This window comes from Amycolatopsis jejuensis (assembly GCF_000717335.1).
Classification (GTDB): Bacteria; Actinomycetota; Actinomycetes; order Mycobacteriales; family Pseudonocardiaceae; genus Amycolatopsis; species Amycolatopsis jejuensis.
On sequence record NZ_JNYZ01000012.1, the window covers coordinates 112661 to 340239 of the forward strand.

The window sequence follows — 227579 nt, forward strand, 5'->3', positions numbered from 1 at the left end:
GAGCTGGTCTTCCAGCCGCTGGAGCTGCCGCCCGAGCGACGTGCAGCGCCGCAGCGGCCCGGCCGATGTTCCGGTGTTCCGCGACCACGGTGAAGTAGCGCACCAGCCGCAGGTCGAAATCCACGCTGGGGTCGAGCGACGTCGGATCTGCCACCCCTCCAGGCTACGCGTCATGCGGCTCGGGCATCACGACCTGCGGAATGGGTCTTGGACGCCGCCGGAAAACCGTTCTTGACTGGTTCACAGGAAACCGGATCGAGAAAGGAAACCCATGAAGTACGACGGAAAGAAGGTCGTCGTCATCGGCGGCTCCAGCGGTTTCGGCCGCACCGCGGCGAAGCTGCTCGTGGGCGAAGGCGCGCGGGTGCTGGTCACCGGCCGGTCGGTGGAGTCGCTCGAGGCAACGGCCGCTGAGCTGGGAGAACGCGCCATTGCCGTACGCAGCAACTTCTCGTCCCTGCCCGACCTGGACGCACTGGCCGACCGCGTAAAAACCGAGTTCGGCACAGTCGACGCCCTGTTCGTGAATGCGGGAGTCGCCAATTTCACTCCTTTCTATTCGGTCACCGAGGAGAATTTCTCGGACCTGTTTTCGATCAATGCGAAAGGCCCGTACTTCACGGTCCAAAAACTGGCACCGTTGCTGAACGAGGGCAGCGGAGTGGTACTCACCACGTCCGCGGCGAACGTCCTGGGCCTGCCGATGGTGAGCGTGTACGCCGCGACGAAGGCCGCAGTGCGTTCGATGACCCGCAGCTTGGCGACTGAATTGCTGCCCAGGAAGATCCGCGTGAACGCCGTAAGCCCCGGCCCCATCGCGACGGGGATTCTGGACCGCTCGCTCCCGCCGGAGGTCGCGGAATCGACGAAAGCCCAGATGGCCCAGCAAAACCCGATGTCCCGCTTCGGAGCCCCGGACGAGGTCGCGGTGGCAATGCTGTTCCTCGCCTTCGACGCTACGTACACGACCGGCGCCGAGTTCCCGGTCGATGGTGGGGGTACGCAGCTCTGACCTGCTGATCGGGTTGTCGGCTTCGGTAAGACGCGCACCTGTCGACCCTGTGTGTTCGGATGGCTGCGGGTTTCGGGTCGCTCGGGCCGGAGGGGTTTCGGGGGTTGGGTGTTGCCTGCGCCTGGTCCTAGTGCCCTTTCGGTTCCGGCGGTTGGGGTGCGCCTCGCCAGATTTGATCTGGCGGCGGCGTGACTGCCTGTGTTGCCTGCGTCGTTTCTGTCGCTAGCTTCCGTCTGGCATCGGCGTGCCTCTGCTACCTGCGCCGTCTCTGCGGTGAGTTTCGGTCTGGCGTTGGCGCGTCACGCCTGCTGCCTGTGCCGTTTCTGGCGCGAGTTTCTGTCTGGTGTTGGTGTGCTCGCCTCTGCTGCCTGTGCCGTTGCTGGCGCGAGTTTCTGTCTGGTGTTGGTGTGCTCGCCTTGCTGCCTGTGCCGTTGCTGTCGCGAGTTTCGGTCTGGCGTTGGCGTGCCGCCTCGGCTGTCGGCGTCGTTTCTGTCGCTAGCTTCCGTCCGGCGGCGTGCCATCTCTGCTACCCCGCGTCGTTTCTGTCGCGAGTTTCGGTCTGGCGTCGGCACGCCACGCCTGTTACCCGCGCCGTTCTATCGCGAGTTCCTGTCCGGAGTTGGCGCGCCGCTTCTGCTGCCTGCGCGGTTTCTCTCGCGAGTTTCGGTCTGGCATCGGAGTGCCCCTGCTGCCCGCGCCTTTCTATCGCGAGTATCCATCTGGCGTCGGCACGCCACCCCGCTACCTCCACCGTTCCGGCCGCCAGTTTCTATCTAGCGAAGCGGGACCTTGCCCGGGACGCAGCCGAGATCTAGCGGCTCAACGCTCGACGCCAGGTGTCCGTCACCGTGTGGCGTAAGCGGTTCGGACGCACTGCCTCCGGCGCAAGCAGTCGTTGAAGGGCAATTCCCCGCAGCTGGCCGACCACCGCCACGGCAACCTCGTCCGGCTCGACGTTTTCCCGGATGTCACCACCGGCGATCCCTGCGGCGATTTCCGCCCGCAGGTCCGCGCGGAAGGCCTCGTCCCGCTCGCGGAAGAGCGGGGCCAGCTCCGGATCGGTCATCGATTCTGCCCACAGCAGCACGAAAGCCCGGCTGAGCACGCTCGCGTTGCCCAGCTGCCGGACGTACCCGTCGATGAGCCGCAGCAGCCGCTCCAGCCCGGGTGGCAGCGCGTCGAGTCCGGGGACGAAACCGGCTTGCGTCGCGCGGGCGAGGTGTTCCAGCAGCGCTGCCTTGCTCCCGAAATGATGGGTGACCAGCCCGCGGCTGTACCCCGCCCGCTCACCGACAGCCGCCAGCGTGACCGCCCGCACGCCCTGCTCCACGACCAGTTCGGCCGCCGCTTCAACCAAGGCGGCTGAAGCTTGGTCGCGGCGTTCCTGCTGACTCCGGCGCGGCATCATTCCAGGCTACATACTTGTCAGCCAACCAACAAGTATGGCTAGAGTGGTGGTGAACCGACCGAAGGAGCAACCCGATGAGTGAAACGACCGCCGTCTTCGTGCACGGCAACCCGGAGACCCCGTCGCTGTGGGAGCCGCTGCTTGCCGAGCTGGGTGCGCGACCGGTGGTGTGCCTGTCCCCGCCTGGTTTCGGGGCGCCGTTGCCTGCCGGGTTCGGTGCGACCGTCGGCGAGTATCGCGATTGGCTGATCGGCGAGCTCGAGCGGTTTCCCGAGCCGGTCGACCTGGTCGGCCACGACTGGGGCGGTGGGCACGTGCTCAACGCGGTCATGGCGCGCCCGGAACTCGTCCGCAGCTGGGTGAACGACACGATCGGCGCGTTCGACCCTGATTACGTCTGGCATGAGCTGGCTCAGCAGTGGCAGCAACCGGAGGTCGGCGAGGCGTCGGTGGCGAAAATTTTCGGTGCCCCGCTTGAGGTGCGGACCGCGCGGCTCGTCGCCGGTGGGATGCATGAGTCGGTCGCCGGAAAGGTTGCCGCGGGGATGAACGAGGACATGGGCCGCGCCGTGCTCGCGCTCTATCGATCTGCCGCAAAACCGGTGATGACCGAGCTCGGCCGGAACCTGGAACGCGCAGCGGAGCGTCCGGGGCTCGTCGTGCTGGCGACTGAGGATCACCTGGTCGGGACTGTCGAGCAACGTCGCCGGTCGGCGGCTCGCGCCGGTGCTCGCGTCGCCCCGCTCGACGGGCTCGGGCATTGGTGGATGACGCAGGATCCGGCTCAGGGGGCGCAAATTCTCACCGAGTTCTGGGAATCCTGCTGAGGGGTACAAAGTGGACCACCCGGGGGTGTGCGGCGCGCGGATAAGATGATCTTGAACAAGGGAGAAAACGTGCCTGAATCCGCGGTCGACCGCCTGGTCAATGCGATCAACGCCCACGACATCGACGCCCTCACCGCATGCTTTGCGCCGGACTATTCGGTGGTCTGGCCTGCGCATCCGGCCCGGTCGACGACGGGAGTCGAATTCGTCCGGCGCAATTGGGAGGCGATTTTCGGCGTCTATCCGACCGTCCGGGCAACCATCGTCGCGCGCGTCGAGAACGGCCCGGAAATCTGGGGCGAATGGGAATTCGCGAGCGACGACACCCCGGGATTCCAGCAGCGGGGAGTGGTGGTCGCAGAGGAAGAGGACGGCGTGATCAAGCGGTCGCGGTTCTATATGGAGCCGCTGGAAGCTGCCTGATCGGCCAGGGTGAACACGACCACCCGCAGGTCACCCGGCTCGATGATGAGGATGTCCTTGTCGAGGAGATCCTGGTGTCCGGTCCGATCGCGGTCGCGTCCATTGTGGTGGACGACCAGCCGATCCGGATGGTTGCCCGGTTCCGCATGCGTCCACCATCGGGGAAAATCGCTGGCGGACGCACGGAGGTCGGCGATCAGCTCATGCAGCCGCGGATCGCCGGGGTAACGCCGCGTCGCCGCGCGGAGCCCGGTGACCACTGTGGACTTGAAGGCGGCCAGGTACTCCGGCGACCGCACGACCGCGGTGGGTGCGTTGGTGAAGAGCCGCCACGCTACGTTCCGTTCGTACTTCCCGGAAACCTTTCCGCCACACTGGAGTCCGTCCCACAGAGGGTTTCCTTCGAGGACGGTCCATGCTGCGTCACACACGCAAACCGGCACGTCCAGGCGATCCAGCAACCGCTGCGCTGGTGGGGTGACCTCGCTCGGCATTCGTCGGTCGACGTACCGCTGACTGGTAGGCGCGGGTGGACGGTCCGGTTTGGACAGTGGCGCGAAACCCGCAAGCAGCCGGAGCCGTTCGTGCTCCCCGGGTGCCAGTTGTAACGCGCTGGCCAGCGCGTCGACCACTTCCCGCGACGGTTTGCGTCGGCCTTGTTCCAGGCGCCTCAGGTGTTCTTCCGACACCTTTGCCAGCCGCGCGAGTTCACCACGTCGCAACCCGGGGACCCGGCGTTCCGTCGGGAGCGTCGGACGAATCCCGGCCGCCTCGGGTGGTGTTTGCTCCCGGAACGTCCGGAGCGCCGTCCCGAAATCGTCATCTCGCTGCACTGAACCAGTGTGCCCGCGTCAGGCTCCCCTCGGCCAAGTGCTTCGCCAGTTCAGACCACCTACGTAGATGCCTTCATGGGCGGGGCGTCGTCACGCTGCGCTACCGAGAGGTCGGGAATCCGCAGCGTGGCCACCAATCCGCGCCGCCGCAGGAGCCGCCACCACACCAGAATCGCGGAGTGGAACGCGATCAGGTGACCGGCGAAGGTCATGATCGTCAACGGGGCGGTGGGGTCCTCCACGAAAATCAGGCCGACGATGGCCAGCTCGACCAAGGGGAGGATCCACCACCGCGTCCGCGTCGCCAGGATCGGCATCAGCGCTCCGGCAGTGGCAAAGAGCCCGTAACTCGCCCCGACGTCCACCCACTGCGCCGTCTCCGCCGGCAGCCGCCCGGTGGACTGGGCCCACCCGGCCGGAAGCTCGGTCGCCAGCGTCGCGAAGACGTGCCCGAAGGCGAAAACCGCGAGCGTCCACCGTGCCCCGACCCGCCGCTCGAGCGGCGCGGCAGCGAGCAGGAACAACGGCACGAGAAGTCCCCAGTCGTCGTCACCCTTGAGCACGAGTGCGCTGGTGAGCAGACTGAGCAGTGGGCGGTCCGCCAGGTTTTGCGTGTTGCTGCTGGCCATGGTGAGGAGCTGCTGCGCCGTTGCCGGGTCGAGCAGATGCCGCGTGATGGAGGTGGCCACCAGCAGCACGAGGTACCAGAAACTGAACGGCGTCGACCTCGGACCGGGCAGCACGGACCCGATTCTCCCACTGAGTCGCATTTCGGCAGTATGCCAGAGCAGTTTTCGTACTTCCGATAACTGCCGAATTCCGACGATTATTGCCCCGAATTACCGGTGGCCGTGCCTATTGGTCTTCTATTCCACGCGGTGCATTTACTCGCAGCGCTCGAGGTGGGCGCGAACGTGCTCGAGCCATTCATCAGGACGCTCGACGTGGAGGCTGTGGCTTGCGCCCGGGCCCTCGACGAGGACGAACTCCGCGTCCGGGATTGCGTCGGCGACGGTGCGGGACTGGCGGGGCGGGGTGAGGATGTCCTGCTCGCCGACCAGGACCGTTGTCGGCCGGTCGATTGCGGGCAGCCGGTCGAGGATGTCGTGGGCAAGGTCTGCATCCCATTGCCGGACAACGGCTTGGATCTGCTCCTCGGTCTGCGGGAACAGCGGCAGCACGGCCGTGATGACCTGGCCGAACTCCGGGCTGTCGAGAAACTCCGGCGAGAATGCCACACCGAGCGCGGCGATTCCGCCTTCGAGATCACCGTGCGCCCACGGGGAACGTAGTCCGGCGGTGAGGCTGCGCTGAAATTCGTTGCCGCGCGCCCAGGTGCCGTAAAGCACCAGCGACGCCACCAGATCGGGGCGGGCAAGCGCGAGTTCCTGTGCCACGGCACTGCCCAGCGACCATCCGACCACGTGTACCGGGCCGACGCCGAGTTCGTCGAGCAGCGCAATGGCGTCTGCCGCAAGGGATGCCATCGACACGGGCTCCGTATACGCCGAGGATCCGCCCATGCCACGGTGGTCGTAGACGATCACCCGCCGGTCGGCCGCGAGACCTTCGAGAATTGCCGGCGTCCAGTGGCCGATCGACGTGCTCGTACCGGTCACCAGCAGAACCGGTTCACCCGGCAGGCCGGAGTCGCCGAGAATGTCGTAGTACAGGCTCACGTTGTCGTCGAGGCTGTGCGTGGGCATGTGGGGCGCCTTTCATCAGGGGATTGTCCGCAGGGTTCAGGCGGCGGCGATGCGGGATGCGGCCCGCTCGGCGATCATGATCGTCGGTGCCTGGGTATTGCCGCGGGTGATCGTGGGCATGACTGAGGCGTCGGCGACGAAGAGGCCGGTCACGTCGCGGACGGCCATGGTGTGCGGGTCGACGACGGCACTGGCGTCGGTGCCCATCCGGCAGGTGCCTGCCGGATGCCATTCGCTGCCGGTGTTGCCACTGATCCAGGTGTCGAGATCGGCGTCGGACCAGTCCTGCGGGGTACGGGGTTCGCCGCCGGTGGCTTTGGCCAGCAGGGGAGTGCGGAACAGGTCCCGTACCCGCCGCAGCCCGGCCCGCAGCCGCGCCCGGTCGCCGTCCCGGGTGAGGAAGCCGGGGTCGATCAGCGGGGGGCTGGCCGGATCGGCGTCGGCGAGCCGCACCGTGCCCCGGCTGTCCGGGTCGAGCAGGCTGACCGCGCAGGTCACCACCGGATCCTCGATCAGGGTCATCTCGGCGGTCATGCCGAGCAGGGTCAGCGTCAGCTGGAGGTCGGCCACCGGACGGTCCGCGCCGCTGCGCAGCATCCCCGCCGCTTGGGTGAGCGAGGCCAGCGGGCCGCGGCGCAGCAGCCGGTAGTCACGGAGGTCGGCATCGGTCAGGGTGTTCCACAGTGGACTGCCGTCGAGGACCGGCCACACCGGCGTGACCATCGGGTGGTCCTGCAGGTCGGCACCGACCCCGGCGAGGTCGGCGGTCACCGGGATGCCGTGCTCGGCGAGGTGCCCGGCCGGACCGAGCCCGGAGAGCATCAGCAGCTGCGGGGTGCGCAGCGCGCCCGCGCACAGCACCACCCCGCGGCGGGCCGCTACCTCGGTGCCACCCACCCGCACCCCGACCGCCCGCTTGCCGTCCAGGATGACCGAGGTGACCAGCCTGCCGTTGGCGACGACCAGGTTTTCCCGGTGGCGGGCCGGGCCGAGGTACCCGTGCACGACGCTGTGCCGCCGCCCGTCGCGGGTGTTGCTCTGTACGAAGCCCACCCCTTCGCCGAACGGGCCGTTGAAGTTCTCGACCAGCGGCAGCCCGTGCTCGACCCCGCCGGCCACGAAGGTGAGTGCCAGCGCACCGGCGTCGCGCACCGAGCTGATCGCCATCGGCCCGCCGGTGCCGTGCCGGTCGCCGCCGCCGCAGTCGTTGTCCTCGATGTCGCGCAGCACGGGCCGGACGTCGTCCCATGACCAGCCGGTTGCGCCCCTGTCCTGCCAGGTGTCGTAGTCCTCGGGACGGCCGTGGAACCACGCCATCATGTTCATGCTGCTGCCACCGCCGAGCCCGCGGCCCTGCGCCAGCCCGATCCGGCGGCCACCGAGCGCGGACTGCGGCGTGGAGCGGTCACCCCACGACATCGGGCCGGTGAGCAGCTGGAACGCGTTCCCCGGGGTACGGGCCGCCGGCTCGTCGCCGGTGGTCGTCCCGGCCTCCAGTAGCAGGACCCGGCAGCCGGGGTCCTCACTCAGCCGGGCCGCCAGCACGCATCCGGCCGCGCCTGCTCCCACCACCACGAAGTCCGTCTCCACCGGCACGTGCAGCCCCTCGTCCGATTCGGTCAGGTGGGCGAAGTGTAGCTCATTTCAGATGAGTCCGACTCAGGTGAGTTGAGCTTGTAGAATGGCCTCCCATGACTACCGGCACGCAGGGACGGCGGGCGGACTACGCGGAGGCGACCCGCAGGGCGATCATCGATGCCGCCCGGGAGCTGTTCGCGCGCAAGGGGTTCTTCGGCGCGAAGGTCGACGAGATCGCGGAGCTGGCCCGCGTCGCGCCGGGCACGGTGTACGCCGCGGGCGGCAAGCACGGACTGCTGCAGATCCTGGTCGACGAATGGGGCACCTCGCCGATCCTGCAGGACAGCCGGACGCGGCTGGCCGAGCTGACCGACCCGCGCGAGGTACTGGCCTTGGTGGCCTCGGCCAGCCGGGCGATCCGCGAGGACCACGGCAGCGTCATCCGCGTGCTGCTGGCGGCGGCCCCGCACGACGAGGCGGCTGCCGAAGGGCTGCGCGATGCCACCAAGCGCTACCGGGGCACGCTGGCCGCGGTCGCGGAGCGGCTGCACGGGCTGGGCGCGCTTGCCGAGGGCAAGGACGCCCGGCAGGCCACCGACGTGCTGTGGTTCTACTTCGGCTACAACGGCTACCTGTGCCTCACGGAGGACAACGGATGGTCGCTGGCCAAGGCCGAGCGCTGGCTGCTCGGCCAGTGCGCCGTGGCGTTGCTGCGCTGAAGAGCGGTTTGCGGGGAGACCACAGGAAATCTCCGGCGGACGCTCGGCGGGCTTAGCATCGGCCCGGTAAGTCCTGTTCGTGAAGGATTTCACCGCGTGTTACCGGACCTGATCTTTCGCCGGAAGGTCCGGGTGGTCCACCTTGTCCATGAACGCCGCACCCCGATGCCGTACTGGGAGAGGAACAGCATGGGAAAGCTCCGACGAATCGTGGTCGCGCTGCTGGCCACAGTGGTTGCGCTGCTGTCCACCGTCGCCGCCGGGACCGCGCATGCGGCGACCACCCTGCGGGTGCTCACGTACAACCTGTGGAACGAGGGCACCCACGGCGGCGGCCTGGACGTGGCCATCGACGCGATCCGGCGGTCCGGCGCCAACGTCGTCGCGCTGCAGGAGACCGGCAACGGGGCGACCGGCAAGATCGCGCAGAAGCTCGGCTGGCAGCATACGTCGGAGGGCTGGGACGTGGACGTGATCAGCAAGCTGCCGATCGAGAAGCAGGACTGGACGTCGTGGAGCGACACCGGCGCCCGCGTGATCGCCGCGCGCATCGCCGGGGTGTGGGTGTACTCGGCGCACCTCGACTATCAGAAGTACGGCCCGTACAACGCATGTTTCGACCACGACAGCGTGCAGACGATCCTGTCCGACGAGTCGCGGCGCAAGCGCCAGGCCGAGCAGATCGCCGAGTGGACGGGTTCGTCACCGGCCATCCTCGGCGGTGACCTGAACTCCCCGTCGCATCTGGACTGGACCAACGCGACGAAGCCGGCGCACTGCGGCTACGCGGTCGCCTGGCCGACCACGAAGGCGTTCGAGGCCAAGGGACTGCGGGACGCGTACCGCACGGCGCACCCGGACCCGGCCGCCCAGCCGGGCAACACCTGGTCCCCGGTGGTCAAGAACAACAACGGCCGCCCCGAACCGCAGGACCGGATCGACTTCCTGTTCTATCGAGGCAACGGAATTTCGGTCCGGAGCTCGTCGACCTTCGGCGGGGGCAACGGCTGGAACTCCGACCACCTTGCCGTGCTGACGGAGTTCACTGTGCCGTGAGGTGACCGGCTGCGGCATCAAGCCCGGCGAGGAGAGCGGACGGCTGCCATGGTGCCCGCCTGTGCCGTAGCGTCGAATTCCCGCAGCGGTACCGCCTGATGGTGGAGTGGGAGACGGTGGTGCCCTGATCACCGGGCATCACCGGGCATCACCGGTCGGCTCGGAGGTCGGCCAGCACCTCCTCCGCGTAATCCACCCGTACCTTCTTCTCCGCGATAAGCCGCGCCACCACTGCCCGGACTTCACCCGCCGTCGCTCCGGCAGTCGTGGCGATATTGCGTGCATGCAAGGACATGTGACCGCGCTGGATGCCTTCCGTGGCGAGCGCCCGTACCGCGCCGAAGTTTTGCGCCAACCCGACCGCCGTGATGATCTCCGCCAGTTCCGCGGCCGTGGTGACGCCGAGCAGCCTCACCGCGGCCTGCGCGGTCGGGTGCACCTTCGTCGCGCCGCCGACGAGACCGACCGGCATCGGCAGTTCGATGCTGCCGACGACGTTTCCGTCGGCGTTCTTTTCGAAGCGGGACAAGGAGGTGTACCGCCCGGCGGGGGAGATCGCGTGCGAATGCGCGCCTGCTTCGACGGCGCGGGTGTCGTTTCCGGTGGCGAGCACGACGGCGGTGATGCCGTTCATGATCCCCTTGTTGTGGGTCGCGGCTCGGTACGGGTCGGCCTCGGCGAGTGCGGCGGCGTGCATGATGTTGTCGACGACCTCCGCGCCACCGAGCGCTTCCGCGTCGAACACCGCGCGGGCGCGGGACAGCCGGAGGTCGGCCTTGTTCGTGAGGATGCGGAGGAGGCTGTTCCCGCCTGCGATTTCGGCGGCCCGGGTCGCGACCGCCTCGGCCATCGTGTTTACCGCATTCGCACCCATGGCGTCGCGGACGTCGACCCGCAGATGCGCCACCACGTAGGTACCGGCGCGCGACGGGACGAGCCGGACGGTGATATCGCGTGCCCCGCCGCCAAACTCGACGAGCTTCGGGTCTTGTTCGTTCGCGAGGGCGATCAGTTCGTCCCGCGCTTCCAGCAGGCGGACCCGCCCGGCCTCGGGGTCGGCGACGCCGACGATCTGCACCTGAGCCTGCATCACGGGTGCGCTCGACGAGGTGGTGAACCCGCCGTGGAGGCGGGCGACCTTGGCGGAGTTGCTTGCCGCCGCGACGACCGACGCTTCCTCGGTGGCCATCGGCACCAGTACCTCGGTGCCGTTGACCACGAAGTTCGTGGCGACCCCCAGCGGCACCCCCAGCATCCCGGTCACGTTCTCGATCATGTGGTCGGCCTGGCCGAGGCTCAGCCCCTGCCCCGGATCGAAAGCGGCGATGTCCGCGGCCCCGACGCCGGCGGCTTCGGCGACCGACTTCCGCCGGGCTTCGACGGACAGGTCGCGGAGACCCTGGATACGACTGGTGCGCGGCATGGCGCCCCTCCCCACCTCGACGTGGCTGCGGTACGAGGCAGGACGCTAGTGTCCGGCAACGCGTCCGGGAACGGACCGATTGCCCACTGCTGACCGTACGACTATGGGCTTTTGGTCAGCTGTGCAAGGCGAATGGCGACGCTGATCCGGAACAGCCGGTCGGGCTCCTGCCAGTCGCCGCCGAGTAGTTCGGCGGTTCGCTCGAGGCGCTGGAGCACGGTGTTCTTGTGCAGGTGGAGCGCACGTGCGGTGGCGACCGGGCTCATCCGGTTGCCGAGGTACGCGGCGACGGTCGGCAGGAGTTTGGTGGAGCGTTCCGCGTCCCAGTCCAGGATCGGGCCGATGACCCGCTGGACGAACGCCGCCACGCGTTTCTCGCCCGGCCCGAAGAGGGCGGTGTACGGGAGGTACTCGTCGGCGGTGACGGCTGCGTCGTTCCGGCCGAGCGCAGGCAGGATCCGCAGGCACGCCGACGCCGCCTCTACGTCCGCTCGGAGGTCCTCGGTCACGTCGTCGATGGCGGCGCCGACGGCCAGGACCGGGGAGCGGATCGCGCGCGCGACCGTCGCGTGGACGAGCGTGCTCGCCTTGCCGGGGTCGGGTTCGGCGGTGAGCACCACGATGCGGTCGGCGTGTTCGCCCGCCAGCCCGGCCGTGCGGCGCAGGGCCCGTACCGCTTCGCGGCGCAGTTCGGTCGGGACGGACACCACGACAAGCGCGCACAACGTGTCCAGCCGGATCCCGCGAGCACGGGCCCTGGCACCGATGTCGGTGCGCCGCTCCGCCTTGTCGGAAAGCAGATCGGCCAGCAGGTCGCTCCCGACGCGTTGCTCGGCGTCCAACATGGCGTCCTGCTTGAGGTTGAGCAGCGCGGTGATCTGCGCGGCCCGTTCCGCGGTTCGGCGTTCCACCGGGCCGAACTCGACTTCTCCTTGCTGCAGAAGGAGAGCACCGAGCAGCGTCGGCCCGGTGAGGACGGCCACGACGTACCTTCCCTCGCCCGCGGGCGCGCACCGGCCGCTGCGCCGGCTGACGTCCACGGCGTCCGCGGCCTGGTCATCGAGGTGGCCGAGATCGAGGATCGTGACCTGGCACCGCAGCGCCCGGCCGAGCGCGGCGGCGACGTCGGTGGCTTCGCCGCCTTCCAGCACCAGACTCGTGAGGTCGCTGTGGACCTCGCTCGCCCGTTCCATCGCTTCGACATGCCGGGCGAGTTCGCCGTAGGCGCGGTGGGTTTCGTCGGCCGACTGCCGGGTGCGGGCCAGTAACCGCGCGGTCTGCAGCACGACGGCAGCGTGATCGGCGAAGGCCGACAACAGGGAAATCTCGTCCGGGGAGAACGCGTGCTCGACGCGGTTCGCCGCGAACAGCACGCCGATCACCTCTTCGCCCGCGAGCAGCGGTACGCCGAGCAGGGACACGAGCCCTTCCGCGTCGACGGCGGCGTCGATGCCCGAATCGTGGGGCGCCTGGGTCATCGTGGCGTACTTGGAGGTCCAAAATGGCCGGCGCCGCTCGACGACCTGGCTTGCCAGGCCCATTCCAGGCGGCACCCGCAGGCCGAGGAACGACGGGGCGACCGTGCCGAGCGTGGTGCGCACGCGCAGTTCCGACGTCTCCGCGTCGTACTCCGACAGGTACGTGACATCCGTACCCATCAGGTCGTGCGCCCGCTCGACGAGGCGGCCGAGCAGTTCGTCCACATCGCGCAGCTGCGCCAGCTCGCGGGCGGAGGAGAACAGCGCGGCGAGCTCCTGGCCGCGGCGGCGCCAGCGCTGCGACGTCGCACGCAGATGCCGTAGTTCGTAGCCGATCCGCATCGCGTCCTGCTCGGGCAGCGACAGCTTCGACACCAGTGCGTCGAGGTCGATTTCGGGCTCGGCGGAAGCGGCGTTCAGCAGGCCGATGACGACGTCGACCGGGAGCGTCTCGGCCATGGCCTGCCTCCTTCGCATGTGCCGATGGTCTGGGAAGAGCCGGGGAATCCTGGATGGACCATACATACTCTGAACGGACCCGCGCACGTACCGTCCCTGGCACGATCAGCACCGACGCAGTCAAGGGAGACAGCGAGCATGACGCTTCACGTGGGCATCGACGTCGGTGGCACGTTTACCGACGCCGTCGCGGTCGTCGACGGACGCGCGATTCGCGGCAAAGCGTTCTCGACCAAGGACGTGACCACCGGAATCCTGGACGCACTGGCGGTTCTGCGGGAGCGGGCCGGGATGGCCGAGGCCGATTTCTTCGCCGCGGTCGACCGCTTCGTGCTCGGCAACACCATCGTCACGAACGCGGTGGACGAGCAGAAGTACGCCGCGGTGGGATTGCTGACCACACAAGGGTTTCGTGACACGCTGCGGATCGCGAGGTCGGCCCGCACGGACGAGCGGGACCCGCACGAAATGGCTCCTCCGCCGGACATCGTGGAGCGGCGGCGGATCGTGGAGGTCGCCGAGCGGGTCGACGCGCACGGCAGCGTGCTGGTCCCGCTGACCGAGGACGCGATCGCCGCCGCCGTGGACGCGGTGACGGCGACCGGCGCGGAGGCGATCGCGGTGTGCCTGCTGTGGTCGTTCCGCAACCCGGCGCACGAGCAGGCGATCGGGGACTACCTCGACCAGCACCACCCAGGCCTCCCGTACACGCTGTCGAGCAGGCTGACCCCGGTCTACCGCGAGTACGAGCGCATGGTCACCACCGCGCTGGACGCCGCGGTGAAGCCGATCGTGGCGTCGCACTTCGATCATCTCGCCGACGAGCTCCGGCGCCGGGGGCTGTGCGCGAAAGTCCAGATCATGCAGGTACACGGCGGTTTCCTGTCGGTGGAGGAAACCGGCAACGCGCCGATCTCGATGTTCAACTCCGGACCGGTCGGCGGCGTCACCGGCGCGCGGCTGCTGGGCAAGCAGCTCGGGCGCAGCCGGGTGCTGACTGCGGACATGGGCGGTACCAGCCTCGACGCGGCCGCGATCATCGACGACGAGTTCCGGCTGCTGCCCCGCGCGGAAATCGGCGGCCTGCCGACGAGCCTGACCGCGGTCGACATCGAGACGATCGGCGCGGGCGGCGGCAGCCTGGCGTGGGTCGACGGCCGCAACCTGCTGCGCGTCGGCCCGCAGAGCGCGGGTTCCAACCCGGGCCCGGCGTGTTACGGCAAGGGCGGCACGCGTCCGGCGGTCACCGATGCTGCGCTCGTGCTGGGCTTGATCAACCCGGACTACTACCTCGGCGGCACCGTTCCGTTGTACGAGGACCAAGCGAGGGCGGCGCTGCACAAGCACGTGGCCGAACCGCTGGGCATCGACGAAGACACCGCGGCCCAGGGCGTGTACCGGCTGGCGACGTCACAGATGTCCAACGCGCTCCGCAAGATCACCGTCAACCGCGGACATGACCCGCGCGAGTTCACTCTCGTCGGCTTCGGCGGTGCGTGCGGGCTGTTCGCGGCAGGCATCGCCGCGGAGGCCGGGGTCCGCGAGGTCGTGATCCCGCGCAATGCGGCGGTGTTCTCCGCGCACGGCCTGATGCATGCCGACTCCGTGTTCTCCGCCGTGCGGACGAGCCCGTGGACGATGGACCGGCCCGCGGCTGCGCTGGACGACGAGTTCAGCGCACTGGAGCAGCGGGCGCAGGCCTGGTTCGAGAACGAGGGAATCCCCGAAGACCACCGCGAGCTCTACCGCGAAGCCGACATGAAGTTCGTCGGCCAGATCTTCGAGGTGACCACCCGGCTGCCCGCCGGCACGTTCCGCGAAGCCGACAAAGACGTGCTCCGCGCCCGGTTCATCGCCGACTACGAAGAGGAATTCGGCGCCGGCACCGCGTGGACCGAGGCGGAGATCCTGCTCGTCAACTCGCGCGTACGGGCCGTCGGGCGCAGCGATGTGCAGACCGTCCGGCACGTCGCCGAGGCTGGTGAGGAGAAGCACGAACTGTCCCGCCGCGCCGTTCTGGAGCCCCTAACCGGTACGCGGGTGGAAGTCGACGTCCACCGCGGCTTCGGGGCGCTCGGGAGTGCGTCCGGCCCGTGCTTGCTGGAAGAGCCCGACACCACGGTGTACGTACCCAGCGGCGCCACCGTGGAGCTGACCGGCACCGGCGACTTCCTGCTGCACCTCGCCGACCACTGACGCCCTCGCCGAAGGAGACTTCCCATGACCAGTACGCCAAACATTCTCCCCGAGGGCTTCGACCCGGTCACCCTCGAAGTGATCCGGATGCGTCTCGACTCGATCGTCGAGGAGATGGGCATCGCGATGATCCGCTCGTCCGGCTCCCCGGTGATCACCGAGGCCGGTGACTTCAACACCGCGCTGTTCGACCCCACCGGCCGGATCTACGCCTACTCCGACTACGTCCAGTTCCACATCGGCTCCGGCAGCGTTGCCGTGCAGAACCTGGTCAAGGCAATCGAAGGCGAGCCACTCGCGCCGGGGGATGCGTTCATCTCCAACGACCCGCACACCGCGGGTGCGAGCCATCCGCCGGACACCAACGTGATTTCGCCGATCTTCCACGGCGACGAACTGATCGGCTGGGCGCAGTCGCAGGCGCACCTCGTCGACGTCGGGGGCATGACGCCCGGCGGGTTCGCGCCGGGCGCGCACGACTGTTACGCCGAGGCGCTCCGCCTTCCGCCCGGCGTCAAGATCTTCGAGAAGGGCGAACCCGTCGAGTGGGTACGCCGGATTCTGCTCAACAACGTCCGCGTGCCCGCGCTGTTCTGGAACGACGTGCGCAGTCTCGTCGCGAGCAACAACACCGGAATCCGGCGGCTGCTGGGTACCGTCGAGGAGTTCGGCCTGCCCCGGTTCCGGGACTACACCAGGCTTTCCTTCGAATTGGCCGAGCGCGTCGTGCGCGACCGCGTCCGCGAAATCCCCGACGGCATCTACACCGCGGAGGAATGGACCGAGCACAACGGGCACGTCGACGAGCTGTACCGCGTCGCGTGCACCATGACCAAACGCGACGAGCAGATCACCTTCGACTTCACCGGGTCCAGCGAACAGACCGACGGCTTCATCAACTGCAGCTACGGCGCGCTGGTCGGCAGCGTCGCGTCCGCGATCGTGCCGATCCTGGCCTGGGACGTCCCGTTCAACGAAGGCGTGATGACGGCGTTCGACATCGTCGCCGAACCCGGGTCGATCGTGAACCCGCGGCCCCCGGCGCCGATCAGCAACGGCCACCTCACCACCGGCGCCCGCGTCAGCCGCGTCGTCACGAAACTCATGAACGACGCTTGCCGCACGTCCGGCGACGACACCGTCCGCGATCGCACGCAAGGAGTGTGGGGCGATTCGTGGACGGGCGGGATCTCCGCCGGTACGACCGATGACGGCGAGTACTTCGTGCTGTTCAACATGGACGGTGGCGGCATGGGCGCGGGTGCACAGCCCGACCGAGACGGGCTCGACTGCGCCGGGATGATGACGCAGGTCAACAACATGCTGCCGGACGTCGAAATGAACGAGATGCTCTACCCGGTGCTGTACCTGTGGAAGCAGCTCAACACCGAAAGCGCCGGGCACGGCGCACATCGTGGTGGTCTCGGCTTGCGCTTCGCGTGGACCCTGCACGGCGCGCAGGAGGTGACTCAGACGGTGTTCGCGCCCAGTGCCCAGGTGCCTGCCGATGGGTACGGTGGCGGGCTGCCCGGCGGCGGCAGCGGGCACGAGGTCTGGCGCCAGACCGACGTCGCTCGGCTGCTTGCCGACGGACGGGTCCCGACTCGCGACACGCTGGATGCGGCGGAGCGTGAAGTGCTGGCGATCAACCAGCAGTCGGTGCCGATCCGTGCCGGAGACGTTCTGGTGCAATGGATTGCGGGTGGTGGCGGATACGGTGACCCGTTGTTGCGTGACCCGCAGCTCGTCGCCGCGGATGTCCGGGATGGTTACGTTACTGTGGAAACCGCGCGGCGGACGTACGGCGTGGTTCTCACCGACGGTGTCGCGGACGAGTCCGCCACCCTGGCCGCGCGTGCCGAGGTGCGTCAGCAACGCATCGGTGCCACGCCCGCGGCGACCGTGCTACCGGCTTCGCCTGCCGGTTCGTCCGCGCCGTGCCGTGACGCCGACGGCTGGTACGTGCCCGCGAGTGGCGCGCGCCTCGGCACGGGCGAAGACTGGCACGACGAAGCGCGGAAGGTCACGCTGGCAGCCGCGGACCGGCTGGCCGAGTCGGGGGTCCGCGTCCGGCCGCGCACCGAGGGCCGCCGCGTGCTGATGGACGAGTTCTACAGTCCGTCGTGCGGGACTCTTCTCGAGGCGCGGGTCCGGGTGGACTGACGAACAGGGGTGAAGATGACGATCAACGACGGCGGTGCGCTCGCCGGCATGCTGCCCGGTGGCCTGTCCGAAGGCGCGCTGCGCGGCATCGTGGTCCTCGACATCACGAGGGTCGTGGCCGGTCCGTTCTGTTCGATGCTGCTGGCCGACCTCGGTGCGACCGTGATCAAGATCGAGAACCCGCGGGAACCCGACTATGCCAGGGATTTCCCGCCGAAGCTCACCGCGGGCGACGAGGAGTTCAGCGGGTTCTTCGCGCAGTACAACCGGAACAAGTTCGGGCTGACCCTCGATCTGTCCACTGAGGACGGTAAGGAAGTGCTCAAAGAGCTGGCCCGCAGCGCCCACGTGCTGGTCGAGAACTTCCGGCCCGGCACGATGGACAAGCTCGGGGTCGGTTACGACGTGCTCCGTGCGCAGAACCCGGCCCTGGTGTACACGGCGATCTCCGGCTACGGCCAAACCGGCCCGTACCGGCGACGTCCGGCCTACGACAACAGCGCACAGGCCACCGGCGGGCTGTGGTCGATGAACGGTTTCCCGGACCGCCCACCAGCGCGGGTCGGGACGATCATCGGCGACCTGTCCGCGACGTTGTACGCCGTCATCGGGACACTGGCGGCGTTGCGGCACGCGGAGAAGACCGGGCAGGGGCAGCTTGTCGATGTCTCCCAGCAGGATTCGGTGCTGAGCCTGACCGAGAACGCGGTCGTCTCGTACACAGTGGACGGAAAGGTACCCGGTCCGCTCGGCAACGAGCACCCGTTCGTCAAGCCCTACGAGCTGTACCCGTGCAAGGACGGTTTCGTCTTTTTCGGCGGCTACACCGACAAGTTCTGGCGTCTTTCCTGCCACCTGTTCGGCGAACCCGAACTCGCCGACGATCCGGAAATCGACACCATGGGCAAACGGTTCGAACCCGAGGTCTACGAACGGCGGATCCGGCCGCTGCTGCACAAATGGTTCGAACAGCGGACGAAAACGGAGCTGGAAGAAATCGTCGGCGATGCAGTACCGCTCAGCGCAGTGAAGAATATCGGCGAGGTCGTCGACGACCCGCACATCGCCGCGCGGGACATGATCGTCGAGGTGGACTATCCCGATTTCGGGGAGCTGCGTATGTTCGGCTCGCCCATCAAGCTCGGCACCACGCCGACGCAACCACGCGGCTTGGCCCCGAAAGTCGGCGAACATGCCGATTCCGTCCTCCGCGCCCTCGCCGGACTCGACGAGCAGCGCATCGCCGACCTGCGCGCGAAAGGAGTGATCTGATGGTCGGCATCACGCTGGACCGCCAGGACGCGGTCGCGATCATCCGATTCAACCGCCCGGACAAACTCAACGCGCTGACCCTGGCGATGTACGAGGAACTCGGCGCCGCCTTCGCCGAGGTACGCGACGACGATTCGATCGCCGTAGCCATCCTCACCGGCAGCGGCGACCGGTCCTTCTGCGTCGGCGCCGATCTCACCGAGTCCATCCCCGCACTGGCGGAGGGCCGTTTCGACATCTCCGAATGGGATGCCGCCCACCAGAAGCACACCCGGTTGTACAAACCGGTGATCGCCGCGGTCAACGGTCTCTGCCTCGGTGGAGGCTTTGAAATCATGCTCTCCACCGACCTCCGCATCGCCGCCGACACCGCAGAATTCGGCTTACCCGAAAGCGGCGTCGGCGTCGTCCCCGCCGGCGGCACGCTCACCCGCCTCACCCGGCAGATCCCGTACGTGTGGGCAATGGAACTGATGCTCCAGGGAGAACGAATCCCGGCGGCGAAAGCATTGCAGTACGGATTGCTGAACCAAGTGGTACCGGCAGCGCAGGTGCTCGAAACGGCGCTGGAGTGCGCCCACCGGCTGATCGGCAAAAGCGGCACCGCCCTCGCGACGATCAAGGAAGCAGCCCTCCGTCTCGGCGATCTCCCCCAGGAGCAGGCATTCCGCCGGGAGGCTGAGTATGGACAGGTTGCGTTCACGTCTGCGGATGCCCGGGAAGGCCTCGGCGCGTTCGCGGAACGCCGGGTACCGGATTTCCCTTCGCGTCGCTAACCCTGTTTCCTGAATCACGGTCGCTCGGAGGATGGCGCCCTGGTGGAGCGGGAGACTGTTGAGCACGTGTCGACGATGCTCTGATCACCGAACCGGCTGCGCTCACGACAAGCTGGTCACTTGTCATCGGCGATCGAGTCATGGATCGTCATGGGTTCCATGTCGACGTCGATAAGATCGAGGAAGCCGCGAGCGGCATCAAACGAAGCTGCGTGGTTTGTGCGGCGACGCCAGCCGGTACGGACACGACGCGGACGCTCGGAGAAGCCACCGACTCGACAGCCCTCGTCCCAGGCAATCCCGAAGCGATCGAGGAAAACGCGCGCGTCCTCAACGTCCGCGGCGATCACGCCGGCCAAACTGCCGACGGACTCAGAGCCATCGACACCGGAGCCTGGGACGGCACCGCCGCCCACGTGTTCCACGACAAGTTCAGCTATGAACCGAACAAGTGGTTCGACACCGCCGACGCCCTGCACCGCGGTGGATCGCTGCTGACCGACTACGCGCGCACGCTCCGCTGGGCCCAGACCCAAGCAGGCGAAGCCATCGCCCAGTGGAACAACGCCCAATCTGCCACCCAGCAAGCCAAAGCCCGGCACGCCGCCGCGACGGCCGAGGCGCAGGCCACCAGTCGACCTTCACCGCCGTTCACCGATCCGGGGGAATCGGGTAGGCAAGCGGCCCACGACACGCTGAACCGCGCTCGAGCGCAGCTGGCCGACGCCGGAAACGCCATCTCGGACCAGCTTGACGCCGAAGCGGACGTCGCGCCGCAAGAGCCCAGCTGGCTCGATGATGCCGGGAGCTTCCTGGCCGGCATCGGCGCCCTCACGGTGAACGGCCTCGCCACCTTCAGCGATGCCGTGCTTGACCGCCCGGCCCCGCCCACCAAGACGGATCGGCTCAAGGAGCACCTCACCGACAAGGACCTTGACGGGGCTCGCCGCGAGCTGAACGGAGAAGTCGTGGCCCGCAAGGCGGACGGCACCCCTTGGGACCATGTCACTGAAGTCCGGGAGGCCCAGAACGGCCTTGTGAACCAGATCAACCGGCTGAAACGCCAGCTCGGCGACTCACGACTGTCGCCCGAGGACCGGCCTGCCATCAAGGCCGAGCTGTCCGAAGCCAGCCGCCTGCTCGACTACAGTGAGCAGTGGGTACCACGCGGATAGCAGCGCCGAGTACACCACCCGACAGCTGACACGAGGAGCCATGGGGACCAGTCCTGACGTCGACGAATCGCTCACCCTCGAGCAGATCGAGGACCACCGCTGGGGCAGCCCACCGGCCGACGCGACCCGGCTGATCAAGACCGTCTACGAGCTGCGCCACAAGCCGGTGAGCACCATGGGCACCGAAGATCTCCGCGTGCTCCTGCTGCAGCAGGAGAGTGTGGACATACTGGTCCCCGTCGCGCTGACCCGCCTCGAGCGGAACCCACTCGCCGAAGGCGACTTCTACCCTGGCGACCTGCTCACCGCGGTACTGAAGATTCCTCAGACATACTGGCAGCAACACCCCGACCAGCGAAGCCACGCATCAGCCGTGATCGAGGCAGTCGAGGCGCTGGGCAACCTCGACGATCACGACGCACCACACGACACCATCTGGCAACAGATCAACACCTTCCGCGGCTGAAACCATGGGCGACCAGTTGCCGCCGAATCCGCTCGGCAACGCCGGCACACTGTCTTCCGCTGTAGCGCGGATAAGGCGCATGGATAGTGCAGATAGCGGAAGCCCGGATCCGGAACCTGCTCCGACACTGTCCGCGCTGGAGCGGACCCGATCGCGGCACGGAAGGATGACCTCCTCCGGGAGGATACGCGAATTCGCGAAAGTCTGGTCGCTGACCTGACGTATTAGGTCTGGACACACAATGGTGACTCGGGTGAGTTTAAACCGGGCCTAGTTCTTCGCGACTCGCTTGACGTGAGTCACCTTATCCAGGATGCAACAGGTGGTGGCCTCAAGGGTATTCGAACTTCGTCACGTTGCTCCGAGTAAATCAAGCCGCAAACATCAGGGCAGGCGACGTTCTCTGCACGCCCGGCAAGTGTCGTCTCGTATGACACCGCAGGCCGGGTCACCAACTCCCGGTTCACCATCCCGATCGCCGAAGCCGGATTCGGCGGCAACTACTCCTTCTCGTGGCGCTACGACCCGCTCAGCGACGTCCTCCGGTCTTTCGGCAGCCCTTCCGCAGGCGGCTTGCCCGACGAGTCCATGATCACCGGTTACGACGCGCTGGACAAACCCATCACCCTGCAGGACGCCAGCAGCAGCGGCACCCTGCTGGTCTCCGGGACCGACTACAACCCGTACGGGCAGGTGCTGCGGACCAATTACGAGGATCCCACCCTGCCCAACCAGATCGCGGTCACCCATACCTACGCCGACGGCACCAACCGGCTCGCGACGACCCTGGCCGAGCGGGCAACCAAGACGAACTTCATGATCGCCAACCGGTTCTACGGCTACGACCCGGCAGGCAACATCACCTCCATCGCCGACACTCCCCAAGACGCCCCTGCCGACACCCAATGCTTCAGCTACGACTACCTCCAGCGCCTGACCCAGGCCTTCACCCCCACCTCCGGTGACTGCGCCACCGCCCCCAGCGCGACCGGCATGGGCGGGGCCGCGCCGTACTGGACGTCGTGGACGTACGACACCACCGGCAACCGCCGCACCCAAACCCAGCATGGCGCTGCCGGGGACACCACGGCGGCGTCGGCCTACCCCGACGCCGGGCAGCCGCAACCGCATGCGCTCCAGGCCCTGGACACCACCGGCCCCGGCGGCAGCAGTCACGCCGCCTACACCTATGACCCGTCCGGCCGCACTCTCACCGGCGCGGGGCTGACCTACACCTACGACGCCGAAGGCCACGTCGCCACCGCCACCGATGCCGGCGGCAAAGTGTCCAGCTACCTCTACGACGCCGACGGCAACCTCCTGCTGACCAAGGACCCGACCGGCACCACCCTGACCTTCAACGACCTGGAACTGTTCCGCGCGACCGGAATGTCCACCACGACCGGGACCCGGTTCTACACGTTCAACGGCCGGCCCGTCGCCGAACGCAACACCGGCACCGGCCTGACGTGGTCGATGGCGGACACTCAGAACACCACGTACGCCACCGTCAAGGCCGACAACCTGGCCGTCACGCAACGCTGGCAGGACCCCTGGGGCGTCTCGCGCGGCCCGGCTCCCACGACGTGGCCGGACAAACACGGCTACCTGGGCGGCTAACGGAACACGACCGGTCTGACCCACCTGGGCGCCCGCGAGTACGACCCGGCGACGGGCCGCTTCACGACGGTCGACCCGGTGCTGAAGACCGACGACCCGCAGCAGTTGAACGGCTACGCCTACGCCGACGACAACCCGGTGGGACAGTCCGACCCATCGGGCCTGTGCTCCGGCCCCGACGGCGCCTGCCACCTACCCGGCGGCAAACTGGGCGGCGGCGATGCCTGCCGCAACGGCGGCTGGAGCTGCGGAGGTTCGAACCAGAACATCTGCGGTTGCACTCAAGCACGACGTCCGGCCAACCATGGCGGTCCTTCGTCTCCAGCCGGGCACCGCCGGGGCGGATCATCGCGAAACGAGTGGATTGCCGATCACTCGCCGGCGGGCAACAACCGTCTTCAGCTTGGCGCTTTGTTCGGTTCGTACGGTGAGTCGTGGACTTCCAACGCACAGGACTACTGGGCGCCGCAGGCGGGTCAGAATTATGCTTGTTTCGGACGCTTGGCTTGCCGGAATGCGTATCTCTATCTGAGTACGCACCAGGACGATATCGACGGGGCAAAGAGAATAGCTGCCACGTATTGCGTAGAGCACTTTCAAGAATGTGTCGACCACGCCAGAACGTCTGCACTTATTTCAGACGTATACGACCAGGGTGTCGGCGCGCTGGCGGGTGCCGGAATACTCCGCGAATCGCCAGGTTCCGCCGCGGGAAGCCGAGCTGTCGCCGAAGATCTTGCGACAGCCTGTCGCAACAGCTTTGCCGGTTCCACCCCGATACTCATGGCCGACGGGACGATGAAGCCGATCGAACAAGTCAAGGTCGGCGACAAGGTCCGCAACGCTCAACCCGAAAACGGTCAGACCGAGATCCACCCGGTTTTGGCCCTGCACATCACCGACACCGACCGCGACTTCGTCGATGTCACGATCGCTACCCCCGGCGGGCCCAAGAAGATCACCAGCACCGCGCACCACCTGTGGTGGGACGTCAGCACCCATTCCTGGACCGACGCAGCCAGCCTCCGGCCAGGCGACTTCCTCGATACACCTGGTGGCGGCCATTCCGGCGTCCAGTCTCTCAACCGCTACGCCAGCAGCCTCCGTACGTATAACCTCACCGTCGACACCACTCACACGTACTATGTACTCGCTGGCCTGACGCCAGTTCTCGTGCACAATTCGGGACCGAACTGCGGGGTTGGACTTGGAGGTAAGAATGGTGACCGCCGTGGCGGTGAAGGCTTCCACGGTAGCGAGTATTCCCTGGATGAGATCACCGAGTTCGTGAATGGGCATACGGGCGATGGGAATCCGGCAATGGGTAGACCCTCGGCGGCGGAGGTTGAGACAACGTTGAGGCAAGCCGGGCCGCGTCAGCTTGACGGGCAGAATTCATCCCGATTCGACTATGGCGGGGTTCGCGTAATCGTCAACTGGGACATGCCGTGGAAATCGACAGCCTACTATCCGGGACGGTGATGTCATGTCAGAACTTCAAGCCCGTGAGTGGCTTGGTCGCCACCTGGGAGTCGTCGAGGTGGACCGGCTCGAGCGGATTGTGATCAGCGTGGCCCCTGCTCGCTCCTTGGGTATGGTCACGTTGCTGCTCGGTTGGTATGAGCACGTGGCGCGGATGGAGGGAGAGCTTGAATTTCCCGATGACGACAGGTCTGTCTGGGGTGCACATGACTTGATCGCAGCCGACTCCCTTCGGGATTTCATTGCCGGAGGTTTGGAGTTGGTTCCCGAGGAGGACGCGAGCAATTTCGTTTCCGCTCTCGGTGAGGTGGATTCGAGGTTTCGGTCGTATACGGAGGTCGACGAACTGGGCGTCCTCCTTCGGCTGGCCGGCGATGAGCCTGACGCGCGCGGATGGTGGTGGGTGCGTATTCCGCGCTTCGGCCCCATCCGGAGGGAGCTGGACCGATTTTCTGCATCGCTCTAGCGAACAAGTCCGGTTGCCTGCGGGTGACTGAGAATTGCCAAAGTGCCCAACCGGCGACTACCGACCCCGAGGCGGTTCTCGTCGCAGCGCCCCGCGCCCGCCCGTGCGACCCCTGCGGGAGAGTTGTCGGGTGCGGCGATCACGGTCGGGCGGTGGCTGGACACGCGGGTCGGGCCGGGCGCGTCGATGCTGCGCAGCTGCCGGCAGCATGTGCGCGGGTATCTGGTCCCGTATCTGGGCGATCGGCTGCTCGGGAAGTTGAGCAATGCGCAGGTGCAGGCGATGTTCACCGGGATCATCCGGACACCCGGCGCGGCGGAGAGGCCGGTTACTGCGGGCACACTGCAGCGCATCCAGGCCACGTTGCGCGCCGCGCTCAACGCCGCGGTGCGGCTGGGCTGATCGGCCGCAGCCCCGCTCGTTTCGTCGCGTTGACCCCGGGCGCGGCGCCGCATGCGGGTGGTGTTGACGCCGCCGCGGGTCGCCTTGTGGCGCGCTGTGGACGGCCGTGCAGCCCGCGGCGTTCCTACGCGAGATCCGCGGCCACCGGCTCTGCCCGCTGTTCCACCTGCTGGTGTTGCTCGGCCTGCGCCGCGGAGAGGCCATCGGCGTGAGGCGGCGCGACGTCGACATGGACGCCGGGTATCTGACGGTGTCGCACCAGATCCGGCAGGTCGGCGCGACGGTCGAGATCGGCAAGCCAAGAGCGACACGAGCCACCGTGTGATCGCTCTCGACCACGGCACCGTCGCCTTGCTGCACGGCCACCCCGCCGCGCAGGACGGCGACCCGGCGGGTTCTCTGTTTCTCAACGGCATGGCCGCCCTATCCGGCCCAACGCATTGACCAGTCTCTTCCGGGTCCTCAACACCCGCGCGGGGCTGCCGCCGGTTCGGCTGCACGACCTGCGGTGCGGTCGGCTGTCCCTCGCCACGGGCGCGGACTGCAAGACTGTGCAGCACCTGCTCGGGCACAGCAGCATCGTGCTCACCGGCGACGCTTACGTCAGTGCGCTGCCGAGGTTGGCCCGCGACTATGCGGAAGCCGCCGCCGAAGACCCCAGAACTGACCCGTAACGCCGACCAGGAAAGAGCACAAACCCACTGCGGCGAAGCACGCTCTCAACCGTGTTTTTCCCCGGCGCCACAGGGTTTTCCTGCTCGGCGCACAGGGAGAGCCCACCGCGAGCCCACACAAGATCACCGCGAACACCCGCAAGATCCGCAGACGAGAACATCCCCGCTGGCCAGCGGGGATGTCGGTCGTGGTGGGCCGCCTGGGGCTCGAACCCAGAACCTACGGATTAAAAGTCCGCAGCTCTACCAATTGAGCTAACGGCCCGCCCGCTCAGTCTAGCGGGCCGGTCCCGGGTGGCTTCCGCGGTGGGTCCTCCTGGGTGGGTCCGGCCTCTCGGGCAAAGCTGTGACCTGGGGAAACGCCGAGTAAGCCGGGGGCGGCCCAACCGCCGGGCGGGGAGGGGCGGGAGGTGTCCCCACGCCGGTCACCAACGCTCGACACCCGCGAGACCGAGGCGAAGCCCGACTCACCACAACCGCACCGACGCGCGCAGGATCTCCGCCAAGTCCTTTTCGGACGGTGCGCGTGGTGCGGTCGCCAGAAGTCGTTGCTGTTTAAGTGTTCCCTCTACCAAAGAGTCCACATCGGACTCCCCATAGCCGACCGCGCCGAGCCCCGCCGGTAGGCCGATCTCGTTCATCACCGTGGTCAGTACCGCGGGCAGGTGGCCGGAAAGATCTCCGGGCCATTCGAAGTCCGGTGCGAGCAGCCGGGCGACGCGCAGGTGGCGTTCCGGCGACGCCTCGAAGGTGAACCGGAATGCCGCCGGCGCGGTGAGCGAGACGGCCATGCCGTGCGGCACCATCGGCTCGTCGCCGGGGTAGCCGTCGGGGTGGAAATCCCGTACCTGACCGGCGATCGGGTACGCATTGGCGTGCGGAATGTGGACCCCGGCGTTGCCGAACCCGAGCCCGGCGAACGTCGCCGCCAGCGCCATCGCCTCGCGGGCCGCCAGGTCCTCGCCGTCGCGGACTGCGGCGGGCAGCGCCCACGACAGCAGTTGCAGCGACTTCTCCGCGAACATGTCCGCCAGCGGGTTCGCTCCGCAGTACGGCACGCGTTCCTCGGGACGTTTCCGGTTGAACTCCGTGTACGGCTTGGCCGTGTAACTTTCCGCCGCGTGGCACAGGATGTCCATGCCGCTCGCCGCGGTGACCCCGGCGGGCTGGCTGACCGTGAGCCGCGGGTCCACCACTGCGAGCGTCGGCCGCAGCCGCAGGTGGCTGATCCCGCTTTTCACCCGCAGGGACAGCACGTCCAGTACGCACACGGTGGTGCTTTCGGACCCGGTGCCGGTGGTGGTCGGCACCGCGACCAGCGGTTTCAGCGGGTTGGCCGGCGCGCGTCCGCCGCCGACCGGCGCGTTGACGTAGTCCATCAGCTCGCCGTCGTTGCTGGTGAGGAGGTCGGCGGCCTTGGCGGTGTCGATGCTGGAGCCGCCGCCGACGGCCACGAATGCGTCGTACGGGCCGGACCCGCGGGCGAAGTCCACGGCTTTCTGCATGCTGACGTCGGTGGGTTCGACGTGCACCCCGTCGAACGTCTCCGTCGCGATCCCGTACCCCCGGATGCCCGACGCGATCCGCTCCGGCCAGCCGGTGGCCGCGACGACCGGGTCGGTGACCACGAGTACCCGGCGGGCGCCGAACTGCGTGAGGTCGTAGCCGATCTCGTCGCTCGCGCCGGTGCCGTACTTGAGTGCCGGTGCGCCGTAAGTGAAAACAGTCTCATGTTCGGTGGACGGCATGGCGGCGCCTCCCTTCCTCCCCGGGCGGCAGGCGATCGACACAATCCGGCAGCAAGTTCTTCAAGATCACTTGACGCCGGTGAACGGTGCCGCCCTAAGCTCTCCTCATTAGATACCAAGTGGGAACCACCGTCGCGCAAACGGCCGTACGCGTCCTGAACGAGGCCCGGGTCCGCCGGGTGTACGCGGTCGTCGGCGAGTCGTTCCTCGAACTGCTGGACGCGCTTCGCCGCGAGCGGGACGTCACGCTCGTGTCGGCCCGCCACGATTCGGGCGCCGCCTTCATGGCCGAGGCCGAGGGCAAGCTCACCGAGCGGCCCGCCGTGCTGCTCGCGAGCCGTGGTCCGAGCGCGGCTGCGCTGGTCATGGGCGTGCAGACGGCGTATCAGGACGAAACACCGATGGTCGTGCTGCTCGAAACCCCCGCGCTCGACCCGGTGCTCACCGGCGAGGTGCCGGCGTCCGATCTGACCGGGATGTTCGAATCGATCGCGAAATGGTGCGTCCGCGCGGACGACCCCGACGAGGTCCCGCATCTGCTCGCCGAGGGCCTCGCCCGCTGCCGCGAAGGACGGCCGGGCCCGGTGGTGATCGGCGTACCGAGCGACGCGTGGGGCGTGCCGTACGACTCGGCCAAACCGGCCGCCCAGGTTCGCCCGCCCGTCACCGGAACGCTGGGCCGTTCGGCGGAAGCAGTGGCCGGGCTGGTCGACGAAGCGCGTTACCCGGTGGTGATCGTCGGCGGGCGGGCGCGGTCTGCGCGTGACGAGCTCATCGCCGTCGCCGACGAGCTGGCGCTCCCGGTGTACAACGCTTTCCGCAGGCAGGACGCCTTCCCGGAGAACCACGCGCGCTACGCCGGGCACCTCGGTCTCGGCATCCCGGCCCGCCAGCTCGACGCACTGGAGCGCGCCGACCTGGTCCTCGCGCTCGGCACTCAGCTCGACGAAATCACCACCCAGGGCTACCGCTACCCGACGCCGCAGCAGACGCTCGTGCTCGTCGGCACCGGCATCGACGAGCAACGCCGTCGCGGTCTCACGTTCCGCGTCGACACTGAGGTCGAGCCTTTCCTTCGAGAGCTGCGTACGATCGCTTCGCCACGTACGCGTCGAGCGTCGGCCGCCAATGCCGCTGTACACACCTTCATGACACCGCCGGACACCAGCGCCAACACACGCGTACATCCGGTCGACGTGGTGCGCGCGCTGCGAAAGCTCGCGCCCGAGGACACCATCGTCACCAGCGACGCGGGTAACTTCGCGCAGTTCATGCACCGCTACTGGTGCTTCACTGCTCCGCGCAGCCAGCTGGGCCCGAGTAACGCCGCAATGGGGTACGCGGTACCTGCAGCGATCGCCGCAAAGCTCGCCGAGCCGCGACGCGCTGTGGTCGCCATGGTCGGCGACGCAGGCACGCTCATGACCGGACAGGAAATCGAGACCGCAGTGCGCTACCGGGCGCCGGTGATGGTGGTGGTGTTCCAGAACGGGTTGCACGGTGCGCTGGCCGTGCACCAGGCGCGGATGCACGGGCGGCTGTCCGGCGTGACGATCCCGCTCACGGACTTCGCGTCGTGGGCGCGCGGCCTCGGCGCGGCCGGGTACACGGTGGACGATCGGGAGGAACTGGAGCCGATCGTCGCGAGTGCGCTGGTCCGCCAGCGCCCGTGTGTGATCGACGTACGGACCGACCCGGACGTCGTGACCCCCGACGTCCGGCTGAGCACCCTGCTCGGCGCCCCGCGCCCGTCGGTGACCTGAAATCTTCCTGAGAACACAGGGAAACGCCGCGAAACTTCGGTGGCTGGCAGCGGTCGGCTCAGGTAGCCTGACGGTGTTCCCGGGGTTCGCTCACGGACCCGGCGCACTCGGGCCCGAGTGCACGTGGGATTTCCCGGGTTCCCGGCCTTGTTTCGGGGTCAGTTCCAGTGAGTTCCGTTTGTTTCGGCGGGTACCCGGGTGAGGGTTTTGTACCCGGGGCAGGTTGGAGAAGGCGGGTTTTCCGGGGTTTTGCCGGGATCGGCCGGGTCTTGTCGGGATGTGCCGGATCGGCTGGGTTTTGCCTGGACTTGTCGGGACTTGCCAGGTCTCGCAGGGATCGGCCGGGACTTGCTGGATCAGCTGGACCCGGCTGGGACTTCTGGAACCGGCTGGGACTTGCCGGACCGGGCTAGGACCTGCCGGACCGGGCTGGAACTTGCTGGACCGGCTAGAACTTGCCAGGTCTCGTCGGGATCGGCCGGGACTTGCCGGATCGGCTGGGACCTGTCAGGACTTGCCGGGCCCCGCCAAGAGCTGCCGGGACCGGTCAGGATCGGCTGCGATTTGCTTGGACCTGCCGGAAGCTATCGGGACCGGTCAGGACTCGCCGGGATCGGCTGGGACTGCCGGGATGTGCCAGGATTTGCCCGGGTCGGATCCGCTGGGGATCCATCCGGGAAGTGCCGGGCCGGATCCGCCGGGATCCAGCCCGGAGGGATGAGACTGGGTCCGTCGGGGATCCAGTGGCGATTGCCGGGCCGGGTCCGTCGGGGATCCACCTGGGAATCGCCGGATTTTGTCGGTGCCCGATGACATCATCGCGGTCATCACCCCGCCTCGCGGCGGGGAAGGAACGAGGGGAGTTTCGTCATGGCCGACGAAAAGGACGGGAAAACCCGCGCTGCCACCACGCGGGGCAGGGCACGGTCCCCGCGAGCCGGGGGCGCTGGAGGGATGATGTCGGTGGTCCGGGACGAGCCCGGCCAAAACGGCGCGGACAGTGCAGCGCGTGGCGCAGCTCGAGGTGCGAGCGGCGCGGGGCGTGGTGCGGGCGCGGCTCGTGGTGCGAGCGGCACGGCGCGGAGTGCGGATACAGCTCGAGGCGCGGGTGGAGCGGCACGCGGAGGCCCGAGCGGGGCGGAAGTGCCCGGCCAGCGAGCGTCCGGTGTGGTGCCGGTGTTGTTCAGCGCCAGTGCGGAAGCTCACGATGTCGCGGTGGTCGCACCTGAACGGGGTACCGAATGGCGTTCCCCGTTCGGAGCACCGCTGCGACCTGCCAGTGGGGAGTGACATCGGTCCGACCTGCCGGGCGTGAGCCTGGGCACGCTAGTGCGAGCCCAGGTGTGCCAGGGATCGCGGACTGCCACAGCAAGTCGGCGGGATGCTGGTGAACCATGCGGCGAGCCGGGGCGCCCGGGTCTGCCACGGTGAGAATGCGAGCCGGGCCCACTGCGCAGCCAGTGCGAGCCCAGGTGCGTCATCGGCCGAGGCCAGCTCCGGCATGACCGCAGGGAACGCACCGAACCTCGCCACTGCGAGCCACACACCACGGCGCACCCGGAATCAGCCCCACCATGGCGCGGGAACCAGCCGCATCATGGCGCGGGAACCAGCCGCATCATGGCGCGGGAACCAGCCGCATCATGGCGCGGGAACCAGCCACATCATGGCGCAGGAACCAGCCCCACCACGGCGCAGGAACCAGCCCCACCACGGCGCAGGAACCAGCCCCACCACGGCGCAGGAACCAGCCCCACCATGGCGCAGCAACCAGCCGCATCATGGCGCAGGAATCAGCCACACCACGGCGCAGCAACCACCCACACCACGGCGCAGGAACCAACCCCGCCATGCCGCACGAACCACCCACCCCCACCGATCCCCCCCCAGTACAAAACCAACCCGCGCAAGATTGCCAACAACCCGGGTGAACTGCCGGTGATCCGGGTTGTCCGCGCCCGCTCGGCTGTGCTTTACTTTCCGCGGTCTCGATTTTTGTGTTCGTGAAAGCATCACGCTCGCAGAACTCAGCGGGCGTGGATTCCTCCCTCATTCGAGGGTGTTCCTCGTCCGTGTTTGGGCCCAGAGCGTCGATGTGGCGTTCTGTTTTGGTGTTATGTATGGAGATTGTTAAGTATGACTGAGGGCACCGTGAAGTGGTTCAACTCCGAGAAGGGGTTCGGCTTCATCACTCCCGACAACGGTGGCGGCGACGTCTTCGTGCACTACAGCGAGATCCAGGGCAACGGTTTCCGTAGCCTCGAGGAGAACGCTCGCGTGCAGTTCGAGATCGGGCAGGGCCAGAAGGGCCCGCAGGCCACGTCGGTCAGCCTGATCTGACCCACGTCTTCGATTGATACAAAGAGGCCGTCACTCCCGGACCGGGGGTGGCGGCCTCTTGTCGGCGGAACCAATCCCACGATGCGGATTCTGTTGCGCGCCAACGTCTTCTGTGCCGGACAACCTAGCGTGGATCACCCGATCGTGGGCACCAAGCGGGGTCGTAGGCTCGGCGCCATGATCGAGAACGGCTACCTCGTCACCGGAATGTCCTGCGGCCACTGCGCGCAGTCGGTCACCGAGGAAATCACTGCGGTGTCCGGGGTCGAAAACGTGCGCGTCGACGTCGAAACGGGGCACGTGAAGGTGCAAAGCACGCACGCCCTCGACGAAGCGGCGGTGCGCGCCGCGGTGGAGGAAGCGGGCTACACCTACGGCGGGCTCGTCGCCCTCGTCTGACTCACGGTGAAGTGCCCAGCGCGTACCAAGCGCGTGCTTCGAGGGTGAACGCCCCGTCCGGTACCAGGCGACGGCATTCCTCGCGGATGGCGGCCTGTTCCCGTTCCGGCTGCGACCTCAGATACTGCCCAGCCGGGCCGACGGCGAGGGTGAACGGCTCCCAGAAGTCGTCGAAACCGGTGTAGTCGGCGTGGGCGGTGAGGGCGCCGGAGGTCACGTCGCGCAGTCCGGCTCGCGTGAACCGTTCGGCGATGTCTCCCTCGGCGCCGCCCGGCATCCAGGCCTCGCCCTCGACGTCCGGGCGCAATCGCTGGACGGCGTCCCAGAACAAGCCCAGCATGCGCATGCCGCCGGTGGCGACGTCCCACATGCACACCGCGACGACGCCACCCGGCCTGGTCACGCGCGCCATTTCCCGGACACCGGCGTCCGGGTCGCGCATGAAGCCGATCACGAGCGACGACAGCGCAGCGTCGAACGCGTCGTCCGCCCATGGCAGCTTCTCCGCGACGCCCTCGCGCACGTCGGCGCCCGGGTTGCGGTCGCGGCATGCCGCCACGAACTGGGGTGCCGGATCGATCGCGGCGACCTCGGCCGCGCGGGCAGACAACTCACCCGTTAGCCCGCCCGGTCCACAGCCCACGTCGAGCACCCGCATGCCCTCGTGGACGTCTGCGCAGTCGGCCAGTGCCACCGACAACGTCGGTGCGTAACGGCCCATAAACCGGTCGTAGTCGACGGCCGGGGCATCGAATCCCATGGAGTGACAGAAGCTCCCCGGCGCCGCATTGTCAACGGGCAGGTCCACTGTGGATCTTCGGTCGCGAGGTCGGGTGCAACCTTGCTGCAACCCTTTCGCTGACCCGGTCGATTTGGTCTGCTTGTCCGAAGGGGAGAAGGAACTGGGGAGAGTGATGGGGGAAATCGTCGCGGGGATCGTCGCGAATCCGGCGTCCGGACAGGACATCCGCAGGCTGGTCACGCAGGCCTCGGCCGTCCCGGCCGAGGAGAAGGCCAGGATGGTCCGTCGCCTGCTGGCCGCGTTCGCGGTGACCGGGGTCGAGCGGGTACTGCTGTCCAGCGACCTCGGCGGCATCTCGGCCGCCGTGCTGCGGGACCTCGGGCAAGAGCCGCGGCCCGACGTCGAGCTGTGCGATCACGGACCGCTCACCGGCACCGCGCTGGATACCGCCAATGCGGTACACCGGATGGTCGACGCCGGAGCCGGGGTGATCGTCTGTCTCGGCGGCGACGGCACCGCGCGGGTGGCCGCGAAGGCGTGTGGTGACGTGCCGCTGCTGGCCGTCTCCACCGGCACCAACAACGCCTTCCCGCAGGCCCGCGAGGCCACGGTCGCCGGGCTTGCGGCAGGCATGATCGCCACCGGACAGGTGGACGTCGACCTCGTTACCCAGCGAGTCAGCATCCTCGAAGTGGTCACCAAGAACCGTCGCGAGATCGCGCTGGTGGACGTAGCCGTTTCGATGAGCAAGCACGTCGGCGCGAAGGCGGTCTGGGACCCGTCTGCGCTCACCGAGCTGTACTGCACCTTCGCGGAACCGGACGGCATCGGGCTGTCGAGCATCGCCGGACAGCTGTGCCCCAGCCCGCGCTCGAGCGCCGAAGGCGTGGCGCTGCAACTCGGTCCCGTCGACACCGCCGCGTACGTCGTACAGGCGCCGATCGCTCCCGGCTTGGTACGGCCAGTCGGCGTACGCGGCTGGGGCGTGCTTCGCCCGGGCGTACGCGTAGACCTTGCGGCGGGCGGCGGCGTCATCGCAGTCGACGGAGAACGCGAGCTGGAGCTGATGAATGGCGAAGGCGCGTACGTGGAACTGCGGCCCGACGGACCATGGTGTGTCGACGTACGCGCAGTCATGGCTGAAGCGGCAACCCAGGGGTTGCTGCGCCGTACGTCCGAACGGGGACCGCGCGTCTGCTGAGATCACGTGCAGGTGACACCTTCCGGGTGTCGTTCGCTGCCACTTGCCCGACCGGCTACCTTCTGCGGGTGGCGTACGGGGAGGATCGGGGATGACCAGCACTGCGACGCGGCCGGAGACGACTGCGGGCCCGCCACCGGAAGAACCGGCAGGCCGCAGCGGTATCGCCGGGCTGCTGGAGCTGCCTGGCCAGGCGGTGCGCGCGGTCGTGAGATCGACCACCACCACACCGGGCAGGCTGTCGCTGATCGCCGTTGCGCTGGTGCTGCTTTCGCTCGTGGCCGGGCTCGTCGGCACGTTGTCCGTGCAGGACAAGGACAACACCATCAACGGCTTGATCGACCATCGCGAACCACTCGCGGTGGCGGCACAACAGGTGTTCCGCTCACTGTCGGACGCCGACGCGACCGCGGCGAGCGCTTTCCTTTCCGTAGGTACCGAACCGCCTGCGCTACGGAAGAAGTACGAGCAGGACATCGCCGAAGCGGGTTCCGCACTTGCCCGCGCCGCGTCCGACACCGCGGAAGTCGGCGACGCCGCCCGCCAGGTCGACATCCTGAACCAGAAAGTGCCGGTGTACACCGGGATCGTCGAGACCGCGCGGGCGAACAACCGGCAGGGTTTCCCGTCCGGCGCTTCGTACTTGCGGGAGGCGTCGCAGCTGATGCGCTCGACGATCCTGCCCGCCGCGGACGCGCTCTACAACGCCCACACCAAGAAACTCTTCGACGAGCAGGACAGCAGCAGCGACGTCCCATGGGCCGCGGTCGCGCTGATCGCCGCGCTGCTCGCGGCGCTCGTGGTCGCGCAGATTTACTTGACCCGGCGGACGAATCGGGTGCTGAACATCGGCCTGCTCGTCGCCACCGGCTGCATTGTGCTGTCCCTGCTGTGGGGTGCGGTCGCGCTTGTCGTGCAGGGCAGCCTCGTCGCGACTGGACGCACCGACGGCACTTCGCAGGTCGACGTCCTCGTGCGCGCCCGGATCTACGCGCTGCAGGCCCGCGCGGACGAGACCCTCACGCTCGTCGCGCGCGGCGACGGTGGCGCGTACGAGCAGCAGTTCATCAAGCTGGCCGAGCAGCTCGTCGGCGCCGACGGCAAGGGCGGGCTCCTCGGTGAGGCGCGGAATCTCGCGGCCGGTACTGCCGGGGAGAAGAAGATCGAAGCGGCGGAACAGGCCGCGCGCGAATGGTCGCTGGCCCACCTCCAGGTGCGTCGTCTCGACGACGGCGGGCAGTACCAGGAAGCCGTGGACTTCGCGACGAGCGTCAGCCCCACCAGCGCGGCCGCGGCGTTCGCCCGGCTCGACGCGAACCTCCAGTCCGCCATCGACGTCTGCCGCCAGGAATTCCTCGACAGCACCCGGTCCGGCGACCGCGCGCTCACCGCACTGGCGGCCGGCGCCGGGGTACTGGCGGTGCTCGCGGCGGGCGGAATCACCGTCGGAGTACGGGAGAGACTGCGGGAGTACCGGTGATCCGGCGCCTCGCCAGGGCGGCCGTGCTCACGGTCGTCGCGGTCCTCGCCGCCGGATGCGCGCCGGCGACGCGGCCGATGGAGGCCGCCCCGGTCACCGACGCGGCCTGGCCCGCGCCGGCCGGCGTCGGCGGCCCGGACGCCACCGCGGGCGGGGCGATCGACACCAGCTGCAACCCCCTCGCCAGCCTCGCGCCGACCTCGGGTCTCGACACACCGCCCGGGTCCACGATGGCGAAGATCAAGGAGCGCGGGAAACTCATCGCGGGCGTCGACCAGACCACGTACCTCTTCGGCTTCCGCAACCCCAAGACCGGCAAGCTCGAAGGCTTCGACATCGACCTGGTCAACGAGATCGCCGCGGCCCTCTTCGGCACCGCGGACGGGCACGTGCAGTTCCGGGCGATCACGTCGTCGCAGCGGGAGCAGGTGCTGAAGGACCACCAGGTCGACGTCGTGGTCCGGACCTACAGCATCACCTGCGCGCGGCGCCAGGACGTGCAGTTCTCGTCGGTGTACTACGTCGCGGGGCAGAAAATTCTCGTGCCGAAGGGGTCGAACGCGGAATCGCTCACCGACCTGGCCGGGAAACGCGTGTGCGCGGCCAAGAAGTCGACGTCGCTCGCGAAGATCGCCACCGACCCGGCCAAACCGGTGGCGGTGTCGGTGCCCAACTGGTCGGACTGCCTGGTGATGCTGCAGCAGGGCCAGGTCGAAGCGGTGTCCACGGACGACACGATCCTGGCCGGCATGGCCGCGCAGGACCCGACCGTGAAGGTCGCGGGCGGGGCGATGACGCCGGAGAACTACGGCGTCGGCGTGCCGAAGGACGAGCCGGACCTGGTCCGCTTCGTGAACGCCGTGCTGGAACGCATCCGCGGCGACGGCACCTGGGCCCGCAGCTACCAGACCTGGGTCGGCTCGCGGCTGGGCCCGGCGAACCCACCGGACCCGCAGTACCGGTGACCACTTGCACCACGCTGTACTTTTTGAGCGGCAGACCAAGCCGCGGGGAGCTCGGGAGGTAGTTGTGTCGGAGGAGGCGCGCCGTCCTCGGCACGCAGCACCGGACGAGGACGGCGACCAGGCCGCCACGGGGGAACAGCCGGTACGGGGGGACTCGGCGGCGGACGCTCCGGAGGGCTCGTGGACGCCGCCCCCGCCGGTGCGCTGGGACACCCCGGAACCGTCGGTCTCGGGACGGCTGGAACCACGCCAGGACGCGGACTCACCCACGTTGATCAACACTCCGGTGCATCGGGGGCAACCCGGGCCGGGGCAGGGGCAGCCTGGGCAGCCGGTGCCGCCGTGGGCGCAAACCCGGCGGGCCCCGTGGGGTGGGCAGCCGATGCCCCCGCAAGGACGGCCGTACCCGCCGGGGCAGCCGCCCGCGCCGGGGCAGCCGCATCCGCCGTCTCAGGGGCAGCCGTACCCACCGCAGACGCGGACCGGGCAGCGCCCACTCCCGCCGAACCGCCAGCAGCAAGGTCCGGCTCGCCAACCCGCCCCTCCGCAATCCGGCCCCGTGCAGCCCAGCTCTGCGCAATCCGGCCCGGCGCAGCCCAGCTCTGCGCAGCCCAGCGCCGCGCAAGCCGCCTCCGGGCAGCCGAGCTCTGCTCAAACCGGCTCTGGGCAGCCCAGCGCCGCGCAAGCCACCCCTGGGCAGCCGAGCTCTGCTCAAACCGGCTCTGCGCAGCCCGCCGCCGACCAACCTGCCCCGGCGCAACCTGGCGCCGCGCAATCCGCGCCCGGTCAGCCGAGCTCCAAGCAACCTTCCCCCGCGCAACCCAGCGCAGCGCAGCGCCAGCGGGAACCGCGAGACGAGGAACCGACCCGCCCCCCAGGGGACCTCGCGCCGGTGATCCTCCCCCAGTCGAACCAGCCCGTCGCCCCGGTCGATCCTGCCGCGCCGATGCCCACCAGCGTGCTCGCCAACGCCTCCCCGCACACCCAGAGCATCATGCCGCCGTCGCCGCGGGCCGAGCCTGCCGACGGTGCCGCGTTGCCCGACCCGGGTACCGACAGCGTCGTACCTTCCGGGGGCAGTGAAGGCCAAGGGTCCCGTGGCAGCGGACCGGGTTCCGGCAGCACGGGCACCGGCACCTTCCCCGGCACGTCCCGGCGCACCGGGTCGCGTGGTACCCGTCGTTCCCGTCGCGGGCGGCTCGGGGCGGGGCTCATCGACGTGCCGCCGGTGCCGTACCGCGATCCGTCGACGGCGGTGCTCGCGAATCCCGTCGTGGCCGAGGACAAGCGGTTCTGCGGCAACTGCAGTGCGAAGGTCGGCCGCGGCAAGGACGGCGAGCCGGGCGAACCCGAAGGTACTTGCGAAAAATGTGGTACCCGCTTCTCGTTCCTGCCGAAACTGCAGCCGCAGGAGCTCGTCGGTGGGCAGTACGAGGTGCTCGGCGCGCTCGCGTACGGCGGGCTCGGCTGGATTTACCTTGCGCAGGACCACAACGTCTCCGATCGCTGGGTCGTGCTCAAGGGCCTCATCGACACCGGCGACGCCACCGCGATGGCCGCCGCGGCGAACGAGCAGCGGTTCCTTGCCGAGGTCGAGCATCCGAACATCGTCAAGATCCACAACTTCGTGCAGCATCCGGACCCGCACACCGGGAACTCCGTCGGGTACATCGTGATGGAGTACGTCGGCGGGCAGTCGCTGCGGCAGCTCGCCCTGCAGCACCACCGCGAGAGCAAGCGGCCGGAACCGCTGCCGATCGGCCAGGTCATCGCGTACGGGCTGGAGATCCTCCCCGCGCTCGGCTACCTGCACAGCCAGGGTCTGCTCTACTGCGACCTCAAGCCGGACAACGTGATCCAGACCCGCGAGCAGCTCAAGCTGATCGACCTCGGCGCCGTCCGGCGGACCGACGACTACGAGAGCCCGCTCTTCTTCACCACCGGCTACAGCGCCCCCGAGCTGGCCACGCAGGGCGCGTCGATCTCGTCGGACCTCTACACCGTCGGCCGCACGCTCGCCGTGCTGAGCTTCGAATTCGCCGGCTACACCACGAAGTTCAAGAACGCGTTACCCGGTCCCGACGCGGTACCGCTGTTCGCGCTTTTCGGGTCGTACTACCGCTTCCTCAAGCGCGCCACGCACGCCGACCCGGACCGCCGGTTCATCGCCGCCGACGACATGGCCGACCAGCTCACCGGCGTCCTGCGCGAGATCATGGCGCTCGGCACCGGGTCGCCACGCCCGGCCGCGTCGACCGTCTTCGGACCGGAGAGCCGCACCTTCGGCGTGCACCTCGTGGTCCCCGAGCAGGGCGAGAGCGTGCCGCTGCCGGAAGCCGCGGAAGTGGTTGCCGGACTGCCGATCCCGCAGGTCGACACCGACGACCCGGCGGCAGGCGTCCTCGCCACCACCACCGCGCTCGACCCGCGGGAGGCGATCGAGGCACTCACCGGCGCGCCGCGGGAGTCGATCGAGGTGCGGCTGCGGATCGTGCGGGCGCGGATCGAGCTGGGGGAGTTCGTCGAGGCACAGCGGCAGCTGCAAGCGGCGCAGTACCTGGCGATCCGGCACGGGTTCCCACATGACTGGCGGATCGACTGGTACCGCGGCCTGATCGAGCTGGCCGGTGGGCGGCCGCGGGTCGCGCATGTCGCGTTCGACGCGGTGTACGACGACCTTCCCGGCGAGATCGCGCCGAAGCTTGCGCTGGCGGTCAGTGCGGAGGGCGTTGGGGATTACTTTGGTGCGGCGCGGTTTTACGAGCTGGTGTGGCGGACGGATCGTACGTATGTGAGCGCTGCGTTCGGGCTGGCTCGGGTGTATTTGGCGCAGGGGGCGCGGGAGAGTGCGGTGGAGGTGCTGGAGGGGGTACCGGCTACTTCTACCCATTTCGTTGATGCTCAGGTTGCGGCGATCAAGATCAAGACTCGGGCGCAGGGGAATGGATCCGGTGAGCATCCGACGGTGACGGAGGGGGATCTCGTCGACGCGTCCGGGCGGTTGCAGCGGCTGAATCTCGATGCGGAGCGGCATACGCGGTTGTCGGCTGAGGTGCTCGAGGCGGCGTATGAGTGGCTGCGGGTGCCTGGGCAGGTGAAGGCGGCGGAGGCGTCGCGGGTGCTGGGGTGTGAGTTGGAGGAGCGGGAGGTCCGGTTCGGGTTGGAACGGGCTTATCGGACGCTCGCTCGGCTGGCGGACAGTGTGAATGATCGGGTTGCGTTGGTTGATCGAGCGAATGCTATTCGGCCGCGGACGCTTACTTGAGAATTGTCGCGTTGGGTCTTCTGCAGGGGGACTGTTGCGGTGGGGTTCCTGTTGGGGAGCTGTTGCGTGGGGGGTGCAGGGCGGGGGCTGGGTGCCTGGGTTCGGTGGGTGCGTCGGCTGCGGTGGGGTGGTGGGTGAAGGCTGTGAAGGTGGCCTTCACGGAAGGGTGGGTCAGGGGTTGATTTCCCAGGCTTGCTCGTTTTGGTTTTGCTGTGCCAGTAGTTTTTCCATTGCTTGTGGGTCGCCGTGGGTGCTGAAGTGTTCGAAATTCACTGCGATGAACAGGCCTCTCGCGCTTACTGCGATCGGGCCGTCCGGGGCGTCCAGTCTGCCGTCGGCGCTTACGTAGATCTTGCGGCCTGCTACGCCGTCCAGGTGGGCTGCCACGTACAGCGTCGAGCCGACTGGGACTGGGCGGCGGAAGTCGGTTTCCAGTTTGCCCGTGACTGCCGGACGGCGGAGCAGGTTGCCGACTGCTGAGCCGAGTGCCTCGTCGAATGCGCACGCCAGCAGGCCGCCGTGGGCCAGGCCGGGGGCGCCTTGATGGGCCGACGTCACGGTGAACTTCGAGTGCACCAGGTGGCCGTCGCCGATTACCGAGCGTAGGTGCAGGCCGCCGGGTACCTCGTTGCCGCAGCCGAAGCATTCGCTGAAGTGCGAGCCCAGCTCGCTGCCCGGGGCGGGGGCGTCCGGGTGGATTTCGGGCTGTTCCACTGCCACCGGGGGCCACGCTCCTGAAACACGACTCATGAAACCGACGTTAACCCGGCCGCGGGACCCGAGGGCAGCCACCCTGACCTGCGATGCCGTCTTTCCTGTGCGCACGGTAGTCGGAAAATTCCGTACGGTAGAAATTTCGTGTCTCATCCTGCCGCGGGCCGCCAACGGGGCAAGACTGGGGAAATGTGCTCCAACCGATCTACCGGTCCGTGTGCAGGAGGAGGTCACCGCGGGGATGAGTGAGCCAACGACGGGGAAACCCGACGTCGATCAGAGAACCGTCAAACGCGCCGTGATCGCGTCCGCCATGGGTAATGCGACCGAATGGTACGACTACGGCGTCTTCACCTCCGGCGCGATCGCCACGACCATCGGGTCGGTGTTCTTCCCCGGTGAGGGCAACGCCGTGCTGAAGTCGCTGGCCCTGCTCGCGGTGGGCTTCATCGTGCGGCCGTTCGGCGGTGCGTTCTTCGGCCCGCTGGGGGACAAGCTCGGCCGCCAGAAGGTCCTCGCGATCACCATTCTGCTGATGTCCGGCTGTACGTTCCTGGTCGGCGTCCTGCCGACCTACGCGGGCGGGTACAGCATGGGCATCGCCGCGCCGATCGCGATCCTGCTGCTTCGGCTGATCCAGGGCTTCTCCACCGGCGGCGAGTACGGCGGTGCGGCCACTTTCATCGCCGAATACGCGCCGACCAAACGCCGGGGCTTCTTCGGCTCGTTCCTGGAAATGGGCACGCTCGCCGGGTACGTGCTGGGCAACTCGGTCGTGCTGATCACGTCGCTGTCGATGTCGACCGAGCAGTTCGACACCTGGGGCTGGCGGATTCCGTTCTTCATCGCGCTGCCGATCGGTGCGGTCGGGCTCTACCTGCGGTCGAAGCTCGAGGACACGCCGGAGTTCCGCAGGCTGGAGGCGACCGGCAACAAGCCGGACAAGGCTCCGCTCAAGGAGACCCTGCAGCGCAACTGGCGGATGATCCTCAACCTGATCGGGATCGTGCTGCTGCTGAACATCGCCGACTACATGCTGCTCACCACGATGCCGACGTATTTCACCGATACGCTGCACATCAATTCCAACACCTCTACCTTGATCATCATCGGGGTGGAAATAGTGCAGTTCTCGATCCTGATCCCCTTGGGCGCACTGTCCGACCGGATCGGGCGAAAACCGTTGCTGCTCACCGCGGCGCTCGGGTTCATCGTGCTGAGCTGGCCGTCGATCAAGCTGATGCAGTCCGGCAGCCTGCTGTGGCTGATCGTCGGTTTCCTGATCGTCGCGATCCTGCTGGCGCTGATGCTCGCGGTGATCGGGTCGACGTTCCCGGCGATGTTCCCGACGCGCGTTCGGTACGGCTCGTTCGCCATCGGGTACAACATCTCGACGTCGCTCTTCGGCGGTACCTGCGGCGTGGTCGTCACGGCCTTGATCGACAGTACCGGCAATGCGGACTGGCCGGCGTACTACCTGATCATCGCCGCGCTCATCGCGCTGGTCCCGATCCTCAAGATCCCGGAGACCTCGCAGGTGCCGATCGAGCAGATCGACACCGCCGACAGCGGCGGAAGGCTCGCCGGCGTCGGGAAGTAGGCACCGCGAAAAACCGCCCGCTGTCCATTGTGGACGGCGGGCGGTTTTTTCGTGTTCAGGTCAGCGGTTCTGCGTCGCCTCGGTCGCGCGAGGAGTGAAGCGCTTACGGGCCCAGGCTGCCAGGCCACCGGCGACCACAACGGCGACTACGGTTTCGATCATCAGTGCAAAGAGCACCATGGTGCTTCCTCCTCGGGTTCTCGGGCCGGCCAATGGAGTACCGGCTGAGCGACTTCCTGTACGGCGGCCGGTCGGACCGCCACTGGGAACATCGCCACGAGTGCCCGGGATATTTCGTCCGAAACCCACTTCGGCCGGGTGACGTCCGCCACTCTTGGTACGTAAGCGTTTCAGCGGCTCGTCTGAGTGGGTAAGGCGGTGCTTCCGTGAGGCGGATTGGGGGTCGGCGGCGCATCCGTCGTACCCGTTCGCGGCGGCTGCGGGGTCCGCGATCGCGACGTACCGGGGACGTCTCGGTGACTCGACGGGCCGGACGTGGTCGGCGTCGGGCCCGAGGGCGCTTCCGGGCTGCTCGGCGGGGTGCTCGACGAACTCGATGGACTCGACGAACTGGGCGGGCTGGACGGCACGGTGGCGAGCCCGGGTCCGGCAGGCATGACCGGCGCCGGTTCGCGGTGGCCGACCGCGAAACCGGCCACCGCGAGCACCGCCACGGTCGCCGCGGAACTGCCGGCGACCGCCCAGCGCTTGCGCCGCCGTCGCACGGCAGCGCCGCGCACGATCAGGTCGGCAGCGTCGACCTGCATCGGGGGACCGTCCGGGGTCTGCGCGAACAGGGCGCGGACGTCGTCGTCTTCGGATGCCATCTCGTCACCTCCCTCCGGGGACGGGCAACGCGCTGAAATGCGGGCCCAGCCGGGCGCGCAAGGTCGCCAGTCCGCGAGCGGCCTGGCTTTTCACCGTGCCGGTCCGGCAGCCGAGCGCCGCCGCCGTTTCCTCGACGGACAGATCCTCGAAGTACCGCAGCACCAGCACCGCGCGTTGCCGCGGGGCCAGCGTGGCGAGTGCGTGCCGGACCAGCTGGTCGTGCTCGGTCTCGGCAGCGGGCGCCGGGACGTCGGGTGGTTCGTCGGTGAGCCGCTCCCGTTTCCAGCGGCTGCGGCGATTCTCCGCCAGGAAGGTCCGGAGCACGACCTTGCGCGCGTAGCCGTCGAGCGCGTCGTGCCGGGACAGCCGGGGCCAGGCCAGGTACAGCTTGAGCAGCGCCGCTTGCGCGAGGTCCTCGGCGCGGTGCCAGTCGCCGCACAGGAGGTACGCGGTGGCCCGCAGGCTGTGCGCGCGCTCGCCGAAGTACCGGGCGAACTCGCCGTCCCACGGCGAGCTTGGCCCGGACTCCGGACGAGAGCGCGAAGGCACCGAGTGATCAGCCCCAGACCGACGGCAGGTGCAGGTCCCCGGTCGGACCGGCGGGAACGGCGGTTGGCACGCGCGGGGCCGTCTTGCCTGGCGCGGTGCCCCTGGTCTGGGTCGGGGCCGGGGCCGGGGCCTGGGTCCGGGTGGCTCCCGACGGTGCCGGGGCGGACGGGGTCCGGGTGCCCGTCGGAGCGGACGTGGGCGGCGCCGGGGCGGGTTGCGCCGAGGTCGGCGTCGAGGTCTGCGGCGGGGCAGGTGCGGCGAAAGCCACGGCACCGCCGGTCACGGCGCCGCCCGCGAGCAGCAGGGCACCGACGGTGAGAGCGAAGCGAACACGCACGAGATCCTCCTGGTTCCACGAGCGCCGGGTGGCGCTCCTCTACCCAAGGTCATGCGGTGGGCGGGCGCCGGGGTTGCATCGGATTTCCCTGTTCTTCTCCGGTCCGGGGAAAACGAACGGCCGGGAGACGTCGAGGTCTCCCGGCCGCCCGGTGGTGCACGGTGGATCAGGCGGACAGCGCGGAGAGCTTGGTCCACGCGGCCCAGTCGTAGGTCCAGTCGTTGTAGTCGCCGTCCTTCGAGCCAAGCTGCTGGGTGCTGCCGGTGATCTCCACCGGGTCGCCGGGAAGGACGCTGTCGTAGTAGGTCTTGGCGTTCTTCGGCGACAGGTTGAGGCAGCCGTGCGAGATGTTCTTCTTGCCCTGCGCCCAGATCGACGCGGCGAGACCGTGGATGAACTCGCCGTTGTTGGAGATCCGGACCGCCCACGGCACGTTGACGTCGGTGTAGTTGTAGCGCGGGTTGCTCATCGAGTACGTCGCGTGCTTCGACATCACGACGTGCACTCCGCTGTGCGTGACGCGGCCCGGGTCGGAGTCGAGGCCGTAGCTGACCGGGAAGTCCATCACCTGCTGGCCGTCCCGGATCACCTGCATGGTGTGTTCCTGGGTGTTGCCCTTGACGATCTGCGACCGTCCGATGGTGAACTTCGCGGACACGTCCTGCTTGCCGTAGGTGCCGTCCCCCATCGAGACGCCGTACAGGTTCGCGGTGACGGTGACCTTGGTGTTCGGCTGGTAGTACTCCTTCGGCCGCCAGTGCACCGAGGTGTCGCCGTTGAGCCAGGCCCACGAGCCTTCGGTCTTCGGCGTGGTCTCCACCGACAGCGCCCGCTCCACGGCGGCCTTGTCCTTGACCGCACTCGGGAACGTGAGCGCGATGGGCATCGCGATGCCGTACTCCTGGTCGTCGCCGACGTTGAGGCTGCCCTGCATCTGCCGGCGCGGTTTCACGGTGGTGAAGGACCCGCTGATCTGGACCGGCTTGCCGTCTTCGCCGGTGGCCTGTCCGGACCAGTTGTACGTCTTGCCGTAGCCGAGGTCCTCGGTGGTGCTCCAGCTCTTCTTGTCCGCGGACGGCTGCCCCTGCACCTGCTTGCCGTCGGAGTTGGCGAGCGTGACCGATCCGATGGTGCCGTTCGTGACGGAGACCTTCGCCGGCTCACCCGGCGCCACGTCCCCCGCCCCGGCCGCCGGCGTGAGCGCGACGGACGCCGGTTTCGCAGTGGCGGACGGAGCTTCGGTAGGCCCGCCGCCGGTCGTCCCGCCCGCATTCACGCTCGAACCGCCGCTGCACGCCCCGAGCGTGAGCATGGCGACCAAGCCCAGCACCGCGACGCCGGCCCGGCGGCGTCCGAAGTGTCGGATAGTCACGCTGATTCCCCTATCTCCCCTTTTTGCTTCCCCGATCACCCAGACGTCCCGAGTCGCCGTCGCGTTGACTGATCGAGTGGTGACCAGCATCACACTTCAGTGAGTGACTATCACGCACCCGACTTGTCCGAACGCGCACTGTGCATCCCGGATGTGCGCTGGGCGTACAGGATCAGAGTAACCGGCAAGGGCGACAGCGCTGCGTAGGCGGCGATACGACGTTCCGGTGACACGCGCACGTCGGAACCGATCGCGTCGATCAACGGGGTTCAGATTTGGCGAGATCCCGGTAGGCTGCTTGCAGGCCGTCGTTTTGCGTGTTCGTGGCTTCACACTCGCGGAACTTCTGACGCGAGCCGTGGGGCCGTCCAGCTCTTCGCTCATCTCGTTGGAACCGCCCGGGACGGCCGGGGTGCCGCTTCGGTGGCATTCGAAGCGGATCTGTTACGAGGAGTACAGCGGTGGCGCAAGGCACTGTGAAGTGGTTCAACGCGGAGAAGGGCTTCGGCTTCATCGCGCAGGACGGCGGCGAAGGCGACGTGTTCGTGCACTACTCGGAAATCGAGGGCCGCGGCTTCCGCACCCTCGAGGAGAACCAGCGGGTGGAGTTCGAGGTCGGCCAGGGACAGAAGGGCCCGCAGGCCCAGAAGGTCCGCGCGATCTGAGTCAGGCCCAGCGCGTTTTCTCAGGCCTGAAGTAAAGGGCCCCGGCGGGTTTCCGTCGGGGCCCTTTCTCTTGTTTCGTGGGTGTTTGTTCCCCGCAGCGGGGGGCGGGCTTGGTGGGGGTGGGGGCGCGGCTTGGCGCATGGGCGGGTGGTGCGTGAACGGCTTGGTGCGTGGGGCTGGCTTGGCGCATCCGGCCCGACCGGTGTGTGAACGGCTTGGTGCGTGACCGGTCTCGCTCCCGGGCGACGCTCGCGACGTGAATTGCCCGACTCCTCGGGCGGGCGGCTTGCCTCGACTGGTCCAGGCGGGTCTTGCCTCGCCAAGGCAGGGGGTGACTTGCTTGCCGGGCTTGGGCGGGTCTGTCGGGCGGGGCTTGGGCGGGACCTGCTTCGCCGGAACCGTAGGGGACTTGCTTGGCCGGTTCCGGGCGGACCTGCCTCGCCGAGTCAGGGCGGCTGACTTGCTTCGCCGGGCTTGGGCGGGTCAGTCGGGCGGGCATGGGCAGGACTTGCCTCGCCGGAACCGTAGGGGACTTGCTTGGCCGGTTCCGGGCGGACCTGCCTCGCCGAGCCAGGGTGGGCGACCCGCCTCGCCTGGTCCAGGCGGTCTTGCTTCGCCGGGCCTGGTCGGGTCTTGCCGCGTCTGGTGCAGGCGGGTCTTGCCTCGCCGAGCCTGAGCGGGTCTGTCACCCCCGACCCAGGGCGGTTGACGTGCCTCGCCGGGGTCCGCGCGCGTCTGCCGGGCCGGAACGCATCGCCGTAGCCCGGTCACCGGAACTTGCCCCGCCCTCCACCGCGGACGAATCCCGCCGGTTCACAGCCCTCACCACACCGCACAAACCGCGGCTCTCTCCCATTGGCTGAGACTTACCCGGCTGCGGAAAGGGAAAACCCCCGGCCGTCGGGGGAAGCCGGGGGTCTTCGATCGGGGGTCAGCGTCCGACGAGGGGCTGGTCGAAGGCGTCGGCCGGGAGCTGGAACTCCTCGGTGAGGGCGTCGGAGTGGCGGCGCTCCTGTGCGGAGGCGGCCTGGCCTTCCCATGAGAGGCGCTCGAGGATCCATTCCTGCGCGAGGGCCTGCGGGGTCAGGTTCCGCGAGACGGCCAGTTCCTTGAGCTGCTGGCTCGCGATCAGGTTCATCCGCAGCTGGTAGACCTGCGCGTCACCGAAGCGGTTGCCGGTTCCGGTGCTTTCCGGGTCGGAGTCCGGGGCGAGGGCGGCCAGGTAGCTGGTGAGCTCCGTGTCCTCGACGACTTCGTCGCCGGCCGACTTGGCGGCATTGCGATGCCGCCCGCTCGAGACGGCTTTGATGTTCGTGCGGCTGCTCAGGCGGCCGAGGGAGGGAAGAGGCACTCGCACACGATAACGGTTCGGTCTCGGCAAACAAACCACTGTGAGCCACGACACACGCAATTTCCGGCCCGTCAAGCGTAATTCGATCACCTGTTCAGCCCATCAGGTAAACACATTTCGCCACTGTCGGTTGATAGGCAGTACAGAGAGTAGATCCGCAGGTGGGAGCCCGGATGCAGAAATGGAGAGACCCCCGCGCCAGGGGGAGGAACGCGGGGGTCGGAGGGGATCTCCACAGGCGCTGACCGGGGGTGTGTCAGCAACTCCGATTGTTGCACGAGTTCCCGGGATCGGCGAGGGGAAGCCGGGAGAAATCCGTTCCGCGCGATCTTGTAATGGATTACCCGGGTACTGCGGAGAGTGTTTGCAGGTTCACTCTCCGGGGGGCTGCCGGTGTCGCTCGTCGCTGGCTAGCCTCGCGGCCAGTTGTTGCGGACCGCGTGGAGGAGCCATGAGCGGATCGGTCGAAGTTCGTCAGTTCCTCCTTCGGTACGAAGGTGCCGACGGGGGAAGCACGTCACTGTCCGGTGGCGTGCCGGTACAACGAGGACCCGCAGAGGGCCAGCGAGTCTCCGACGACCAAGTCCGCCGCGCGCGGCTGGCCGTCGCGAACGGCGCGCTGGGGGTCGAGGACTGCACACAGCTGCTGGACATGCTGGGCCTGTCACCGGGGGAGGACGGTCAGGCACCGGTGCAACGCTGACGCGGCCGGGTTCTGCCGGTTTGCGGCGGAGTGGCTGATGCTTCGGCTGAGCTGAGGCGCGGGCTCGGAAGCTTGCTGACGGCTGGCGTGGGCTGAGTGCTCGCGTGCGGGCCCGGATCCAGAGCGCACGTGCGGGGAGATCTCGAGCTTCACCGCTCCGGGTTCCCGTATCGACGGCAGCGCGTGCATGCGACCCCCGCAGTGTCCCAGCTGACCGGCGGGATGTTCGTTGCCGCAGGTCGCAGCCCTGTCAACGACTTAGCGAACCCCCGGTGCGCGGCGGCCCGGACGTGCCCTATGCTTGTATTCGCTCCCAGGGGGACCCTGAGAGCGCGGTCGGCCGGTTAGCCGAAACCTGACCGGGCTCCCATCGTTCAGTGGCCTAGGACTCCGCCCTTTCAAGGCGGCAACGCGGGTTCGAATCCCGTTGGGAGTACGCAGTACCAGTAAGGCCCTGTGGCGCAGTTGGTTAGCGCGTCGCCCTGTCACGGCGAAGGTCGCGGGTTCGAGTCCCGTCAGGGTCGCAAGATCGTTCGGCTCCCAGTCGGCGTTCGCGGCCAGGTAGCTCAGTTGGTACGAGCGTCCGCCTGAAAAGCGGAAGGTCGCCGGTTCGACCCCGGCCCTGGCCACCGTTCTGATCAGCCAAAACAGCCCCCACCGAAACCGGCGGGGGCTGTTTCGCGCGTGCTCCGTCTCAGTCTCCGTCTCAATCGCCCTTCTTGCGGCCCTTCCGGCGCTTGCCCTTCGCCTTGCGCTCGGGCTTCCACAGGAACTCGTTCAGCTGGTCCGCGATGTCCCGGCGGAGCCCGCCGGTCATGTGCTGGTACCGCTTCGCCATCGTGCTGTTCGACCAGCCCATGAACTCCATCACGGCCCTCTCCGGCACCCCGAGCACGAGCAGGACGGTGGCCGCGGTGTGCCGCGCGTCGTGCAACCGGGCTTCCCGCACCCCGGCCTCTTCGAGCAGCGCCTTCCACTCGTCCAGGTCCCGGCGTGGGTCGAGCGGCTTCCCGTTCGGCTGGGTGAACATCCACTCGCCCCCGTGCCACTCGGACCCGGCGTGCTCCCGCTCCTTGGCCTGCTGGTCCTCGTGTGTCGTCAGCAGTTCGTAGAGCCTGTTCGGCAGCACGATGCCCCGGCGGCCGGCCGACGACTTCACGTCGACCTCGACCAGGCCGCCACCGTGCCGCTGCGGGCACCACCGGGCGTGGCTCACGCAGTCCAGCGAGCACGGCGGTGGGCACGGCCTCCGATGGTGCCGTTTGCAGTCCTCCGGGCAGGACCTCACCTTGTGGTACTTCGCCCCGCACTTGTGCGGGTTATCGCACCCGTGCTGCCAGGTCTGGCGCTGCAATTGCTTGGCAATCCGCAACGCCTGGTGCTCCCGGTCGAGCCGCGACCATTTCAGCCCGATCGTTTCGCCCTGCCGCGTGCCGAGCGCGAGCGCGAGCACGAACCGGACGCCATTCCGCCGCGCGAGCGCGGTCACCAGAAGCCGCCCGATCTCGTTCGCCTCGAACGGCTCGATCTCCTTTTCCTCGACGCGCGGTGGCTTCGCCAACTCCGCCGGATTGCGGACAATGTGGCCTCGACGAAGAGCTTCGCCGAATGCGGTCCGCGCCGTACGGTGCACCTGGTGCGCCGTCGCTGCCTTGAGCCCGGACTTGAGCATCTTCACGTACAGCTTCTCGAAGTGCTCCGGCTCGATCTTGTCGACGCGATGCGCACCCAGATTCGGAATGAGGTGCTTGTTCACCGCGGTGCGGTACGCGTTCCCGGCCTTGTAGCGGACGGACGGAAGCGCGATGTTGTTCAGCCAGTGGGCCAGCCACTTTTCGACCGTCCACGAGCGACCGGCCTTCTTGACCTTGCCCGAGTCGCGCTGCTTTTCAAGCGTGCGAACGGCTTCGATGACCTCAGCCTCGGTTTTGCGTTCGACGTGGCGCCGGTCAGGCTTGCCGTCGTCACGGATTCCCATGGTGACGCGACCGTGCCATTTCCCGTCCTTTCCAAGGTAGATCGAGCTGGCGCCGTTGGGTGCGCGTGTGCCCTCGGGTCGTTGTTTGCGTGGCATCGGTTTTCCTTTCGGTCAGGCTGCGTGTTGGGCGGCGGTGAGTTTGGCGATGTAGCTGGTGATGGCGGTGTCGGGAACGCGCCGGAGGCGGCCGACTTGGACGGTTTCGATGTGGCCGGCCTTGATGAGGTTGAACATGGTGGTGCGGCCGACGCTGAGGCGTTTCGCTGCGGCCTCGACCTTGAGCAGTTCGCGCGGTTGCGCGGTCGTGGTTTCGGGTGGCGTTGTCATGGCGAGCTGTCTCCTTCTGCTCCGGCCGGGGCCGGAGCGTTGTTGGTGTGCGTGCGGTGTGCGGGCCAGCTGGTGGCGCCCGTTGCGGTGTGGACTTGCTCGGTTGCTGCTGTGCCTCCTGCCAGCCGTGGCGAGGTGGCTGGGTCGCAAGCTGGCAGAGGGGGTGACGGTGGGTAGTTGAGTTGGTCGGTGTCGGCCGCCGTGCCGGGCGCGGGGTGGAGAATTAAACGAACTAACGAACTAATGCGCTGACCTGTGGTTTTGCGGTGGGGTTGGGGTTCATTAGTTCGTTCGGTACGAACTAATGAACTCGAATGCGCGGGCGTTTGCGCTGGTCAGTGAGTTAGTTCGTTAGTTCGTTTAGTTCTGGGGGTGGCCTCGGGCGGTGTAGATCTCGATGTTGCGGCCCTTGCCGCCGTCCGGGCGTCGGCTACTGCGGGTGATGGTTCCGGTGTCGGTGAGCTGGGTCAGGACGGCGTCGATGTCGGCGCGGTGGGTGTTGCCGCTGAAGAACCCGGTGGTGATGTCTTTGCGGGTGCGGCCGGTCTCGCCTGCGTCGGCGATCCAGGCGGCGAGTTTGGCGGGGTTGATGGTGTGGGTGAACAGGGTGCAGGCGGTGTCGATGGCGTAGCGGATGAGCGCGGCGGCGGCGGTGAGGTGGCGGGTTTGGATGACGGGGGTGCCGTCGAGCGCGGCGTGGATCCCGGCGATGCGTTTGGTGTAGGGCAGGGCGCGGGAGACGAACTGGGCGACTTTGGCGTGGTGGTCGCCGGTGTTGAATTCCAGGTACAGGTCACGCCACAGCTCGCGCGCGTCGTCGGCCAGTTCGAGCGCGCCCAGGGCGGCGCCGGTGGCGAGTCGGTCGGCGAGGTCGGCGGCCAGTGAGCAGACCAGCCCGGGGTCTGCGCCGGTGGTGTCGGGCAGGGCGGTGGACCAGGCCACGGCCAGCGGCAGGAACCGGTTGTAGGTGCCGCCTGCCATGTCGGCGTCGGAGAGCCTGTCTTTGAACTCCTTGGGGGTGATGTGGGCGAGGATCGCGACGTGGGATTGCGGGGCGATGCGGGCGTTGACGGTCAGGGTCGAGAGGTCCCCGCCTTCCCAGGCTTGGCGGAGGATGGCGGAGAGGCTGTTGCCCTCGCGGCGCATCTTGGCCATGACCCCGCCCCACTCGGGTTCCAGCGCCAGCAGCCGCAGGTCCTCCGGCGGCTCGCCGTCGTTGTCGAGGGCGAAGCGCTGGGCCAGCCCTTCCCCCGACGTCAGGCCGCCCTTGATGTTGGTGGTGGCGAAGTCGGTGTCGGTGTCGGCGATGACGCGCTTGGCGGCCGACCAGGAGGTGCCTTTCTTGCCGGTGGCGGTGTCGCCGATGATCAGCGGCCAGATCAGCAGCGGGTGCGGGTCGTCTCCGGCTCGGACGTGCGGGCCTTGTCCGAGGTGGACTCCAGCGAAGGCCAGCAGGGAGGCGTAGATGGCGATGGGGTCGGCTTCGCTGGTCGGGGCCAGCTGCTCCACGAGGTCTCCGAGGTAGCAGCTGAACACCGCGTCGTCGATGGCGGGCAGCCAGGCGCGGGCGCGGGCCACCGCGGCGGCGGCCTTGGCCTCGAACGCGCCGAGGGTGGCCGGGACGTCCGATGTGGACAGCCCGGCCGGCGGGTGGGTACGGGTCATCAGGCGGCCTTCCGCAACGGAGCAGGGTTGGTGCTGGCGCAGGCGGCTTGGTAGCGGGTCCACAGCTGGTCGGCGGTGGTGTCGTCGGTGAGCTCGCGCAGGACGTCGGCGGGTGAGTCCTCGGCGGCTTGGGCCAGCCGCCGGGCGTGCGTGGCCACGGCGTGGCGCCACGCGGCCTCCAGCACGAGCGTCTTGAGGTGCGGGCCGAGCGCGGCGGGCGGGGCGTCGCGGTAGGTGTCGATGAGCCAGTGCGAGAGCCAGTGGCGGCGGTGTTCGCCGGGCGCGGCCCCGGTGGTGAGGGCGTGGGTGTAGAGGGTGACGGGTGCGGGGGCGTGCCCGGCGGCGACGGTCTCGATGGCGAGCTGGGCGACGTGGGCGGCCATGCCGTGGCCGAAGTCGTCGGCCCGCATCCCGGCGAGTGCTGCCCGCGCGGCGGGCGCGGGCAGCAGCATGAGCGCGCCGAGGAACTGCCGTCGCGGGTCGGTCAGGGCGTCGGTCGCGGTGGCGGTCGTCATGGGAGCCTCCCGAAGATCTGATTACGGTGCGTGGTCGCGGGTGGGTGTGACACTTCGGCGGGCACCCTCTGGGGGTGGCCGCTGGGGCGGGTTGTGGCCGTCACCTGCGGAAATGTCCGCAAGTGTCACAAGCGTCGTCGGTGCTGGTCAGGTCACTGCGTGTGGTGTCACGCGGGTTGTGACGGTTCGCGCGCCCGGCGCGCGGCCGATGACACTCCCGATGGTTACTGTGTGTTGCTTTCGGTGGTGGTGACGGCGGCGAGGATGTCGGCGAAGCGGTAGCCGCGGGCCTGCTTGTCCTCGCCGTCCTCGCCTGGGATGCGGACCTGTCCGGGGGTGAGGTGGAAGTCGGCGAAGTCGCGTGCCAGCGCCTTGCCCGACCCGCGTCCCAGCGCCTCGGCCAGCTCGGTCGAGGACACCGCGTCGCGGGCGCCCTCGGTCCCGGCCTGCCAGGTAGCGAGGTCGTCGGCGAGGTAGTCGACGACCTCGCCTAGGATGCCCAGGCGGGTGCGGCGCTGTTCGTCATCGAACGCGGCCCGCTGCGCCACGGCCGCGTCTTCCGGGCTCGTGGAGCCCGACAGCTGCGCGGCGGTGACCCCGGCCGCCTGGAGGGTCGCTGTGTCCCACTCCGGCCGTCCGGCCTGGGCGGCGCGGCGGGCGCGCTGTTCGGCGATCTTGTTGTCGAACCACAGGGCGCGGGTGGGGATCGGCTCGTCGCCTTCGGCGCAGCCTTCCAGGAAGAACGTGCCGGTGTCGTTGAGCCGCGAGCCGCGCTTGGGCCGGTAGTTGCCCGGGGTGTAGCCCTCGGAGACGGCGTTGTCGCCGAAGAGAAGCCGGGTCTGGTAGTCGGCCAGGCCGGGGCCGGCCGCCTTCCACGCGACCTCGGCGGCCACGGAGTCGCCGAGTGCGTCCTTCTTCGCCGACTGGGACGCGAAGATGAGCACCACTCCGGCCTTGCGCGCCACCCGCAGCAGCGCCACCGCCAGCGCTTTCGCCTCCTTGCTCAGGCGCGGGAACTCGTCGAGCACCACCACCAGCGCCGGGTATTCCGGGGTGGGCTGCCACTCGTCGCCCATGCCCAGGCGGTCCTTGATCCGGGTCCGCGCGGTCGCGATCCCGAGGGCGATGGTCAGGGCCTGCTCGCAGTCCTCCGGTGAGAGGGCGCGCAGGCCCATGGCGTCGGCCTGGGGGGCTTGGCCGACGCCGGAGGGGTCCAGGTCCCACAGGATCGCGTCGGCGGTGTGGGCCAGGCCGTCAACGATGGCGCGGATGAGGCCGGACTTCCCGCCGCCGGAGGCGGCCAGGATGATCGCGTGGGTGGACAGGAACGAGGCGGACATGGTCCGCCCGTCCAGACGCAACCCGAGTTCGATCGGGTCGGCCAGCCGACGGGAACCGTTGGGGTACACGGGAAGCGGCGGCATCTTTGCCCAGGGGTCGGACTCGATGATGCGGGTGGTGAACCGGGCGCGGCGTTCGGTGTGGGGCTGGACCAGGACGCCGTTCTGCCGGACGTCCAGGTCGGTTTCGATCTGCTCCAGCTTCTTGATGACGTCCGCCGGCCGCTTCCCGGAGCCGCCGACGATCTGGTGTTCCAGCTCCCAACCCCACGCGGTGCGGCGCCCGGCGATCGGGTTGGTTTCCACGCCCTGGGCCAGCAGCGAGCGGCGCAGCAGCTCCAGCGCGGCGCGGTCGTGGCGGGCCTCGGCGATCGGCAGGACCTGCAGGGCGTTGCCGTCGTCGGCGACCGTGCCGACGCGCTTGCGGTTGCGGCGCTTGAAGACCTTGCGCAGGTAGACCCAGCCATTCACGGTCAGCAGCGCGGCCAGCGCCGCACCGCAGGTCAGGTCGATGGTGGCCACGGCCTGGGAGTACTCCCACACCGGCCACTCGTGCAGCGACCAGTCCACCACCGCGGGGGCCTCGGCGAGGGCGGCCAGGCCGTAGAACACCATCGCGGTCCGGCTGGACAGGGCGCCCGCGAGCTTGCCGAGCTGGGTTTCCCGGTACTCCTGCAGCTGCATCTGCGTGGCGATCCGGTCGTGGATCACCTCGCCCCGGTGGGTGGCGCCTTCGCGGTGCTCGGCGGCGGTGCGCCAGTTGTGGAACTGCTCCCACGTCGCCCACACCCCGAGAACCGGCGCGGCCAGCACACCGGTGGTGTAGGCACCGACCGCCACGGTGGTGCGGGTGCGCGGGTGGGTGGCCACGCTGCGGGTGGTGCGCACCACCGTGGCGGCGGCCGTGCCGGTGGCCTGGGCGGCGGTACGTGTCCCACGGGCCACGGTCCGCGCGGTCTGCTGGTAGCCGCGGTACCGCTCGATCGCCTTGGCCCGCTGGGCGCGGGTGTAATCCTGCGCGGTCACGACTCCGCCTTCGACGAACTCGCCGTCGATGACGTCGGTGCCGGGGCCGGCGGGGTCGGTGACGCGGTGGGCGTACAGGTGCCGCACCGGCGCCAGGCGCTCACCCCCACCGGAGCCGTTGCCGTTGTCGGTGCCGTGGGTGTGGTTGGTGGGGGTCATCCCTGCTGCTCCTTGAGTTCGTCGCGCACGGCGCGGGCGTCGTCCATCCCGCAGTGCAAGGTCTTCTGCAGCGCCCGCGCCGATGGGGCGGCGGGCAGGTCCCCGGTGTCGATGAGGTCCCGGGCGCGGGTGAGTAAGGCGGGCGGTGCTGCTGGCAGGAGGGGCGTGTTTTCCCTGCACGTAACGGGGGTAACACCCGGCCCGCTCCCGGACCCGTCACCGGCATCCGTCGCGGTCCTTGTGGTGGTGTCGTGGTCGAGCTGGGCGAAGGCGTTCCAGATGATCGGCAGCGCGGTCACCACCGCCACCGCGACGATCGGCCCGAGGATGTGCAGCACCAGCCCCGACACGGTGAAGGTGTCCGCGACGCCGGGCAGGTGCGGCCAGGCGTTCATGCCGAGGGTGAGCCCGAGGAACAGCCGCTCCACCCGCACCAACCGGCGGTCGTTCAGGGGCCGGCCACGGGTGGCCATGAACGCCCGCGCGGCGACCACGGTCAGCAGGGCCAGGGACATGAACGGCTCGACCAGCCACGCGAACACCCATCCCGGCGACCAGGCGGGCGCGCCTTCGGCGGCGAATGCCTGCACCCCGGCGGTGGACCAGGCCAGCGCCAGCACCAGCGCCACCCCGCCGGTGACGGTGAGCGTCAGCCGCCAGCGGGCGGCCTGCCACGCCCGCACCGCCGGGTCCTGCCCGAGGGCGTGCAGCGCGGCGGCCTCGCGGCCCTGCTTGCGGCGGCGGCGCACCCGTGTGGTGTCCAGCGCCAGCGGGGCGTCCTCGGTCAGCAGCGGCGCGAGCTGGCGCGCCTCGGCCACCTCGGCCCGCATGGCCGCGACCCGCTTGGACACCGCCGGTTCCCCGCCGGCCACCTCGGCCGGTGCCGGGGCGGTGGTGTCGGCGAGCCAGCCCGCGACCTGGTCGGCGAACCCGCTAGCCGGGTCCGGTTCCTGACCACCCGTCATTGTCGTGCTCATGCTCGCTCACCTGCCTCTCGTGTCTCGTCCTGCCCGGTGCCCTGTGCCTTGTCCGCCTGGTGGGCGCGGTACTCCTGCCCGGCCCACGCCAGGGCCAGCAGCGCGGCCAGGGCGGCGAACCAGACGCTGACCGTGATGGCCAGCGAGCCAGTGACCGTGATCGCGGCCAGCTCACCGAGGTGGCAGCCCGCCCACACCGCAGCTCGTACGGTGGCGGTCGGCCCGGCCGGGCCGGTGCTGGTCACGTCCGCGCTGGCCTGGCGGGTCAGCGGCGCACCGGTCTCCGGCGCGGTCCCGGCCGGTGGGGCGTCGTGGTCTGGCGTCGACATCAGGCACCTCCTGCCTGCCCGGTGTGGGCGTAGAAGTCGTTGACCGGTCGCCGGGGCGGTGCGCTGGCCTGGCGGGTGGCGGTGTCGTTGAGCAGCCCGAGCGCTGTTTCCAGGACCAGGGCCAGCAGGACCAGCGGAATCCGGATCAGGTGCAGGGCCAGGAACGCCAGCAGCGAGCCGGTGAACAGCACCAGCCGCCAGGTCCCGAAGCGGCGCACCACGTCGAACAGCGACATCAGCACGCCACCTCTCCATCCAGCGCCGAGGGGTCGGCGTTCTCCGGGCTGGTCCGCGGCCGCGGGATCACCGACGCCACGGGCGCGGCGGCGTGGGTGCGGGCGAGGTAGGCGGCCAGGTCGTCGGCGGTCACCACGCGCTGTCCGTCGCGCCAGTAGGAGACCAGCCGCCCCTCCGCAGCCGCGTGGCTCAGGCCGCTGCGGGACCGGCCACAGTGGACGGCCGCGTCCTTGAGCGTGAAGACCGTGGACCCTTCCACCGGCTGGGCGGCCTGGCGACGCGCGGGGGCGAGGCCGGCCAGCTGGCGGCGCAGCTTCTTCAGCGCCTCGGAGCAGCTGTTGTTCACAGCGCTGGTGGTGCAGCCGAGTACCGCGCTCACGGTCGGGCGGGGCAGCCCGTCCAGGTAGCGCAGTTCGACGTTGCGGCGCTGCCCGGCGGGCAGGCTCGCCAACGCGGCCGACACCGGCCCCGACAGCTCCTGGGTGTCCGGGTCGTCGTGGCCGCGCAGCAACCGATCGGCTTCCGCCTCGGCCGGTGCCCCTTGCTGCTCGGTCCAGCTCCACCCGTGATGGCGCAGGGTGAGCTTGGCTCCGCCGTAGAGCCATGCCACGAACGGGCTGCCCTCGCGCGGCTGGTAGTCGGGAAGCTCGGTCAGCAGCCGCGTGAACAGCTCCTGCACCAGGTCCTCAGCGTCGCCGGGGTCCGGGGCGTGCGACCGCATCCACAGGTACATGCGCTGGTAGTAGAGGCGGTAGAGCTCGGCGAAGGCGTGCGGGTCGCCGGTCTGGGCGGCCAGCACCAACGTGGTCACCTCGGCCTCGGTGAGGTCTTCGTGTCGCTTCACCGACGCGGGCAGCGCGCAGTAGGCAGCCATGATCACGCCACCTCCGCCGCGTCGGTAGCGGTCGTGTCGGCGGCGGTCAGGGCCGCGACGCCTTCGGTGCAGGTGCGGAGCCAGGCGTTGATGGAGGCTCCGGTGATCCGCAGCGCGTTCTTGCTGTTGCCCATGCCGGAGACGTTCAGGCGAAGCGCTTCCAGCTGGCCGGACTCGATAGCCCGGTAGACCGTCGAGCGGTGCACGTCCAACAGTTCCGCGACGAACTTCACGCGGTAGATGCCGTTATCCTCGACCTGCATCGTTGCTCCCAAGTTTCGGTGTAAGGCCCCGGCCGGTGTTCCAGCACCGCCGGGGCCGCTTGCTGTCTTGTGCTCCTAGAGGAGCAGCGGCGACAACTGCGACATTAGATAGGTCTGCTAGTTGAGTCAAGCTAGGTCTTCTAGTAGACAGGATAATGCGAGGTGATTCACCTAGTCGGCCTAGCGGTGTTCCCCGTACTCTGTGCGGCATGGAGCAGTTGGAGCAGATCGACCCTGACGACCCCCGTCCGCCGTTTCAGCAGGTCGTGGCCGTTCTCCGCGCGGCGATCTTGACGAAGAAGTTCGAGCCGGGGGACCGGCTCCCGTCGTATGCCGAACTCGCCACGCACTTTGGTGTCGCGCCGATGACTGCGCAGAAGGCGGTAGGCATCCTGCGGGATGACGGGCTGGTGGTTACGCGCCAGGGGCGCGGTTCGTACGTCCGACAGCGAACCGAACGCGCTGTCGGCCTGCGACCGCACATGGACAAGGTCTTTGAGCAGGGCGACGTGGCGATCGACTTCGCCGGGTTCTCTGGTGAGACGCTGCAAGGCGTGTTGAGCGAGCCGCTCGACAAGGTGCGCGCCGGCCGTCTGCATCCGAGCAGCCTGCGCGTTCGCATCCTGCTCCCCGACCTTTCGCTGCCAATGGGGCTTCCAGCTCTTGCCTCGGACTGCTCTGACTCTCCGGCTGTTCGAGATCGTGCACGGAGAATTACGGAGCGATCAGTGTTGGGAATTGTGGACACCGTCCAAGAGCTTTCGGCCCTTGGGGTCATTGAATCAGCATCAGCGCAAGTCCGTGTCTTTCCAACTTCACCGCTTTTCAAGCTCTATATCCTCAACGAATCTGAGGCGTTCTTCGGTTTCTATCCGGTGGTCGAACACTCGGTTGCGATCGGCGGGAAACCTGTCGATATCTTCGACCCGATGGGCAAGGACGCGGTTCTTTTCCACTACTCTACGACTGACGATGAGACATCGATCAGCTCGCAATATGTAGAGCAGTCGCAGAAGTGGTTCAACAGTGTCTGGGATTCTGTCGCGCGGGAGTACTCGGATGGCGAGTGAACGGGACGAAATCGGCCAGCTTGTCGCCAACGCTCGCGCGGTAATTTACGACTTCGATGGTCCGATATGCGATGTGTTCTCGGGATTTCCAGCTAAGCGCGTCGCTCGCGAATTGGAGGAAGCTAGTGGGGAGGTATTCGAGACGGATGATCCGCTTGAGGTTATTCACCGCGTCGGCCCCGCAATCCTTGAAAGGATAGAAGATCTTCTTATTGGCGCTGAAATGCGAGCGGTGGAGTCTGCTGCAGAAACGCCAGGGGCGCTGGAGTCGATTGCGGCGGCTTTCGCCTCTGGTCGGCGCGTTGCGGTCGTGAGCAACAATGCGGGTGCCGCGGTTGAGCGGTTCTGTGTGCGGGCCGACGTTGCCGGGCGCGTGTGGCCCGTGATCGGGCGTGCCTATCGGATGCCGCACCGGATGAAGCCCGATCCTTGGCCAATGCGGGCCGCGCTCGACGCGCTGGCGTTGCGGGCTGGCGAGGTGGTGTTCGTGGGGGACTCGGTGACGGACGTCGAGGTTGCGCGGGCGTGCGGAGTGCGGTGCATCGGCTACGCGAACAAGCCTGGCAAACGTGACGTGCTGGGGGAGGCCGGCGCATTCGTGATCGACAGCATGTGGGACCTCGGGGCCGCGCTTAGACTTCCGTTCTGAATTCGCCGCGCCTGATCAAAATGGCTACAGTGCGACCTGGGTAATGGCGCGCCATTGTCGCGGAAACAAGAACTTTCCAGCCCTCGTTGCGAAGAAACGCCAAGTCGGGAAACGCCTGATCTGGAAGGTTATATGGCTCGGCCACGTAAACCCACTCATCGGTGCTGTTGTCCCATACGCGGTAAAGATGGTCGCACCAGAATGCTGGACGATCGATTTCACTCTTGTGGTGCCGTTCTCGAAGAGTTGACGCAGGACTCTCTCCGTCATCCCAACCGCGAAATTCGGTAGCACCTTTGCAACACGGACAGGGCGCTAACCGGTCGAACTCTGGACTGTGGTCGTTTAGCATCGGAGGCTCCATGCCCAGAGCTTAGCGTTCGGGGCCTCGCCGCCCCAACGCAGCTTGGCCAACCCCCGTGTCGGGGCGGGTGTTCATGGCGATTTTCTTTTCTGCTCCGGCCGACCCCGGACTCATCCCTGGCTGGCGCCGGGCGGTTCGAGCCGTTCGAGAACTTGACCAACTAGTTGAGTAAGTGAGCGCAGCTGCGCGTCAATCGAGTCGAAGCGGCCGGTGTGCTCCTGCTGAGTGCGCTGGACCGCCCGCAGGTCGGCACGGATCTCCTTGACGTCGTCATCGACGCGCAGCGCCAGCCAGCGGGTTTCGGCGTGCTCGACGGCGAGCTTGCGCACCGTGCGGCTGAGGTCTTCGTTCTCGTCGGCTGCCATAGGTGCACTCTACCGGGTCCGACATCGTGTACCGGCTGGTCAGGCGCCGTCTCAGTCTCCGTCTCAGTTCGTGTCCGTTCAGGGTGTTGATGAGGTTTCAACGGTCGCCCTGACCTGCGCGTTGACGCCCGGACGGAGTCCCTTGAACGGTCCTGCCGAGATCTGAAAAGCGGAAGGTCGCCGGTTCGACCCCGGCCCTGGCCACGCTTACTTGCCAAGACAGCCCCTACCCGGCTTGGGTGGGGGCTGTTTCGTTGGTAGGCCGTGTCAGCCCCGGCCAACCGGACGGGGAAGCCGTTCGGGCACCCCGGCGAGATTTTTCGTGCATCCGGTCCATCCGGCCCCGTCCCGTTCGTAGTGCTCCCGGAACGAGACCTCAGGGAGGCGGACGTGAAGACGGATATCTGGGCAATGGTCCACGCGGAGCGGGCAGCGTTGATCGACGACCTCACAGCGGTCGAGGACTGCCGGTGGGAAACGCCGTCCCTGTGCGAGGGGTGGACGGTGCACGACGTGGTCGCGCACCTGATCGACACGGCTCGCACGACGCGGGTTCGGTTCATTGCCGGGATGGTGCGCGCGCGGATGGATTTCGATCGGCAGAATGCGCGCGGGGTGGTTCGTGAGCGGGGCGACCATCCGCAGGAGACGTTGGCTCGGCTTCGGCTGGTGCGGGGCCGGACGGCTACTCCGCCGGCGCCGTTGGACAGCCGGCTCGTCGAGGAGGTCGTGCACGGGGAGGACATTCGGCGGCCGCTGGGGATCGGGCGGGACTATCCGCTCGAGGTGGTTGTCCGGGCGTTGCGGTATCAGGCGCGTACGCCGGCGGCGTTGGGTGGGGCGCGGGAGGTGCTGAAGCGGGTGCGGGTGACTGCGGTCGATGCGGATTTGTCGATCGGCGACGGGCGCGAGGTGCGGGGTACGGCGCTCGAGCTTCTGCTGGGGATTTCGGGGCGGCGGGGGGTTTCGTGGGGTACCACCATGCCGCGATGACGAGAAGCCGCCTCCGTCCACATTGGACGGAGGCGGCCGGACGTCAGAGCAACGGACCGCGGAACGGAGTCGTCCCGGCGGCCAGCTGTACAGTGCCAAGCCCGCCGTGCGCATTTGCGTACGCCAGTTCCCTCGACAAATCGCCGACGCCGTTGCTTCCGGGCTGCGGCAGGATGTTCAACGTGCTCAACACGCCAAGCGCCTTGCCGCTGCGGTCAAGGAAGGCGCTGCCCGAGTCGCCGGGGATGCCGGGGGTCACGGTGACTACGGTGTGGCTCCAGCCGCCGCCGGTGTCACCGAGGCTGGCGCCCTGTTTCGGTGACAGCTGAGTGATTCCGCCGCGCAGTTCGGAGTTTCCGTAGCTCAGTACGGTGGCGAGCTGGGTCGTGCCGGTGGTGTTGAGGCCGGTCGGCCCGCCCCAGAACGGGACGCTCGGGTTGACCTTGCCGACGTCCGCCGGGTCGATCTTCACGAGTGCGAGATCGTTGTACTGACAGGTGTTCGCGTCGCTTTCGTGCCGCGCCTGCATGGTGAGCCACGAGTTGTAGACCAGGGTTCCCGGCTTGCTGGCGCCGGTGACTTCGACCGGCGTGCCGAGCGGGAGCGAACCCGCGGTGCAGCCGTTGGTTTCGGTCTGGCCGCCGGTGCCGGAGCAGTGCGCGGCCTGGCCGAGGAACACGTCGGACCCGTTGGTGAACACGAAGTTCGACGTGCACTGAGCCCCGTTCGTATGAGTCTGGACGCCGGGATGCACGGCAGCGCTGTCGGCGGGCGCCCACGCCGGGGCTGCCGCCCACGCGGTCGAGGGCACCAGCGTCGCGGCTGCGGTGAGCACCGCGGCCGTACTGGCCCGGGCCAGTGGTCGAGGGGTCTTCATCGGGCTCCCTTCGAGGAGGGGCGGCTACTGGCTGGTAGGGATCCGGACCATCACACCAGAGAGTGGTTCCCGTCACAACAGTCGTGACCGTGGGTGTAATTTCCCATCCAAAATCCCCGGTTCGAGGTGGGACTCAAGGGTTGCCATTACACTGAGTGACTGCTAGTCAGGGCAGATGCCGCTGGTCCATGGGCACCACAGCGGGTCGTAGTCCTTGTCCAAGTGGGTCTTGATGAAGGCTGCGTTGGAGCCGTAGCCGGGCTTGAAGTATCGCGCGAGCGCCATCACTGACACCGTCGTGGCACCTGCTCGCCGCAGTGTGAGCGCCGCTGATTGGGCATGGCCGCCTGACGTCCACGTGTCGTCGATGACGAGGACGTGCGAACCACGGGGGAGCTGGATGCCGGTTCGAAAGTGATCTGCGCGGAAGTCGCGCGGTGCGGTGACTTGGGTGGCGGCCGTCAGTGGTGCATCCGGCAGGGCCATTCCGGGCGCAAGGAGTGCGTGAAGTGGATGTTCACCGGCCTTCGCGGGTAGGGAGGGAACGGTCGCCCAGTGCGTCACGCGACGGCCCGACATCCGCTCGACGCAGTTCCGGTGCAGATCGAGGCTGATGATGCACAGCAGCGCAACGACGTTCCGGTGCTCAGTGATGCCGATTGGGCTTGCTGCCTTGTACCCGCGCATCAACCAATGCGACTGGGTCCCCTCGATAGCGTAGGTAAGCATTGCGACGTGGTCGGCTGTCAGTTGCCTGCGGCCGGCTGACCGGTGCCGTGCGCAAGCATGGCAGTAGGTGTCTCCCGCATTCACAGTTGTCGTGCAGACCAGGCATGTCGTGCCGGCGATGCGTACGGCGTTCCGCAGATACCCGCCGGCCGATCCGACGAGGGCTGCTTCGAGCGTCAGGTTCAAGGCTCTGTCGGCAGGGACCTCGTTCACAGGGCAGCGCGAAGTCGGCTCAGCGCAGCTTCGGCGCTGTGTTGTTCGGCCATGACGTGCCGGACGGTATCGAGCACTTCGCGCAGGCTGTCCGCGCGGTACACGCCTGGCCTGCCTTCGAGCTTCCGCGCCCACTCGTTCTGCCGGACGACTTCGTCGGTCAAGATCACGGCACGACCGTGCTCCACTGCCTTTCGTGCCTGGACGCGTGTCCCGCTCATTTCGCCCGCTTCGACAACTACGGTCGCGAGTCCATAACCGGACATGGTCGCATTGCGCATCAGGAAATTGTGGCGCTGTGGTGGAGCGTCCGGCCAGAACTGGGACAGCAGGAGACCGCGCCGCGCTATCTCCTCATGGAGCCCTCGGTTGGCTGCCGGGTAGTACCGCGTGATTCCGGTTCCGATCACTGCGACTGTGCGGCCTCCCGCGTCCAGCGCTGCTCGGTGCACTGCGGTGTCGATCCCCGTTGCGAGCCCGGCTACCGCGGTGACGTCCTCGCGGATGAGTGCCCTCGCGACTTCTCCGGCGATCCGCAGGCCTCGCTCGGAAGCGTTGCGTGAGCCGACCACCGATACTGCCGGGTCTTCGGCGAGCAGTGCCCCTTGCCAGAACAGCATCGGCGGTACCTCGTAGATGCCGCGGAGGCGGATCGGGTACTCACGGTCCAGGACGGACAGGAAGTTGATGGCGTCCTTTTCCCAGGATTCCAGCTGATCGTGGGCCGCGACGACAGCCGGATGCTCACCGGCATCGGCGAACAGCGTGTCGGGCATGTGATCGCGCCAGGTGTTCAGCGCGCTTCCGCTGGTGAGCACCTCGGCGGTGATCTCCGGCCAGCTCAGCCCGTCCGGCCGAGTGTGGAGCAGCGCGATGAGCGCGGCGTGCTCAGAACGCTTCATGGTGCCCACCCCTTCAGCCTAGTGCCTTCGCGCGGAGGCTGGTCGGCCTCCGATCCGTGTCTGCAGTATCGAACATGTGTACGACATTTTTCAGATCGTGACTGAAAGTAATTCTCAAGTTTCTCCGCACTCCATGTCCGGAACCGTGGTCCGGCGCCGACCTTCTCGTGTCCGAACCGCATCAACCCGGAGGAGAACGTCATGAAGTACCTGCTCACCCTGCACATGGACCCGGTCGTCTGGGACACCTTGGCCGACGACGACAAGAACGCCGTTTACGCCGGGCATGGCACTTTCATCGAAACCATCACCGCGAGTGGGGAGATGGTCGAAACCAAAGCTCTCGCTGAACCGGGTGACTGTGTCACTGTCCGCGTTCGTAACCAGGACGTTCAGCGGGAGACCGGGCTCGTCGGCGGGGCACCGGCGTTCCTCTGTGGTTACTACGTCGTCGATGTCCAGAGTCAGGAGCGGGCCGTCGAGCTGGCCGCGTTGATCCCGGACGCGCGGCACAGCGCCGTCGAGGTGCGGCGGGTGCTGCACGAGGCTTGACCTGGAGCTGAGTCGAGGTTGCAGACTGGGGGGCATGACTGGGGAGTGGAACATCGAAGCAGTCGACCTCGACGCGTACCTCGACCGCATCGGGCAGCCAAAGCCGCCAAAGCCGCCAAAGCAGCCAAAGTCGCGCGAGGAGCCGTCAGCAGCGGCCCTCTCGCGGCTTGCCCAGGCGCACGTCGAGGCGATTCCGTTCGAGAACGTCGACGTCGTGCTCGGGCGGCATCGCGGGATCGAGCTCGATGTCGTCAGCGAGAAGCTCGTCGGGCGGCGGCGGGGCGGTTACTGCTACGAGCAGGCCGGGCTGTTCGCCGCCGTTGCCGAGCGGCTCGGGTATCGCGTGCAGCGGACGGTCGCCCGGGTGCAGCCGCGCAAGAGCGGGCCGTACACCCACATGACGCTGGTGATCACTGCCGAGGGGCGGGATTTCCTCGTCGACGTCGGGTTCGGGGCCGGGATTCTCGTGCCGATGCCGCTGGTCGACGGGGCGGTCGTCGACCAGGCGGGCTGGCCGCATCGGATGGTGCGGCGCGACGGCTGGTGGGTGCTGCAGAAGGACGGGGAGGACCTGCACGAGTTCCTCCCGCAGGTGCACAGCCGCCCGCTCGACTACCAGGTGTTCCACCACTACACGTCCACCCACCCGAAATCGCCGTTCACCGGGCGGCTCGTGGTGATGCGGCTCGAACAGGGAAGGTTCCGCCGAATGCTTGGCCGGGAGTACCAGGAAAGCCGTCCGGACGGCACGGTCGACACCCGCATCATCGACCCCGTCGACCTCGGCAAAACCCTCGAGGACCTGGACATCGTCCTCACCGGAGAGGAACTGGCCGCGTTGCTCGAGCGCTACTGAAACAGCTCCGCGGCAGCGAGCGGCCGGCCAAGGTGGTACCCCTGAGCCTGGTCACAGCCGAGTTCGCGCAGCAACGCCAGTTCCTCGGCGGTTTCGACGCCCTCGGCCACCACCGTCAGGTCCACCGCGTGCGCCATCGCGATGATGCTCGTGACGATGGCCGCCGCGTCGCGGGATTCGGCGATGCCGGTGATGAACGAGCGGTCGATCTTGAGTGTGTCCAAGGTCAGCCGGCGTAGCTGGGCGAGTGACGAGTACCCGGTGCCGAAGTCGTCGATCGCCAGCAGTACGCCAAGGGAACGCAAGGCGGACAACACTTCCGCGGCCGCCGACGCGTCCCGCATCAACGCGCTTTCGGTGACCTCCAAGGTCAATGCGCCGGGCGGCAGTCCGGTGGTGGCCAGCGCGTCGCGGACGGCGGGGACCAGATGCGGGTCGTCGAGCTGGCGTACCGAGAGGTTGACTTTCAGGCTCAGGTCGAGGCCGCGGCCGGTACGCAGGGCGGCGACCTCGCGCGTCGTGTCGCGCAGCACGAACTTGCCCAGCACGTTGATCAGCTCGCTTTCCTCGGCGAGCGGGATGAACTCCGCGGGGGAAATCGCGCCGTGCTTGGGATGCGTCCAGCGCAGCAGCGCCTCGACCCCGACCATGTCGCCGGTACGCAGGTCCACCACCGGCTGGTAGGCCGGCCACAACTGTCCACTGTGGACGGCGTCGCGAAGGTCCTGTTCCATCCGCAGCCGTCGCTGCATGCGCATCCGCAGGGCGACGTCGAAGAACTCGAACCGGCCGCGGCCGCGGGATTTCGCTTGGTACATCGCGACATCCGCGTCGCGCAGCAAGTCTTCGGCACTGCGCCGGTCGTCCGGTTCGACGAGCACGATGCCCATGCTCGCGTCGAGGTGCAGCTGCCTGCCGTGCACCGAAACCGGTTCCGCCAGCACCGACCGCAGATGCGCGGCGAACGCCCGGACCTGCGCCTGCCCGGTCGTCGCGGACGTGACCACCACGAACTCGTCGCCGCCGAGCCTGCCCACCACGTCGTCGGGTCCGGTCGCCCGGCGCAGCCGCTCGCCCGCAATGCGCAGCACCTGGTCGCCGACCGGATGGCCGAGGGAATCGTTGATCAGCTTGAACTTGTCGAGGTCGAGGAACAGCACGGTGACCGCCCCCGGCCGCCGGTCGAGCCGGTCCAGTACCAGGGTGCGGTTGGCCAGCCGGGTGAGCGGGTCGTGCGTTGCCTCGTGCGCGAGCCGGGCGCTGATCGCGCGTCGTTCGGTGATGTCGGTGAACGACGTGACCACCGACCCGCCGTTCGGGTCGTCCGGATCGAGCAGCCGCGAGGTCACCGACACCCAGACGTCCCGCTTGTCGGAACGGCGCAGCCGCACGACGAGACCGTTGTGCGTGATGCCGGTGCGCCGCGTGTGCACAGACGGCAGGTCGTCGTCCGGGAGCCGCGCGCCGGTTTCGTCGTACAGCGGGATCGTCGTGCTCGAAACTCCGATCAGCTTCGCCGCGGGGACACCGAGAATGCGGCAGGCGGCCGGGTTCGCCGACGTGATCAACCCGGTCGGGCCCATCACGAGCACGCCTTCGTCGAGCGCGGCGACCACGGTGGCGTAATGCTGTTCGGCCCGCCGTCGCGCGGTTTGGTCGGCGCAGACCAGGACGTACCCGTCGGCAGTCTCGGCCGCGGACACGCGCACCGACCGCGGCGAACCGTCCCACGCCCGGTGCGTTTGCTCGGCGACCCCGCCTGCCTGCCGGATTGCCTCGGGGTCCGGCTCGGCGCCGAGTACCTCGTGCACCCGGCGGCCGAGTGCTTCCGGGGCAGGCCAGCCGTAGACGGTTTCGGCGGCCGGGTTCCAGCCGGTCACGACGCCGTCGCCGGTGATCGTGACGATGGCGTCGCTGACGTGCGTGACCAGCGCTTCCTGCGTTCTCGCGGCAAGCTCGGCGGGTCGATTCCGGAGCACCACCTGGTACGACGGCGTTTCTCCGCTGCCCGTTGGGACCGATACGGTTTCCGCAGTGAATTTGCTGCCGTCCAGCCGTTTCAGCACTACTTGGACGGGTTCGTCTCCGATCAGCGTCGACTGGGTGACCACGAAGTCCGCGAACGGACGGCCGACCACCTCGTGTGCCGCGCGTGCCGCCAAGAGGTCCAGCGCCGCGCGGTTCGCGTACGTGACGACGCCGCCTTCGTGCACACAGATCGCGTCCGGGCTCAGCTCCACGAGCAAGCGGTACCGGTCGGCCAGTTCCGCCAGCTCGGACCGGTCGGGCGCGGCTTCCGGCACCGCCGAGGCGACGCCCAGCAGGCCGGTCGTGTGGTCCCGCTCGCCGACGGTCCGGGCCCGCACCCGGATGCGGCGGTGGGTGCCGTCGGCGGCGTCATGGGGTTGTTCGAGCTCGAAATCGCGTCCGGGCGGGGTGCGGCGCAGGTTCGCGGTGAGCGGGCGGAGCAGTTCGGTGAGCCGGTCGCACAGCTCTTTTCCGCTCGCGCCGGGGAGACCGAGGACGGCGTCGAGGCCGGGCAGCCACGTGAGGGTGGTGGGTTCGGCGGCATGCAGGGAGAACACGACCCCTGCGCCGGCTTCCGGACGCAGGCCCGCGAGCTGGGCTCGCCAGGTGTCTCCACCCGGTTCACCGGCCAGGGCGTCAGCCTCCATGGTGCTTCCGATCCCCCTCGTCGGCGTGTGGCCCGTCGATTACACCACCGAGTGAAGCCCGTGTATATCCACCCGGACCGACGGCTACCTCACTCGTCCGGACCACAAGTGCGGGTGCGATCGGGCAGTAATGGGCACTCTGCGCAGCCGGGGACCCCAGATGAACAGCCCGAAATGGGCAGCGCAGGCATGGCCGAGCGCGGTGACGACGGCGGCGAGGCTGACCGGATCGTCCGTGACGTACACGCTCACGATGAACAGCTCCAGCGCCACGATCCCGGCAATCCGCGCCCGGCCGCGCAGGAGGTGGACGAGCGCGCCCGCGGTGGTCAGGAACCCGTAGCTGACGCCGATGTCGAGCCATCGACCTGCGGATGCCGGGAGCACGCCGGAGCTGATGAGGGCCATCACGGGCACCTCGGTGGCGAGCGTCGCGAGGAGGTGGCCGCTGAAGAAGACGGCGGCGGTACGGAGGCCGCCGAACCGCCGTTCGAGCGGGGCGACGGCGACCGCGAAGATCACCGCGTACCCCAGCCAGCCGCCGTCTTCGATCCACAATGCGCTGGTCAGGAGCGAGGCGATCGGGCGGCGCCAGAGGTTGTGGGCGTCGGTGCTGGAGACGGCGAGGAGGCGCTCGGTGAAGGCAGGGTCCCCGAAGCGGAGGATCAGCGAGGTGCCGAGGAGGAGGACCAGGTAGCCGAAGGTGAACGGCGTGCTCCGCGGGGTGGGGACGAAACGGAGCCAACGGCGGGCCCGCAGTTTCGCGGTTGTCCCGGCTGCTTCGGGCAACGCGACAAGGTCATCCCGGCCGGTACTCACACCGCCGGGTGAACCCGCGTCACGCAGCATGGGTCCAGCGTGGACGGGCATGCTGGGATTTTGGCCAAGAGCAGCTGTGAATGCGCTGTGATTCACACCCGGTAGAGTGAGCACGCAGGGTAGAGAATTTCCCCGTTTGTCACCCGTTCGGTGGGCACTTCCGGTAGGAATGGGCCACTCCTGGTGAAAGGTCACGCTGGTGAACGACGAGGTTTCGGTCGCCGAGCTGCTGGTGCGCGAGGGGCATCCCGGACGGATGCCACCGCCGTCGCGGTCTCGGTGGCGGATGGTCGCCGTGATGCTCGCCGTGGTCGTCGGGTGCGGGGCGGCGGCCGTGCTGGTCTCGTACGGGACCACGGCGCACGACGAGGCCACCGGTGTCACCAAGATGCGCGTGATCCAAATGCCCGACCGCACCGAAGGCGCAGGCGGCGTCAACGAGACCAACCCGCCCACCATCACCGCCGAGGACACCGAACAGGCCGGTGGGGGCATTACTCTTGCCCCGTCGGCCAATCCGAACCTCGACCCGCTCAATGACCATGGCGGGGTCACCCCGGACAGCCCGGCGCATCCGACCTCGGCGGCCGGACCTCCGTCGACCAGCGTTCCCGCCTCGACGACGCAGCCGCCACCGAGCTCGTCCGGCACCGTGAGCCCGACCAGGACGTCGACGCCCAGCAGTGACGAACCGCCGCCCTGCGTGCTCCTCATCCTCTGCGGATGAGCCCGGCCGTCAGGGGACGGCCCGCCACATCGGCCGGAAGGCCGGTCCGCCGCCGGGGAGCGTGATCGGCTCGCCGCCGTGGTCGCGGTAGCCGAGGCGGTGATACAGGTGCACGTTGCGCGGTGCGCTGGCCTCCAGGTACGTGGCCGTGCCCTCGGCGTCGGCGCGGGCCAGCCCGTGGCGCATCAGGTGGCTGCCCAGCCCGCGGCCCTGCCGGTCCGGCCGGACGCCGACGAACTGCACGTGCCAGTGCGGCTCATCCGGGATTCGCTTGCCCAGCAACCGGAACACGACGTCCATCCGGTCGATTTCGTCCTGGGTCAGCCCGGGGAGGTCGAATTCGCCGTCGTCGGGACCGCCCGGGGTCCACAGTGCGACGGCAGATGCGTCCTCGGTGAGGTCGATCCGACCGGCGGCGAGGGTGGCTTCGGTGAGGATGCGGTAGAACGCCGGGTTGGCGTCGGTGCGGCGGCGTTCGGCGTCGGGGAACAGCCAGGTGTTGATCGGGTCGTCCTGGAAAGCTGCGGTGAGAAGGTCGGTCACGGTGTCCACTTCGGACGGACGGGCCGCGCGTACTGCCGGGTGGGTCATGGGTCAGCCTTTCGCGAGAGTGGTCAGCCGGTCGGCGACCAGGTCGATGTCGTCGGCCGTGGTGCGGTGGTTGGTGACGCAGGCGCGGATCCCGACACGGCCGCGTACCCGGGCGGGGCCGAGCAGTGCGGTGCCTTCGTCGTGCAGTCTCGTGACCAGTTCGACGTGTGCCTCGTCGCTGCGGCCGGGTACCCGCAGGCACACCGCGGTGAGGTTCACCGGGTTCATCAGTTCGAGCGTGGGGTCGGCCGACACGCGCGCGCCGAGCCGGCCCGCCAGCGTCAGGCAGTTTTCGGCGGCCGACCGGAAAGCGTCGACCCCGAAGGTGCGCAATGCGGCCCACACCTTCAATGCCTTGAAACCGCGGGAAAGCTGCGGCCCGTGGTCCATGTAGTCGAGCAGCTGGTCGTCGTCGATGGCGGTGAGGTACGTCGACGACGAGGAAAACGCAAACGCCGCACGCAGTTTCGTCATGTCCTTCACCAGCAGTGCGCCTGCTTCGAGCGGAGCGAAGAGCATTTTGTGCGGATCGACGGTGATGGAATCGGCCCGGGACAATGGCAAGAGATCGTCCCGCATGGATTCGGCGAGCACGAACAATGCGCCGTACGCACCGTCGACATGCAGCCAGAGTTCTTCCCGCGTGCACAAATCGGCAATCGGCCCGATCGGGTCGATCGATCCGGTGGTGACGGTTCCCGCGGTGGCGACAACGCAGAACGGCTCGTTCCCCGATTCCCGGTCTTCGGCAATCGCACGGGCAAGCAGATCGACGCGCATCCGGAACGCGGCGTCGGTCGGAATGTGCCGGACGTGGCGCAATCCGATCCCGAGAACTGCCGCGGCTTTCGCGACGCTGCGGTGTGCTTCCTTGGACGTGTAAAGCACCAGCGGCGGCCGGTTTTGCTGCAGGCCGAGGTCGCGGAAATCGGGCCTGCGGTCGGCTATTGCGGCACTGATCGCGTCTTTCGTGGCACCCGATCCGCCACTGGTCAGTATTCCGCCCGAACCGGGTCCGAGGCCGAAGAGCCCGCACAGCCAGTCGGCGACGGTGCGCTCGATCACGTTGGCAGCAGGGGAAATCTGCCACAGATTGCAGTTCTGGTTCAGCACGGCGGCGACGGCCTCGGCGTACGGGCCGATCCCGTTCGGCGGACCTTGCACGTAGGCGAGAAAGCGCGGGTGGGCGATGGCGGTGGTGTGCGGAACTATCCGGTCGACGACGTCCGCGAAGAACGTTTCCACCCCGAGCCCCTTTTCCGGAAACGGCTCGGCGAGCAGTTTCGTGAGGGTGCCCCGATCGGGGTCCGGGACGATCGGGCGGTGGGTGAGCGAATTCTCGTAGCGGTCGGTGAATTGGGACAGCAGGGTCGCTGCCCTGGTCCGTTCGGCGGCGTCGAGAACGAGGGGGGAGGTGGCGTGCATTCAGGTGCCTCGTCCGGTTCGGAGATCAAGGGGCCCACAAGGTGCCACGAACAAGATCGACAAGGCAATGGTGCATTCGGAGGATGTCCGCTTTTCTGGCCTTTTTATTCGAATGTGCCGGGGATCAAGGTCCGAAGGGGAAGAAATGAGAGAGTGCCCGGGCAGACCGGGCGGCTCACGGCAGCAGGTCGTCCTCGCGCCGCCTGCCGAGGTGGTTGAACAGCAGGTTCAGCACGAACGCCAGCACCGCCGCGACCGTGATCGGGCTGCCGCAGATCGTCCGCAGCCACGCCGGGAAGTGCTGGAAGAACACCGAACTGCCGAACCGGTCGAGCCCGAAGGCGGGCAGCAGCCCGACGCCGAGCGCCACTGCGGCGACGAATGCGTTGTGGGTACCGGAAAACTTCACTTTCGCGAGGTTCTGCACGCCGACCACCGCGACCATCGCGAACATCACCACGGCCACCCCGCCGACCACCGGTTCCGGCACCGCGGCGATGAACGCGCCGATCTTCGGCACCAGGCCCATGATTACGAGCAGACCGCCGGTCACCGCGACCACCCAGCGGCTGCGTACGCCGGTCATCTGGACCAATCCGACGTTCTGCGCGAACGCCGTGTCCGGGAAGGAGTTCATGAACCCGCCGAGTACCGCGGACAGGCCGTCGGTGGCGAGGCCGCGGGCGAGGTCGGCGCGGGTCGCGGGACGGCCGGTGATCTCGCCGACCGCGACGAGGTCGGCCGTGGTTTCGGTGAACGACACCAGCATCACCACGCACATCGAGACCATGGCGGCGATCGGGAACGTCGGCGCGCCGAAGTGGAACGGCGAGCCGAGGCCGAACCAGCTCGCCTGCGTGACGCCGTCGAAGTGCGCGCGGCCGAGCGGAATCGCGACGAGCAGCCCGGCCACGAGCGCGACCAGCGGCCCGATCTGGCCGAGGAAACCACGCAGCACCCGGGTGAACAGCACCACCAGCGCGATCACGCCGAACGCCAGCCCGAGGTTCGCCGGATCGCCGTAGGACGGGTCGCCGGTGTCGTGGCCGCCGATCATCGCGGCGCCGGGGCCGAGCAGCGAGATGCCGATGACGAGCAGCAGCGTGCCGGACACGAGCGGCGGGAAGAACCGGATCAGCGCAGCGAACGGCCGCGCGATCAGCAGCCCGAAGACGCCGGACACGATCATCGCACCGTAGACCGCCGTGATGCCGTACTGCGAGGCGATCAGGACCATCGGGTTGACCACGGTGAACGTCGCGCCCGCCACCACCGGCAGCCGGACGCCGAGCAGCTTCCCGATGCCGACCGACTGCACCAGCGTCGCCACTCCGGCCACGAAGAGGTCGGCGTTCACCAGCAGCGCGACCGACGCGCGGTCCAGGTGCAAGGCACTGCCGACGACCAGCGGAACGGCAATGCAGCCGGTGTACATGATCGCCATGTGCTGCAGCCCGAGCAGGAGCAGCCGCCCGGCGGGCAGGCCCCGGTCGACCGGGTGCACGGAGTTCGGCATGTGCGGCTCTTTTCCGGGTCGGCTCGCCGGACATACCGGCGGTTTGTGTGTGACGATGCCAGACATGACTGCACGACCTCCGTTCCGTGCCGATCATGTCGGGAGCCTGCTGCGTCCGCCGGTGCTGCGCGAGGCGCGGCGCGGCCACGCCGCCGGGGACATCACCGCCGAACAGCTGCGAGCCGTCGAGGACGACGCGATCCGCGACGTCGTCAAGATGCAGAAAGCAGCCGGGCTGGCCTCCGCAACCGACGGCGAGTTCCGCCGGTCTTCATGGCACATGGACTTCATCTACGCATTGGGTGGCATTTCCCGCAGCGACGAACGCCTGCACGTGAAATTCCACAACCTCGCCGGCGATCTGGAATTCAGTCCGCCGGGACTGCAGGTGGACGGAAAGGTGCGACTGGACGCACCGATCTTCGCCGACCATTTCGAGTTCTTGAAAGCGCACACCGATCCGGGCATCACGCCGAAACTCACCATCCCGTCACCGAGCATGGTCTATTACCGCGGCGGCCGGGCGGCAGTGAGCGAAACGGTGTACCCGGATCTGGGCGAATTCTTCACCGACCTGAGCGCGGCGTACGCGGCGCAGCTGAGCGCAATGGGTTCGCTCGGGTGCACGTATCTGCAGCTGGACGACACCAGTCTGGCGTACCTCAACGACCCGGCGCAACGGGAGCTCGTCGCGCGAATGGGCGGTGACCCGGACACCCTGCATTTGCGCAATATCGCAACGATCAATGCCGCACTGGCCGGGAAACCGGATGAGATGACGGTGACGACCCATTTGTGCCGCGGGAATTTCCGTTCGTCGTGGGTGGCTTCGGGTGGTTACGAATTCGTCGCCGAGGCGGTATTCGGAGAGCTCGGGGTGGATGGGTTTTTCCTGGAGTACGACGATGAGCGTTCCGGTGGGTTCGAGCCCCTTCGGTTTGTGCCCGAGGGAAAGCGGGTGGTGCTCGGGCTGGTCACCACGAAACGGCCTGAGCTGGAAGATCCGGATGCATTGGTGCGGCGGATCGAGGAAGCCTCGCGGTATGTGGATATCGACCGGCTGTGCTTGTCCCCGCAGTGCGGATTTTCCTCCACCGAGGAAGGGAATGACCTCACGGCGAGTGATCAGCTGCGGAAGCTGGAGCTGATCGTGTCGACGGCGGAACGCGTGTGGGGCTGACCGGTCTCCTGCATTCCGTGAAGGGAACCATCACGGAATCTGATTCCCTCATGGTTCCCTTCACCGCCGGACGGATCGCGTTCCGGGGATGAGCCCGGTCTCCTCGACGATCTTGGCCTCCTGTGCTCAGATGGAGTCAGGATGTCGGGAGGAGAGAGATGAGCACCGAGACCGTGCTAGTCATCGGCGCCGGACAGAGCGGATTCCAGACCGCAGCGTCCTTGCGGGACAAGGGCTTCGCTGGACGGGTCGTGCTGGTCGGGGACGAACCCGGTGTCCCGTACCAGCGCCCGCCGCTGTCGAAGGCATACCTGGCGGGCACCGCCGGGGTCGAGCACCTGCATCTGCGGCCGGAGGATTTCTTCGCGGAAAAGAACATCGAGCTCGTGCCGGGGCGCGTGGTCGCGATCGACCGGGCGGCGGCGCAGGTCCGGCTCGAAGACGACACCACGCTCGGGTACGACCACTTGGTGCTGGCCACCGGCGCACGCAACCGCACATTGCCGGTACCCGGCGCCGACCTCACCGGCGTCCTGACCCTGCGCACCCGCCTGGACGCCGACAACCTGCGGTCCTCGCTGGACGCCGCACGCGAGGTAGTGGTGATCGGCGGCGGGTTCATCGGACTGGAATTCGCCGCGCACGCCGGACGTCCGGTCACCGTCGTCGAGGCGCAGGACCGCTTGATGGCGCGGGTCGCGTCACCGGAGATTTCGGAGTTTTTCGCCGAACATCACCGGTCGGCCGGGCATACGGTGCTGCTGGGCACGGGCGTCACCGCGCTGCACGGTTCGGGGCGGGTCGAGTCCGTAGAGCTTTCCGACGGACGACGGCTACCTGCGGACCTCGTGGTGGTCGCGGTCGGCGTCCTGCCGGAGACGACGCTCGCCGCCGCGGCCGGGCTCACGGTGCACAACGGCGTCGTCGTGGACGAGCATCTGCGCACCGAAGACCCGCAGATCTTCGCAATCGGCGACTGCGCGTCCTTCCCGTGCGTGCAAGCGGGCAGTGTGGTGCGGCTGGAATCGGTGCAGAACGCCGTCGACCAGGCCCGATCGGTAGCCGCGGCAATCACCGGAGAACCGGCGCGCTACGACAGCCTCCCGTGGTTCTGGACCGACCAGACCGGCGCAAAACTGCAGATCGCAGGCATCCTGGGCGCCGCCGATCGCACCGTACTGACCGGCGATCGCGCCGATGGCCGCTTCTCGGTGCTGTCCTTCCGCGACGACGTCCTGATCGCGGTGGAATCGGTCAACCGCCCGCCGGACCACATCGCCGCCCGCCGCCTGTTCGCCGCGGATCCGCGGCCGGGGTACGCGGATCTGGCGGCGAGTTCATTCGATCTGAAGGCGCATGTGAAATCCCGTTCGGCGGCTTGACGGGGGCCAGTACGTAGCTTCGGCCGCTCCACATGCTCACTCACATGCTCACTGGAGGTAGAGTGAGCATGTGAGTGAGCATGTGGGGGCTTGATGCTGGACGACGAGCTGGCGGAGATCATCCGCAACCTCCGGCAGCTTGGTGCGGATGACGCCGACATCGAGGCCAAGCGCGCGGAGGATCGTCTGCCCAAGTCCGTCCGGGACACGGTGTCCGCGTTTGCCAATACCCGAGGCGGCGTCTTGATCCTCGGCCTGGACGAAGCTTCGGGATTTCGCGCCGGAGGGGTGCGTGACCCGGCGAAGATGACCGCTGACCTTGCCGCGGTCTGCGCGGATGAAATGGAGCCACCGCTGCGGCCGCTCATCAAGACCCACCGTTTCGAGGGGGTCGATCTCGCCGTCGCCGAGGTGCCGGCTCTCGACAACCGGAGTCGGCCTTGCTTCGCGAAGCGGGTCGGGATGGCGCAGGGCAGCTACGTCCGGGTCGGTGACGGCGACCGTCGGCTCAGTGGCTACGAAGTGCACCTGATGGTTGCCAACCGCGGGCAGCCGCGAGACGACGAGGAGGTGGTTTCCGGCACCGGACTCGATGACCTGGATCCCGAACTCCTCACCGCCTTCGTTGCACGACTACAGGAACAACGACCGCACGCGTTTGCCGATCTCGCTCGCGATGACATTCTGCGCCGGGTGAAGATTCTCGTCGGTGATCACGTGACCGTGGCCGGATTGCTGGCTCTCGGCCGTTATCCTCAGCATTTCTTCCCTCAGCTGATGGTCTCCTTCGTGCATTACCCGACATCCGATGGCTCCGATATCCGCACCGGGGACAGGTTTCTCGACAACCGGCTACTGGAAGGTTCCATTCCCGTGATCGTCCGCGACGCACTGGCTGCGCTCCGGGCGAACATGTCGCGCCGGGCGACAGTGCGTGGTGCCGGGCGAATCGACAGCTGGGAGTATCCGGAACTGGCACTTCGCGAGGCGGTGGTCAATGCGTTGGTGCACAGGGATTATTCGCCGGAGTCTCGTGGTACCCAGGTCCAGATCGAGATGTATCCGGACCGTCTGGTCGTGCGCAATCCCGGAGGGCTCTATGGCCCGGTCACCGAGGAAACGCTGGGGGACGAGGGTGTTTCCTCGGCTCGGAATGCCACGTTGCTCAGGCTTCTCGAAGACGTCCCGTTGCCGGGAACGTCACGCACGGTGTGCGAGAACCGTGGTTCGGGAATTCGCACGATGATAATGGCATTGCGCGACGCATCATTGAGTCCGCCGCGATTCGTGGACAAAATTTCGTTGTTCCGGGTCGAATTCCCCAATCATGCGCTCATCAGCGATGAAGTCGTCGGATGGATTCGCGGTCTCGGGGAGTACGGGCTCACTGACAGCCAGTGCCTCGGGCTGGCCATGAGCAAGGTCGGAGACGTCCTCGACAACCAGTCGTACCGCGGCGCGACCGGGGTGGATTCCCGGCGGGCGACGGCCGAGCTCGGCGATCTGGTCGCTCGGGGCCTGCTCCAGCAAACGGGAAGCCGGCGCTGGGCACGCTACGAGCTTGTTCCTTCCGCGCGCGCTGATCTTCCGCCCAGCAGCAGGCGGGACCGCCGCCATGAGGTACTGGATGTGCTGGGTGCCGAGGAGCTGACGCGGGCGGAGCTGGCTGTCCGGCTGGACATGCCGGACAAGACCGTTTCCCGCTGGCTGCGCATTCTGCGCGAGGAAGGGATGGTCCAGCTGACCGGAGGGTCCACTCGCAGCCGTAACGTCCGTTATCGGCGTACCGGCAAGGCCATGCTCGGGGAATGACCCTCTGCGTCAACCCAAGGTTGACGCCACGGGGATCGTCAACCTAAAGTTGACGCCATGACGATCCCCGTGAAACTGGACGACCTCATCTCTGCCATCAAGGCCAACAACGACCGTGACGCGCTTGCGCAGCTTTCCGATGCCGTGTACGTCGGGGAGCGTCTCGGTGAGCTGGCCGACCATCTCATCGGGCATTTCGTGGACCAGGCTCGCCGGTCGGGTGCCTCGTGGACCGAAATCGGGACCAGTATGGGGGTTTCGAAGCAGGCGGCGCAGAAGCGCTTTGTCCCCAAGGCTGATTCCGGTGGTGATCGGGCGGGGTCGATCGAGCGGTTGTACAGCCGGTACACCGATCGCGCGCGGCATGTCGTAGTCGAGGCGCAGAAGGCGGCCGTCGACGCGAAGAGCGCCGGGATCGACACCGTTCACCTGCTGCTCGGGCTGCTCAGCGAGCCCGCGGCGCTGGCGGCGGGCGTGATTCTCGCCCAGGGGGTCACGCTCGCGGCCGTCAAGGAGGCCGCCGAGGCGAAACTACCCGAACCCGTCGATCCGGTGCCGAATCCGGTGCCGTTCACGCCTGCGGCCAAGAAAACCATGGAACTGACCTTGCGCGAGGGGCTGCGGCTCGGGCACAACTACATCGGTACCGAGCACATTCTGCTGGCCCTGCTGGAACAAGGCGAGGGCGCCGGGTACGAGGTCCTCACCGGGCTGGGGGTCACGAAGGAACCTGCGGAGGCCAAGATCAGCGAGGCTATCGCGGAGATCCTGGCCGCCCGCCAGCCATGAAGTCCGTGAAGTCCGTGAAGTCCGTGAAGGGAACCATGAGGGAATCTGGGTGGATTCGAGGGGTGGTTGCAACGCGGGTGGTCAATTGGTGAGGAGTGTAGTGAGGCGCTCGGCTGGGGTGTCCCAGTCGAGTGTTTTGCGTGGGCGGCGGCCCGAGTTGTGCGGCGACGGCGGTGAGGTGGTCGGGGGTGTGGATGGACAGGTCGGTGCTTTTGGGGAAGTACTGGCGGAGCAGGCCGTTGGTGTTTTCGTTGCTGCCGCGTTGCCAGGGTGAGTGGGGGTCGCAGAATTAGACCGGGATCCCGGTGGCGAGGCTGAATTCGTGGTGGCGGCCCATTTCGCTGCCTTGGTCCCAGGTCAGGGATCGTTGCAGGTGTGCGGGCAGGGTCGCGACGGTGGCGACGAGTGCGTCGCGGACGTGTTCGGCGGTGCGGGGCGTGGGGCAGGTGCGCGAGCAGGACGTAGCGGGTGGTGCGTTCGACCAGGGTGGCGATCGCTGAGGCGTTGTCCTTGCCGATGATCAGGTCGCCTTCCCAGTGCCCGGGGACCGCGCGGTCGGTGGCCTCGGCCGGGCGTTCGCTGATCATGATCATGGGTTCGGTGAACCGGGGCCGGCGTCGCTCGCTGCTGCTGCGGCGGCGGGGTGTGCGCATCGTGCGGCCGGTGCGCAGCGCGCGAGCCAGCTCGCGGCGCAGCTCGCCGCGGCCTTGGAGGTAGAGGGCCTGGTAGATCGTCTCGTGGGTCACGTGCAGCTCCGGCCGGTCAGGGTGGTCGCGGCGCAGCCGGCGGGCGATCTGCTCCGGGCTGAATTTCTCCGCCAGCATGCCCTGCACCAGGCCCCGCAGCGCGGGACAGGCCGCGATCTTGCCCGTCTTCGGCCGCGGGCGGCGGGCCCGGGCCAGCTCGTGCGCCGCGTGGGGCCGGTACTCGCCCGAGCCCGGACGAGTGTTACGGCCGATCTCCCGGCTGACCGTGGACGGGCTGCGACCCAGCTCGGTCGCAATCGACCGCAGCGAACGACCCGCGGCCAGCCCGTCCGCGATCACGATCCGCTCCTCGACCGACAGGAACCGGCCCGAACCCGGCTCCGGCCGGACCGGACGCGAGTTCCCGTTCCACCCAGCCCGGCTCGGCCGCCCGTACCGCCACAACTGCCCCGTCCGCCGGCTAACCCCGACAATCCGGCACGCCTCGACCGTGCCCACACCCTCCGCCACAAGATCAAAATACCGGCGGCGTTCCACCACCAACCGCACACGACCCCGCCACGCCCGACCCTCCCCAACCACAACAACCCCTGCACAACTCAGGCGTTGCAACCACCACCAGAACCCAAGCTGATTCCGTGATGGTTCCCTTCACGGACCTTGGTCCGGCAGCCCAAGGTGACGGTTGCTGCCTTGGGGCTGGTCCCGGGGGTTGGGCGGCTGCCGAGAGGTCACGCTGGGCATGAACGCAGGGTTCGCGCTGACCAGCAGGTTTCCATGAACCTGCAGTAATTCTCGTGACTCGTCACCGGCCCGCGGCCCCGTGCGAGAGAACGAGGGACTGGCCAGCGCCAACGCTGACCGCGGAGCCAGGGCCAGCAAACGCGGCCACACCTCAGCCGGTACCCCACGGTTAAACCCATGGGGACTTTCAGGACTCGACTTCGGCCCGTCCGTCCGCGGCCCACAGGGTGTGGAACGAACCCGGACGGTCCACCCGCCGATACGTGTGCGCGCCGAAGAAATCGCGTTGACCCTGTACCAGCGCGGCGGGCAAGCGGTCCGCGCGCAGGCCGTCGTAGTACGCCAGCGCGGTGGCGAAACCGGGCGTCGGGATGCCCAGCCGGACTGCCGTGGAGATCACCGAACGCCACGAGTCTTGTGCGTTCTCCACCGCGGCCCGGAATCCGCCCGACGTGAGCAGCGTCGGCAGGCCCGGCTCCGCGGCGTACGCGGACGTGATGTCGTTCAGGAACTTCGCCCGGATGATGCAGCCGCCGCGCCAGATTGCGGCGACGCGGCCGAGGTCGATGTCCCAGCCGTACTCCGTGGCTCCGGCCTGGATCTGGTTGAAGCCCTGCGCGTACGCGACCACCTTCGACGCGTACAGCGCCTGTTCGACGTCGTCCGCGAAGGTCTCCAACGCCGCACCGGTGAGCGGTGTCCGCGAAGGCCCGCCCAACCCGCGTGCTGCCGCGCGCAGCGACTGTGACCCCGAAAGCGACCGCGCGAACACGGCTTCCGCGATACCGCTGATGGGCACGCCGAGGTCGAGACCGATCTGTACGGTCCAGCGGCCGGTGCCCTTCTGCTCCGCGGCATCCTCCACCACGTCGACGAACGGCTTGCCCGACGCGGCGTCCACGTGCTTCAGGACTTCGGCGGTGATCTCGATGAGGTACGAGTCGAGCCGTCCGGCGTTCCAGGTGTCGAACACACCCGCGATCTCGGCGGGCGAGTACCCCGCGGCGCCGCGCAGCAGGTCGAAGGACTCGGCGATGAGCTGCATGTCGGCGTACTCGATGCCGTTGTGCACCATCTTCACGAAGTGGCCCGCGCCGTCCGCGCCGACGTGCGTGCAGCACGGTTCGCCGTCGACCTTCGCCGAGATGTCCTCGAACAGCGGACCCAGCGATTCGTACGACTCCTTCGACCCGCCCGGCATGATGCTCGGCCCGTGCAGCGCGCCTTCCTCGCCGCCGGACACCCCGGTGCCGACGAAGTGCAGACCGCGTTCCCGCAGCGCCTGTTCGCGGCGGCGCGTGTCGGCGAAGTGCGCGTTGCCCGCGTCGACGATCACGTCGCCCGGTTCGAGCAGCGGCGCGAACTCCTCGATGACGGCGTCGGTGGGGCCGCCCGCCTTGACCATGATCACGATCTGCCGCGGGCGCTCCAGCGCGTCGACGAACTCCTTCGCGGAGTACGCCGGGATGAACTCGCCTTCGTCGCCGAACTGCTCGACGAGTGCGCGGGTCCGCTCCTCGGAGCGGTTGTGCAGGGCGACCGTGTGCCCGTGCCGGGCCAGGTTCCGTGCCAGGTTGCGGCCCATGACCGCAAGGCCGGTGACCCCGATGCTCGCCTTCTTGCTCATCCGAACCCTTTCCGAAGTCTCTGCCGGAATCCGAGCCTAGCCACCGCCCCGGACAGTCACGAGAAGCAGCGGACCGGCCCGCCGTTCCAGGCCAGCATGTCGGTCATCGCGGCGACCAGGTCGAGTGATGCACCACACTCCGCACCGCCCAGTTCCGCATATGCCCGGTGCAAGTTGCCCACCAGCCGTTCCTGTTCGGACAGTTCCGCGAACCGGCCGAGGTCGGTCGCCTTCGCCTGCTCCAGCGGTGACCTTCCGGCCGCCTTGCCCGTCTCCGCCGTCCGCTGGACGAACTCCAGGTACGCGTCGACGACGTCCACCCGCTCCAGCCCGCATGCCGGGCCGTGGCCGGGCAGGATGACCGCCGGGTCGAGCTCGCGGAGCACGTTCAGCGCGTCCCGCCAGCCCGCGACCGAACCCATCAGCGCGAACGGGCTGCCGCCGTTGAACACCAGGTCACCGGCATAGAGCACGCGCTGCTCCGGCAGCCACGCGAGCACGTCGTTGGTGGTGTGCGCGGCGTGTCCGGGGTGGATGAGGTCGATCCGGGTCGGGCCCGCGTAAACGGTGAGCGTGTCGTCGAACACGACGTCCGGGACGCGCAGCTCGAGCCGTCCCCAGTCGTTGCCGACGAGCACGCCCTCGTACCGCTGGATCCCTTCGGCCAGCATCGTCTCGCGGGTCTTGCGGTGGCCGATGACGGCGGCGCCCGCGACCAGGTAGTTGCCGTTCGTGTGGTCGCCGTGGTGATGGGTGTTGACCAGCGTCGTCACCGGGCCGGACGTGTCGCCGACCGCGGCCAGCAGCGCGCGGGTACGCCGTTCGGTCGCGCACGTGTCGATGAGCACCGCGTGGCCGTCGGCGTCGACGAAGCCGCAGTTGTTGATGAACCAGGAGCCGTCGGGCTGGACGTAGCCGTACGCGCCGTCGGCCAGCCGCTCGACGCTCGCCGCGTCGGGGGAACGATCGATCACGCCGCCACTATGCCGCGCCCGGAGCACGGGCGGGTCCGGGCCGGGCAAACTTCTCGTGGCCCGAATGGAGTAGTGCCGATGTCCGGTGCGCCCGGAATCGGCTGCTCCGGCCGGGTGACGCACCGGGTGACTGGCGTTCTCGTGCATTTCCTGAAACGCTGCGTGGTGTCATCATCGAACCCCGTTGGGTCGAGTACTAGCCTGGGTGGTTCGAACGTTCGCGTACCGGTGGAGCTTCCACCGGCTGTAGTGGTCCGGGAGAGCAAGGGGAGATGGCGAGTACCGTCACCTCGCGCCGCAAGCAGCTCGGCAACGAGCTCCGGCACGCTCGCAACGCGGCGAAGATGACGCAACAGCAGGTCGCCGAGGTTCTCGGCTGCACCCAGGGCAAGGTCAACAAGATCGAATCCGGTGCAGTGGGAGTCAAGCTCGGAGATGTGCGGACCATGCTGAATGCGTTCGGGATCAACGGCGAAGAGGCCGACACCCTGATGAACCTCGCCCGTGCCGCGGCCGGGCAGCGCGGCCACTGGTCGGGCTACCGGTCGGTGGTGCCGCACTGGTTCCGCACCTTCACCGACCTCGAGCCCGCCGCCGCGGAGATCCTCACCTGGCACGGCGAGCGGATCCCGGGTCCGCTGCAGTCCGAGCACTACATGCTCAAGCAGTTCACCGAGGCGGGCGCCACCGACGTCACGTCGCTGGTGCGCAACCGGCTCGATCGCAAGGCAGTGTTCGACCAGCAGCAGCCGCCGTACTACCGGTTCATCATCAGCGAGGGCTCGCTGCGGCGGGCGCCCGGCGGGTTCGCCCCCGCGGTGATGCTGGACCAGGTCGAGCACCTGCTCGCGCTCGACCGGCATCCGCGGGTGTACGTGCACGTGCTGCCGTTCGGCGCGAAGCTCGCCGCGGTGCCCAACGACTTCACGATCATGCGGTTCCCCGACCGCACGCGCGACTTCGTCTACATCGAACACTCCGCGGGCGGGCTGTACCTCGACGACGTCAAGGACTTCAACATCTTCGTGGATTCCTGGGACCGCTTGCGCGGCGCGGCGCTCGAACGCGGCGAGACGCGCCAGTTCCTCAAGGAGCTGGCGGAAAGCTATCGCGCGCAGATGCAGTGACCAGTTCCTCCAGCAGGGAAACAGTTTCCTTGGCGCCGGGTAGTGCGTTGATTTCTGCCTGTACGCGTTGTGCGGCTTTGCGGTAACCGTCGTCGGCAAGGACTTCGGCGGCGGCGTGGTGAATTTCTTCCGGTGTCGCGGTTTCCGGGTCGAGCACGCGTCCGACGCCGAGCGCGGTGCAGCGCAGCGCGTTGCCCGGCTGGTCGGCGCCCATTGGGAAGAGCAGCGACGGCACGCCGTGCGCCAGCGCGCCGATCACGCTGCCGGACCCGGCGTGCGACACCACCAGGTCAGTGCGCGGCAGCAGTTCGGCCTGCGGCACGAAGCGTTCGACGCGCACGTGCGGCGGTTGCGGGCCGAACTCCGCGGGGTCGAGCTGGGTGCCGACGGTCGCGGTCACGTCCGCGGGGAGCTGCGCCAGACCGGCCAGCGTGCGTTCGATCAGGTCGCCGGATTCGAGGTTGAAGTTGGTGCCGAGGGTGAAGTACACGCCCGGGCGCTCGGCAGGTCGGCGCGGTGGTTGCGGGTTTCCTTGGCGGAAGGAGAACGTGCCCTGCGGCAGTGGCGCGCTCGGGTCGCGAAAGGACGGTGGGAACGGGGACAGCACCTGGGTGCGCACGGGTTCGGCCGGGAGGCCGTGGGCGGTGCGGGCTTCGGTCAGGGGGTCTTCCAGGAGTTCCTTACGCAGCAACGTTCCTGCGGCGAGCACGAGCACTGTCGCACACGGCAGGCCGAGGAGCTCGGCGGTGATGGCAGCGGAGAAGTCGACCTCGTCGTGGACGATCAGGTCCGGCTGCCATTCGCGAGCGAGGTCCAGCAGCACCGGAATGTGTTCCCGGGTGGCTTGCCGGACGAAGAGTTCGCGGATTTCCCAGTCGTCGCGGGCCGGGTCGACGGGTGGCATCGGCTGCCGCCGGGTGGATACCTCGCGGGGCTGGTTGACGGCGAAGGTGGTGAACCCGGCCCGGGCGAGCGCGGGTACGTGCGCGCCGCCGCCGACGACCGCGACGTTGTGGCCGCGCGCGATCAGCGCTCTGGCGACCGGCGCCATCGGGTCGAAGTGGCCGCGGCCGCCGGTGAAAGAGAAGAGGATGCGCATTCGGAGCAACCTAACCGGCCGGACGGCCGAGAGTCGCGTCATTTTGCCGCTTTTCGCGGGGTCGGCGACGCGCGGGCGCGGCGGGTGGGCACACTGGTGATCCGCACGGAAGGGGAAGCTGATGACTCAGGTACCGGATCCGGAAGCCCCCGAGGGCGTCGATCTCGAACGGCCGAATGCAGCCCGGATCTACGACTGGTTCCTCGGCGGCACGGCGAACTGGGCGATCGACCGCGAGTTCGGCGAACGGGCGGTCCAGACCTTTCCGATGATCAAGACCATTGCCCGGGCAGGCCGGGAGTTCCTCGGCCGCGGCGTGCGGTACATGGCCGAGCAGGGCATCGACCAATTCCTCGACATCGGCTCCGGCGTGCCCACGGTGGGCAACGTGCACGAGATCGCGACGTCGGTGAACCCGGACGCGCGGTGCGTGTACGTGGACAACGAGCCGGTGGCCGTCGCGCATTCGCAGATCCTGCTGGAGCGTGAGGGCGTCGCCGACCGGCATGCGGTGCTGCAGGGCGATCTGCGCAACCCCGCGGACGTCTGGCCGCGCGCGCTCGACACCGGCGTACTCGACCCGAAGCGCCCCATCGGCCTGATCATGGTCGGGGTGCTGTATTTCGTCCCGCGCGACGAGCCGGCGCTGGAGATCGTGCGGAAGTACCTGTCGCTGCTGCCGTCCGGCTCGTACTTCCTGTCGTCGCACCTGACCGACGACGGCGTGCGCACCTCCGGCGACGCGCGCCGGGAAGCGATCCACAAGCAGTACCAGAAGTCGAGCACGCCGTTCCACTACCGCTCGCGGGCGGAGTTCGCGGAGTTCTTCGGGGGGCTGGAACTGGTCGAGCCCGGCATCGCGTGGGTGGCGGACTGGCACACCGAGGCGGGCGAATCGAGCGCCGCCGACCGGATGGCGGACGACCCGTCGATCAGCGGCGGGATCTGCGCGCTGGGCCGGAAACCGTAGCCCCGCCCCGCCCCGCCCTCGCCGAACCACCCTCGCCCTCACCCTCGCCCCCGCCGCGCCCTCGCCGCCGCCCCGCCCCCGCCCTCGCTGAACCACCCCAATGTGGCATTGGGTGCATGTGTCGCAGCGAATGTCACATTGGGTGCATGTGACGCAGCGAATGCCACATTGGGTGCGTGGGATGCAGCGAATGCCACATTGGTTGCGTGGGATGCAGCGAATGTGGCATTGGGGTGGTTCAGCGAGGGCGGGCCGGAACGCGAAAGCGCTCCCCGGGCGGTGTTCCGGGGAGCGCAGGTATCCGGTGGAGCAGCGGGCTGGTTCAGAGCCCGTTTCAGAGCCCGTGGAGCAGCGGGACGCGAGTCTCGCGGTGGCGGGTGGTGTGGACGAGGTCGGCCTGGCGTTGCGCCGGTACCTCGATTTCCGTGTCCACGACCATCGGCGTACGCAGTGGTGCCTGGATCAGGCTGAAGCCGAATCGGCTGCGCAGCTCGTGATTGATCCCACGCCGGCCGCGAGTGTGTTCGTCCTCACGGCGGAAGAGCGTGGTGAGCCGGACGGCCATGGGATCACACCCCCATTTCGGATGGCGGGGACCGGCGCGGGTCGGCGCCGGCCGGATCGAGGTGGTCCGTGCCCGGCAGGTCGCCGGGCGGCGGGCTGCCGACGGCTGCGCGGTATCCCCGCGCGGCCGCCGCGGCACCCGGACCAGCACAGATCGCGGTGAGCAGCGCGGATGTTCCCGTGGTCCGGCCGGACTGGTCGGCACGCATCCGCACTCCTTCCCCGAGATCTCGCGGCTGTTCCGCCACCCGGACGGGGTGCCCGGGCCGGTGCCGCCTGCGTTGGGCCGAATGTCGCAAGCCATTCACCCACCACTGGCGCCCCGATCGCTGCGATTAATCCTACTCCTGGAATAATCTTTGTGTCGAGATCGGGTCGAGTTGATCACCCGCTTGGCCCTGCGGTTTGCTTCGTGGTGACGCAAAGAAGTGGGAGAGGCGCGGTTCGCCGGACGCGCCGCCCCTGGCTCGGAGGTGGACGACCCATGGCGGATTATCCGTCACCCCAGGATTACGACCCGGACACGGCAGAGTCGCTGTTCGCGGCCGCTGCCTGGGAGAAGTCGTTCGCGAGCGAACCGAACGGGGGCAACTGCGTGGAGGTCAATCTCTCCCGCCCCGGCCTGGTCGGCGTGCGCGACACGAAGCTCCCGGCGAGCCCGGTCCTGGTCTTCGACCGCGGCGAATGGGACGCCTTCCTCGCCGCGGTCAAGGCGGGCCAGTTCGATCTCCCGCCGAGTCCGTAGCGACCACAGTCCACCACCGGTCTCCCCGGAGCGGGGAGCAATTCGCGAACAGTCACTCGATCGGGTGGATCGATCGGGCACGGTAACGGTGCGTGTCGGGCAGTCCTCGGGTTCGGCGGAGCTCTGAACCGGCCCCCATCGGGCGACGACGCCGGGTCCGATTCCTCCCCTAAGGTGCCCTTGTGAACCTCACCCGGCCGGCAGTGCGTACCAATCTCGCTCGCGGCGCTGTCGTCTGTCTCGGGAGCTTTCTGCTCGGCGGCTTGACCTCTTACGCGCAAGGGCTCCCCCTTCCCTTCGCCGTACAGCCCTTCGCGAATTCGGCGAGCGGCTGGACCCTGCTCACGGCGTTGCTCCTCTTCTGGTCCCGCGTCCAGCCCAAACTCGCGGCTTTCCTGGGCGCGGCCAGCTTCGTGCTCCTGGTGCTCGGCTACACCGCCGCCGCGGCCATCCGCGGGTACACCTATTCGCCCGTCCTGTTCGGGGTGATCGGGTTGGTGGTCGGGCCGTTCGTCGGCGTGGCGGCGGTCTTCCTGCGCGAGACCGGGATGCGCGCCGCCCTCGGGACCGCCGTCCTGTCCGGAATCGGGGTGGGCGAAGGGGTTTACGGCCTCATTTACGTCGCGGACACGACCGGTTACGTCTACTGGGTGGCCAGTATCGTGGCCGGGATCGCGTTGCTGGCCCTGATGCTGGTCCGTGGTGCTCGCACGGCGGCCGTCGCAGCTCTCGGTACGGCGCTCGTTGCCGGCGCGTTTGTCGTGGTGAACCCCCTGATTTCCTGACTCAGCCGGTGACGATGCCGCTCAGCACGTCTCGCACCGTGTAGCGGCTGAGGGATTCGCTTACCGAGTCGGCGACCGTGCGGTCCAATGCCGTGAGTGTGGTCTGGACCAGGCGGCCGGTCGCGCACGCCGGGTCGGGGCCGTGCAGGCCGAGGACCGGCTCCTCGCCCTGGAGCAGTCGCCAGACCCGGTCCAGGGTGATCTGCCCGGAATCGGCGGCCAGCGCCCAGCCGCCTTTGACGCCCGGGCGGGAGTGGACCAATCCGGCCTCCCGCAGGGGCCCGAGGACCCGTCGCACGTAGACCGGGTTGACGTTGGCGCTCTTCGCCAGTTCGTCGGAGCTGGCTACGTGATCGTCCGCCACGCCGGCCAAGTACGTCAGGACGTGTACGGCGACGGCGAACTGGGTGTTGGTGGAGCGGGCCATGGGTCCATCTTGCCATTTCGTAATCATCGTGGCTACACTTCGGTCAATCCGTAATCACGACAGTTACAGTTAAGGGGCTCTGCATGACCACGCTGGGTTTGCGCCGTCTCGGCTGGGCGGGCGTGGAGATCGAGCTGGCCGGTACCCGGCTGCTCATCGACGCGCTGGAGAACGTCGCACCGCTGGAACCCGTCCTCGGACCGCCCCGGCGTCCGCTTCCGCCCGTCGACCTGAGCGCCGGAACGCATGCTTTGATCACCCACCTCCATCCCGACCACTACGACCGCGCGCTTCTCGCCCGGCTGCCGGGAACCGTCGGATGTCACGCGCCGGTCGCGGCCGAGCTCGCTGATGACGGACTTACCGTGGTCCCGCAGGAATTCGGTGAGCCGCGGCAGATCGGGCCGCTCACTGTCACGCCTGCCCCGTCGCTTGACTGGCGGGGTACGGACTCCGATCAGGTCGCCTGGATCGTCGAGGGCGCCGGTACCCGGATCATCCACTGTGGAGACACGATGTGGCACGGGAACTGGTGGCAGATCGCCCGCGATCACGGTCCGTTTGACGTCGCTTTCGTTCCGGTCAACGGAGTCATCGCGCGGTTCGAGGGGTACGAGGCGAACGTGCCGGTGACGATGACTCCGGAGCAGGCTGTTGAGGCGGCTTTTGCGCTCGGTGCTTCCGCTGCTTGCGCGATCCACTATGGACTCTTCAACAATCCGCCCGTCTACGTCGAACAGTCCGACATTCCGGCGCGGTTTCGGCGTGCTGCCGAGGAACGTGGGATCACGGCGCATCTCGTCGCGGACGGGGAACGGGTATGAGATTCGGTACCGTGGAAGGGGATTCGGGGCCGTTGGTCGTCGCGGCTGACGGCGATGCTGCGGTCTTGATGACGGAATTCCGGGACGTCGAGGCCGTCTTGGGGGCAGATTCGGCGCAGGTACCGTTGCCGGGAGCCCGGGTGGATCCGGCTGGGCTTTCGTGGCTGCCGCCGGTTCTCCGTCCTGGCAAGGTGTTGTGCGTTGCGTTGAACAACAGTGCGAACCCCGAGCGCATCATCTCCGGGCCGGACACTCCGGCGATGTTCGTCAAACCGTCGTCGTCGCTCGTGGGGCACGGACGTCCCATCCGGATCCGCCCCGAGGACGGACGGGTGCACCCCGAACCGGAGCTGGCTGTCCTCATTGGACGCGGCGGCGCGAACATACCCGAGAAAACCGCACTGTCACACGTGTTCGGGTACACGATTCTCAACGACGTGACATCGCCGACCATGCGCGGTCAGGACACGTTTCACTACCGCGCGATTCATCCCGGTACGGACGGCGGCGTACGTTACGTCGAAAGCTGGGTGAGCTATCCGGCCCGCTACAAGGGTGCCGACACTTTCGGTCCGCTCGGTCCGTGGGTGGTCACCGCGGACGAGATTCCGGACCCGCATGATCTGCGGATCACCTGTTCCCACAACGGAAATTTGATCACCGATGACACCACGGCGAACCTCCGGTTCAGCGTTGCGGAGGTGATTTCGTATGCGTCCCGCTATCTCGCCCTCGAGCCGGGCGATGTGATCGGCATGGGCACGGCGTTGCGGAACTCGGGTGGCGCTGTCCAGAACGTGGACTTGAACCGGCTCGGCGGGCAGGTGGAGGTGTCGATCGAGGGGATCGGCACGCTGTCCAACCCGGTGGAACGGCGATGACCGTCGACCTGACAGCTCGCATGGCGATCGCAGATCTCAACGCGCGATTCGCCTGGGCACTGGACTTGCACGACTGGGACGCATTGCGCGAAGTGTTCACTGTGGACGTCCATTATGAAAGCAACGGTCGCGAGTTCGATGACCGGGAAAGCGCTATTGCTTCGTTCCGCGCGCGTCCCGAAGCGCGGGTCACTCGGCACGGTCTGGGAAACCTTTTGCTGTTGCACGGTTCTGACGGTGCAGTTCTCGGCCACGGAAGCTGGCACACCTTTGCGAGCAACGACCCGGCAGTCAAGGGGGTGCCGCTGTTCATGGTCGCCGACTTCCACGACACTTACACCCATCACGCGGATGGCTGGCGGATCGCCGAACGGTTCATCGTCCCGGTCTTCCGCGAAGACACCCTCGCACCGGAGCGAATCGATGTCTGCTGACCTTGCCCATCTCGGCTACCACGGTCTCTACACTCCTGATCCTCCAGCGACGCTGCAGTACTTTGTGGACCTGCTCGGTATGGACATCGTTGCGGTAGAAGGGGATTCCACCTACCTGCGAGCCTGCGGCGATTACGAGTCGTGGTCCCTCCAGGTCATCCGCGCCGACCACGCGGGGTCGGCCTGGGTCTCGTGGCGGACTGCCGGACCGGAGGCCTTGCAGCGGCGGATCAGCTGGCTGGAATCGAACGGCCACAGTGGACACTGGGTGCCGCGCGATCGCGGGATCGGCCCGTCGTACGAGTTCGCCGATCCGGATGGGCATGTGTTTCGCCTCTACTACGAAACCGAGCGATACCAAGGGCAACGACCGGCGGTGCCGACGGGCTTTCAACGGTACGCCGGGCGTGGTGCGAATGTCCGCCGCCTCGACCACGTCAACCTGCTTGCCCGTGATGTTCGGTCTTGCCGTCGGTTCTGGGAGGAGGGATTCGGGTTGCGCACCTACGAAATCGTGGGTTCGGAAAGCCAGGAGGTTGCGGCCTGGATGAGCAGCTCCATTCAGGGTCATGAGCTGATCTACACCCAGGAGCGCACGACGGCGAACGGTCGGCTGCACCACTTCGCGTACGTGGTCGACAGCCGAGAGGAAGTGCTTCGAGCAGCGGAAATCTTCGCCGACGCGCGAGTCCGAATCGAAGCCGGGCCGTCGCGGCACACTGCCATTCAAGGCTTCTATCTCTACACTCGCGAGCCAGGCGGGAACCGGATCGAGGTGGCGCACGGCGGATATCTCGTCTTCGCCCCGGACTCCGAACCGTACGTGTGGAATGCTGAGGAATGGAAAGCCAAACCCGGCTGGGGTGCGCCATTACCACCCGAGTTCCACTTGTACGGCACCCCCGATGTGTCATGACCTCTCTGCATTACCTCTCCGCAAGCGAAGCACTCAGCCTTTTCCGGACGAGACAATTGTCCCCGGTGGAGTTGATGCGTGCCGTCATCGAGCGGGCGGAACGAACCGAGCCCGAGGTGAACGCCTTTGCCGACCGGATGTTCGAGCGGGCAATGGAAGCCGCAGTCCTTGCGGAGAAGCGCTATCGGCCGGGTGGACAACCCCGGCCGCTCGAAGGAATTCCGGTGGCAGCGAAGGAAGAACAGCAGCTGGTGGGTCACCCGGTCACCGACGGCACCCTCCTGCGCGAACCGCACCTTGCGCAGGAAACCGCGGTGGGGCTGAGCCGAATTCAAGCCGCCGGAGGCATTCTGCACGCCCGCACCACGACGTCCGAATTCTGCTGCATGCCGTTGTCCCATACGCGGCGCTGGGGAATCACGCGGAATCCTTGGAACCTCGAAACCTCCGCGGGTGGGTCGTCCGGCGGGTCAGGGGCGGCATTGGCCTCCGGCGCGACCATGCTGGCGACCGGGTCCGACATCGGGGGATCGCTTCGTGCTCCGGCCTCTTTCGCCGGAGTGGTCAGCTTCAAACCACCGCACGGCCGTATTCCCGTTCTCCCACCGGCAGGATTGGACACGTACTTCCACCACGGCCCGATGGCCCGAACCGTAACGGACTGCGCGCTTCTTCAAAACGTCATGTCGGGCGAGGATTCGCGAGACCTGCATTCACGGCTGCCGCGGGTGGAGATCCCGGCACAGCTGGCGGGCATAACCAGTCTGCGAGTGGCGTTCTGCCCGATACCCGGCGACTTCCCGGTCGACCCGGAGGTGGCCGCCAACACCCGAGCCGTTGCGCGAGCCCTCGAATCGGCGGGGGCGACGGTGACCGAAATCGACCTCGACTGGACGCTCGACCTGATCAAACAAGCTCTGTGGGCCCATTTCGGCACCGGTCTCGCGGCCGAGGTACTGGAATTGGCGAGGCGAAACCCCGACGTCATCACGCCGTACTGCCTCGAATTCGCCCGGAAAGGGACGGTGGTGGACGAGGGAACCGGCCGGGCGGCCGAATCGGCCATCCGGGAACGTCTCGCCGCCGTATTCACCCGGTTCGACACTCTCATCGTACCGACCATCGGGGCCACCGCATTCGCCGCCGGGGAGGACTACGTCGACACTCCACTCGTGGTGAATGGTGTTGCGCTGGAACACTTCTCCGACGCTTCACTCACCCCGGCCTTCAATGTCAGCAGCGAGAATCCGGTGCTCGCCGTCCCGTCCGGCTGGGCATGCAACGGCGTACCGACCGGGGTACAGGTCGTCGCGCGCAAATACGACGACGTCACGGCTTTCCGGGTAGCAGCGGCAATCGAGCAGGAACTCCATTCAGGACAGAAATTTCCGCAACTGCGCGATGACCTGTGACGGCTGTTCCTCCGGCAAGAAGTGTCCACATTCGTCGAGGCCGACACCGGTTACGTGGTTGGCGTAGGCACGCCAGATGTCCAATGTAGGCAGACTCCCCAGCAAACAGGCCTTACCCCACAACGCAAGCACTGGCTGGGTCAGCCGCTTACCCGCGGCGTAATCGGCGTCATCGAGTTCGGCGTCATCCGGGAAGGAAGCGCGGTAGTCGTCGAAACCGGCTCGTAGTGCGCCGGGCGCTTCGAACGCCCGGACGTACTCGGCGATGTCTTCCGCAGGCAAGCGATGGTAGGTCCAGTGCTCGAAGAAATACCCGAGATAGGCCGCGACGTTCTGCCCCGCCAGCAGCTCGGGCAAGTCCGGCTGCAGGTGGAAAAGCCAATGCCAGTAAGCCTTTCCGAGGTCCCGGTCGAGAAGCCGCCACATTTCCCGGGTCGGTGCGATGTCCAGTACGGCCAGTCGCTCGACCTGGTCCGGACGGTCGAGTGCCCACCGATGCGCGACACGTCCGCCGCGATCGTGCCCGGCCACCGCCACCCGGTCGAAGCCCAATTGCTCGGCGAGCTGCGCGACGTCGGCCGCCATGGTGCGCTTGTCGTAGCCACCGCGCGGCTTGCCGGTGCCGCCGTATCCCCGCAGGTCCGGCGCGATCACGGTGTGCGTCTCGGCCAGCGGCCCGGCGACGCGATGCCAGCAGTGCGACGTCTGCGGCCAGCCGTGCAGCAGGAACAGCGGCGGGCCTTCGCCGCCACGCAGATAGTGCATCCGCAGGTCACCGACCTGGGCCGTCGACTGTTCTAACCTGTTCATAGGGTTAGACGATAGCCGTGGTTCTCACCGGTGGCAACGGTTAGAATGAGGGGTATGGACTGGGTGTTCGACGCGGGAAGGCCGTGCCTCCATCTGGTGAACACGCTGCGCTCCCGCCATCTTCCGGCCGGGGTAGAGCTGCTCACCAGCACCGATGCGCTCGCCGAATGGCTGGACCTGGCCGGGTTCGGCCGCGAGACGGTGACCGGCAGTGACCTGAAGAAGGGCAAAAGCCTGCGCGAGGCCGTGAACCGGTTGCTGACCGCCGAGCCGCTCGCCGACGACGTGCGGCTGGTCAACGACACGCTCAAGGCGGCTCCGAAACCGCCGCGGCTACGGTTGGAGAACGGAACGCTGCACCGAGAGGTGCCGACCCCGGCGAATCCGGTTGCCACGGCATTGGCCGAACTGGCCGCCGACGCTGTCGATCTCGCCACCGGCTCGGCGAAAGTCCGTATCTGCGCGGCGGACGACTGCGGCTTGCGATTCGTGGACACCTCACCCCGGCGGACCCGGCAATGGTGCTCGATGGCCCGCTGCGGAAACCGCGCGAAAGCGCGCGCACACTACGAACGTACGAAAAACCGGTAAGCCCACGGGTGCGCACGCAGCCAAACGTTGAGCTTCCCGATCCACCGCATGTGTGCGGTCCGCAATGGCGGCGGTGTCACGGCGCCAAGAATGCGGACAACCCGTTGGAATCGGGCGAACTTGCGTTCATCCGCGACCGTCCACTCCAGACCCAGCCGGGTACGCAGCTCGGCCGGAATTGTCGCCCGGATGAGGAAGGTCTGTCCTTTCCGGACCGGAGGCCACCACGACGACGGCAGCCAGGAGAACGGCTTACCCACCGTCGAAGCGGTCTCGAGTAGCGTCTCGATCGTCTCATTGGGACTGAACCCGGCCACCATCTCGTCGTAGTATCGCACGAAATCCGGCCAGGTCGGCGGAAAGTCACGGATCCCGAGAATCCGGCCGACCCCGCACATCTGCGCGTAATACTCGTCAAGCTCCGAAGTGGACAATGGCCGCCCGAAGAACCGTTGCGCGTCAACGGGTGCCATCACCAGAGTTGCGTGTACCCAGGCGTAGGCGGCGGGATTGAGCGCGCTGTACCGGCGCCCGTCGGCGATTCCGGTGAACTTCCGATGCAACTCACGCAGCCGTTCCGCCTCGAAACGCGCACCGGCCACGCCGCCGTACACATAGATCGACAACGATGCCCCGGTGCGCATCAACCGGGTCCACGGATCTTCGCGATAATCCGAATGATCCCGTACCCCGGCGGCAACCACTGGATGTGCGACTTGCAACACCAAAACCTGACCGGCGAGCAATACATCGCGGAAATCGCCGAAATAGCGCCAAGCCGCGGTACCGCGGACGATCGGCGGAGCCACATCAGCCCCGCGCGCCGTGCAGCAGCATCATCAACGGCTCGGCCGCGGGAACGTCGGTCCCGGTGGCAAGCCGGCGCAGTTGCAACCCGGCGATCAATGCCACGACCGGACCGGCCACCCGCGCCGGATCGGGTAATCCCAGTGCGCCGAGAATGGTGGTGGCCAATTCGTCATACGCCGCAAAGCATCGCGCCGACGCTTCCCGAAGCCCGGGGTCGCGTGCGGCTTGCAGATACAGTTCGTGCGGCGCGAGTTCGTCCGTGCCGAACGGCAGCTGCTCGATGACGTGCTCCACCACCGTTGCGGCTTCTTCGAGACTGAGCCCTTGGTGCTGCTCGACAATTGCCGCCAGCTTCGCTGTTTCCTCCTCTGCGAAAAGCAGCATTGCCTCGCGCAGCAATTCGGTCTGGCTGGGGAAATGGTAGGTGAGGGTGCCGAGGGAAACCCCCGCCACGGCCACAATCCGCCGGTTGGTGAGCCCGCCGACCCCCTGCTCGCCGACGACTTTCAAGGTGGCCCGCAGAATTTCCTCGCGCGTGCTCACCACCCGAGCGCGGGATGGTGTTCCGGCCACCGGATCACCTCTTCCAGTTGCGCGGCAACGGAAACCAGCCGCTCCTCGGAATGCGACGGGCCGAGCAGCTGGGCGCCGAGCGGCAGCCCGTCCGCGGTCTGCCCGGCGGGTACGTTCACTCCGGGCCAGCCCAGCACGTTCCACGGCCAAGCGTACGGACACGCGGCGATCATCGTCTGGTCAGTCTGCCAGGGAGACAGACCGTCGAAGCTGCCGATAGCCGGTGGCGGCGTGGCGGTGGTCGGCGTCAGCAGGACGTCGACGTCGCCGAACACCGCACCGATCCGCCGTCGCAGCAAGGGTTCCGACGCGCGGGCGAGCTTCAGCGCGGGACCGGCGAGCAGGCCGCCCTGGTGGGCGTTGGCGCGAGTGCGCGGGTCGAGCGCCGACGGCTCGGGCACCCGCCGGGCCCAATCCCGGACGCCGGTGAGCGAACGCGGCAGGAACGTCAAACCGATCAAGCCGTACCCGGGTTCGACTGGCACGATCTCGTGCCCCAGCCCGGCGAGCGTCTCGGCGGTCTGCCGCAACGCGGTTTCGACCACCGGGTCGAGCCGGGTTTTCGTGGCGGTGAACGGAATCCGCGTGGACAGGCCGATCCGCAGCCGACCGGGCTCACGCTGGGCGGCGGCACGGAACATGCTGCCGGTGCCCGCCGTGACGTCGAGCAGCGCGGCCGCATCGGCGACCGTCCGGGCCAATGGGCCGAGCACGGTGAGACCGTGGAACAACTCGCCGTCGGTCGGAATGCGGCCGCGCTGGGTCTTGATCCCGACGAGCCCGGTCCACGCCGCCGGAATGCGCACCGAACCCGCGCCGTCCGACCCGAGCGCGGCGGCCACGATCCCGGCCGCCACCGCCGCCGCCGACCCGCCGGACGACCCGCCCGGCGTGTGCGCGGGCTGCCACGGATTCCGCGTCGCGCCGAACGCCGGACCCTCGGTGAACGGCCATTGTCCTAGCTCAGGCGTGTTGGTCTTGCCGATGATCACCGCGCCTGCCTGCTTGAGCCGCGCGACCGCCGGTGCGTCGGCGACGGCCGCCGGAAAGTCGCCCGGACAGCCGAACGCGGTGGGTAGCCCAGCGAGGTCGACGTCGTCCTTGACCGCCACCGGCACCCCGAGCAACGGCGCCCGATCGCCCGAAGCCCGCCGCTGGTCGGCCGTCGCGGCCTCGGCCAGCGCCGAGTCGTCACGCAGCACGCGAAACGCGTTGAGCACCGGTTGGCTGGCGTGCGCCCGCTTCAACGCGTGCTCGGTGAGCTGCACCGCGGTGACCTCACCGGCGTCGAGCGCAGCGGCCTGCTCGGCGAGCGTGGTGAACCCCGTCGTCGCGGAAGGCATGGGCGTCTTCCGTCTCTCGTTCGTTCGAACGAACGTATCATGAACGGTACCCTGGAGACGCTCCAGAACAGCGCACGGAGGATCGATGACGTTCGATTTCGCCAGCCTTCCCACCCTCGACGGCTTCCCTCGGGCCGGGCTCGACCACGGCCCGACGCCGCTGGTTCCGGCGCGCCGGCTCGGCGAAGCGCTCGGGGTGCCCCGGCTGCTGATGAAGCGCGACGACGTCCATCCGCTCGGCGTCGGCGGTAACAAGCTGCGCAAACTCGACTTCCACCTCGGCGCGGCCCTGGCCGACGGGGTCGACACGGTGATCACCTTCGGGGCGCTGCAGACCAACCACGGCCGTCAGACCGCCGCCGCGTGCGCTCGGCTCGGGCTGCGCTGCGAGCTCATCCTGACCGCCGACGTGCCGCGTTCCGGCGACGCCTACGAACGGTCCGGCAACCTCCCGCTCGACCTGCTTTTCGGCGCCAGCGTGCACCTCTGCGCCGACGGCGAGGAAGCCGACGTGACGTACCGGCAGCTGTGCGCCGAGGGCGGGAAGATCGCGACGATCCCGGTCGGTGGGTCCAATCCGCTCGGCGTACTCGGCTACCTCTCGGCGACCCGGGAACTCGCCGTCCAGCTGGCCGATCTGGGGGTCGAGCGGGCTCGGATCATCGCCCCGCACGCGAGCGGGGCCACGTCCGCCGGGCTGGCGCTCGGGTCGGCGCTGCTCGGTTCGCTGGACCTCGACGTCGCCTGTGTCAGCCATCCCCTGGACGAAGCGCGGCCGAACGTGGCTCAGCTCGTCGCCGGCGCGGCGGAGTTGCTCGGGATCGACGCGCCCGGCCTCGGCCACGTCTGGATGAACGACACCACGATCGGGGCGGGCTATGGCATTCCGGCCCCCGGAACGTGGGACGCGGTGCGGCTGTTCGGCCGTACCGAGGGCGTGGTGCTCGATCCGGTCTATACCGGCAAAGCCGCCGCCGCATTCGTGGAATGGGCGGCGGCGGGCCGGTATTCCCCCGAGGAGACCGTGGTTTTCCTGCATACCGGCGGTCTGCCCGGGCTGTTCGGTTACGCGCCCGAGTTCATGGCCGAGGTACAGAAGTAGCGAGCACCGCCGAGCGGGCGGTCTCGGTGCGCACGGCGATCCGGATCATCACGAACAGCAGCGCGACGTCGGCGATCAGCGTGACCCGCTGCGTCACCCCGACCGGCAGCAGCTCGACGAGTGTGCCGAACGGCGGGATGCCCGCTTCGTTCAGGCGCATGAACAGGAAGCTCAGCGCGAAGAGCCCCACTGCGGTGAGCCCGAACTTCAGCCAGCGCACCACCAGCGCACGCTCGGCGGTGCCGCGCAACGGTTCCAGCATCGTGATCGCGGCACCGGGCAGGCTCGCGAAGGCGACCAGGCACGAGTACAGGTGGATCTCCCCGCTGACCGGCTTCGGCTCCGCCGGGTAGCTGGCCGGGAAAACCGCGGCGAGTGCGAGCCCGAGCGCCCACAGCACCAGCAGGATCCTGGTGGTGGCTGTGATCGGCACCCCACCGGCGATCAGCGCGCCGAGCACCGCGACCGACCCGACGGCGAGGGACAGCACACTCGCGCCGAGCATTCCTTCACCACGATCGGTGACCGTGTAGCTCGAAAGGGTGTCATACATCGGATCGTGCGAGCTGATGATGTGCAACACAGTGATCGTGAACAGTCCCCAGGCGATGGCCGCGACCGCGGTCATCCTCCACACCCGGACCCCTCGTGAGTTCACCATGTACCCATGATCTCCGGTCCGGCGCCGGTTCGTGATCCGGGAAAACCCCTGATTCCGCCCCTTATCCGAAGTCGGCGAGCACGAGCACCTGGTCGTCGTGCCGCTTGGCGCGCGGCCAGCGGACGGCGTCGGGATCGTCGTTCTCGGCCGCGCGCACGACGTCCAGCACCGCTTCCGGACCGTCGGTTTTGGCCAGCTGCAGCACTTCCGGCCAGTCGAAGAGGCCGTACTCGTCGACGCCGACCGCCACGCCGTCGGTGGCGACCAGCACCGCGTCGACGTCCGCGCGCGGCCAGCTGCGCCGGACCGCCTTGTGCGCGGCGGCGGGGTCGGCTTCGGCGACCCAGAACCCGTTTTCGGCGTTGCGCAGACGGCGGACGTCGGCGCCGGTCTGCAGCAATCCGCCGCCCCGCAGGGAAACCAGCCGGTCGTCGGACACCACGTCGGTGCCGAACCGTCCAAACGCGACAACCGGGCTGTCGGCCAGCACGAGAGCCTCCACTTCGGACTCGTCCCAGCGCACCATCGACACCGTGCTCGACGGGGAATGCCCCGGTTCCAGGCCGTGCTCGCGCGCGACGGCGCTGATCGCGTTCGCCAGCGCACCGCCGAGATCCTCGCGGGGGCGGTCGTGGAGCTCACCGGCGAGCCGGTCGACGAGCAGGCCCGCATACCAGCCGCCGGGCGGCAGGTCGGGGCTCGGCGAGGTGGCGCCGTCGAGCACCAGCACGGCGTGGTCGAGGAGCGCGACGTGGTCCTCGGTGGGGCGGGGGCGGCCGTCCGCACCGACCCCGGCCCGCTCTGCGGTCGAGATCTCGGGCACGTCCCGACTGTAGCTCGCACCGGACGGGCCCAAGTCCGTGAAGGGAACCATGAGGGAATCAGATTCCGTGAAGGTGGCCTTCACGGACGTCAACTTGGGTTGACACAAGTGCGGGTGTCAATCTAGGTTGACATCATGACGGAAGCAACGGATCTCGCCGCACGGGCCGGCGACCGTGATCCCCGGGTGGGGTTGCGGGCGGTGGCGGCGTTGCGGCGGCTACTGGAACAGCTGGAGTCCGTGCAGGTGCGCAGTGCGCGCATGCACGGCTGGTCTTGGCAGGAGATCGCGGCCGAGCTGGGGGTCAGCCGGCAGGCCGTGCACAAGAAGCACGGGAGGCAATGATGTTCGAGAAGTTCACCAGGGACGCCCGGATGGCCGTGGTCGAAGCACAAGCGGCGGCGCGCGAGGCGGGGGCGCACGAGATCTCTTCGCAGTCGGTGTTCGCCGGGCTCGCGCGGGTCGAAAGCGGCGGCGCGGTCCAGCTGCTGCAGCGGCTCGGCGTGTCGCGCGAGGACGTATTCGACGAGCTCGCCAGGGTCCGCCGCCGCGGCGGGATCAGCGACGCGGACGCCGAGGCGCTCACCGAGCTCGGCATCGACGTCGACGCGATCGTCTCGCGGGTCGAGCAGACGCACGGCCCGGGCGCGCTCGCCGAGGCGGGACGGCGCACGAAACGCAACCACCTGCCGTTCACCGACGACGCCAAACGGGCGCTGCAGATGAGCCTGCAGGAGGCGCTCGACCTCGGCGACAAGGAACTCGGCCAGGAACACCTGTTGCTCGCGCTGGTGAAACAGCGAGGGCCGGTGGCCGATTTCCTTGCCGCGCGGGGGATCGACTACGCGGCGGTCCGTCAGGCCGTCGCCGACCGCTGATGCTGTTCCTGCTCGTGCGCCCCGGTCCGCCACGTGACCAGGGGCAGCAGCGCCTGGGTGAGCGGGCCGATGCTGAGCGCGTAGAGCACGGTCCCCACGCCGACGGTGCCGCCGAGCAGCCAGCCGCTCGCGAGCACGACGACCTCGATCCCGGTGCGCACGAGCCGCACCGACCAGCCGGTACGCGCGTGCAGGCCGGTCATCAGCCCGTCACGCGGTCCGGGGCCGAGCCGCGTGCCGACGTACACCGCGGTCGCCAGGGCGTTCAGCACCACCCCGCCGACCAGCATGACGATCTGCCAGGCGAGCACGTGCTGGTCGGGCAGCACCGCCCGCACGAGGTCGACGGTGACGGCAATCACCACGACGTTCGCGACGGTGCCGATGCCGGGCCGCTGCCGTAACGGAATCCACAGCAGCAGCACGAAAACCGACGCGATCGCGGTGATCGTGCCGAAGCTCAGGCCGGTGATCTTGGTGAGGCCCTCGTGCAGCACGTCCCACGGGTCGAGGCCGAGGTGGGCGCGGGTGAGCAGGGCCATGCTGGCGCCGTAGAGCGCGAGGCCGGCGAGCAGCTGGACCCCCCGGCGCGCGGGGGCCCGGCGGAGGCTGAGGGGACTGAGGTCGGTAACTGCCACTTCTCCACTATTGGCTACGACTGGCCTGATAAACCATGGCCAATGCCGGATAATTGGCCTTATGGAACCTCTCGGTGGACGGATCTCCGGCCGTAGATTGGCCACGTTGCTGGGGGAGTGGCGACGCCGGGGCTCGCGGCAGGGGGCGGCGGACCTGGCCGCGGCGGTCGAGCTGCACGTGCTCGACGGGCAGCTGCCGATCGGCACCCGGCTGCCCGCCGAACGCGAGCTGGCGGACGCGCTCGGGGTCAGCCGCACCCTCATCGGCGCGGCGCTGGACCGGCTGCGGGCCGACGGCCTGGTCGCCAGCCGCCGCGGGGCCGGGTCGTGGGTGGCCGGCGCAGGCAAGCGCGACGAGGCCGACGCGGTCCGCGACGACCTGCTCGACCTCGCCCGCGCCGCCCCGCCGGCGATCCCCGGGCTGGTCACCGCGGTCGACACCGCGCGCCGCGAGCTGGTCGAGTACGTCGGCGGCAACGGCTATCTCACCGGCGGCCTGCCGCAGCTGCGTGAGCGGATTGCCTTGCGGTACACGGAAAGAGGGCTGCCGACGATCCCGGACCAGGTGCTGGTCACGTCGGGGGCGTACTCGGCTTTCGTGCTGTGCCTGCGCATGCTGGCCGGACCGGGCGACCGCGTGCTGCTCGAGCAGCCGACGTACCCGAACGCGATCGACGCCGTCCGCGCCACGCACGCGCTGCCGGTGCCGGTGGCGCTCGACCCGGTGCGCGGCTGGGACCTGACCGGCATCGAGGCCGCGCTGCGCCAGGCCGCGCCGCGGTTCGGGTACCTCGTCGTGGACTTCCAGAACCCGACCGGCCTGCGCCTCGACGCGTCCGGCCGGGAACGGCTCGGCGGCCTGCTCGCCCGGTCGCGGACGCCGGTGGTGGTCGACGAATCCCTGGTGGAGCTGGACTACGAGGGCGATCCGGTGGACGGCCCGCCACCGCTGGCGGCGTTCGGCGGAGACCTGGTGCTGAGTGTCGGATCGGCGGCGAAGTCGCAGTGGGGCGGGTTGCGGCTGGGCTGGATCCGGGCGTCGACGGAGCTGGTGGACGGCCTGCAGTCGTCGCGGTTCGCCGTGGACCTCGGGGCGCCGGTGTTCGACCAGCTGGTGCTGTCGGCGCTGCTGGAACCGCCGGGGTACGACGTGCTTGCCCGGCGGCGGGCGGAGTTCCGCGAGCAACGGGACACGATGATGGCGGCGCTGCGGACGTACTGTCCGGAATGGACGTTCTCGGTCCCAGCCGGTGGATTGTCGCTGTGGTGCCGGTTGCCGGAGCCGATGAGTACCCGGCTGGCGGTCTCGGCGGCGAATCACGGGGTACAGCTGGCGCCCGGGTCGAGGTTCGGGGTGCACGGGGGGATGGAACGGTGGCTGCGGTTGCCGTTCGGACTGCCGCGGGAGCAACTGCCGGAAGCGGTACGAAGGGTGAGCGCGGCGGCGGCTTCGGTGCGCGGGTGCGCGGACGTTCCGGCGGAGCGGATCCCGGTTACCTGACGGGTTTTCGGGGGCTTGAACGTCGAACAGCCGGTGCACCGGGCGGACCGGCCACTCCAGGGATGGTGGCGATCACAGCCCGGCGCACCGGCTGTTCGTCCGAGACGCTTCCCGGCACAGCCCCTCGAAGTGCCGGGAAGCGCCCTCGGTTCAGGCGGGCTTCGGTTGGCGCAGGCCGTCGCTCGGCGCGGTGAGCGAAGACCTCCGGAGCACGCCCGTGATGGGTCCCGGCGCCGCGGGGGCAGCGCGGCGCCGGGACCGGAACCCGATCCGGCCAGGCGCGGTCGGCCGGTCGGGAAGTGCGGTCATGGTTCAGCCCCTGGAAAATTCGTGACGGAGGGGTGAGCCCGGCGCTGCGAACTGGCGCGCGCATCAAGAAGTTGATCTTGAGATGGACGTGGCTCTCCCCGGAGGACCGGTCAGGCGGTCAGTCCGGGGAGGTGGTCGGCAGGGCGGCGTCCCTGCCCGCGCCGGCGACCTCACGGTCGCGGCTCACGCCGATGAGCTTGAGCTGAGTGACGGTCGTCCCGTCCGCGGCAACGGCGAACGGCTGCCGCAAGCCACCGGACCCGTCATGCCCCGGGCCGGCAGTCGAAGCAGGCGCAACGGGCGCGGGCGGTGCCGTCGGCAGGCCGCCGCCACCCCCGCTGCCACCCCCGGCCTGCGTCCACTCGACGGGCGCTTTCGCGGGCTGCGGAGCCGGACGGTCCGGGATCGGCAGGTACTCGACGACCACATGCGGTGTCCCGACCGTCTCGACCCTCGGCGCGCTCACCTTGACCGGCACGCCCGCGACCGGCGCAACGTTGGCAGGCGCATGGGTGGGCGCCGGCGCGGTGACTTCGCCGCTGGCCGTGTCGTCGGAGAAGACCGGCCCGAGCACGTCCCCGACCGGCGGCAGAACGGCCCCGGTGGGCACGTTGCTGATCACGGTGTCGACGGAGGTGAGCGTGGAATCGAGCGTGCCGCCGACGATCCCGAGGAGCCCGCCGATCAGCCCACCTCGGGAGGGAGCGTCGGTTTCCCCGGTGGACGAGCCGAGCAGCCCGCCGAGGATGGGCAGGGTGACGGCTTGCCCGGTCCCGCTGGGGTGGCCGGTGTTTTCGCCCGGCTGCGGGGTGGTGGGTTCGGTGGTGGTGGTTTTGTCCGGCTGTGTGGAGGTGCTGGCGGGCTCGGTGGTGGCGGTGGTTTTGCCGGGCTGCGGGGTGGTGGGTTCCGTGGCGGCGGTGGTTTTGCCGGGCTGCGTGGAGGGGCTGGTGGGCTGAGTGGTGGCGCCGGGGTTGGGTTGGGCGGTTCCGCTGGGCTGTGCGGTGTTGCCCGCGCTGGGTTCGGTGGTCTCGCCCGGCTGCGCGGTGCTTGCGTCGGGTTTCGTGGCTTCGCCCGGCTGCTCGGTATTGCCTGCGCCAGGTTCGACAGTTCCGTCCGGCTGGGTGGTGCTGGTTGCGCCGTCAACGGGTCGGGTGGCAGCGCCCGGAACCGCCGCATCGAGAGTCGAACCCGTTTTGCCCGGCTGCGACACCCCCACGGTGCTCTCGTGGCCCGTCAGGTCAGGGTGTGCTGCGCGATCCACGGCGGTGACCCGGTACCTGTCGCCGTCGTTCGAGCCGGGGAGGCTCCAGGTGAGGGTGCCGGAGTTGGTTGTCTCGGCTTGGGGTTCGACGTGGCCGGTTCCGTCGCGTGCGGTGTCGGCGCGTTCGTCCGTGGCCGCGTTCGCCTGTGACAGCACGGCGCCGAGTAGCCATCCGGCGACCGTCAGACCACCGGCCAGCGCAATCCGAGCCGCCGGGCGCGCAATCGGCGCCGCCCATGGTCGTGGTCGGCGCCCTGCATTCCATCCGGCCGCCCGAGAGCGTGCCGCCATCCCGCCCAGCATGGAGGACGCCGGGCTGCGTTCGCTGTTTCCTGCGACCGAGGAAGGTGTGCCACCAACCGCAGAGCCAGGTTCGGCTGCCCAAGTCGTCGCCCCACGCTCAACTGCGCGAACTGCGGTGCTGCCGTCAACCGCGCCAAACTCGGCAGATCCAGCCGCTGTCCCCTGTGGATCGTTGCCCGAAGCGGCGTCGTGGACGGTCGCCATGCCGGTCACGCCACCACCACCGTCCGCGCCTGAAGCTCGTGCGGTGCACCGCACGAGACTGATCTTGCTGGGGCTCTCTTCCGGCCAGGTCGCAGGTCCCCCGGGGCTGCCCTCTTTCTAGCACCGGTCGCGAGTGTTTCATCTCTCCCGCGCTCGATCCACCCCGTAAGGCGGAACGTCGTTACCGGCTCTGGTGTCCGCTCGGCCGAAGTCGATCACCCAGCGTGGTACCGGCGGGGTCCGATACGGCCATCCGGGCACCCGCGGCCCAGCCCCGATCCCATGGCTGACCTCCCGTTTTCCCGACCGGACCACTCTGCGTACCCTCGTCCGGCGGGGTCCCGGGTACGGCGTCAGACGAGTTTTCGCAGCCGGTCCACGGCCTCGTCGATGACTTCGTTCCGCTTGCAGAACGCGAACCTCAGCAAGTGTTTCCACTCGTCCGGGTGATCCGTGAACACCTTGACGGGGACTGCGGCGACTCCGGCGCGTTCCGGAAGGGTCCACGCGAGTTCGGCGGCGTCGGTGAAGCCGAGCGGGCGCACATCGGCCGTCACGAAGTATGTCCCGGCACTCTGTCGTACGGCGAATCCCGCGTCCGCAAGGCCGGTCGACAACCGATCCCGCTTGTCCTGCAGGCTGGCGCGGAGGTTTTCGACCCACTCCAGCTCGTTGTCCAGTGCATAGGCGACCGCCGGCTGCAGCGGACCGCCCGACACGAACGTGATGAACTGCTTGGCCGCTTTCACCGCGCTGACCAGCTCCGGCGTCGAGCAGACCCAGCCGATTTTCCAGCCGGTGCAGTTGAACGTCTTGCCCGCGCTCGAAATCGAGACCGTCCGTTCCCGCATTCCGGGAAATGTCGCGAGCGGGAGGTGCTCCGCGCCGTCGAAGACGAGGTGCTCGTACACCTCGTCGGTGATCGCGATGAGGTCGTGCTCGACGCACAGCCGCGCGACCTCCGTCAGCTGCGCACGCGAAAACACCGTCCCCGTGGGGTTGTGCGGCGAATTCAGCAGCACCGCGCGTGTCTGAGGGGTGATTGCGTCGCGGAAGGCGTCGAGGTCGAGTTCGAGGCGTCCGTCGGCGGTCTCGACGAGCCCGATTACGCGCCGCTGCGCGCCGGCCATGGCGACCGCCGCCGCGTACGAGTCGTAATACGGCTCGACCACGATGACCTCGTCGCCGGTTTCGGTCAACGCGATCAGCGCGGCGGTGATCGCCTCCGTCGCACCCGCGGTGACCAGGATCTCGGTGTCCGGGTCATACGCCGTGCCGTAGCGCTGCCGGTGCCGGCTGATCGCGGCGCGCAGCTCCGGGCGGCCCGGGCCAGGCGGGTACTGGTTGTCGCCGCCGAACAGGGAGTTCTTCGCCGCTTCGAGCATGCCGGCGGGTCCGTCGGTGTCGGGGAAGCCCTGGCCGAGGTTCACCGCGTCGTGCCGGACGGCGAGCGCGGTCATCTCCGCGAAGACCGTCGAGGTGAACGGGCGGAGGCGGGGGACGAGAGCTGGTTCACGCACGACCACGCATCCTCACGGACAATGGCGTCGTGGAGCAACTCACCCCTGCGAAGGTCACGCCCGCGGATCCGCCCGGCGGTACGGCCGGCGACGAGGCCAAACGGGCCGGCCTGCGCAAGATGAAGCTGGTCGCGCTGTCCTTCCTGGTCGGCGCGACGGTCGTCTTCCTTCTCACGAGCTGGGCGGAGTCGGCAGGCTGGCCCGGCTGGGTCGGGTACGTGCGGGCCGCGGCCGAAGCAGGCATGGTCGGCGCGCTCGCGGACTGGTTCGCCGTCACCGCGCTGTTCCGGCATCCGCTCGGCCTGCGGATTCCGCACACGGCGATCATCCCGAACAAGAAAAACCAGCTCGGGAACAGCCTCGGCGACTTCGTCGGGTCGAACTTCCTCTCCGCCGACGTCATCCGCGACAAGCTGAACCGCGTCGGCATCGCCCGGCGGCTCGGCGGCTGGCTGGCGCAGCGGGAGAACGCGGAACGGGTGACGTCGGAGCTGGCGACGGTCGTGCGCGGTGCGGTCACCGTGCTCCGCGACGAGGACGTGCAGGCGATCATGGAACAAGCCGTGGTCAAGCGCGTGATCGACCGGCCGTGGGGCCCACCGCTCGGCAAGATCCTGGCGGGCGTTTTCGAGGACGGCGCGCACCACAAGCTCGTGGACCTGATGTGCGACCGCGCGTACGAGTGGGTCCGCGACAACCACCAGACGATGCTGCGCGTGGTGTCCGACCGCGCGCCGACCTGGTCGCCGAAGTTCGTGGACGAAATGCTGGCGGACAAGGTGTACGGCGAGGTCCTGACGTTTGCGTGGGCGGTCAAGACCGACGTCAACCACCCGATGCGGTTGGCGCTCGACAAGTTCCTCGGCGAGTTCGCGCAGGACCTGCAGACGGACCCGAAGACGATGGAACGCGCCGAGCAGGTCAAGGGCCAGATCGTGCACCACGAAGAGGTGCAGAAGCTGATCAGCAACGCGTGGGCGACGGCGAAGGAGATGCTGCTCAACGCCGCGGAAGACCCGTCGAGCGAACTGCGCCGCCGCGTGCGCGCGGGCCTCGAATCGCTGGGGACGCGGCTGGTGGAGGACCCGTCGATGACCACGAAGGTCGACGGCTGGGTCGAGAGCGCGGCGGTCTACCTGGTGAGCAACTACTCGCGCGAGATCACGACGATCATCACGGACACGGTCGAACGGTGGGACGCGGAGGAGACGTCGCGGAAGATCGAACTGCAGGTCGGCCGGGATCTGCAGTTCATCCGCATCAACGGCACGGTGGTGGGCGCACTGGCCGGGCTGGTGATCTACGCGGTGGCGCAGCTGCTCTTCTGACCTTGCGGTTCGGACGAGGGTGGGTTGGCGGATTCGGTGCCGGGGTGGGTTGTGTGGCCCTGGGGTGGCTGATTGGGCGGGCCGGGTCGGCTGGGCGGCGGGTTGCGTGGGCGGCCCTGCGGTGGCCGGGGCGGCGGGTTGCGTGGGCAGGTTGCTTGCGGTGGCTGGGTTGCCAGGTGAGTGGGCTGCCTCGCCGGGGGTGGCTGGTCGGGGTGGGTCCGCGGGCAAGCGGGCTGCCGGGTGTTGCGGGCCGCCGGGTGCCTCGGTTGCCTGGCCGACGGATGGCTGGTCAGAGGACGAATTCCCGCCCCGCTGCCGGGTACGGGGGGTGGTCGTCCGGATGCGCCGCGTCCTATACCACAGCCGCGCCCCGGCTAAACCAGTTGTCCACAGGAAGCTGAGTTATCCCCCGGGTTATCCACAGGAATTCACGGTGTTGGCCTAATCACTGTCCACAACCTGTGGGGATCCCGGCCATCTGCGCGCGTACATGTGGGTCCTGGGGACAGGTTGTCCACAGGGGGTCAGTTGTGGACAGCTGCCGTTCGGGCTCGCCAGGAGCGGGCCTTCTCGCGGTTGCCGCATACGCGCATCGAGCACCACGTGCGGGAGCGGTTGCGGGATTCGTCGTAGAAGGTCCACAGGCAGTCGTCCGCGGGGCAGATCTTCACCCGGACCCAGTCGCCGCGGATGGACAGTCTTGTGGTGGCGGCGAGGACTGCGGTGACGGCGTCGGGGGTGAGCAGGGTCGGGCCGGTGTCGGTGAGTGCGAAGCGGAGCGGCACGTCCAGCGAGGTCGCGGGCAGCCGCGGATCGCCCACCGCGGCGCGCAGGCTGTCTCGCGCGGCGCGGGCTTCGGCCGGGTCGTTCGGCGTTACGCCGTGGTCCGCGGCCCAGTGGCGCCAGAGCTCCGGATCGTCCAGCAGGTCGTCGCCCCGTTCGATGTCGACGGTGTTGAGAAAGGCGACCACCAGGGAAGCGTCGGTGTGCACTGCACCAGTGTACGGGCGATACCGGTTGCGACCTGGCCTGCTAACCCGCATACTCCCATCACTGGTTACGTGATCGAAGGGAGACCGCGAAAATGGGTGCAATTCCGACGTTCGGCAGCGTCGCGATCGACTGCCCAGACCCGGCGGCGCTCGCCGGTTTCTACCGGTCCGTCCTCGACCTTGCCGAACCCGAGATCGCTCCCGACGGGCACTGGGCCACCCTCCGCATCCCGGCCGGTGGCCGGCTCGAGTTCCAGCGGGTACCCGGTTATCGCGCGCCCGAATGGCCGTCGCAGGATGTGCCGCAGCAGGCGCACCTCGACCTCGACGTCACCGATCTCGAAGCCGCTCACCAGCGCGTTCTCGACCTGGGTGCGAAGCTGCTCGACGATTCGCCGGACACGTTCCGCGTGTACGCCGACCCGGCCGGGCACCCGTTCTGTCTGTGCGCTTGCTGACACGTCAGCGCGGATCCGCGTAGTCTCGGTCGCGTGATTTGTCCGAAGTGTCAGAACGTGATGCGCACGGTCGACAAGAACGGTGTCCACATCGAGCAGTGCGACGGCTGCCGCGGCATCTTCCTCGACCGCGGCGAGCTGGAGCGGATCGTCGGCGCGGAAAATGCCTACTACGGGCAGCAACCGCCACCGTACGGCGGATCCGCAACGCACCAGGGCCGTCCCGACTCTCCCCGGCCGTACCGGGGCGGATATTCGGACTCGCCGCGGCCGTACCGCGGTGGCCATGCGGATTCGCCCCGCCCGTACCGCGGCGGGTACGGCGATTCGCCGCGTCCCTACGGCGGGCACGGGGGACACGGTGGGCATGGGGGACACCGCAAGCGCAGCTTCCTCGAAAACCTCTTCGACTGAGTTGTCCACCTTGCCGGTCGCGCTCGACCTGCGGATCTGCCCGTCCTGTGGAGATCGCGCAAGTTGTCCACAGGCAGCTGGGGACAACTTGCGGTGTGTGGAGTGCGGACATCGGTGGCCGTTCCGGCGGCTGCCGTTGTTCGCGCTGACCGGGCCGAGCGCGGCGGGCAAGTCGACGGTCGGCCCGAAGCTGGCGCAGCAGCTGGCGGGAGAGGCCGTCGTACTCGAGCAGGACGTGCTGTGGACCGGCGCGCTGCGTGACGACGAGCCAGGGCACCCGGCGTTTCGCGCTGCCTGGCTGCGGATGGCCGCGATGCTGCACCAGAACGGCCGTCCGGTGGTGTTGTGCGGGACGGTCGCGCCGCAGGAGCTGGAACCGTTGCCGGAGCGCGTGTTCTTCTCGGACGTGCATTACCTCGCCCTCGTCGCCGACGGCGAAACCCTCGGCCGACGGCTCCGCGCCCGCCCCGCGTGGCGCGAGTGGGACGAGCCGCGGATCGCGGAAATGCTGGAGTTCAACCGGTGGCTCCGGGGGCAGGTCGAGTGCATCGACACGACGGAGGCCGCGGTGGACGACGTCGTGGCGGCGGTCGCGCGGTGGGTTCGGGCCGGGATCGGAGAGACGCCCGAATCCGGCCCGGGAACCAGCTGAGCGGGGCCGACCTCGGCCGGACCGGAAACGGGGACCGGAAACCGCGAGCCAGACCGGAAACGCCGATCTGGACCGGGGGAGCGCCGAGCCGGACCCGCCGAGCAGGGCGGAAACGCCGAGCCGACCCGGAAACGGCGACCAGGACCGGGAACGCCGCGCCGACCTCGAACCGCCGACCAGGACCGGAAACGCCGCGCCGACCTCGAACCGCCGACCAGGACCAGAACCGCCGCGCCGGACCAGAACCGCCGACCAGGACCAGAACCGCCGCGCCGGACCAGAACCGCCGACCAGGACCGGGAACGCTGAGCCGACCCGGAAACACCGACCAGGACCGGAAACGCTGCATCGGCAACCGCGCCACCCGAGCCACTCCGCAGTTCCCCTAAGAGCACAACCCCGTCCGCCAAGCCCAAGCGGCTATTGCCACCCGGTTTCGCACCCCCAGCTTCCGCTGCACGTTCGCCAGGTGCGTCTTGACCGTTGCCTGTGTCACGTACAGGTCCGTCGCGATCTCGCTGTTCGTCCGGCCTTGCGCCATCCGGCGCACCACGTCGATCTCCCGGTCGGTCAGCGGCTCGGTCGGCGCTGTCTCCGGGGTGGTTGCGTCCGAACGATCCAGCGCGAAGCGTGACAACAGCCGGGTGGTGACCGTCGGTGCGATCAGTGTCGCGCCTGCCGCTGCCGCGCGTACCGCTTCGACGAGCAGCGCGGGTGACATGTCCTTCAGCAGGAACCCGCAGGACCCGTTGCGCAGCGCCCGGTACACGTACTCGTCCAGATCGAACGTCGTCGCGATCAGGACGTTGAGCGGGTTCGGCACGCCAGGGCCGGCGAGCAGGCGGGTTACCTCAAGCCCGTCGAGCTTGGGCATCCTGATGTCGAGCAGGCACACCTCCGGGCGGAGACGGCGGGCTTCGTCGACCGCGGCGCGGCCGTCCCCGACCGAGGCGACGACCTCCATGTCCGGCTGGGAGTCCAGGATCATCCGGAACGCCGAGCGCATCATCTCCTGGTCGTCGGCGATCAGTACGCGGATGCTCATGGCCGATCATGATGGCAGGGCCGGCGTCAGCGGCAGGACCGCGGTCACCCGCCAGCCGCCGTCGACCGGCCCCGCGCTCAGGGTGCCGCCTGCGGCCTCGACGCGTTCGCCGAGGCCCACCAAGCCGAAACCGCCGCCGGAGGTGTCCGATGTGGACACTCCGTCGTCGGTCACCGCGATCTCCATGCGCTCGCCGGGAAGCGTGCGGGCGCGTACCTCGACTGCCGTGGCGCCGCCCGCGTGGCGCAGGACGTTGGTGAGCGATTCCTGGACGACGTGGTGTGCCGCGTCGAGCACGTGCAGGGCCAGCCGGGTCGTGGCGAGGTCGCCGTCGAGGTGGGTGGTGACCGGCGGGCCCGCGAACTGCCCGGCCGGTTCCGCGATCGTCTCGCCCAGCGTCGCGCGGGCCGGTGCCGGTTCGTCGTTGCGCAGCACCACGATCATCCCCCGCATCGACGCGAGTGCCTGCGAGCCTGCCTTTTCGATCCCGGCCAGCATCTCGTCCAGCGCTTCGGTGCTCGGCCGCTGACCGGCCATCGAGGTGAAGCGGACCGCCTGGGTCTGCGCGACGATCGCGGTCACGTGGTGGGCGACGAAGTCGTGCAGATCGCGGGCGTAGGCGAGGCGCTGCGCCTGCTTGGCGAGTTCGCCGGCGTCGATGCGGCGCTGGTCGTGCAGGCGCAGGTACATCCCGAGCAGGATCACCAGCGGCATGCCGAAGCCGAGGACCATCACCATGTCGTCGAGCATCGGGCGCCCCAGCGTGAAGCAGCGCGTCGGCAGGGCCACGACCGCGACAAACAGCAGCGGCACCACCAGCACCGAGCGCCTCGGCCGCAGCTCGATGACCGACCTCGCGGACAGCCAGGCCAATGCGACCAGTTCCACCGCGCCGAACGTGTTGTCCAGACCATTTGGCAGTGCCTGGACCAGCAGCGTGAACACGATCGAGACGACGGCCACTCCGGCGACCATCGACGTGCGCACCGCGGGCATCGCCAGCACTGCCAGCGAAAGCAGGCCGCAGATCAGCAGACCGGCCCCGGTCGCCACGGTTTCCGCGCTCAGGCTCTCGAACACCACGATCCCCGCGGCCAGCACGCCGAGGACGACCAGTAGGCGTGGCACCCATGACGTTCTTCCGATCATCGCCAGCATGACTGTCACGTTAGGACAGTTCTCCCGCGCCGGTCCTCATCCCTTCGGCGGAGCGGACGCCGAACCACTCGTCAATTCGGTTGAACCGCTCACCCTGCCTCCCGCGCGAGCATGGCGATCATGAACGAACGAACGGTGGCCGAGGTGGCAGAGCTCGGCAAGGTCTACGGTGAGGGCGATGCCGCCGTGGTCGCGCTGACCGGGGTGACTGCCGGCTTCCGGCGCGGCGAGTTCACCGCGATCATGGGCCCGTCGGGCTCGGGCAAGTCGACCTTTCTGCACTGCCTCGCCGGGCTCGACAAGCCCACCTCGGGGAAGGCGAGCATCGCGGGGGTCGACCTCGGCTCGCTGGACGACGAGAAGCTCACGCGCGTGCGCCGCGAGAAGATCGGTTTCGTCTTCCAGTCCTTCAACCTGCTGCCGACGCTGAGCGCGTGGGAGAACATCATCCTGCCGTTGTCGCTCTCCGGCCGGAAGCCCGACCAGGCCTGGGCAGGCCAGGTCATCACGGCGACGGGTCTGCGCGACCGGCTCGGGCACCGGCCCGCGCAGCTCTCCGGCGGCCAGCAGCAGCGCGTCGCGTGTGCGCGGGCGCTGATCACCCGGCCGGAGATCGTCGCCGCGGACGAACCCACCGGGAACCTCGACTCCCGCTCCGGCGGGCAGATCCTCGGCCTGCTGCAGCGGTGCGCCCGGGAATGGCGGCAGACCGTGCTCATGGTGACGCACGACCCGATCGCTGCCGGTTACGCCGACCGGGTCCTCTTCCTTGCCGACGGCAGGCTGGTCGACGAGATGCGGCAGCCGACGCCCGGCCGGGTGCTGGACCGCATGCGCCGGTTCGAGCCGCAGGCGGTGCGCTGATGTTCCGGCAGGCCTTCCGGTCGATCGTCGCGCACCGGGCGCGGGTACTGCTGCCCACGCTCGGGGTGGTGCTCGGCGTCGCGTTCGTCGTCGGGTCGCTGCTCTACGGCGCCGCGGTCCGGACCTCGGTGGAGCGCGCCCAAGCCCGCGCACAGTCCGACGTCGCGGTCAATGTGCAGCCTTCTCATCTGGACACCCCGCTCGGCGACGACGTCGTCCGGCAGCTCCGCGCGGTCCCGGGGGTCGCGCAGGTCCGGCCGATCGCCGACGGGCGTGCCTTTCTCGTCGGCAAGGACGGGGCGATCGTCGGACGGCCCGAGCGGGCCGGCGGCGTCAGCTACGACCCCGGCCGCTACCCGCTGCGCTCCGGGCAGGCACCCGTCGGCCAGTACCAGGTCGCGCTCGACGAGTTCACTGCCCAGCGCGCGGGTTACCAGGTCGGCGACCAGGTGCGGGTGATCGTCAACGGCGTCGTCCGCCAGGTGAAGCTCACCGGTGTCTTCGCCGCCGAAGACGCCCGGCTCGCCGGGGGCGGCGCGCTCGTCGCGTTCGACCTCAAGACCGCCAGCGCACAGTTCAGCCCGACGCCGGGCGGGTACACGGCGGTCGATCTCGTGGCCAAGCCCGGCGTCAGCCAGGATGCGGTCGCCACGAGCGTGCGCGCCACGCTGCCGGACACGTTCGACGCCCGGACGGGGGCCGCGCTCAACTCCGCTCCGGCCGATGACAAGCTCACCACTATCCTCCTGCTGTTCGCGGCCGTGGCACTGTTCGTCGCGGTTTTCCTGGTGGCGAACATGTTCACCATGCTCGCCGCGGCCCGCGCCAGGGAGAACGCGCTGCTCCGCGCGGTCGGCGCGACGCGGAGGTACGTGCTGCGGAGCGTGCTCGCCGAAGCCGCCGTGCTCGGGGTCGTCGCGACGGCGCTCGGCTACGCACTCGGGATCGGCGTGGCCCACTTGCTCAACCGCGGGTTCTCCGTGGTCAACGGGCCCGGTGTGCCGCTGCAGGTGTTCAGCGCCGGCGCGGTGGCCGCCGCATTAGGCGTCGGGGTCGGCGTGACCATGATCGCCGCGTACGTACCGGCACGGCGCGCGGCTGCCGTCCCACCGATCGCGGCGCTGCGGGCCGGGCTGGCGCCGACCGCGAAGTCGTTGCGCCGCCGGAACCTCATCGGGGTGCTGGTCTGCCTGCTCGGCGCGGTGACCACGGCGGCCGGGACCGAGACGCAGGATCTGCTTTACCTGGGCGCGCCATTGTTCGTGGTCGGCCTGATCGTGCTGACCCCCTGGCTGAGCCTCGGCTTGACCAAGCTGCTGCGCGGCCCGCTGACCAGGCTTTACGGGGTGCGCGGCACGCTGGCCGTGGAGAACATCCGCCGCAGCCCACGCCGGACTGCGGCCACCGCGGCGTCGCTGATGATCGGGCTGGCCGTCTGTGCTGCGGTCACCGTAGGGATCGCGTCCGTCGCTGCGAAGGACGCGAAGGACGTCAAGACCGGCGACAAGGCCGACGTCACTGTCACCGCGGTCGCCTTCGCGGATCTCAGCTCCGGCACCACTGCCGACATCGCGAAGGTACCCGGCGTGCGCGCGGTCAGTCCGCTCACGCCGGTGTCGATCAAGCTGGCGGAGCGCAAGTACCTCAACCTGACGGCCGTGGATCCGGGCAGTGTCAAGGAATTCCTGCGGCTGACGGTCACGGAGGGCTCACTCGACCGGCTGGCCGACGGCATCGCGGTCTCGACCGCGACGGCGCGGGAGTACGACCTCAAGGTCGGCTCCGAGGTGTCCGGGCCGATCCAGGTGCTGGGCGCGGCCGATCGGCCGGTGTCGGTGCCGGTCGTGGCGATCTACGACGCGCCGGAGTCCGCCGGGCTGAAGGCGCTGATCCCGGTGCAGCGCGTTCCGGAAGCGGCGTCTCCGCAGTCGATCCTGGTGAAAGCCGGGCCGGGACAGGATCCGGGTGCGCTGCGGAAGCAGATCCAGCAGGCGCTCGCGAACCCCGTGCTGACGGTGCAGACCAAGGCCGAGGCCGCCGAGGCGGCGAGCAGCCAGGCGGAATCCTTCCTCACCATCCTGTACGCGCTGCTCAGTGTGTCGGTGCTGATCGGCGCGCTCGGCGTGGTGAACACCATGACGATGTCCACTATGGAGCGGGTGCGTGAGATCGGGCTGCTGCGCGCGGTCGGACTCGGCCGACGGCAGGTCGGATCGGTGCTGCGGGGGGAATCGGTGATCACCTCGATGCTCGGCGCGGTGATCGGGCTGTTCGCCGGATGCGCCCTCGGCGCGGCGGGGGTACTCAGCATGAAGGGGCTTCCGCTGGTGATGCCGTGGGCGCAGCTGGGCATCTTCGTGCTGATGACCGTGGTGATCGGGATTCTGGCGGCACTGTGGCCCGCCCGGACGGCTGCCCGGATTCCGATCTTGACCGCGATCCACACTGACACCGAGTAGCCGATCAGGTCCCGCCCAATGGCCACCGCAGGCCGGTTTCCGGGTTGTCCAGCCATAAAGTCTGCTCGTCACCGCGGACCGTCAAGCCGAAGTGGGAGCGGTCCGGCCTGCCGAGCGAGTCCCAGCGGTGGTGGGCTTGCTCGGCCAGGTCCCACAGAGCTCGCGGGCCGCCCTGGGCCACCTCCACCCCCGAATCCGTGCGGCGGGTGCGGGCCCACGAGCCATCGGGATGGGACAGGGCGAACGTGCCGTCCGGTTCGATGCGGACCGGGTGGATGTCCGGCAGCTCCAGCGAAGCGAAGAACTCGAAGTGCCGCCGGGGTTTCAGGATTTCCGACATCGACAGCCCGGTCGGCCGCCAGTCCACATCGGACGGTTCGGGCAGGTGGGCCGGATGCGGTGGCAGGCGGTGGGCGCGCAGGGGCATGAAGCGGCCGTCGCGGGGCAGGATGCGGCCTTCGGCGGTGCCGTCCTCTCCTACGATCAGGCGGACCAGGCCGCCGCCCAGTGGACGGTTCAGCGTTGTCACCACGAGGCCGCCAGGTACCGTTTGGGCAAGCCAGGCAAGGGGAATCGTCGACACCGAGGCCGTGCACAGCACGCGGTCGAAGAGGATTCCGGTGGGGAAACCGAGCGCGCCGTCGCCGGTGGCGCAGGTGGGCGCGTACCCGCAGGTCGACAGCCGTTCGCGGGCGGCGGCGGTCAGCCCCGGGTCGATGTCCACTGTGGACACCGAACCGGAACCGCAGCGGTGGCACAGCAAACCCGCGTTATACCCGGTTCCGGTGCCGATCTCCAGTACCTGATCACCGTCGCGGACCTGCAGTTCCTCCAGCATGATCGCCATGATGGCGGGCATGCTCGACGAGCTGGTCGGCGTGCCGGGGACGCTCCCGGTGGCGCGGGCGAGCTCCCATCGCGACGGGTCGTCGTCGAGCTGGGTCACGAGGACGTCGCGCGAGTAGACGCGCTCCAGCCAGCCGGGGTCGCTGCGGTCGACTGCCGCCCACTGCCCGCCCGCGGGTACGAAGAACCGCGGCAGGAAGACGTGCCGGGGCACCGTCGCGAAGGCCTGCACCCAGGGTTGCTCGTGCAGGACGTCCTCCGCGACGAGCTGCCGGACCAGGCGCCGGCGCAGCCGCTGCGACCGCATCCCCCCACGGTAGCCCGCGTGAGCGGAACCACACCCGATGGTTGCAAGCAGGGTGCTTGCAATAGCTAGCAGGCAAGCGTACTCTCGAGTAGGTCGCGAGGAGGTGACCGGATGACAGAACCCGGCGGAGCACAGCGCCCCATGGAGAAGGTCGCGGACATCGCTTCCGACATCGGCGAGTACATCCGCCAGCAGCGCAGTTCGGCGAAGATTTCGTTGCGCCAGCTGTCGAAACTCGCCGGAGTGTCCAATCCGTACCTGAGCCAGATCGAGCGCGGGGTCCGCAAACCCAGCGCGGAGATCCTCCAGCAGATCGCCAAGGGCCTGCGCATTTCGGCCGAGGCGCTCTACGTGCAGGCGGGAATTCTCGACCTGCCCACGGGCGGCCCGGTCGGCGATGCGATCCGCGCCGACGCCGAGCTGACCGAGCGGCAGAAGCAGGTCCTGCTCGACGTCTACGAGTCCTTCCGGCGCGAGAACGCGGCCGGAACCCCCAAGACAGATACCCGAGACACCCGAGAGACCACTGAGGAGTCGGCATGACCACCCCCAAGACCGAGGACGTCCGCAAGGCCGTCAGCACCGCGCTCGACCAGGTCCGCACCCCGCTGCTCGCCGCGCTCGGCGCAGGCAACCTGGCGAGCCAGGCCGTGACCGACGCGGTCGCCAAGGCCCGCGCCAACGTCACCAAGAACACCGAGGCCGCCCGCAAGGGCTTCGAGGAGCTGCCGACCGACGTCGAGAGCCTCCGCGAGAAGCTCGACCCGGCCGAGCTGCGCAAGGCCATCGACGAGTACACCGAGGCCGCGCTCAAGCTGTACAACAAGCTGGCCGAGTCCGGCGAGCAGGCGTGGGACAAGATCGCCGCGCAGCCGCAGGTCAAGAAGGCCCTCGAACAGCTGGAGGACGCGCTGACCTCCGCGCAGGAGCGCGTGGACGGCCTGGCCGGCGAGACCCGCGAGCGCGTCGACGGCGTGCTGGCCAAGGTCACCAAGCGCACCCGTTCCGCCGGGGAGAAGGCCGCCCGCAAGGTGACCGAGGTGGCCGGCGAGGCGGCGGACGCGGTCGAGGAGATCGGCGAGAACGTCGCGCACGAGACCCGGTCGGTGGCCCGCAAGGCAGCCAACCGCACCGCGCCGAAGTCCCCGTCGACCACCCGCCGCACCACGACGGCGAACGCGAAGAAGCCGGCTGCGCCGAAGGCGGAGAAGTAAGGAAGCTGGCTGCGCTGAAGGCGGAGAAGTAAGGAAGTCGGCTGTGCTGAAGGCGGAGAAGTAAGACAGTCGTGGTTGGCCCTGGGCGAAGGACGTCAACTCGCCGCGGTGGGTGGTCGGTTCGCCCCGGGCTTCGCCCGATAAGGCAGCTCCGCGGCCTGCGGGTGGTTCGCACTGGACGATGAACCCCCAGGCCGCCGCGGTGGGCAGGCTTCGCCCAGGGAAGTGAAGGCCACCCCGCTGGCGGGGTGCACGGCGGCCGGTTCGCGCCGGTTTCGCCGAAGGCGGCAAGTGAAGACCGAGGGGTCGCACGGCGGCCGGGTAGCTCAGGCTCCCGGTCGCCGTGCGCTGTGTTGTGCGGGGTGGGCCGCGCGCTGTGTCGTGCCGGGGTGAGCCGTGCGCTGTGCCGTGCGAGGGCGAGCCGCGCGCTGCGTCGTGCCGGGTGAGCTGTGCGCGGTGTCATGCCGAGGTGAGCTGTGCGCTGTGCCGTGCGAGGGCGAGCTGTGCGCTGCGTCATGCCGGGGTGACCGGAGTCACCCTGGTGCGTTGCGTCAGCGGCCTGACCAGCCCGCCGGACGCGGCAGGGGTGGTCCGGGGGTTCGGGCGTCGTGGGCGGTTTGCCGTAAGCTGGATTCGTGCTGGTTGCCGATTGGATCCTCAGGGTCATCCACTGGGGCAGCGCCTTGGTCGGGCTCTTCGCCTTCGTTCACGCGCTGCTGCAGCGGGCCGACGCGTACTCGGCTGCCGACCGCAAGACCAAACCCATCTGGATGTTGATCACCGGTGGGTCCACGCTCGCGCTGGTGCTCTTCGAGATCGGCGGGCCCGGGTTCATCTTCTGGGTGCCGGCGATGGCGGCGGCGCTCGTGTACATCGTCGACGTGCGGCCGCGGCTCATCGAGGTCCAGCGCGGGCACCGCAACTGGTGACCGCTGCCGCGGGCGGATTACATTCGGCCGGGTGACCACCTGGACCATTGCCGGAAGCCTCACCGTCGTTCCCGCAGCCACCCGCACTGACCTGCTCGCCGAACCCGTCGCGAAAGCGCTTGCCGCGCTGGACGGCGTTGGCGTCGCCGAAATCGATCCCGAACTTGCCGACACCGCCGCGTTCTGCGAGGCGTACGGCTCGCCGCTCGGTGCGTCGGCGAACTGTGTCGTCGTCGCCGGGAAGCGGGCCGGCGAGGTGCGGTTTGCCGCCGCGCTCGTGCTTGCCACCACCCGCGCGGATGTCAATGGCGTGATCAAACGCCGCCTCGACGTGCGTAAGGCGTCGTTCGCCCCGATGGACGAGGCGGTTGCGCTCACCGGCATGGAGTACGGCGGCATCACCCCCGTCGGGTTGCCTGCGGACTGGCCGATCCTGATCGACCAGGCGGTCGCCGATTCGCCGGAGCTGGTGGTCGGCAGCGGGATCCGCGGGAGCAAACTGCTGATCTCCGGCGCCACGCTTGCCGGGCTGCCGAATGCCGAGGTCATCGACGGCCTCGCGCGCTGACTGTCCATAGTGGACACGCCGGACCTGCTCCGCGACGGCCCGATCGAACTCGCTCCCGAGCTGCTCGCCCGGGTGCGCCGGCAGCGGGTCGCGATGCTGGCCGCGCTGGAAAACGGCGAACCCGTCTACGGCGTCAACACCGGGATGGGCCGTCTCGCGGGGGTCCGGCTCACTCCGCAGCAGCAGGCCGAGCACCAGCGCAACCTCCTGGTCGGCCGGGCGGTCGGCGGGCCGCCGTGGCTCTCGGCGGAGTTGACGCGGGCGTTGCTGCTCATACGGTTGCGCGGCTTCCTCCGCGGTGACGCCGCGGTGAGCGCCGAGCTGGTCACGTTCCTCGCCGACCGGCTCAACGACGGCTTCCGCCCGGCCGTGCCGCGCGACAGTCTCGGCAGCGCAGGCGAGATCATCCCGCTGGCGCATGCGTTCCAGACCTTCACCGGGATCGGGTCCGTGCTCGAAGACGGCGTGCTGACCGACGCCGCCGACGCGCTGGCTCGTCGCGGCGCCCAGCCGTACGTGCTCGGGCCGAAGGAAGGCGCGAGCCTGATTCAGGGGTCGCCACTGGCCGAGGCGTACGCGTGGGTATGCGGAAATCTGGTACGTCGGCTGGTGTCCTGGCAAATGATGTGTGCGGCCATTGTCGTCGACGTTCTCGGTGCGCCGCAAGCGATTTACCGCGACCCGAAGTTCCGCGACCTCATCGCGGGCGCCACCGAGCGGCCGGTCGTGCAGGCGCCAATCTCGGTGCGCGTCGGTCCGGAGGTGCTCGCGTTCGTCGACCGGACCCGGACGGATTTGGCGCACACCCTGCAGGAATCGTGGGACACGCCGAGTGACTCACCGTCCTTTCTCGACGGCAGCTTCGTCCCCACCACCGGCTACCACGCCGCCGCGCTCGGCCTCCGGATGGACGCGGTGAAGGCCGCGCTGGTGCACGCGGCGGAGGTCTCCGTCCAGCGCCTGCACCGGCTCCTCGACCCGCAGTTCAGCGGCCTGCCGCCGCAGCTCGCCGTCGACCCGGGTCCGCAGGCCGGGCTGACCCCGCTGCACAAACGTGCGGCCGGGGAACTGCACGCGATGCGCCGCCTGGCCGCGCCGGCGACGCTCGGCTCACTCGACACGTCCGGCGGCCAGGAGGACGTGCAAGCGTTTGCGACCGCGGCAGGTGCCGACCTCGAAACCGCGATCGGGCACTTCTTCGTGATCACCGCGTGCGAGCTGATCGCCGGACGGCAGGCGCGTTACCTGGCAAAGGGCCCAGGTGCGCCGAACCTGGCCGAAACCTATGCCTGGCTGGCGGAGCAAATACCCCCGATGGCGGTAGACCGCGCGCTGGGTCCGGAAGTGGACCGGCTCGCCGCGCATTGCCGGGCCTCGGGGTAATCAGTCACGATTCCCGGCGGGCCCGTTGCAACACCAGCCCCTTCGGCGTCGTCCACCTGGTCAGCAGGGCGAAAATCCCTTCGCACACCAGCGCCAGGATCACCACCGCCACCCCGCCGCCGAAAATCTCGCCGTAGCCCTGTGCGCCGAGGGCGAAACCGTCCACGATGTACCGGCCGAGCCCGCCGCCGTCGTTGACGATCGCGCCGATCGCCACCGTCGCGACCAGCTGCAGGAACGCCACCCGCGCCCCGGCCACGATCACCGGGGACGCCAGCGGCAGTTCCACGCGCAGCATGATCTGCCACTCGCGGTAGCCGGTGCCGCGCGCAGCGTCGACGACCTCCTGGTCGAGCTGCACGACCCCGGCGTACGTATTGGTGAACAGCGGCGGCAGCGCCAGCGCGACGAGCGCCAGCAGCAGCGGCCAGAAATCCGTGTTCGCGCCCCATCGGCTGGCCAGGAACCAGAACAGGATGATCAGCCCGAAGCTGGGGATGGCGCGGCCGATGTTCACCGCGCTGCTCGCCAGGAACGCGCCGCGCCGGTAGTGCGCGAGCCACAGCGCCAGCGGCACCGTGAGCACCGCCGCGACCACCAGTGACAGCGCCGAGAACCACAGATGCTGCACGGTGCGGTACGGAATTCCGGCCGGATCGCTCCAGCTCCAGCGGTTCGGATCGGCCAGCCATTGGCTCAGCTGGGCGAAGAAGCTCATCGCGTCCTCCTCGCCCACGGGGCCAGCGCGCGTTCGCCCAGCCACAGCAGGAGGTCGACGACCACGGCCAGGACGATCGACAGCACGATCCCGACGATGATCGGGCTCGGGTTCGGGGTGGTGGTCTGGATGCCGGCGCGGATGAAGTACCCGAGCCCGCCCATTCCGAGCAGCGACGTGACGGTGACGAGGCCGATCGTGGTCACCGCGGCCACCCGCAGCCCCGCGACCACCACCGGCAGCGCGAGCGGCAGCTCCACCTGCCACAACAGCCGCCGCCGCGTGAAGCCCATCCCGACCGCCGCCTCGCGCACCTCAGTAGGTACCTGCTGTACGCCGGTGACGATGTTGCGGATCAGGATCAGCAGCGTGTACGTGGCCAGCGGGATCACCGCGGTGGTGAACGACAGCCCGAAGAACGGCACCAGCAGCGCGAACGCGCCGAGGCTCGGGATCACGTACAGCGCGCCCGCGGTGCCCAGCACGAGCGGGTAGAACCAGCGGTAGCGCAGGCACAGCGTGGCCAGCGCGAGCGAGAGCACCAGACCGATGCCGAGCGCGGCGGCGGTGAGCGCGACGTGTTCGCCGAGCCGCTGCACGATGGCGTCCGCGTTGCGCTCGACCCATCGCCATTCGAAGATCGGACGGCTGCTCTCGGCGAGCAGCGGGGTCACCGACAACGCAGGCACCGGACGAGGCTACCCCGATCAGGCGGCGGCATTCCGCGGTTCGGGAATCGCTGGTGCCGATTCGCGATCTGTGGTTTCTGTCGGTGGTCGCGGTTAGGGTCCCTTCCACTGTGACCCGTGAACTGAGGGAGTGTGGGGACACGTGCGCTGGACCCGGAACATCCGAGCGGCCGTGCTGGTGGCGGCGGCCGCGCTCGGCCTGACTGCGTGTGGGGGCGGCGGCAGCGACCAGCCCGCCGCGCAGAGCAAGGGCGGCGCGCCGATCGTCGTCGCCTCGTTCAACTTCACCGACAGCCAGATCCTCGCCGAGATCTACGCCGGTGCGCTGGAGGCCAAGGGCTATCCGGTCACCCGCAAGCTCAACCTCGGCTCGCGGGAGCTGATCTACCCGTCGCTCAAGTCGGGTGAGCTGCAGTTCCTGCCCGAATATCAGGGTGCGGCCATCACCACCGGCTTCGGCAAGGACGCGGTGAAGGACGCGGCCGGTGAGCACGATCAGCTGGCCAAGCTCTTCGAGCCGTCCGGTATTTCGCTGCTGAACTATGCAGCGGCCGAGGACAAGAACACCTACATCATGAAGGCCGACGTCGCGAAGTCGAAGGGCATCGCGTCGATCAGTGACCTGAAGAAGCTCGACAAGGTCGTGATGGCCGGTCCGCCGGAATGCGAGAAACGGCTGCCGTGCTTCCAGGGCTTCAAAGACGTGTACAAGCTCACGAATGCGACTTTCCAGACCGTGCAGGAGGCCGGGCCGCGCGTGCAGCAGCTCAATTCCGGCGCGGTCACGGTGATTCCGGTCGATTCGGTGAGCCCGCTGGTCGGTGACCCGCAGTACGTCGCGCTCAAGGACGATCTCACCATCGTGCCCACCGAGAACGTGGTGCCCGCGGTGACCAAGAAGGTGCTCGACGAACGCGGGGCGGACTTCGCGAATGCGGTCAATGCGGTCAGCGCGAAACTCACCACGGACGGGATGCGGGAGCTGAACAAGCGCGTCGACTCCGATGGCGAGCAGGCGGCCGCGGTCGCGAAGGACTGGCTGAAGCAGCAGGGTCTCGGCTGACGTTCCCGAGGGGGTGTTCGTGCGGATGCTGACCAGCGCGAACACCCACCTCGGCCGTGTGCAAAGGTGGCGGTGGCGGAAACCTAAGGAGAGCCCCATGGGAAAGGTCACGGCCACCTCGGAGCGCACGATCGACGCGCCGGTGGACAGGGTGCGTGAGCTGGTCGCGGACTACGCCGAGACCCGGCCGAAGCTGCTCACCGAGCACTACCGCGACTACGAGGTCAGCGAGGGTGGCGTCGGGGCGGGCACCAAGGCCAGCTGGAAGCTGCAGGCCACGTCGAAGCGGGTACGCGACGTCGCGGCCACGGTCACCGAGCCGGCTCCCGGCACGCTGGTCGAGACCGATGCGAACTCGAGCCTGGTCACCACCTGGACGGTCGCGGCGGCCGGCGAGCGCTCGCTCGTGCGCATCCAGACCAGCTGGGACGGCGCGGGTGGCGTCGGCGGGTTCTTCGAGAAGACCTTCGCGCCGGGCGGGCTCAAGAAGATCTACGACGGCGTGCTCGGCAAGCTTGCGGAGATCGTGTAGCACCCGGCCGGGGAAACTGACGCTACGAACGGAGTTCAAGGGTGAACGCACCGACGGCGACCGAAATCCGGCTCGCGGCCCGCCCGCATGGCGTGCCGACGCATGACAACTTCGAGATCGTCGACACCGCGGTGCCTTCGCCGGAGCCAGGGCAGCTGCTGGTGCGCAACCTGCTGATGAGCGTCGACCCGGCGATGCGCGGCCGGATGAACGACGTGAAGTCCTACGCGCCGCCGTTCGCGGTGGGCGAGGCCATGCAGGGCGGGGCGATCGGCGAGGTCGTCGAGTCCACTGTGGACGGCTTCGCGCCCGGCGACCACGTGCTGCACCAGAGTGGCTGGCGCACGCATGCCGTGCTGGAGCCGAAGCGAGTGGCCAAAGTGGACGGTTCGGCCGCGCCGCTGTCCACGTACCTCGGCGTGCTCGGGATGCCGGGTCTCACCGCGTATTCCGGGCTGCTGGTGAGCGCGGAGTTCACGGCGGGGGACACGGTTTTCGTGTCCGGCGCGGCGGGTGCGGTCGGGTCGCTGGTCGGGCAGCTGGCGCGGCTCAAGGGCGCGAAGCGGGTGATCGGCAGTGCCGGTTCCGCGGAGAAAGTCCGGTACCTCACCGAAGAACTCGGTTTCGACGCCGCCTTCAACTACAAGGACGGCCCGGTCGCCGAGCAGCTGGCCGCTGCCGCGCCGGAGGGCATCGAGGTGTACTTCGACAACGTCGGCGGTGAACACCTGGAGGCCGCGATCGGGTCGATGAACCTGCACGGCCGGATTGCCGCGTGCGGCATGATCTCGCAGTACAACGCCACCGAGCCGAACCCGGCGCCACGCAACCTCATGCAGCTGATCGCCCGGCGGATCACCTTGCGCGGCATGCTGGTGCTCGACCATTGGCATTTGCGCGACCAGTTCCTCGCCGAGGTCACCCCGCTCGTGGCGGCCGGGGAGATCAAGTACTCCGAGACCTTTGTGGACGGAATCCGTAATGCGCCGGACGCCCTGCTGGGTCTGCTGAGTGGCGCCAACACCGGAAAGATGTTGGTACGCATCAGTTCCTGACGATCTCCTCGGCCAGCAGCGGCAGGGTCGCCGCGGTGTACGTGGCGGCTGGGCTTCCCGGCAACGGCTGCACGCCGGGCCGCGTGAGCAGCGCGGTCCGGAGCCCGGCAGCCTGCGCACCGGCGATGTCCCAGCCGTGCGCGGCGATCATCACCGCCTGCTCGGGTTCGGCGGCATACGCACGCAGCACCTGTCGATAAGGCTCGCCCGCGGGCTTGAGCCGACTCACCTGCTGCGCAGAGAAGATCCGGTCGAATTTCGTTGCCACGCCAGCGTTGTGCAGCTGCGCCTCGGCCGTCGCGAGCGGTGAATTGGTGAGCGCGACGACCTGGTGTCCGGCCTGGCGCAACCGATCCAGCGCAGGTACGACGTCGGCATGCGCAGGCAGGGAACGCAGCCCGGCGCCGACCCGCGCGAGCTCGGCGTCGGTCAGTTCGTGGCCGTACTGCGCGCACACGGCCGCCGCGGCCTGGCCCGCGATCTGGGCGAAATCCCGGTACCCGCCGGTCGCCGTCACGGTGATCGCGGTGTGGATCGCGAGCGCGAACCACTCGCGGCGGGCCGCCGGGGCGCCGGTCAGCTGCGTGAACAGCGGGTCGAGCGCGCTGAGGTCCAGCAGCGTCTCGTTGACGTCGAACACGCAGAGCATCCGGCCTCCAGCTGGGTCAGAGCACCACCGTACGGTTTCCGTGCACCAGGACGCGGCCTTCGAGGTGCCAGCGCAGGCCGCGGGCGAGCGTCACCTTCTCGATGTCGCGTCCCTTGCGCACCATGTCCTCCACCGAATCGCCGTGGTCCACGCGGATCACATCCTGTTCGATGATCGGCCCGGCGTCGAGGTCCGCGGTGACGTAGTGGCAGGTCGCGCCGACGATCTTGACCCCGCGCGTGTGCGCCTGGTGGTACGGCCGCGCGCCGACGAACGACGGCAGGAAGCTGTGGTGGATGTTCAGCGCGCGCCCGGCCCACGCCTCGCACAGCTCGGCGGGCAGCACCTGCATGAACCGCGCCAGCACGACCGCGTGCGGATCGTGCTCCTCCACCAGCTTGCGCACCTCGGCGAACGCGGCTGCCTTGCCGCCCGAGGGAAACGGGACGTGGTGGAACGGGATGCCGTGCGCGCGAGTGATGTCCGCGAGCGCGAGGTGGTTGCCGATCACCGCGGAGATCTCGACGTCCAGCTCACCGGACGCGACGCGGCCCAGCAGGTCGTACAGGCAATGCCCGGCCTTCGACACCAGCACGACCGCGCGCGGCCGCTCGCCGGTGTCGAGTACCTGCCAGCTCGACTCCGTCGACAACTCGTCGGCCACCGCGGTGAACCGGTCGCGCAGTCCCGCGGCGTCGAAGGGCAGCGAATCGGCGCGGACGACCTGGCGGGTGAAGAACCAGCCGGAGTCGGGGTCGGTGTGGTAGGCCGCCTCGACGATCATCCCGCCGTGGTCGGCGAGGAAGCCCGAAATGCGGGCGATGATGCCGGTGCGGTCGGGGCAGCCGAAGGTGAGCACGTAACGCTGGGGATCTGACACGCCCGCCATTCTCTCCGCCCGCTGGTCAGGGCGCTGCGAGGGGCTCCGGCCAGTGGGTGAGGGCCGGGTGGTCAGGGCGCTGCGATGGGCTCCGCCAGCGCGAGATCCCCAGTGCGCACCGCCTGGTTCGGGCGGCCCCACAGCGCCCGGTAGACGTCGTCGGCCGGGCCGCTGAGCGTGAGGTCCGGGGTGCCTTCGCCCAGTGTCGGCGGTTCGCCGGGGCGCAGGACGACGGTCCATTCGCGGCCGGGCGTGTGCACGGCGACCACCCCAGCCCGGTCGGCCGTGCCGCGGCGGGGGAGCAGGAAGGCGAGGAACTCGTCGATGCCGTCCTCGGCGAAGCCAGCCGGATACCGGGTCTCGGGTGGGGTCGGCAGGGCGCTTTCCGCATCGAGCCGGTGGACGGCGAACTCGTGGGCCTGCCTGCGTACCCAGTCGCCGACGGTGATCGGGCCGCCGTGCGAGAACGGCGAGCGGAGTGGGCTGTCGGCCGGGCGCCGCAGGGCCTCGCGGACGGCAAGGCGTTCGCCGTCCAGGCGGCCGAGTGCGTCGGGCCAGTCGTCGGCAGGCGGACGCGGCTCAGCTGTGCGGTCCGTGATCGCCGCGACCGTGTACGAGAGCACTGCCGTCAGATGCGTCACCAGGTCCTGCACTGTCCACTTCGGACCCGTGCGGATCCGCGCGTCCGGCCCGGCGGCCAGCACCGCGGCTTTGAGCCGGTCGCCGTTGATGTCGAACGCTTCCCGCAGCTGTGCCGTGTCCACGCGCCGACCGTACCCGGCGCCGGACGAACTCGATGACCACCACCAGCAGCAACCCGAGCAGGAACGACAGCAGCAGGCCGTAGACCGGACGGTCGGCGAACGCGGCGCCGCCGACGAGGCCGATCAGCACGCTGTAGATCGACCACAGCGTCGCGCCCGCGGCGTCGAGCGGCATGAAGCGGCGCAGCGGGTACCCGAGGCTGCCGTTGGCCAGCGCGCTCGCGACGCGGCCGCCGGGCAGGTACCGCGCGGCGATGATCAGCAGCGGTGCTTGACGATGGACCTGCGCGAGGGCCCATTCGTACCGCTGCCGCCCCGACGGCTCCCGCTGCAGCCGGGCGACGGCGCGCGGTCCGGCCGCGCGACCGACGGCGTACCCGAGGCAGTCGCCCGCCCAGGCACCGGCCGCGGAGACGGCGACCAGCAGCGCGAGCCGCCCCGGGTCCGGTCCGACGAGCACGGCCACGGTGACCACGGTCGTCTCGCTCGGCATGAACGGCAGCAGCGCGTCGAGCCCGGCGATCACGAACACGAGGACCCACAGCCACGGCGAGTCGAGCGTGTCCCGGATCAGCTCGATGACCTGGTCCAGTAACTCCACCCGCTCATCGTGATCACTGAAGGTCACCAGTGGGTGACCCAGCGGGGTGCGCATGGTGAACAGGTGGGTTCAGCGGGGCGCGACGCTGTCCCACGGCACGGTCAGTTCCCCGAGCCGCCACCGGTCCGGGTTACCCCGCAGCGGCCACCCGCGGTCGGCGAGCATGGTGACCGCGGTCGTCCAGCGAGCCCGCACGCCGAAGGCGCGGTGTGGTGCGGCCGCGGCCCAGTATTCGTCCAAAGTGGACAACAGAGTGTGCACGCGTTCGCCGGGAACGTTGCGGTGAATGAGGATTTTCGGCAATCGTTCGGCCACAGTGGACGGACGGTCGAGCCCGGCGAGCCGCATCGACAGCGTGAGCGACACCGGACCAGCAGCCCCCACGGTGACCCACGTGGCGAGCCGCCCGATCTCGTCGCAGGTGCCTTCCACCAGCAGGCCTTCGGGCGGCATCGCGTCGAGCATCAGCTGCCACGCGCCGCGAACCTCGTCCTCGGCGTATTGCCGGAGCACGTTGAACGCCCGCACGAGCACCGGCCGGGTACCGGCGAGCTCGAAACCGCCGCGGCGGAAGTCGAGCCGGGGTGGATCGGCGGCCCGGCGGGCGGCGGCGACGCGGTCCGGGTCGAGTTCGAGGCCGAGCACGCGGACGTCCGGCCGCACCCGGGCCAGCCAGCGGGCCAGCTCGACCGTCGTGACCGGCGACGCGCCGTACCCGAGATCGACGACCAGGGGAGCCTCGCTCCGCCGCAGCAGCCGCGTGACGGCCGGGTCGCTCGCAAGCCAGCGGTCGACCCGCCGCAGCCGGTTGGGGTTGGTGGTGCCCCGCGTCGGGGCGCCCACCGGGCTCAGCCGCGCTCGGCCAGCCACTGCGCGGTGAACTCGTCCTCGTGCCGCAGCAGGTTCGTCACCTGCTCGGCGACGAACTCCTCGATCCGGCCGCCGAACAACGGAATCCGCACGACAACCTCGCCCGAAACCCGGAATACGGCCTGCGCCCCCTGCGGTGCCAACGACGTGTCCGCCCCGATCTCGCCCGGTACCCCGCCGACGCCGACGTCGGTCCGGCCGGTGTACCCGTCGCCGGACCGCTGCCAGCTCTGCGCACGGCGGACCATGATGTCGCCCTTGTGCAGTGCCCGCACGGCTTGCGGCAGGCGCGCCGCCTTGATGCCGTGCTGCAGCTCGTACCGCACGGAATCGCCCTCGGCGGAGTAGGCGAGGAGCTTCGCGTCGTCACCGCCGAGCGCCGTCAGCCGCGCCCGCAGTGCCTCCTCGCCCGCGACCGCGGCGAAAACGTCCGCAAGCGAGCCATTGAACTCGCCGCGGTGCTCGATCCGGGAACCCATGGACCGGACAGTACCGTTAGACGCCGTGAACACCGCTGAAACGCCTGGCCCGGCCGTCCGCCTCGCCGAGTACACCACCCTCCGGCTCGGCGGACCGGTGCGCCGTCTCGTCACGGCCGCCACCAGTGCGGACCTGGTCGCTGCCGTGCGCAGCGCGGACGACACCGGTGAGCCCGTACTGCTGCTCGGCGGCGGATCGAACCTCGTCGTCGGCGACGACGGCTTCGCGGGGACCCTCGTGCAGATCGCGAACACCGGCTGGACCCGCGACGGCGACATTGTCGACGTGGCCGCCGGACAGGAGTGGGACACGTTCGTCGCCGAACTGGTCGACCACGGTCTCGGCGGCCTCGAATGCCTCTCCGGCATCCCCGGCTCGGTCGGCGCGACGCCGATCCAGAACGTCGGCGCGTACGGCTGCGAAGTGGCCGAATCGATTGTCTCCGTTGAGCTTTACGACCGTTCGGCCCGCGAAGTACGTACGGTCAAGGCCGACGAGCTCGGCTTCGCCTACCGCACCAGTGTGCTCAAAGGCACCGACCGCGGGGTCGTGCTCAGCGTGCGGTTCCGGATCGACCCGAGCGGCGCGTCCGCGCCCATCCGTTACGCCGAACTGGCGCGCACCCTCGGGGTCGAGACCGATGCGAAAGTCCCCGCCGCGCAGGGCCGCGAGGCCGTGCTCGGGCTGCGTCGCGGCAAGGGCATGGTGCTCGACCCGGCCGACCACGACACCTGGAGCGCCGGGTCGTTCTTCACGAATCCGATCGTCCGGGAGGACACCCTCACGAACATCGCGGAATCGACCGGCGGGAAGGTCCCGCAGTACCCGGCCGACGGCGGGGTGAAGCTGTCCGCCGCGTGGCTCATCGAACGGGCCGGCTTCGGCAAGGGGTACCCCGGTCCTGGCGGCCGCGTTTCCTTGTCCACCAAGCACACCCTCGCGCTCACCAACCGTGGTGCCGCCAGCACGGCGGACCTGCTCGCCCTGGCCAGGGAAGTCCGCGACGGCGTCGAGGCCCGGTTCGGCGTGCGCCTGCACCCCGAACCGCTGCTGGTGAACTGTTCACTCTGAGGTGTCGGCAACCGCAGGCCGGGGTGAAACGTCTTCCCGGACGGAGTGGATTTTCCGGTTCGCAGGTAACGTCGAGTCGCTCACCGGCGCTGAGTGCGTGGAGGGGCGGGTTCGGGGGACCAACGGGAGGTAGGGACCGTGATCGAGCGCCGTACGGTGTTCAAGGCCGTCGTCGCCGCGGGGGCGGCGACACTGGTGGCCGCGTGTTCGGGCACCACCGACGGCAAGGCGTTTCCGCTCGGCGGAAGCGGGGACAACGGCGGCAGTCCGGTGCCTCCGGTGGCGAAGCTCACTGCCACCCCGGCCGCGGGCGCCAAGGACGCGGGCGTGCGTGACCCGGTCGTGGTGAAGGTCACCGAAGGCAAGCTCACCGAGGTCAAGGTCGCGAACGAGGGCGGCGGCGCGATCAAGGGTGAGCTGTCCGGCGACGGCACCTCGTGGACCAGCTCCGAACCCCTCGGCTACGGCAAGACGTACACCTACGCGGCCAAAGCCCTCGGCACCGACCAGCGGCCGGCCGAGCTCAAGGGGTCGTTCACCACGATCAGCCCGGCAAAGCAGCTGCGGGCCACGCTCAACCCGGCCGACCGCGCGGAGGTCGGCGTCGCGATGCCGATCAGCGTGAAGTTCCCGAACGGCGCACCGAAGGACCGGGTGGCCGTCGAGAAGGCGTTGAAGGTGAAGACCAGCTCGAACGTCGAGGGGGCTTGGGGCTGGCTGTCCGCGACGCAGGTCGACTGGCGGCCGAAGGAGTACTGGCCCGCCAACACCACCGTCGAGGTCGAGGCGAACCTGTACGGCGTGGACCTCGGCGACGGCGCATTCGGCAAGTCGGACGTCAGCACCAAGTTCACCGTCGGCCGTAACCAGGTGGTGAAGGTGCACACCCCCGACCACGTGATGAAGGTCTACCGCGGCGGGGCGGAGGCCGCGAGCTACCCCTGCTCCAACGGGCTGGATTCCGATGTGAACCGCAACACGCCGAACGGCACCTTCATCATCATGTCGAAGGAGCCGACCGCGGTGTTCGACAACGCCCGCTACGGCTACACCAACGTCAACAAGAAGTGGGCCTGCCGGTTCTCCAACCACGGCGAGTACATCCACGAGAACCAGGACAACGCTGCGGCAATCGGCAAGACGAACAACTCGCACGGCTGCGTCAACCTGCTCGACGCGGACGCCAAGAGCTACTTCGACTCCGCGATGGTCGGCGACCCGGTCGAGGTCACCGGTTCACAGCTGCCGAGCCCCACCGCCTCGGATGTCAAGGACTGGTTCTACGACTGGCCCACCTGGAAGACGCTCTCGGCCGTCAAGTGAATTTCTGCTAGTAAATGACATCGTGAACACCGAAGTGGTCGGCGCCGACGGCGTGCGCATCGCGTTGCGCGTCGAAGGTGCCGAGAACGCGCGTCCGATCGTCTTCGTGCACGGCTGGGCCCAGTCCGCGGCCGCCTGGTCGGCGCAGCTGGCCGACCCGGCGCTGTCCGAGCGCTTCCGGCTGGTCGCGATGGACCTGCGAGGGCATGGCGCGTCCGACGTCCCCGCCGGTGGCTACGACGATCCGCAGCAGTGGGCGGGCGACCTCGCGGCGGTGCTGGATTTCGCCGGACCGGACGCGATCCTGGTCGGCTGGTCCTACGGCGGCCTGGTGATTGCCGACTACCTTCGGGAGCACGGCACCGCACGGCTCGGCGGAATCGTGCTCGTGGGGGCGATCACCGAGATCGGCCGTGGCCGGGAGGGCGGCCGTACCGGTCCGGTCATGCGGGCCGCGCTGCCTGCGGCGCTGTCCGACGACGCCGAGGTCGCGATCCCCGCGCTGGTCGAGTTCACCCGCGCGCAGGCCAGGCGGGTACCCGGGGCGTACGCGCAGGCCATGCTCGGGCACTCGCTGTCGGTGCCGCCGGTGGTCCGCGGCGCCCTGTTCCGGCGGGATGTCGGCAGTGCCGACGTGCTCGCCGCGGTGGACAAACCGGTACTGGTGGTGCACGGCTCGGCCGACGGTGTGGTCGATCCCTCGGTGGCCGAGTATTCGGCCGGGAAGATTCCGGGGGCCGTCCTGCGTTGGTTCGTTGAGGCCGGGCATCTGCCGTTCGTCGAGGAGCCGGGGGAATTCAACTCCCTGCTGCGGCGGTTCTCCGGGGAAGCAGCCGAGTAGCAGGAGTAGTGACCACGTGACCCTGATGGGATTCCGGGCGCAGCCGCGCCGGATCGCGGTTCTGTCCGTGCACACTTCCCCGCTCGAGCAGCCGGGTACCGGCGACGCCGGCGGGATGAACGTGTACGTGAGCCAGACCGCGCAGGAGATGGCCCGCCGCGGCGTCGAGGTCGAGGTCTTCACCCGCGCGACGTCGTCGGAGCAGCCGCCGCTGGCCGAGCTGGCGCCCGGGGTCACCGTGCGGCACGTGCCCGCCGGGCCGTTCGAACCGCTGGCGCGGGACGAGCTGCCCGCGCAGCTGTGCGCGTTCACCTCCGGCGTGCTGCGGGCCGAGGCCTTCCACGAGCCGGGGTACTACGACCTGATCCACTCGCACTACTGGCTGTCCGGGCAGGTCGGCTGGCTGGCCCGCGACCGGTGGGGCGTGCCGCTCGTGCACACCGCGCACACGCTGGCCAAGGTCAAGAACTCGCTGCTGGCCGATGGCGACAAGCCCGAGCCGCGCACGCGGGTGATGGGCGAGGAGCAGGTCGTCGCCGAGGCGGATTGCCTCGTGGCGAACACGCAGGTCGAGGCTCGGCAGCTGGTGGACCTGTACGGCGCTTCGCCGCATGCGGTGCACGCCGTGCCGCCGGGGGTCGATCTCGACCGCTTCACGCCGGGCTCGCAGCTCGACGCGCGACGCGAGCTGCATCTGCCCGCGGACGCCGTCGTGCTCGCTTTTGCCGGGCGGATCCAGCCGCTCAAGGCGCCGGACGTGTTGCTGCACGCCGCGGCGGAAATGCTGCGGCGTCGTCCGGAATTGGCGGCGCGGCTCGTGGTGCTGGTGGTCGGCGGGCCGTCCGGAACGGGGCTCGAACAGCCGCAAGCCTTGCGGGAGCTGGCCGATTCGCTGGGCATTGCCGGGCAGGTCCGGTTTTTGCCGCCGCAGCCGGGGCGAAAGCTGCGTACGGTGTTCCGCGCGGCTGACGTCGTCGCGGTGCCGAGTTACAACGAGTCTTTCGGTCTGGTCGCGCTCGAAGCGCAGGCGTGTGGCACGCCGGTGGTGGCTGCTGAGGTCGGCGGGTTGCCGGTTGCGGTGCCGCACGGCGTGTCCGGGCTGCTGGTGCCGTCGCATGGCGCGGCGGAGTGGGCTGACGCGCTGGCCGCGGTCGCGCTTCGGCCGGAGCGCCGGGCGGAACTGGCGGAGAACGCGGTACGGCATGCGCAGCGGTTTTCCTGGCGGCGCACCACGGATTCGCTGCTGGACATCTATGCTCAGGCGACCAGCGCGTTCCGGCAGGCGCTGGAACTGCGTGCGGAGGTGGCGGTGTGAGCCTGGATGCGGTCATCAAGTCCACTTTGGACGCCGGGGGGATCAAGTACGACCGCCGCGGCGAGGGCCGGTACTTCGTGACGTTGCCGGGAACCAAGAAGCTGCAGACGAACTGCTGGCTCGTGGACGGCGACCACGCCTTCTCGGTAGAGGCGTTCGTGTGCCGCCGCCCGGACGAACGGCACGAGGACGTGTACCGATTCCTGTTGCAGCGCAACGCCCGGCTCTACGGCGTGCACTACACAGTGGACAGTCTCGGGGACATTTATCTGGTCGGCCGCTTCGGCAAGGAAACCGTCACCGAGTCCGAATTGGACAAGATTCTCGGCCAGGTGCTAGAAGCCGCCGACGGGGATTTCAACCCGCTACTGGAAATCGGGTTCGCGACGTCGATCAAGCGCGAGTGGGACTGGCGCGTGTCGCGGGGCGAATCGCTCGCGAACCTCCAGGCGTTCAAACATCTCGCGGAACCGGCGCAGGACCACGAGCCCGGCTTGACCGAGTCGTGACCGAGGGCATGCAACCGCGCTGACGCGTCGTCTCGTCTCACCGCCAACGACTGGAGGGAGACGTAGATGCGGTCTCGATGGAGATGGGCGCTCGCGGGTGCATTGCTGGTGCTGTTGGCGGGGTGCAGCAGCGGAAGTGAGTCGGCGATGCCGATGTCGGCGGATTCCGCGGCACCGGCCGAAGGCGGGGCACGAGGAGCGGCCCCCGGACCCGCGCCTGCGCAGAAGGAAGGCGCGGCGCAACAACCGGCGGTAAAAGATCGTAAACTGGCGCGTAGTGCCCGGATACAGCTGACCACGCCGAAACCCGGCGACATCGTGTCCCACGCGCGCACGATCGCGACCGGCGCCGGTGGGTATCCCGGGCAGGAGACAACCACAGACGAATCCGCGACGCTCACGCTGTCCGTCCCCGCCGAGAAGCTCGACGGCGTGCTCGACCAGCTCGCGGGGCTCGGCCAGGTGACCAAACGCGAGGTGAGCGCGCAGGACGTGACCGCGCAGGTGGTCGACGTGGACGCGCGGCTGGCGACCCAGCGCGCGAGCGTCGACCGGATGCGGGCGTTGCTGGCGAAGGCGCAGTCGGTGTCCGAGATCGCGTCTGTGGAGGGGGAGCTGACCAGCCGGGAAGCGGCGCTGGAGTCGCTGGAGCGGCAACAGCAGTCGCTGGCCGGGCAGGTCGCGATGGCGAGTGTGACGTTGTCGGTGAGCCGGGTCGCTGCCGCGCCTGCCGAGGACGGGGGATTCCTGTCCGGGCTTGCCGGTGGCTGGGCTGCGTTCGTCGCGTTCCTGGGCGGGCTGCTGCGGGTGCTGGGCGTGCTGCTGCCGTTCGCGGTGGTGTTCGGGGTACCGGCCGGCGTGGCGGTGTGGCTGCTGCGGCGACGGCGCCGCGCCCGGCCCGCGGAGTGAGGACAGGCGGGACGGCTCGAGGGAGGGGGGAGTCGCGATCTCGAGCCGCCCCGCTGAAGTCCCGCCACTGTGGACCCGGTGACGAGGGGGATGCCAACGGGGCCGGCGGGCCGCGGCTCGGCAGGGGGGAGACGAGCCGCGGTCACAGCCCGCAATCAGCCGGGGAGTGCGTGGATTCCGGCTGAGCGGGACATGCCCAACCTGTCAGATATCGACCTGTAATCACAAGACTACTGGTTACTCCGTTCGTGTGAACTTCACCGACTGGGATAACGGTGTGCATCGCCTTGCACCCTTTTGCCAGCTTGTTGGCGGTCTGCACGGTCTCCGGGTGATGGAGCGGGCGTGGGGTAGCGCACTCTGCGTAGACGTGCGGTATGCACCACTCGCCGGTCCGGTGCGCTCTGGCAGGCTGTGGGCCATGGCCGAACTTGGGACGCTGGTGCTGCTGCGGCACGGGCAGAGCACGTGGAACGCGGAAAACCTGTTCACCGGCTGGGTGGACGTGCCTCTTTCGGAGACCGGCGAGCGCGAAGCCCGGCAAGGCGGGCAGCTGCTCGCGGAGACGGGTCTGCTGCCGGACATCGTGCACACGTCACTGCTGCGGCGGGCGATCAGCACGGCGAACATCGCACTCGACGCCGCCGACCGGCACTGGATCCCGGTGAAGCGCGACTGGCGCCTCAACGAGCGGCACTACGGCGCGCTGCAGGGCAAGAACAAGAAGCAGACGCTGGACGAGTTCGGTGAGGAGCAGTTCATGCTCTGGCGCCGCTCGTACGACACGCCGCCGCCGTCCATCGACCCGAAGGACGAGTACAGCCAGGCAGGCGACGCACGGTACGCCGACCTGGGCGACCAGGCACCACTGACGGAATGCCTGAAGGACGTGGTGGCCCGCCTGCTGCCGTACTGGGAGTCGGCAATCGTCCCCGACCTGCGCGCGGGCCGCACGGTACTGGTCGCCGCCCACGGCAACTCCCTGCGCGCACTGGTGAAACACGTGGACGGGATTTCCGACGACGACATCGCGGGGCTGAACATCCCGACCGGAATCCCGCTGCGCTACGACCTGACGGCCGAGCTGAAGCCGGTCCGTCCCGGTGGCGAGTACCTGGACCCGGAGGCGGCGAAGGAAGCCGCTGCTGCGGTGGCGAATCAGGGTCGCTGACCTGCTGATTCGCGCTTTGGCTCGGGTGGCTGAGGCTTGGGCGGGGCTCGTGGGTGGTTTTGTGCCGGGGTGGATTCGGTGCTGCCGCTCACGAGTTCTGCAGACCCGGGCAGTCGTGACGAGTGGGGCGCGGGTCTGGACCAGGTGGCCGGTTGCGCAACCGGCGTGGCTGACCGCCGGTCGCCGCGGGTGGCGGTGGCCCGGTGCTGAGTGCGGGTGGCGTGGCTGGCCAACGCCGCCGGGGCGGACGCGGTTGGCAGCAAAGGAGCAGCCTGGCCGGGTCGCGTGTCGGTTGGCCTCGGGAACGGTGGCGCGGTGCTGCGGGGTGGCGTGGTCGGCAGCCAGGCCCGGCGCTTAGTGCGGGCGGCATAGCTGGCCAACGCCGCCGGTGCGGGCGCGGTTGGCTAGCCAGACCGGGTCGCGTGCCGGTTGAGCTCGGGAACGGTGGCGCGCGCTGTGGGTGGCGTGGTTCGCAGCCAGGCCCGGCTGCCTGGCCGGGGGGTCGCGTGCCGGTTGGCATCGGGAGCGGTGGCGGGCAGCATCGGCTTGCGGCGCTGTGGGTGGCGTAGTTCGCAGCCAGGCCGGTGCATCCCCGCGCCAGCCAAACCGTACTCAAGAACCTTGCGCGGCAACCACTTTCATCCCCGACACCTTCCACTCCGTGCCGCTCCGCACCAAATCCAGGTGGATCGGCAGGCGGCGTTCGGCTTGCTGGGCGCCCGTGGTGGTCACCAGGGCCGCCAGCAGGGCCGACGCGCGGGTTCCGTCCGGGCTGATGTCCGTCAAAGCGGCCGTTGAGTTCGGGCTGAAAGTCGCTTTTGTTCCGCTCTTCCGGATGTGGTCGAGCGTCTGCGTGCGGTCCGTGCGGAACTGGGTCAGCAGTGGCTCCGCGGCGACCTTTTCCCAGCCGTCGTAGCCTGCGTCGGCGTTTTGGGGGTCGACGGTCAGCAGGACGCCGCCGTCGCGGTGGGCGGCGGCCACTGCCGTGTCGCGGGCGGACGCCGGCCCCAAAGACGACCCATCAGGCGAAACCAGCTGGCCGCGCGGGTCGAAGTTCATGTCCTGCAGCTGCCAGTGTCCCTTCGCCGGGACTGCCGTGAGCAGCATGACGGCCGTCGCCTGGTTGGTTGCTCCGTCGGGGCGGCTGCTGTGCTGCGCGGCGACCACCAGCACCTGCGCGCGGTCCGGCCGCAGCTCCGCCAGGGCCGTTTCCAGCACCTGCGTCTGCGTGGTCACCGGAGTGGTCCGGACCTCCGCGAACGTCTTGTCGAACTGTGCGCGCGCCGCGCCGGTGAGGTACTCCTGCTCGTTCCGCGTGACCTCGTCCGGTTTCGCCGAGTCGTAGCTGAATGCCGTCTCCACGGCCTTTTTCACCCCGGCCACCGCGTCGCCGGTCGCGCGAGTGTCCACATAGGCCAGATTCGCCGGTACCGGCTGAGGCTGCGGCGCCGGCTGCCCGGACACACTCGAACTACATCCGACGGTGACCAGCGCCGCGGCGACGACAGCACGTTTCACAGCAGCCCCGCCTCCCGCGCGAGAGCACCGGCTTGGAAACGCGACGTCGCACCCAGTACATCCATCAGTTCGGCCACGCGCCGACGGTACGTGCGCAGCCCGACGCCCATCTCGCGGGCCGCCTTCTCGTCCGTACAGCCTGACGACAGCAGGTCCAGCAGCTTCGGCGTGTACTGCCGCAGCTCGGCAAACCGCGTCTCGTACGCGTCCACCGCGGTCGACGAGCGCCACGCCACCTCGAACAGCGACGTGATCCCCTGCACCACGTCCGGCCTGGTCAGCACGCTGTAGCCGGATCCCGCAGCGAGGATGGCGATCCGGCCGTCGACGAGGATCGTCTCGTTGATCTCGCGGTCGCTGATCCGCACCTCCGCGCCGAGAGTCCGCAGGCCGCGGACGTGTTCGGCGCTCTCGGCGTCGAGCAGTACCCGCGACAGGTACACCTTGCGTACCCGCATCTTCGGCCGGAACGGCAGCTCCGCGGCGAATTTCTGCGCGGCCGACCAGGTGTGCAGGTCGTTCGCGGCACACGCGATCTCGCCGGCGTTCGCGAGCAGGTGGCCGGCTCGGTCCAGCAGTTCGTGTTCGTCGCGCACGGTCGCGACGTCGTCGACTCGGGGCACGACACCCAGTGTCCTCCCCGATGGCAGCTTGCTGCCAAACCGGCCGGTCAAGCCAGGGAACTCGGCACGCTCGAAGCATGACGAACCTTCCCGCCGCTGCCGCGGGTACCTGGCAGCTCGGCTCGCTCACCGTCAACCGCCTCGGCTACGGCGCAATGCGGCTCGGCCCGCACGAACCGGACCAGCCCGTGGACCGCGACCGCGCCATCGCGGTCCTGCGCCGGGCCGTGGAGCTGGGCGTGAACCACATCGACACCGCCGCGTTCTACTTCGGCACCGGCTGGTCGGCGAACGAGCTGATCAAGGCCGCCCTGGCGCCGTACCGCGACGATTTCGTGCTCGCCACCAAGCTCGGACCGGCCCGCGGCCCGTCGGGCGAGTTCCTCCCGTTCGCACGTCCCGACGAGCTCCGCGGCCAGCTGGAGCAGAACCTCCGCGCGCTCGGCCGCGACCACCTCGACCTGGTCAACCTGCGGATCGGCGCTGGTCTGGACCGCGGTACCGGACCGCTCGCCGACCATTTCGGCGCGCTCGCCGAATTGCGTACCGCAGGGCTCATCCGCGAGCTGGGGATCTCCAACGTCGGCCCCGAGCACCTGGCCGAGGCGCAAGCGATTGCGCCGGTGGTGTGCGTGCAGAACCAGTACGGCCTGTCCGCCCGCCGCGAGGACGACGACCTCCTGCAGCTCTGCGGCAAGCAGAACGTGGCATTCGTGCCGTTCTTCGCCGTCGCGAGTGGACAAACCGACCAGCGCGTCACCGAGGTCGCCCGGCGGCACGGCGCGTCGGACGCCCAGGTGCGGCTCGCCTGGACGCTCGCGCAGGGTCCGCACGTCCTGGCCATTCCGGGTACCGGCGATCCGGCGCACCTCGAACAGAACGTCGCGGCCGCGGCCATCGAGCTGACGACGGAAGACCTCGCGACCCTTGCGGATTGACCAGAAGATCTCGATCGGGTGAACGGGGCCTGACCCGGAGGCGAATATGTACCCCTCAGGTGTCACACGCCTCACGACCGGGCTTCCAGGACTAGGCCGGAAGGCTACCGGGATGCTTACGATTCCTTCGTGACCACGCCTGTTGCCCTGCTGACGGCCATCGGCGCTCTCGTCGTCGGCGCGGTCGCCGGCTATCTGGTGGCCCGCACGCGCGCCCGGCGCGAGGCGGAGGCCCCGGCCGGACCCACCGTCGCCGAGCTGCTGATGCGGCTCATCCGCTCGTCCAACAGCGGCATCGTGGTGCTCAACCGGTTCGGTGACCTCGTGCTGCACAACCCGCGGGCGTACGAGCTCGGCCTGGTCCGCGTGAACCAGGCCGACGCCCGGGCGCGCAAGGCCGCCGAGCAGGTCGTGGAGACCGACGAGCCGATGGAGGTCGACCTCTCCCCGCTGGAGAACCGTGGCCGCCGCCAGCCGGAGGCGGTGCTCGGCGAGGTCCGGCCATTGGGGGACGGGTTCACCGTGGTGGAGGCCGTCGACCACTCCGAGGCCATCCGGCTGGAGGCGGTACGGCGCGATTTCGTGGCCAACGTGAGCCACGAGCTGAAGACGCCGGTCGGCGCGATCGCGCTGCTCACCGAGGCCGTCCTGGACGCCGCCGAAGACACGGAGGAGGTCCGCCGCTTCGGCAGCAAGATCCTGCGCGAGTCCACGCGGCTGGGCACGCTGGTCACCGAGCTGATCGCGCTGTCCCGGCTGCAGGGCGCAGAACGGCTGCCGGACCTCAACGTCGTCGAGGTCGACGCCGTTGTGCGCGAGGCACTCGGCCGCGCCACGCTGTCCGCCGAATCCGCCGACATCACCATCACCACCGACCCGCCGAGCAGCCTTCTCATCGAGGGCGACCGGACGCTGCTGGTCACCGCACTGTCGAACCTGCTGGAGAACGCCGTCGCGTACTCCCCGGCGGGCAGCCCGGTCACCATCTCGCGCCGGCTGGCCGACGGCATGGTCGAGATCGCCGTCACCGACCGCGGGATCGGCATCGCCGAGGACGAGCAGCAGCGCGTGTTCGAGCGCTTCTATCGCGCGGACAAGGCACGTTCGCGGGCCACCGGCGGCACCGGGCTGGGGCTGGCGATCGTCAAGCACGTCGCGGCCAACCACGGCGGTTCCGTCGGACTCTGGAGCCGTCCCGGCACCGGATCCACGTTCACGCTGCGGATTCCGGCGCACGTCCGCACCGAACCTGCCGATACCGCACGCAAGGTCGCCCCCGTGCGGCCGGACACGACCCCCGAGCGGACACCCCGCCTCGTGGCAACCGGGCAGGAAGTCTCCGGCCCAGACCGTGGAGGAAACCTGTGACGAGGGTTCTCATAGTCGAGGACGAAGAGTCCTTCGCCGACCCGCTCGCCTTCCTGCTGCGCAAGGAAGGCTTCACCGCGGCCGTCGCCGGCACCGGCCAGCAGGCGCTCGAGGAGTTCGACCGCAACGGTGCCGACATCGTGCTGCTCGACCTGATGCTGCCCGGGATGAGCGGCACCGACGTGTGCAAGCAGCTGCGGCAGCGGTCCGCGGTGCCGGTGATCATGGTGACCGCGCGCGACAGCGAGATCGACAAGGTCGTGGGCCTCGAGCTCGGCGCCGACGACTACGTGACCAAGCCGTACTCGGCCCGCGAGCTGATCGCGCGGGTGCGCGCAGTGCTGCGCCGCGGCGGCGAGCCGGGCTCCGACGGCGAACTGGCGCCGCTGGTGCTGTCGGCCGGCCCGGTGCGGATGGACGTCGAACGGCACGTGGTGACCGTGGACGGCGCCGAGGTTTCGTTGCCGCTCAAGGAGTTCGACCTCCTGGAGTACCTGCTGCGCAACGTGGGCCGGGTGCTCACGCGCGGCCAGCTGATCGACCGGGTGTGGGGCGCGGACTACGTCGGTGACACCAAGACGCTCGACGTCCACGTGAAGCGGCTCCGCTCGAAGATCGAGCCGGACCCGGGTTCCCCGCGCCACCTGGTGACCGTCCGCGGGCTCGGCTACAAGTTCGAGACGTGACCGATTCTCCCCGGCGGAGCGAGGGGTCCGCCGGGGTTCAAAACACCCCAATGCCACATTGGGTGCATGTGACGCACCGAATGCCACATTGGGTGCGTCAGATGCAGCGAATGCCACATTGGGGTGTTTTGGCCATCACGGTGCGCGGGCGAGCGGGCACGCTTAGTCGATAACGGACCGAGTGGTGTTGGTTACACTTTCGAGACCTGCCGGTGGGACCGGTACGCTGAATCCTCGTGCGCCTAGGGGTACTCGACGTCGGTTCCAACACCGTCCACTTGCTCGTGGTCGATGCCCATCGTGGTGCGCACCCGACGCCGATGCACTCGGAGAAGACCGTGCTGCGGCTGGCCGAGCAGATCACGGCGTCCGGCGACCTGAGCAAAGCGGGCGAGAACGAGCTGGTCGCGGCGGTCGAATCGGCCCGTGCCGCGGCCGTGCGGCTGAACTGCGAGGAAGTCCTGCCGTTCGCGACGTCCGCGGTGCGCGAGGCGCAGAACGCGCCGAAAGTGCTGGCCAGAGTGGCCAAGGACACCGGCGTCGACCTGCGGGTGCTGTCCGGCGCGGACGAGGCGCGGCTCACCTTCCTCGCGGTGCGGCGGTGGTTCGGCTGGTCGGCCGGGCAGCTGCTGGTGCTCGACATCGGCGGCGGCTCGCTCGAAATCGCGATGGGCCGTGACGAGGAACCCGAGCTCGCGGAGTCGCTGCCGCTCGGCGCCGGGCGCACCACCCGCACGAGGTTCCACCACGACCCGCCCACCCGCTCCGAGGTCGTGGCCACGTCGGCCTGGCTCGAGGACCAGCTCGCCGGGCTCGCGAAGAAGGTCGCCAAGCAGGGCCAGCCCGACCGGATCGTGGCCACGTCGAAGACCTTCCGCTCGCTCGCCCGGCTGGCCGGGGCGGCCCCCTCGGCGGCAGGCCCGCGGGTGCGCCGTACGCTCACGGACACCGCGCTGCGCCAGCTCATCGCCTTCATCTCGCGGATGACCGCCGCGGATCTGGCTCAGCTGGAAGGCGTCAGCGCGAGCCGGTCGCACCAGCTCGTGGCGGGTGCGCTGGTGGCGCAGGCCGCGATGCGGGCACTCTCCCTCACGGAGCTGGAGATCTGCCCATGGGCGCTGCGAGAGGGCGTCATCCTGCGGCGGCTGGACCATGCCAACGGAACGGACGACACTGGTGCCGCGCTCGCCGGCGTTTCGGCGAACGGGGAGGACCGGTGACAGCAGCGGACTGGACTTCGCCGACGGAGACCAGGCACGGTGAAGAGGTGACGGACATGCACAGCACGGGGTCGATCGCGCGCGGCGCCGGATGCGGGTGTGCCCGGAAGACCACAACCAACCCCGAACGCGCTTTGGACAGCACGGTATGACGGACCAGACCGGCGGCGACCAGCCCCAGAAGACCGTGGCCGAACTGCTCGCCCAGCACGGGCAGCAGGTCGACGGCACACGGCGACGCAGGCGCAGGGCGGCCGAGGACGACGACGAACCCGGCACGCGCCGCGCCAAGATCAGCGACACGGCGCCACAGGCGATCATCGACCGGGTGACCGCCGACGGAGGCACCCCGCCGCCGCCCTCGCGTCCCGCAGGCGGCAGGCGGCGCCCCGACACGCCACCGGTGCCGCGTTCGGCTCCGCAGGACTCGGGCCAGTACCCGCGGCCGGTCAACGGCCAGGGCGACCAGCATGACCCCGAGGCGGCCCACTACGCGCCACCGGCGAACGGCCATCCGCGCCCGGTCAACGGCCAGCACGACCAGGAGCCGGGGCAGTACCCGCGGCCGGTCAACGGCCAGCAGGACTCGGGCTACGTCCGTGCCCCGCAGGAGTCCGGCCAGTACCCGCGTCCGGGCGCCCAGGACGCCGCCTACGACTCGGGTTACCTGCGCCCGCCCCAGGAGTCCGGTCAGTTCCCCCGGCCCGGCAACGGCAGGCAGGACACCGGGTACAACCGTCCGCCGCAGGAGTCCGGTGCCTATCCGCGACCCGGCGGTCCGCAGGATTCCGGCTACGTGCGTGCCCCGCAGGAGTCCGGCCAGATGCCGGTGCCGCCGCGCGGCCGTGCGCCGCGTCCGCCCGTGCCCGGCGAGGAGACGCGTGGCCAGGTGCCGCCCGTCCGGCGTCCGGCACCCGGCCCGGACGGCACGTTCGCGGCCCGGCTCGACGGCGCCGACCCCGAGGCGCCGGAGGCACCCGGCCCTATGGCCAGCGGCGCGTTCCCGGCGCCCGGCCGTCCGCGCCGCGCCCCGGCCCGCCGTCCCGCGCCGAAGCAGGAAGCGCACACCGAGCAGTTCGACGCCGTGGACGCCTCGGGCGAAGCGCCCGGGATTTCCGACGACGCACCGCCCGCGGGTCTCGCCGGCTGGCGCCAGCGCCGTGAGCAGGAGCAGCTGGAAGACACCGAGGTCGGCGTGATGCCGGTCGTGCCGCCTGCCGATGCGGACGCCGAGCCGGCCGAGTACAGCGGGCCGCCCACCCAGGGTTACCCGGCGCCGGAACAGGACGATCTCGCCGAGTACGAGCGCGAGTTCGCCGAACCGGCGTACCCCGCGGGCGAGCCGGACTTCGAGGGCGACGACGGCTACGCGTACGAGCAGGGCGACGAGTACGAGGACTACCCCGACGAAGCCGTCGCCGAGGAACCGGTCGCCGAGGAGGCCCCGGCCGAGCCGGCGGCGTCCGCGGGCAAGCAGTGGCTGACGCTGGCCGGGCAGCTCGCGCTCGGCGTTGTCGGCGGCGCCGGGGTGTGGCTGGGCTTCAACTGGCTGTGGGTCAACCTCGCGCCGGCCGCGCTCGTCGGCGCATTGCTGGTGATCGTGGCGCTGGTGTGGATCGTGCGGAAGATCCGCCGGGCCGAGGACCTGCAGACCACGCTGCTGGCGATTCTCGTCGGGCTGGTGGTCACGGTGTCCCCGGCGGCACTGCTGCTCGTGGCCAAGTAGCGCGACTGCGGCAGGATGGGCGCGTGACCATGAGCACGCCCGTCCCGGTGGGGCTGAGCACCGCGTCGGTGTGGCCGCTGCGCGCCGGTGCGGCGTTCGAGCTGGCCGCCGACCTCGGTTACGACGGCGTCGAGGTCATGGTGTGGGCCGACCCGGTCAGCCAGGACGTCGCCGCGGTCAAGCGCTGGGCGCGGCGCACCGGGATGCCGGTGCTGTCGGTGCATTCGCCGTCGCTGCTGATCACCCAGCGGGTCTGGTCGCCGGACCCGGTGGTGCGGCTGCGCAAGTCCGTCGATGCCGCCCTCGAGCTGGGGGCGCGCACGGTCGTGGTGCATCCGCCGTTTCGCTGGCAGCGCCGGTACGGCGACGCGTTCGGTGACCTCGTCGACGAGCTGGAGGACTCCAGCGGCGTCGACATCGCGGTGGAGAACATGTTCAAGGTCCGCCCGCCCGGCGGGTCCCGTGACGCGCGCGTGTCGGCGTTCCGGCCGTCGATCGACCCCACCGACGTCGGCTTCCGGCACTACACGCTCGACCTGTCGCACGCCGCGGCCGCGCGGATGGACGCGCTCGCGCTCGCCGACCGGATGGGCGGCGGGCTGAGCCACGTCCACCTCGCCGACGGCACCGGGATCCCGAAGGACGAGCACCTCATTCCCGGCCACGGCGGGCAGCCGTGCGCGGAGCTGCTGGAGAAGCTGGTCGGCGACGATTTCGACGGCCAGGTGGTGCTGGAGGTCAACACCCGGCACGCCACCGGAGCGGCGGCGCGGGCGCGGGCACTCGCCGAGGCACTGCTGTTCGCCCGGCTGCATCTCGGGCAGTGACCCCCCGGGACCCGCGGGACCCCTGGGTGATCTTGCTCGGCTGACCGGGCGGTACGGCCCGGCGCCGGCCCGCATCTTCCCCAGGGCAACGTAAAGTGCCGGGCGTGACCTTGTTGCGATCGCCGTCTCCAGCCCTCCCCGGACCCGGTTCCACGCGCCGTTCCGCCGTGGCCGGTTGTCCGTGAGCGCGGCCGACGACACCGCGACTGCTTTCGACGCGGCCACCGCGGTCCGTTCGCTGGGGGACGGCACGTTCACCGCCACCTTGCGTGCGGATTGGTCGATCGCGGCCCATCCGCACGGCGGATTCCTTATGGCGATGCTGGCCAAAGCCGCGGCGGGGGTGCTGCACGAGCGGGGCGACGCGACCGTCGAACCCCTCGCGGTGAGCGCTGATTTCCTGCATGCACCTGCGCTCGGTCCGGTGCTGCTGCGCACCGACGTCCGCAAGGTCGGCCGCCGGGCGTCGGTGGTCGCGGTGTCGCTCGAACAGCGCGGCCGCAGCTGTGTGGAGGCGCGGGTGACCACCGGAAGGTTGCCGATGCGCCGCCCCGAGTGGACGGACCTGCCGCAGATGCCCGCGGAGCCGCCGGCAGGTGCGCTGGCGCTGGGCGCGGAGACGTCCGAGGGGCCGTTCCACCTGGCGGCGAGCTGCGACGTCCGGGTCGACCAGGCGACCGCGGGGTTCCTCGCCGGCCGCGCGGGCGATCCGCCGCGGCTGCGGTTGTGGGCGCGTCCGCGGATCGGGCACGCCGACGTGTACTTCGCGCTGCTGGCCGGGGATCTCAACCCGCCGGTGGTCGCGAACCTCGGCCGGATCGGCTGGGCGCCCACGGTTCAGCTCACGGCGTTGCTGCGCACGCGTCCGGCGCCGGGCTGGCTGCGGATCGTCGTGGAATCGCGGTCGCTGCACGAGGCGTGGTTCGACTCGGACGCGACGGTCGTCGACGCGCAGGGCAGGCTCGTCGCGCAGGCGCGGCAGCTCGCGCTCGCCCCGGCACCGGGCGCCTGAACTGCGTTTGGCACGCTTGGTCGCATGAGTGTCATCGCGGTGCTGGGTGCGGGAAAGATCGGCGAAGCCCTGCTGTCGGGCCTGCTCAACGGCGGTCATGCGCCGGGCGACCTGCTGTTCACCGAGCGGTACGACGAGCGCGCCCGTGAGCTGGAGACGCGCTACCCGGGGATGCAGGCGGTGACGGTCGCGGACGCGGCCAAGCGCGCCGACGTCCTCGTGGTCGCCGTGAAGCCCCAGGACATCGAGCCGGTGCTGGACGAGCTGGCGCCGCTGCTCGGGACGTCGTCGCTGGTCGTGTCGCTGTGCGCGGGCTTGCCGACGGCGCTGTACGAACGCCACCTCGCCGCCGGGGTGCCGGTGGTGCGCGTGATGCCGAACACCCCGATGCTCGTGGGTGAGGCGATGAGCGCGGTGTCGCCGGGCAAGCACGCGACGCCGGTGCACGTGGCGCTGGTGAAGGAGCTGCTGTCGCACGTCGGCCAGGTGGTCGAGGTACCGGAGAAGCAGCAGGACGCGGTGACGGCGCTGTCCGGATCGGGTCCGGCGTACTTCTTCTACCTGGTCGAGGCCATGATCGACGCGGGCATCCTGCTCGGCCTGCCGCGTGCGCTGGCGGGTCAGCTGATCATCCAGTCGGCGGTGGGCGCGGCGAAGATGCTCGCCGAGGGCCAGGACCACCCGGTCCTGCTGCGCGAGGCGGTGACGTCCCCCGCGGGCACGACCATCAACGCCATCCGGGAGCTGGAGAAGCACGGGGTACGGGCCGCGCTGCTGGACGCGATCGAGGCGGCGCGCGACCGTTCGGAGGAGCTGGGCCGCGCCCACGAGTAACCTTCGTCGCCGCCGCACGTAGCCACGGACTTTCCGTGAAGGGAACCATCACGGAATCAGATTCCCTCATGGTTCCCTTCACGGACTTGGTCCGGCGTGCCGGGCGTGGGCGGCTGCTGAGAGGTCGCGTTGGGCACGGACGCAGGTTCGCGCTGACCAGCAGGGTTCCGTGAAACGCGCATTAATTCTCGTGACTCGTCACCGGCCCGCGGTCCCACGTGAGAGAACGGGGACTGACCAGCGCCAACGCTGACCGCGGAGCCCGGGCCAGAGCCAGGGCCAGGACCAGGGCCATGGCCAGCGGCGCGGGCCGCACCCCAGCCCACCCCTGGCGGTACCCCACGGACAAGACCCAAGGTTCCCTTCCCGGTCGTTATCCATCACTCAACCCGGCATTTCCGGCATCACTGCGCCGGATGGGTGTCGGGAAGGCGCAGGTGAGAGCCCATCCTGGTGACAGGCGTCGCACTAGTCCCACCTGTCCCGCTACCCTCGGAAGAGCACGTGCGTGTCGATACCACAGGTGGGGAAGCCTCGTGGCGCGACACGTGTCGAAGGACGCGGTAAACATGTCGCCGAACAAGAGGGAGGATTTGCCCGCGGTAGGGCAGGTCCAGTTTTTGACGGTCGCCGAGGTGGCCACGCTGATGCGGGTCTCGAAGATGACCGTGTACCGCCTCGTGCACTCGGGTGAGCTTCCCGCGGTGAGAGTCGGGAAGTCGTTCCGGGTGCCGGAAAAGGCAGTGCACGAGTACCTGCAGGGTGCCTACTTCGACGTCGGCTGACCGCGCCGGCCGGAAGCCGCCGCTCCGCTCGGGGCGGCGGGTTTAGTCGTGGCCGGGTGGTCGCCGGGCGGGAGCAAACCATGCCCGCCGACCGGCCCGCGCCGGGACGCTAGTAACCTGGTAGACCGCTCGTGCCTGTGCGCTCCACCCGTTGGAATGCTGCGCCGGGCAGCGTGACCGACGACGAACTGAGGAGCGCCCTATGGGTTCCGTGATCAAGAAGCGCCGCAAGCGCATGTCGAAGAAGAAGCACCGCAAGCTGCTTCGCCGGACTCGTGTGCAGCGGCGTAAAGCCGGTAAGTGAGCCAGGCTTTCCGTGGCCCGTCCAGTCTCTGGACGGGCCACAGTCATGTTCACCCGATCGAGTGAGGCGCGTACCGCATTCCGGACGTCGGCCGTCAAAACCGGGTAAGGCCTGGTCAGAAGGGCAGTGCGGGTGGGTAACATGGCCGGTGCGTTCGCGCGATGCTTCCAGTGAGTGCAGGTTCGCGCACCCCCGGTGATCACGTCACCCCACCCCCGCACCCGCTGCCGATCAGGGAGTCCCGTTGGCCTCGAATGTCGTGCTCGTCACCGGAGTCGCCGGTGACCTCGGCGGGAAGCTGCTCGCCCGGCTCGGCACCGACCCGGAGTTCGAGCGCGTGATCGGCGTGGACACCGCGCCGCCCGCCAAGGACGTCCAGCAGCGGATGGGCCGCGCCGAGTTCGTCCGCGCCGACATCCGCAACCCGCTCATCGCGAAGGTCATCAGCAGTGCCGAGGTCGACACCGTCGTGCACACCTCGTGCATTGCGCATCCGGCCGGGCCGAGCCGACGGGCGGCGGTCAAGGAAGTGAACGTCATCGGCACCATGCGGCTGCTCGCGGCGTGCCAGCGGGCGCCGAAGGTGCGCAAGCTCGTGGTCAAGTCCAGTGCCGCGGTGTACGGCGCCGGTGCGCGGTCGCAGGCGGTGTTCACCGAGGAGTCCGCGCTGATCCCGCCGTCGTCCAGCGGGTACGCGAAGGATGCCGTGGAGATGGAGGGTTACGTGCGCGGCCTCGCCCGCCGCCGCCCGGATCTCACCATCACGCTCGCCCGGTTCGCGAACATCATCGGGCCCGAGGTCGACACGGTGCTGTCGCGGTACTTCTCGCTGCCGGTCGTGCCGACGGTGTTCGGTTACGACTCCCGGCTGCAGCTGCTGCACGGCGCGGATGCGCTGGCGGTGCTGGAAATGGCGACGCGGCAAGACAAACCCGGGGTGTTCAACGTCGCGTCCGAGGGCGTGCTCACGTTGTCGCAGGCGATCCGCCGGGCCGGGCGGGTGGGGCTGCCGATGCCGCGGTCGGTGGTGCCGTCGGTCGGCAAGCTGCTGCGTGGTGCGCGGGTGGTCGACTTCTCCGCCGACCAGGTCCGGCTGCTCAACTTCGGCCGGGCAGTGGACATCACGAAGCTCAAGAAGGAATTCGGGTACACGCCCCGCTGGACCACCCGCGAGGCGTTCGACGACTACGTGGCCGGCCGCGGCCTGCGCCCGGTGCTCGACGGCGGCGCACTCGCCGGGCTGGCCGGCAAGGTGCTCGAGGCCGCCGCCACCGGGCAGGCGCGCCGATGAGCCGCGCGAGGGCCGGAAGTGAGGCACATCCCGTGAACGGTGCCGAGGCACAGATCATCCCCCTGCACGGGCCCGGCCGGGAGAAACCGGTCGAGCAGCCCGGCGAACCGCGCGCGGACGCGCCGGTGGTCGAATTCCCGGTGCCCGCCGCTCCGGCGCGCGAACCGGATCCGCTGCCCGAGTCCGTGCGGAACGCGCTCGCTTTCCTGCGGCACCGGCTCACCGGCGACTACGCAGTGGACGAGTTCGGCTTCGACGCGGAACTCACCGAGACGCTGGTGCTGCCGCCGCTGCGGGCGTTGTACGAAAAGTGGTTCCGGGTGGACACTTTCGGCGTCGAGAACCTGCCCGCCGCGGGCGGGGCGCTGCTGGTGTCCAACCACTCCGGAACGTTGCCGCTCGACGCGTTGATGACCGCGGTCGCGGTACACGACGAAACCGGTGGACGGCACCTGCGCGGCCTCGGCGCCGACCTGGTGTTCAAGCTGCCGGTGGTGGGGTCGTTCGCGCGGAAGTCCGGGCAGACGCTGGCGTGCAACGCGGATGCCGAACGGCTGCTCACCGGCGGCGAGCTCGTCGGCGTGTGGCCGGAGGGGTTCAAGGGGATCGGAAAGCCGTTCTCCGCGCGGTACAAGCTGCAGCGCTTCGGCCGTGGCGGGTTCGTGTCCGCGGCCATGCGCGCGGGGGTGCCGATCATTCCGGTGTCGGTGGTCGGCGCAGAGGAGACGTACCCGAAGATCGGCGACCTCAAGGTGCTGGCCCGGCTGTTCGGGTTGCCGTACTTCCCGATCACGCCGTTCTTCCCGCTGCTCGGCCCGCTCGGCGCAGTGCCCTTGCCCACGAAGTGGAGCATCGAATTCGGCGAGCCGATCCGCACCGACGAGTACGGTCCGGACGCGGTCGAAGACCCGATGCTCGTGTTCACGCTCACCGACCAGGTACGCGAGTCGATCCAGCAATCCTTGTACCGCAGGCTTTCTCAGCGGCGGAGCGTGTTCCGCGGCTGATCGGGCAGCCGCCACCCGCGGCGCACCGAACGTCCGCAGCGCTTTGGTTCGTCGCCCACGCTCACGTACAACGCGGTCAGCAACGGCACGCCGTGGTCGAGCGTTGCCGGCGGGAGCGGACCGTTCGCGACCAGGGATACGAGGCCGTGCGTGACGGCCCAGCTTTGGGTGGCGAGTTCGAGCGCGTCGACGTCCTTGCGGAACCGCCCTGCTTCCCGTCCCCGGATGGCGGCCTGCACGAGGCATTCGAGGGTGTCGTCGGCGGCTTGGGCGTCCTCGAGCTCGAAGTTCGCGTCGAACATCACGCGGTAGAGGTCGGGATGGTCGAGCGCGTTGCCGAGGTACGCAGCGACCAGTGCGGCGAGGTCGCGTACCGGATCGGCTGACGTACGCACTGTCGACATCCTCGCGGCCAGCCGGGTGAAACCCTCTTGCCGCAAGGCTTTCCAGAGCCCGTCCATGCCGTCGAAGTGGGTGTAGACGGCCATTGTGGACACTCCGGTACCGGCCACGAGGGACCGCAGCGTGATCGGCTCGCGGGTGCGGAGCATCTGCGCGGCCCGTTCGACCAGCCGGGTGCGTACTGCCGGATCTTTCGCCCTCGCCATGTTCCATAGCATAGCAATGCTATGGTTGAGGTACCGATCATTGAGGAGGAAGCATGGCCGTCACGTTGGTCAACCCGGAAGCCCTGCCGAAGGTCGACCTCTACCGGCAGGTCTCGGTCACCACCGGCACGCGGACGGTGTACATCGCCGGTCAGGTCGCACGCACGGCCGAGGGCGACCGGATCGGCGAAGGCGACCTGGCTGCTCAGGTGGAGCAGTGCTACTTGAACGTCGCCGCAGCGTTGGCTGAGGTCGGCGGCACGTTCGCGGACGTGGCTCGGCTCACGGTGTACTTCGTCGGGTGGGCGCCGGAGAAGATGGGCCAGTTCGTGGAGGGTGTACAGCGCGCGGAGAAGCGGCTGGGGGTCAGTGTGCAGGCACCGCTGACGGGGATCGGGGTGGCGTTCCTTGCCGAACCGGACCTAATGGTGGAGGTAGAGGCGACTGCGGTGCTGGATTAGCGGCGCCGGTATGCCACCCCGGCCGCTCCCGGCAGTGCGCCTGCGCCATCTACCCGACGGCGACGGCACGCCGATGCGGGCAGCCTGCAGCTGGTGCGGAAGTCGCGGATTTCCCGTCCCCGCGCACGTCCCGTAAGCCGCTGTCCGGGTTCACTGCCACCGCCGTACCCACCACTGACAATGTCGGCAGGTGCGGCGGCTGCGGTGGATTAACGGCGCCGGTAAGCCATCCCCGCGGCGACTGCGCCCGCGAGGGCGCCTGCGCCGATCACGGACGGGACACCGATGCGGGCGGCTTTGCGTCCGGTGCGGAAGTCGCGGATTTCCCACCCCCGCGCGCGGGCCACGTCCCGCAGGCCGCTGTCTGGGTTCACTGCCACCGCCGTGCCCACCACGGACAGCATCGGTACATCGTTCTGCGAATCCGAATAAGCCGTGCAGCGCTTGAGGTTCAGGCCTTCCCGCGAAGCCAGCGCGCGGACCGCGTGCGCCTTTGCTCGCCCGTGGAGCATGTCGCCCACCAGGCGGCCCGTGTACACGCCGTCCTTTGTCTCCGCGACCGTGCCCAGCGCGCCGGTCAGGCCCAGGCGGCGGGAGATGATCGCGGCGAGCTCGATCGGCGTCGCCGTGACCAGCCATACTCGTTGTCCGGCGTCCAGGTGCATTTGCGCCAGCGCTCGGGTGCCGGACCAGATCTTGTCGGCCATCAGCTCGTCGTAGATCTCCTCGCTGATGGTGGTGAGCTCCTCCACCGTGCGACCGGCCACAAAGGACAGTGCGCGTTCGCGGTGGGACCTGATGTCGGCCTTGTTCTCGCGGCCGCCGATGCGGAACTTGATCTGGCCCCATACGAAGCCGGCCAGGTCGGCGGACGTGAAGAACTTGCGGGCGGCCAGTCCGCGGGCGAAGTAGAAGATCGACGCGCCCATCATCATCGTGTTGTCCACGTCGAAGAAGGCGGCCGCGGTGAGGTCCGGGGGTGCGGGGGTGACCGGCACCGCGGCTTGCGCCGACGAAGCCGCTGCCTCGGCCGACGCCTCGCCCGCGAGCGTGGCGAGCCGTTCCAGCTCCTGACTCTTATCCTTGCCACGCCAAGCTGACACGCACACCGCCTCCACGTCCGGGCACGTCCCGGCGGACGACGCCGCCCGGGGTCCTGCTGCACAGGGTAGCGACCACGCGACTCACCCGTTGGAGATGTGGGCCGAGTCGCTCGGCCGATCACGATGGGCGGCGGTGGCGGGACCGGCACGAGCGCGTGCGGCTCGCCCGTTGGGGAGGTGGGTCGAGTCGTTCAGCCGATCACGATGGGCGGCAGTGGCGGGACCGGCACGAGCGCGTGCGGCTCGCCCGTTGGAGAGGTGGGTCCGGCGGCGGCACGCTGTGCGGGGTCGTGGTGACCAGGACGTCGGGCGCGGCCGGGGTCGGCGTGCTCGGCTTGGCGAGCTCGGGCGGCGGTACCGGCTGGGGAGACGCGGTCGGCGGCGTGGCCACAACCGGTGGGCTGGTGGGCGTCGCGCCGCCGGGGGACAGCGAGCTCTGCGGGCGCTGGGTGCACGCCCCGCCGGCCGGGAGCAGGCCTAGCTCGTCGGTGCTGCCGGTGGTGATCTGGTAGCAGTTCAGCCGCGACCCGAGCGCGGTCGTCCGTTCCTGCACGCGCGCGAGCAGGCCCCGGGCCGCGGTGAAGTCTTCGCGCGCCGCGGCCGGTACGTCCGGCTGCTCCGATTCCAGCAGCCGCGCCTGGTCCTGCGCCCACGACTCCAGCGACGTCAGCCGCGCGCGGTCGCTGCTGCGGGTCGCCAGTTCGGTGAGTTCGGCCACGCCCGCGCGGACGTCACTGCCGAAGTCGCGCAGTGCGGTCTGGTACGCCGACCCGCTGGCGTCGGTGATCCGGCCCAGCTCGCTCACCCGGTTGGCGGCGAACTCCAGGTGCTTCTCGGCGCGGGCCTCGTCGCCGAACGTCAGACCGAGCGCGGTGACCTCGCCTGCCCGCTTCACGCCGTACAGCGCATCTCCGGGTACCGCGTCGCGGGACAGCAGCAGGGTGAGCCCGCCAAGGCCGAGGATCAGCGCGATTCCGGCCGCGACCAGGTCCGCCATCCGCGGCCGCCACCGGCGCCGGGGGAGTGGTTCGCCGAGGCGGCCTTCGATTTCCGCGCGGATCCGGGCGCGGGTGGCCTGGTCCGGGGCGCCGGAGGAGCCGAGCTCGCGCAGGGCACCGACCACGGCCAGCTCGTCGGCGAACTCCCCGGCGGGCTGGTCCGGCAATACCCCGAGCGCGTCGTCGAACCGGTCCACCTCGGTCCGACCACGCGAAAACCACCCGGGCACGCCCACGGTGCTGCTCCGTCTCCACCCACACCGGCCCTGACTGCCGGTCTGCGTGGGAAACGATTAGGGACTCGGGAAAGTTACGGTCGATGGTTGAACGATCAACGCAATCCGGTGGGCAGCAGCTGCGCGAGCCGCCGCACAGCCCGGTGCTGCAGGGCCTTCACCGCACCCTCGTTGCGCTGCATGACCTGCGCGGTTTCGGCCACCGACAGCCCCTGCAGGAACCGCAGCACAATGCATTCGCGCTGGTCCTCGCCCAGTTCGGCCACGCAGCGCAGCAGCTCGGCCCTGGTCGCGCCGGCAATCGCCTGCTGTTCCGGACCGGCCTGCGTCATCGGGCCGACCGGCCCGCCCGGCGCGCCACCCGGTTCGGTGACCTCGTCGGTGACGACCTCGAGGCGGAACCGGCTGGACTTGACGTGGTCGAGGATCAGGTTGCGGGCGATGGTGACGAACCACGCACCGACGTCGCGGCCCTGGTAGCTCACCGACGTGATGCGGCGCAGGGCCCGCAGGAACGTTTCGCTGGTGACGTCCTCGGCCAGGTCACGGTCGCCGAGGCGGAAGAGCGCGTAGCGGTACACGACGTCGACGTACCGGTCGTACAGCCGCCCGAACGCCGACGAATCGCCTTCCTGCGCGGCCCGCACCAGCTCCCACGCCTCGGCCTTCGCGACCTCGGCGGCGTCGGGTTCCTCGGTGGCGCGGGTGAGCGGGACGGCGCCGAACACGCGTTCGGCGAACATCGCGACCGGGCCGCGGTGGGTGGTGCCGGACAGGGTGGCGGGCCGGGTCATCGGGCGGCACCTCCTGCCGTCGCACGGGCCGCCGGGCACGTGCAGGCGTACCCGAGCGCGTGTCCCACCCCCGCGTGGACCGGCAGCTTCGGCACGACGACTCCCTCTCTCTGGTCACCCGATAGTGATCAACGCCACCCGGCGACGCAGTGCAGCATACGTGTTGTTACCGCGAAGTAGGTAGTGGTCCCGGGTGGTAGAGGTGCGACGATCGCGCGGCATCCCCATTACGGGTGACAAGATGACGAATCGGCAACGGGACGAGAGGGGTGGCGGTGGACCCGATCAGCACCGCGCACGGCGTCGCCGGACTGCTCACTGACGCGGCCGACCGGTGGCCGGACCGCACCGCAATCACCGAGACCGGCACCGGCGTCGCGCTGACCTGGCGGCAACTCGACCAGGCCGCGCACGCGCAGGCGCGGCGGCTGGTGTCCGATGGGGTCCAGCCGGGCGACCGGGTGGTGCTGCGGCTGCCGACGTCGGCGGACTTCGCGGTGGCGCTCTTCGGCGTGCTGCGCGCAGGCGGGATCGCGGTGCCGCTGTCGCCGCAGGCACCGGCGCCCGAACTGGCGCGGCTGCTGGAACACAGCGGCGCGCAATTCGTGGTGCAGCGCGATGATTTCGAACTGCCCGACGGGGTCACCGGGCTGCCGCCGCGGTCGTCCGGCGAGGGCGACCCGGTCGAACTCGGCCGCACCGGGGAGGACATCGCGGTCATCTCCTACACCTCGGGGACCACCGGCCCGCCGCGCGGAGTCCTGCTGTCGCACCGGGCGTTGCTGGCCAACCTGACCCAACTGTCCCAAGTGGACGGTGCGATCGAGCGCCACGACCGCGTGCTCGTGTCGATCCCGCTCTTCCACGTGTACGGCCTCGGCCCGGGGCTGCTGCTGGCGACGGCGGCCGGGGCGGCGCTGGTGCTGTCCGAGCGGTTCGAAGCGCGGCGGACGCTGGCCGACTGCGCCGAGCACCGGGTCACGCTGATCGCCGGGGTACCCGCGATGTACGGCGAGTTCGCGGCGCTCGACCGGGACGAGCTGGGCCGCGGGCTGGCGACCGTGCGGCGGATGACGTCCGGCGCCGCGCCGCTGCACCCGAAGGTGCTCGCCGCGATCCGGGAGGCGACCGGGCTCGACGTGTACGAGGGGTACGGGCTCACCGAATGTGCGCCGGTGGTGACGTCGACGCTGGTCACCGGCTATCCGAAGCCGGGGTCGGTCGGCCGTCCGCTGCCCGGGATCGAGCTGCGGCTGGTGGACAGCGATGGCACCGCCGAGGACGTCCCCCTCGATCCGGACGAGGTCGACGACGTCTTCGAGGCCGCGGGCGGCACCGGGCTCGTGTCGATCCGCGGCGCGAACCTGTTCTCCGGCTACTGGCCCGACGGCACGTTCGGCCCGGACGCCGACGGCTGGTTCCGCACCGGCGACGTCGGCTACCTCGATTCCGACGGCGACCTGCACCTGGTCGACCGCGCCAACGACCTGATCATCGTCAACGGCTTCAACGTTTTCCCGCACGAGGTCGAGGAAGTGATCTCGCAGCTGCCGGAAGTGGCCGAGGTCGCCGTGGTCGGGGTGCTGGACGAGCGGAGTGGCGAGGCCGTAAAAGCGGTGGTGGTACCGGCGACCGGCGCGGCGTTGTCGGAGCAGCAGGTGGTGGACCAGTGCGTGGCGAACCTGGCCGGGTACAAGGTGCCGCACACGGTGGAGTTCGCGGAGACGCTGCCGCATTCGGCGACCGGGAAGCTGCGGCGGCTGAAGCTGCGGTGAGTTCTAGAGTGGTTACGTGCATCTGGTGACTGTGATGAGCCGCGCGGGCTGCCATCTGTGTGAGGTGGCCGAGGCGGACGTCGCGCGGATCTGCGGGGAGCTGGGCGTGCCGTGGGAGACCGCGGACGTCGACAGCGACCCGGAATGGCGGGCCGAGTACGGCGACCAGGTGCCGGTGATCCTGGTCGACGGCGCCGAGCACGGGTACTGGCGTGTGGAGGAAGAGCGGCTGCGCGCGGCGCTCCGGTAAGCAACCCGTAAGCGCTTGGCTGGCCGCATTGTGGCTCGGGGCCCCGAAGATGGTGGGGTGAGTGCGTTGAAGGAAGCGCCGCCGACCGTCCGGCCGCGGCTGTCGCTGGGTCTGGCCACTGCGATCTCGCTGGTCGCGCTGGTCACGGCGCTGGGCGTGGGGCATCTGGTCGCCGGGTTCGTCGGGTACAGCGCGTCGCCGTTCGTGGCGGTGGCGGATTTCGTGATCGCGCACAGTCCGCATCCCGTCGTGGTGTGGGCCGAGCAGACGCTGGGCACCGCGGACAAGACCGTGCTCAAGATCGGTATTGCCGTGGTGCTGCTGGGGTTTGCGGTGCTGGCCGGACAGGTGTCGCGCGCCCGTCCGCTGCCCGGGCAGGTGCTGGTGGTCGTGGTCGGCGCGTTCGGGATCTTCGCGGTGTACGAGCGGACGGACGTCGGGCAGCTCGCGCTGCTGGCTCCGGTGCTGGCGCTGGCCGCGTCGCTGCTGGTGTTCAGCTGGCTGCACCGGCGGGCGTTACCCGCGGAAACCGAGCTGCGGCAAGGATTCAGCCGCCGTCAGGTGTTGCAGCGCGGCGCCGGGATCGCGGCCGGGGCGGGCGTCGCCGCGGTCGTCGGGGAGCTGGTGTCGAGCAGCGGCAGCGCGGCCGGGTCGCGGGCGTCGGTGGGTCCACTGGTCGCCGCCCGGAAAGCGCCGCCGCTCCCGGCCGACGCGGACTTCCAGAAGCTCGGGTCCCCGCCGTTCATCACCCCGAACGCGAACTTCTACCGCATCGACACGGCGTTCGTCGTGCCGCAGGTACGCGCCGAGGACTGGCAGCTGAAGATCCACGGGATGGTGGACCGCGAGGTGAGCTTCTCCTATGCCGACATCCGCAACCGGCCGCTGGTCGAGCGGGTCGTCACGCTCACCTGCGTGTCCAACGAGGTCGGCGGCGACCTGATCTCCACGGCGAACTTCATCGGCGTCGACCTGGTGGACCTGCTGTCTGCGGCAGGCGTTCGGCCGGGGGCACAGCAGATGTACGCGACGAGTGTGGACGGATTCACCTGCGGCACCCCGTCGTCCGTCGCGCTGGATCCGGCGCGCGGCGCAATGCTCGCGATCGGCATGAACGGCGAACCGTTGCCGGTGGAACACGGGTTCCCGGCGCGGATCGTGATCCCCGGGCTGTACGGGTATGTGTCGGCCACGAAGTGGGTGACCGACCTGGAGTTCACGACCTGGGACGCGCGGCAGGCGTACTGGCTGCAGCGCGGATGGGCCGAGCAGGCGCCGATCAAGACGGAGTCGAGGATCGACGTGCCGCGCACGTCGGCGTCGGTGCCCGCGGGCCGGGTCCGGGTGGCGGGGACGGCGTGGGCGCAGCACGTGGGGATCGCGAAGGTCGAGGTGCGGGTGGACCAGGGGCCGTGGCAGCAGGCGACGCTGTCGGCCGAGGTGAACAAGGACACGTGGCGGATGTGGTGGGCCGAGGTCCCGGTGCCGGTGGGCAGCCACACGGTGTCGGTGCGGGCCACCGACCAGTCCGGGTACACGCAGACCGACCACCCGGCGGACCCGGTGCCGGACGGGGCGACCGGGTGGCACAAGGTGCCGTTCACTGCCGGCTGAGTGCCGTTGGCCGCGTCGGTGACCAGTGACTTTGTGCCTGCGTTCACAAGTGGACTACCGTAGGGAAGTCGTCCCCGCGAGGACCGGCATCGAACCGGACCGAAGCCGCGGGGTCAAGAGCCGGTTTCCCCGCCGTCCTGGTGGACCTTCGGGAACCGGCGTGCCGGAGCCGGACGAGGAGAGAACCAGCGTGGTCACACAGCGGGGTGGGCGCAGCGGTGCCGAACCGCCCGCCAGGCCACCCCGCGACGAGTCCGATGGCACCGGCACCGACGGAGCTGCGGACGCCCCGCCGGTCCGCCGTCGCACCGGTGGACGGCACGCCGCCGGAAACCGCCGCCGTTCCACGGTGAGCGAGAACGGCTTGTCCCCCAACGGAAACCAGCCCGTGCCGGACGCCGCTCCGACCGGCAACCTCCGCGCCGCGGAAAACGGCCGGGCCGCTGGTGCGCCGGGCAACGGCCGGGCCCCCGCAGACGCCAAACCCAAGCCCCGCCGCACGACGCGCACCACCCGCCCCGCGCCGGACGCCGACAACGCGCCCACCGCCGAGATGCCTGCCGTCTCCGAGGTCGAGGACACCGCTGTCCGCGCGAAGCAGATTCCCGAGGCAGCCGTCGCCCGGCTGGCCGTTTACCTGCGGATTCTCTCCGGCCTCGCCGAACAGGGCGCCACCACCGTCTCCAGCGAAGAACTCTCCGCCGCGGCCGGGGTCAACTCCGCGAAACTGCGTAAAGACCTCTCCTACCTCGGCTCGTACGGCACCCGCGGCGTCGGCTACGAGGTGCAGGTGCTCGTCAGCCAGATCGAACGCATTCTCGGGCTCACGCGGCAGCACCGGGTCGCCGTGGTCGGAATCGGTAACCTCGGGCACGCGCTCGCGAACTACGGCGGCTTCCCCGGCCGCGGATTTCCCGTCGAGGCGCTCTTCGACCTCGACCCTGACCTCGTCGGGGTTCCCGTAGGGGGACTTCCCGTCTCGCACATGGACGAAATCCCGCGGGTTTGCGCCGAACGGGAGATTTCCGTCGGGATCATCGCCACACCTCCTACCGCTGCGCAGTCCGTGTGCGACAGGCTGGTGGCAGGCGGTGTCCAGTGCATCCTCAACTTCGCGCCGGTGGTGCTCCAGGTACCGGCGCACGTCGAGGTCCGCAAGGTCGACCTGGCCGTCGAGCTGCAGATCCTCTCGTTCCACGTGGCTCGCCGTGCCGACAGTGCCGCTCTGGAAAACCAGGGCGATACCGGGTTACCGGGCGCCGGCCTGCCGATCGACAATGGCGGTAAAGACGGTGGTCTCGGAATGGTGGTGCGCTGATGAGCGTGTTGGCGGTCGGGCTTTCCCATCGCAGTGCGGACCTCGGCACGCTCGAGCGGGCGGCGGTCCCTGCGGAGGAGCTGACCAAGATCCTGCACGAGCTGCAGCAGGCGGAGCACGTCAGCGAGGCCATGCTCGTCTCCACGTGCAACCGCATCGAGGTCTACGCCGTGGTCGAGACGTTCCACGGCGGCGTCAACGACGTGTCGGACGTGCTCTCCCGCAAGGCCGGGATGGAGCCCGCCGAGCTGTACGACAGCCTGTACGTGCACTACGCCGGTGCGGCGGTCGAGCACCTGTTCTCGGTCGCCTCGGGCCTTGACTCGATGGTGGTCGGCGAGACGCAGATCCTCGGCCAGGTCCGGTCCGCATACGCCACCGCGCGGGACGCGGGCACGGTCGGCCGCACGCTGCACGAGCTGATCCAGACCACGCTGCGCGTCGGCAAGCGGGTGCACGCCGAGACCGGGCTCGACCAGCTCGGCGCGTCCGTCGTGTCCGAGGCGCTGGCCGCGGCGGGTGCCGTCGAGGGCAAGCACGCGCTGATCGTCGGCGCCGGTTCGATGGGTGCGCTCACTGCTGCCCAGCTGCGTAAAGCCGGGATCGGCGAGATCACCGTCGCGAACCGCACCGAGGCCAACGCCGTCCGGCTGGCCGAGAAGGTCGCCGCCGAGGGGATTCCGGCGCGGTCCGTGCCGCTGCCCGCGCTGGCCGAGGCCGTCGAGGTCGCTGACGTCGTCGTGTCCTGCACCGGCGCGCAGGACGCCGTGTTCCTCACCGCGCATGTGCCCGCGCGCGGTGGCCGTCCGCTGGTGGTGTGCGACCTCGGGCTGCCGAAGGACGTCCACCCCGCGGTCGCCACGCTCGCCGACGTGACCGTGGTCGACCTGGAGACGATCCAGCGCCGCATGCGGGAAGCCGGCGCGCCGACCACCGAACGGCAGACCGCGAAGGCCACCGGCATCGTGCTCGACGAGGTGCGCGAGTACCTCGCCGGACAGCGCAGTGCCGAGGTCACGCCCACCGTCACCGCGCTGCGCCGCCGCGCGGCCGAGGTGGTGGACGCGGAGCTGCTCCGCCTGGACAACCGGCTGCCGGAGCTCGACAGCCAGGTTCGCGAAGAGGTCGGCCGCACGGTGCGCCGCGTGGTCGACAAGCTGCTGCACGCCCCCACGGTGCGCGTCAAGCAGCTGGCCGCCGAGACGGCCGACACCGATTACGCCAATGCGCTGCGGGAGCTGTTCTGCCTCGACCCGCAGGCCCCTGCGGCCGTGGCAAGCCCCACCGCGGCATCCGACCCCGAGAAGAAGTAGCAGTAAGTGACCAGAGTCATTCGTTTCGGTACGCGGGGCAGCAAGCTCGCCCTCGCGCAGACCGGCATCGTCGCCGACCTCATCCGCGCCACCGGCGTCGAGGTGGAGATCGTCAAGGTCACCACGCCCGGCGACCTCTCCAGCGCCCCGATCTCGCAGATCGGGGTCGGCGTGTTCACCTCCGCGTTGCGGGAAGCGTTGCTGCGCAACGAGATCGACGTCGCCGTGCACTCGTACAAGGACCTGCCCACCGCGCCGGAACCCGGTCTCGTGCTGGCCGCGGTGCCGCCGCGGGAGGACCCGCGCGACGCGCTGATCGCGCGCGACGGCCTCACGCTCGGCGAGCTTCCGCCGGGCGCGCGGGTCGGCACCGGGGCCGCGCGGCGGATGGCTCAGCTGCGCGCGCTGGGGCTCGGTTTGGAAATCGTGCCGATCCGAGGCAATATCGACACCCGCATGCGCAAGGTGACCGACGGTGAGCTGGATGCCGTCGTCCTCGCGCGTGCCGGACTGGCCCGCATCGGCCGGGCCGGGGAGATCACCGAGACCCTCGACCCGATCCAGATGCTGCCCGCCCCCGCGCAGGGGGCGCTGGCGCTGGAGTGCCGGGCCACCGACGTGGACGTCGAGCACCTGCTCGCGTCCACTGTGGACGATGAGGGCACGCGGGTCGCGGTGACGGCCGAGCGGGCCCTGCTCGCCGCGCTCGAAGCCGGGTGCAGCGCGCCGGTGGGTGCGCTGGCCGAGATCGTCGAGGACCTCGACGACGAGGGCGCGGTGGTGGAACGCATCTCGCTGCGCGGCACCGCTGCCGTCGAAGACGAGAACGGCGCCGTCGACATGGTGCGGGCGTCCGCGATCGCCGGGATCGGCGAAGCGGAGAAGCTCGGCCGTGAGCTGGCCGCCGAACTGCTCGACCTGGGGGCCGGTGCACTGTCCGGCCCCGCACAGTGACGCTCGCCGTCACCGATCCGACCTGATCCACCCACCTGCGGTTCCGGCCGCCCAAGAGGAGAAGAACACCAACGATGACCCCCGCTCGCAAGACTGCCGGGCGCGTCGCCTTCGTGGGCTCGGGCCCCGGTGACGCCGGGCTGCTCACCGTCCGCGCTCAGGAACTGCTGGCCAAGGCCGAGGTCGTGGTGACCGACCCGGACGTGCCGGCGAGCGTGCTCGCTTTTGCCGCGCCCGGCGCCGAGGTCCGGCCCGCCGTCGGTGAGCCGTCCGACGTCGCGAAGGACCTGACGTCCGAGGCCAAAGCCGGCCGGCTCGCGCTGCGGCTCGTCTCCGGCGACCCGCTGACCAGCCCCGCTGTGGTGGCCGAGGTGCAGGCCGTCGCCCGCACGTCGGCCGTGTTCGACGTGATCCCGGGCGTTGCGCCGGGTACCGCGGTCCCGGCGTACGCAGGCGTCGCGCTCGGTGGCACGTACACCGAGGCGGACGTGCGCGGCGAGGTCGACTGGGGCGCGCTGGCCGCGGTCCCCGGGCCGATCGTGCTGCACGCGACCTCGGCGCACCTGGCCGAGGCGGCGAGCCAGCTCACCGAGAAGGGCCTGCCGGCCAACACCCCGGTCGCGGTCACCGCGAACGGCACCATCAACACCCAGCGCACACTGGACACCACGCTGGCCTCGGTGGCCAACGACGCGGGCGAGCTGGTCGGCCCGCTGGTCGTCACCGTCGGCGCGGCGGCCGGGCAGCGGTCGAAGCTGTCCTGGTGGGAGTCGCGGGCGCTGTACGGCTGGAAGGTGCTGGTCCCGCGTACCAAGGAGCAGGCAGGCGAGATGGCCGACCGGCTCCGCGGCCACGGCGCGACCTCGCACGAGGTGCCGACGATCTCCGTCGAGCCCCCGCGCAGCCCGGCGCAGATGGAACGTTCGGTGAAGGGCCTGGTCGACGGCCGGTACCAGTGGATCGTGTTCACCTCCACCAACGCGGTCCGCGCGGTGTGGGAGAAGTTCGAGGAGTTCGGCCTCGACGCGCGTGCGTTTTCCGGTGTGAAGATCGCCTGCGTCGGGGAATCGACGGCGGCGAAGGTGCGGTCGTTCGGGATCATTCCGGAACTGGTGCCCGCCGGGGAGCAGTCGTCGGAGGGGTTGCTGGCGGAGTTCCCGCCGTACGACGACGTGCTGGACCCGGTGAACCGGGTACTGCTGCCGCGGGCGGACATCGCCACGGAGATCCTGTCGGCCGGTCTCGTCGAGCGAGGCTGGGAAGTGGACGACGTCACGGCCTACCGGACGGTGCGCGCCGCGCCGCCGCCAGCGGAGACCCGCGAGATGATCAAGACCGGCGGGTTCGACGCGGTGTGCTTCACGTCGTCGTCCACGGTGCGGAACCTCGTGGGGATCGCCGGGAAGCCGCACACGCGGACGTTGGTGGCGTGTATCGGGCCGAAGACCGCGGAGACGGCGGTGGAGTTCGGGCTGCGGGTGGATGTGCAGCCGGAGAAGGCCGATGTGCCGCATTTGGTGGACGCGCTGGCGGAGCACGCTGCGCGGTTGCGGGCGGAGGGGGCGTTGCCTCCGCCTCGGAAGGCCAAGCGGACTCGGCGTAGTTGACCGTTCCGTGAAGGGAACCATCAGGGAATCTGATTCCGTGAAGGTTCCCTTCACGGACTTGTTGCGTGGGGCACCCCGAAGCTGATTGTGACTACGGGCGGGCGAGTGCACTCGCCGAAGAGGTCGGCTGAAGACCGGAGTACCGTTGTCTCCGTGTTTCCCGAGCAGCGACCTCGCCGGCTTCGTACTACTGCTGCCATGCGCAGGATGGTCGGGGAGACCACACTGCGGCCCCGGCAGCTGATCCTGCCCATGTTCGTCGCCGAAGGCGCTGCGGCGCCGCGGGCGATCTCCAGCATGCCTGGCGTTGTCCAGCACACTCGGGACACGCTGCGGAAGGCTGCGGTCGAGGCGGTCAACGCCGGGGTCGGCGGGCTGATGTTGTTCGGCATTCCGGCGACTCGGGACGCGCAGGGGTCCGGCGCCGTCGACGAGAACGGGATTCTCAACGTCGCTCTCCGTGACCTGCGGCATGAGCTCGGGGACTCCACCGTGCTGATGGCCGACACCTGCCTCGACGAGTTCACCGACCACGGGCACTGCGGCGTCCTCGATGCGGACGGCGCGGTCGACAACGACGCCACCCTTCGCGTGTACGCCGACATGGCTGTCGCGCAGGCGGAGGCCGGGGCGCACGTGCTCGGGCCAAGCGGGATGATGGACGGGCAGGTCGGCGTGATCCGGCGGGCGCTCGACGAGGTCGGGCACAGCGAAACCGCCATTCTCGCCTACGCCGCCAAGTTCGCCAGCGCCTTCTACGGTCCCTTCCGTGAGGCCGTCGACTCGCAGCTCAAGGGCGACCGCAAGACGTACCAGCAAGACCCGGGCAACGCGCGCGAAGCACTGCGCGAGATCGAACTCGACCTCGCCGAGGGTGCCGACATGGTGATGGTCAAGCCTGCGATGTCCTATTTGGACGTCGTGAAGGCGGCGGCGGACATCTCGCCGGTGCCGGTTGCGGCGTACAACATCTCCGGTGAGTACGCGATGGTCGAGGCGGCCGCGGCCAACGGCTGGATCGAACGCGAGCGCACCATCCTCGAGGTTCTCACCTCGATCCGCCGCGCGGGGGCCGACCTCGTCCTCACCTACTGGGCGACCGAGGCTGCCGCCTGGCTCGACTGAGCCACGGTAGGGTCGTCCGGGTGGCCGAGAAGGACGAGTTCGACGGGCTCACCGACGATGAGCGCCGCAAGCGCGGGCGCGCGCCGGATCCGGTGCTGCCCGGGCAGGTTCCGGCGAAAGCCAAGCCGCCGGCGACGGTGCACGTCGCGTTCTTGCTCGCCATTTTCGCGGCGCTGGTCATTCTCGCGCAGCAAGTGCTGATCATCGCTCTCAAGCAACAGCTGGTGGACAACGCCGTCAAGCAGACGCAGCAGGCAGGCAAGCCGGTCGACCTCGCGCAGCTGCAGTCCGGCGCCACCACGCTCGTGTGGGCCATGTTCATCGGCGCGCTGTGCTTCAGCGCGTTGTTCGTGCTCTTCGCCTGGAAAGCCCGGGAGGGCACGCGTTCGGCGCGCACCATCGTCACGCTGCTGGCGGCGATCGGCCTCATTTACGAGCTCGCGCTGGTGCGCACGCCGTACTTCGCCCAGGCGTCGTCGCTGGCGCTCGTGGCCATGCTGGTGCTGCTGTACCTGCCGCGCACGGCGGAGTACTTCCCCAAGGTCGGCAAGAGGCTGTAATGGCCCGAACGCTGTACTCCGAACCCGGCGTCGGCTGGACGGCGCTGGTCTGGGGCCCGCTGTTCGCGCTCCTGGGCGCGCTCGCGGAACTGGCCACCGGCGGTCCGGTGCACGTCGTCGGCTGGGTGCTGATCGGGGTCGCGCTGGCTGGGCTCACGCTGCCTTGGGTGTACGCGCGACGGCGTTTCCTCTCGCTGGAAGTCACCACGGACCGGTTGCGTCAGGGCCGCGAAACCGTTCTGGCGGCCCGGATTGCCGCGGTCACCGACGTCGGTACCCCGGTCGGGGCTCGCGTGCTCGGCGGTGGCTGGTCCGTGCCGCGCAAGTACGACGAGCTGCCGGTGAAACTCGACGACGGCACAGTGGTCCTCGCGTGGGCGCGCGACGTCGAGGCATTGCGGGCAGCGCTCGTCGAAATCGCCGTGCGGGAGGAGCCGAGCCGATGACACCCCCGCGAGGGAAGCGCAGTGCCCCCGAACCTGAAAGGCTGGACCCCGTGATCGACCTTCCCCAGCCGACCGGCGCCGGACTCTGGCCGCCGGAGGAAACCCAGCCCGAGACCAAGCTCAACCAGCCGTGGCGGGCGTTCGTCGCGCTCGGCGAAGTGGTGGTGGCCGGGCTCGTGCTGTGGGCGGCATTCGCGCTTTGGCACGCCGGGGTGGTCACCATCGTCACCACCGCGGGCGACGGCGCGAAACTGGCGTCACAGCGGCATTTGGGCGGGCATCTCGCCGGCGCGCTCGGCCTCGGCGCGCTGTCCGCGGTGCTCGTGGTGGATGCGATCCGTCAGCTGCTGCTGGCGGTCCGTGCGCGGCACCGCAAGAAGAAGGACTAGCCGATACACAGCTGGCCCACAGGGAACCAACAGCTGACTGCTAAGCGGGGCACGCAGTCTTGCCCGCATGACGCGGCTGCGCACCCGGACATGGGTGGTCAACGGGGTGCTCGTCGTGCTGCTCGGCGGCGCGGCTTTCGGGATTTACCAGGCGTTTTCGCCGTCGAGTTCGACGGCGCAGGCGCAGAGCCGGACCACGCCGGTGCGGCGCGCGAACGTCACCGAGACCGTGTCCGCGGCCGGGACGGTCGCCAGCGGGTACACCGGCGTCGCGAACTTCACCACGTCCGGCAAGGTCACCAGCATCGTCGTGAAGGTCGGCGACGTGGTGAGCGCCGGGCAGAAGCTCGCCACGCTCGACTCTTCCCAAGCGAGCAAACAACTTCAGGTCGCCAAGGCCAATCTCGCGGTGGCCGAGGACAACCTCGCGGCGGGGGAGGACAACCCGCCCGCCAATCAGACGGCAACCCAGGCGCAAACCAGCATTGCGTCGCTTCAGGCCAAAGTGGACCAAGCGCAGCTGGACGTCGACAACGCACAGGCGGCGGTCTCGGCGACCGTGCTGACTGCGCCCGGTGCTGGGACTGTCACTGCGATCAATGGGACAGTCGGGCAGCAAGCGGGCAGCGGCGGGTCCGGTTCCAGCAGCGCGGCGACTTCGGCTGGCGCACAGTCCGGGCAGCAGCAGTCGTCTTCCAGTACCAGCAGCAGTAGTAGCAGTGGGTTCATCGACATCACCGACATGAGCAGCCTGCTCGTGAACACTTCCGTGCCGGAAATCGACGTGAGCAAGGTGAAAACCGGCCAGAAAGCCACCGTCACCCTCAATGCGACACCGGATCAGCCGCTGCAGGCGACCGTTTCGAAGATCGACCTGACGCCGACCACGAGCAGCAACGTCGTCACGTACGGAGCGCAGCTGACGTTGTCGAATCCGCCGTCGGGGCTGCGACCCGGGCAGTCGGCGAGCGTCGTGATCACGGTCGCCGAGGCGGACGGCGTGTTGAGTGTGCCTGCCGCTGCCGTGCGGACCACGGGTACGACGAGCGTGGTCACGGTGCAGGAAAACGGGCAGGCGGTACCGCGGCAGGTCGAGCTCGGCGTGCGTGGGGAGTCCACTGTGGAGATCAAATCCGGGCTGAGTGAGGGCGACAACGTGGTGCTCACCGCGGCGTCCCCGACGACGACCACCCCGGGAAACCAGCGCACTGGCGGAACCGGTGGTCTCGGCGGCTTCGGCGGTCAGCAAGGTGGATTCGGTGGCGGCAGGCAGGGCGGGTTCGGCGGCGGAGCCCGAGGATGAAGCCGGTGATCGCAGTCTCCGGGCTGCGCAAAACCTACGGCAGCGGGGAAACCGCCGTGCACGCGCTGCGCGGGGTCGACCTGCAGGTGTGGCCGGGCGACTACGTGGCGATCATGGGCGCGTCCGGGTCCGGCAAATCGACGCTGCTGAACATGCTCGGCTGCCTCGACACGCCCACGTCCGGCCGGTACCTGCTCGACGGCTTCCCGGTCGCCGACCTCAACGAACGGCAGCTTTCCTTGCTGCGCAACCGGAAGATCGGGTTCATCTTCCAATCCTTCAACCTCGTCCCGCGGACCAGTGCGCTGTCCAATGTGGAACTCCCATTGGTCTACAGTGGACTGAAGCGGGCCGCGCGGCGGCGGCGGGCGCTGGCCGCGCTGGAGGTGGTCGGCCTGACCGACCGCGCGAAGCATCTGCCGAGCGAGCTGTCCGGCGGGCAGCAGCAACGGGTTGCGGTGGCGCGGGCGCTCGTCGGCGGACCGGCGCTGCTGCTTGCCGATGAACCGACCGGAAACCTCGATCATGCCAGCACCGTCGACGTCCTCGGTGTGTTCGACCGGCTCAACGCACTCGGCCGCACGGTCGTGGTGATCACCCACGAGGACGAGGTGGCCCACCATGCCCGCCGGATCGTGCGGGTGAGTGACGGGCAGATCGTGTCCGACGAGGTCACCGGGGTGGCCGCGTGAACCTCGTGGAAATTCTCCGGTTCGCCGTGCGCGGTCTTGCTTCGAACAAGCTGCGTTCGGTGCTCACCACGCTCGGGATCACCATCGGGGTCGCGTCGGTGATCTTGTTGGTGGCAGTGGGAAACGGCGCTTCCGCGGCCATCACCGCGAGTATCCAGGGCCTGGGTACGGACGTGGTGAATGTGTCGCCGGTCCGCGGTGGCGGGCAGGGCGCCGAGGTGCGGCCGCTCACTGTGCAGGACGCGCACGCGCTCGTCGACCCGATGGGCGCGCCCGACGTGAAGGCGGCGTCACCGGTCGTCAGCACCACGGCGACCGCGACGTACGGCCAGACGTCCTATGACGTGCCGAGCGTGGTCGGTACCGAACCCGGGTACTTCACCACCACGAACCGGCAGATTGCCGACGGGCAGCTGTTCTCCGCCGAGGACGTGACGCAGGCCCGCAAGGTGGTGGTGCTTGGACCCACGACCGCGCAGTCGATTTTCGGTTCGGCCGACCCGGTGGGCAAGAACGTGCTGCTGAACAGCATCCAGTTCACCGTCGTCGGGGTACTGCAGGCGAAAGGCAGTACCGGGCTGCAGAACGCCGACGACGTCGCCATCGCTCCGATCAGCGCGGTGCAGAATTCCCTTGCCGGTTATGGTGGACTGAACCAGATCGCGGTGCAGGCGAGCACCGCCGATGCGATCGGGCTGGCGCAGGCCGAGGTCACCGCGATCCTCGACGCGCGGCACGGTATCCGCGCCGGTGCGACGCCCGACTACCAGATCCAGAACTCCGCACAGCTGCTGCAGACCCGGACGTCGGCCATCGACACGTTCACCGTCCTGCTCGGGGCGGTCGCGGCGATTTCGCTCCTGGTGGGCGGAATCGGGGTCACGAACATCATGCTGGTGACGGTGACCGAGCGGATTCGCGAGATCGGGATCCGCAAGGCGATCGGGGCGCCGCGGTCGGCGATCCTCGGCCAGTTCCTCGCCGAGGCGACGATGCTGAGCCTGTTCGGCGGGCTGCTGGGCGTGGTGATCGGGGTGGTCGGCAGCCGGTTCAATATCGCGGGTATCCAGCCGGTGGTGGTTCCGTCGTCGATTGCGCTCGCCTTTGCGGTATCCGCCCTGATCGGGCTTTTCTTCGGCAGTTTCCCGGCGAACCGGGCATCGCGGCTGCGGCCGATCGACGCCCTCCGGCACGAGTAGGAGCGTCATGTCCGCGTCGAGTACCCAGCCCATTCCGACCCCGCCCGACCCGCTGCCGGAGAACCTCGTGGCCGAACCCGCGGTCGCGGGCGATCTCACCGAGGAGCTGCGGCAGGTCGCGAGGCCGTTCGGCAAACCCACCCTCGTGCTGGCTGGATTGCTCGTGGTCGCGCTGGCTTTCGCCGGTGGCGCTTGGACGCACGCTGCCTTCGGACCCTCGGGTGCTGCTCCGTCGCCCAGCGCGCCGCAGGCGGGCGCACGAACCGGGGGACGCGGCACGGCCGGTACGGTGGAGAAGGTCGAGGGCACCACGGTCACGGTGAAGACGTTGCAGGGCAACGAGGTCAAAGTGTCCACTTCGGACGATACGACCGTCGGTGTGACCCAGTCGGGGAAGGTCGGCGACCTCAAACCGGGTCAGACGGTGACTGTCCAGGGTCGCACCGGATCCGACGGTTCGGTGACGGCACAAGCGATCGTGGCGCAGCCCGGGCGTTAAGGCGTGTCGTTGAGGGCGATGATCGCGACGTTCAGCGCGGTCGTGTACAGCAGCCAAGCCAGGTACGGCAGAAGCAGCAGCGCGGCCACGCGGGACCGGCGGTAGAAGAGCCCGATCGTGATCACCACGGTGAGGTCGAGCAGGATGATGTCCACGCACGCGACCCTGGTCGACCCACCGGCGAAGAACAGCGAGATCCACATCAGGTTGAACAGCAGGCCGATGCCGTACGCGGCAAAGCCCTGGTTCTCGCCGTCGGTGCGCCAATAGGTCCAGCCGGCGACCGCGAGCACGGCGTACAGCACCGTCCACACCGGACTGAACAGGTCGGCGGGCGGGGCCCACGACGGCATCGTGTACCGGGTGTAGGCGTCCGGGGCCGACGTGGCCGCCAGCCCGCCGATCAGCGCGACCACGGAGACCAGCCCGAAGAACACCGCGAGCATCAGCCACGGGTTCCGGCGGTGTGTGGGCGCCGTCACGTCTCCTCCATGGCTCGCCCCGTCCGTGCGCGGCCCATCTTAGGAGCGCTCCGGCGTCCTCGCCGGGTGGCGACGGCACGCGGCGGGAGGATTTGCGAGACTGGGGCGGTGAGCACTGGCACCGAGCAGTCCAAGGTTTGGTTCGAACGCGCGAAGGCGGCCGTCCCGGGCGGGGTGAACTCGCCGGTGCGGGCCTTCAACTCGGTCGGCGGGACACCGCGGTTCATGGTGCGCGGCGAGGGTCCCCACCTGTGGGACGCCGACGGCAACCGCTACGTCGACCTCGTCTCCTCGTGGGGCCCGATGATCCTCGGGCACGCGCATCCGAAGGTGGTGGCCGCCGCGCGCGCGGCGGCGGAGAACGGGCTTTCCTTCGGCACGCCGACCACCGGCGAGGTCGAGCTCGCCGAGGAGATCATCGGCCGGGTCGCGCCGGTCGAGCAGGTCCGGCTGGTCAACTCGGGCACCGAGGCCACGATGAGCGCCATCCGGCTCGCCCGCGGGTTCACCGGGCGCGCCAAGGTCGTGAAGTTTGCCGGGTGTTACCACGGGCACGTCGACGCGCTGCTTGCGCAAGCCGGGTCCGGCGTCGCGACCCTCGGGCTGCCGACCTCGCCCGGCGTCACCGGCGCGCAGGCCGCGGACACCATCGTGCTGCCGTACAACGACCTCGACGCGGTCCGGAAGTCCTTCGCGGACAACGAGGGCCAGATTGCCGCGGTGATCACCGAAGCGGCGGCGGGCAACATGGGCGCGGTGCCGCCGGACCCGGGGTTCAACGCCGCTCTTCGCGACATTGCGCACGAAAACGGTGCGCTGCTCGTCATGGACGAGGTGATGACCGGTTTCCGCGTCTCGCACGCTGGCTGGTTCGGCCTCGAAGGCGTGGCCGGTGACCTGTACACGTTCGGCAAGGTGATGTCGGGCGGCCTGCCTGCGGCGGCGTTCGGTGGCCGCGCGGACGTCATGGCGAAGCTCGCTCCAGGTGGTCCCGTCTACCAAGCGGGCACGCTGTCCGGTAACCCGGTCGCTGTTGCCGCTGGTCTCACCGCGCTGCGCGAAGCTGGCGAAGGCGTGTACGCGAAGCTCGACGCCAACGCGAAGCGGCTCGGCGGGCTTTTCTCGGACGTGCTGGGCGAAGCAGGCGTAACGCACACTGTGCAGTTCGCGGGCAACCTGCTGAGCGTCTTCTTCACCGACAAGCCCGTACGCAACTACGCGGACGCGCAGGCCACGGAAACCTGGCGCTTCCCGGCGTTCTTCCACGCTCTGCTCGACGGAGGCGTGTACCCGCCGCCGAGCGCGTACGAAGCGTGGTTCGTTAACGCTGCAATGGACGACGAAGCCTTCGGCGTCATCGAAGCCGCGCTCCCCGCAGCAGCGCGCGCGGCAGCTGAGGCGGTACACCCGTGACGACAGTCGTTCACTTGCTGCGGCACGGCGAAGTCCACAACCCCGAGAAGATCCTGTACGGGCGGCTCGCGAACTTCCGCCTGTCCGAGCGCGGACAGCGGCAGGCGCTCACTGTCGCGGAGGCGGTGGCCGGGCACGACCTTGCGCACGTCGTCGCTTCGCCGCTTCAGCGCGCGCAGGAAACCGCTGCACCCATCGCAGGTGCACACCGTCTCGACATCGCCACTGACGACGGTCTCATCGAAGCGGCCAACGTCTTCGAAGGACAGCGCGTCGCGGTCGGTGACGGTGCGCTGAAGCAGCCAAAAGCGTGGCCGCACCTGCTGAATCCGTTCAAGCCGTCGTGGGGTGAGCCGTACATCGAGATTGCGCACCGCATGCTCGGCGCGGTCCACCGTGCGCGCGAAAAGGCCGAAGGGCGCGAAGCGCTGTGCGTGTCGCACCAGCTGCCGATCTGGACCCTGCGGCGGTTCCTGGAGTCCAAGCGGCTGTGGCATGACCCGCGTCGCCGTCAGTGCTCGCTCGCGTCGCTCACCAGCCTGGTGTTCGACGGCGAGAAGCTGTTGGAGATCGTGTACAGCGAGCCGGCCGGGACGACGGACCCCAAGGTGACGGGCGCATGAAACGCCTGGCCGGGGTGCTGCTGGCAGCTGCGCTGGCCGTAACGGGCTGTTCCACCGGCAAGGACGCGGTGGAGCAGGGCGGCTCCTTCAGCTTCGTTGCGCCGGGCGGCCAGGTCGATATCACGTACCCGGTGAACGAGCGCCAGAAAGCCCCGACGCTGTCCGGCGACGACCTGATGAACGAGGGCAAACAGCTGTCGCTCGCGGACTTCCCCGGCAAGGCGATGGTGGTCAACCTGTGGGGCCAGTGGTGCGGCCCGTGCCGCGCGGAGGCGCCGGAACTGGAGAAGGCGAGCAAACAGCTCGAACCGCTCGGCGCGCAGGTCATCGGGCTCGACGTGCGCGACCCGGCGCGCAAGGTGGCCCAGGACTTCGTCCGCGACCGCGGGCTCACGTACCCGTCGATCTGGGACCCGTCCGGACGCGTGCTGCTGCAGCTGGCCGGATACCCGCGCAACATGATCCCGTCGACGATCGTGCTGGACAAACAACACCGGGTCGCCGCGGTCTTCCTGCGCCCGGTGCTCGCCGCCGACCTGATGCCGCTGATGCAACGGCTGAGCGCGGAGCAGTCCGGGACTTAGGTCCCGGTTCCGGGGGTGGCGTAGGTCCTGTGCGCAGGCCCCGCCCGCCTCACGTCCAGCTCACTGCCTACTCTCACATGCGTGAACTCCGTGTCCGAGCTGGCGATCTCCGGGCCGCTGCTGCTCGCCGCGGGGGTTGCGCTGGTGGCCGGGGCCATCTCGTTCGCGTCGCCGTGTGTGGTGCCGCTCGTGCCCGGATATCTGGCGTACCTCGCGGCGCTCGTCGGCGCCGACGCCCCGGCCGTGCGCGACGGCGAGGAGCGCAAGAAGGGCCGCTACGCCGTCCTCGGCGCGGCGGGCCTCTTCGTGCTCGGGTTCACCGTGGTGTTCGTCGCGACGCTGGGCACGCTCGTCTGGCTCGCCGACACCCTGCTGCTCAACGAAGACCTCCTGCAGCGCATCGGCGGCGTCCTCACCATTGCCATGGCGATGGTGTTCCTCGGCTGGATTCCCGGGCTGCAGCGCGAGTTCCGGTCGCATCGCGTACCCGGCGGCGGCCTGTGGGGCGCGCCGGTGCTCGGTGCGGTCTTCGGCCTCGGCTGGACCCCGTGCATCGGCCCGACGCTCTCCGCGGTCACCAGCCTCGCCAGTGCCACCGGCGGAGCCGCGGTGCGCGGGTACGTGCTGGTGCTCGTCTACTGCCTCGGCCTCGGCGTCCCGTTCCTGCTCATCGCGCTCGGCGCCCGCTGGGCCGTGCGGGCCACCGACTGGCTCCGCCGCAACGGCCGCCGCGTGCAGATCGTCGGCGGGGTGCTGCTGATGGTGGTCGGGATCCTGCTGGTCACCGGGCTGTGGGGGGACGTCATGGGCTGGCTCCGCAACTCCGTCGCCGCTGATCTCGAGCTGCCACTGTGACCACCACCGAAGCGCCTCCGAGAGACCCGGAGCACCCATACCGGCCTTCGCTGGGCAAGCAGGTACTGGCGTTCCTTCGCAACACCTGGCGCGGCCTAACGTCCATGCGCACGGCGTTGGTTCTGCTGTTCCTTCTCGCGCTCGCCGCGCTGCCCGGCGCGTTGCTGCCACAGCGGCGGCTGAACGTGAGCAAGGTCAACGAGTACATCTCTTCGCACGGCTGGTGGGGGTCGCTGCTGGACAAGCTGGAGTTTTACGACGTCTACTCCAGCGTCTGGTTCTCCGCGATCTACCTGCTGCTGATGATCTCTCTCGTCGGCTGTCTCACGCCGCGCAGCTTCGAGTACGTGAAGCAGATGCGCGCGAAGCCGGTGCTGACGCCGCGCAACCTCGCGCGCATGCCGCACCATCGGATCGCGCGCACCGCGCGTACGCCCGAAGCGATCCGCGAGGACGTACGCAAGCAGCTGTCCGGCTGGCGGCGCGTCGAGCGCGAAGAGGACGACGGCTTCAGCGTGTCCGCGGAGCGCGGCTATCTTCGCGAGACCGGCAACCTGCTTTTCCACTTCGGCATGCTCGGCCTGATCATCTTCTTCGCCCTCGGGAAGCTGTACAGCTACGAGGGTCAGGTCATCGTGCAGGCCAACGGCGGGCAGTTCTGCAACTCGGGCATCTACAACTACGACTCGTTCGAGGCCGGCCTGCGCATCGACGGCACCGACCTCGATCCGTTCTGCGTCAAGGTCAACGACTTCACCGCGCGCTACACCGCCACGAACCAGGCCGACTACTACCACTCGCACATCGAGTACCAGTCCGGCGCGGACCTGCAGAGCGGCACCTGGCGGCCGTACGACCTCGAGGTCAACGAGCCACTGCGCACCGTGGGCGACCGCGTGTACCTGCTGGGCAACGGCTATTCGCCGCAGTTCACCATCACGTTCCCGAACGGTGAGTCGCGCACCCAGAACACCCAGTGGATGTACAGCAACCCCGCGACGATGCTGTCGGAGGGCGCGACGAAGTTCGACCAGCCCGGCGTCACCGACGAGGTTCAGCGGCGCACCAAGCAGATCGCGATCACCGGTCTCTTCGCGCCGTCGTCGTTCATCCACGGCGGGGTGCTCACGTCCACCGCACCGCAGCTGGACAAGCCGATGGTCGCGATCGACGTCCTGCGCGGCGACCTCGGCCTCGACGCGGGCCGCGGCCAGTCGGTGTTCTCGGTGGACCAGTCCCGTGTCGCCGACGGTCGGCTCAAGCGCGTCGCGCGGCAGAACCTCGCGGTGGGGCAGGAACTCAAGCTCGACGACGGCACGCGGATCCGCTTCGACGGCGTCAACAAGTGGGTCAACCTGCAGGTCTCGCACGATCCGACGCAGGGTTACGTGCTCGGCTTCGCGATCGTGATGTTCGCCGGGCTGGGGGCGTCGCTGCTGGTCAAGCGGCGGCGGGTGTGGGTGCGGGTGCGGCGGGGCGAGGACGGCAGCGCGAGTACGGTGATCGAGGTCGCCGGGCTCGCGCGCACGGATCAGGCCGGATACGGCGAAGAATTCCAGCGGATCAGCGAACGGCTGGTCACGGGCCGGAAGGGCAGCTGAGGCATGGAGATCAACGAGACTCTCTCGCAGTACAGCGACCTGCTGTACACCACGACAGTCGCGATTTATGTGCTGGCGTTGCTGTTCTCGCTGTTCGAGCAGGCCTTCGGGGCGAAGGGCCGCCGGGCGGCGGAGCGCAGCAAGCAGCGGGTGCTGGTGGGCTCGGGTGGTCTGGAGGACGCCGACGCGCCGGTGGAGCCCGAGGCCCCGCGCGAGATCGGCCGTCCCGAGCGGATCGGCCGGATGGGCGCGGCGCTGCTCGTGCTCGGCGCGCTGCTGCAGCTGTCGGCGATCGTGCTGCGCGGGTTCGCGGTGCACCGGGCGCCGTGGGGCAACATGTACGAGTACGGGATGGCGGTCACGTTCATCACCGTCGTGGCCTGGCTCGTGGTGATCAAGAAGTTCCCGGTCCGCCACCTCACCGGGTTCCTGCTGCTGCCCGTCGTGATCCTGATGTTCATCAACGGCACGCTGCTGTACACGGTGGCCGCGCCGGTCGTGCCCGCGCTGCAGTCGTACTGGCTCGTGATCCACGTGTCGGCCGCGATCATCGGGTCCGGCGTGTTCCTGGTGCCGGGCGTGGCGAGCACGCTGTACCTGTTCCGCACCGCGCACGACCGCAACCCGGCGAAGTTCGCGCGCTTCGGCCCGAAGCTGCCCGCCGCCGACGTGCTCGACCGGATCGCGTACCGGGCCACCATCGTCGCGTTCCCGATCTTCACCTTCGGCGTGCTGTGCGGTGCGGTGTGGGCCGAGGCCGCGTGGGGCCGGTTCTGGGGCTGGGACCCGAAGGAGACGGTCGCCTTCATCGCGTGGGTCATCTACGCCGCGTACCTGCACTCGCGGGCGACGGCAGGCTGGCGGGGGAAGCGGGCCGCCGTGATCAACGTCGTCGGTTTCGCGGCGACGATCTTCAACCTCTTTTTTGTGAACTTGGTGACAGTCGGGCTGCATTCCTACGCCGGGGTGAGCTGAGCGGGGGTCCGCGCGCTCGAAGTGGCTCCGAGGCGACTACCTTCGTCACCAGGTGCCCTTCGACGTACGCGGGAGGTAGGCAACGGTGACCGGACCCAGTGAAGAGACTGCCGGGGAGAAGCAGTCCGACCAGGCCCAGGAACCGGCTGCCCTGTACTCCGAGGAGCGCACCGATTCGGCGCCGCACCCGGGCACCGGACCGTACGACGCGCAGCCGACGCAGGTCGTCCCGACCCCGGCCGACAAACCTGCCGGGGGATACCAGCCGCTGCCGCAGCCGGGTGGCTACCAGCCTGCGTACGACCACAATCTGCCGCCGCTGCAGCCGCCTGCCGAGTCGGGGTTCAACGGGTATCAGCCTGCTCCGCAGGGCGGCTATCAGCCGGTGGCGACGGCCGCTCCGGCGGCGGCTGCGGCGGCGTTGCCTCAGCCGGCGGACGAGCTGGCCACCGCACACTTGGTGAAGCAGCAGAAGCGGACGCCGCAGTCGGGCTGGCGCAAGGCGGTCTACCTGGGGTCCGGCAAGCTGATCAACCCGGGCGAGAGCCCCGCGGACGCGCGCCGCCGGGAGCTGATCGCGCGGGTCAATCAGCCGCTGCGAGGGTGCTACAAGATCGCGATGCTGAGCCTCAAGGGCGGCGTCGGCAAGACCACCACCACGACCACGCTGGGCGCGACGTTCGCGTCCCTGCGCGGCGACCGCGTGGTGGCGGTCGATGCGAACCCGGACCGCGGGACGCTGTCGCAGAAGATCGCCATCGAGACCACCGCGACCGTCCGGCATCTGCTGCGGGACGCGGACAAGATCACGCGCTACAGCGACGTGCGTTCGTACACGTCACAGGGCTCGAGCCGGTTGGAAATCCTGGCGAGCGAGCAGGACCCGGCGGTGTCGGAGGCGTTCTCGGAGACCGACTACCGGCGCACGGTCAACCTGCTGGAGCACTTCTACAACATCGTGCTCACCGACTGCGGCACCGGCCTGATGCATTCGGCGATGAAGGGCGTGCTGGACGTCGCGGACGCGCTGGTGGTGGTGTCGTCGGGCTCGGTGGACGGGGCCCGCAGCGCCTCGGCAACGCTGGACTGGCTGGAGGCGCACGGCTACGGCGACCTGGTGAAACGCTCGGTGGTCGTGATCAACTCGGTGCGCCCGAAGGGCAGTTCGGTCGACCTGGACAAGCTGACCGCCCACTTCGGCGCCAAGGTACGAGCGGTCTGCCGCATCCCGTTCGACGCCCATCTGGAAGAAGGCGCGGAAATCGAACTGGAACGCCTGGCGGGCGACACCCGGCTGTCGTTGCTGGAACTGGCGGCAACGGTGGCGGACGGCTTTGGGGGGCAGCAGTACCGCTGAGGCGGGTCAGGATTCGCTGTCCTCGGTGGCTAGCGGGCTGGCGCGGGGGGCCGGGTTAGGGAATCGCCGTTTTCGGTGGCCAGCGGCTTTGGCGGGCTGCTGCGCGGGGCCGGGTCAGGAATCGCCATCTTCGGTGGGCCGTTTGCGTTGCTCTTCGGAGAGCTTGCGCAGGAAGTCGGGGTCGTCATCGGGGGCGACGGTGGGCCGCCGCTGCGGTACGCCGATGCGCTGGGCGCCCAATGCCCGCCACAACAGAATGGCGATGGTGATCGCGCCCACCGCGGCGAGCAGAGGAATCATGCCCCGGGTCCTTCCGTCGTACGAGTCCCCAGGTTAGCCGCAATCCGGCCGCCCGGGGGGAAACGGCCACCGGGCGAGGGACCTCGACGGGGCGAAAAGGCCGGTAGCGCAGGGAATCAGCCCGCTACCGGACACGGCGAACCAGCCCGCCCCGGCCGTGGGGAATCGGCGCGCTCGCGGGACGCGGGGAGCCAGCCCGCCCATGGGACGCAGCGAACCAGCCCGCTCCCGGCCGAGGGGAGTCAGCCTGCCCGTGGGACACAGCGAGCCAGCCCGCCTGCGGTACACCGCGAACCAGCTTCGCCCGTGGGATGCGGGCCAGCCCGCCCGTGGGACGCACCGAACCCGGCCCACCTGCGGGATGCGGGGAACCGAGCCTGCCCCCGGCCGTGGCGAACCAGCCCACCCCCGGACGCGGCGAAGGGTCGTGACCGGCAAGCGATTCCCTCCGCAAGCGGAGGTCACCCCTTGTCACTCACGACCCTTCGACGTCTGAAAGAACCTGCGATCAGACCTTCCGAGCCGGTTCACTCGCATCCGTGGTGAGCTCGGCCAGCAGTTCGTTCACCTCGGACTCCCGGAACCTGCGGTGTCCGCCCGGGGTGCGGATCGAGCCGATGCGGCCTGCGGTGGCCCAGCGGGTCACGGTCTTCGGGTCGACCCGGAACAGTGCGGCCACCTCACCCGGGGTGAGCAACCGTCCGCCCATGGTTGCGGTCATTTTCCGCCTCCTTAACGCCCAACTTGCTATACCGGAGGCATCGGGCGGTTTCGCCCGTCGCGCCGGGGTAGCCAACACGGCAATCGTGGCACTTCACCCGTCGGGTACTCGAACGGTTGTCCTTGGGTAAAGAGCCCTTAAAGTGCAAAAAGGACATAACCTCAGGCACTGCAACGCCCGCGCCAAACCTGGGCGCACCCCGTTGACCTGGGCTTTTGCCCGCGCGAAAGTCGACAGCTGGGTAAAGCCCGGCCAAAGCCACCGGCCGGGCACCATCCCGTCGCGAGGTTGCTGTGATGCAGGAGACAATCCGGCCTGCACTGCCCGCCACCGGGCACCGCATAATGAAGCCCGTGGATCAGCTGGACCGGAAGATCATCGCCGCGTTGCGGGTCAACGGGCGGGCCACCTACGCCGACCTCGGCAGGGCGGTGGGGCTTTCGGCCTCGTCCGTGCACGAGCGCGTCGGCAAGCTCGAGGCGGCGGGCGTGATCACCGGGTACCACGCGATGGTCGACCCGGGCACGGTCGGTCTCGGGGTCACCGCGCTGGTCGGCATCCATCCCACCGACACCGCCACCGACGAGGACGTCGCCACTGCGCTCGGGGAGCTTCCCGAGGTCGAGAGCTGTTACGCCGTCGCCGGGGACGAGGCCTTCGTGGTGAAGGTGCGCGTCTCCACCGTCGACGAGCTCGAAGTCACCCTCGGGAGGCTCCGCCGGATCCCCGGGGTCGGCCGCACGAACACCACCGTCGTGCTGTCCACCCGCTTCGAGGGGCGGCCCAACAACGCGGGCCTGGACGACGGGTCCCCGGCCGGGGCGTAGCCTGTTTCGGTGTGAGCGAGAAGCCGGATCATCTGCCCCGTGACCTGACGGTTTACGTGCTCGCGCGGTTCGCCCTCGTGGCCGTGGTCGCGCTCGGGCTGTCACTGGCCGGGGTGCCGCTTCTGGTGTCCGTGCTGATCGGCCTCGTCGTGGGCCTCCCGCTGGGGTTGCTGCTCCTGCGCGGGCTCAACCAGCGCGTCACCGCCGGGCTGGCCAAACGCAACGAATCCCGCGCCCGCGCCCGTGCGGACCTGCGGGCCCAGCTGCGCGGCGACGACCCGGTCGCATGAGCAAGCTGCACAGCCGGGCCTGGGTCCGCGAGGCCGTCCGGATCATCGAGGCCGACGCCAACCGCAGTGCCGACACCCATCTCCACGTGTTCCCGCTCCCGCCCGAATGGGGCATCGACCTCTACCTCAAGGACGAGTCGGTCCACCCCACCGGCTCGCTCAAGCACCGGCTCGCGCGGTCGCTGATCCTGTACGGCCTGGTCAACGGCCAGATCGGCCCGAACACCGTGCTGGTCGAGGCGTCCAGCGGGTCGACTGCGGTCTCCGAGGCGTACTTCGCGCGGATGCTGGGGCTGCGGTTCGTCACGGTCGTGCCGCGGCGGACGAGCAAGGAGAAGGTCGCGCTCATCGAGTTCTACGGCGGGGAGTGTCACTTCGTCGACGAGGCACCCGCGATGTACCCGGAGGCCGAGCGGCTGGCCGCCGAAAGCCACGGCCACTACCTCGACCAGTTCACCTACGCCGAGCGCGCCACCGACTGGCGGGGCAACAACAACATCGCCGAGTCCGTTTTCGCGCAGATGCGCGCCGAACGCCATCCGGTGCCGTCGTGGATCGTGGTCGGCGCGGGGACCGGCGGGACGAGCGCGACGTTCGGCCGGTACGTCCGGTACAAGCGGCACACCACCAAGATCTGCGTGGTGGACCCGGAAAACTCGTCGTTCTACGGCGCCTGGGAAACCGGCGCGGTGGACTACGCGACCGGGATGCCGTCGCGGATCGAGGGAATCGGCAGGCCGCGGTGTGAACCGTCGTTCGTGCCCGGCGTGATCGACGAGATGTTCCAGGTCCCGGACGCCGGCTCGCTTGCGGCGATCCGGCTGCTGCGCGACCGCACCGGCCACTGGGCGGGCGGCTCGACGGGTACCAACCTGTACGGTGCTTTCCTGCTGATCTCGCACATGCTGGCGGAAGGTCAGGCGGGCTCGGTGGTCACGCTGCTGTGCGACGGCGGCGAACGGTACGCGAACACCTACTACTCCGACGACTGGCTCGTCGAGCAAGGCATGGACCTGACCCCGCACCGGGCGAAGTTCGACGAGTTCCTGCTCACCGGCCGCTTCGACGGCTAGAACGCCAGCGCCACCACGCTCAGCACGGCCCACGCGAGCATGGCCAGCCCGGTGTCGCGCAGGGCCGGGATCAGTTCGCGGCCTTTGCGGCCGCCGCCGACGGCTTGCACGGACTTCAGCAGCATCGGCGCGGTCACGAAGGTGATGAACAGCAGCGGGTGCACGACGCCGAGCGCGATGGTGAGCAGGTACGGGACCGTGACCAGCGTCAGGTACATCCGGCGCGTGCCGCGGTCGCCGAGGCGGGTGGCGAGGGTGCGCTTGCCCGACTCGAGGTCCGTCGGGATGTCCCGCAGGTTGTTCGCCACCAGCACCGCCATCGAGAAGCAGCCGACGGCCACCGCACAGCCAAGGCCTTCCCAGCTGACACGACCGGCCTGCACGTACAGCGTGCCCAGCACCCCGGCGAGCCCGAAGAACACGAAGACCGCGATCTCGCCGAAACCGTAGTAGCCGTAAGGCTTTTTGCCGCCGGTGTAGAACCACGCGCCGAGAATGCACAGCCCGCCCATCGCGAGCAGCCACCAGTACCCACTCAGCGCGACGAGCGCCAGCCCCAGCACGCCCGCCAGCCCGAGACAGGCGAGCGCGGCCCGCAGCACCGCCTTCGGCGCGGCGGTACCGGACCCGACGAGCCGCAGCGGACCGACGCGGTTCTCGTCGGTACCGCGGATGCCGTCGGAGTAGTCGTTGGCGAAGTTCACGCCGACGATCAGCGACAGCGCGACCAGCAACGCGAGCAGCGCCCGCCACCACGAGAACGCATCGAGCGCGATCGCCGCCCCGGTACCCGCCACGACCGGCGCGATCGCATTGGGCAGCGTCCGGGGACGGGCGCCTTCGATCCACTCACTGACTGTCGCCATGCCCCGTATTCAACGCCATCCGATCTTCACCCGTCCGGGGACTGGCCCCAAGTCCGTGAAGGCCACCTTCACGGACTCTGAGTCTGTGAAGGGAACCATGAGGGAATCTGATTCCGTGAAGGTTCCCTTCACGGAATGAGGCTGGCCAGCACGGCGGCCCGGTCGATCTTGCCCGGGCCGCGTAGCGGGAGCGCGGCAGCGAACTCGACGCGTTTCGGCGTCGCCGCGGCGCCCAGTTCCGCGCGGACGGCGGCGCACAGCGACGCGCCATCGACGTCGTGCTCAACAACGACCATCGCGACGACCGCCTCGCCCCACTCTGGATCCGGGATACCGACGACGCACGCCTCGCGGACCCCAGGCTGTCCACCCAACACCCGCTCGATCGCCGCAGCGGACACCTTGACCCCGCCGGTGTTGATCACGTCGTCGGCCCGCCCGAGGACCTCGATCCGGCCGTCCGGCAGGAGACGCCCGCGGTCGGACGTGCGGAACCAGCCGTCCTGGAACGACGCGGCAGTGAGCTCAGGCGCCAGCCGATAGCCGTGCGACAACACGGCGCCGGAAATGCGTAACCGCTCCTCGGTGTCAGGCTCCACGCGTACGCCGTCGAGAGGGACACCGTCGTACACGCAGCCACTGGCCGTCTCACTCATCCCGTACGCGGGCACGATGCGCACGCCCGCGTCGGCAGCCCGCGTACGCAGCTTCGGTGACGTCGCCGCGGCGCCCAGCACGATCGCGTCGAACGCCTTCGCGGCGGCGAGGCCTGCACCGCCGTCGTCCAACAACCGGACGAGCTGCGTCGGCACGAGCGCGGTGTACCTCGGCCCGTCCGAAGCGAGCACCGGAGCCGCGGCGGTGGCGAACTCGTCGGGACGGAAGCCGACGCCGGTCAGCAACGACGGCTTCGTCCCCGCCAAACGCGCCCGGACCAGCACTTGCAGCCCGCCGATGTAGTGCGCGGGCGTCGCGAGCAGCCAGTGCCCGGGGCCGCCGAGCCGCACGTGCGTGGCGGTCGCCGACGCGACAAGCGCCCGCGGCGACAGCAGCACCCCCTTCGGCGTGCCAGTGGACCCGGATGTGGCGATCACCACGGCGGTTTCCGGCTCGACCGGCTGCTCCGGCGCCATCGCCTCGAGCAGTGCGGGCGCCGACGGGTCCGCGGCGTTCAGCGGCAGCACCGCCGGGCCACCGTCGAGGGCAGCCGCCGCCGCTTCGTCGAGGGCGGTGATCGCTGCCGCGCTTCCGTCGAGCCACATCACCTGCACGAGAGACACCGTCAGTAGTAGTACGGGTAGTCCGACCAGTCCGGGTCGCGTTTCTCCAGGAAGGAGTCGCGGCCCTCGACGGCCTCGTCCTGCATGTAGGCCAGCCGGGTGGTTTCGCCGGCGAAGAGCTGCTGCCCGACGAGCCCGTCGTCGATCGCGTTGAAGGCGTACTTCAGCATCCGCTGCGCGGTCGGCGACTTGCCGACGATCGCCCAGCCCCACTCCAGCGCGACCTTCTCCAGCGACGCATGCGGCACGACCTCGTTCACCGCGCCCATCCGCTGCATCTGCTCGGCGGTGTACTCGCGGCCGAGGAAGAAGATCTCCCGCGCGAACTTCTGCCCGACCTGCCTGGCCAGACCAGCGGAGCCGTAGCCGGCGTCGAACGAGCCGACGTCGGCGTCGGTCTGCTTGAACCGGGCGTGCTCGGCCGAGGCGAGGGTGAGATCGCACACCACGTGCAGCGAATGCCCGCCACCCGCGGCCCATCCGGGTACCACGGCGACCACCGGTTTCGGCATGAACCGGATCAGCCGCTGGACCTCGAGGATGTGCAGCCGCCCGGCGCGCGCCGGGTCGACCGTGTCGGAGGTCTCCCCGCTTGCGTACTGATACCCGGACCTTCCGCGAATACGCTGGTCACCGCCGGAGCAAAACGCCCAGCCACCGTCTTTGGGGGACGGGCCGTTGCCGGTGAGCAGGACGCAGCCGACGTCCGGGCTCATCCGGGCGTGGTCGAGCGCTCGGTAGAGCTCGTCGACGGTGTGCGGCCGGAAGGCGTTGCGGACTTCCGGGCGGTCGAAGGCGATCCGGACCACCCGTTTGCCGGAGCGGGCATCGCGCGAACGGTGGTAGGTGATGTCGGTGAAGGAGAAACCTCCGACCTCGGACCAGGCGGCGGGGTCGAACAGCTCGGAAACTCGGGCGTCATCCACGTTTGGGAGAATAGGACCTGTGGACTCAGTCGAGAGCGATGCATCAGGGGTCTGCCGGTGAACCCTTCCACCGCGCAGGCCAGGGTCATCGTCGACGAACTGGTCCGCAACACCGTCTCGCACGTGGTGCTGTGCCCGGGCTCCCGCAACGCGCCGCTGTCCATCGCGCTGTACGACGCCGCGGCCTCCGGGCGGGTGAAGCTGCACGTTCGCATCGATGAGCGGGGCGCCGCCTTCCTTGCGCTGGGGATCGCCGCGCGTACCGGCCGTCCCGCCGCAGTGGTCTGCACCTCCGGGACCGCGGCGGCCAACTTCCACCCGGCCGTGCTGGAGGCCGACCGCGCCGGGGTGCCGCTGATCGTGCTCACCGCCGACCGGCCGCCGGAGCTGCGGGCAGCCGGGGCGAGCCAGGTCATCGACCAGTACCAGCTGTACGGCGACGCCGTCCGGTACTTCGACGAGCTGGCCGTTGCCGAGCGCCGGGCCGGGCAGAACTCCTACTGGCGCAGCCAGATCTGCCGCGCGTGGAATGCCTCGTACGGCGAGTGGCGCTGCGGTCCGGTGCACCTCAACATCCCGTTCCGCGACCCGCTGGTGCCCGACCTCGACGATGACGGCCAGTGGTACGAATCGCTCGAAGGCCGCCCCGACGGCGAACGCTGGACTGAGCTGCCCGACTTCGGCGCGCTGCCGTCGTTCGTGGTGCCCTCGGCGCGGCACGGCCTGGTGATCGCGTGCGATACGGGGGTGCAAGCCGCCAGCGAATGGGCCGAACAGCACGGCTGGCCGGTGGTGTCGGAGACCGGCGGCCTCGGGTTGTCCGGCGCGACGGCGATATCGTCCGGTGCGTGGCTGCTCGGGGTCGAGGAGTTCATCTCGCGGCATCGTCCGGAGCAGGTGTTGTGCCTCGGCCGTCCGACGGTGTTCCGGCAGGTGCAGAAGGTGCTGTCGCACCCAGAGGTCGAGGTGCTGATGGTCCGCCCGGACTCGGATTGGCCGGCGCCTGCGCACAACGTCCGCCAGGTCGGGCAGTGGTTTGCCGAGCCCACGAAACCGGCGGACCCGGAGTGGCTCGCGAGCTGGCAGCGCGCCGACGCCGCCGCCAGCCGCGCCGTCTCCGCGGCACTGGCCGCCGAACCGTGGCCGAGCGGCGTGCGAGTGGCGGCCGAACTGGTGGACGCGCTGCCCGAAGGTGCGCTGCTGGTGGTCGGCTCGTCGAATCCGACGCGGGATGTCGCGCTCGCCGGACGGCTGCGGCCGGACGTCCTGGTGCACCGCAACCGCGGCGTGGCGGGCATCGACGGCATGGTGTCCACGGCCATCGGCGCGGCCACCGTGCACCGGGCGCCGTCGTATGCGCTGCTGGGCGACCTGACGTTCCTGCACGACGCGTCCGGCCTGCTCACCGGGCCGGCGGAGCAACGGCCGGACCTGACGATCGTGGTACTGAACGACGACGGCGGCGGCATTTTCTCGCTGCTGGAACAGGGCGCGCCGGAACATGCGGCGAGCTTCGAGCGGGTCTTCGGGACCCCGCATGGCGCGGATCTGGGTGCGTTGTGCGCGGGTTACCGGGTGCCGCACGTGGCGGCGGAGACGATCGAGGAGTTCCGCGCGGCGTTGCAGCCGGCGCCGGGGTTGCGGGTGGTGGAGGTCCGGGTGGACCGCGAACAGCACCGTGACCTGCATGCGCGTCTGCGGGCCGCGGTGGCGGAAGCGGTCGGGACGGTCTGACCGAAGCGCCCCAATGTGGCATTGGGTGCGTGGGATGCAGCGAATGTGGCGTTGGGTGCGTGGGATGCAGCGAATGTGGCATTGGGGTGCGGTTCCCAGTGGGTAAGAAACCGCCCTTCGGACGTACCTTTGCGGTGCCCGGCTGGCTACGTTCGGTCGCATCACCTTCAGGGAGGGAATGCGCATGCGATCGAGAACTCGGGCTGGGATCGGGGCTGCCGCAGCGGGGGTCGTGGCCGTGTTGCTGGCCGGGACCGCCTCCGCGGCGCCCGCGCCCGGCACGCCGGGGGTCGGGGACCCGTACTACCCCAAGGCCGGCAACGGCGGCACCGACGTGCTGCACTACGACATCCGCCTCACCTACCAGCCGGCCACCGACTTGCTGTCAGGCACCACGACCCTGCTGCTCACCGCGACCCAGGACCTGTCGCGGTTCGACCTCGACTTCGCGCTCAAGGCGTCGAATGTGCTGGTCGACAACCGGCCCGCGCAGTTCACGAACCAGAACGGCGACGGCGAGCTCGTGATCACCCCGGCGAAGCCGCTGGCCAAGGGGCAGACCGCGACGGTCGTCGTGAGCTACGCCGACACGCCGTCCACGGCCAAGATCGGCACGCTCAACGGGTGGAAGAAGGGGTCCTTCGGCGCGCTCGGCATCGATGAGCCGCAGAGCGCGCAGTGGTGGTTCCCGTCCAACGACCACCCCACCGACCGGGCGACCTACGACGTGTCGATCGAGGCGCCGGACGGTCTCGCCGCCCTCTCGAACGGCTCGCTCGTGCGCAAGACCAAGAGCCGGGCCGGCTGGACGCGGTGGAAGTGGCGCAGCACGCAGCCGCAGGCGACGTATCTGACGTCGTTCATCGTCGGCAAGTACGAGGTGGTCCAGTCCACTACGCCGGACAACAAGCCGTTCGTCACCGCCTACGGTGCGGATCTCGGCGATTCCCTTTACGCGGCAAAGGCAAGCGTGGAGCGGACACCGGAGATCAACGCGTTCCTCGCCACGCAGTTCGGCCCGTACCCGTTCGAGGCCGAGGGCGGCGTCGTGACCAGCGGCATCGGCTTCTCGCTGGAGAACCAGACCCGGCCGACCTACGGCGCGCGCAACTTCGCCGCCGGGTCCAACACCACGTTGATCGCGCACGAGAACGCGCACCAGTGGTTCGGCGACAACGTTTCCCTCGGCAAGTGGAGCGACATCTGGCTCAACGAGGGCTTCGCGTCGTACGCCGAGTACCTGTGGTCCGAGCACGAAGGCGAAGGCACGACGGCAGAACTCGCGCAGTACGCGTACGACTCCTACGCCGCCGACAACGCCTTCTGGCAGGTGCTGCCGGGCGACCCGGGCGAAGCGAACCAGTTCGACGGAGCGGTGTACGACCGCGGCGCGATGGCGTTGCAAGCACTGCGCACCGAGGTCGGCGACGACGCGTTCTTCGCGATTCTCAAGCAGTGGCAGGCGGCGAAGACGGGTAAGTCCGCGGTGATCCCGGAGTTCGTCGCGCTGGCGGAGAAGGTGTCGGGTAAGCCGTTGCAGGCGTTGTTCCAGACGTGGCTGTTCACGAAGGGCAAGCCGGCCGTCGGTCCTAACGGGACGGTGGCGGCCGCGAAGTCGTTCGCGGCGCCGGTGAAGCCGAAGTCGTGGGATCAGATCCGGGCCAACCACCGGGCATTGGCGGCGGACGGCAGGCACTGACCTTCCGGGAGTGGCTGTGCCCGTTCCGACCGGCGCAGCCGCTCCCCACTAAGCTCGCGGTGTGGCGGCACGGCGGATACCGGCGAAGCGGATCGGATGGTTCGCTGTGCTCGGGGTGGCCTCGCTGCTCACCTTGATGTGCATCGGCCTGGTCTTCGCCGCGGTACGCAACGACAACGCGATCGCGGCGCACCTCGGCACCGCGACGGCCACCGTGGAATCCGTGAACTTCGACCGCACGATCATCCAGTACCAGACCCCGGACGGCGTCGTGCACAGCCCGGCCACCGGCATCCTCTACCCGTCGGGCCTGAAAGCGGGCCAGCTGGTCGCCATCGAGTACGACGCGACGAACCCGGACCTCACCAGGGTCGCCGGCCGCACGGCGACGCTCACCTTGCTGCCGGTCGGCGTCACCCTGCTGGTGACCTGGCTGGTGGCGGTCCCGCTGCTGTGGTGGCTGCGCCGGCTGATCAAGCGGGACCCGGTTCCGGCTTGACCTCCGAGGTGGCCTGAAGGCGTTTCGGCGCCTGGGTCAGCCATGCTTCGCGGACCAGCCGCTGGATGAGGTGGTGGTGATCCCGGCACAATAGCGCCGGTCAGGTGCTGATTCCTGCGGTCTCCTGCCACCAGCCCAGCACCTCGTCGGCCACCCCCGGGGCCGCCACGAGCAGGCCGTCGGTGGGCAGCGCAGCGTCCTCCCCGTGCTTGTCCAGCACGACGGCGCCCGCTTCGATCGCCATCGCGACCGAGCCCGCGACGTCCCATTCGTGGTAGCTGTGCAGTACCGCCGCAGCTGCGTGCCCGAGCGCGACCTGCGCGATCGACAGCGCCGCCGAGCCCAGCACCCGGACCCCCGCGTGGGCGGCGGCCGCGCGTTCGATGAACTCGCCCATTCCCGGCCACGGACCCTTGCGCGCCAGCTCCGTGCACACGATTGCGCCCGCCGTTCCCCGGCGGTCCGTCAGCTGCACGGGTTTGCCGTTCGCACGGGCGCCGCGGCCTCGGGCGGCGGCGTAGATCTGCGCCCGGTACGGGTCGGCGACCACGCCGACCACCGGGCCGCTCGCGTCGACCAGGGCGAGGCTGTACGCACACCACGGCACCCCGGCCACGTAGTTCGCGGTGCCGTCGACCGAGTCGACCACCCAGCGGTACTCCGCGACGTCCGCCCCGTGGTCAGCGCCGAATTCGTGGCCGACCACCGGAACGCCGGGGAATTCCGCGGTCAGTACACGTCTGGTGTGCCGTTCCAGGATGCGGTCGGTGTCGGTGACCCAGTCGAAGGGCGAGTCGAGCGTCGCCGGGTGGGCGCCACGGCCAGCGGTCGCGGTGATCACGTCGGTGGCGTCGTTCGCCAGCCGCCCGGCGACCTCGAGCGCTCGCGAGAGCAGCCCGGGTTCCACGGGCCGCGACGGCCTGGAGGACAAGAGGGTCATGCCTGCTTAGTCTGGGCGCGGATGGTGTCCGGGACACGACCGGCAGATGACATGTCGTGGGGAATTCGTCGACGGTCCGTGGCCGGAAGCGGACGCTGCGCAGTGTTTCGCCACCGTTGGCCGGTCCGTCACGCGGGATTGGCCCGTCTCACCTGCGGCTTTGTCACAGTGACCGCGTGCGAGTCGCCATTGTCACCGAAAGTTTCCTGCCCCAGGTGAACGGCGTGACGAACTCCGTGCTGCGGGTCGTCGAGCACCTGGCCGAAACCGCGCACGACGTGCTGGTCGTTGCTCCCGGGCCGGGCCCGTCGAGCTACCGCGGCGCCCCCGTCGTCCGCATTCCCGCACTGGATTTCCCCGGTGTCAACTCCCTGCCGATCGGCCTGCCGACGCGTACGGTGCTGACCGCGCTGACCGACTTCGCCCCGGACGTCGTGCACCTGGCCTCGCCGTTCGTCGTCGGCGCGCGCGGGCTTGCCGCGGCGAGACGGTTGCGAGTGCCGTCGGTTGCGGTGTACCAGACCGACATCGCCGGGTTCGCGACGTCGTACGGCTTCGGCATCGGTGCGCGCGCGGCCTGGCGCTGGGTACGCCGCCTGCATTCGCGGGCCGACCGCACGCTGGCGCCGTCGTCGGATTCGATGGAACAGCTGAGGCTGCACGGGGTTCCGCGCGTACACCGGTGGGCGCGCGGTGTGGACGTCGCCCGATTTTCGCCGGTACACGCGGATCCGGCGTTGCGCGCGGAACTTGCGCCGAACGGTGAGCTGCTGGTCGGTTTCGTCGGACGGCTCGCGCCCGAGAAGGAGGTCGACCGGCTGACCGCGCTGGCCGGGATGCCGGGGGTGCGCGTGGTGGTCGTCGGCGACGGTCCGGAGCTACCCGGGTTGCGGGAACGGTTGCCCGGCGCGGCTTTTCTCGGCGCGAAGTACGGAGACGACCTTTCGGTCGCGTACGCAAGCCTCGACGTCTTCGTGCACACCGGTCCGCACGAGACGTTCTGTCAGGCCGTACAGGAGGCAATGGCGTCTGGGCTACCCGTACTCGCGCCGGACGCGGGCGGGCCGAAGGACCTAGTGCTCCCTGGCCGCACGGGGTACCTGCTGCCAGCCGACCGTGACGCCTTCGGCCCCGCCCTCGTGGCGAAGGTGCACGACCTGCGCGACGCGGCGTTACGCGCGCGGCTGGGGGAGAAGGCGCGGAAGGTCGTGCTGGGACGTACGTGGCCCGCGGTGTGCCGGGAGCTGGTCGGGCATTACGAAGCGGTGCAAGGCCGAGTCGCCCGCGCGGCTTGAGCCATGCACATCGTCCAGCTGGCGAACTTCTACGGACCGCGGTCCGGTGGGCTGCGGACGGCGCTGCACCACCTCGGCGCGGGCTACGTCGCGAGTGGACACCGGGTGACGCTCGTGGTGCCGGGGCGGCGGTACGCGGTCGAGACGCTGCCGAGCGGGGTGTGCCGGTATTCGTTGCCTGCCTTGCAAATTCCGGGTACCGGGGGCTATCGCGCGGTCGATCCGCAGCGGGTGCGGGCGGTGTTGCGGCGGCTGGAGCCGGACCGGCTGGAGGTGTCGGACCGGCTGACGTTGCGCGGGATGGGCACGTGGGCGCGGCGGCATGGGGTGCCGAGCACGGTGATTTCGCACGAGCGGCTGGACCGGTTGCTGGAGCAGTTCTTCGTGCCGGGTCCGATGGCCCGGTCGGTTGCGGATGCGGCCAACCGGCGGATGGCGGCTTCGTACGACACAGTGGTCTGTACCACTTCGTTTGCCCGGGCGGAGTTCGACCGGATTGCGGCGCCGAATGTCCGGCGGGTGCCGTTGGGGGTTGATCTGGCGACGTTTGCGCCGTCGATGCGGGATGACGGGTGGCGGCTTGCGTTGACCGGTGATGCCGACGCGTTGATTGTCCATTGTGGTCGGTTGTCGCCGGAGAAGCATGTCGAGCGGAGTGTGGATACGGTGGCCGCGCTGACCGAGTCGGGTGCTCGGGTGCGGTTGGTGATCGCGGGGGACGGGCCTCGGCGGCGCGCGTTGGAACGGCGGGCGCGGGGGTTGCCGGTGACGTTCCTGGGGTTTCTGTCCGGGCGGGCGGAGGTGGCGCGGTTGCTGGCGACGGCGGATGTTTCGCTGGCGCCGGGGCCGCATGAGACGTTCGGGCTGGCGGCGCTGGAGGCGCTTGCTTCGGGGACGCCGGTGGTGGTTTCGGCGTCGTCGGCGTTGCGGGAGATCGTGGGGCCGGGGTGCGGGGTGGCGGTGGACGATTTCGCGCCTGCGTTTGCTTCGGGGGTGGCGGGGTTGCTGGAGAGGCCGGAGAAGATGCGGCGGGCGGCGGCTCGGGCGCGGGCGGAGGAGTTCGGGTGGGCGGATTCTGTGCGGGGGATGTTGGCTGCGTTGGGTTGAATGTTGCGGTGGGTTCTGTGTTGGGGGAACTGTTGCGGTGGGGTTTGCTGTCGTGGGTCCGTTGCGGTGGGGGCACCCCGAAGCTGGATTGTGACGACGTGCGGAGGGTGCTTGTCAAGGCGGGAAAGATGCCTTGACAAGCACCCTCCGCACGTGTGGGGGCTTCCTTCACGGAAGGTGGGGAAGTCCGTGAAGGGAACCTTCACGGAATGTGGGGCTGTGAAGGGAACCTTGAGGGAATCTGATTCCGTGAAGGTGGCCTTCACGGAAGGTGGGGGTGTGGAGGGAGGGTGCTGTCCGTGAGGGTTCCCTTCACGGAAGGGTGGGGTGTGGAGTGGGTGTGGTGGGGGGTGGCGGGTTAGTGTCGGGGGCATGCCCCGCGCCAGTTTGTCGAAGGAACCGCACGAAGTGGCGGCCATGTTCGATGGTGTTGCGTCCGGTTATGACCGGGCCAATTCCTTCATGACGTTCGGCTTCGATCGGCGGTGGCGGACTACTACGGCGCGCATTCTGGATGCTCGGCGTGGGGAACGGGTGCTCGACCTCGCGGCCGGGACCGGGGTGTCGACCGTCGAGTACGCGCGGGGTGGGGCCTGGTGCTTGGCCGCCGACTTTTCCGTCGGGATGCTCAAGGCCGGGTTGCATCGGCGGGTGCCGATGGTTGCTGCGGACGCGTTGCACCTGCCGTTTGCCGATGGGGTCTTCGACGCGGTCACGATCTCGCTCGCGCTGCGCAACTTCGTCGACACCAAAGCCGCCCTCGCCGAGATACTGCGCGTGGTCAAGCCCGGGGGACGGCTGGTGATCTGCGAGGTGTCGACGCCCACGTTTCCGCCCATCCGGTTTCTCTACCGGCGCTTCATCCTCAAGCTTCTCACCTGGGTCGGCAGCCGGTCGTCCACCAACCCCGAGGCCTACTCCTACCTGGCCGAATCGATGCTCGCCTGGCCCGACCAGCGGGCGCTCGGCGAGATCATCTCGGCGGCGGGCTGGACCGAGGTCGAATGGCTGAACCTCACATTCGGCGTCGTCGCGATCCATCGGGCCACGAAGCCTGCCTAAACTCGACCCCATGAGTCGACGTACCGCAGACCAGGACGCCGAAGTGATCGTCGTCGGCGCTGGACCGGCCGGTTCCACCGTGGCCACCTACCTCGCGCGCGCGGGCGTCGACGTGCTGCTGCTCGAGAAGACCGCGTTTCCCCGCGAGAAGGTCTGTGGTGACGGCCTCACCCCGCGCGGCGTGAAACAGCTGATCGACCTGGGCATCGACACCAGCGAAGAAGCGGGCTGGGTACACAGTCGCGGCCTTCGGATCCTCACCGGCGACCTCACGCTGGAGCTCGACTGGCCCGACCTCACCAGCTACCCGCCTTACGGCGTCGCCCGTACCCGGCAGGATTTCGACGACCTGCTTGCCAAGACCGCCGTCAAAGCAGGCGCGCGGCTGTACGAGCGCACCTCCGTGACCGGCGCGATCACCAACGCTGCCGGACGCGTGGTCGGCGTCGAGGCGAAGGCCGGGCCCGAGAAGACGCCGGTGAGCTACTACGCGCCGCTGGTGCTGGCCTGTGACGGCGTGTCCGCGCGGCTTGCGTTGAGTGTCGGGATCGACAAGAACGAGAAGCGGCCGATGGGTGTGGCCGTGCGGCGGTACTACAAGAGCCCTCGCCACGACGACCCGTTCATCGAGGGCCACCTCGAACTCTGGGACCGCTCCGACCCGCGCAACCCCAAGCTGCTGCCCGGGTACGGCTGGGCGTTCCCGCTCGGGGACGGCACGGTGAACGTCGGCCTCGGCATGCTGTCGACGTCGGCGTCGTTCCGTAACACCGACTACCGCGCGCTGCTGCGGCAGTGGCTCGACGGCACGCCCGAGGAATGGGGTTACCGCGAGGAGAACGCGATCGGCAAGGTCGGCGGCGCCGGGCTGCCGATGGGCTTCAACCGCACCCCGCACTACCGCAGCGGCCTGCTGCTGCTCGGCGACGCGGGCGGCATGGTGAGCCCGTTCAACGGTGAGGGTATTTCGGCGGCAATGGAGTCCGCGCAGCTCGCGGCGGAGGCGGTCGTACAGGCTTTGGCGCGGCCCGAGGGCCCGTCCCGTGAACGTGCACTGGAGGGTTACCCGCGGGCGGTCGCCGACCTCATGGGCGGCTACTACCGGCTCGGCAACGTGTTCGCGAAGCTGATCGGCAAACCGCGGATCATGCACGCGGCGACGAAGTACGGCCTGCGGATCAACAAGATCCTTCCGTTGGTGTACAAGGGACTTTCCGGTTGCTACGACGCCCGCGGCGGCGACGGCGTCGACCGGCTGATCGCGGCTCTCGCCCGCGCCACGCCCAGCCCGCGCTGAAAGCACCCCAATGTGGCGTTGGGTGCATGTGACGCACCCAATGTGGCGTTGGGTGCGTGAGATGCAGCGAATGTGGCATTGGGGCTTTCCCCACCCGGCTGGAGCAATCGGTTGCCCGGCCGGTCAGGTGTGATGCGTCACAAGATCGCGTCGGGGACGAGGCTCGGCGCGCTTCTTGAAGAGCCCTTTACCGCAGGTCTCGCCACTGCGACCGGTACGACCGCAGCGTGCGGGGGCTGGCCGCGCGGTCAACTTAGGTAAGCCTGATAGCACGGCCCCTAGGGACAAGCCTGTGATGGGCGTCCTACACTCCCCCCATGCTTTGTGAATCGCTTCACAACCGCGACGAGTGGCTTGTGAATCATTTCACAAGCGACCTGCGGCCCGGCCACGGGCCGTAAGGGTGCCCTGACCCTCGGCGGTGTGACCCAGCTCCCTTAGGGTGCCGACGAGGACTCGGACCACCACCCGAGAAGCAACCCGCAGCGGCGCGGAAAGGATGGCGAAGACCCCGTGCTGATGTTGCCCGTGCTGGCGCAGGCCGATCCCGGACCGGCGGCGCCCGGCTTGAACGTGTACCTGCCGCTCGTGCTGTTGTTCGTGCTCGCGGCAGGGTTTGCCGTGTTCTCCGTGCTGCTCGGCCCGCTCGTCGGCCCGAGCCGGTACAACCGGGCGAAGACCTCGGCGTACGAGTGCGGCATCGAACCTTCGCCGCAGCCGCTCGTCGGCGGCGGCCGGATGCCGGTGGCCTACTACATCACGGCGATGCTCTTCATCCTGTTCGACATCGAGATGGTGTTCCTCTACCCGTTCGCGGTGAATGCCAATGCGCTCGGGGTGTTCGGCCTGGTGGAGATCGTGCTGTTCATCGTGACGGTCGGGTTCGCGTACGCCTACGTGTGGCGGCGCGGCGGCCTGGATTGGAACTGAACCCATGGGCCTCGAAGAGAAACTCCCCAACGGCATCCTGCTGGCCAGTCTCGAGGGGCTGGTCAACTGGGCCCGCAAGAGCTCGCTGTGGCCCGCGACCTTCGGGCTCGCGTGCTGCGCGTTCGAGATGATGACGGTCGGCGGTTCGCGTTACGACATCGCGCGCTTCGGCATGGAGCGGTTCTCCGCGACGCCGCGGCAGGCCGACCTGATGATCGTGGCCGGCCGGGTCACCCAGAAAATGGCCCCGGTCCTTCGCCAGATCTACGACCAGATGGCCGAGCCCAAGTGGGTCCTCTCGATGGGCGTCTGCGCGTCGTCGGGCGGGATGTTCAACAACTACGCCGTGGTGCAGGGCGTCGACCACATCGTGCCGGTCGACATGTACCTGCCCGGCTGCCCGCCGCGGCCGGAAATGCTGCTCGACGCGATCCTCAAGCTGCACGCCAAGATCCAGGACGAGCCGATCAACGCCCGCCGCGCCGCGATCCGCGCGGCCAGCGGGGCCCGTACCGAGCTGATCCCGTCCTCGATCAAGTACGCGAAGAAGTGAGCACCGGTGCCTGAGAACCCCGAAGAGAAGCCCGAAACCGGCGGCGAGCACTCCAGCGCGGAGCGGCCCGAGGCCGGTCTCGAACCCCAGGGCGCCCGCCCGGCAGAGCCGGTGGTGGCCGGCAGCGAGCGCAAGGGCATGTTCGGTGTCCGCGGCAGCGGCGACACCTCCGGGTACGGCGGCCTGCGGCTGCCCGCGTACAGCCCGCCGCCCGCGGAACGCCCGTACGGCGGCTGGTTCGACGAGTTCGCCGACGAGTTCCTGGCCGCGCTGGCGGACAACAAGATCCCGCCGTCCGCGATCCTGCAGACCACTGTGGACCGTGGCGAGATCACCTTCTACGTGAGCCGTGACCACCTCGCCGCCATCGCGAAGGTGCTCCGCGACGACGCCGGGTTGCGCTTCGAACTGCTGATGGCGGTCACCGGGGTCGACTACGGCGTGGACGTGCCGCAGCGGCTGCATTCGGTCTACGACTTCCTGTCGATGACCTACCGGCGCCGCATCCGGCTCGAGGTCACGCTCGACATCGAAGACCCGCACGTGCCCTCGCTGGTCGAGACCTATCCGACCGCGGACTGGCACGAGCGCGAGGCCTACGACATGTTCGGCATCATCTACGACGGCCACCCCGGCCTCACCCGCATCCTCATGCCGGACGACTGGGACGGCCACCCCCAGCGCAAGGACTACCCGCTCGGCGGGATCCCGGTCGAATACAAGGGCGCGGAGATTCCGCCGCCGGACCAGCGGAGGTCGTACTCGTGAGCACCGAACAGACCGAAACCGAGTACGCCGAAGTCCGGGACACCACCGAAGGCCCCGTCTACCACGTCTCCGGCGGCGACTGGGACGAGGTGCTCGGCGACGCCCAGCACGACGACCGCATGGTCATCAACATGGGCCCGCAGCACCCGTCCACGCACGGCGTGCTCCGGCTCGTGCTGGAGCTCGAAGGCGAGACCGTCACGCAGCTGCGCGCGGTGATCGGGTACCTGCACACCGGCATCGAGAAGAGTGCCGAGTACCGCACCTGGACCCAGGGCGTCACGTTCGTGACGCGCGCGGACTACCTCGCCCCGCTGTCCAACGAGATGGCCTTCTGCCTCGGCGTGGAGAAGCTGCTCGGCATCAAGGCCCCGCCGCGCGCGGAGATCCTGCGGGTCCTGCTGCTGGAGCTGAACCGGATCACGTCGCACCTGGTGTTCATCGCCACCGGTGGGATGGACCTCGGCGCCACCACGGCCATGACGCTCGGCTTCCGCGAGCGCGAGGAGGCCATGCACCTGCTCGAGTACCTGACCGGCCTGCGGATGAACCACGCGTTCATCCGTCCCGGCGGGCTCGCCCAGGACATGCCGGAGGACTGGGCCGAGAAGGTCCTCGACTTCTGCAAGATCATGGACCAGCGGCTTCCGTTGTACGACAAGATGTTCACCGGACAGCCGATCTGGCGCAACCGGCTCAAGGACGTCGGCGTGCTGCCGCTCGACGCATGCCTCGCGCTTGGCGTCACCGGTCCGGTGCTGCGGGCCGCGGGCCTGCCGTGGGACCTGCGCAAGACCGAGCCGTACTCGCGCTACGACGAGTTCGAGTTCGACGTGCCCACCTCCACCGACGCCGACAGCTGGGCGCGGTACCTGCTGCGGCTGGAGGAAATCCACCAGAGCCTGCGGATCATGAAGCAGGTCGTGAAGATGGCCGAGCCGGGCCCGGTCATGGTGGAGGACAAGAAGATCGCGTGGCCCGCACAGCTGTCGATCGGCAGCGACGGCATGGGCAACTCGCTCGGGCACGTCAAGAAGATCATGGGCCAGTCGATGGAGTCCCTGATCCACCACTTCAAGCTCGTCACCGAGGGCTTCCACGTGCCGGCCGGCCAGGTATACGCGCCGGTCGAGTCGCCGCGCGGCGAGATCGCCGCGCACCTGGTGTCCGACGGCGGCACCCGGCCGCTGCGCGTGCACCTGCGGGAGCCGAGCTTCGTGAACATGCAGGCGATGCCCGCGATGGCCGAGGGCGGACTGGTCGCCGACCTGGTCGTCGTCATCGCCTCGATCGACCCGGTACTGGGGGGAGTGGACCGATGACGAACCCGGCTGCCGCGCCGGAAACGGTCGCGGACGTTTTCGATGCCGACACGCATCGCGAGGCGAAGGAAATCATCGCCCGCTACCCGGTGTCGCGCTCGGCGCTGCTGCCGATGCTGCACCTCGTGCAGTCGGTGCAGGGTTACGTGAGCCTGGAAGGCATCGCGTTCTGCGCGAGCCACCTCGACCTCACCGACGCCGAGGTCAGCGCGGTCGCGACGTTCTACACCATGTACAAGCGCCGCCCGTGCGGTGAGCACCTGGTGAGCGTCTGCACCAACACGCTGTGCGCGGCGATGGGTGGCGACGAGATCTACCGCAAGCTGCAGACGCACCTCGGTTCCGACGAGAAACCGTTGGGGCATGAGGAAACCGTCGGCACGCCGGGTGAGCAGGGCTCGATCACGCTGGAGCACGCGGAATGCCTCGCGGCCTGCGACCTCGCGCCGGTGCTGCAGGTCAACTACGAGTACTTCGACAACCAGACGCCGGACCAGGCGGTCGCGCTCGTCGATGCGTTGCAGGCAGGCAAGAAGCCCGCGCCGACGCGTGGTGCGCCGCTGTCGGACTTCAAGGGCGCGGAGCGGCAGCTCGCCGGGTTCTGGCCGGAGGACGACGCGACCTACCGCGCGGACGTCGACGGTCCGTCGCAGGCGGTCGAGACCTTGCGGGGCGCGCAGATCGCCGCCGACCGCGGCTGGTCGGCCCCCGGTGCGCAGGATGTTCCGCTCCCCGAAGTGGAGAAGAAGTAATGGTCGATCCCATCACTCCGGTTCTCACGAAGCGCTGGCTGTCCCCGGAATCCTGGCGCATCGAGACCTACGAACAGCTCGAGGGGTACACCGCCGCGCGCAAGGCGCTGGCCGGTACGCCCGAGCAGCTCGTGCAGGTGGTCAAGGACTCCGGCCTCCGCGGTCGCGGTGGCGCGGGCTTCCCGGCGGGCGTGAAGTGGTCGTTCATGCCGCCCAATGAGGACAAGCCGCATTACCTGGTGATCAACGCCGACGAGGGTGAACCGGGTACCTGCAAGGACATCCCGCTGATGATGGCGGACCCGCATTCGCTCATCGAGGGCTGCATCATCGCCTCGTACGCCATGCGGTCGCACCACTGCTTCATCTACGTCCGCGGTGAGGCCCTGCACTGCATCCGCCGGCTCAACGCGGCCACGCGTGAGGCGTACGCGAAGGGCTACCTGGGCAAGAACATCTTCGGCACCGGCTGGGACCTCGAGCTGACTGTGCACGCCGGCGCCGGCGCGTACATCTGCGGCGAGGAAACGGCGTTGCTGGACTCGCTCGAAGGCCGCCGCGGCCAGCCCCGGCTCAAGCCGCCGTTCCCCGCGGCCGCCGGGCTGTACGCGGCACCGACCACGGTGAACAACGTCGAGACCATCGCGAGTGCGCCGTACATCATCAACGCCGGTTCGTCGTGGTTCCGCGAGATGGGCCGCGAGAAGTCGCCGGGTCCGAAGATCTACTCGATCTCCGGGCACGTCGAGAAGCCCGGCCAGTACGAGTGCCCGCTCGGCACCACGCTCCGCGAGCTGCTGGAGCTGGCGGGCGGCATGAAGGACGGCATCCCGCTCAAGTTCTGGACGCCGGGCGGGTCGTCCACGCCGATGTTCACTGCCGAGCACCTCGACATCCCGCTCGACTTCGAGGGTGCTGCCGAGGCCGGTTCGATGCTGGGTACCACGGCGGTGCAGGTCTTCAACGAGACCGTTTCGGTGCCGTGGGCCGTGATGAAGTGGACACAGTTCTACGAGCACGAATCGTGCGGCAAGTGCACGCCGTGCCGCGAGGGCACGTACTGGCTCGCGCAGATCCTCGAGCGGATGGTCGAGGGGCACGGCACCGAAGAGGACATCGACACCCTGCTGGACGTGTGCGACAACATCCTCGGCCGGTCGTTCTGCGCACTCGGGGACGGCGCGGTGTCGCCGATCACCAGTGGCATCAAGTACTTCCGGGACGAGTTCCTCGCACTGTGCGAGAGCAACAAGCGCGAGCTGGTGGGAGCGCAGGCATGACGATCGCGCCCGACAAGACGACGACTTCGGAGATCCCGGTCCCCGAAGGTCACGTGAAGCTGACCATCGACGGCGAAGAGGTCATCGCACCCAAGGGTGAGCTGCTGATCCGCACCGCCGAGCGGCTCGGCACGGTCATCCCGCGGTTCTGCGACCACCCGCTGCTCGACCCGGCTGGCGCGTGCCGCCAGTGCCTGGTCGAGGTCGAGATGGGCGGCCGTCCGATGCCGAAGCCGCAGGCCTCGTGCACGATGACGGTCGCCGACGGCATGGTGGTCAAGACGCAGCTCACCTCGCCGGTGGCGGACAAGGCCCAGCAGGGTGTGATGGAGCTGCTGCTCATCAACCACCCGCTGGACTGCCCGATCTGTGACAAGGGCGGTGAGTGCCCGCTGCAGAACCAGGCGCTCGCGCATGGCCGCACGGACTCGCGGTTCGTCGACACCAAGCGCACGTTCGCGAAGCCGCTGCCGATCTCGTCGCAGGTGCTCCTCGACCGCGAGCGGTGCGTGTTGTGCCAGCGCTGTACGCGATTCTCGGCGCAGATTGCCGGTGACCCGTTCATCGAGCTGCTCGAACGCGGCGCGCACCAGCAGATCGGGACCGCGGAAACGGCCGACGTGCTCGACCTGGCTTCGCGCACGACCAGTGGCGAGCCGTTCCAGAGCTACTTCTCCGGCAACGTGATCCAGATCTGCCCGGTCGGCGCGCTCACGAGTGCGGCGTACCGGTTCCGGTCACGGCCGTTCGACCTGGTGTCGTCGCCGAGTGTGTGCGAGCACTGCTCGTCCGGCTGCGACGAGCGCACCGACTTCCGGCGCGGCAAGATCCAGCGCAAGCTGGCCGGTGACGACCCGGAGGTGAACGAGGAGTGGCTGTGCGACAAGGGCCGCTTCGCGTTCCGCTACGTGCAGGCGGACGACCGGATCCGCCGCCCGCTGGTCCGCAACGCGGCGGGTGAGCTGGAAGAAGCCTCCTGGACCGACGCGCTCCGGATCGCTTCGGAAGGGCTGCTGAAGGCCCGTGACGGCAAGGGTGCCGCGGTGCTCACCGGCGGTCGGCTGACTGTCGAGGACGCGTACGCGTACTCGAAGTTCGCCCGGATTGCCTTGCGTACCAACGACATCGACTTCCGCGCCCGCCCGCACTCGGACGAGGAGCTGGCGTTCCTCAGTTCGGCAGTGGTGGGTACGACGCCGGAAACCGGTGTGACGTTCGGCGAGATCGAGCGGGCGCGCACGGTGCTGTGCGTGGCGTTCGAGCCCGAGGACGAGGCGCCGATCGTGTTCCTGCGGCTGCGCAAGGCAGCCCGCAAGAACCGCACCCGGGTCGTCCACTTGGGACAGTGGACCACCTCGTCGGTGCGCAAGACCTTCGGTGAGCTGCTGGCCTGCGTACCCGGTGGCGAGGCCGCCGCGGTCGACGGCATCGCGCAGCACGCGGCCGACGTCGACACCGCTTTGAGTGGCGACGGTGCGGTGGTGCTGGTCGGCGAGCGGGCGGCGGAAATCCCCGGCCTGTTCTCCGCGCTGCAGCGGCTGAGCGCCCGGACCGGCGCCCGGCTGGCGTGGATCCCGCGCCGCGCAGGCGATCGGGGTGCGCTGGAGACCGGCTGCGTGCCGACACTGCTGCCGGGCGGCCGTCCGGTCACCGACGCGGCCGCCCGCGCCGAGGTCGAAAAGCAGTGGGGCGTAGAGCTTCCCGCCTCGCCCGGGCGGGACGTCACCGGCATCCTCGAGGCCGCTTCGGGCGGACAGCTGGACGCGCTGGTGGTCGGCGGCGTCGACCCGAACGACCTGCCCGACCCGGACCTGGCGCGGCGCGCACTCGACAACGCAGGCTTCGTGGTCAGCCTGGAGCTGCGGGCGAGCGAGGTCACCGAACGGGCCGACGTGGTCCTGCCGGTCGCGCCGTCGGTGGAGAAGGCGGGTAGCTACCTCAACTGGGAAGGCCGCCGCCGCGCATTCGACATCACGCTCGAAGGCACCGGTTCCCTCCCGGACGGCCGGGTCCTCGACACCCTCGCCGTCGAGATGGACGCCGACCTCTTCACCCAAACCCCCGCCGCCTCCGCCGCCGACCTCTCCCGCCTGTCCAAGCACCCCAATGTGGCATTGGGTGCATCTGACGCACCGAATGCCACATTGGGTGCATCTGACGCACCCAATGCCACATTGGGGCGTTCTGAGCCGGGGCCGGGGCAGGCGGTGCTCGCGACCTGGCGGCAGCTGATCGACAACGGTTCGCTGCAGGACGGCGAACCGCACCTCAAGGGCACCCAGCGGACGCCGGTCGCGCGGCTGTCGGCGAAGACCGCCGAGGGCCTCGGCACCACGGTGAAGGTGGCCACCGAACGTGGGTCGATCACCCTGCCGGTCGAGGTGGCCGACCTGCCGGACGGCGTCGTGTGGCTGCCCGGCAACTCCGACGGCTCGGCCGTCCGCGCCGCACTGGCCGCTGGACACGGCGCGCTCGTGCAGATTTCCGGAGGTGACCAGTGAGCCCGCAGCTCACGCAGTTCCTCGCCGCGTACCCGGACGCAGCCGAACGGGCCCGGCTCCTCGCCGACGACCCGTGGTGGCTCATCCTGATCAAGGCGGTCGTGGTCCTGCTGATCGGGCCGATCCTCACGATCTTCCTGATCGTGTGGGAGCGCAAGGCGATCGGCCGGATGCAGAACCGCCCCGGCCCCAACCGGGTCGGCCCCGGCGGCTACCTGCAGTCGCTCGCGGACGCCGTCAAGCTCCCGTTCAAGGAGCAGATCATCCCGGACACCGCCGACCGCAAGGTGTACTTCCTCGCCCCGGTGGTGTCCGCGGTACCCGCGCTGATCGCGTTGTCGGCCATCCCGTTCGGCCCGGTCGTCTCGATCTTCGGGCACCAGACGGTGCTTCAGCTGATGGACCTCCCGGTCGGCGTGCTGGTGATCCTGGCCTGCTCGTCGATCGGCGTGTACGGCATCGTGCTGGCCGGCTGGTCGTCCGGCTCGCCGTACCCGCTCTTCGGTGGCATGCGCTCGGCCGCGCAGGTGATCTCCTACGAGATCGCGATGGGCCTCTCGATCGTCGCGGTGATCCTGTACTCCGGGTCGCTGCAGACGTCGGAAATCGTGCAGGCGCAGACGCACGGCTGGTACTTCTACATGCTCATCCCGAGCTTCGTGATCTACGTGATCTCGATGGTCGGCGAGACGAACCGCGCGCCGTTCGACCTCCCGGAGGCCGAGTCGGAGCTGGTCGGCGGGTTCCACACCGAGTACAACTCGATGAAGTTCGCGATGTTCTTCCTCGCCGAGTACGTCAACATGGTGATCGTCTCGGCGTTCTGCACCACGCTCTTCCTCGGCGGCTGGCGGTTCCCGTTCGTCGGCGACGATTCGCCGCTGAACCAGAACTGGTGGCCGGTCCTCTGGTTCTTCGCCAAGACGTTCGTGCTGCTCTTCGGCTTCATCTGGCTGCGCGCCACGCTGCCGCGGCTGCGGTACGACCAGTTCATGCGGCTGGGCTGGAAGGTCCTGGTGCCGGTGAACCTGGTGTGGATCGTGGTCGTGGTCGCGATCAAGACCATCCAGTGGAGCTGGCCGCAGATCCTCGTCGGCGTCGGCATCGTGCTGGTCGTGCTCGTGCTGCTGAGCCTCGCGCTGCCGGACAAGAAGGTGCCCGAATCGGACTACGTGGACCTCACCGGCGGCGGCTACCCGGTGCCGCCGCTTGACCTGCGGGTCCCGGAGTCCACGCCGCGGCAGAAGGCGCTGGCCAAGGCGGAGGCGAAGGCCGCGCGGCGCAAGCCGGCCGGCGTCACCTCCGGGGCCGCACAGGAAGGGACAGAAGATGGCGGCAACTGACTTCCTCAATCCCATCAAGGGGTTCGGCGTCACCTTCGGGATGATGTTCAAGAAGGTGGCGACCGAGGAGTACCCCGAGGCGGGCGCGCCGTCGGCCCCGCGGTACCACGGCCGCCACCAGCTCAACCGGCATCCGGACGGGCTGGAAAAGTGCGTCGGCTGCGAGCTGTGCGCGTGGGCGTGCCCGGCGGACGCGATCTTCGTCGAGGGCGGCGACAACACCGACGAAGAGCGGTACTCGCCGGGTGAGCGTTACGGCGCGGACTACCAGATCAACTACCTGCGCTGCATCGGCTGCGGCCTGTGCATCGAGGCCTGCCCGACCCGGTCGCTCACCATGACCAACTTCTACGAGATGGCCGACGACGACCGGCAGCGGCTCATCTACACCAAGGAAGACCTGCTCGCCCCGCTGCTGCCCGGCATGGAGCAGCCGCCGCACCCGATGCGGCTCGGCGAAAACGAGCAGGACTACTACGTCAACGGTCCCGAGCTGGCGGCCAAGGCGCAGCAGGAGGCGAAGCAGTGATTGCCGCCGTGCTCGCCCAGGCCCCCGTCGACGCGTCCGTGTCGACCGGCGAAGCCATTGCGTTCTGGATCCTCGGCCCGCTTTCGCTGCTCGGCGGGCTCGGGATGATCTTCTCCCGCAACGCCGTGCACTCGGCGTTGTGGCTGGTGCTCACGATGCTCACCCTCGGCGCGATGTACATGACCCAGTCCGCGCCGTTCCTCGGGTTCACCCAGATCATCGTCTACACCGGCGCGATCATGATGCTGTTCCTCTTCGTGCTGATGCTGGTCGGCCGGGAGAGCTCGGACTCGGTGGTCGAGGTGCTGCGCGGGCAGCGGATGGCCGCGACGCTGCTCGGCGTCGGACTGGCCGCGCTGATCGCCGCGGGCGTTTTCCGTTCGCTGGTGAACGTGACCCCGGCCGCGCCGCTGGACCCGTACCAGCCGACCGGCGGCGGCCCGGGCGGTCTCGGCCGGCTCATCTTCACCGAGTACCTGTTCCCGTTCGAGCTCACCTCGGCGCTGCTGATCACCGCCGCGCTCGGCGCGATGGTGCTGGCCTTCTCCGGCCGGAATGCCAAGGGCGGCAAGGTTTCCCAGCGCGAACTGGTCAAGATGCGCTTCCGCGGCGAGCACGACCGCCCGTCGCCGCTGCCCGGTCCCGGCGTGTTCGCCACCGCCAGTTCGGTCTCCACGCCCGCGCTGCTGCCGGACGGCTCGGTCGCGCCGGAGTCGATGTCGGAGATCATCGAGTCCACCTCGGCGATCCGGCTCATGCGTGAGCGCAAGCTGATCGCCGACGAGGGTCCGAAGCCCGACGCGCACGCGCTGGTCGGCGGCGTGCCGAAGGCCGAACCGGCCGAAGAAGAAGGGGACGGAAAGTGACCCCGAGCTACTACCTGCTGCTGTCCGCGCTGCTGTTCTGCATCGGCGCGGTGGGCGTGCTGGTCCGCCGCAACGCGATCGTCGTGTTCATGTGCATCGAGCTGATGCTGAACGCGGTGAACCTCACCCTGGTCACCTTCGCCCGCATCAACGGCGGGCTGCACGGCCAGGTGATGGCGTTCTTCGTGATGGTGGTCGCGGCCGCCGAGGTCGTGGTGGGACTGGCGATCATCATGGCGATCTTCCGCACCCGCCGTTCGGCCTCGGTCGACGACACGAACCTGCTGAAGTACTGAGGGAGACGACCGAGTGACCGCATCATCGTGGCTGCTGGTGGCCCTTCCCGCCCTCGGCGCCCTGGTTCTGCTGCTATCCGGGAAGCGCGCGAAGGCGTGGGGGCATCTGCTCGGCTGTGCCACCGTCACGCTCGCCTTCGTGTACGGCGTGCTCCTGTTCTTCTCCACCGACAGCCACGCGGTCACCGACACCAAGGTGTACTCCTGGATCCCGGTGACCCAGCTGCAGGTGGACTTCGGGCTGCGCATCGACGCGCTGTCGCTGACGTTCGTCCTGCTGATCACCGGCGTCGGCATGCTGATCCACTTCTACTCGATCGGCTACATGGCCGAGGACGAGGGCCGGTACCGCTTCTTCGCGTACCTCAACCTCTTCATCGCGTCGATGCTGATCCTGGTGCTGGGCAACAGCTTCGTGACGCTGTACCTCGGCTGGGAAGGCGTGGGTCTCGCGTCGTACCTGCTGATCGGCTGGTATCAGGGCCGTCCGTCCGCCGCGACCGCGGCGAAGAAGGCGTTCCTGATGAACCGCGTCGGCGACGTCGGGCTCGCGCTGGCGATCTTCCTGATGTTCAAGTACGTCGGGTCGACCGGGTACGCGCAGGTCTTCGAAGGCGTGACGCAGGGCAAGATCCCGCCGGGCGCGATCACCGCGATCGCGATCCTGCTGCTGCTCGGCGCTTGCGGTAAGTCCGGCCAGTTCCCGCTGCAGGCCTGGCTGCCGGACGCGATGGAAGGCCCGACCCCGGTGTCGGCGCTCATCCACGCGGCGACGATGGTCACCGCGGGCGTGTACCTCGTGGCCCGCTGCAACGTCATCTTCACCGCGACACCGGACGGGCGCCTGGTGGTCACCCTGGTCGGCGCGGTCACGCTGCTGCTCGGGTGCATCGTCGGGTGTGCCTACGACGACATCAAGAAGGTGCTCGCGTACTCCACGGTCAGCCAGATCGGGTACATGATGCTGGCCGTCGGCCTCGGGCCGGGGATCTACGCGCTCGGCATCATGCACCTGGTGGCACACGGCTTCTTCAAGGCCGGGCTGTTCCTCGGCGCCGGTTCGGTCATGCACGGCATGAACGACGAGGTCGACATGCGCAAGTTCGGCGGCCTCGCCAGGAAGATGCCGATCACGTTCGTCACCTTCGGCTTCGGCTACCTGGCGCTCATCGGCTTCCCGTTCCTCACCGGGTACTACACGAAGGACGCGATCATCGAAGCCGCGTTCGGCCAGGAAGGCTGGCGTGGCTGGGCGTTCGGGCTCGCGACGGTGATCGGCGCCGGGCTCACCGCGTTCTACATGACGCGGCTGATGATGATGACCTTCTTCGGCAAGCAGCGCTGGAAGGACATCAAGTCGTCCGACGGCCGCGACTTCCACCCGCACGAGTCCAAGCCGGTCATGTGGATCCCGATGGCGATCCTTGCGGTCGGCTCGATCGGCGCCGGTGCGTTCTTCGCGATCGGCAACCGGTTCGTGGACTGGCTTTCCCCGGTGGTCGGCGAGTTCGAGCACGCCGAGCACACCCCGATCCCGTCGTGGACCGTCCCGGCGGCCACGCTGGTGCTGGCCGCGCTCGGCGTACTGCTGGCGGTGTGGCTGTTCCGGCCGTCGCGCGACATTCCGGTGGAGCGCCCCGAGCGGGTGTCCTGGCCGGTGCGCGCGGCACGCAAGGACCTGTACGGCAACGCGCTCAACGAAACCCTGGTCGCGCGTCCGGGCACCTGGCTCGCGAGGGCGTTGGTGTACGTGGACAACCGCGGTGTCGACGGCGCGGTGAACGGCATTGCCGCGGCACTCGGCGGCGGGTCCGGTCGGCTGCGCCGGATGCAGACCGGGTTCGTGCGGTCGTATGCGCTGTCCATGCTCGGCGGCACGTTCCTGCTTCTGGCGGCCCTTCTGCTGGTGAGGTTCTCCTGACATGACTTGGCTTCTGGCACTCATCCTGCTGCCGCTGGCCGGCTCGGCGGTGCTGGCGTTCCTCAAGGGGAACGACCGGGCCGCGGTCGCCACGGCGCTCGTCGTGTCCATTGTGGAGTTCCTGCTGATCATCCCGTTCTGGGCGAGCTACTCGCCTTCGGGCGAGCGCATCCAGCAGGCCACCACGATGGACTGGATCCCGAGCTTCGGTATCCACATCTCGTTCGGCACCGACGGCATTTCGCTGATCATGATCGCGGTGATCGCGTTGCTCGTGCCGATCGTCGTCGGCGCACTCGGCCTCACCGACAAGCTGCCCGCGGGCCGCAGTGCCGGCGGGTTCCTGTCGCTGATCCTGCTGCAGGAAGCGATCACGATCGGCGTCTTCGCGGCGACCGACGTGTTCCTCTTCTACGTGCTCTTCGAGATCATGCTGATCCCGATGTACTTCCTGATCGGCGGCTACGGCGGCGCGAACCGGCAGTACGCGGCGGTGAAGTTCTTCCTGTACTCGTTCCTCGGCGGCCTGATCATGCTGGCGTCGGCGATCGGGGCGTACTCGCTGGCCTCGGACAAGCTCGGCAAGGGCACGTTCGACTGGGCCACGCTGGTCACGGTCGTCCGGGAAGCACCGGCGAGCACGCAGATCTGGCTGTTCCTCGGCTTCTTCCTCGCGTTCGCGATCAAGGCGCCGCTGGTGCCGTTCCACACCTGGCTCCCGGACGCCGCGGGCCAGGCGCCGATCGGCGTCGCGGTGCTGCTGGTCGGCGTGCTGGACAAGGTCGGCACGTTCGGGTTCCTGCGCTACTGCCTGCCGATGTTCCCGGAGGCGAGCAAAACGCTGGCGCCGCTGGTGCTGATCCTTTCGGTGATCGGCATCCTGTACGGCTCGATGCTGGCGGCCGGGCAGCGCGACATGAAGCGGTTCATCGCGTACGTGTCGATCGCCCACTTCGGGTTCATCGCGCTCGGCATCTTCACGTTCAACGAGCAGGCCGTGGTCGGTTCGGTGTCGTACATGCTGAACCACAGCCTGTCCACCGGGATGCTGATCGTGGTGATCGGCCTGATCGTGATGCGCGGCGGGTCGAGCCGGATCTCCGACTACGGCGGGATGGCGAAGGTGACCCCGCTGCTCGGCGGAATGCTGCTGCTGGCCGGGCTTTCCGCGTTGTCGCTGCCGGGGACCAACTCGTTCGTGAGCGAGTTCCTCGTGCTCCTGGGGTCCTATGTGGACCAGCCGGTGTACACGATCATCGCCACCGTCGGCATGGTGCTGGCCGCGGCGTACGTGCTGTGGCTGTACCAGCGGATCATGCAGGGCCCAGTTCGTGGTGATGCGCTGGTGGGTGCCGGCGGCGGCCCGGGTACGGCAATCGCGCCGGAGCTCGGGGCGAAGAAGACCATCAAGGACCTCGGCGGACGCGAGATCGCGATCCTCGCGCCCATGGTCATCCTGATCATCGGGCTGGGCTTCTACCCCAAGCCGATGCTCGACACGATCACCCCGTCGGTGCAGGCGACGCTGTCTGCCGTGCAGGGAGGCAAGTAAACCGTGCTCGACATGTTCCTGGCACAGGCGCCCGCGGCGCCGGTGGAGGTGCCCTCGGTCGACTACGCGGCCGTGCTGCCGATGCTGATCGTCTTCGGCGTCGCATGCGTGGGCGTGCTGGTGGAAGCGTTTGCACCCAAGGCGACGCGGTGGGGGATCCAGGTCACGATCTCCCTCGTCGCGATCGTCGCCGCGGGGGTCTCGCTGATCCTGTACGCCACCGGTTCGGCCCCGAAGGCGGGTACGACGACGTTCTCCGGGGCGATCTCGGTGGACCGGCCGTCGCTCTTCCTGTGGGGCACGCTGCTGCTGCTCGCGGTGGGTGCGGTGTTCCTGATCGCGGACCGCAAGGTGGAGCCCGGCGGCGCGTTCGTGGCGCAGGCGGCGATCCGGCCGGGCACGGTGCAGGACCGTGCGCAGGCAGGTGCCACGACGGCGTCGCAGACCGAGGTGTTCCCGCTGACGCTGTTCGCGCTCGGCGGCATGATGACCTTCTGCGCGGCCAACGACCTGCTCACCATGTTCATCGCGCTGGAAGTGCTTTCCCTGCCGCTGTACCTGATGTGCGGCCTCGCCCGGCGGCGCCGGCTCATCTCGCAGGAAGCGGCCGTCAAGTACTTCCTGCTGGGTGCGTTCTCGTCGGCGTTCTTCCTTTACGGGCTCGCGCTCCTGTACGGCTACGCGAACTCGGTGAAGCTGGTCGACATCGCGCACGCGGCGGCGGGTTCGGACCGGTCGGACACGCTGCTGTTCGCCGGTCTCGGACTGCTCGTGGTCGGCTTGCTGTTCAAGGGTTCGGTCGGCCCGTTCCACACCTGGACGCCGGACGTGTACCAGGGCGCGCCGACGCCGGTCACCGGCTTCATGGCGGCGTGCACGAAGGTCGCCGCATTCGGCGCGATCCTGCGCGTGCTCACCGTCGGGTTCTCGTCGACGAGCTGGGAATGGCGCGGCGTGATGTGGGCGGTGGCGATCATCTCGATGGTGATCGGCGCAATCCTCGGCCTGACCCAGACGGACGTGAAGCGGATGATCGCGTACTCGTCCATTGCGCACGCGGGTTTCCTGCTCGTGGGCGCGATCGCGATGACCGAGGACGGGCTGTCGAGCACGCTGTTCTACCTGCTGGCGTACGGCTTCACGACGCTGGCGGCGTTCGGCGTGGTGAGCCTGGTCCGCGATTCCAGCGGCGAGGCAACGCATCTGTCGGCGTGGGCGGGCTTGGCGAAACGGTCGCCGCTCTTGGCCGGGGTGTTCACGTTCCTGCTGCTTGCGCTGGCCGGAATCCCGCTGACGAGCGGTTTCGTGGGCAAGTTCGTGGTGTTCTCGGCCGCGCTGTCGGACGGAATGGCGCCGCTGGTGGTGATCGCGCTGGTGTTCAGCGCCGTGGCGGCGTTCTTCTACCTGCGCGTGATCGTGCTGATGTACTTCTCGGAACCCGCCGCGGACGGCCCGACGGTGTCCGTACCTGGCGGCTTCACGACGGCGGCCATCGCGCTCGGGGTGGTGGTGACGCTGGTCCTCGGCGTGGTCCCGGCCTTCGCGTTGAACTGGGCCGCCTCAGGCGGTTTCGCCTCGTAACCCCCCTCCGCCGCCGCGACCCCAATGTGGCATTGGGTGCGTCAGATGCACCGAACGCCACATTGGGTGCGTCAGATGCACCCAATGCCACATTGGGGCGCTTTCGGCGGGGGCGTGGTTACGGGGTGGGCGAGCAGGCGGTGTGGCCCACGGTGACCGAGCCGGTGATGCCGGACGCCGGGGCGAAGTCGATGCGCAGCATGGTCAGGTCGATGCTGCCGTCGCCCGGGAGCGACTGGCCGTTGAACACCGCGGTGGCGAGCACGGTTCCGTCGGTCTTCGTGAGCGGTTTGGCGTAGTTCGCGGGCATCGGCGAGGGCAGACCGGTGATGCCGGACAGCCCGCTGAACGTCCAGTTCGCGTTCGTCTGGTTCTGCGTCGCCTTGCAGGTGACCGTGTACGAGCCCAGCTTGATGCGCTTCCCGCCCGCGCTGACGAGGGCCGACAGCTCGAAGTTCTTGCCGGTGGCGGTGGACGTCGTGGTGGTGACGTCGTTGGCCGGGTCGGTGACCTCCGTGGTGCACGAGGACGTCCCGCCGCCGAAGGTGACCCCGGTCTTGAGGACGGCGTTCGACGTGCCGCTCGTGGGCCCTTCCACGGCACACGGCGCCAGCGGTGCCACCGCGACCGTGGTGGAGCCCTTGGTGAAGTTCGCGCCGCCGAGGTCGGCGACTCCGGCCGGGGTGGCCGCGGCCGCGGTTCCCGCGCCGGCGAGCAGGCCGCCGGCCATCAGCACCACAGTGGCGAGCCCGGCCCGCCGGAAGGTCGTGTTCCGCATGTCGTTGGTCTCCTCGCTGACGGTCTTCCTCCAGTGACTATCCGCAGGTCCGATTCGCCCGTTGCCGCTCCGCGCCGTGATCACCCGTCCGGGACCGTGGATCTACCCGTTCGTGGCCCGGCCCCGACCAGCGGCGCCGGTGTCATGTTCGTCACCGTTTCCGCAGGACAGCGGGTAAACGGCGGCACCGGGCCAACCATTACCCTGAAGGGGGTAATGCCGGTTTGCGAACCAGTGCCATGAGAGAGCGGAGCCGACGTGTCTGTGTCTTCACCACCTCCGGGGGCGGGTTCCGCCACGGCCCGGGATGGCGCTGTCGAGGACCTGCGCGCGACCGTCGGGCTGCAGATCCAGGACGAGCCGCTGCTGCGGGCCATCGCCGGGGGACTGGCCGACGTCGAGACGATGCTGCGGGACGTCGTCAAGAGCGATGTGCCTGCCGTCCACGACGCCGCGTTGCACCTGGTCGAAGCCGGGGGCAAACGTTTTCGCCCGCTCTTCACGCTGCTGTCTTCGCACTTCGGGCCCAAGCAGGGGGAGCAGGTGCTCATCGCCGCCGCGGCGGTCGAGCTGGTGCACCTGGCCACGCTGTACCACGACGACGTGATGGACGAGGCGACCATGCGGCGCGGCGCGGAGAGCGTCAACGCGCGCTGGGACAACACCGTCGCGATCCTCACCGGAGACTTCCTTTTCGCGCACGCCTCGCGGCTCGTCGCCGACCTCGGCACGGACGCGGCGCGGATCATCGCCGAGACATTCGGTGAACTGGTCACCGGCCAGATGCGCGAGACGGTCGGCCCGGGTCCCGGCGACGACCCGGTCGAGCACTACCTCACCGTGATCGCGCAGAAGACCGGCTCGCTGATCGCGACGTCCGGCCGCTTCGGCGGGATGATGTCCGGCGCAGCCGAGGAGCACATCCTGGCACTGCGCCGGTTCGGCGAGATCATCGGCACCGCGTTCCAGATCTCCGACGACGTCATCGACATCGCGTCGCCGTCGGCCGAACTGGGCAAGGTGCAGGGCACTGACCTGCGAGAAGGCGTGCGCACGCTGCCGATGCTGTACGCGCTCGCCGACCCCTGCACGGACCCTCGGCTGGTGGAGCTGCTCGCCGGCCCGATCACCGAGGACAAGCTGGTCGACGAGGCACTTGACCTGCTGCGTCGTTCGAGCGGCCTCGAACGCGCGCGGGCCACCCTTTCCGACTACGCTTCCCGAGCACGTGCCGAGCTCGCCGCGCTGCCCGCGTCCCCTGCGCGCGACGCTTGCGAGTCGGTCGCCGACTACCTGGTCGCGCGAACGTTCTAAAAGGGGCGGTAAATGTCCATTTTCGGGCAGGTGTGGCTGTGGAGCCTGCTGGCCTTCTTCGTCGGCGCGCTCGTCGCGTGGCTGGTGCTGGCGCGTCCCGCGCGCAAGCGGGTCCGGGACCTGGAGGCGGAGCTGACGGCCGCGCACGCCGAATCGGCGCGCGTCCCGGCCAACGCGTCGCGCACGGCGGTGCTGACGCCGCCCGCCGAGGACTGGACCCGTGACCAGCGTGAGCACGCCCCCACGGAGCTGATCCCGCCGGCCACGCGCACCTTCGAGCCGCCGACGCGCACCTTCGAACCGGAGTCGGAGTACGACGCGGAGTACCGCACGGCCCCGGAACCGGAGACGACCCGCGACGAGGACGTGGACGAAGCGTTCGCCCGCGCCGAAGCCGAGGAGACGGCGGACTCGACGGCGGCGTACCGCGTGTCGGCCACCGACTACCTGACGCCGGTCGAGCGCGAGTCCGGCTACCACCGCATCGCCGACGACCACGACAGCGGCCAGCACCGGGTCGCCGAGCCGGCCCCGGTCGAGGAAGAGCCGGGGTACCACCGGGTCGCCGAACCGGCAGCGGAACCGGCCGGGTACGGAACGGCGGAACCGGGCGGGCCCGGCAGCGCCTTCCACCGGGCTGCCGAGCCTGCCGATCAGGCCGACCACGGATATCGCGGGGTTGCGCCTGCTTCCGGTTACGGCAGCGGGGTTGCCGAGCCTGCCAACCAATCCGACTCCGGATACGGCCGGGTTGCCGAGCCTGCTGACGGGCCCGATTCCGGTTACCACAGCCGGGTTGCCGAGCCGGTCGAGGAGCACGACTCCGGTTACCACCGCCTTGCCGAGAGCACGGGGCAGCGCTCCGGGGCGGAGCCCGATGCACTGTCCGGTTTGGAGCGTCGGCTGGATCCCGCTGCGGCGGACCAAACCTCCGCTTCGGCACTGTCCACTCCGGAGCCGTTCACCACCGAGTCATACCCCGCAGAGCCATTCACCCCGGAGTCGTCCACTTCGGACGGTTCGGCGCTGTTCACCCCCTCGCCCACCAATCCGTCCACTTCGGACACCTCGGTGGAACCGTCCACTTCGGAGTCCGAAGCGTCCGAGGGGCCGGTTTCCCTGTTCCGTCCCGGTCCGCGCAACCCTCCGGCAGCTGAGCCGGACTGGTTTGCGCAGCCGGATCCTCCCGCGCGGTCGGCGTTCGAGGAGCCGTCGGATCCCACCGCCGCGGGAATGCCGAGTGTCGGGTACGCCGATTCGGGCGCCGGGCACCTCGCGAGCGAGCCGGGGGCCGGGCATCTCGACGAGGCCCCGGCGACTGACCACCTCACCTCGGCTGAACTGCCCGAAGCGCCTGCCGAGTCCCCGGAGTCCCCAGAACCCATTGAGCCCCCGGAGTCCATTGAGGACATTCCGGACGGCGCCCAGGTACTGCCGAAGCGGCAGCGCCGCGAATCCCCGCGGGGTGGGTTCGATCCGCCGCGGCCCATTCAGCCGTCGATGCGGCCGGTGGAGCGGCGTGACCCCGGCGTGAGCGGAGCGCACAGCGGATCGCTCTTCGAGCCGTCCGTCCAGCCGAACCAGGCCGCGATGAACGCCCCCGAACCCCCGCCTGCCCGCCAAAGCGCCGACGACGCGATTCCACCGGGGCCGTTCGGCCCGGGGTCGGCGATGCCGCGTCCGGGCGGTGGCCGTCCGGGAGACGGGTTCACGGTGAAGGCGAGCGTCACCGCTTTGCGGTACTGCACCGAGGAATCAGCGCAGTTCCCGCGGATGGTCGCGGAGGTCTGGTTCCGCAGCGCGGCCGATGCCGAGCGCGTCGGGTTCCGGCCGCTGCACTGAGCAAGCCCAAGTCCGTGAAGGGAACCATGAGGGAATCTGATTCCGTCATGGTTCCCTTCACGGACTTTCAGCTGACGGAGTCAGTCGACGGTCCAGGTGTCCTTGCCGCGCAACAGGCCCTGCAGATCTGGGGTGCGGGCTTCGCGGGCCTGCTCGACCTGGGCGCGGGCCGCGTCGTCGTATGTGGGGCGCTCGACCTGCCGCAGGATGCCGGTGGGGACGTGGTTGAGGTTCTGGTCGCCGAGCCGGGTGAGGGCGAAGGCGTACGACGTGTCGGCGATTGACGGGTCGTGCACCACCAGGTTCTCCTCGCCGATTTCGGCGACCTTGCCGACGTCGAGCCCGCCCCAGTCGCCGCGGCGCACGCCGTACTCGCCCTCGGAACCGAACCGGATCGGCTCGCCCGCGTGCAGCGGGATCAGCCGCTGCGCCGCCTCGTCCTTGTCCTTCAGGACGTCGAACGCGCCGTCGTTGAAGATCGGGCAGTTCTGGTAGATCTCCACCAGTGCCGAACCGCGGTGTTTCGCCGCCGCTTCGAGGACCTCGGTGAGGCCCTTGCGGTCGGAGTCCAGCGCGCGGCCGACGAACGACGCCTCCGCGCCGATCGCGAGCGACAGCGGGTTGAACGGCGTGTCCAGCGAGCCCATCGGGGTGGACTTGGTGACCATGCCCTGTCCGGACGTCGGCGAGTACTGGCCCTTGGTGAGCCCGTAGATCCGGTTGTTGAACAGCAGGATCTTGATGTTCACGTTGCGCCGCAACGCGTGGATCAGGTGGTTGCCGCCGATGGACAGCGCGTCGCCGTCACCGGTGACGACCCACACCGACAGGTCCGGCCGCGTGGTCGCGAGCCCGGTGGCGATCGACGGCGCGCGGCCGTGGATCGAGTGCATGCCGTACGTGTCGAGGTAGTACGGGAACCGCGACGAGCAGCCGATGCCGGAGATGAACACGATGTTCTCGCGCTTCAGCCCCAGCGAGGGCAGGAACGACTGCACCGCGTTGAGCACCACGTAGTCGCCGCAGCCGGGGCACCAGCGCACTTCCTGGTCGGACTTGTAGTCCTTGGCCTTCTGCGGCTCGTCGTTGGTGGGCACCAGGTCGAGGCCACCCAGCTGCGGCAGCCCCAAATCGATCGCGGTCACTTGACACCCTCCGGAACCAGGTTGGCGATGATGTCGGCGAACACGTTCTGCAACTCCTCCGCCTTGAACGGCAGGCCCGCGACCTTCGTGTGCGAGTGCACGTCCACCAGGTACTTGCCGCGCAGCAGCAGCGCGAGCTGGCCGAGGTTCATCTCCGGGACCACGACCTTGTCGTACCGCGCCAGCACGTCGCCGAGGTTGCCCGGCAGCGGGTTGAGGTGGCGCAGATGTGCTTGCGCGATCGGCATTCCGAGCTTGCGCACGCGCCGGCAGGCCGCGCCGATCGGGCCGTAGGAGGACCCCCAGCCGAGCGCCAGCACGCGGGCCTCGCCGGAGGGATCGTCGACGACCAGGTCCGGCACGTCGATCCCGTCGATCTTCGCCTGGCGCAGCCGCACCATCTTGTCGTGGTTGTCGGGGTCGTAGGAAATACTGCCCTTGCCGTCCTGCTTCTCCAGCCCGCCGATGCGGTGCTGCAGCCCGGCCGTGCCCGGCACGGCCCATTCGCGCGCCAGGGTCTCCGGATCGCGCAGGTACGGCCAGAACTCGCCGGAGCCGTCCGTGGCGTTCGGCTTGCTCGCGAACTCCACACGCAGGTCGGGCAGGTCCTCGACGTCCGGGATCAGCCACGGTTCGGACCCGTTGGCGATGGCGCCGTCGGACAGCAGCAGCACCGGCGTGCGGTACTTGAGCGCGATCCGGGTGGCCTCCAGCGCGGCGTCGAAGCAGTCCGCGGGCGAGAGCGGCGCGACGATCGGCACCGGCGATTCGCCGTTCCGGCCGAACATCGCCTGCAGCAGGTCGGCCTGCTCGGTCTTGGTGGGCAGGCCGGTGGACGGCCCGCCGCGCTGCACGTCGACGACCACCAGCGGCAGCTCGGTCATCACGCCGAGGCCGATCGTCTCGGACTTCAGCGCGACCCCGGGACCGGACGTGGACGTGACCCCCAGCGCGCCGCCGTACGACGCGCCGAGCGCGGCGCCGATCCCGGCGATCTCGTCCTCGGCCTGGAAGGTGATGATGCCGAAGTTCTTGTGCTTGGACAGCTCGTGCAGCACGTCCGAGGCCGGCGTGATCGGGTACGTGCCGAGCAGGATCTGCAGCCCGGACTGCTGCCCGGCGGCCACCAGCCCGTACGCCAGCGCGGTGTTGCCGGTGATCTGCCGGTACGTGCCCTTGTTCAGCTTCGCGGGCGCGACCTCGAAGGTGGTGGCGAACGACTCGGTGGTCTCGCCGTAGTTCCAGCCCGCGTGGAAGGCCAGGATGTTCGCCTCGGCGATGTCCGGCTTCTTCGCGAACTTCTCGCGCAGGAACGTCTCGGTGCCCTCGGTGGGCCGGTGGTACATCCACGACAGCAGGCCGAGCGCGAACATGTTCTTGCAGCGCTCGGCGTCCTTCTTGCCGAGGCCGGTGTCCGCGAGCGCACCCTGGGTGAGGGTCGACATGGCGACCCGGTGGATCTGGAAGGCCGACAGCGAATCGTCCTCCAGCGGGTCCGCGTCGTAGCCGACCTTGACCAGGTTGCGCTTGGAGAACTCGTCGGTGTTGACGATGATCGTGCCGCCGTGCGGAACGTCGTGCACGTTGGCCTTCAGCGCCGCGGGGTTCATCGCGACGAGCACGTCCGGCCGGTCGCCAGGGGTGAGGATGTCGTAGTCGGCGAAATGCACCTGGAACGACGAGACACCCGGGATGGTGCCCTGTGGTGCGCGAATTTCCGCCGGGAAGTTCGGCATGGTGGACAGGTCGTTGCCGAACGCCGCCGCCTCGGAGGTGAACCGGTCACCGGTCAGCTGCATCCCGTCGCCAGAGTCACCGGCGAACCGGATGACCACCCGATCCAGTTTGTTCACCTCGGTGGACCGGGTCGCGGTCAACGCACCGTTGCCGGCTGCGCTGCCGTTCGCACTCGTGCTCATGGGTCAGGGAATCCCTCTCTCCCGACGTGCTGCGGCCCCGGGTCGGCTCCCCGGGGAGACGCCGAGGCCTGCTTCCGAGGTTACTCGGCTGCCGCCGGAAATGCGGGGGACCCGGACCTGGCGCCCGTACTGGGGGTTCCTTTGATGGTAGGGCGAATCCGGCCGCGGACCGCAGTGACGCACGTCTCCTGCCCGCGCGACCGCGCTGACCAGCAGCTTGCTCCAGCTTGAGGGTTCCTAGGATGTGGGAATTGTGCCAGTGACCGGATCAGCGGCCGCTGATCCGGGCTTTCATCGCGGCGAGCCGTTCGGCGAATGCCGGTGCGGTCAGCGATTCCAGCTGGGGCGCGATCTCGGCGTCCACGGCCGCGGCGTGCTCGGTCAGCCCGCTCGTGTGCCGCAGGGTCCGCTTGGTGGACAGCACGACCTCGCGCGGCGCGGCGACCGTCGGTGCGGCGAGGTCACGGGCGGCCTGGACCAGCGCGTCGTGGTCGCCGTCGACCAGCCGCAAGGCGAGCCCGGCCCGGACCGCGGCCGTGGCGTCGAGGGACTCGCCGAACAAGGTCATCGCGGCGGTCTGCTGTGGTCCGAGCAGCCGGTGCGCCATCCAGGTCATGCCGCCGCCGGGGTGCAGGCCGAGCTCGAGGAAGCGCGGGATGAACTTGGCCCGGGCTCCCACGATGCGGACGTCGGCGGCGAGCGCAAGGTTTAGACCAGCGCCGACCGCGGCCCCGCCGACCGCGGCGATCGTCGGCAGGGTGCAACGCGCTACCGCGAGGAATCCGGCGTACACGGAGCGCAGCCCCGCGGAATCCGCTTCGCCGAGCGCGGTCAGGTCGGCGCCCGCGCAGAACGCCGGGGGCGCGCCGGTGACGATCACCGCGTGCACGCTCTCGTCGGCTTCGGCCCGCTCGACCGCGGCGGCGAGCTCGGCGGAGAGGTCGAGGGTGAGGGCGTTCCGGCTGTTCGGAGCGTCGACGGTGAGCAGGGCGACGCCGTGGTCGTGCTCGCTGTGGATGCGGTCGGTCATGCCGGGAGCATCTCAGCTCAGGGCGTCGGTGGCCGGTCCAGCAGGCGCGAAAGGACGACCGTCGAGACCGTGCGGTCGATGATTTCGAGGCCGCGCAGGCGTTCCAGTGCGGTTTCGAGATGGTGGATGTCGGCGGCCCGCAGGTGCACGATCGCGTCGGCGGCGCCGGACACCGTGTACGCGGCGACGACCTCCGGCAGCGGTTCGAGCCGCGCGCGGATCCGGCCGGGGGTGACGTTGCCCTGGCAGTGGACCTCGACGAAGGCCTCGGTGCCCCAGCCGAGCGCCTCCGGGTCGACGACCGCCGTGAAGCCACGCAGGACGCCGGTTTCGAGCAGCCGGTCGACGCGGCGTTTCACCGCCGGAGCGGACAGCCCGACGACGTTGCCGATCTCCGAGTAGCTGGAGCGCGCGTTGGCCAGCAGGCAGGAAACGATTCGCTGGTCGATGGTGTTCACACGCAATGTTTAGCATGTATGTGCGCAGTGAACAGCGATTGATTGCGAGATTAGGCCCGCCTTAGCCTGGTCGTATGCAGGGAGAGGCTGTACCTCCGCGGGTGCCGACGCCCCGCCACTACCTGATGTGCCCGCCGCGTTACTTCGCGGTGGACTACTCGATCAACCCCTGGATGGATCCGTCGAAGCCGGTCAGCGTGGACGTCGCCGTCGCGCAGTGGACCGAGCTGCGGGACACCTACCGGCGGCTCGGCCACACGGTGGAGGAGATCGAGCCGCAGCCGGGGTTGCCGGACATGGTGTTCGCGGCCAACTCGGGCACGGTCGTCGGCGGGCGGGTGCTCGGGGCGCGGTTCCGGGCGCCGCAGCGGGCGGCCGAGGCTGAGCATTTCCGGCGGTGGTTCCTGGAGCATGGGTACCGGGATCTGACGATGCCGGAGAAGATCAACGAGGCGGAGGGGGACTTCGCCTGGACCGGGCAGGTGCTGCTGGCCGGTACCGGGTTCCGGACTGATCCGGCAGCGCATGCGGAGGCGCAGGAGGTGCTGGGGGTGCCGGTGGTGTCCCTGCAGCTGGTCGATCCTCGGTATTACCACTTGGATACGGCGTTGTTTGTGTTGAGTGAGTCGAATGTTGCTTATTACCCGGAGGCGTTTTCTCCCGGGTCGCAGCGGGTGTTGCGGAGGATGTTCCCGGAGGCGGTGGTGGCGTCTTCGGTTGATGCGGAGTGGTTTGGGTTGAATGGGGTTTCGGACGGGCGGAATGTGGTTCTGCCGGTGGAGGCCACGGGGCTGGGGTCGGAGTTGGAGGGGAGGGGGTTTGAGGTGGTTTATGTGGAGGTTTCGGAGTTGAGGAAGGCTGGTGGGGGGCCGAAGTGTTGCACGTTGGAGATTCGTAAGTAGGGGGGCGCGTTGGGGGGTGGGGCTGGGGTACTGGGGGTTTCGGGTGCGGGGGTGGTGCTCGGCTGGTGGGCCCCCTTCTTGCCTCGAGTGTGTTACGGCGAGCCGGCCGCCTCAAGGGCGCCTGCGGCGTCGCTGCGCGATGGGCTGCGCCCACCCTTGACCCGGCCGGCTCGCCGCAACTGCGGGCAAGGACGAAGGGGGCCGGGGGGTCTAAGGGGTTCCCACGTGGGGATATGTGCGCGGGTTCCTGCTGTGTCGAGGGTGAGCGGGGTGGTTGGGGCGGTGGTTAAGGCCTTACTTTCGGGGTTGGTGGTAACTAGTCCGTTTGCGAATCCGATTAATCGGGTAGGGTACGTCGGACTGGAGGCTGCTGATGATCACCTTTGCGGTGCACGGGATTGGCAGGCCTCTGCGTGCGCTCGATCCTGGGGAGGATGAGCGGTGGATTACCGTCGAGCAGTTCGAGTCGTTGCTTGAGGTTGTGGTGCGTACCGGTGCCCATCTGACCTTTGATGACGGTAATTCGTCCGATGTTGAGATTGCGTTGCCCCGGTTGGTTGAGCGCGGGGTGTTCGCCGAGTTTTTTCCGCTTGCCGGGCGGGTTGGGGAGCGGGGGTACGTCGACCGGGATGGGCTTCGGCAGTTGGTTGATGCCGGGATGCACGTCGGGTCGCATGGGTGGGATCGGGTGGACTGGCGGCGGCTGGACAGTACGTTTGCGGTTCATCGGGAGCTTGATTTGGCGCCGCGGTTGCTCGAGAAGCTCAGTGGGACTCCGGTGCAGCGGTTTTCGCTGCCGGAGGGGCGGTTTGACCGGCGCGTGCTGACGCACTTGCGGGACGCTGGTGCGACGCGCGTGTATGCGAATGTCGGTGCTGCCCGGGGGGCCGCGTGGGTGCGGCCGCGGACGGAGATCCGGTCGGACCTCAGTCCTCGGTGGGCGGAGGCGGCGTCGCGGCGGCCTCGGCGGTGGGCGGCTCGGTGGGCTCCCCGGCCGGTTCGGTGAATTCGGCACCGAGGCAAACTGCCGGTTAATTGCAATTAGCGGTGTGAAAAGTACCTGCTGATATCTGTTTTAGTTAAGTGATCCCGTAATCGATTGCTCCGTTCGAGTAACGATGCATGCCCGTGTAACTTTTGTCCCTTTTGGTCCGATAAGACTCGAAAGAGGGCAGCGAGGGAGGGTGTGCAGATGGCGGGCAAGTTCGGTACCAGAAGCAACGTTCTCGAGAATCCGGTCAAGCGCGTGGCCGTGTCCACCGGGCGGGTCGTCAACCTCACGGTGCACGGGATCGGGAAACCGCCGCGGGAGCTGGAGCCTGGTGAGGATCACACGTGGGTCCGCGCGGATCAGTTCGAGCGGGTGCTGGATGCCGTGGTCGAGCGCCCCGATGTGCGGCTGACCTTCGATGACGGCAACGCCTCGGACGTCGAGATCGCGCTGCCGAAGCTGATCGAGCGCGGGCTCACCGCGGAGTTCTTCCTGCTTGCCGGGCGCGTCGGCGAGAAGGGGCGGATCGACGCGGACGGGATCGACGCATTGCTCGGTTCGGGAATGAGTGTCGGGTCGCACGGGTGGGCGCACCGCGACTGGCGGCGGCTCGGTGGACAGCACGTCGAGCAGGAGTTCCGGATCGCGCCGCGGGTGCTTGCCCGGCATGCGGGCGTGCCGGTGCGGCGCGTGGCCGTGCCGTTCGGGTCGTACGACCGGCGGGTGCTCGCCGCGTTGCGGGCGTCCGGCGTGCAGCGCGTGTACACCAGCGACGGTGGCGCTGCCCGCGGCGACAGCTGGCTGCAGCCCCGCACCAGCCTGCGGCACGACCTCGACGACGCCTGGATCGACGACGTGCTCGCCGGGGCGCCCGGGATCCGGCGCCGGGCTCGGCGGACGGTGGCGAAGTTCGTCAAGCAATGGCGGGGCTGAACCGGACAACCCGCCGTAACAACGACATGGTCCGCGGCGACATCCCGGCCGTGAGAGAGCAGCCGTTTCGCGTCGCGGTCGTCGTCGTGACCTACAACAGCGCGGACGTGCTACCCGGGTGCCTCGCGTCGCTCGTCGGCGCGGCCCGCGGGGTCCAACTGTCCGAAGTGGTCGTCGCGGACAATATGTCGGGCGACGGTACGGCCGAGGTGGCGCAGCGGGACTGGGACATTCCGGTCCGGCTGCTGCGCACCGGCCGTAACGGCGGGTATGCGGCGGCAATCAACAGCGCGGTCGAGAGTCTCGCGGCCGAGGTCGACGGCATTTTCGTGCTCAATCCCGACGCTCGCCCGAAAAGCGGTTCGCTGGCCATTCTCGCGCGTGCGCTGAAACAGCCGGGGCGTGGAATTGTGTACCCACGGCTGCTCGATTCCGACGGGACGCTCCAGCCGTCGCTACGCCGTCCCCCGACAGTGCGGCGGGCGCTGGCCGAATCGCTGGTCGGTGGTAGTCGCGCCGGGCGGTGGGGCACGCTCGGCGAGCTGATCACCGATCCGGCGCATTACGAACGGCCTGGTCCCGTTGCGTGGGGGACTGGCGCGGCCATGCTCATTGCTGCCGACGCTGCTCGTACGCTCGGTCCGTGGGACGAATCTTTTCTCTTGTACGGCGAGGAAACGGAATTCTCGTTGCGTGCGAGGGATCGTGGCTGGGAGCCGTGGTACGAACCGGCGGCGGAGGTCGAGCACATCGGCGGGGAATGCGGGACGAATCCGGTGCTGTGGGCCTTGCTTACGGTCAATCGGGTGCGGTTGTTCAGCCGTCGCAGTGGGAAGCTCGCATCAGCTGGGTATTTCGCTGCGGTGACTGTGGGTGAGTTGATTCGGGCCGTTGCCGGACGGCGTACCGCACGTGCGGCATTGGTGGCGTTGCTGCGGCCGTCCCGTCGCCTGACTGCGCTTCCCGGCTGATGCGCGTCGTCGACTTCGGCCGGTTGGCACCGCGTGAACTGGACGCCTGGCATACGCTCCGCGCGGCGAATCCGGTATTGGACAGCCCGTATTTCCATCCGGCCTTTGCGGCCGCGGTACATGCTGAGGGGCCGCCGGTAAAGGTCGCCATTGTCGAAGAAGGAAACCAAATAACGGCGCTATTCCCGGTGCATACCGAGGGGGGCATCGCCCGTCCGGCAGGCTGGCCCGCTGCCGACTTCCAATCGCCGATTCTCGCTGCTGGCAACAATTTTCCGGTGGCTGGACTGCTCCCTGCGTTAAAGACCGGTGCCTTCGGCTTCGACCATTTGCTGGACCCGGGGAAAGAGTTCGCCCCCTGGATCGAAAGCGCGATGCCTTCGCCATTCCTGGACGTCGAAGGTGGTCTTGACGCTTATCTGGCCCGAGCTTCACGCAGCGGCAAGGACAACATGGGCCAGGCGCGTCGGCGAGCAGCGAAAGCCGCCCGGGAACACGGTGAGCTGCGATTCGTCGCGGACAATCGAGACCCGGCGCTCCTCGACGAGGTGATCCGGCTCAAACGCGGCCAATACGCGGCCACCGGAGCGCGCGACTATTTCGCCGAACCGAGCCGGAAAGCATTGCTGCACCGGCTTTTCACGACCAAAGAGGATTCCTTCAGCGGTCTGCTCTCGACAGTCCACGTAGGACAGAAACTCCTCGCCGCGCACTTCGGCATCCGCGACGGTGGCGTACTGCACTGGTGGTTCCCGGTGTACGACCCGGCGTTCGCCCGGCTCGCCCCCGGCTGGATCCTGCTGCGGGAATTGGTCCAGTCCGCGCCGCACCTCGGCGTACACCGGATCGACCTCGGCCGTGGCGAGGACGAATACAAACGGCGCGCGATGACCGGTCAGGTCACCGTGCATCAGGGGCAGGTGAGCAGGGGCGGGCTGCGCAAGATCGTCCGCAAGGTCGAGAAAACCGTGGTGGACAAGGTCAAAGAATCCCCGCTGGCGCCGCACCTCCGCGCGGTGGTGCGGCGCCTCCGCTGAAACTCAGCCCCGCCCGAGCCCGTCCCACCGGAATCCGGCGCGGGCAAGCACATCGGGGTCGATCAGATTCCGCGTGTCCACCACCACCGGCTGACGGGTCAGCTCCGCCAGCCGTGGCCAGTCCAGCGACCGGAACTGCGGCCATTCGGTGAGCACCACGAGCGCGTCGACGTCCTTCGCCGCCAGCTCCGGATCCTCGACGACGCTGATCGACTCCAGCCCCGGGTGCGCCGTGTCCGCGGACAGGGCCGGGTCGTACGCCACCAGCTCGGCACCGTCCTGCCGAAGCATCGCGGCCACTGCGAGCGCCGGGGAATCGCGCAGATCGTCGGTGTGCGCCTTGAACGTCAGGCCGAGCAGGCCGAGCCGGGCGTGCGACAGCGTGCCCGAGCGACGGCCGGTGACCGCCTGCCGCACTTTGTCCACAATGCGCTGCCGCTGCCGCTCGTTGGTGTCGATTGCCGCGCGCAGCAAGCGGAACTCGAAGTCCGCGGAGTCGGCGATCTGCAGCATCGCGCGAGTGTCCTTCGGCAGGCACGAACCACCCCAGCCCGGACCCGGCTTGAGGTACGACTGGCCGATCCGGCGGTCGTACCCCATGCCCTCGGTGACGTCGCCGATGTCGGCCCCCAGCCGCTCGCACAGCTCGGCCATCGCGTTGACGTACGACAATTTCATGGCGAGGAAACAGTTTGCCGAGTACTTGACCAGCTCCGCGCTCGCCGCGTCGGTGAGCACGGTCGGCGCGCCCAGCCGCGAGTACAGCGCCGCGACGCGTTCGGCCGCGTCCTGCGACCGGCTGCCGACCACGATCCGGTCCGGCTTCAGGAAGTCCTCGACCGCCGACCCCTCACGAAGGAACTCCGGATTGCTCACCACGGCGACGTCCTCGCGGCCGAGCAGTTCCAGCGTGCGGTCCGCGGTACCCACCGGCACGGTCGACTTGTTGACCACCACCGTATCCGGCGCGAGTACGTCGGTGATCTCGGCCAGCACGGCTTCCACGGAACCGAGGTCCGCGACGCCGCCGACCCCCATCGGCGTCGGCACGCACAGGAACACGATCTCGGCAGCGGAATCCGCATCAGCAGGTACGACTGCGGCCTTGGCGCCGAGCACGAAGCTCAGCCGCCCGGCCGCGAGCCCTTCGGCGACCAGTTCGGCCAGCCGCGGTTCCAGGATGTCGACCTCGCCGCGCGAGAGCCGCGCGATCTTGTCCGGGTCGACGTCGGCGCACACCACGCGGTGGCCGAGCGAGGCGAGACAGGCTCCGGTGGTCAGGCCGACGTAACCGGTGCCGACCACGGCGATTCTTCGGATGAACATTGCTCAGATCCCCTCGGTGGCGCCGCTGCGGCGCAGCAGCCGGTCGTATACCGCGACGTAGGTCCGCGCCTGCGGGGCCCAGTCGAGTTCGCGTTCGGCCCGCAGCCTGCCCCGCTTGCCGAGGTCCTCGCGGCGTTCCGGGTCGTCCAGCAGGGCGACGAGCTCATCGGTGAACCCGGCCGCGTCGCCGGGTTCGGTGTACACCGCGCAGTCGCCTGCCGAGATGGCGTTCTCGGTGAGCCGGTAGGCGACCACGGGCAGTCCGTAGGCCAGGTACTCCATCGTCTTGTTCATCGTGGACACGTCGTTGAGCGGGTTGAGCGGGTCCGGCGACAACCCGACCGCGGCGGTGGAGAAGTACTCCGAGATCTCCGCCGGTCCGACGCGCCCGGGAAGGTCGACGTAGTCGTCGAGACCGAGTTCGGTGCACTGCTTGCGCAGGTCTTCGAGGCAGTCGCCGAAGCCGAGCACGGCGAACTGCACGTCGTCGCGGCCGTGCTCGAACACGGTGCGCCGGGCGATGTCGAGGACCACGTCGACGCCGTCCTGCGGGCCCATGATGCCCAGCCATACGGCGAGATGCTTGCGTCCGCGACGCAGTTCCGGCACCGGGCGGCCCGGCCGCATCACCGACGTGTCCGGCCCGGACCGCACCACGCTCGTGCGCTCCTTCGGCACGCCACCGCGGTCGATGGCGATCTGCTGGTACGAGGTGTTGGTGGAGATGACGTGATCCGCGGTGCGGAAGGTCATCTTCTCCAGCCAGTACAACCCGGCCAGCTGCGCGCGCGAGCCGCGGCCGGTCGGTTCGCCGAAGCGGGACCGGAACACCTCGGGGTTGAGGTCGTGGTGGTCGAACACGAACCGCGCGCCGCGGCGCTGCCACAGCCGTGCGAGGGCCCAGTAGGTGTCCGGCGGGTTGCAGGCCTGCATTGCCGCAAATGGCTTACGGCGCCACACCTTTCGGCTCAGCCACGCCGTGCGCAGCCAGGAGTAGCCGAACTCCAGCGCGTAACCGAACACTCCGCCCGCCTGCGGTGACGGCGCGTACTTGTAGAGGTGGACGCCCTCGAGGACCTCGTAACCAGGGTCCCCTTCGCCCTTCGGGCAGATCACCGACACCTCGAAGCCGGCTTCGGTCAATGCGCGGCATTCGAGCCACACCCGGCGATCGAGCGGGACCGGGAGGTTCTGGACGATGACGAGGACGTGGGGACGCGTCATGGCGGCCTCTCCATGCAGATGGTCGACGTTCTTAGTTCGCTACGCCGACCGGGTCTGTTACCCGGATGAGAAAAGTGAGATCGTTCCTATGATTACCTGTGCGGCAAGGCTTTCCGACTCCGCCGCGGTGTGCCGGAAACGCACCGCGGGGATTTTCCGTTGCCGCTTTTCGGTGACGCTCGCGAGACCGCCGCTACACCGCCCGTACCGCTGTAACGCGGCCCCCGGTGCGGAGCGAATACCGGGGCGTAAGCGGCACTCGACCAGCGAAGCCGCGGCCACCCCCGGAGAGGGCGTCCCATGCTGACCTGCCGACTCTGCGGCTCCACGAGCCTGGCGGACGTAGCCGACCTCGGCGCGACCCCGCCGTGCGAGCTCTTCCTCACGGCGGAGCAGCTCGACGAACCCGAGGTCACCTACCCGCTGCACCTGCGGGTTTGCACCGAATGCTGGCTTGCCCAGCTGCCTCCGCTGATCACGCCGGAGGACACTTTCACCGAATACGCCTACTTTTCCTCTTACTCCACGTCCTGGGTCGAGCACGCAGAGCGGTTCGTCGCCGGTGCGGTCGAGCGGCTCGGGCTGGAGCAAGACGGATTCGTGGTGGAGGTCGCCAGCAACGACGGATACCTGCTCCAGCATGTGGTGAAGCGGTGGATTCGCTGTCTGGGGATTGAGCCTTCGGCGAACGTCGGACAGGCCGCGCGTGACCGCGGGGTGCCCACGCTCACCGCGTTCCTCGACGAGGAAACGGCCGCGAAGGTGCGCGAGCAGAATGGTCCCGCGAATCTTGTAGTGGCCAACAATGTGTACGCGCACATCCCCGATGTGATCGGATTCACGCGTGGGCTGCGCGGTCTCGTCGCGGACGACGGCTGGGTGTCCATCGAGGTGCAGCACCTGCTGACGCTGATGGAACTGAACCAGTACGACACGATTTACCACGAGCATTTCCAGTACTACACCGTCGCTTCCGCGCAGCGGGCGCTCGCGAGCGGCGGGCTCACCCTCGTCGACGTCGAATTGCTGCCCACGCACGGCGGTTCGATCCGGCTGTGGGCGCGGCCCGACGAAGCCGCGGGTGAGCCGAGCGCGCGGGTGCTGGAGGTGCTGGAGCGGGAGAAAACCGCGGGATTGCACGAACTTGCGGGATACGCGGAATTCGGCCGCCGGGTCGCGACGGTGCGCCGGGAATTGCTCGGGTTCCTCGTCGAAGCGGCTCGCGAGGGTCGTACCGTAGTCGGTTACGGAGCGCCCGGGAAAGGCAACACGCTGCTCAACCATTGCGGCATCCGGCCGGATCTCCTGGCCTATACGGTGGATCGGAACCCGTACAAACACGGCCGATTCACGCCCGGTACGCGCATTCCGATCCTCGAACCGGAGAGGATTGCCCAGGACCGGCCGGACTACGTGCTCGTGCTGCCGTGGAATCTGCGGGACGAGCTCACCGAACAGTTGTCGTACATCGGGGAATGGGGCGGCAAGCTCGTGTTCCCGATCCCGCAGCTGGAGATCGTCGACCCCGAGGTGACGCGATGAAGGTGGTGCTGTTCTGCGGCGGGTACGGCACGCGAATGCAGTCCGGACCCGGTGATGCGCCGAAACCGATGCAGCTCGTCGGACCACGGCCGCTGCTGTGGCACGTAATGCGGTACTACGCGCACTTCGGCCACAAGGACTTCGTGTTGTGCCTCGGTTACGGTGCGCATCACATCAAGGACTTCTTCCTGCATTACGAGGAAAGCGCGTCCAACGATTTCGTGCTGCACCGCGGTGCGGTCGACCTGCTGTCCACCGACATCTCGGACTGGCGGATCACCTTCGTGCAGACGGGGATCAACTCGCCGATCGGGGAACGGCTGCGCCGCGTGCGGCCGTATCTGGAAGGCGAGGAGATCTTCCTCGCGAATTACGCCGACGTGCTCACCGACGCGCCATTGCCGGACATCATCGACCGCTTTGCCGCCTCCGACGCCGGTGCGTCGATGATGATCGTCCCGCCTCCCGCGACGTTCCATTGCGTCGAGGTCGCGGAAAGCGGTTTCGTGTCCGGAATCACCCCGGTGAGTGAGATGCCGCTGTGGGCGAACGGCGGGTATTTCGCCCTCCGGCAGGAAGTGTTCGACCACATTCCGGAGAACGGCGACCTGGTTGCCGATGGCTGTGCGGAACTGGCCAAACGCGGCCGGTTACTGTCTTATCCGCATCGCGGTTACTGGCGGCCCACCGACACCATCAAGGAGCGGGCAGCGTTGAACGAGGCCTACGCACGGGGCGAAAAGCCATGGGCGCTCTGGGAGAACGACCGGGTGGCGGCCGGATGATCGGCGCCCGGCTGCCCGGAGTGGCGAAGGTCGCCCTGCTCGCCGCACACTGCGACGACCTGGCGATCGGCGCCGGGGGCACCCTGCTCACGCTGTGCGAGGCCCGGCCGGGGATCGAGGTCGAGGCGCTCGTGCTGTCCGGTGGCGGAACCGAACGCGAGGACGAGGAACGCGCCGCGCTGGCCGCGTTCTGCCCGGGCGCGCGGCTTTCGGTCACCGTCGGGAAAATGCGGGACGGCCGCCTTCCCGCGCAGTGGGAAGAGGCCAAGGAAGCGGTCGAGGGGCTGCGTTCGCGGATCGACCCGGACCTGGTCATCGGGCCGTGGACCGGCGACGCGCACCAGGACCACCGCGGGCTGGCCAAGCTGATCCCCACCGCGTTCCGCGGCCAGTTCGCCCTCGGCTACGAAATCGTGAAATGGGACGGCGACCTCGGCCGCCCGTCGGTCTACCAGCCGCTTTCGCCGGAAGTGGCGGAGGCGAAAGTCGCGCTGCTGCAGGAGCATTACGCTTCCCAGCGGCACCGGCCGTGGTACGACCGCGAAGCGTTCCTCGGTCTCGCCCGGA

General features: G+C 69.0%; 225 protein-coding genes, 4 tRNA genes and 1 pseudogene (2 of these 230 running past the window's edge). 145 read left to right on the forward strand and 85 right to left on the reverse strand.

Annotated features, from left to right (window positions below):
- Positions 1 to 174, reverse strand: partial view of a LysR family transcriptional regulator gene (locus tag OO71_RS46480; RefSeq protein ID WP_245633702.1) — the 5' portion only. 744 nt of this gene lie to the left of the window's left edge; only the first 174 of its 918 coding nucleotides appear in the window; it begins with the start codon at positions 172 to 174; its stop codon lies off the left edge, out of view.
- 97 nt (positions 175 to 271) lie between these two features.
- Here OO71_RS46480 and OO71_RS17940 point away from each other — a divergent pair, with 97 nt between their 5' ends.
- Positions 272 to 1012, forward strand: a complete 741-nt coding sequence (locus tag OO71_RS17940; protein WP_033290961.1) for an SDR family oxidoreductase — start codon at positions 272 to 274, stop codon at positions 1010 to 1012.
- 811 nt (positions 1013 to 1823) lie between these two features.
- On the opposite strand, the gene OO71_RS17945 is transcribed toward OO71_RS17940, so the two are convergent.
- The gene (locus OO71_RS17945; protein WP_033290962.1) at positions 1824 to 2417 is read right to left on the reverse strand and encodes a TetR/AcrR family transcriptional regulator; all 594 of its coding nucleotides are present in this window, start codon (positions 2415 to 2417) and stop codon (positions 1824 to 1826) included.
- A 77-nt stretch (positions 2418 to 2494) separates the two neighbouring features.
- On the opposite strand from OO71_RS17945, the gene OO71_RS17950 reads away from it, so the two are divergent.
- Positions 2495 to 3247, forward strand: coding sequence for an alpha/beta fold hydrolase (locus OO71_RS17950; RefSeq protein WP_033290963.1), 753 nt, complete (start codon positions 2495 to 2497; stop codon positions 3245 to 3247).
- A gap of 69 nt (positions 3248 to 3316) precedes the next feature.
- The gene (locus OO71_RS17955; RefSeq protein ID WP_211260546.1) at positions 3317 to 3670 is read left to right on the forward strand and encodes a nuclear transport factor 2 family protein; all 354 of its coding nucleotides are present in this window, start codon (positions 3317 to 3319) and stop codon (positions 3668 to 3670) included.
- On the opposite strand, the gene OO71_RS17960 is transcribed toward OO71_RS17955, so the two are convergent.
- The 4 genes from OO71_RS17960 to OO71_RS17975 all read right to left on the reverse strand — a co-directional run bounded on the left by OO71_RS17960 (position 3643) and on the right by OO71_RS17975 (position 7805).
- Positions 3643 to 4503 carry a helix-turn-helix transcriptional regulator gene (locus tag OO71_RS17960; protein WP_051791674.1) on the reverse strand — a complete coding sequence of 287 codons (861 nt, stop codon included), beginning with the start codon at positions 4501 to 4503 and terminating at the stop codon, positions 3643 to 3645. The two genes, OO71_RS17955 and OO71_RS17960, sit on opposite strands and share 28 nt — an antisense overlap.
- 59 nt (positions 4504 to 4562) lie before the next feature.
- Positions 4563 to 5273, reverse strand: coding sequence for a rhomboid-like protein (locus tag OO71_RS17965; RefSeq protein ID WP_211260547.1), 711 nt, complete (start codon positions 5271 to 5273; stop codon positions 4563 to 4565).
- 114 nt (positions 5274 to 5387) lie between these two features.
- Positions 5388 to 6209, reverse strand: coding sequence for an alpha/beta fold hydrolase (locus tag OO71_RS17970; RefSeq protein ID WP_033290964.1), 822 nt, complete (start codon positions 6207 to 6209; stop codon positions 5388 to 5390).
- A 36-nt stretch (positions 6210 to 6245) separates the two neighbouring features.
- Positions 6246 to 7805 carry a GMC family oxidoreductase gene (locus OO71_RS17975; protein WP_051791675.1) on the reverse strand — a complete coding sequence of 520 codons (1560 nt, stop codon included), beginning with the start codon at positions 7803 to 7805 and terminating at the stop codon, positions 6246 to 6248.
- A 95-nt stretch (positions 7806 to 7900) separates the two neighbouring features.
- Here OO71_RS17975 and OO71_RS17980 point away from each other — a divergent pair, with 95 nt between their 5' ends.
- A complete protein-coding gene (locus tag OO71_RS17980; protein ID WP_033290965.1) occupies positions 7901 to 8506 on the forward strand; it encodes a TetR/AcrR family transcriptional regulator in 606 nt (201 codons plus the stop codon).
- Between the two features lie 189 nt (positions 8507 to 8695).
- Positions 8696 to 9562 (forward strand): endonuclease/exonuclease/phosphatase family protein, encoded by an 867-nt coding sequence (locus tag OO71_RS17985; protein WP_033291280.1) that lies wholly within the window; start codon positions 8696 to 8698, stop codon positions 9560 to 9562.
- Between the two features lie 148 nt (positions 9563 to 9710).
- On the opposite strand, the gene OO71_RS17990 is transcribed toward OO71_RS17985, so the two are convergent.
- Together OO71_RS17990 and OO71_RS17995 are read right to left on the reverse strand one after the other, a co-directional pair.
- Positions 9711 to 11000 (reverse strand): hydroxymethylglutaryl-CoA reductase, degradative, encoded by a 1290-nt coding sequence (locus tag OO71_RS17990; RefSeq protein ID WP_281178436.1) that lies wholly within the window; start codon positions 10998 to 11000, stop codon positions 9711 to 9713.
- An 86-nt stretch (positions 11001 to 11086) separates the two neighbouring features.
- Positions 11087 to 12922, reverse strand: a complete 1836-nt coding sequence (locus OO71_RS17995; protein WP_033290967.1) for a helix-turn-helix domain-containing protein — start codon at positions 12920 to 12922, stop codon at positions 11087 to 11089.
- A gap of 138 nt (positions 12923 to 13060) precedes the next feature.
- Between OO71_RS17995 and OO71_RS18000 the strand changes: the two genes are divergently transcribed.
- The 13 genes from OO71_RS18000 to OO71_RS47515 all read left to right on the forward strand — a co-directional run bounded on the left by OO71_RS18000 (position 13061) and on the right by OO71_RS47515 (position 25614).
- Positions 13061 to 15118 carry a hydantoinase/oxoprolinase family protein gene (locus OO71_RS18000; RefSeq protein ID WP_033290968.1) on the forward strand — a complete coding sequence of 686 codons (2058 nt, stop codon included), beginning with the start codon at positions 13061 to 13063 and terminating at the stop codon, positions 15116 to 15118.
- Positions 15119 to 15142: 24 nt separating this feature from the next.
- Positions 15143 to 17281 carry a hydantoinase B/oxoprolinase family protein gene (locus tag OO71_RS18005; RefSeq protein ID WP_033290969.1) on the forward strand — a complete coding sequence of 713 codons (2139 nt, stop codon included), beginning with the start codon at positions 15143 to 15145 and terminating at the stop codon, positions 17279 to 17281.
- A gap of 15 nt (positions 17282 to 17296) precedes the next feature.
- Entirely contained in the window at positions 17297 to 18553 is a 1257-nt protein-coding gene (locus tag OO71_RS18010; protein ID WP_084145053.1) for a CaiB/BaiF CoA transferase family protein, read from the forward strand.
- Positions 18553 to 19329 (forward strand): enoyl-CoA hydratase/isomerase family protein, encoded by a 777-nt coding sequence (locus OO71_RS18015; RefSeq protein ID WP_033290970.1) that lies wholly within the window; start codon positions 18553 to 18555, stop codon positions 19327 to 19329. Before OO71_RS18010 ends, OO71_RS18015 begins: the two co-directional genes overlap by 1 nt.
- Before the next feature lie 140 nt (positions 19330 to 19469).
- The gene (locus OO71_RS18020) at positions 19470 to 20504 is read left to right on the forward strand and encodes a putative T7SS-secreted protein (protein WP_084145018.1); all 1035 of its coding nucleotides are present in this window, start codon (positions 19470 to 19472) and stop codon (positions 20502 to 20504) included.
- A 40-nt stretch (positions 20505 to 20544) separates the two neighbouring features.
- The gene (locus OO71_RS18025) at positions 20545 to 20970 is read left to right on the forward strand and encodes a contact-dependent growth inhibition system immunity protein (protein WP_033290971.1); all 426 of its coding nucleotides are present in this window, start codon (positions 20545 to 20547) and stop codon (positions 20968 to 20970) included.
- Between the two features lie 573 nt (positions 20971 to 21543).
- On the forward strand, positions 21544 to 22590 hold the full coding sequence (locus OO71_RS52245) for an RHS repeat domain-containing protein (protein ID WP_156096367.1): 1047 nt from the start codon (positions 21544 to 21546) through the stop codon (positions 22588 to 22590).
- Positions 22591 to 22605: 15 nt separating this feature from the next.
- Positions 22606 to 24072, forward strand: a complete 1467-nt coding sequence (locus tag OO71_RS52250) for a polymorphic toxin-type HINT domain-containing protein (protein WP_281178441.1) — start codon at positions 22606 to 22608, stop codon at positions 24070 to 24072.
- A 4-nt stretch (positions 24073 to 24076) separates the two neighbouring features.
- The gene (locus OO71_RS18035; RefSeq protein WP_033290972.1) at positions 24077 to 24538 is read left to right on the forward strand and encodes a hypothetical protein; all 462 of its coding nucleotides are present in this window, start codon (positions 24077 to 24079) and stop codon (positions 24536 to 24538) included.
- Between the two features lie 42 nt (positions 24539 to 24580).
- A complete protein-coding gene (locus tag OO71_RS18040; protein ID WP_156096369.1) occupies positions 24581 to 24940 on the forward strand; it encodes a hypothetical protein in 360 nt (119 codons plus the stop codon).
- A 106-nt stretch (positions 24941 to 25046) separates the two neighbouring features.
- Positions 25047 to 25265: a hypothetical protein gene (locus OO71_RS47510; RefSeq protein WP_051791678.1), complete on the forward strand. Its 219-nt coding sequence runs from the start codon at positions 25047 to 25049 to the stop codon at positions 25263 to 25265.
- Positions 25262 to 25384 (forward strand): hypothetical protein, encoded by a 123-nt coding sequence (locus OO71_RS52950; protein ID WP_281178437.1) that lies wholly within the window; start codon positions 25262 to 25264, stop codon positions 25382 to 25384. The genes OO71_RS47510 and OO71_RS52950 overlap by 4 nt, the downstream gene beginning before the upstream one ends.
- Positions 25381 to 25614 carry a site-specific integrase gene (locus OO71_RS47515; protein WP_051791679.1) on the forward strand — a complete coding sequence of 78 codons (234 nt, stop codon included), beginning with the start codon at positions 25381 to 25383 and terminating at the stop codon, positions 25612 to 25614. The genes OO71_RS52950 and OO71_RS47515 overlap by 4 nt, the downstream gene beginning before the upstream one ends.
- Positions 25615 to 25803: 189 nt before the next feature.
- Here the strand turns inward: OO71_RS47515 and OO71_RS18050 are convergent.
- Together OO71_RS18050 and OO71_RS18055 are read right to left on the reverse strand one after the other, a co-directional pair.
- A tRNA-Lys gene (locus tag OO71_RS18050) sits at positions 25804 to 25879 on the reverse strand.
- Positions 25880 to 26081: 202 nt separating this feature from the next.
- Positions 26082 to 27362 carry a hydroxyacid-oxoacid transhydrogenase gene (locus tag OO71_RS18055; protein ID WP_033290974.1) on the reverse strand — a complete coding sequence of 427 codons (1281 nt, stop codon included), beginning with the start codon at positions 27360 to 27362 and terminating at the stop codon, positions 26082 to 26084.
- 119 nt (positions 27363 to 27481) lie between these two features.
- Here OO71_RS18055 and OO71_RS18060 point away from each other — a divergent pair, with 119 nt between their 5' ends.
- The 3 genes from OO71_RS18060 to OO71_RS18070 all read left to right on the forward strand — a co-directional run bounded on the left by OO71_RS18060 (position 27482) and on the right by OO71_RS18070 (position 31864).
- Positions 27482 to 29125, forward strand: a complete 1644-nt coding sequence (locus OO71_RS18060) for a thiamine pyrophosphate-binding protein (protein ID WP_033290975.1) — start codon at positions 27482 to 27484, stop codon at positions 29123 to 29125.
- A 2136-nt stretch (positions 29126 to 31261) separates the two neighbouring features.
- On the forward strand, positions 31262 to 31465 hold the full coding sequence (locus OO71_RS18065; RefSeq protein WP_033290976.1) for a cold-shock protein: 204 nt from the start codon (positions 31262 to 31264) through the stop codon (positions 31463 to 31465).
- A 177-nt stretch (positions 31466 to 31642) separates the two neighbouring features.
- The gene (locus OO71_RS18070) at positions 31643 to 31864 is read left to right on the forward strand and encodes a heavy-metal-associated domain-containing protein (protein WP_033290977.1); all 222 of its coding nucleotides are present in this window, start codon (positions 31643 to 31645) and stop codon (positions 31862 to 31864) included.
- Between the two features lies 1 nt (position 31865).
- Here OO71_RS18070 and OO71_RS18075 read toward each other — a convergent pair whose 3' ends face one another.
- Positions 31866 to 32624: a class I SAM-dependent methyltransferase gene (locus OO71_RS18075; RefSeq protein WP_033290978.1), complete on the reverse strand. Its 759-nt coding sequence runs from the start codon at positions 32622 to 32624 to the stop codon at positions 31866 to 31868.
- A 154-nt stretch (positions 32625 to 32778) separates the two neighbouring features.
- Between OO71_RS18075 and OO71_RS18080 the strand changes: the two genes are divergently transcribed.
- The 4 genes from OO71_RS18080 to OO71_RS18100 all read left to right on the forward strand — a co-directional run bounded on the left by OO71_RS18080 (position 32779) and on the right by OO71_RS18100 (position 39517).
- Positions 32779 to 33807, forward strand: coding sequence for an ATP-NAD kinase family protein (locus OO71_RS18080; RefSeq protein WP_033290979.1), 1029 nt, complete (start codon positions 32779 to 32781; stop codon positions 33805 to 33807).
- A gap of 91 nt (positions 33808 to 33898) precedes the next feature.
- Positions 33899 to 35287: a hypothetical protein gene (locus OO71_RS18085; protein WP_033290980.1), complete on the forward strand. Its 1389-nt coding sequence runs from the start codon at positions 33899 to 33901 to the stop codon at positions 35285 to 35287.
- Positions 35287 to 36252 carry a glutamate ABC transporter substrate-binding protein gene (locus OO71_RS18090; RefSeq protein ID WP_245633720.1) on the forward strand — a complete coding sequence of 322 codons (966 nt, stop codon included), beginning with the start codon at positions 35287 to 35289 and terminating at the stop codon, positions 36250 to 36252. Before OO71_RS18085 ends, OO71_RS18090 begins: the two co-directional genes overlap by 1 nt.
- A 946-nt stretch (positions 36253 to 37198) precedes the next feature.
- Complete coding sequence (locus OO71_RS18100) at positions 37199 to 39517, forward strand: serine/threonine-protein kinase (protein ID WP_051791717.1); 2319 nt, start codon at positions 37199 to 37201, stop codon at positions 39515 to 39517.
- 171 nt (positions 39518 to 39688) lie between these two features.
- Here the strand turns inward: OO71_RS18100 and OO71_RS18105 are convergent, their stop codons facing one another.
- Positions 39689 to 40267 carry a PaaI family thioesterase gene (locus tag OO71_RS18105; protein WP_033291285.1) on the reverse strand — a complete coding sequence of 193 codons (579 nt, stop codon included), beginning with the start codon at positions 40265 to 40267 and terminating at the stop codon, positions 39689 to 39691.
- A 205-nt stretch (positions 40268 to 40472) separates the two neighbouring features.
- Between OO71_RS18105 and OO71_RS18110 the strand changes: the two genes are divergently transcribed.
- Entirely contained in the window at positions 40473 to 41831 is a 1359-nt protein-coding gene (locus tag OO71_RS18110) for an MFS transporter (RefSeq protein WP_033291286.1), read from the forward strand.
- Positions 41832 to 42181: 350 nt separating this feature from the next.
- Here the strand turns inward: OO71_RS18110 and OO71_RS18115 are convergent, their stop codons facing one another.
- The 5 genes from OO71_RS18115 to OO71_RS50165 all read right to left on the reverse strand — a co-directional run bounded on the left by OO71_RS18115 (position 42182) and on the right by OO71_RS50165 (position 45180).
- The gene (locus tag OO71_RS18115; RefSeq protein ID WP_033290982.1) at positions 42182 to 42658 is read right to left on the reverse strand and encodes a hypothetical protein; all 477 of its coding nucleotides are present in this window, start codon (positions 42656 to 42658) and stop codon (positions 42182 to 42184) included.
- A gap of 4 nt (positions 42659 to 42662) precedes the next feature.
- Entirely contained in the window at positions 42663 to 43208 is a 546-nt protein-coding gene (locus OO71_RS18120; protein ID WP_033290983.1) for a SigE family RNA polymerase sigma factor, read from the reverse strand.
- A 7-nt stretch (positions 43209 to 43215) separates the two neighbouring features.
- Entirely contained in the window at positions 43216 to 43545 is a 330-nt protein-coding gene (locus tag OO71_RS18125; RefSeq protein WP_033290984.1) for a hypothetical protein, read from the reverse strand.
- Between the two features lie 166 nt (positions 43546 to 43711).
- On the reverse strand, positions 43712 to 44917 hold the full coding sequence (locus tag OO71_RS18130) for a L,D-transpeptidase (protein WP_033290985.1): 1206 nt from the start codon (positions 44915 to 44917) through the stop codon (positions 43712 to 43714).
- Between the two features lie 110 nt (positions 44918 to 45027).
- Positions 45028 to 45180: a hypothetical protein gene (locus OO71_RS50165; RefSeq protein ID WP_156096371.1), complete on the reverse strand. Its 153-nt coding sequence runs from the start codon at positions 45178 to 45180 to the stop codon at positions 45028 to 45030.
- Between the two features lie 198 nt (positions 45181 to 45378).
- Here OO71_RS50165 and OO71_RS18135 point away from each other — a divergent pair, with 198 nt between their 5' ends.
- A complete protein-coding gene (locus OO71_RS18135) occupies positions 45379 to 45582 on the forward strand; it encodes a cold-shock protein (RefSeq protein WP_003097368.1) in 204 nt (67 codons plus the stop codon).
- 931 nt (positions 45583 to 46513) lie between these two features.
- Here the strand turns inward: OO71_RS18135 and OO71_RS18140 are convergent.
- Positions 46514 to 46933, reverse strand: coding sequence for a hypothetical protein (locus tag OO71_RS18140; protein ID WP_033290986.1), 420 nt, complete (start codon positions 46931 to 46933; stop codon positions 46514 to 46516).
- Between the two features lie 451 nt (positions 46934 to 47384).
- Between OO71_RS18140 and OO71_RS18145 the strand changes: the two genes are divergently transcribed.
- The 4 genes from OO71_RS18145 (at position 47385) to OO71_RS18160 (ending at position 48265) form a co-directional block, all read left to right on the forward strand.
- A complete protein-coding gene (locus tag OO71_RS18145) occupies positions 47385 to 47636 on the forward strand; it encodes a hypothetical protein (protein WP_033290987.1) in 252 nt (83 codons plus the stop codon).
- Between the two features lie 363 nt (positions 47637 to 47999).
- Positions 48000 to 48072: transfer RNA gene (locus OO71_RS18150), tRNA-Glu, on the forward strand.
- Positions 48073 to 48086: 14 nt separating this feature from the next.
- Positions 48087 to 48160 (forward strand) — tRNA-Asp (locus OO71_RS18155).
- Between the two features lie 31 nt (positions 48161 to 48191).
- A tRNA-Phe gene (locus tag OO71_RS18160) sits at positions 48192 to 48265 on the forward strand.
- Between the two features lie 77 nt (positions 48266 to 48342).
- Here the strand turns inward: OO71_RS18160 and OO71_RS18165 are convergent.
- The 10 genes from OO71_RS18165 to OO71_RS18210 form a co-directional block, all read right to left on the reverse strand.
- Positions 48343 to 49710 (reverse strand): tyrosine-type recombinase/integrase, encoded by a 1368-nt coding sequence (locus OO71_RS18165; RefSeq protein ID WP_051791680.1) that lies wholly within the window; start codon positions 49708 to 49710, stop codon positions 48343 to 48345.
- Between the two features lie 15 nt (positions 49711 to 49725).
- Positions 49726 to 49941 (reverse strand): excisionase family DNA-binding protein, encoded by a 216-nt coding sequence (locus OO71_RS18170; RefSeq protein WP_033290988.1) that lies wholly within the window; start codon positions 49939 to 49941, stop codon positions 49726 to 49728.
- Between the two features lie 360 nt (positions 49942 to 50301).
- Positions 50302 to 51606: a DUF3987 domain-containing protein gene (locus tag OO71_RS18175; RefSeq protein ID WP_084145023.1), complete on the reverse strand. Its 1305-nt coding sequence runs from the start codon at positions 51604 to 51606 to the stop codon at positions 50302 to 50304.
- On the reverse strand, positions 51606 to 52121 hold the full coding sequence (locus OO71_RS18180; RefSeq protein ID WP_051791681.1) for a hypothetical protein: 516 nt from the start codon (positions 52119 to 52121) through the stop codon (positions 51606 to 51608). The genes OO71_RS18175 and OO71_RS18180 overlap by 1 nt, the downstream gene beginning before the upstream one ends.
- Positions 52122 to 52345: 224 nt before the next feature.
- Entirely contained in the window at positions 52346 to 54646 is a 2301-nt protein-coding gene (locus OO71_RS18185; protein WP_033290989.1) for a hypothetical protein, read from the reverse strand.
- Positions 54643 to 55623 (reverse strand): conjugal transfer protein TraI, encoded by a 981-nt coding sequence (locus OO71_RS18190; protein WP_156096373.1) that lies wholly within the window; start codon positions 55621 to 55623, stop codon positions 54643 to 54645. The genes OO71_RS18185 and OO71_RS18190 overlap by 4 nt, the downstream gene beginning before the upstream one ends.
- Positions 55620 to 55952: a hypothetical protein gene (locus OO71_RS18195; RefSeq protein WP_033290990.1), complete on the reverse strand. Its 333-nt coding sequence runs from the start codon at positions 55950 to 55952 to the stop codon at positions 55620 to 55622. The genes OO71_RS18190 and OO71_RS18195 overlap by 4 nt, the downstream gene beginning before the upstream one ends.
- Complete coding sequence (locus OO71_RS18200) at positions 55952 to 56188, reverse strand: hypothetical protein (RefSeq protein WP_033291291.1); 237 nt, start codon at positions 56186 to 56188, stop codon at positions 55952 to 55954. The genes OO71_RS18195 and OO71_RS18200 overlap by 1 nt, the downstream gene beginning before the upstream one ends.
- Entirely contained in the window at positions 56188 to 57063 is an 876-nt protein-coding gene (locus tag OO71_RS18205) for an RNA polymerase sigma factor (RefSeq protein WP_156096375.1), read from the reverse strand. Before OO71_RS18205 ends, OO71_RS18200 begins: the two co-directional genes overlap by 1 nt.
- A 2-nt stretch (positions 57064 to 57065) precedes the next feature.
- Complete coding sequence (locus OO71_RS18210) at positions 57066 to 57326, reverse strand: helix-turn-helix domain-containing protein (protein WP_051791683.1); 261 nt, start codon at positions 57324 to 57326, stop codon at positions 57066 to 57068.
- A gap of 209 nt (positions 57327 to 57535) precedes the next feature.
- On the opposite strand from OO71_RS18210, the gene OO71_RS18215 reads away from it, so the two are divergent.
- Entirely contained in the window at positions 57536 to 58396 is an 861-nt protein-coding gene (locus OO71_RS18215) for a GntR family transcriptional regulator (RefSeq protein ID WP_033290992.1), read from the forward strand.
- On the forward strand, positions 58386 to 59045 hold the full coding sequence (locus OO71_RS18220) for an HAD family hydrolase (RefSeq protein WP_033290993.1): 660 nt from the start codon (positions 58386 to 58388) through the stop codon (positions 59043 to 59045). Before OO71_RS18215 ends, OO71_RS18220 begins: the two co-directional genes overlap by 11 nt.
- A gap of 474 nt (positions 59046 to 59519) precedes the next feature.
- Here the strand turns inward: OO71_RS18220 and OO71_RS18225 are convergent, their stop codons facing one another.
- Positions 59520 to 59774 carry a hypothetical protein gene (locus OO71_RS18225; RefSeq protein WP_033290994.1) on the reverse strand — a complete coding sequence of 85 codons (255 nt, stop codon included), beginning with the start codon at positions 59772 to 59774 and terminating at the stop codon, positions 59520 to 59522.
- A gap of 390 nt (positions 59775 to 60164) precedes the next feature.
- Here OO71_RS18225 and OO71_RS18230 point away from each other — a divergent pair, with 390 nt between their 5' ends.
- Positions 60165 to 60767: a maleylpyruvate isomerase family mycothiol-dependent enzyme gene (locus OO71_RS18230; protein ID WP_211260548.1), complete on the forward strand. Its 603-nt coding sequence runs from the start codon at positions 60165 to 60167 to the stop codon at positions 60765 to 60767.
- A gap of 43 nt (positions 60768 to 60810) precedes the next feature.
- Here OO71_RS18230 and OO71_RS18235 read toward each other — a convergent pair whose 3' ends face one another.
- The 3 genes from OO71_RS18235 to OO71_RS18245 form a co-directional block, all read right to left on the reverse strand.
- On the reverse strand, positions 60811 to 61644 hold the full coding sequence (locus OO71_RS18235; RefSeq protein WP_033290996.1) for a hypothetical protein: 834 nt from the start codon (positions 61642 to 61644) through the stop codon (positions 60811 to 60813).
- A gap of 162 nt (positions 61645 to 61806) precedes the next feature.
- The gene (locus tag OO71_RS18240; protein WP_156096378.1) at positions 61807 to 62559 is read right to left on the reverse strand and encodes a hypothetical protein; all 753 of its coding nucleotides are present in this window, start codon (positions 62557 to 62559) and stop codon (positions 61807 to 61809) included.
- A gap of 23 nt (positions 62560 to 62582) precedes the next feature.
- Positions 62583 to 63488: a DNA-processing protein DprA gene (locus tag OO71_RS18245; protein WP_033290997.1), complete on the reverse strand. Its 906-nt coding sequence runs from the start codon at positions 63486 to 63488 to the stop codon at positions 62583 to 62585.
- Between the two features lie 201 nt (positions 63489 to 63689).
- Between OO71_RS18245 and OO71_RS18250 the strand changes: the two genes are divergently transcribed.
- Together OO71_RS18250 and OO71_RS18255 are read left to right on the forward strand one after the other, a co-directional pair.
- Positions 63690 to 64040, forward strand: a complete 351-nt coding sequence (locus tag OO71_RS18250) for a YciI family protein (RefSeq protein ID WP_033290998.1) — start codon at positions 63690 to 63692, stop codon at positions 64038 to 64040.
- Between the two features lie 34 nt (positions 64041 to 64074).
- Positions 64075 to 64896 (forward strand): arylamine N-acetyltransferase family protein, encoded by an 822-nt coding sequence (locus OO71_RS18255; RefSeq protein ID WP_033290999.1) that lies wholly within the window; start codon positions 64075 to 64077, stop codon positions 64894 to 64896.
- On the opposite strand, the gene OO71_RS18260 is transcribed toward OO71_RS18255, so the two are convergent.
- Positions 64890 to 67571 carry a putative bifunctional diguanylate cyclase/phosphodiesterase gene (locus tag OO71_RS18260; protein WP_033291000.1) on the reverse strand — a complete coding sequence of 894 codons (2682 nt, stop codon included), beginning with the start codon at positions 67569 to 67571 and terminating at the stop codon, positions 64890 to 64892. The two genes, OO71_RS18255 and OO71_RS18260, sit on opposite strands and share 7 nt — an antisense overlap.
- An 84-nt stretch (positions 67572 to 67655) precedes the next feature.
- Positions 67656 to 68441, reverse strand: coding sequence for a rhomboid-like protein (locus OO71_RS18265; RefSeq protein ID WP_245633703.1), 786 nt, complete (start codon positions 68439 to 68441; stop codon positions 67656 to 67658).
- A gap of 148 nt (positions 68442 to 68589) precedes the next feature.
- On the opposite strand from OO71_RS18265, the gene OO71_RS18270 reads away from it, so the two are divergent.
- The gene (locus OO71_RS18270) at positions 68590 to 69117 is read left to right on the forward strand and encodes a hypothetical protein (protein WP_033291001.1); all 528 of its coding nucleotides are present in this window, start codon (positions 68590 to 68592) and stop codon (positions 69115 to 69117) included.
- Positions 69118 to 69126: 9 nt separating this feature from the next.
- Here OO71_RS18270 and OO71_RS18275 read toward each other — a convergent pair whose 3' ends face one another.
- From OO71_RS18275 to OO71_RS18285, 3 genes are all read right to left on the reverse strand, one after another.
- On the reverse strand, positions 69127 to 69708 hold the full coding sequence (locus OO71_RS18275) for a GNAT family N-acetyltransferase (protein ID WP_033291002.1): 582 nt from the start codon (positions 69706 to 69708) through the stop codon (positions 69127 to 69129).
- Between the two features lie 3 nt (positions 69709 to 69711).
- Positions 69712 to 71133 (reverse strand): pyridoxal phosphate-dependent decarboxylase family protein, encoded by a 1422-nt coding sequence (locus tag OO71_RS18280; RefSeq protein ID WP_051791686.1) that lies wholly within the window; start codon positions 71131 to 71133, stop codon positions 69712 to 69714.
- Between the two features lie 175 nt (positions 71134 to 71308).
- Positions 71309 to 72649 (reverse strand): nucleobase:cation symporter-2 family protein, encoded by a 1341-nt coding sequence (locus OO71_RS18285; protein WP_033291003.1) that lies wholly within the window; start codon positions 72647 to 72649, stop codon positions 71309 to 71311.
- A gap of 64 nt (positions 72650 to 72713) precedes the next feature.
- On the opposite strand from OO71_RS18285, the gene OO71_RS18290 reads away from it, so the two are divergent.
- The 4 genes from OO71_RS18290 to OO71_RS18305 all read left to right on the forward strand — a co-directional run bounded on the left by OO71_RS18290 (position 72714) and on the right by OO71_RS18305 (position 77812).
- Positions 72714 to 73829 carry a 5-methyltetrahydropteroyltriglutamate--homocysteine S-methyltransferase gene (locus tag OO71_RS18290; protein WP_033291004.1) on the forward strand — a complete coding sequence of 372 codons (1116 nt, stop codon included), beginning with the start codon at positions 72714 to 72716 and terminating at the stop codon, positions 73827 to 73829.
- A gap of 158 nt (positions 73830 to 73987) precedes the next feature.
- Positions 73988 to 75211, forward strand: coding sequence for an NAD(P)/FAD-dependent oxidoreductase (locus tag OO71_RS18295; RefSeq protein WP_033291005.1), 1224 nt, complete (start codon positions 73988 to 73990; stop codon positions 75209 to 75211).
- A 93-nt stretch (positions 75212 to 75304) separates the two neighbouring features.
- Positions 75305 to 77023 (forward strand): ATP-binding protein, encoded by a 1719-nt coding sequence (locus tag OO71_RS18300; RefSeq protein WP_033291006.1) that lies wholly within the window; start codon positions 75305 to 75307, stop codon positions 77021 to 77023.
- Between the two features lie 57 nt (positions 77024 to 77080).
- Positions 77081 to 77812: a Clp protease N-terminal domain-containing protein gene (locus OO71_RS18305; RefSeq protein WP_033291007.1), complete on the forward strand. Its 732-nt coding sequence runs from the start codon at positions 77081 to 77083 to the stop codon at positions 77810 to 77812.
- Positions 77813 to 77893: 81 nt separating this feature from the next.
- Here OO71_RS18305 and OO71_RS48945 read toward each other — a convergent pair.
- From OO71_RS48945 to OO71_RS18315, 3 genes and pseudogenes are all read right to left on the reverse strand, one after another.
- Positions 77894 to 79017: pseudogene (locus tag OO71_RS48945) on the reverse strand (IS30 family transposase).
- A 433-nt stretch (positions 79018 to 79450) separates the two neighbouring features.
- A complete protein-coding gene (gndA, locus tag OO71_RS18310) occupies positions 79451 to 80890 on the reverse strand; it encodes an NADP-dependent phosphogluconate dehydrogenase (protein WP_033291008.1) in 1440 nt (479 codons plus the stop codon).
- A 56-nt stretch (positions 80891 to 80946) separates the two neighbouring features.
- Positions 80947 to 81864, reverse strand: a complete 918-nt coding sequence (locus OO71_RS18315) for an MBL fold metallo-hydrolase (protein WP_033291009.1) — start codon at positions 81862 to 81864, stop codon at positions 80947 to 80949.
- A 272-nt stretch (positions 81865 to 82136) separates the two neighbouring features.
- Between OO71_RS18315 and OO71_RS18320 the strand changes: the two genes are divergently transcribed.
- Positions 82137 to 82991, forward strand: a complete 855-nt coding sequence (locus tag OO71_RS18320; RefSeq protein WP_033291010.1) for a helix-turn-helix domain-containing protein — start codon at positions 82137 to 82139, stop codon at positions 82989 to 82991.
- Here OO71_RS18320 and OO71_RS18325 read toward each other — a convergent pair.
- Complete coding sequence (locus OO71_RS18325) at positions 82951 to 84090, reverse strand: glycosyltransferase (RefSeq protein WP_033291011.1); 1140 nt, start codon at positions 84088 to 84090, stop codon at positions 82951 to 82953. The two genes, OO71_RS18320 and OO71_RS18325, sit on opposite strands and share 41 nt — an antisense overlap.
- A gap of 121 nt (positions 84091 to 84211) precedes the next feature.
- Between OO71_RS18325 and OO71_RS18330 the strand changes: the two genes are divergently transcribed.
- The gene (locus tag OO71_RS18330; protein WP_033291012.1) at positions 84212 to 85060 is read left to right on the forward strand and encodes an SAM-dependent methyltransferase; all 849 of its coding nucleotides are present in this window, start codon (positions 84212 to 84214) and stop codon (positions 85058 to 85060) included.
- Positions 85061 to 85394: 334 nt separating this feature from the next.
- On the opposite strand, the gene OO71_RS18335 is transcribed toward OO71_RS18330, so the two are convergent.
- A complete protein-coding gene (locus tag OO71_RS18335; protein ID WP_033291013.1) occupies positions 85395 to 85625 on the reverse strand; it encodes a hypothetical protein in 231 nt (76 codons plus the stop codon).
- Between the two features lie 4 nt (positions 85626 to 85629).
- On the reverse strand, positions 85630 to 85833 hold the full coding sequence (locus tag OO71_RS18340; protein WP_033291014.1) for a hypothetical protein: 204 nt from the start codon (positions 85831 to 85833) through the stop codon (positions 85630 to 85632).
- A 275-nt stretch (positions 85834 to 86108) separates the two neighbouring features.
- Here OO71_RS18340 and OO71_RS18345 point away from each other — a divergent pair, with 275 nt between their 5' ends.
- Together OO71_RS18345 and OO71_RS18350 are read left to right on the forward strand one after the other, a co-directional pair.
- The gene (locus OO71_RS18345) at positions 86109 to 86369 is read left to right on the forward strand and encodes a DUF397 domain-containing protein (protein ID WP_033291015.1); all 261 of its coding nucleotides are present in this window, start codon (positions 86109 to 86111) and stop codon (positions 86367 to 86369) included.
- 182 nt (positions 86370 to 86551) lie between these two features.
- Positions 86552 to 87154 carry a DUF6518 family protein gene (locus OO71_RS18350; protein WP_033291016.1) on the forward strand — a complete coding sequence of 201 codons (603 nt, stop codon included), beginning with the start codon at positions 86552 to 86554 and terminating at the stop codon, positions 87152 to 87154.
- 1 nt (position 87155) lies between these two features.
- Here OO71_RS18350 and OO71_RS18355 read toward each other — a convergent pair whose 3' ends face one another.
- The gene (locus tag OO71_RS18355; protein WP_033291017.1) at positions 87156 to 87581 is read right to left on the reverse strand and encodes an Rrf2 family transcriptional regulator; all 426 of its coding nucleotides are present in this window, start codon (positions 87579 to 87581) and stop codon (positions 87156 to 87158) included.
- Between the two features lie 83 nt (positions 87582 to 87664).
- On the opposite strand from OO71_RS18355, the gene OO71_RS18360 reads away from it, so the two are divergent.
- From OO71_RS18360 to OO71_RS18380, 5 genes are all read left to right on the forward strand, one after another.
- Positions 87665 to 88405 (forward strand): MBL fold metallo-hydrolase, encoded by a 741-nt coding sequence (locus tag OO71_RS18360; protein WP_051791687.1) that lies wholly within the window; start codon positions 87665 to 87667, stop codon positions 88403 to 88405.
- Complete coding sequence (locus OO71_RS18365; RefSeq protein WP_033291018.1) at positions 88402 to 89286, forward strand: fumarylacetoacetate hydrolase family protein; 885 nt, start codon at positions 88402 to 88404, stop codon at positions 89284 to 89286. Before OO71_RS18360 ends, OO71_RS18365 begins: the two co-directional genes overlap by 4 nt.
- On the forward strand, positions 89283 to 89720 hold the full coding sequence (locus OO71_RS18370; protein ID WP_033291019.1) for a nuclear transport factor 2 family protein: 438 nt from the start codon (positions 89283 to 89285) through the stop codon (positions 89718 to 89720). Before OO71_RS18365 ends, OO71_RS18370 begins: the two co-directional genes overlap by 4 nt.
- Entirely contained in the window at positions 89710 to 90636 is a 927-nt protein-coding gene (locus OO71_RS18375) for a VOC family protein (protein ID WP_033291020.1), read from the forward strand. Before OO71_RS18370 ends, OO71_RS18375 begins: the two co-directional genes overlap by 11 nt.
- Before the next feature lie 74 nt (positions 90637 to 90710).
- Entirely contained in the window at positions 90711 to 92048 is a 1338-nt protein-coding gene (locus tag OO71_RS18380) for an amidase (protein WP_245633721.1), read from the forward strand.
- On the opposite strand, the gene OO71_RS18385 is transcribed toward OO71_RS18380, so the two are convergent.
- Positions 92010 to 92858 carry an alpha/beta fold hydrolase gene (locus tag OO71_RS18385; RefSeq protein ID WP_033291022.1) on the reverse strand — a complete coding sequence of 283 codons (849 nt, stop codon included), beginning with the start codon at positions 92856 to 92858 and terminating at the stop codon, positions 92010 to 92012. The genes OO71_RS18380 and OO71_RS18385 overlap by 39 nt on opposite strands.
- 54 nt (positions 92859 to 92912) lie before the next feature.
- On the opposite strand from OO71_RS18385, the gene OO71_RS18390 reads away from it, so the two are divergent.
- Positions 92913 to 93449 carry a CGNR zinc finger domain-containing protein gene (locus tag OO71_RS18390; RefSeq protein ID WP_033291023.1) on the forward strand — a complete coding sequence of 179 codons (537 nt, stop codon included), beginning with the start codon at positions 92913 to 92915 and terminating at the stop codon, positions 93447 to 93449.
- On the opposite strand, the gene OO71_RS18395 is transcribed toward OO71_RS18390, so the two are convergent.
- Genes OO71_RS18395 through OO71_RS18405 form a run of 3 tightly spaced genes read right to left on the reverse strand, consistent with a single transcriptional unit; the run spans position 93425 to position 96175 of the window.
- Positions 93425 to 94258, reverse strand: coding sequence for an oxygenase MpaB family protein (locus OO71_RS18395; RefSeq protein WP_033291024.1), 834 nt, complete (start codon positions 94256 to 94258; stop codon positions 93425 to 93427). The two genes, OO71_RS18390 and OO71_RS18395, sit on opposite strands and share 25 nt — an antisense overlap.
- A gap of 1 nt (position 94259) precedes the next feature.
- Complete coding sequence (locus OO71_RS18400; protein ID WP_033291025.1) at positions 94260 to 94832, reverse strand: TetR/AcrR family transcriptional regulator; 573 nt, start codon at positions 94830 to 94832, stop codon at positions 94260 to 94262.
- A complete protein-coding gene (locus OO71_RS18405) occupies positions 94799 to 96175 on the reverse strand; it encodes an amidase (RefSeq protein WP_033291026.1) in 1377 nt (458 codons plus the stop codon). Before OO71_RS18405 ends, OO71_RS18400 begins: the two co-directional genes overlap by 34 nt.
- An 85-nt stretch (positions 96176 to 96260) precedes the next feature.
- On the opposite strand from OO71_RS18405, the gene OO71_RS18410 reads away from it, so the two are divergent.
- The gene (locus OO71_RS18410) at positions 96261 to 97277 is read left to right on the forward strand and encodes a D-cysteine desulfhydrase family protein (protein WP_033291027.1); all 1017 of its coding nucleotides are present in this window, start codon (positions 96261 to 96263) and stop codon (positions 97275 to 97277) included.
- On the opposite strand, the gene OO71_RS18415 is transcribed toward OO71_RS18410, so the two are convergent.
- Both OO71_RS18415 and OO71_RS18420 read right to left on the reverse strand, forming a co-directional pair.
- Complete coding sequence (locus OO71_RS18415) at positions 97255 to 97905, reverse strand: DUF998 domain-containing protein (RefSeq protein WP_245633704.1); 651 nt, start codon at positions 97903 to 97905, stop codon at positions 97255 to 97257. The two genes, OO71_RS18410 and OO71_RS18415, sit on opposite strands and share 23 nt — an antisense overlap.
- 94 nt (positions 97906 to 97999) lie before the next feature.
- Complete coding sequence (locus OO71_RS18420; protein WP_033291297.1) at positions 98000 to 98761, reverse strand: hypothetical protein; 762 nt, start codon at positions 98759 to 98761, stop codon at positions 98000 to 98002.
- 135 nt (positions 98762 to 98896) lie between these two features.
- On the opposite strand from OO71_RS18420, the gene OO71_RS18425 reads away from it, so the two are divergent.
- Together OO71_RS18425 and OO71_RS18430 are read left to right on the forward strand one after the other, a co-directional pair.
- On the forward strand, positions 98897 to 99106 hold the full coding sequence (locus OO71_RS18425) for an HTH domain-containing protein (protein WP_033291029.1): 210 nt from the start codon (positions 98897 to 98899) through the stop codon (positions 99104 to 99106).
- Positions 99103 to 99639: a Clp protease N-terminal domain-containing protein gene (locus OO71_RS18430; protein ID WP_245633705.1), complete on the forward strand. Its 537-nt coding sequence runs from the start codon at positions 99103 to 99105 to the stop codon at positions 99637 to 99639. The genes OO71_RS18425 and OO71_RS18430 overlap by 4 nt, the downstream gene beginning before the upstream one ends.
- Here OO71_RS18430 and yczE read toward each other — a convergent pair.
- Positions 99618 to 100277, reverse strand: coding sequence for a membrane protein YczE (yczE, locus tag OO71_RS18435; RefSeq protein WP_033291031.1), 660 nt, complete (start codon positions 100275 to 100277; stop codon positions 99618 to 99620). The genes OO71_RS18430 and yczE overlap by 22 nt on opposite strands.
- Positions 100278 to 100338: 61 nt before the next feature.
- On the opposite strand from yczE, the gene yczR reads away from it, so the two are divergent.
- Positions 100339 to 101778, forward strand: coding sequence for a MocR-like transcription factor YczR (yczR, locus tag OO71_RS18440; RefSeq protein WP_033291032.1), 1440 nt, complete (start codon positions 100339 to 100341; stop codon positions 101776 to 101778).
- 427 nt (positions 101779 to 102205) lie between these two features.
- Here yczR and OO71_RS47520 read toward each other — a convergent pair whose 3' ends face one another.
- On the reverse strand, positions 102206 to 103639 hold the full coding sequence (locus OO71_RS47520; RefSeq protein ID WP_156096382.1) for a hypothetical protein: 1434 nt from the start codon (positions 103637 to 103639) through the stop codon (positions 102206 to 102208).
- A 569-nt stretch (positions 103640 to 104208) separates the two neighbouring features.
- The gene (locus tag OO71_RS18455) at positions 104209 to 105375 is read right to left on the reverse strand and encodes a pyridoxal phosphate-dependent aminotransferase (protein WP_033291300.1); all 1167 of its coding nucleotides are present in this window, start codon (positions 105373 to 105375) and stop codon (positions 104209 to 104211) included.
- Between the two features lie 29 nt (positions 105376 to 105404).
- Between OO71_RS18455 and OO71_RS18460 the strand changes: the two genes are divergently transcribed.
- Entirely contained in the window at positions 105405 to 106703 is a 1299-nt protein-coding gene (locus OO71_RS18460) for a DUF445 domain-containing protein (RefSeq protein ID WP_033291033.1), read from the forward strand.
- Positions 106704 to 107227: 524 nt separating this feature from the next.
- Here the strand turns inward: OO71_RS18460 and OO71_RS18465 are convergent.
- On the reverse strand, positions 107228 to 107695 hold the full coding sequence (locus OO71_RS18465; RefSeq protein ID WP_033291034.1) for a CGNR zinc finger domain-containing protein: 468 nt from the start codon (positions 107693 to 107695) through the stop codon (positions 107228 to 107230).
- A 92-nt stretch (positions 107696 to 107787) separates the two neighbouring features.
- On the opposite strand from OO71_RS18465, the gene OO71_RS18470 reads away from it, so the two are divergent.
- The 3 genes from OO71_RS18470 to OO71_RS18480 are packed head-to-tail and all read left to right on the forward strand — an operon-like array spanning position 107788 to position 109219.
- The gene (locus OO71_RS18470; RefSeq protein ID WP_033291035.1) at positions 107788 to 108153 is read left to right on the forward strand and encodes a VOC family protein; all 366 of its coding nucleotides are present in this window, start codon (positions 107788 to 107790) and stop codon (positions 108151 to 108153) included.
- A 33-nt stretch (positions 108154 to 108186) separates the two neighbouring features.
- Entirely contained in the window at positions 108187 to 108567 is a 381-nt protein-coding gene (locus OO71_RS18475; protein ID WP_084145025.1) for a TFIIB-type zinc ribbon-containing protein, read from the forward strand.
- 10 nt (positions 108568 to 108577) lie between these two features.
- Positions 108578 to 109219, forward strand: a complete 642-nt coding sequence (locus tag OO71_RS18480; protein ID WP_033291301.1) for a P-loop nucleotide/nucleoside kinase family protein — start codon at positions 108578 to 108580, stop codon at positions 109217 to 109219.
- Between the two features lie 385 nt (positions 109220 to 109604).
- Here the strand turns inward: OO71_RS18480 and OO71_RS18485 are convergent, their stop codons facing one another.
- Together OO71_RS18485 and OO71_RS18490 are read right to left on the reverse strand one after the other, a co-directional pair.
- Positions 109605 to 110264, reverse strand: coding sequence for a response regulator transcription factor (locus OO71_RS18485; RefSeq protein WP_033291037.1), 660 nt, complete (start codon positions 110262 to 110264; stop codon positions 109605 to 109607).
- A gap of 6 nt (positions 110265 to 110270) precedes the next feature.
- Entirely contained in the window at positions 110271 to 111422 is a 1152-nt protein-coding gene (locus OO71_RS18490) for a sensor histidine kinase (RefSeq protein ID WP_033291038.1), read from the reverse strand.
- A 120-nt stretch (positions 111423 to 111542) separates the two neighbouring features.
- On the opposite strand from OO71_RS18490, the gene OO71_RS18495 reads away from it, so the two are divergent.
- Both OO71_RS18495 and OO71_RS18500 read left to right on the forward strand, forming a co-directional pair.
- Positions 111543 to 112286, forward strand: coding sequence for an ABC transporter ATP-binding protein (locus OO71_RS18495; protein ID WP_033291302.1), 744 nt, complete (start codon positions 111543 to 111545; stop codon positions 112284 to 112286).
- A complete protein-coding gene (locus OO71_RS18500; RefSeq protein ID WP_033291039.1) occupies positions 112286 to 114745 on the forward strand; it encodes an ABC transporter permease in 2460 nt (819 codons plus the stop codon). The genes OO71_RS18495 and OO71_RS18500 overlap by 1 nt, the downstream gene beginning before the upstream one ends.
- A gap of 4 nt (positions 114746 to 114749) precedes the next feature.
- On the opposite strand, the gene OO71_RS18505 is transcribed toward OO71_RS18500, so the two are convergent.
- Positions 114750 to 115898: a methyltransferase domain-containing protein gene (locus OO71_RS18505; RefSeq protein ID WP_033291040.1), complete on the reverse strand. Its 1149-nt coding sequence runs from the start codon at positions 115896 to 115898 to the stop codon at positions 114750 to 114752.
- A 141-nt stretch (positions 115899 to 116039) separates the two neighbouring features.
- Here OO71_RS18505 and OO71_RS18510 point away from each other — a divergent pair, with 141 nt between their 5' ends.
- The 5 genes from OO71_RS18510 to OO71_RS18530 all read left to right on the forward strand — a co-directional run bounded on the left by OO71_RS18510 (position 116040) and on the right by OO71_RS18530 (position 119992).
- A complete protein-coding gene (locus OO71_RS18510; protein ID WP_033291041.1) occupies positions 116040 to 116441 on the forward strand; it encodes a helix-turn-helix domain-containing protein in 402 nt (133 codons plus the stop codon).
- Complete coding sequence (locus OO71_RS18515) at positions 116438 to 117112, forward strand: hypothetical protein (RefSeq protein WP_033291042.1); 675 nt, start codon at positions 116438 to 116440, stop codon at positions 117110 to 117112. The genes OO71_RS18510 and OO71_RS18515 overlap by 4 nt, the downstream gene beginning before the upstream one ends.
- A 635-nt stretch (positions 117113 to 117747) precedes the next feature.
- Positions 117748 to 118041: a DUF2516 family protein gene (locus OO71_RS18520; RefSeq protein ID WP_033291043.1), complete on the forward strand. Its 294-nt coding sequence runs from the start codon at positions 117748 to 117750 to the stop codon at positions 118039 to 118041.
- Between the two features lie 31 nt (positions 118042 to 118072).
- On the forward strand, positions 118073 to 118609 hold the full coding sequence (locus tag OO71_RS18525) for a YbaK/EbsC family protein (RefSeq protein ID WP_033291044.1): 537 nt from the start codon (positions 118073 to 118075) through the stop codon (positions 118607 to 118609).
- 9 nt (positions 118610 to 118618) lie between these two features.
- Positions 118619 to 119992, forward strand: a complete 1374-nt coding sequence (locus tag OO71_RS18530) for an aromatic amino acid lyase (RefSeq protein ID WP_033291045.1) — start codon at positions 118619 to 118621, stop codon at positions 119990 to 119992.
- 4 nt (positions 119993 to 119996) lie between these two features.
- Here the strand turns inward: OO71_RS18530 and OO71_RS18535 are convergent, their stop codons facing one another.
- Together OO71_RS18535 and OO71_RS18540 are read right to left on the reverse strand one after the other, a co-directional pair.
- Entirely contained in the window at positions 119997 to 120710 is a 714-nt protein-coding gene (locus OO71_RS18535; RefSeq protein ID WP_033291046.1) for an ABC transporter permease, read from the reverse strand.
- Positions 120707 to 121390, reverse strand: a complete 684-nt coding sequence (locus tag OO71_RS18540; RefSeq protein ID WP_033291303.1) for an ABC transporter permease — start codon at positions 121388 to 121390, stop codon at positions 120707 to 120709. Before OO71_RS18540 ends, OO71_RS18535 begins: the two co-directional genes overlap by 4 nt.
- 151 nt (positions 121391 to 121541) lie before the next feature.
- On the opposite strand from OO71_RS18540, the gene OO71_RS18545 reads away from it, so the two are divergent.
- The 3 genes from OO71_RS18545 (at position 121542) to OO71_RS18555 (ending at position 124049) form a co-directional block, all read left to right on the forward strand.
- Entirely contained in the window at positions 121542 to 122462 is a 921-nt protein-coding gene (locus tag OO71_RS18545; protein ID WP_051791691.1) for an ABC transporter substrate-binding protein, read from the forward strand.
- A 97-nt stretch (positions 122463 to 122559) separates the two neighbouring features.
- Positions 122560 to 122994, forward strand: a complete 435-nt coding sequence (locus tag OO71_RS18550) for an SRPBCC family protein (protein ID WP_033291047.1) — start codon at positions 122560 to 122562, stop codon at positions 122992 to 122994.
- 41 nt (positions 122995 to 123035) lie between these two features.
- Complete coding sequence (locus OO71_RS18555; RefSeq protein WP_033291048.1) at positions 123036 to 124049, forward strand: NADP-dependent oxidoreductase; 1014 nt, start codon at positions 123036 to 123038, stop codon at positions 124047 to 124049.
- On the opposite strand, the gene OO71_RS18560 is transcribed toward OO71_RS18555, so the two are convergent.
- The 6 genes from OO71_RS18560 to OO71_RS18585 all read right to left on the reverse strand — a co-directional run bounded on the left by OO71_RS18560 (position 124039) and on the right by OO71_RS18585 (position 128292).
- A complete protein-coding gene (locus tag OO71_RS18560) occupies positions 124039 to 124698 on the reverse strand; it encodes a haloacid dehalogenase type II (RefSeq protein WP_033291049.1) in 660 nt (219 codons plus the stop codon). The genes OO71_RS18555 and OO71_RS18560 overlap by 11 nt on opposite strands.
- A 16-nt stretch (positions 124699 to 124714) precedes the next feature.
- Positions 124715 to 125587, reverse strand: coding sequence for a formyltetrahydrofolate deformylase (gene purU, locus OO71_RS18565; RefSeq protein ID WP_033291050.1), 873 nt, complete (start codon positions 125585 to 125587; stop codon positions 124715 to 124717).
- Between the two features lie 62 nt (positions 125588 to 125649).
- A complete protein-coding gene (locus OO71_RS18570) occupies positions 125650 to 126255 on the reverse strand; it encodes a maleylpyruvate isomerase family mycothiol-dependent enzyme (RefSeq protein WP_342669937.1) in 606 nt (201 codons plus the stop codon).
- Complete coding sequence (locus OO71_RS18575) at positions 126158 to 126943, reverse strand: DedA family protein (RefSeq protein ID WP_033291306.1); 786 nt, start codon at positions 126941 to 126943, stop codon at positions 126158 to 126160. Before OO71_RS18575 ends, OO71_RS18570 begins: the two co-directional genes overlap by 98 nt.
- Before the next feature lie 69 nt (positions 126944 to 127012).
- On the reverse strand, positions 127013 to 127813 hold the full coding sequence (locus tag OO71_RS18580) for a hypothetical protein (RefSeq protein ID WP_033291051.1): 801 nt from the start codon (positions 127811 to 127813) through the stop codon (positions 127013 to 127015).
- On the reverse strand, positions 127792 to 128292 hold the full coding sequence (locus OO71_RS18585; RefSeq protein WP_033291052.1) for a DUF2505 domain-containing protein: 501 nt from the start codon (positions 128290 to 128292) through the stop codon (positions 127792 to 127794). The genes OO71_RS18580 and OO71_RS18585 overlap by 22 nt, the downstream gene beginning before the upstream one ends.
- A 25-nt stretch (positions 128293 to 128317) precedes the next feature.
- Between OO71_RS18585 and OO71_RS18590 the strand changes: the two genes are divergently transcribed.
- The 7 genes from OO71_RS18590 to OO71_RS18620 all read left to right on the forward strand — a co-directional run bounded on the left by OO71_RS18590 (position 128318) and on the right by OO71_RS18620 (position 135432).
- Entirely contained in the window at positions 128318 to 129364 is a 1047-nt protein-coding gene (locus OO71_RS18590) for a UDP-N-acetylmuramate dehydrogenase (RefSeq protein WP_033291053.1), read from the forward strand.
- A 138-nt stretch (positions 129365 to 129502) separates the two neighbouring features.
- On the forward strand, positions 129503 to 130687 hold the full coding sequence (locus OO71_RS18595) for a L,D-transpeptidase (RefSeq protein ID WP_033291054.1): 1185 nt from the start codon (positions 129503 to 129505) through the stop codon (positions 130685 to 130687).
- 22 nt (positions 130688 to 130709) lie between these two features.
- Positions 130710 to 131528 carry an alpha/beta fold hydrolase gene (locus OO71_RS18600; RefSeq protein ID WP_033291055.1) on the forward strand — a complete coding sequence of 273 codons (819 nt, stop codon included), beginning with the start codon at positions 130710 to 130712 and terminating at the stop codon, positions 131526 to 131528.
- Between the two features lie 25 nt (positions 131529 to 131553).
- On the forward strand, positions 131554 to 132843 hold the full coding sequence (gene mshA, locus OO71_RS18605) for a D-inositol-3-phosphate glycosyltransferase (protein ID WP_033291307.1): 1290 nt from the start codon (positions 131554 to 131556) through the stop codon (positions 132841 to 132843).
- On the forward strand, positions 132840 to 133352 hold the full coding sequence (locus tag OO71_RS18610) for a type III secretion system chaperone family protein (protein ID WP_033291056.1): 513 nt from the start codon (positions 132840 to 132842) through the stop codon (positions 133350 to 133352). The genes mshA and OO71_RS18610 overlap by 4 nt, the downstream gene beginning before the upstream one ends.
- Positions 133353 to 133418: 66 nt before the next feature.
- Complete coding sequence (locus tag OO71_RS18615) at positions 133419 to 134261, forward strand: DUF4349 domain-containing protein (RefSeq protein ID WP_051791692.1); 843 nt, start codon at positions 133419 to 133421, stop codon at positions 134259 to 134261.
- A 421-nt stretch (positions 134262 to 134682) separates the two neighbouring features.
- Entirely contained in the window at positions 134683 to 135432 is a 750-nt protein-coding gene (locus OO71_RS18620; RefSeq protein ID WP_033291057.1) for a phosphoglyceromutase, read from the forward strand.
- A 612-nt stretch (positions 135433 to 136044) separates the two neighbouring features.
- Here the strand turns inward: OO71_RS18620 and OO71_RS18625 are convergent.
- On the reverse strand, positions 136045 to 136950 hold the full coding sequence (locus tag OO71_RS18625; protein ID WP_245633707.1) for a hypothetical protein: 906 nt from the start codon (positions 136948 to 136950) through the stop codon (positions 136045 to 136047).
- Positions 136947 to 137573, reverse strand: coding sequence for a response regulator transcription factor (locus OO71_RS18630; protein WP_033291058.1), 627 nt, complete (start codon positions 137571 to 137573; stop codon positions 136947 to 136949). The genes OO71_RS18625 and OO71_RS18630 overlap by 4 nt, the downstream gene beginning before the upstream one ends.
- A gap of 77 nt (positions 137574 to 137650) precedes the next feature.
- Between OO71_RS18630 and OO71_RS18635 the strand changes: the two genes are divergently transcribed.
- The 12 genes from OO71_RS18635 (at position 137651) to OO71_RS18685 (ending at position 149571) form a co-directional block, all read left to right on the forward strand.
- A complete protein-coding gene (locus OO71_RS18635; protein ID WP_033291059.1) occupies positions 137651 to 138511 on the forward strand; it encodes an aldo/keto reductase in 861 nt (286 codons plus the stop codon).
- A 129-nt stretch (positions 138512 to 138640) separates the two neighbouring features.
- Positions 138641 to 139879 carry a sensor histidine kinase gene (locus OO71_RS18640; RefSeq protein WP_033291060.1) on the forward strand — a complete coding sequence of 413 codons (1239 nt, stop codon included), beginning with the start codon at positions 138641 to 138643 and terminating at the stop codon, positions 139877 to 139879.
- Positions 139876 to 140565: a response regulator transcription factor gene (locus OO71_RS18645; protein ID WP_033291061.1), complete on the forward strand. Its 690-nt coding sequence runs from the start codon at positions 139876 to 139878 to the stop codon at positions 140563 to 140565. Before OO71_RS18640 ends, OO71_RS18645 begins: the two co-directional genes overlap by 4 nt.
- A 236-nt stretch (positions 140566 to 140801) precedes the next feature.
- The gene (locus OO71_RS18650) at positions 140802 to 141785 is read left to right on the forward strand and encodes a Ppx/GppA family phosphatase (RefSeq protein ID WP_033291062.1); all 984 of its coding nucleotides are present in this window, start codon (positions 140802 to 140804) and stop codon (positions 141783 to 141785) included.
- Between the two features lie 148 nt (positions 141786 to 141933).
- Positions 141934 to 143511 (forward strand): hypothetical protein, encoded by a 1578-nt coding sequence (locus OO71_RS51275; protein ID WP_033291063.1) that lies wholly within the window; start codon positions 141934 to 141936, stop codon positions 143509 to 143511.
- A 29-nt stretch (positions 143512 to 143540) separates the two neighbouring features.
- Positions 143541 to 144338, forward strand: coding sequence for a sugar phosphate isomerase/epimerase family protein (locus tag OO71_RS18660; RefSeq protein WP_211260550.1), 798 nt, complete (start codon positions 143541 to 143543; stop codon positions 144336 to 144338).
- Between the two features lie 181 nt (positions 144339 to 144519).
- Complete coding sequence (locus OO71_RS18665) at positions 144520 to 145350, forward strand: thioesterase family protein (RefSeq protein WP_033291065.1); 831 nt, start codon at positions 144520 to 144522, stop codon at positions 145348 to 145350.
- A gap of 24 nt (positions 145351 to 145374) precedes the next feature.
- On the forward strand, positions 145375 to 146184 hold the full coding sequence (proC, locus tag OO71_RS18670; RefSeq protein WP_033291066.1) for a pyrroline-5-carboxylate reductase: 810 nt from the start codon (positions 145375 to 145377) through the stop codon (positions 146182 to 146184).
- Positions 146185 to 146753: 569 nt separating this feature from the next.
- Positions 146754 to 146969: a helix-turn-helix domain-containing protein gene (locus tag OO71_RS18675; protein WP_033291067.1), complete on the forward strand. Its 216-nt coding sequence runs from the start codon at positions 146754 to 146756 to the stop codon at positions 146967 to 146969.
- Positions 146970 to 147171: 202 nt separating this feature from the next.
- Positions 147172 to 147273: a 30S ribosomal protein bS22 gene (locus tag OO71_RS48955; protein ID WP_007030867.1), complete on the forward strand. Its 102-nt coding sequence runs from the start codon at positions 147172 to 147174 to the stop codon at positions 147271 to 147273.
- 244 nt (positions 147274 to 147517) lie between these two features.
- Positions 147518 to 148564, forward strand: a complete 1047-nt coding sequence (locus tag OO71_RS18680) for an NAD-dependent epimerase/dehydratase family protein (protein ID WP_033291068.1) — start codon at positions 147518 to 147520, stop codon at positions 148562 to 148564.
- Positions 148561 to 149571, forward strand: coding sequence for a lysophospholipid acyltransferase family protein (locus OO71_RS18685; RefSeq protein ID WP_033291069.1), 1011 nt, complete (start codon positions 148561 to 148563; stop codon positions 149569 to 149571). The genes OO71_RS18680 and OO71_RS18685 overlap by 4 nt, the downstream gene beginning before the upstream one ends.
- Here OO71_RS18685 and OO71_RS18690 read toward each other — a convergent pair.
- Positions 149544 to 150179 (reverse strand): TetR/AcrR family transcriptional regulator, encoded by a 636-nt coding sequence (locus OO71_RS18690; protein ID WP_033291070.1) that lies wholly within the window; start codon positions 150177 to 150179, stop codon positions 149544 to 149546. The genes OO71_RS18685 and OO71_RS18690 overlap by 28 nt on opposite strands.
- Positions 150180 to 150232: 53 nt before the next feature.
- On the opposite strand from OO71_RS18690, the gene OO71_RS18695 reads away from it, so the two are divergent.
- Complete coding sequence (locus OO71_RS18695) at positions 150233 to 150640, forward strand: RidA family protein (RefSeq protein WP_033291071.1); 408 nt, start codon at positions 150233 to 150235, stop codon at positions 150638 to 150640.
- 209 nt (positions 150641 to 150849) lie between these two features.
- Here OO71_RS18695 and OO71_RS18700 read toward each other — a convergent pair whose 3' ends face one another.
- The 3 genes from OO71_RS18700 to OO71_RS18710 all read right to left on the reverse strand — a co-directional run bounded on the left by OO71_RS18700 (position 150850) and on the right by OO71_RS18710 (position 153771).
- On the reverse strand, positions 150850 to 151758 hold the full coding sequence (locus tag OO71_RS18700; RefSeq protein ID WP_033291072.1) for an HAD family hydrolase: 909 nt from the start codon (positions 151756 to 151758) through the stop codon (positions 150850 to 150852).
- Between the two features lie 184 nt (positions 151759 to 151942).
- The gene (locus OO71_RS46500; RefSeq protein ID WP_245633708.1) at positions 151943 to 152977 is read right to left on the reverse strand and encodes a DUF5667 domain-containing protein; all 1035 of its coding nucleotides are present in this window, start codon (positions 152975 to 152977) and stop codon (positions 151943 to 151945) included.
- Between the two features lie 95 nt (positions 152978 to 153072).
- Positions 153073 to 153771 (reverse strand): sigma-70 family RNA polymerase sigma factor, encoded by a 699-nt coding sequence (locus OO71_RS18710; RefSeq protein ID WP_033291073.1) that lies wholly within the window; start codon positions 153769 to 153771, stop codon positions 153073 to 153075.
- Between the two features lie 269 nt (positions 153772 to 154040).
- Here OO71_RS18710 and OO71_RS18715 point away from each other — a divergent pair, with 269 nt between their 5' ends.
- From OO71_RS18715 to OO71_RS18785, 15 genes are all read left to right on the forward strand, one after another.
- A complete protein-coding gene (locus tag OO71_RS18715) occupies positions 154041 to 155546 on the forward strand; it encodes an AMP-binding protein (RefSeq protein WP_033291074.1) in 1506 nt (501 codons plus the stop codon).
- A gap of 34 nt (positions 155547 to 155580) precedes the next feature.
- Positions 155581 to 155796, forward strand: a complete 216-nt coding sequence (locus OO71_RS18720) for a glutaredoxin family protein (RefSeq protein WP_033291075.1) — start codon at positions 155581 to 155583, stop codon at positions 155794 to 155796.
- A gap of 57 nt (positions 155797 to 155853) precedes the next feature.
- Positions 155854 to 157410 carry a molybdopterin-dependent oxidoreductase gene (locus OO71_RS18725; RefSeq protein WP_033291076.1) on the forward strand — a complete coding sequence of 519 codons (1557 nt, stop codon included), beginning with the start codon at positions 155854 to 155856 and terminating at the stop codon, positions 157408 to 157410.
- Between the two features lie 553 nt (positions 157411 to 157963).
- Positions 157964 to 158728, forward strand: a complete 765-nt coding sequence (locus OO71_RS18730) for a redox-sensing transcriptional repressor Rex (RefSeq protein ID WP_033291310.1) — start codon at positions 157964 to 157966, stop codon at positions 158726 to 158728.
- Positions 158728 to 160041, forward strand: a complete 1314-nt coding sequence (locus OO71_RS18735) for a glutamyl-tRNA reductase (protein WP_033291077.1) — start codon at positions 158728 to 158730, stop codon at positions 160039 to 160041. Before OO71_RS18730 ends, OO71_RS18735 begins: the two co-directional genes overlap by 1 nt.
- Positions 160042 to 160047: 6 nt before the next feature.
- Complete coding sequence (hemC, locus tag OO71_RS18740) at positions 160048 to 160995, forward strand: hydroxymethylbilane synthase (RefSeq protein WP_033291078.1); 948 nt, start codon at positions 160048 to 160050, stop codon at positions 160993 to 160995.
- 74 nt (positions 160996 to 161069) lie between these two features.
- On the forward strand, positions 161070 to 162602 hold the full coding sequence (locus OO71_RS18745) for a bifunctional uroporphyrinogen-III C-methyltransferase/uroporphyrinogen-III synthase (protein WP_033291079.1): 1533 nt from the start codon (positions 161070 to 161072) through the stop codon (positions 162600 to 162602).
- 153 nt (positions 162603 to 162755) lie between these two features.
- Positions 162756 to 163727 (forward strand): porphobilinogen synthase, encoded by a 972-nt coding sequence (gene hemB / locus OO71_RS18750; RefSeq protein WP_033291080.1) that lies wholly within the window; start codon positions 162756 to 162758, stop codon positions 163725 to 163727.
- A gap of 20 nt (positions 163728 to 163747) precedes the next feature.
- Entirely contained in the window at positions 163748 to 164287 is a 540-nt protein-coding gene (locus tag OO71_RS18755; protein WP_033291081.1) for a hypothetical protein, read from the forward strand.
- Entirely contained in the window at positions 164287 to 164733 is a 447-nt protein-coding gene (locus OO71_RS18760; RefSeq protein WP_033291082.1) for a hypothetical protein, read from the forward strand. The genes OO71_RS18755 and OO71_RS18760 overlap by 1 nt, the downstream gene beginning before the upstream one ends.
- Positions 164734 to 164783: 50 nt before the next feature.
- On the forward strand, positions 164784 to 165122 hold the full coding sequence (locus OO71_RS18765; protein WP_033291083.1) for a hypothetical protein: 339 nt from the start codon (positions 164784 to 164786) through the stop codon (positions 165120 to 165122).
- A gap of 67 nt (positions 165123 to 165189) precedes the next feature.
- Positions 165190 to 166425, forward strand: a complete 1236-nt coding sequence (locus OO71_RS18770; RefSeq protein WP_033291084.1) for an efflux RND transporter periplasmic adaptor subunit — start codon at positions 165190 to 165192, stop codon at positions 166423 to 166425.
- A complete protein-coding gene (locus tag OO71_RS18775; RefSeq protein ID WP_033291085.1) occupies positions 166422 to 167117 on the forward strand; it encodes an ABC transporter ATP-binding protein in 696 nt (231 codons plus the stop codon). The genes OO71_RS18770 and OO71_RS18775 overlap by 4 nt, the downstream gene beginning before the upstream one ends.
- The gene (locus tag OO71_RS18780) at positions 167114 to 168316 is read left to right on the forward strand and encodes an ABC transporter permease (protein WP_033291086.1); all 1203 of its coding nucleotides are present in this window, start codon (positions 167114 to 167116) and stop codon (positions 168314 to 168316) included. The genes OO71_RS18775 and OO71_RS18780 overlap by 4 nt, the downstream gene beginning before the upstream one ends.
- 7 nt (positions 168317 to 168323) lie before the next feature.
- Entirely contained in the window at positions 168324 to 168815 is a 492-nt protein-coding gene (locus OO71_RS18785; protein ID WP_051791694.1) for a DUF5666 domain-containing protein, read from the forward strand.
- Here the strand turns inward: OO71_RS18785 and OO71_RS18790 are convergent.
- On the reverse strand, positions 168812 to 169261 hold the full coding sequence (locus OO71_RS18790; protein ID WP_051791719.1) for a TspO/MBR family protein: 450 nt from the start codon (positions 169259 to 169261) through the stop codon (positions 168812 to 168814). The two genes, OO71_RS18785 and OO71_RS18790, sit on opposite strands and share 4 nt — an antisense overlap.
- Positions 169262 to 169405: 144 nt before the next feature.
- On the opposite strand from OO71_RS18790, the gene hemL reads away from it, so the two are divergent.
- From hemL to OO71_RS18825, 7 genes are all read left to right on the forward strand, one after another.
- On the forward strand, positions 169406 to 170710 hold the full coding sequence (gene hemL / locus OO71_RS18795) for a glutamate-1-semialdehyde 2,1-aminomutase (RefSeq protein WP_033291088.1): 1305 nt from the start codon (positions 169406 to 169408) through the stop codon (positions 170708 to 170710).
- A complete protein-coding gene (locus OO71_RS18800; RefSeq protein ID WP_033291089.1) occupies positions 170707 to 171333 on the forward strand; it encodes a histidine phosphatase family protein in 627 nt (208 codons plus the stop codon). The genes hemL and OO71_RS18800 overlap by 4 nt, the downstream gene beginning before the upstream one ends.
- Positions 171330 to 171917, forward strand: coding sequence for a TlpA family protein disulfide reductase (locus OO71_RS18805; RefSeq protein ID WP_033291090.1), 588 nt, complete (start codon positions 171330 to 171332; stop codon positions 171915 to 171917). Before OO71_RS18800 ends, OO71_RS18805 begins: the two co-directional genes overlap by 4 nt.
- Before the next feature lie 81 nt (positions 171918 to 171998).
- Positions 171999 to 172772, forward strand: coding sequence for a cytochrome c biogenesis CcdA family protein (locus tag OO71_RS18810; protein WP_033291091.1), 774 nt, complete (start codon positions 171999 to 172001; stop codon positions 172770 to 172772).
- Positions 172769 to 174373, forward strand: a complete 1605-nt coding sequence (resB, locus tag OO71_RS18815) for a cytochrome c biogenesis protein ResB (protein WP_033291092.1) — start codon at positions 172769 to 172771, stop codon at positions 174371 to 174373. The genes OO71_RS18810 and resB overlap by 4 nt, the downstream gene beginning before the upstream one ends.
- Positions 174374 to 174376: 3 nt before the next feature.
- On the forward strand, positions 174377 to 175348 hold the full coding sequence (gene ccsB, locus OO71_RS18820) for a c-type cytochrome biogenesis protein CcsB (protein ID WP_033291093.1): 972 nt from the start codon (positions 174377 to 174379) through the stop codon (positions 175346 to 175348).
- Between the two features lie 85 nt (positions 175349 to 175433).
- Positions 175434 to 176705, forward strand: a complete 1272-nt coding sequence (locus OO71_RS18825) for a MinD/ParA family ATP-binding protein (protein WP_033291094.1) — start codon at positions 175434 to 175436, stop codon at positions 176703 to 176705.
- Positions 176706 to 176819: 114 nt separating this feature from the next.
- On the opposite strand, the gene OO71_RS18830 is transcribed toward OO71_RS18825, so the two are convergent.
- Together OO71_RS18830 and OO71_RS18835 are read right to left on the reverse strand one after the other, a co-directional pair.
- On the reverse strand, positions 176820 to 177005 hold the full coding sequence (locus tag OO71_RS18830) for a hypothetical protein (protein WP_033291095.1): 186 nt from the start codon (positions 177003 to 177005) through the stop codon (positions 176820 to 176822).
- A gap of 508 nt (positions 177006 to 177513) precedes the next feature.
- On the reverse strand, positions 177514 to 177726 hold the full coding sequence (locus tag OO71_RS18835; protein ID WP_033291096.1) for a BldC family transcriptional regulator: 213 nt from the start codon (positions 177724 to 177726) through the stop codon (positions 177514 to 177516).
- Between the two features lie 353 nt (positions 177727 to 178079).
- Between OO71_RS18835 and OO71_RS18840 the strand changes: the two genes are divergently transcribed.
- Genes OO71_RS18840 through cds1 form a run of 3 tightly spaced genes read left to right on the forward strand, consistent with a single transcriptional unit; the run spans position 178080 to position 179916 of the window.
- Positions 178080 to 178553 carry an Lrp/AsnC family transcriptional regulator gene (locus tag OO71_RS18840; RefSeq protein WP_033291097.1) on the forward strand — a complete coding sequence of 158 codons (474 nt, stop codon included), beginning with the start codon at positions 178080 to 178082 and terminating at the stop codon, positions 178551 to 178553.
- Between the two features lie 11 nt (positions 178554 to 178564).
- Positions 178565 to 178843 carry a DUF4229 domain-containing protein gene (locus OO71_RS18845; RefSeq protein ID WP_033291098.1) on the forward strand — a complete coding sequence of 93 codons (279 nt, stop codon included), beginning with the start codon at positions 178565 to 178567 and terminating at the stop codon, positions 178841 to 178843.
- Positions 178840 to 179916, forward strand: coding sequence for an L-cysteine desulfhydrase Cds1 (gene cds1, locus OO71_RS18850; protein ID WP_033291099.1), 1077 nt, complete (start codon positions 178840 to 178842; stop codon positions 179914 to 179916). The genes OO71_RS18845 and cds1 overlap by 4 nt, the downstream gene beginning before the upstream one ends.
- Here the strand turns inward: cds1 and OO71_RS18855 are convergent.
- From OO71_RS18855 to OO71_RS18865, 3 genes are all read right to left on the reverse strand, one after another.
- Complete coding sequence (locus tag OO71_RS18855) at positions 179913 to 180782, reverse strand: 1,4-dihydroxy-2-naphthoate polyprenyltransferase (RefSeq protein WP_033291100.1); 870 nt, start codon at positions 180780 to 180782, stop codon at positions 179913 to 179915. The two genes, cds1 and OO71_RS18855, sit on opposite strands and share 4 nt — an antisense overlap.
- Positions 180783 to 180910: 128 nt before the next feature.
- Positions 180911 to 182053, reverse strand: a complete 1143-nt coding sequence (menE, locus tag OO71_RS18860) for an o-succinylbenzoate--CoA ligase (protein ID WP_033291101.1) — start codon at positions 182051 to 182053, stop codon at positions 180911 to 180913.
- An 11-nt stretch (positions 182054 to 182064) separates the two neighbouring features.
- Positions 182065 to 182988, reverse strand: coding sequence for a 1,4-dihydroxy-2-naphthoyl-CoA synthase (locus tag OO71_RS18865; protein WP_033291102.1), 924 nt, complete (start codon positions 182986 to 182988; stop codon positions 182065 to 182067).
- Between the two features lie 57 nt (positions 182989 to 183045).
- On the opposite strand from OO71_RS18865, the gene menD reads away from it, so the two are divergent.
- From menD to OO71_RS18880, 3 genes are all read left to right on the forward strand, one after another.
- Complete coding sequence (gene menD / locus OO71_RS18870) at positions 183046 to 184722, forward strand: 2-succinyl-5-enolpyruvyl-6-hydroxy-3-cyclohexene-1-carboxylic-acid synthase (RefSeq protein ID WP_033291103.1); 1677 nt, start codon at positions 183046 to 183048, stop codon at positions 184720 to 184722.
- Between the two features lie 184 nt (positions 184723 to 184906).
- Positions 184907 to 186421, forward strand: a complete 1515-nt coding sequence (locus OO71_RS18875; protein WP_033291104.1) for a M1 family metallopeptidase — start codon at positions 184907 to 184909, stop codon at positions 186419 to 186421.
- 136 nt (positions 186422 to 186557) lie between these two features.
- Positions 186558 to 186920 (forward strand): DUF3592 domain-containing protein, encoded by a 363-nt coding sequence (locus tag OO71_RS18880; protein WP_245633722.1) that lies wholly within the window; start codon positions 186558 to 186560, stop codon positions 186918 to 186920.
- A 100-nt stretch (positions 186921 to 187020) separates the two neighbouring features.
- On the opposite strand, the gene OO71_RS18885 is transcribed toward OO71_RS18880, so the two are convergent.
- Entirely contained in the window at positions 187021 to 187860 is an 840-nt protein-coding gene (locus OO71_RS18885) for an inositol monophosphatase family protein (RefSeq protein ID WP_033291106.1), read from the reverse strand.
- A gap of 176 nt (positions 187861 to 188036) precedes the next feature.
- On the opposite strand from OO71_RS18885, the gene OO71_RS18890 reads away from it, so the two are divergent.
- From OO71_RS18890 to nuoN, 18 genes are all read left to right on the forward strand, one after another.
- Complete coding sequence (locus OO71_RS18890; RefSeq protein WP_211260551.1) at positions 188037 to 189155, forward strand: glycosyltransferase family 4 protein; 1119 nt, start codon at positions 188037 to 188039, stop codon at positions 189153 to 189155.
- A 3-nt stretch (positions 189156 to 189158) separates the two neighbouring features.
- Positions 189159 to 190262: a glycosyltransferase gene (locus tag OO71_RS18895; RefSeq protein ID WP_033291107.1), complete on the forward strand. Its 1104-nt coding sequence runs from the start codon at positions 189159 to 189161 to the stop codon at positions 190260 to 190262.
- Between the two features lie 372 nt (positions 190263 to 190634).
- On the forward strand, positions 190635 to 191324 hold the full coding sequence (locus OO71_RS18900; RefSeq protein WP_033291108.1) for a class I SAM-dependent methyltransferase: 690 nt from the start codon (positions 190635 to 190637) through the stop codon (positions 191322 to 191324).
- Positions 191325 to 191334: 10 nt separating this feature from the next.
- Positions 191335 to 192621: a geranylgeranyl reductase family protein gene (locus OO71_RS18905; protein ID WP_033291109.1), complete on the forward strand. Its 1287-nt coding sequence runs from the start codon at positions 191335 to 191337 to the stop codon at positions 192619 to 192621.
- 519 nt (positions 192622 to 193140) lie between these two features.
- Positions 193141 to 193551, forward strand: a complete 411-nt coding sequence (locus OO71_RS18910) for an NADH-quinone oxidoreductase subunit A (protein ID WP_033291313.1) — start codon at positions 193141 to 193143, stop codon at positions 193549 to 193551.
- Positions 193552 to 193555: 4 nt separating this feature from the next.
- Positions 193556 to 194104: a NuoB/complex I 20 kDa subunit family protein gene (locus tag OO71_RS18915; protein WP_033291110.1), complete on the forward strand. Its 549-nt coding sequence runs from the start codon at positions 193556 to 193558 to the stop codon at positions 194102 to 194104.
- 6 nt (positions 194105 to 194110) lie between these two features.
- Positions 194111 to 194872, forward strand: a complete 762-nt coding sequence (locus OO71_RS18920; RefSeq protein ID WP_033291111.1) for an NADH-quinone oxidoreductase subunit C — start codon at positions 194111 to 194113, stop codon at positions 194870 to 194872.
- Positions 194869 to 196194: an NADH-quinone oxidoreductase subunit D gene (locus OO71_RS18925; RefSeq protein ID WP_033291112.1), complete on the forward strand. Its 1326-nt coding sequence runs from the start codon at positions 194869 to 194871 to the stop codon at positions 196192 to 196194. The genes OO71_RS18920 and OO71_RS18925 overlap by 4 nt, the downstream gene beginning before the upstream one ends.
- Positions 196191 to 196946, forward strand: a complete 756-nt coding sequence (gene nuoE, locus OO71_RS18930) for an NADH-quinone oxidoreductase subunit NuoE (RefSeq protein WP_033291113.1) — start codon at positions 196191 to 196193, stop codon at positions 196944 to 196946. The genes OO71_RS18925 and nuoE overlap by 4 nt, the downstream gene beginning before the upstream one ends.
- Positions 196946 to 198226, forward strand: coding sequence for an NADH-quinone oxidoreductase subunit NuoF (gene nuoF, locus OO71_RS18935; RefSeq protein ID WP_033291114.1), 1281 nt, complete (start codon positions 196946 to 196948; stop codon positions 198224 to 198226). The genes nuoE and nuoF overlap by 1 nt, the downstream gene beginning before the upstream one ends.
- Positions 198223 to 200727 carry an NADH-quinone oxidoreductase subunit G gene (locus tag OO71_RS18940; protein WP_033291115.1) on the forward strand — a complete coding sequence of 835 codons (2505 nt, stop codon included), beginning with the start codon at positions 198223 to 198225 and terminating at the stop codon, positions 200725 to 200727. Before nuoF ends, OO71_RS18940 begins: the two co-directional genes overlap by 4 nt.
- Positions 200724 to 202070, forward strand: coding sequence for an NADH-quinone oxidoreductase subunit NuoH (gene nuoH / locus OO71_RS18945; protein WP_033291116.1), 1347 nt, complete (start codon positions 200724 to 200726; stop codon positions 202068 to 202070). Before OO71_RS18940 ends, nuoH begins: the two co-directional genes overlap by 4 nt.
- A complete protein-coding gene (gene nuoI / locus OO71_RS18950; RefSeq protein WP_033291117.1) occupies positions 202057 to 202599 on the forward strand; it encodes an NADH-quinone oxidoreductase subunit NuoI in 543 nt (180 codons plus the stop codon). Before nuoH ends, nuoI begins: the two co-directional genes overlap by 14 nt.
- Entirely contained in the window at positions 202596 to 203465 is an 870-nt protein-coding gene (locus OO71_RS18955; RefSeq protein WP_033291118.1) for an NADH-quinone oxidoreductase subunit J, read from the forward strand. Before nuoI ends, OO71_RS18955 begins: the two co-directional genes overlap by 4 nt.
- Positions 203462 to 203761, forward strand: coding sequence for an NADH-quinone oxidoreductase subunit NuoK (gene nuoK / locus OO71_RS18960; RefSeq protein ID WP_033291119.1), 300 nt, complete (start codon positions 203462 to 203464; stop codon positions 203759 to 203761). The genes OO71_RS18955 and nuoK overlap by 4 nt, the downstream gene beginning before the upstream one ends.
- Before the next feature lie 13 nt (positions 203762 to 203774).
- Positions 203775 to 205682, forward strand: a complete 1908-nt coding sequence (gene nuoL, locus OO71_RS18965) for an NADH-quinone oxidoreductase subunit L (protein WP_033291120.1) — start codon at positions 203775 to 203777, stop codon at positions 205680 to 205682.
- Between the two features lie 13 nt (positions 205683 to 205695).
- A complete protein-coding gene (locus tag OO71_RS18970; protein ID WP_425388690.1) occupies positions 205696 to 207234 on the forward strand; it encodes an NADH-quinone oxidoreductase subunit M in 1539 nt (512 codons plus the stop codon).
- Positions 207235 to 207246: 12 nt separating this feature from the next.
- On the forward strand, positions 207247 to 208815 hold the full coding sequence (nuoN, locus tag OO71_RS18975) for an NADH-quinone oxidoreductase subunit NuoN (RefSeq protein WP_425388691.1): 1569 nt from the start codon (positions 207247 to 207249) through the stop codon (positions 208813 to 208815).
- 118 nt (positions 208816 to 208933) lie between these two features.
- Here nuoN and OO71_RS18980 read toward each other — a convergent pair whose 3' ends face one another.
- Positions 208934 to 209593, reverse strand: coding sequence for a hypothetical protein (locus OO71_RS18980; RefSeq protein WP_033291123.1), 660 nt, complete (start codon positions 209591 to 209593; stop codon positions 208934 to 208936).
- Between the two features lie 264 nt (positions 209594 to 209857).
- On the opposite strand from OO71_RS18980, the gene OO71_RS18985 reads away from it, so the two are divergent.
- Together OO71_RS18985 and OO71_RS46505 are read left to right on the forward strand one after the other, a co-directional pair.
- A complete protein-coding gene (locus OO71_RS18985; RefSeq protein ID WP_033291124.1) occupies positions 209858 to 210907 on the forward strand; it encodes a polyprenyl synthetase family protein in 1050 nt (349 codons plus the stop codon).
- 12 nt (positions 210908 to 210919) lie between these two features.
- Positions 210920 to 212749 carry a LapA family protein gene (locus OO71_RS46505; protein ID WP_034263234.1) on the forward strand — a complete coding sequence of 610 codons (1830 nt, stop codon included), beginning with the start codon at positions 210920 to 210922 and terminating at the stop codon, positions 212747 to 212749.
- A gap of 80 nt (positions 212750 to 212829) precedes the next feature.
- Here OO71_RS46505 and OO71_RS19000 read toward each other — a convergent pair whose 3' ends face one another.
- The 4 genes from OO71_RS19000 to OO71_RS19015 form a co-directional block, all read right to left on the reverse strand.
- The gene (locus OO71_RS19000) at positions 212830 to 213894 is read right to left on the reverse strand and encodes a 2-oxoacid:ferredoxin oxidoreductase subunit beta (RefSeq protein ID WP_033291125.1); all 1065 of its coding nucleotides are present in this window, start codon (positions 213892 to 213894) and stop codon (positions 212830 to 212832) included.
- A complete protein-coding gene (locus OO71_RS19005; protein ID WP_033291126.1) occupies positions 213891 to 215813 on the reverse strand; it encodes a 2-oxoacid:acceptor oxidoreductase subunit alpha in 1923 nt (640 codons plus the stop codon). Before OO71_RS19005 ends, OO71_RS19000 begins: the two co-directional genes overlap by 4 nt.
- A 268-nt stretch (positions 215814 to 216081) precedes the next feature.
- Complete coding sequence (locus OO71_RS19010) at positions 216082 to 216843, reverse strand: enoyl-CoA hydratase (protein ID WP_033291127.1); 762 nt, start codon at positions 216841 to 216843, stop codon at positions 216082 to 216084.
- 17 nt (positions 216844 to 216860) lie between these two features.
- A complete protein-coding gene (locus tag OO71_RS19015) occupies positions 216861 to 217301 on the reverse strand; it encodes an Lrp/AsnC family transcriptional regulator (protein ID WP_033291128.1) in 441 nt (146 codons plus the stop codon).
- A 74-nt stretch (positions 217302 to 217375) separates the two neighbouring features.
- Between OO71_RS19015 and ddaH the strand changes: the two genes are divergently transcribed.
- From ddaH to OO71_RS19040, 5 genes are all read left to right on the forward strand, one after another.
- Positions 217376 to 218203 carry a dimethylargininase gene (gene ddaH, locus OO71_RS19020; RefSeq protein WP_156096390.1) on the forward strand — a complete coding sequence of 276 codons (828 nt, stop codon included), beginning with the start codon at positions 217376 to 217378 and terminating at the stop codon, positions 218201 to 218203.
- A gap of 373 nt (positions 218204 to 218576) precedes the next feature.
- On the forward strand, positions 218577 to 219209 hold the full coding sequence (locus OO71_RS19025; RefSeq protein ID WP_033291129.1) for a polysaccharide deacetylase family protein: 633 nt from the start codon (positions 218577 to 218579) through the stop codon (positions 219207 to 219209).
- Between the two features lie 186 nt (positions 219210 to 219395).
- Entirely contained in the window at positions 219396 to 220127 is a 732-nt protein-coding gene (locus OO71_RS19030) for a polysaccharide deacetylase family protein (RefSeq protein ID WP_084145029.1), read from the forward strand.
- Entirely contained in the window at positions 220115 to 221098 is a 984-nt protein-coding gene (locus OO71_RS19035; protein ID WP_211260553.1) for a glycosyltransferase family 2 protein, read from the forward strand. The genes OO71_RS19030 and OO71_RS19035 overlap by 13 nt, the downstream gene beginning before the upstream one ends.
- Positions 221098 to 222135 carry a GNAT family N-acetyltransferase gene (locus OO71_RS19040; RefSeq protein WP_033291130.1) on the forward strand — a complete coding sequence of 346 codons (1038 nt, stop codon included), beginning with the start codon at positions 221098 to 221100 and terminating at the stop codon, positions 222133 to 222135. Before OO71_RS19035 ends, OO71_RS19040 begins: the two co-directional genes overlap by 1 nt.
- Before the next feature lie 3 nt (positions 222136 to 222138).
- Here the strand turns inward: OO71_RS19040 and OO71_RS19045 are convergent, their stop codons facing one another.
- Positions 222139 to 223461 (reverse strand): UDP-glucose dehydrogenase family protein, encoded by a 1323-nt coding sequence (locus OO71_RS19045; protein WP_033291131.1) that lies wholly within the window; start codon positions 223459 to 223461, stop codon positions 222139 to 222141.
- 3 nt (positions 223462 to 223464) lie between these two features.
- Complete coding sequence (locus OO71_RS19050; protein WP_051791695.1) at positions 223465 to 224685, reverse strand: glycosyltransferase family 4 protein; 1221 nt, start codon at positions 224683 to 224685, stop codon at positions 223465 to 223467.
- A gap of 300 nt (positions 224686 to 224985) precedes the next feature.
- Here OO71_RS19050 and OO71_RS19055 point away from each other — a divergent pair, with 300 nt between their 5' ends.
- The 3 genes in view from OO71_RS19055 to OO71_RS19065 are tightly spaced (each overlapping or abutting the next) and all read left to right on the forward strand, a layout consistent with a single transcriptional unit that may run on beyond the window.
- Positions 224986 to 226227, forward strand: a complete 1242-nt coding sequence (locus OO71_RS19055; protein WP_033291132.1) for a class I SAM-dependent methyltransferase — start codon at positions 224986 to 224988, stop codon at positions 226225 to 226227.
- Complete coding sequence (locus OO71_RS19060; protein ID WP_033291133.1) at positions 226224 to 227012, forward strand: glycosyltransferase family protein; 789 nt, start codon at positions 226224 to 226226, stop codon at positions 227010 to 227012. The genes OO71_RS19055 and OO71_RS19060 overlap by 4 nt, the downstream gene beginning before the upstream one ends.
- Positions 227009 to 227579 carry the 5' portion of a PIG-L deacetylase family protein gene (locus tag OO71_RS19065; protein WP_033291134.1) on the forward strand. 80 nt of this gene lie beyond the right edge of the window, so only the first 571 of its 651 coding nucleotides appear in the window; its start codon is at positions 227009 to 227011; its stop codon lies off the right edge, out of view. Before OO71_RS19060 ends, OO71_RS19065 begins: the two co-directional genes overlap by 4 nt.

Coding starts and splice junctions, on each gene's coding strand:
- OO71_RS18485 (WP_033291037.1), bottom strand. CDS start 110,264: ATGAGCATCCGCGTACTGATCGCCGACGACCAGGAGATGATGCGCTCG.
- OO71_RS18200 (WP_033291291.1), bottom strand. CDS start 56,188: ATGTCGCTGTTCGACGTGGTGCGCCGCTTCGGGACCTGGCGGCTGGTG.
- OO71_RS18510 (WP_033291041.1), top strand. CDS start 116,040: ATGGAGAAGGTCGCGGACATCGCTTCCGACATCGGCGAGTACATCCGC.
- OO71_RS18345 (WP_033291015.1), top strand. CDS start 86,109: ATGGCGGATTATCCGTCACCCCAGGATTACGACCCGGACACGGCAGAG.
- OO71_RS18615 (WP_051791692.1), top strand. CDS start 133,419: ATGCGGTCTCGATGGAGATGGGCGCTCGCGGGTGCATTGCTGGTGCTG.
- OO71_RS18300 (WP_033291006.1), top strand. CDS start 75,305: ATGCTGGACGACGAGCTGGCGGAGATCATCCGCAACCTCCGGCAGCTT.
- OO71_RS18835 (WP_033291096.1), bottom strand. CDS start 177,726: ATGACCGCAACCATGGGCGGACGGTTGCTCACCCCGGGTGAGGTGGCC.
- OO71_RS18885 (WP_033291106.1), bottom strand. CDS start 187,860: ATGACCCTCTTGTCCTCCAGGCCGTCGCGGCCCGTGGAACCCGGGCTG.
- OO71_RS18470 (WP_033291035.1), top strand. CDS start 107,788: ATGGGTGCAATTCCGACGTTCGGCAGCGTCGCGATCGACTGCCCAGAC.
- OO71_RS17985 (WP_033291280.1), top strand. CDS start 8,696: ATGGGAAAGCTCCGACGAATCGTGGTCGCGCTGCTGGCCACAGTGGTT.
- OO71_RS18220 (WP_033290993.1), top strand. CDS start 58,386: ATGGCGAGTGAACGGGACGAAATCGGCCAGCTTGTCGCCAACGCTCGC.
- OO71_RS18330 (WP_033291012.1), top strand. CDS start 84,212: ATGACTCAGGTACCGGATCCGGAAGCCCCCGAGGGCGTCGATCTCGAA.
- OO71_RS18940 (WP_033291115.1), top strand. CDS start 198,223: ATGACGATCGCGCCCGACAAGACGACGACTTCGGAGATCCCGGTCCCC.
- OO71_RS18165 (WP_051791680.1), bottom strand. CDS start 49,710: ATGCCACGCAAACAACGACCCGAGGGCACACGCGCACCCAACGGCGCC.
- OO71_RS18375 (WP_033291020.1), top strand. CDS start 89,710: ATGTCTGCTGACCTTGCCCATCTCGGCTACCACGGTCTCTACACTCCT.
- OO71_RS18660 (WP_211260550.1), top strand. CDS start 143,541: ATGAGCACGCCCGTCCCGGTGGGGCTGAGCACCGCGTCGGTGTGGCCG.
- OO71_RS18145 (WP_033290987.1), top strand. CDS start 47,385: ATGAGCGGATCGGTCGAAGTTCGTCAGTTCCTCCTTCGGTACGAAGGT.
- nuoN (WP_425388691.1), top strand. CDS start 207,247: ATGTTCCTGGCACAGGCGCCCGCGGCGCCGGTGGAGGTGCCCTCGGTC.
- OO71_RS18505 (WP_033291040.1), bottom strand. CDS start 115,898: ATGCGGTCGCAGCGGCTGCGCCGGCGCCTGGTCCGGCAGCTCGTCGCG.
- OO71_RS18735 (WP_033291077.1), top strand. CDS start 158,728: ATGAGCGTGTTGGCGGTCGGGCTTTCCCATCGCAGTGCGGACCTCGGC.
- OO71_RS18560 (WP_033291049.1), bottom strand. CDS start 124,698: ATGCTCTGCGTGTTCGACGTCAACGAGACGCTGCTGGACCTCAGCGCG.
- cds1 (WP_033291099.1), top strand. CDS start 178,840: ATGAGCAAGCTGCACAGCCGGGCCTGGGTCCGCGAGGCCGTCCGGATC.
- OO71_RS18195 (WP_033290990.1), bottom strand. CDS start 55,952: ATGTCGACGCCAGACCACGACGCCCCACCGGCCGGGACCGCGCCGGAG.
- OO71_RS18355 (WP_033291017.1), bottom strand. CDS start 87,581: ATGGCCCGCTCCACCAACACCCAGTTCGCCGTCGCCGTACACGTCCTG.
- OO71_RS19050 (WP_051791695.1), bottom strand. CDS start 224,685: ATGACGCGTCCCCACGTCCTCGTCATCGTCCAGAACCTCCCGGTCCCG.
- OO71_RS18180 (WP_051791681.1), bottom strand. CDS start 52,121: ATGACGACCGCCACCGCGACCGACGCCCTGACCGACCCGCGACGGCAG.
- OO71_RS18115 (WP_033290982.1), bottom strand. CDS start 42,658: ATGGCATCCGAAGACGACGACGTCCGCGCCCTGTTCGCGCAGACCCCG.
- OO71_RS17940 (WP_033290961.1), top strand. CDS start 272: ATGAAGTACGACGGAAAGAAGGTCGTCGTCATCGGCGGCTCCAGCGGT.
- OO71_RS48955 (WP_007030867.1), top strand. CDS start 147,172: ATGGGTTCCGTGATCAAGAAGCGCCGCAAGCGCATGTCGAAGAAGAAG.
- OO71_RS18900 (WP_033291108.1), top strand. CDS start 190,635: ATGCCCCGCGCCAGTTTGTCGAAGGAACCGCACGAAGTGGCGGCCATG.
- OO71_RS18100 (WP_051791717.1), top strand. CDS start 37,199: ATGCCCACCAGCGTGCTCGCCAACGCCTCCCCGCACACCCAGAGCATC.
- OO71_RS18215 (WP_033290992.1), top strand. CDS start 57,536: ATGGAGCAGTTGGAGCAGATCGACCCTGACGACCCCCGTCCGCCGTTT.
- OO71_RS19005 (WP_033291126.1), bottom strand. CDS start 215,813: ATGAGCACGAGTGCGAACGGCAGCGCAGCCGGCAACGGTGCGTTGACC.
- OO71_RS18405 (WP_033291026.1), bottom strand. CDS start 96,175: ATGCCTTCCGCGACGACGGGGTTCACCACGCTCGCCGAGCAGGCCGCT.
- OO71_RS19025 (WP_033291129.1), top strand. CDS start 218,577: ATGATCACCTTTGCGGTGCACGGGATTGGCAGGCCTCTGCGTGCGCTC.
- OO71_RS18695 (WP_033291071.1), top strand. CDS start 150,233: ATGGCCGTCACGTTGGTCAACCCGGAAGCCCTGCCGAAGGTCGACCTC.
- OO71_RS18880 (WP_245633722.1), top strand. CDS start 186,558: ATGTGCATCGGCCTGGTCTTCGCCGCGGTACGCAACGACAACGCGATC.
- OO71_RS17965 (WP_211260547.1), bottom strand. CDS start 5,273: ATGCGACTCAGTGGGAGAATCGGGTCCGTGCTGCCCGGTCCGAGGTCG.
- OO71_RS18005 (WP_033290969.1), top strand. CDS start 15,143: ATGACCAGTACGCCAAACATTCTCCCCGAGGGCTTCGACCCGGTCACC.
- OO71_RS18210 (WP_051791683.1), bottom strand. CDS start 57,326: ATGCAGGTCGAGGATAACGGCATCTACCGCGTGAAGTTCGTCGCGGAA.
- OO71_RS18745 (WP_033291079.1), top strand. CDS start 161,070: ATGACCCCCGCTCGCAAGACTGCCGGGCGCGTCGCCTTCGTGGGCTCG.
- OO71_RS18515 (WP_033291042.1), top strand. CDS start 116,438: ATGACCACCCCCAAGACCGAGGACGTCCGCAAGGCCGTCAGCACCGCG.
- OO71_RS19055 (WP_033291132.1), top strand. CDS start 224,986: ATGCTGACCTGCCGACTCTGCGGCTCCACGAGCCTGGCGGACGTAGCC.
- OO71_RS18770 (WP_033291084.1), top strand. CDS start 165,190: ATGACGCGGCTGCGCACCCGGACATGGGTGGTCAACGGGGTGCTCGTC.
- OO71_RS18105 (WP_033291285.1), bottom strand. CDS start 40,267: ATGAGTCGTGTTTCAGGAGCGTGGCCCCCGGTGGCAGTGGAACAGCCC.
- OO71_RS51275 (WP_033291063.1), top strand. CDS start 141,934: ATGACGGACCAGACCGGCGGCGACCAGCCCCAGAAGACCGTGGCCGAA.
- OO71_RS18980 (WP_033291123.1), bottom strand. CDS start 209,593: ATGCGGAACACGACCTTCCGGCGGGCCGGGCTCGCCACTGTGGTGCTG.
- OO71_RS17995 (WP_033290967.1), bottom strand. CDS start 12,922: ATGGCCGAGACGCTCCCGGTCGACGTCGTCATCGGCCTGCTGAACGCC.
- OO71_RS18325 (WP_033291011.1), bottom strand. CDS start 84,090: ATGCGCATCCTCTTCTCTTTCACCGGCGGCCGCGGCCACTTCGACCCG.
- ddaH (WP_156096390.1), top strand. CDS start 217,376: ATGCAGGGAGAGGCTGTACCTCCGCGGGTGCCGACGCCCCGCCACTAC.
- OO71_RS18690 (WP_033291070.1), bottom strand. CDS start 150,179: ATGGCGAGGGCGAAAGATCCGGCAGTACGCACCCGGCTGGTCGAACGG.
- ccsB (WP_033291093.1), top strand. CDS start 174,377: ATGGAGATCAACGAGACTCTCTCGCAGTACAGCGACCTGCTGTACACC.
- OO71_RS18170 (WP_033290988.1), bottom strand. CDS start 49,941: ATGACAACGCCACCCGAAACCACGACCGCGCAACCGCGCGAACTGCTC.
- OO71_RS18910 (WP_033291313.1), top strand. CDS start 193,141: ATGTTGCCCGTGCTGGCGCAGGCCGATCCCGGACCGGCGGCGCCCGGC.
- OO71_RS18365 (WP_033291018.1), top strand. CDS start 88,402: ATGAGATTCGGTACCGTGGAAGGGGATTCGGGGCCGTTGGTCGTCGCG.
- OO71_RS18875 (WP_033291104.1), top strand. CDS start 184,907: ATGCGATCGAGAACTCGGGCTGGGATCGGGGCTGCCGCAGCGGGGGTC.
- OO71_RS18710 (WP_033291073.1), bottom strand. CDS start 153,771: ATGACCCGGCCCGCCACCCTGTCCGGCACCACCCACCGCGGCCCGGTC.
- OO71_RS18055 (WP_033290974.1), bottom strand. CDS start 27,362: ATGCCGTCCACCGAACATGAGACTGTTTTCACTTACGGCGCACCGGCA.
- OO71_RS18085 (WP_033290980.1), top strand. CDS start 33,899: ATGACCAGCACTGCGACGCGGCCGGAGACGACTGCGGGCCCGCCACCG.
- OO71_RS18425 (WP_033291029.1), top strand. CDS start 98,897: ATGACGGAAGCAACGGATCTCGCCGCACGGGCCGGCGACCGTGATCCC.
- OO71_RS18295 (WP_033291005.1), top strand. CDS start 73,988: ATGAGCACCGAGACCGTGCTAGTCATCGGCGCCGGACAGAGCGGATTC.
- OO71_RS18620 (WP_033291057.1), top strand. CDS start 134,683: ATGGCCGAACTTGGGACGCTGGTGCTGCTGCGGCACGGGCAGAGCACG.
- OO71_RS18895 (WP_033291107.1), top strand. CDS start 189,159: ATGCACATCGTCCAGCTGGCGAACTTCTACGGACCGCGGTCCGGTGGG.
- OO71_RS19030 (WP_084145029.1), top strand. CDS start 219,396: ATGGCGGGCAAGTTCGGTACCAGAAGCAACGTTCTCGAGAATCCGGTC.
- nuoF (WP_033291114.1), top strand. CDS start 196,946: ATGGTCGATCCCATCACTCCGGTTCTCACGAAGCGCTGGCTGTCCCCG.
- OO71_RS18500 (WP_033291039.1), top strand. CDS start 112,286: ATGTTCCGGCAGGCCTTCCGGTCGATCGTCGCGCACCGGGCGCGGGTA.
- OO71_RS18785 (WP_051791694.1), top strand. CDS start 168,324: ATGTCCGCGTCGAGTACCCAGCCCATTCCGACCCCGCCCGACCCGCTG.
- OO71_RS19060 (WP_033291133.1), top strand. CDS start 226,224: ATGAAGGTGGTGCTGTTCTGCGGCGGGTACGGCACGCGAATGCAGTCC.
- OO71_RS18275 (WP_033291002.1), bottom strand. CDS start 69,708: ATGACCCACCCGGCAGTACGCGCGGCCCGTCCGTCCGAAGTGGACACC.
- OO71_RS18360 (WP_051791687.1), top strand. CDS start 87,665: ATGACCACGCTGGGTTTGCGCCGTCTCGGCTGGGCGGGCGTGGAGATC.
- OO71_RS18370 (WP_033291019.1), top strand. CDS start 89,283: ATGACCGTCGACCTGACAGCTCGCATGGCGATCGCAGATCTCAACGCG.
- OO71_RS18265 (WP_245633703.1), bottom strand. CDS start 68,441: ATGCCCGTCCACGCTGGACCCATGCTGCGTGACGCGGGTTCACCCGGC.
- OO71_RS18535 (WP_033291046.1), bottom strand. CDS start 120,710: ATGAGCTTCTTCGCCCAGCTGAGCCAATGGCTGGCCGATCCGAACCGC.
- OO71_RS18280 (WP_051791686.1), bottom strand. CDS start 71,133: ATGCACGCCACCTCCCCCCTCGTTCTCGACGCCGCCGAACGGACCAGG.
- OO71_RS18000 (WP_033290968.1), top strand. CDS start 13,061: ATGACGCTTCACGTGGGCATCGACGTCGGTGGCACGTTTACCGACGCC.
- OO71_RS18285 (WP_033291003.1), bottom strand. CDS start 72,649: ATGCCGAACTCCGTGCACCCGGTCGACCGGGGCCTGCCCGCCGGGCGG.
- OO71_RS18065 (WP_033290976.1), top strand. CDS start 31,262: ATGACTGAGGGCACCGTGAAGTGGTTCAACTCCGAGAAGGGGTTCGGC.
- OO71_RS18855 (WP_033291100.1), bottom strand. CDS start 180,782: ATGGCGACAGTCAGTGAGTGGATCGAAGGCGCCCGTCCCCGGACGCTG.
- OO71_RS18205 (WP_156096375.1), bottom strand. CDS start 57,063: ATGGCTGCCTACTGCGCGCTGCCCGCGTCGGTGAAGCGACACGAAGAC.
- OO71_RS18075 (WP_033290978.1), bottom strand. CDS start 32,624: ATGGGATTCGATGCCCCGGCCGTCGACTACGACCGGTTTATGGGCCGT.
- OO71_RS18290 (WP_033291004.1), top strand. CDS start 72,714: ATGACTGCACGACCTCCGTTCCGTGCCGATCATGTCGGGAGCCTGCTG.
- OO71_RS18830 (WP_033291095.1), bottom strand. CDS start 177,005: ATGATTCCTCTGCTCGCCGCGGTGGGCGCGATCACCATCGCCATTCTG.
- OO71_RS18415 (WP_245633704.1), bottom strand. CDS start 97,905: ATGACCGCGGTCGCGGCCATCGCCTGGGGACTGTTCACGATCACTGTG.
- OO71_RS18380 (WP_245633721.1), top strand. CDS start 90,711: ATGCGTGCCGTCATCGAGCGGGCGGAACGAACCGAGCCCGAGGTGAAC.
- OO71_RS18905 (WP_033291109.1), top strand. CDS start 191,335: ATGAGTCGACGTACCGCAGACCAGGACGCCGAAGTGATCGTCGTCGGC.
- OO71_RS18250 (WP_033290998.1), top strand. CDS start 63,690: ATGAAGTACCTGCTCACCCTGCACATGGACCCGGTCGTCTGGGACACC.
- gndA (WP_033291008.1), bottom strand. CDS start 80,890: ATGAGCAAGAAGGCGAGCATCGGGGTCACCGGCCTTGCGGTCATGGGC.
- OO71_RS18550 (WP_033291047.1), top strand. CDS start 122,560: ATGGGAAAGGTCACGGCCACCTCGGAGCGCACGATCGACGCGCCGGTG.
- OO71_RS18015 (WP_033290970.1), top strand. CDS start 18,553: ATGGTCGGCATCACGCTGGACCGCCAGGACGCGGTCGCGATCATCCGA.
- purU (WP_033291050.1), bottom strand. CDS start 125,587: ATGGCGGGCGTGTCAGATCCCCAGCGTTACGTGCTCACCTTCGGCTGC.
- OO71_RS18255 (WP_033290999.1), top strand. CDS start 64,075: ATGACTGGGGAGTGGAACATCGAAGCAGTCGACCTCGACGCGTACCTC.
- OO71_RS18585 (WP_033291052.1), bottom strand. CDS start 128,292: ATGGGTTCCCGGATCGAGCACCGCGGCGAGTTCAATGGCTCGCTTGCG.
- OO71_RS18245 (WP_033290997.1), bottom strand. CDS start 63,488: ATGAAGCGTTCTGAGCACGCCGCGCTCATCGCGCTGCTCCACACTCGG.
- OO71_RS17980 (WP_033290965.1), top strand. CDS start 7,901: ATGACTACCGGCACGCAGGGACGGCGGGCGGACTACGCGGAGGCGACC.
- OO71_RS18260 (WP_033291000.1), bottom strand. CDS start 67,571: ATGGAGGCTGACGCCCTGGCCGGTGAACCGGGTGGAGACACCTGGCGA.
- nuoE (WP_033291113.1), top strand. CDS start 196,191: ATGACGAACCCGGCTGCCGCGCCGGAAACGGTCGCGGACGTTTTCGAT.
- OO71_RS18025 (WP_033290971.1), top strand. CDS start 20,545: ATGGGGACCAGTCCTGACGTCGACGAATCGCTCACCCTCGAGCAGATC.
- OO71_RS18730 (WP_033291310.1), top strand. CDS start 157,964: ATGCCTGCCGTCTCCGAGGTCGAGGACACCGCTGTCCGCGCGAAGCAG.
- OO71_RS46505 (WP_034263234.1), top strand. CDS start 210,920: ATGTCCATTTTCGGGCAGGTGTGGCTGTGGAGCCTGCTGGCCTTCTTC.
- OO71_RS18010 (WP_084145053.1), top strand. CDS start 17,297: ATGACGATCAACGACGGCGGTGCGCTCGCCGGCATGCTGCCCGGTGGC.
- OO71_RS18225 (WP_033290994.1), bottom strand. CDS start 59,774: ATGGCAGCCGACGAGAACGAAGACCTCAGCCGCACGGTGCGCAAGCTC.
- OO71_RS47520 (WP_156096382.1), bottom strand. CDS start 103,639: ATGGCGGCACGCTCTCGGGCGGCCGGATGGAATGCAGGGCGCCGACCA.
- OO71_RS18235 (WP_033290996.1), bottom strand. CDS start 61,644: ATGAAGACCCCTCGACCACTGGCCCGGGCCAGTACGGCCGCGGTGCTC.
- OO71_RS18185 (WP_033290989.1), bottom strand. CDS start 54,646: ATGACCCCCACCAACCACACCCACGGCACCGACAACGGCAACGGCTCC.
- OO71_RS18320 (WP_033291010.1), top strand. CDS start 82,137: ATGGCGAGTACCGTCACCTCGCGCCGCAAGCAGCTCGGCAACGAGCTC.
- OO71_RS18790 (WP_051791719.1), bottom strand. CDS start 169,261: ATGCTCGCGGTGTTCTTCGGGCTGGTCTCCGTGGTCGCGCTGATCGGC.
- OO71_RS17950 (WP_033290963.1), top strand. CDS start 2,495: ATGAGTGAAACGACCGCCGTCTTCGTGCACGGCAACCCGGAGACCCCG.
- OO71_RS18340 (WP_033291014.1), bottom strand. CDS start 85,833: ATGCGTGCCGACCAGTCCGGCCGGACCACGGGAACATCCGCGCTGCTC.
- OO71_RS18335 (WP_033291013.1), bottom strand. CDS start 85,625: ATGGCCGTCCGGCTCACCACGCTCTTCCGCCGTGAGGACGAACACACT.
- OO71_RS18760 (WP_033291082.1), top strand. CDS start 164,287: ATGGCCCGAACGCTGTACTCCGAACCCGGCGTCGGCTGGACGGCGCTG.
- OO71_RS19045 (WP_033291131.1), bottom strand. CDS start 223,461: ATGTTCATCCGAAGAATCGCCGTGGTCGGCACCGGTTACGTCGGCCTG.
- mshA (WP_033291307.1), top strand. CDS start 131,554: ATGGGATTCCGGGCGCAGCCGCGCCGGATCGCGGTTCTGTCCGTGCAC.
- OO71_RS18390 (WP_033291023.1), top strand. CDS start 92,913: ATGGACTGGGTGTTCGACGCGGGAAGGCCGTGCCTCCATCTGGTGAAC.
- OO71_RS18070 (WP_033290977.1), top strand. CDS start 31,643: ATGATCGAGAACGGCTACCTCGTCACCGGAATGTCCTGCGGCCACTGC.
- OO71_RS19040 (WP_033291130.1), top strand. CDS start 221,098: ATGCGCGTCGTCGACTTCGGCCGGTTGGCACCGCGTGAACTGGACGCC.
- OO71_RS18635 (WP_033291059.1), top strand. CDS start 137,651: ATGACGAACCTTCCCGCCGCTGCCGCGGGTACCTGGCAGCTCGGCTCG.
- OO71_RS18190 (WP_156096373.1), bottom strand. CDS start 55,623: ATGAGCACGACAATGACGGGTGGTCAGGAACCGGACCCGGCTAGCGGG.
- OO71_RS18805 (WP_033291090.1), top strand. CDS start 171,330: ATGAAACGCCTGGCCGGGGTGCTGCTGGCAGCTGCGCTGGCCGTAACG.
- proC (WP_033291066.1), top strand. CDS start 145,375: ATGAGTGTCATCGCGGTGCTGGGTGCGGGAAAGATCGGCGAAGCCCTG.
- OO71_RS18490 (WP_033291038.1), bottom strand. CDS start 111,422: ATGCTGGCGATGATCGGAAGAACGTCATGGGTGCCACGCCTACTGGTC.
- OO71_RS19010 (WP_033291127.1), bottom strand. CDS start 216,843: ATGACCGACCGCATCCACAGCGAGCACGACCACGGCGTCGCCCTGCTC.
- OO71_RS17945 (WP_033290962.1), bottom strand. CDS start 2,417: ATGCCGCGCCGGAGTCAGCAGGAACGCCGCGACCAAGCTTCAGCCGCC.
- OO71_RS18685 (WP_033291069.1), top strand. CDS start 148,561: ATGAGCCGCGCGAGGGCCGGAAGTGAGGCACATCCCGTGAACGGTGCC.
- OO71_RS18410 (WP_033291027.1), top strand. CDS start 96,261: ATGACGTTCGATTTCGCCAGCCTTCCCACCCTCGACGGCTTCCCTCGG.
- OO71_RS18035 (WP_033290972.1), top strand. CDS start 24,077: ATGTCAGAACTTCAAGCCCGTGAGTGGCTTGGTCGCCACCTGGGAGTC.
- OO71_RS17970 (WP_033290964.1), bottom strand. CDS start 6,209: ATGCCCACGCACAGCCTCGACGACAACGTGAGCCTGTACTACGACATT.
- OO71_RS18110 (WP_033291286.1), top strand. CDS start 40,473: ATGAGTGAGCCAACGACGGGGAAACCCGACGTCGATCAGAGAACCGTC.
- OO71_RS18430 (WP_245633705.1), top strand. CDS start 99,103: ATGATGTTCGAGAAGTTCACCAGGGACGCCCGGATGGCCGTGGTCGAA.
- OO71_RS18020 (WP_084145018.1), top strand. CDS start 19,470: ATGGATCGTCATGGGTTCCATGTCGACGTCGATAAGATCGAGGAAGCC.
- OO71_RS18675 (WP_033291067.1), top strand. CDS start 146,754: ATGTCGCCGAACAAGAGGGAGGATTTGCCCGCGGTAGGGCAGGTCCAG.
- OO71_RS19035 (WP_211260553.1), top strand. CDS start 220,115: ATGGCGGGGCTGAACCGGACAACCCGCCGTAACAACGACATGGTCCGC.
- OO71_RS18915 (WP_033291110.1), top strand. CDS start 193,556: ATGGGCCTCGAAGAGAAACTCCCCAACGGCATCCTGCTGGCCAGTCTC.
- OO71_RS18775 (WP_033291085.1), top strand. CDS start 166,422: ATGAAGCCGGTGATCGCAGTCTCCGGGCTGCGCAAAACCTACGGCAGC.
- OO71_RS18495 (WP_033291302.1), top strand. CDS start 111,543: ATGAACGAACGAACGGTGGCCGAGGTGGCAGAGCTCGGCAAGGTCTAC.
- OO71_RS18175 (WP_084145023.1), bottom strand. CDS start 51,606: ATGACCCGTACCCACCCGCCGGCCGGGCTGTCCACATCGGACGTCCCG.
- nuoI (WP_033291117.1), top strand. CDS start 202,057: ATGGCGGCAACTGACTTCCTCAATCCCATCAAGGGGTTCGGCGTCACC.
- OO71_RS18385 (WP_033291022.1), bottom strand. CDS start 92,858: ATGAACAGGTTAGAACAGTCGACGGCCCAGGTCGGTGACCTGCGGATG.
- OO71_RS18305 (WP_033291007.1), top strand. CDS start 77,081: ATGACGATCCCCGTGAAACTGGACGACCTCATCTCTGCCATCAAGGCC.
- OO71_RS18720 (WP_033291075.1), top strand. CDS start 155,581: ATGAGCCGCGCGGGCTGCCATCTGTGTGAGGTGGCCGAGGCGGACGTC.
- OO71_RS18080 (WP_033290979.1), top strand. CDS start 32,779: ATGGGGGAAATCGTCGCGGGGATCGTCGCGAATCCGGCGTCCGGACAG.
- yczR (WP_033291032.1), top strand. CDS start 100,339: ATGGAACCTCTCGGTGGACGGATCTCCGGCCGTAGATTGGCCACGTTG.